This window comes from Candidatus Binataceae bacterium, from assembly GCA_035650475.1.
GTDB lineage: Bacteria > Desulfobacterota > Binatia > Binatales > Binataceae > JAKAVN01.
Genome location: DASRHP010000006.1, coordinates 225,916 through 456,481, shown reverse-complemented (window position 1 = coordinate 456,481; position 230,566 = coordinate 225,916). Strand labels below are relative to the sequence as shown.

Below are 230,566 nucleotides of genomic sequence, written 5' to 3'. Positions count from 1 at the left end.
GTGCGCACCTCGTCCCCGTCCAGCACCTCCACCCGGTAGCCCCGCCCCCGCAGCTCCTCCGCCGCCATCCCCGCCAACGTCGACTTCCCCGCTCCCGACAACCCCGTGAACCACAACGTGAATCCCTCGCTCATCGCCCGCCTTAGTGAATGACTATCGGTAGGGGGACCGACTTGCTCTTAGCCGAGCGCCTCGCCTGAGCGCTGTCCTGCGTCTGTGGCCTTGGCCACGTCGGCGAGCACCTTCGCCGGATCGCTCGACGCGGGGCCCTTCAAACGCGCATGCATCGGCGAAGCAGGATCCCGCTGCAGCTCCATCATCTTCAACGATACCTGGTAGTCGTAAAACATTTGAAGCACGCAATAACGAAATCCGACGCGGCCATCGAGGAAGCCCCGCTTCCAGAAATACGAATAGCCAAATCTCAGTAGAGGACGGCCGATCGCATAGCGGTAGGCGAGGCGTTTGAGCCAACGCCTTCGCTCAGGCGCTGTGCCCAGTGGGCGTGCCGAAAGCATGCCGTCGGCAGATCGCCCGCTCCGTTCACGAAGGCCCTCGAAGGCTTCCATCGTGGAGTAAATGTTGTGGCGATCGAAATACCGTTCGAGTCCTTTGCGATCGTCATGAATAAGATAGTGTTTCAGGCGGGCGAGCGGGGGCTCGACCATCAGGTGCTCGTGCACCGCGCGCTCCTCGAACCGTCCGCGGTTGCGCCTGAACAGCAGCAGCCGCCAGTCGGGATGCCAGGCGCCATGGTAAAGCGGCTCGCCCATGAAGTGGTTAATCATGGCAATATAGTAGCCGTTGCAGGGCGCGCGCGTTGCGCTGAGCAGGGAGCGTATTTCTTCCCGCAACTCGACGCTGACGCGCTCGTCGGCGTCCAGAAAAAGCACCCACTCGGTACTGATAGGAAGATTGTCCAGCGCCCAATTCTTTTGAGCCGCGTGAGTCTCGAAGGGATGCTGGACGAATCCTGCACCTGATTCCAGCGCAATCTCGCGTGTGCGATCGGTGCTGATGGAATCGACTACCCACACGGCCTGCGCCCAGTCGGCCACCGAGTCGAGCGCCGCGCGCAGATTTCGCTCCTCGTTATACGTGAGAACGAGCACCGTGAGTGGAAGCTTGGGCGGCGCTACAACATGGTTTTCTCGACTCATCAGGAACGCCGTGTGCGCAGGCGGATTCAAAAGACGTCGCCGGTCATCGTGATTGCCCGGATGCGACCCGGTCCGCGCAATAGCGATGGGTCAAATCCGCCGCGGAGACGGGCGCCGTCGAAGGGGAGCGGTTTACGGCCGGGCGGCGATATGCGCGGCGCGCCACTTGGTCGAGCGTCTCGAGGGTTAGCATCGCGTCTTCCCGGCCGACCGGCACTCGCCCCTCGCCGCGCAGCGCGCTCAAAAAGGCGGCGAACAGCCGCGCATGCGGGATCGCCCGGCGCGCAATGCCCCAGCCGAGCTTTTCACGTGCCGTATGGGCTGCAAACTGGGCAAGCCGTCTCGCCTCGCCCACGCAGCGATGGAGCGGCGAGTCACGGCCCGGCAAGCTACGCAAGCCGTCGGGAAAGAACTGCAGGGCCAGGGCCCCGTTCTCCCCGAAAATTTCCAGATCGGTGCTGCGGCACTTGGCGTCGACCATCAGTTCAAACTGGCCGCGCGCGCCATTTTGATGCACCGTCGTGAAGACGACATAGCGCAGACCCATGCTGTCCTCGTCAGCGTCCACTGTCCGAATTTCCGCAAGCGGCCCCAAAAACAGCAAGGCGAGGTCGACAAAGTGATAGCCGATTTCGAACAGGAGCGCCCGATGGCCGCGCTCGTCGCGCATCCAGCGCGCCGGCTCGTCGAACAGCGAACCGCTGCGAAAACGGACCGTGACCAAATCAATATCGCCCAGCAGGCCGGCGCGATGGAACAAGCGGGCTTTGAGGGAATTGCTTTTGAAACGGTAGTTGTGAATCGGGCAGAGCGTGACGCCATGGGCGGCGGCCAGATCGAACAGGCGGTGCGCCGAAGGCGCGTCCAGAGTCAACGGCTTTTCGCATAACACGCTCAGGCCTTCAGCCAAAAGCCGCTCGGCCGCCCGCGCGTGCTGATCACCGGGCGTGCCCAGCACGACGAAGTCCAGCTCCTCTTTTCGCTCCAGAACTTCCTCAAGCTCGCTCACGCCCAGCGCCCGCGGGTAGCAGCGCAGCACGCCGTCGCGCGCAGCGGGCGAGGGATCGCAAGCGAGCGCGAGCTGCGCCTGCGGCAGCGTGGACCAGGCGGGAAGATGGAGCTCGCGGGCCACCCGTCCGCATCCAATCATGGCGAAGCGCATCGAGCGGGCGCCGGCCGTCATGTCGCGCTTGCGGCCATCAGACGCAGGCCGCGCTCCAGACCTATCTCGGGGCGCACCCCAAGCTCGGCAGCGAGGCGGGCGCCGCTGTAACGCACGCGGCTGAGGGCGCGGCGCAGGGTCTCGCGCCGCCGCGGATCGCGCCCCAGAGGCCGCTCGAGCAACCGATCGGAAAGCGCGAGCAGCAAGATCATGCTGCGCGCCGGCAAACGGAGCAGCGGCGGATGGCGACCGTAAACCCGGCGATACGCGTTGAAATAATCGTTCTGGGTCGGCATCTCCGGAGCCACCAGATTGTAGGTCCGGCCCGCCGCGCGGCCGTCGTTCATGATCGCGATCATCATGCGCGCCGCGTCCCGCACGTGGATCAGCGGCAGCGGCTTGTCTCCGCGCCCGAGCACCAACCATACCCTGGAGGTGACGCTCAACGCGGTGCCGGGCAGCGGGTTTTTCATCCCTGGGCCGTAGATCAGTCCGGGGCGCACGATCGTAAGCACAATCCTGGGATCGCTCAGATAGCCCTGCGCGATCAGGTCGGCCTCGGTCTTGGCACGTGCGTAAGACCCCCGCGCCGCAGGGTCATCGATCGGAAAGTCCTCGTCGATGAGCGCGCCGTCGGTCATCGCGCTTCCGGCGTACACGCTGAGCGAACTGACGAACAGCGCCCGGCCGCCGCGCGCGGCAAGTATTTCGAGCAGCCTGCGCGAGCCCTCCACCGTCACCCGCCGGTAATAGTCCCAATCGCCGGCGGTGGCGGCGGCCAAATGATAGACGCCGGCCACCCCGTCCAGCGCCGATTCCAGCACGCCCGCGTCGCCGATATCTCCGCGCACTAGCTCGATGGCCGACTGATAGCGCCAGCGGTTGACGCAGCGGCGCCCCAGGACCCGTACGCGAGCCCCGCGGCGGACCAACTCCTCGACCAGATGGCGGCCGACAAAGCCCGTCCCCCCAGTGACAAGCATCGTGCCGGAGCGGCTCACCCGATTTCTGACGCGCTTCGCGTCTGGTTTGAAAATCGCGGGTGACGAATACTATTCCGCCCGCTGAACAAGAACGAACGTGCTACGCTCGTCGGGGGCCGCGCTCCACAGATTGTCACCCGTAAGCCGCAGCAGCATCGTCGAAAACGCGCGATACGCCTGGCCGACGCCGGGTCTGACATACAGACTTCGCCGACGCCAGCCGCAGGCGTCGAGCAGGCGATGGAGCGCCAGCAGTGCGGCGTAACCGAGAAAGTGAACGGTGCTCAGGCGCGGATGCCGTTCCAGATCCTGCGCGAGGCGGAGACCCGCGCGCTTCAGCTTACGGTCCAGGCCGCTTCGCGTATATGAGCGCAAGTGGCCGATAATCGCGCGATACTCGGGATAATAGGCGCCGCCGGCAACGTCGAGAACCATCCAGCCGCCCGGCGCGAGTATCCGGCGCATCTCGGCCAGCGCGCCGTCGTCGTCTGCCACGTATTCCAGCACGCCGAGGCAGAAAACGAGCTGCGCCACGCCGGAGGCCAACGGAATCGCCGTCGCCGAGCCGCGCACCAGTTCCACTCCTTGCCCGGTCACGCACCGCGCTAAACGAAGGTCGTTTCCCGCATACCCGATCCCGACCCGACGGTAACTTTCGGGGAGCGCTCCGAGCAGGTCGCCCACGCCGCAGCCGACGTCAACGACGCGCGCGCCTGCGGCAACGGTGCGCGCCGCGATCGCGCGCGCCGCCTGCGCGCGCAGCATGACGCGGAAGTCGTATTTTGCCCAATCAACATGACGTTCGCCGTGATAGCTTTCGAAGAACTGATCCGCCCCACCGCGATACTTCGGCCGCCCGAGCCGCGACAGACGCAGACTCAGCCGGTAAATCAGATCCCACAGCCGCGGTTGCGGCAGACATGCGCCTTCATCGACCGGATGACGCACTTCCGGCCGCGAGGCCGCTCTTTCACCGCGCGCGGAGGGTCGAAGACCCCAAGGCCCGGCCCCGGCTTCGGACCACATCGTGCGGAGCAAACGCATCTGTCAGCTCAGTCGGCGCGTCGCAATTCCGGGAGCGGCTGCTTGCCCGCCAGTGCGCGTTGACGGGCATCTGGCCGCAGGTCGTTCCAGGAAATCATCTCATGGCCCGCTGCGGCGATGCGCGCGCTGAAACGCGCCGCCATCCCGGCTTCCTGATGCCGCCAGGCTTCTTCCCGGCCGGGATGAACCCCGACCTCGAGGCTGCCGTCGGCACCGTGCATGCGCTGGAGCAGCCGGTCGGCCCAACTCACGCCCGCTGCGCCTGCGGTCGGCATGAAAAAGCGATCGGTTGTCACAAAATGCGTTCGAATATCGGCCGCCAATCTTCGTCCCAGCCAAAAAGTCGCACTGCTCAGCGGACGGGCGAGGTAGACGTTCTGCGCGTTTCGAACACGCCCGATGCCGAACTCGGGCAGCACGGCGCGCAACACGTCGCGGAACGCGGCCAGCTTGTGGGTGTGGCCATGCGAATCGACATGGGAGACCGCAACGCCGGCCTCGATCACCGAGCCGATTTGCGCGCGCATCTCTGTGGCTATCTCCTCCGGCGACAACAGCCCCAGCAGTGCCCGCAGGCGAGTTTGCCTGGTCGAATAAAAGCGACCATCCGCCCTAATCAAGGTCGGCAGCCGACCCGGATCCATCAGGGGCCGCTCCAAATCGTCGGTAATGAAGGTCAGATGGACGCCGAAGCTCCACGCGGGATTCCGCCGGGCAAACTCCAACGCACTTCTCGTCGCCGGCATCCGCGGCATGATGGTGGCGCTGGAGAGCACGCCACGCTCGAACAACTCGATTGTCGCGCGCACGCTCTCGTCCGAGTATCCGAAATCGTCGGCGTTGATGATCACGCGCATCGCTGGCCGCGCAACGGCGGTGCGTCTGGTCCCGACCCGGGCGTGTCGAAACCGCGCAAAAGCGGGCAGGCTTCGTTACAGGCTCAGCCCTCGTCCGCCGTCGGCCGCCGCGCCGCCACGAGCCTTCAAAATGTCGCGGTATAGCTCGATCATCCTCTCTCCGGCGGCGCGCCAGCTGAAGACTTCGCGCGCAAGCCGCCGGCCGGCCCTGCCCATATCCTGGCGGGGTGTGGCGTGCTCAAGCAGCTCAAGCAACGCACGTTCGAGCTCGGCCCGATCGCAATTGATCACGATACCGGCCCTTGCGCGGGCGATTTCCCGCCAGATGTTCACTCGATTCGAAATAACGACCGGCAGGCCGTTTGCCATGGCTTCGACCACGGCGATGCCGAAGTTTTCCGAGTACGAGGGCAGGACGAATAGGTCGCTCGCCGCGAACGCAGCCGTTTTCTCTCGCCCGAGCAGCATTCCACCGAAGGTGGTGCAGCCAAGCGCGCCCTCTTCTCTGAGCCATTTTCGCACCTGCCGACCGTATCCTTCGTCATCGGGCCCGGCGATGAACAGATGCACGTCGTCGCGCCGGCGGCGGATTGTCCCGAATGCGCGGGCCAGAATGTCGAGGCCTTTCTTGAACGTCACCCTTCCGAGAAACAGGATGACTCGTTTGCCGCGCGTTTCGGGCCATCGCGAGTAAAACTCCTTGCCGGCCTCTTCGCGGTCGACCTTCTCGATGGTTACGCCGAGCGGCACGACCGCCCCGTTCAAGTTGAACCCCGTGGTCTTCGCTAACTCCAGCTCGTCCTCAGCGGTGAAATGCACCGCGGCGGCTTGCTCCAGATAACGGCGGTCGAAAACGGATTCGTACAGTCGTTTTCTGAGTGCGTGGCGCCGGAATATGAACGGATCCAGCGTGCCATGCGGCAGCATTATGTACGGAACGCCGTGCGCCTGAGAGTAGTGCGCTGCGGCGACCGTGCTGAAACGATAAAGCGAGTGAATATGAACGAGATGGTATGCGGGAATGTCTCTTCTCAAGGCGGCGGCCAGCGGCAAGGACACGGCATAGTTGCTGTGGGGAAATACGGGAAAGTAGGTGATTTCCGTGCCCGACTGATCGGGCACCGGCCGGAAAAGCGGCACATTCAGGCTGCCGGAGCCGTCGAAGTTGGTGGTGTAGATGGCTACCCGCTCGCCACGCCTGGCCAGTTCGCGGCACATCTCCAAGGCCACCTTTGAAGGCCCTCCATACCGTGGCGCCAGTGCCGGGATAACGTGGAGAATCCGCATCTCAGAGCGCAAGCGGCGCCGACACGGAGGGCGGCCGCGATCCGGAGCGTTTTTTCAACTCGAACTCTGCGTGGTTCCAGGTCGAACCCTGCGCGGCCGGGCTGCGGCGCACGCGCGCCGGCGCGTGACTACAAACCCAGAGCAGTACGGAGGCCTTGCACGTCTTCCTCGAAGCTCCAGCGGCCGATGATTTCCAGGCTGCGCTGTCCCATCGCAGCGCATCGATGGGGGTCGGCAAGCGCCTCCTCAAGCCTGCGCGTGAGGTCCGCGCGGTCGCCGGCCTTGAAGATGAAGCCGTTGACGCCGTCATGCACCAGGTCCGGCGCGCACCCCACCCGGTCGCTGGCGACGATCGCCTTGCCCGCATTCATCGCCTCGTTGACGACCAGGCCCCACGGCTCCACGAGCGAGGGCACCACACACACATCGCTAAGCTCGTAGAGGGCCGGCATCTCGGTCTGGTTCTTGAAGCCGAGGAACCTGATCGTATCCAGACCCCTGGCAGACGCCCGTTGCTCCAGGGCGCGGCGCAACTCGCCGTCGCCCACGTAAAGGAGATACGGGCGCCGTCCCGCGGGGCAGCTGGAGGCCAACCGAGCGTAGGCATCCAATAGGTCGCCCGGAGCCTTGCGCGCGGTCATCTTACCCGCATAGAGGATCACGGGCCGGCGGGGTTCAAGGTCGAGCGCAGCGCGGAGCGCGGCGCGCGCGGAGGCGGATTCGGCCGCGCGCGCGTGAAAAAAAGCATTGTCGACCGCGTAGGGCATCATGGAGATGCGTCGGTCGGGGATGCCGCTCTGCTGATAGTAGCGGCCATTGAGCGTTCCGATCGCCAGAAAGCCATCCGCAACTCTCTTGAGCCACGCAAATAGCAACTTTTTGAGCTTGCGCTTCGGCGCACCGCGCAGGCTGCTGATCGCGGTCGCCTCGTCCCGTACCAGCACCTTTATCCCGCGCCGCTTCGCCGCCGCCATGGCCGCCCAATGCTGCCAGCGCATGTAGCCGTGGACCCAGAGCGCATCGAATCGTCCGGCCTCGAGCCTGGCCGCAAGTCCATAGTTTATCGGCCGCCAGAACGAAGGATTATTCTTTGATCCGAGCGCCGGGAGGAACTCGTATTCGTAGCCGCTGAGCAGCGGCACGTCCCAGCGAATCGCGCGCGAAAACCCGCGATCTACAAACTCGCGCAGCGAGACATCGCTTGCGAAGAAGACCTTGAGCCGGATGTCCGGCTCGGCGGCGATTCGTCGCAGCAGCGGCGCCTGGTACTGGATCGGATGGGTTACCAGGTAGGCCAGTCGAACGCCGCTCTTCATCAAAGGCCCACGGAGCCGGTGCGGCGAGTCGACTCCGGCTCCGCCAGGGACTCGTCGAGCGCCGCACGTGCCGCGAAATAGACTTCATCGACGGTAATCGAAGTAATGCATTTCTTCTGGAATTTCGCGCATCGTTCCAGAGCGCATCCTTCGCACGGCACACGATGATAGACGACCCGATGATGGTCGCCGTAAGGAGACCACAAGCGAAGCGGCAGGCGCGCGCTGAACACCGCCACGCACGAAGTTCCCATCGCAGCCGCCAGATGCATCGGTCCGCAGTCGTGCCCGACAAAGAGCCGCGCCCTTGCCAGCAGCGCAGCCGTTTCGCGAGGCGTCGCCGCGCCGCACAGATTGATGGTCGGTCCGCGCCAGCGGGCCGCAGCCATGTCGCTTACCGACGCCTCCCGCGCCGCCCCGACCAGCACCAAGCCGAGCTCGGGCCGGTCTTCGCCCAGACGCGCCAGCAGAGCCTGCCAGTTCCCGACGCCCCAGTCCTTGACTTCAATCCTGGCGCCAACGCTGCAGGCGATATATTGCTTGCTGCCGGGCCATCCGCGCACCAAAGTCGCCGCGCGTGCCTGCTCCTCGGCACTCAAGCGCAAATCCCAGCTGGCCCGTTCCGCCAGGCGAGCGTCGCCCAGCTCTCTCACGCATCGCGCAAGCCGCTCCGTCTCGCATTCGTAACTTTGGCTGGCTGCGTCGTAGTGGTAGCGCTGGAGCTCGCGTCGCCATGGGGGCGGTATTATCTGCCCGACTCCGCTTGCGCGGAAAAACGCAACGTCCCGCATCAGGGCTCGGAGGCCCCTAGGTTCGGCCAAAAAAATCAGAAGCTCGGGGCGTAGCGACCGAATCCGGCGCGACAGCGCAGCGAGCGCTCTCAGCCCGCGCAAACCTCGTGGATACTCGATGAAACCGTGGACCAGCCCCGAACCGCCCAGCACGTCAGCCGCCGAGGGCGTGGTGGGACCGACGGATCTGTTGCTCAATAGCCAACGCTCGGCGTCGGGAAAACGCCGCGCGATCAGATGAAAGCAGGGCAACGCGACCACGGTGTCGCCCAGGCTGCCTAACCGGTAGATCAGAATCCGTCTTGCGGCCATGCCGCCACGCAAACGCAGCCCTACACCGCTTGCGACCGACCGCGCTTATCCGCCAGCGGCCGCCGCCGCACGATCCGTCACGAGCTTGCCGTTGATCGGCCTAAGCGCCCGCCAGAGAACGGCCAATCCGTAGCAGCCCAGCATCAAAATCGCCCACCGCATCAGCCCGATTACACCCGCGTAGCTGGTCTCGATCCGCAGAACTGAATCCAGCGTCAGCCCCGCCATGATCACGTAGAGCCCCCGGTACCCCTTCAGCAGATTCAGCATCGCGGCGCCGACGGCGAACGCACCGGCCATCAACAGCGCGAAGATCGCCACCGCCAAATAACCGAAATCAATCAGCGTTACTCCCAGGAGATTGGTATTATAGTCCGAGGTGTAATTCGAGTTATACCCATACAATTCGTCAAACTCCAAATCGGGGTTTACATACTGCTTCGTGGGCCACATAAATAGTGGAATGTGATTCTCGATTTCGTGCGCCAGCAGCAGGCCTTCCTGAGGTCCCTGGCGCTCAATCGCCCGCAGCACGATATAGTCGTAATCCCAGTCCGCCCCGCGTGCGGCAACGTTTCTGACGGTCGTTTGCCAATCGCCGGCCGCCGCAGCGAGCCGTTTGTCGCTCTTGTCGATGCCCAACCTGAGCGCGATGGGGTCGAACCAGTACTCGCGATAGGTTTGATAAATATTGCTCGCGACGAACATCATCCCCAGTACCACCATCCACCGGACCGCGGCCCGGAGCGCAAAAGGATTGCTCCGGCGGGCGAGGGACCATAGCACCAGTCCCAGCAATAGCACTTCGAACTCGACCGTCCGTCCCCAGGTCGCAGCCAGGAACAGCATCGCGACCGACACCATCAGGGCTACGCATCTTTCCGTTCCACGACCAATCAGAGATTTTGTCCACGCCGCCACAAAAAGCCCCTGGATCAACCCGCTGTACTCAATCTGTTTGGCGCTGGTGAACAGGTACGGCAGGCCTCCGGGGACGAGTCTCACGTCGGAATCGGACAGCACCCCATAGCGGCGGATGCCGTACAACGTAAGCAGGCCCATCAGCCCGGCAACCGCGACCAACGACCATACGGAAGTCTCCGCGGCGAGGCCGGCAATTCGGTTGAGTCGAAGCGCCCCCTTCAACCGCTCCGGCAACCGCGACATCAACAACCTGACTCCGACAAGACTTGTCGCGAGCAAAATGTACACGGTGACGACAGTGCGCGGCTCGTAGCCGCCAAGATCCGCCAGCGACGCCTCAACCAGGGCGACGCCGCCGTAAAATACCCCCACCATCAGGATGTACAGATCGGCCAGGTCGAAGCGGGCCGCCTGCCACCGCCGATGGCAGACGGCTCCCGTTACGCCCAGCCACAGCAGGGAGAGCAATATGACTACCGCGTTGGTCGTCATGGATAGCCGGTCCGCTCGCGAGCGCCAATTGCAATTTGGCGGTTCATCGCTTCCGCCGCTCTCGGTTGAACCGACTTTTCTTTCCGCGAAAGGCCTTTCGCCGCGGCGAGGATCGCCGCCAGCCGGTCGCCGTAGGTGTGCCCCCCGGTGGTCACGCGCAGATATTGCGCTTGCGCGATTTCGGCTCGCTCGCGCTCGTGAGCCAGGTAGTAGCGGACCTTCGCCGCGAACTCCTGGGGCGAGGAGAAGTACGCGCCTTCGTGCTCGTCCTGGAACAGCGCCAGATGTTCATCGGCGCGCTCGGCCAGCATGAAGCAGCCGCAGGCCGGAAGCTCGAAGCTGCGCATCGAGTGCGTGTCGCGGTTGGCGTGCCGCACCAGGTTGACGGCGATCCTGGCGCCTGCCAACGCCAATCGAAAATCGCGCCCCAGCGCGAAACCTCGCCAATAGCGGCGCAATCGAAGGCTGCGGTTCCACTGACCTCCGTAAAGCGCAAGCTTCAGACTCGGGATTTGCTTGAGGAGGTGCCTGAAGAAGACAATCCGCTCGCGATCATACGAACCGATGAAGACCACGTCGGAATCGAAGCGCCGGCGCTCTTCGGCGCTCGCGGGCGGCTCGGGAAAATGCACCGACGGCTGGTAGCCAAACGGGAGATACATGACGTTGGAGCATCCGGCTCTGACGACGTCCTTCATGATCGCCCACTTGGTGCATACGTAAAGGTCGTAAAGCGGGATCGTCTCGATCTGGCCCGGCGGGCTGACTCTGGAATTGAAGGGGTCGTCGGTCGCGTAATTGATCAGGGCTGCGCCGGTGGCGGCTTTGACCCGAGCCAGAGTCGCGCGAGTCAGAAAGGCCCCCTTGCAAATCAGGATCAGGTCGGGGCGAAACGCGACCGCCTGCGTAAGAAAGCGGCGATTGATTGCCGCGCAATCGACTGGAGGGCGGCGCGCGATGCGCCGCGCGATGCGTTGCAGCAGACGGCTCCCGCCCTTATCGAACGGAGCTTCATCGCAGAACTCGTAGCTGAACTCGCCGGCGTCTTTTTGCGCCAGTTGTGCAGCCGCTTCCACGAAGAACGGACTGGTGGGGCGGTAGGCGCTCGTGTCAGACAACAGCAGACGCACCGCTACTTTTCTCTTTCCGCCGCGGGCGCCGTTTGCGCCTTCGTTCGCTTCGGCCGGCGCCGGCCTCCCACCCGATAGGGAACTGGATTTTGCCTGCTCGCGCGCCGCAAACCGATGAACGCGGGCCGCCTCACTGGGCGGCGTCGCTTTCGGCCGGCGCATTGGCAGGCGCCCATGAGGGGCCGACGGCCTTTTCAAGCAGCATCAGATGCTGGCGGCCCACGTCGTCATCGATCCGGGCCAGCTCGCGTATTGGCACAAGCCGAACGCGATCGAAACCGCCATCGCGCGCCATGCGCTCAGCCTCGGCGGGGGCGAGCCGAACCTGCCTGAGCCTGAGCCATTTCTCCCAGCCCCGAAGCTCGCGCCTGTCGCCTTCTCCCGGACCGAGCACGAGATGGCACAATGTCTGGCCGCCCGGCCGCAGGACTCGGTAAAACTCCCGAAAGAAATCGGCGGCGATCCGCGTCTCGAGGTGCTGAATCACTGCGAACGAATAGATCAGGTCGATGCTTGAAGTCCCGATGAAGCGGAGGTCGGAGCGGTGGTTGATGGAATAGGTAATGTTCGAGGCCGGATTGAGCAGCGCGGCGCATGCGATCACCCCGCGAGACACGTCGACAGCGATCACTTCGGAGACGTCGGCGCTGACCGCCTTGGCCAGATAGCCCGGGCCGCATCCGAAGTCCAGCACGCGCATCGACGGCGCCACCCGCGGCCTGATCAGGGCTTCGTGAATCGCCCGCCGAGTAGCGGCATTGCGCGCGAACTCACGCTCCAACGCCCCGAGCTTCAGCACCGCGCCGAACGGCCGGTCCGAGAAATGGGGGCTAAGCGCGAGCAGCCTCAAAGCCAACGCTCTTCGCTTGCGCCTTGGCGCGGCGGCGAGCGCCCATTCCACGAAGCGCCGGTTCAGGAACTCCTGTTCGCGCGAAAGCAGCGCCAACAGGAGCTTGCCTGCCAGCACACGCGGCATTCCGATCGCGACCGTCACGTTTTGTGCCAGCTTGGGGGCGCTTGCTTTCTGCGCGGTGCCTCGCGCTCCGCCCCGGGCGGCGAGGCTCCCCGTCTATCTTTGCTCGACCCGCCCCCGGGAGCGCCGGCTCCGGCGCCAAGCCAATACGACAGGTCGCGCCCGGCAAGCCGGGATACAAGGGCGACGTCGGCGGCGAAGAACTCCGCCAGTTCGGCCCTGAAAGTGGGAGACAGCGGCAGGCGGGGCGTGGCAAGCGCCGCTTCGACTTTCGACAGAGCGCCGAATCCGCGCTCCACGCCGAGTGCCCGCTTGAGCCCCTGCGAACCACGCCTGGCGAGCAGGAGCAAGCGCTGCAGGCGGACCGAGCGCGGATATATCCCTTCGTTGACGATGGGAAAGTGCTCGCGGCCGTCAGAGGGGAGACCCAGAAAGCGAAGCGTATCCTCGTATATGTCTGCCGGCGCGGCGGCGAAGTCCTCGAATAGCACCAGCCGAAGATGCTCGGCGGGCACCTGTTCGTACCAGCGCTGAAGCTGGGCGCCCACCCGACACAACTCGCCGTACTGCAGAAAGGAGGGCGTCGGACAGTTGTGAGGCACCGCCCGCCCGGCCTTCCGTTCGACCTGCAGTCTCCACGCCTGCTCGAAGGTCGGGGCGGGTTCGAACGCGCGCCGGCGGTTCCACACGTACCAGGAGTACGCCATCTCGAGCGGGTTGCGGACGATGGCGATGAAACGAGCACCCGGCTGCAAGCGAAAAATCCGGCCGGCGGCGACCGTCGAGTTCATGTAGGTCACCGACTTTTCGCCGAGCGCCAGATGCTGCGGTCGCGCGGCCGCGAAAAAGCCGTAATATTCCGCTTCGCTCGCCCGGTCGCGCGGCTCCAGCTCGACGTCGGGGCAGAAGAAGTTGGGCTCGGTCGGATAGAATAAAATCGCCGGATGCTCCGCGAGGTACTGCGCCAGCGCCGTGGTGCCGCACCGGCGCGCGCCGATAATGAAGAAGTTGGGCAGCGCATTCATCTGACCGTCACTCGGCCTTTCCCGCGTCGTCAGTTTTTCCTTGCAGTGCCGCGCGGTAACTCGATATCGCGCGCTCGCCGAAATCGTCCCAACCATTGATCGATTCGATACGGCGTTTCGCCGCACGCGCCATCTCGTCACGCAGATCGGGATCGCGATAGAGACGAAGGACTCGGTCGCGAATCGCCTGGGGGTCGCGAATCGCAACGATGAAGCCTTCGACGCCGTCGGTAATAAGATCCTCGGCCCCGGTGTTCGTCGTAGCTACAATCGGCAGCCCGCACGCCATGGCCTGAGGCTGCACCATGGCCAGCCCTTCTTCGATCGAGGCGATCACGAAGACCGAGCACTGACTGTAGTAGCGGAAAAGCTGCCCGTTCGAGATTACACCAAGATAGCGAAAGCGCCCTTCATATCTGGCAAGCAAGCGTTTCGTTTCCGGCATGCGCGGGCCAATCAACCAGATCTCGAACCTGGGCAGTGAAAGCGGCGCCAATGCCTCCAGCAAGTAAGGGATCCCTTTGCGAATGCTGAGGGCTCCCACGTACACGACGCGGAATACGTCGTCTTGTCTGGGCACCGGATGAAACCGGTTCAGATCGGCGCCGAACGGATTAAGACGCAGCTTGGATTCCGGCACGCCCTGCGCCACAAAGGTTCGGTAGGCAAAGCTGCTGGGCACGAAGATCAGGTCGCAGTTCGCATACTCCCAAAGCTCGCGCTCCACTCCGCGCCGCGAGAATCCGCGAAAGGGCATGCCCTGAAGCTCGTATTCGTGGCCGACGATGCTCTCCTGATAAAGGATATGAGACGAGCCGCGATCGCACACGGTCAGGGCGCCATACCGATTCTTCGCCGCCTGATGACTCTGCACCGCATAAGACGATAGCGAATGGAACACCTCGCACGGCTCGATTCGCCGCGCCATCCAGTGATCGAAGCTGGTGATCGCGTGATAGTTGAGGACGGGTGAGCGGCTGAGCGCATCCACGGCCATCATCGGAGTCAGCAGCCACGGAAAGGTGCTCACTTTCGACCGCGGCAGACGATCGACCTTCCATCGCGGGTAGGCGGTGTACATCCGCCGCAAGCGGCCCCGGCGTTGTAGTTGCCGCGCCAGCTCAAAGGTATGAAACCGTCCGAAGCTGCCGATGCAGACCTGCAAAGCTTCCGACAGGCGTCCTTCTCTGTCTTGCCGCAGGCTTGCCGGCGGCAGACACGAGCCTGCAGCGCTCTCAAGACCTCGAGGGGCGCGTTTGCTCGAAGGGCGTCAGCTACCCCGCCGCGGCAAATTAGCCAGGGCGCACCTGGGCACTTTCGCGCCACCAGCGGATGGCCTCTGCGAGGCCTTCCGCGCGCGACCATTTGGGCCTCCAACCGACCTCGTCGCAAAGGCGGCGGACGTCGGCCACCAGCAGCGGCGGTTCCTCGGGACCGCAAGAGAGCGCGCCGAATTCGATGCGATCGACCAGGTCGAGCTGACGGCCGATCATGCGAATTAGACCACGAACCGAGACCGGCTGGCCGGAAGCGACGTTGATCGGCCCCTTAACGTCGCTGTCGAACAACACGGCAAAGGCCTCAGCCGCGTCCTGAACGGCGAGGTAGTCGCGCACCTGCAAACCGCTGGTGCAGCGCGCGCGCCCGCCCGCCAGTAGCTCGCGGATGACCGACGCCACCAGGCGCTCGGGCGCCTCGCAGGGCCCATAGAGATGGAAAATGCGCCCCCACGCCCAGCTCAGCGCCGCCGCCTCGGCGAGTGCCTCGACCGCTTCGCGCAAACGGTTCTTGCACACGCCGTAAAGCGTGGCAGGCCTGAGCGCGGTTATCCCTTCGGAGAGAAAGCCGCAGCGCCAATCGTACTCTGCGCAGGTTCCCGCGACGACCAGCCGCCGGCCGCCGCAGCGCGCAAACTCCTCGACCAGCGCGATACTTGCCCGCAGCCATCGCAGATTCTCCACAGAGGTCCGATACTCAGCCGGCGTGGTCTCCCACGCGAAGTGAATAAGCCCCTCGGGTCGCACCTGCGCCATCAACTGCGCAAGCTGCTCGGCGTCGAGCAGGTCGCAGGCGTGCCAGTGCGCATCCGACGCGGCGATCGGGGCGCCGCGGCGAGAAACCGCATGGACCTCGAAGCCGCGGCGGATCAAACGCGGCACGCAATGGCGTCCGATGAATCCGCCGGCGCCCGTGACCAGGACCCGCTTCATTCCGCGAAGTCCGGGTAGCTGCGGTCGCGCTCGGACATCAGCGCGGGCGGGAAGGGCCATCTGACGTGAAAGGCGGGGTCGTTCCAGCGCACGCCGCGCGTGCACTCGGGATGGTAAGATTCGGAGATTTCGTAGAACACTTCGCAGTCGTCGGCCAACGTGAGGAAGCCGTGCGCAATGCCCTCGGGGATGTAGATCAGCCGGTGGTTTTGCGCGCTGAGCTCGGTCGCCGCCCATCGCCGATAACTCGGCGAGTGCGGCCGCAGATCGATAATCACGTCAAAGATCGCCCCGCGCGTGCATCGCACGAGCTTGCATTCAGCATGCGGCGGCGCCTGGTAGTGAAGCCCGCGCAGGGTGCCGCGCTTGGGATTGAAGGAGACGCTCGATTGCGACACCTGCGGATTCAGACCCCGCTGTGCGAATTCGCGCCGGCAGAACGTGCGCGCGAAAAAACCCCGTTCGTCGTCGAGCCGTTCGGGGGCGACCACGAATGCTCCGGCCACGGCCGTCTCCTTGAATTCCATCTCCCAACTGATTCCTCCTGCGCCAGACTCAATAGGTCAGAATCGTCGGCTCGGGAACAGGCGAAATAAACCTTCCGCCGGCCGCCAGATAATTAACCTGCTGACGGATTATTTCATCAGCGATATTCCAGGGAAGGATCAGCGCGTAGTCGGGCTTTCGCGCGAGCAATTCTTGCGGTGGCAGAATCGGCAGATGTGAACCGGGAAGAAGCATCCCCTGCTTATGCGGACTGCGATCGACCGTGAACTCCAGCAAGTCGCGCCCGATGCCGCAGTAGTTCAGCAAGGTATTACCCTTGGCCGGGGCGCCGTAGGCCGCGATGCGCTTGCCGGCCCGGCTGATGGCGCGAAGCGTCGAGAGCAGTTGCTCTTTGAGGACGAGAACCCGTTGGCCAAATGACGCGTAATGCGCAAAGCGCGTCAGACCGCTCTCCTGTTCCTGATTCAACATCCGCTCGACGCGTCCTTCAACAGGGCGGACCCCGGGATGCTGCAGGAAAACGCGCAGCGAGCCGCCATGGACCGGCTGACGGACGACGTCGAACAGCTCGAGCTCGGCGCGCCGCGCGAGATTTTCGATTGCACTCAGCGAATAGTAGAAAACATGCTCGTGATAGATGGTGTCGAATTCGGTCTTGTCCAGCAGTTCGCGCAGATAGGGAAATTCGAACGCTGCGACACCATCGCGTTCCAGGCATGCCCCCACCGCGCCCAGGAAATCGTTGATCCGGGGAACGTGAGCGAGAACGTTGTTGCCGATCATCAAATCGGCCCTGCCCTGCTTCAAGACAATCTCCGCCGCAGTGTCCGAGTTGAAAAACCTGCAAAGCGTGGGCAATCCTTTGCGATTCGCGGCGGCTGCGATATTAGCGGCAGGATCAACCCCCAAAACCTCGATACCGCGTCGCTTGAAATACTGCAGCAGGTAGCCGTCATTGCTGCCGATTTCGAGCACGCGGCTCGTCGGCCCCAGGTTGAAGCGTTCGATGTGGGATTCGGCCATCTTTCGCGCATGCGCGAGGAAGCTGTCCGAATAGGAAGAAAAGTAGGCATAGTCGGAGAACATCTTTTCCGGCGCAACGGTCTCCGACAACTGGACCAGATGGCATCGTCCGCAGTAAGCCACCGCCAGAGGGAACCTTTCCTCGCGCTCCGAATCCGCCTCGGAATGCAGGTAGGCATTTGCCAAAGGCATTCGTCCCAAATCGAGAAAGATTTCGGGCGACGCAACTCCGCAGCCCAGGCACTTGCGGTCGGATGGCTCCGGCATGACCTCGACTAGCTCGCGCGGCGGCGGCCGCGACGGTGGTCAGCGTAAACGCGGTCGGAGTATGCGGCGGCGGGCGCGCCTTCACGCCAGCGCAAGGCCGAATCGAGCCGGTCCGCGTCGATCAACCGTTTCAGCTGCGCCAGGCGCGTGAATCGCCAGCCCTGAAAGGCCGACTCGGTCATCCCATTGCGCCGGCAGTGCGCGATGATCTCCTGGGCCCCATGGTGCGCCGTCCATCGCGGCCGGTAGGCGGGCAGCTCGCGACCGATGCGGGTGAAATCAACCCGGTAGTTGCGCGGGTCGCGACCGGCCGTGCCGGCGTATTCAACCCTGCATCCTGGGAGCAGCGCGCGGACGATCTCGGCCAGGTCGCGAATCCGGTAGTTTTCGCTGTCGCGTCCAACATTGAAGGCCCGGTTGTGCACCGCCGCCGCCGGCGCCTCCAGGGCGGCGGCGAACGCGCAACAGATATCCTCGACGTGCACCACTGGGCGCCACGGCGTGCCGTCGCTCATGATGCGGATCGCGCCGGTCGTGTAGCCCCAGCAGCAAAGGTTGTTCAGGACGAGATCCGCGCGCAGCCGCGGCGAGAAGCCGTAGGCGGTGGCGTTGCGCAAGTAGATCGGTGAGAAACCGTCCCCCGCCAGCTTGTCCAGCGCCTCCTCGGTGCGCACCTTGGACTCGGCGTAGGCGGTCAAGGGCTTGAGCGGCGCGGTCTCGGTCAGGGTTTCGTCCCCTGCGGCTCCGTATATGCTGCACGACGAAGAGAACAGAAAGCGCTTTACCCCGGCGTCCTTGGCGAGCCGGGCCAGCCGCACCGAGGCCAGATAGTTGATCTCCAGAGTGAGCTCACGATTGAGCTCGCCCAAGGGGTCATTGCTCAGCGCAGCGAGATGCACAACCGCGTCAAAGCCGGCCAGCGTACTTTCGTCGAGATCGCGAATATCCCGGCGCAGCGCGGGGAGCTGGCAATGGCCGTCGCCGAATTCGCAGCCCTCGAAGTATCCGGTGTCGCAGCCGGTTACGCTGTGTCCCGCAGCCATCAACACGCGAACCATGACCGAGCCGATATAGCCGGCGTGGCCGGTGACCAGAACCTTCCACGGCGCCTTCGAGCCGGTCACTACCATCGCCTCCACGGCGCTTTTCCGTTCGCCCACAGCTCTTCGAGCTGCTGCTTTTCGCGGTAGGTGTCCATGCATTGCCAGAAACCGGTGTGCTGATAGACCGCGAGTTCCCCCTGTTCGGCCAGCCGCGACAGCAGACCGGCCTCGAGCGTGTCGCCGTCGCCGCGGATAAAATCGAGGACGGCCGGTTCGAACACAAAGAAGCCGCCGTTGATCCAACCCTGATTGACCTGCGGCTTTTCCCGGAAAAGGGTGACCCGCCCGTTGTCGATCGCGAGTTCGCCGTAGCGCGACGAGGGGCGCACCGCCGTGACCGTTGCCAGTTTGCCTTCGCGCCGATGAAATCTCACCAGCGCATCGAGGTCCACGTCGGCGACGCCGTCGCCATATGTGGCCATGAAGGCCGACCCGCCGACGTACCCGGCAACTCGCCGGAGGCGTCCGCCGGTCATCGTCTTGTCGCCGGTTTCGGCCATGGTCACCCGCCAGCCGTCTTCGTCGTGCCTGCCATGGTATTCAACGCGCCCGCAGCCGAGGGTCACTGTGACGTCGCAATGCCGGCTCTCGTAATTGAGGAAGTAATCGCGAATCACGTCCCCTTTGTAACCCAGGCACACCACGAAATCGGTGCACCCGTAAAGGGCGTAGATCTTCATGATGTGCCACAGGATTGGCCGGCCCCCAATCTGCACCATCGGTTTCGGCCGATATTCAGTCTCCTCGCGAAGCCGGGTCCCCATGCCTCCCGCAAGTATCACGACCTTCATGGTTGTGGGTCAGATGCGATTAAGGTCGGCGCTCGATTTTGACTATGCGGCGATTAAGCGCGGCGCGAACGCAACTCCATCGGCCCTGCTGGGCCGGATCGTTCGCCGCGCGCGATCGGGGACTGCTATTCGTTTTTCGTCAACGGCAGCCAGAGGCCTGGACTGTACCAAGAGGGAAGCGGCGCGGTTGCCATGCATATCCGGCTCAGAGAACGCAGCGGCGGATCGGGCGAATCGCGGCAGAGCGACAGCCCCTCCCGCACCTCGCGCCATTTCCGCCGCTTTACCAGCTCGCCGATCCGGCGTATCCATTTCCTGCGGAATTTTCCCGGCAGCCTCCGCGCATGCTCATCCACTTCGTCCGGCATCAGATGCCGATACCGGTCTAGCGCGCGCCGATACGTCCCGAGGGCCCAGAATAGCTGCTGCCAGGGATAGCCAATGTATGGTCGCTCCTCCCCGTCCGACGCCAGCGTGATGAGCGGTTCAGGAACGTAAGCCACATCTCTGCCGCAGGCGAGCGTGAGCCAGAGATCGACATCGCTCGCGATGCCGAATTGCGCATCGAAAGGACCGGCCGCCTCGAACTCTTCCCGCCGCAACATCACCGTGCCCCACACGCACGAGCTGAAGGTCGAAAAATAGTAGCGGGCAATCGCCGCCCCCGGCAGGGCTCGCCCGGCGGTGGCGCGATAAAGGCGATGTTTGCCGGAAGGAAGCAGGCTTTCGTAGTCGTTGAAGACAAACGGGGCTTCAGGATTCGCGTCGAGAGCACTCTTCCATTGCGCAATCAGATCCGGACGGTAGATGTCGTCGTCATGCAGGATCGCGATGTAGGAGCCTTTTGCCTCGGCGATCGCCGCGTTAATATTTCCCGGCATCCCCAAATTGCGCGAATTCCGCCGATATCGCAGCCGCCGGTCGCGAGCCGCGCAGGCCGCGACCACTTCGGGGGTCCGATCGCCGGAGCAGTTATCGCTCACGATCAGCTCGAAGTCAGCGAAGCTCTGCTCGCGCAAGCCCGCAAGGATGCGGCCCAGCGAGTCGGCCCGATTGTAGGTGGTCAGGCAGATGCTGACTTGCGGCGTCACGGCTCGGCCCGGGTTCCCTGATAGAGGGGGCGATGCAGCCACTGGCCAAGGACGCCAAGCATCTGCTTGCCGGCCGCTTCCAGCTCCCGCACGCGAGGCACGGTGAGTGCGGCAACCGAGACGCCGGTTATGCGCCGGGCGCCGAAGAGAAGCACTGCCCCGACCGCCGCGTATCCGAGCAGCGAGGCCAGCGCCGCGCCCATAATCCCAAAGGGGACCAGCATCGTCTTCAACCCCACTACGGTGACGACGAGACCCGCCAGCTCCGCGTACAAGGGGACGGACGGCGCGCCGAAGCCGCGTAAACCCTCGGCCAACACCGCGTTGGAGCCCAGGACCGTCGCGGCTGGCACCAGAACCAGCGCGGCGAGGATCGAGCCGGAATAGCGGGGGCCAAACAGCAGCGGCACCGCGAACGGCGTGGCGATTGCGATCGCAAGGCAGACCGGCAGCGCCACCACGACGGCCATCCGGCTGCGGATTGCCAGACGCCGAGCGGCCTCTTGCTGACCGGAAGCTGCCGCGACTGACGGCATCGCCACCGCACCGATCGCGTTGAGGAGAGGTCTGGCGGCGTCGCTCCACGCAACCGCCACTGCGTAGAGGCCGAGATCGAGCGGCGGGAGCAGCGAAGCCATCAGCATCTGGTCCAGGCGCATGTTGAGCAAATTGGGCACGCTGGTCATCACGCAAGGAAGGCCGTAGCCGAGCATCGCGGAAAATTTCTGCGGATCGGGAGTGAACGGTCCCGGAATCCGTCGGGTCACCAGCGCACCGAATGGCACTATGAGCAGGGCGAGACCAACCAGATTGGCGGCGGCCACAAACGTGGGCGTTGCACGCGAGAATCCCCAGGCCGCTATCAACACTGCCAGCCACATCGCAGCCGGCATCAGGCGCATCAGGTTCCACCGCGCGAAGTCTCCCATCCCGCGCAGCGGATGCAGCATCATTCCGACCAATGCGAAGACGGGTATCAGCAGCAGGTACCATCGTCCCGCCCGAACGATCGCGGGAGCCTGGGCGTGCAGCAACAGCGGCATCATGATGTAGGCCGCCACCAGGAAGGGGACCGAGGACAGCAGCGCGATGACGATGGCCGAGCCGAGATAACGGCCAGCCTGCGCGGGCGAGCGCGCGCAGTAATAGACCACGGCTTCGGGCATCCCCAGCATCGCCAAGCCTCCGAGAAAGGAGGGCCAGATCTGGATTGCCGCAAGCTCGCCGCGGCCGTCGGGTCCCAGCAGGCGCGCGGCCAGGATCCCGCTGATCGCGCCGAGCGCGGCCAGAGCCAGATTCGCCGCTGCCGTGAGTGTGGCGTTGGCCGCGAACGCGCTTGTGCCGTGCAGGTCGCGCCACAATGCGCGCACGTCCATGGGCTTAGGGAGGCCGGCGAGCGCGCGCGCATCGCCGACCGCATCCAAAAGTTTCCCGGGTCCGCGCGGCCGAGATTTCGATGCCTCCAGAAACACCCGGCTCCTTGCGAAACCTAAGCGCTAGAACGGTTCCCACTGAGTCCCGTGCCGCGCGGAAACCAGTTCGACCACCGGCGTAGCTGTCCTTTCGACCACCGCCACGAAGGGATAAAGATGCACCGACGCGACGGCAGACTGCAGAGCCGTGGTCCGGCAGAGCACGCTTCTTTCGTTGTCGTCCGGGTTCTGCGTCATCCCCGCCTCCGCATTCAAGGCCTGCGCGAACCCCTGCACGTACATCGCAAAGCCGTTGCAAATGCCGTGGATGTCCTCGACGAGGTAGATCCCTCCCGAACGCAGGAACGGCAGCAGCTCTTCGAACGCAACTATCTGCTCTTGCGGCGCGTGACCGCCATCGTCTATCACGACGTCGAGCGCCGGAGTTGCCCGTTTGAATTGCTTCCAAAAATCGCGATCGGCCTGGTCCCCGATGGAAATTCTGACTGACTCGCTCTCGAACCGTTTGCACGCGGGCTGAATGTCGACGCCGTAAACGTGCGCGCGCGGACCGAAGTAGTCTCGCCACATTTCCAGGCTGCCGCCGGCGTACACGCCGATTTCCAGCACGTGAACTTCGCGCCCGCGCAAACGGCCAAAGTGACGTTGGTATATGTCGAAATAGTGACGCCATTTTGTGATCCCGCGTCCTTCCCTGCGGCCGTCGAAGAAGGTCTGAAGCGGATTGGGTGGATCCGCGGGCATCCAGGCCCGGTCGTTCCGCCATTGCGCCACTGCGCGCACAGCGGACAATCCCTTCCACAAAAAGCGGCTCCGGAGGAGAAATCGCAGCGCCAGGTAGTCGTCCCGCGTCGGCGGCCGTTGAAGCACGGCTCCGACCCCTCGATGGATCAACCGGCGCGCGCGCACGTGGATCGGGATTGGGGTCCGAAGATTCTGCCCGGCTCCGCACATGAAGCGCGACATCATTCGACAATCAGAGCCTTCTACCGGCGGGCCCGCGGCAACGCCCGAAGCTCGATGCGCCTTAGCCGGAGCATCTAGCCGGCAGGAGCCGGCCGGCCCGGCGACGGATCCCCTTTGCGTACTTAGTCACCCTTAGCCAGGCGGCGCCCGCCGGCCCCAGGCCGAGCAGCGCGCGGTTGACGAACAGCACGTCCGTGTTGTCGAGCGAGAAGCGGATGACCTCGAAGCCGAGCGAACCCAACCGCGCCGTTACGCCGCGCACCCGCTCGTCGAGCTCGGGCCATATGAAATCGTGAAACTCGACGGTGAACTGTCCTACGCGCCGCAACACGTCCGCCGCCGCCTGCTCGAACATCGCCAGCTCGGCGCCTTCGATGTCCACCTTCACCAGGTCGATCGAGGCGCGCTCGGCCAGGCCTGCACGCGACAGAAACTGCTCAAAACCGACGACCTCCACCGCCACCTCGTCGCCGAGCTGAAAGCCGTTGCTCAACAGCGTGGGGCATCTACCCGGCGCGCGATGGAGCAGCGCCGTGTCGCCGCATCCGCCGAGAGCACACGGAATCACTTTCAGCTCGGAGCGTTGAGACAGCGTGCGATACAGGTCCGGATCGGGCTCGGCGCCGTAGACCGGGCAGGCGAAGCGTTCGGCGATCCAGCTGGCGAAACCGCCGGTGTTCATTCCCAGGTCGATCACCACCGAACCCGGAGCGAGCGCGTCCGCGATGAAGGTGTGTTCGCAGCACCGTTCCACCCGCCGCCAGCTCATCCGGCCGCCGTCCTTTGCCGCGCCCCACACATCGCGCTCTCTCGGCGATCGAAGTCGAAAGGACCCTGCCAGCTTCACGGGCTAGACTGCGGCGCGCGACTGAGTCGGTATCGCGCCGGTCGTGGAACGCGCGTTACGCACCTGTTCTTCGATCCATCGGTAGGTGCGCTCGAGCCCCTCTTCGAGGCTTATCTGCGGCTCCCAGCCGAGTACCGCGCGCAGGCGGGTATTGTCGGAGTTGCGTCCGCGCACGCCCTGCGGGCCGGCGACGTGGCGCTTGGTGATTGAGATACCGGCGATTGCCGCGACCATATCGGCGAGCTCGTCGATGGTGACCCTGCGATCCTGTCCGAGGTTGAGGGGCTCGCGGTACTCCGACCGCATCAGCCTCGCGATGCCCTCGACGCAGTCGTCGATGTAGCAGAACGAGCGGGTCTGGTGGCCGTCGCCCCAGATCTCAACCTCGTGATCGCCGACGAGCTTGGCGATCGCAATCTTGCGGCAGATCGCCGCCGGGGCCTTCTCGCGCCCGCCCTTCCACGTGCCGAGCGGCCCGAAGATGTTGTGAAAGCGCACGATGCGGGTTTCCAGGCCGTAGTCCTCGCGATAGTGGATACAGAGCCGCTCGGTCACCAGCTTCTCCCATCCGTAGGCGTCCTGGGGCTGCGCCGGGTAGGCGTCCTCCTCGCGCAGCGGCGCAACGTCGGCGGTGCTCTGGCGGTATTCGGGATAGACGCAGGCGGACGAACAGTAGAGATAGCGCCGCACGCCGTTTTGGCGCGCCGCCTCCAAGGTGTGGATATTGATCAGCGCATTATCGCGCAGGATTTGCGCGTGGTGCGAGCTGATGAAGCCCATGCCGCCCATGTCCGCCGCGAGCGCGTACACCTCCTCCACGTCGCGGGTGGCCCGCCGGCTGTTTTCGAAACGCCGCAGGTCGGCCACGATGAACTCGTCGGCCCGGCTCGGCTCGTACTGCGGATACTTGATATCCACCCCGCGCACCCAGCAGCCCGCCGCCTTGAGACGGCTTACCAGGTGATGGCCGATGAATCCCCCGGCGCCGGTGACCACGACCCGCCTCATGTACCGCTCCTTTCAGTCGATTCCATCTCGACCGCGGGAAATCCGGCGGCCGCGGCGGCGCCCAGCACGCCGGCGATCCTGCCCGCAGTGGCCCGCAAAACTCGCTCGCGGCCCCAGTGCTCCAAGGCGTAGGCGCGTCCCGCGCGGCCCATCCGCGCCGCCGCTGCCGGATCCGCGCGCAGCCGGGCGACCGCGCCGGCCAGCGCCCGGGGATCCTCGGGCGCAACCACGATCCCCGCCTGCGATCGCTCCACAACGCGCGCCACCTCGCTCCCCGTGCCGACCGACGCGATCACCGCCCGCGCCGCCGCAAGCAGCGTGATCACCTTGGACGGGAAGACGACGTCGGCCACCGTCCTCTGCTGCGTGACCAGGCAGACGTCGGATTTCGCCAGCAGCTCGTGGAAACGGCCGTGCGGCTGGAGCGGCATCAGATGCACGTTCACGAGGCCCATCTCGCGCGCCTTGGCCTGCAGGGACGGCCGCTCGGCTCCGTCGCCGACTAGCAGATAGACAATCCCGGGATCGTCGCGCGTCAGTTGTGCGGCCCGCAGCACGACCTCGAGTCCCTGCTTGACGCCCATGTTGCCGAAGTGCGCAACCGTGAAGCGTCGGCGCGCCGCGCTGACCCCTGCGCTGTCGCGAGGTGCAATCGAGAACAGCCGCGGGTCGGCCCAGTCGGAGAGCAGCGCGACCTTCTCCGCCGCCACGCCCTTGGCGACGATTCGCCGGCGCATCGCTTCGGTCAGCGTCGAAACCATGGCCGCGCTGCGATAGGCCGCCGCTTCCAGCCGATAGAGCGCGCGCACCAGGCGCCCCTGCGCGAGCATCCCAAGGTCGAGCGCCGCGTCGGGCTGCAAGTCGGCGACGTGAAATACGTAGGGCACGCGCCAGAATCGGCCGAGCGCGATCGCGCTCAGGGCAAGGCCGAGCGGCGGCGAGGTCACGAACAGCAGGTCGGGCCGCGCGCATCCGAGCGCGCGCACCAGGGATGAGCAGACGAAGGAGCCTTCGTGCAGGATGCGCCGCAGCGGGCCGAGCCGGCGCGGGACGTAGGCCCACGAGCGTAGGACCGTAACTCCGTTGCGTCGCTCTGAAGAGAAGGGGCGACGGCGATATCCTTCGGGCACCCGCCATCGCGGGTAGTACGGAGGCCCCACGCAGGCGATTACTTCGTGGCCGCGGGCGGCCAGATACTCGCATCTGCCGGTCGCAAATGGCGCGATTCCGGTTTCGTCCGGCCAATAGTTGATCCCGAGATACAGAATCCGCATGTGAAGGACGCGGCTTCGACCGACGTCTCAGCCGGCGCGGCGCAAGGAACGCAGGCGAGCGCCGGAAGGAGTGCGCGACTCTGCTCAGTCGAATACTATCCGCGCGTGATCCTCGGACGGACCGTCGGCAACCGCTTCTGTGCGCGAATAGTAAGAGTAATGATGGTAGCCGTTGTATGAGTAGTAACTCGCGTGATAAAGGCCGACCTGGTTAAGGACCACGCCCAGGATGCGGGCTCCCGCGTCGCCCACCCGCAGGCAGGCCCGCTTGACCAGCTGGCGCGAGGTTGTGCGTCCCGCGATCACGATCACGCCGTCGACGTGGCGTGACAGCACCACCGAATCGCTCACCGGCATCACCGGGGCCGAATCGATTATGACGTGGTCGTAGCGCGCGCCGAGCTCGCGCAGCACCTCGCCCATCCGGGCCGAGCCCAGTAGCTCGGGCGGGTCGGGCGGGACCGCGCCGGCGCCGATGAAGAAAAGGTTGGTGACGGCGGTGCGGTTGATGACCTCGTCCACCGCGGTCTGGCCGGTGAGCACCTCGGCAAGCCCCAGCTCGCTGGCGCATCGCAGAAGCTCATGGCAGCGCGCCTTGCGCAGATCGGCATCGAGCAACAGCACCCGGCGTCCCTTGTGCGCGAACGTGATCGCGGTGTTGACCGCGGTGATCGACTTGCCCTCGCCCGCCACCGCGCTGGTGATGAGCACGGTCTTGGGCGGCTCGCCCGCACGCGAGAGCAGAATCTGGCTGCGGACGGTGCGGTAGGCCTCGCGCGCCGTCGCCAGCGCCCAGCGCCCGTGTTTCGCCGCCCGTCCGGCCTTCTCCGGCGGCTCGTCCGCCGTCCGCCGAGCGAGCAGCTCGGGCGCGTCGCGCGCGAGCGTCTCGAGTTCCCGTTTGCGCTCGCCGCGATAACTGCCGTTTTGCAGACGGCTCATGTCCGGCACCAAGGCCAGCATCGGCAAGCGCAGGTGGCGCTCGACGTCCTCGGCGGTTCTGAAGGTGTCGTCGAGGTATTCGATTAGGAAAGCGACGCCGATCGCGCCGGTCAGTCCGAGCATCGCGGCGAGCATCAGCGCGAGGCCCTTGCGCGGGCTCGACGGCGCGGCCGGCACGACCGCGTTGTCGACCACCGAGACGTTAGTCGCGCGCACCTCGGCCGCCACGCCCATCTCTTTCATCCGCTTGAGCACGCTCTCGTAGAGCTGGCGGTTGGTATCGACGTCGCGCGCAAGGATCGCGTCCTTGAGCGAGGCGTCGTTGAGCGCCAGCGCGCGCGCCTTCTCCTGCGCCACCTCGCGCTGCAGCTCGTTCTCCCGTGCCACCGCGGCCTGGTAGCGCAGCCTGACGCTCCGGACGATCTCGCCCACCGTCTCGTCAAGGCGCGCGCGCGTGCCGTCGAGCTTCGCCTTGAGCGCAACCAGCGGCCCGTATTCAAGCGTATAGCGGCTCGCCATGCTCGCGTACTGGGCCTCCAGCGTCGCCAGCTGCGGCTTGAGCGCCTGCACCATCGGGCTGCTCACCACCCCGGGCAGCGCGTAGTAGTCGCCCTTGCTGATGAGGTCGGCCTGCGATTCGAGCGCTATCCTTTTGGTCTCCGCCGCGGTCAGCGCGTTGTTGAGGTCCTCCAGCCGCTTGAGCAGGATCTCGTTCTTGCCCTCGGTACTGAACTCGACGATCCCCTTGTCGTGCCGGTAGCTGTTGAGCGCGGCCTCGGACTTTTCCACCCGGTCGCGGAGCTCGACCAGCTTGCGCTCGAGAAACTGCTGGGCGGCCTGGCTCGCGCGCGCCCGCAGTTCCATCCCCTGGTTGACGTAGGCCCGGGCGTGGGCGTTAGCGACCGTCGCCGAAACCCGCGGATCGGGCGTGCTGAACGAGATCTTCACCAGGCGGGTGCCGAATTCGGGTCGAATACTCAAATCTCCCAGATAGGTCCTCACCAGCGCCGCGCCGACCCCGTCGATCTCGGGGGGGTCGACGCGGCGCGCTGCACCGGCGCTGCCCGAAAGCCCGTTCACCCACGCCTTGAGGCCCGACCAGTAATTCGCGATCAGGCCCCTTGGCCGGTTGGAATCATTGAAGACGGGGCTGCGTTGCAAGCCGAGGCTCTTGATGACTTGGGCGGCGAGGCTTTCGCTTTGCAGCAACGAGTACTGGGTCTTGTAGTAATCGTGCTCGGCGCTGTTTGAGGACTCGACCATTAGCTGCTTCATGTCGAGGACCTGCGGCGGCTGCGGCTCGATCAGAATCACCGCCGATGCGGTGTAGATCGGGGTCGCGACAAACACAGCCACACCGACCACCGTCACCACGCCCAGCGCGATGGTGGCGATGAGCGCGAGATGGCGGCGGACCACGCGCCAGTACTCGCGCAGATCGGGCTGCTCGTCGCCGGCACCCGCGAGCGCGCCGCGACCGGGGCCCGCGGGATGCTCGTGCAGCCGCTCGATAAAATACGGAGAGAGTTCCGACAACCTGCTTCCTCCGCCAAGCGCCAGCGCGCCTCTCATGGCACCGGCAGATACATCCCGGTGCCGAACTTGGTGAAGATCTCGTACATCGCGTACGGAACCGCGCCGGCCAGCGTGCGATCCACCATCACCACGTCGCCCGACTGCACCGGCGCGTCGGCCTGCTCGCCCGACTGAACGTCGGTGATGCTGAAGGGGATGCTCAGCCGCTGGCCGTCGGGCGCCGTGCGCAGGATCTCGCCGCGGGTACTGAACAGGGCGCCCCCCGCGGCCGAGACCGCGCTCAGCGCCGTCATCCCGGGCGTGATCCGGTAGGCGCCGGGGTTCTGGACCCATCCACCGACGGTGACTTCGCCGGCCGCCGGAATGATCAGCACGTCGCCCGGCCGTGCCGGCATGCTTAAGTACTGCTGCATCCCGGCGCGGGCCATGTTGATCGTGACCGGACGCAGCTTGGCGACGGCCGCGCCGAGCAGGCTTGCCGCCGCGTCGTGTGAGCCGCGCGGCGAAGCAGCGTCCGCGGGCGCGACCGCTCCGACCCTGCCGTCCGCGCCGCCGGCGCGGCGTCGCTGCTCCGCTGGCGGACCACCGTGCGTTTCGGCGTCGTCAGCGGAACCGGGCGAGCCGGAATCCGCCGTTGGCGCCTCGCCGTCCGACACCCGCGCCGCATCGACCAGGCTCGCCCGTTGGAGGGCTTTGCCGGCGGTGTCCGCGGGCACAAAGACTATCTTGGCTGCCGCCTCGGTGGTCATCCCGCCGGCGCGGTCGATCATGTCCATCAGCGTGTCGGCCCCACTGGTCAGCGTGTAGAGACCGGGCTGCTTGACCGCACCGACCACTGCGACCTCGCGGCTGCCGTAATGCTTGACGAAGAGCGAGACCGGCGGGTCGTACATGTACCTGCCGAGCCGCTGGCGCAGGGCCTCGGTCAGCGCCCCCTCGTCCATTCCTTTGACCGACATCGCCCCCGCCAGCGGCAACTGGATCGTGTCCTGCGGCGAGACTCGGACTTCGCGATGCTGGAGCTGCTCGAGCGGGACCGAGATTTCCAGAACGTCGCCCGGCCCTAGGGTGAAATCACTGCCGAATTTGTCGTGTGTGCGCCGCTGCCACAGCTCCTCCAGCCGCCGCCTATCGCTCCTCGCCGGCGCGCCGGAAACCGGCGCGGACAGTTCGGCCGCGCTCGCCGCTCGTGCCTGCGCCGGCGCGTATCCGCTCTGATTGGCGGCGCATCCAAGCACGCACGCGCAGGCTGCGCCCGCGACCGACAAAATTGCCGATCGTCTCACCGCGGTCAGAAAACTAATCATTGGAAACCCGCGCCTTTTATAGAACGAACAGGCTACCGCCGATCTCATCCCGTGCGGGCGAGTTGTGGAGGAAACCCCAAATCATGTGGCCAGCCGCGCAACCGATGCTGGCCAACGCGCTCATGTCGCGTCTGACCACCTTCGGGTGACGCGAAAATCATAGTCGTGGGCGACGGTATCGCGCCCTAATTAGCTACTTGAGAAACCCGATTTCCAACTCAGCGCAACGGCGCGCCGGCGGCAGATGACTCAATCGTCAGTCGCTGACCGGCCCCCGCTGCAGGCCGATTGTTGCTCCTCAAGGGTAGCGTGTCTCTGCAACATCTGATCCACGAAGTAAATCGAACTCCACACTCGATCAAGAAAAATATTTTGCTCTGATAACGTATTTCCGATGGATTTTGTTTTGTGGACGTTATGGATGTTATGACCGCCGGTCCTCGCTAGTGATTGCCCGCGTCTGTAATGTTCTGCAGACGGGAAATCACACCCCGAGATCCCGCGCGCGGCGGTCGACGCACACGCCACGCCTGCGGCCTGGCACGTTCATGTTCAACGCCGCGCCAAAAAATTGACGCCGGAGCGCCCGGCCAACGAATTCAGCTCATGTCAAAAAAACGTCGGCGCAGCCGGAAGTCCGGCGCCGCCGGCGCGGTTCAGACGGGATGGCGATTTAGTTGGTGGACGCACCTGGACTCGAACCAGGGACCTCTTGCATGTGAGGCAAGCGCTCTAACCGGGCTGAGCTATGCGTCCACCGGGAAGTCGAATTATCGCGCCGGTTACGGCCTGCCGCAAGAGCATCGCCGCCGCTAGGGCGAGCGGCGGACCCGCGCCCCATCAGCGCCCTCTGGGCATCCGCAGCACACGCTCGGCAATGATGTTGCGCTGGATCTCGGAGGTCCCCGCCTCGATGGTGTTGGCGCGCGCGCGCAGGAAATGATGCTGCCAGCGGCCCGACTGCAGCGCGTACGGCGAGCCCTTGACGAGCTGGCTTGCCGGCCCCTCGAGCGCCATCGCGAATTCCGTCATCCGCTGGTTCAGCTCCGACCAGCTCAGCTTGGAGATCGAGCCCTCGGGGCCCGGGTCGCCGCCCTTGAGAATCTTCGAGAACACCCGGTACGAGGTGTACTTCATCATCTCGAGCTCGACGTAGAACTGGGCGAGCTGCTGGCGCACCAGCGGATCGCCGGTCACGGGCGCGCCGTTGCGTATGGTCTGATGGGCCAGCTCGGCGATTTCGTCGAAAACGATGCGGAAGCGGGCTGCGAGCGCGAACGCCGCGGTGCCGCGTTCGTTGGTCAGCGTGGTCATCGCCACCCGCCATCCCTCGTTGAGGCCGCCGAGCAGATTGGCCCGCGGCACCCGCACGTCCTCGAAGAAGACCTCGTTGAACTCGGACTCGCCGGTGATCTGACGCAGCGGCTTGACGGTCACGCCGGGCGAGTGCATGTCGACCAGCAAATAGCTCAGCCCGCGGTGCTTGGGCGCCTGCGGGTCAGTGCGCACCAGGAGCATGCACCAGTCGGCGATATGCGCGAGCGAGGTCCATACCTTCTGGCCGTTGACGACGAACTCGTCGCCGCGCAGTTCGGCGCGCGTGCGCAGGGAGGCTACGTCAGAGCCGGCGTTGGGCTCGGAGAAGCCCTGGCACCAGACTTCCTCGCAGGTCAGTATTTTGCGCAAAAAGCGCTGCTTCTGCTCCTCGGTGCCGTGGGTGATGATGGTCGGGCCGGCCATCGAGAGCCCCAGCGCGTTGAGCGGGCCGGGCGCGCGATGACGCGCCATCTCCTCGTTGAAGATCGCCATCTCGGTGCGGCTGGCGCCCTGGCCGCCGTACTCCTTCGGCCACGACATCCCAAGCAGGCCGTTGAGGTACAGCCGGCGCTGCCAGTCGCGCAGGAATTCGACCTGGCTCATCCCCTCGGGCAGCTTCTGTTCGGCGGTGCCCCAGTTGGGCGGAAGGTTATCGCGCAGAAAACTCCGCACGCGCTGGCGAAAGCGCTCTTCCTCAGGGCTGAACGCCAGGTCCATCGATCGTTTCCCCGCCTAAGTTCGCCTACTACTTTATCGCGTCGATGAGTCGGATAAGCTCGGCGCGGCCCCATTCGACCTCGTGGCGATGCCGGTTGGCCATCGCCGCAAGCGCCTCACGCACCGGGCCGCTCTCCGGCGCGAGCGCGAGCGTCTCCTCGATCTTGCGCGCGACCCATTCTTGGCCGCGCATCAGCAGGTTGAGCCGCTCGCGCAGCGAGCCGAGCGCCGCCACCTTGGCGACGAAGGGCCCGACGGCGGCCGACGGCGTGCCGCCCTCCTGGCGAATCAGCCGCTCCAGCGTCGCCGCGTTGCGCAGCTCCTGCTCGCGCGCGTCGAGCAGCAGCGTGCGCAGCTCTTCCTGCTCGACTTCGCCGGCCAGCCGCGCCAGCACGGCGACGCCGGCGCGCTCCGATTCGAGCAGCAGATTGAGCATCCGTTCGAGCGCTGCCTCCACGCTGCGAATGTAGTATGCGCATCGAAACCGAGGCAACGCCGCCCGGCGGGTGTAAGCGCAGCCGATTCTGTAGGATTTCGCGCTACGGAGCGGCAGCGGCGAGACGGTCGCCGAGCAGCTCGGCCAGCCGCTCGGCCGGCGCGCGCTTGAGATCCGAAATGGCGAAGCCGGCGGCGGCTGGATGGCCGCCGCCGCCGAAGCCGCGCGCGAGCGCCGAAAGGTCAATCTCGCAGTCGGCGCTGCGGCGCAGGCTGACGCCTTGGCTGCGCAGATCGAAGAGCGCAATCACCGCGCGGCTTTGGCCCTCGTAGAGCGCCGCGGCAACCTCGCTGCTGTAGCCGAAGCAGCAGGCGCATCGCACGGTGATCCCGTTGCGGAGCCGCCGATCGACGATGGTCGCTCGCGCCAGCTCCAGCGAGCGCGCCATAGCCTGGCGCCCGGCCTCGAGCGCCGTGCGCAGCTTGCGCGTGAGCCGGGGCTCGCGCAGGCGGACAATCTCGCGGTACGACTCGGGGCCGCCCAGCGTCTGCACGGCGAGCGCCCAGTTCTCGGATTCGGGGATGCGATGGAGCCAGCGGTCGTGGTCGTCGGCGATCGCGGCGAAGGGCGCAAACCCCTCGAAAGAGCGCGCGCGGGCGGCCGGCAGCGAGGCCATCCGCCGGCGCAGGTAGTTAAAGGTCAGCCGCGCGGCCGAGTATTGCTCGGAGAGCACCCGCCCGGCAAAAGGGACCTTGAACTCGGGGGCGTCGGCACGGCTGACGGCGGTGCGATGGTGGTCGATCCAGTAGATGCGCGCGCCCTTTTGCGCCAGCTCAGTCAGATGCTCGCCGGTCGTCGGTTCGTTCCACGAAAGATCGGTGATCCAGATCTCGTCCTCCTCGCCGCCGGCTCGGAGTTCGAGTTCCTGGAGCACGCGGTCGGCGTCGTTATTGGCTACCAGCCGGACCGCCACGCGCTGGCCTTCGTAAAAGCGCGCGACCGCGGCGGCAGCGACCACGCCGTCGAGGCATGACGGCCCGTGGCTGATGATCTGGATGACGCGCCGGACGATTGCCTTGCTCATCGCGCCCGCAATCGTATGGTATCACGGCAGGCCGCGCGAGCATGCGGGCGCCGCGGGCTCGGCGGGGGGGAATGAAGCGCCGCCGCGGCCGTGCTAGATTTTCAATGACGCTTGTGATCACTGAACCCGGCCAGCCCTACCCAGCGGCGCCCGTCCAGCCGCGTATCTTGGAGCGCCCCGAGCATCCGGTCTCCCGCCGCGACATCGACCCCCGCGTGCTCAAGGTGCTCTACCGCCTGATCAAGGCGGGGCACACCGCCTACCTGGTGGGCGGCGGGGTGCGCGATCTGATGCTGGAGCGCAAGCCCAAGGACTTCGACGTGGCCACCTCGGCGCATCCGCACGAGGTGCGCGAGCTGTTCCGCAACTCGCGCCTTATTGGGCGGCGCTTTCGCCTGGTCCACGTCTTCTTCGGCCCCCACAACATCGAGGTCGCCACCTTCCGCCGCCGCGCCGAGGATGTCGCCGAGTCCGACGAGCCGCTGATCCGGCACGACAACACCTTCGGCACCGCGGAAGAGGACGCCTTTCGCCGCGACTTCACGGTCAACGCGCTGTTCTACGACCCGCAGAGCTTCCGCGTGATCGATTACGTCGGCGGGGTCGCCGACCTCGAGGCCCGATTGATCCGCACGATCGGAGATCCCGAGCTGCGGATGCGCGAGGACCCGGTGCGGATGCTGCGCGCGGTGCGCTTCGCCGCCAAGCTCGGCTTCGAGATCGAACCCGCGACCCGTGCCGCCATCGAGCGCCATCGCGCCGATCTGCTCAAGGCCTCGGTGCCGCGGCTGGTCGAGGAGATTTATCGCGCCTTCGGCATCGCGGCCGCGGCCCGCGCCCTCGAGCTGATGTGCGAGCTGGGGCTGCTCGAAATTCTGCTGCCACCGCTGGCGGCCTTTCTGCGCGCCGGCGCGACGCCGCCGTCCGGCAGCGCGACCGCGCGAAACCTGGCCGCGATGGGCCGGCGGATAAGCGCCGGCGCCGAACCAACCCACGCGCTCGTGCTGGCCTGCCTGTTTGCGGATTTGTACCTGGGCGCGATGCCGGGCGGCCAGCGGCCCGACCTTGTCAGCGAACTCAGGCTGCGTGGCTTCCCTCGTGCGGACGCCGAGCGGATGCGGCTCGTCCTTGAAGCGCTACCCCATCTGATGGCTCCCGGTAGGCGCACGCGGCGGCTGCTCCAACGTCCCTACTTCGCCGAGGCGCGTTGGGTGTATGAAATCGTCGCCCCGACCTACGGTGTCGACCCCGCAACGCTCGCGGATTTCCTCCGCGCGCCCGACGCCTTTCTCGCCGAGCGCGGCGGCGAGCCGCGCCGCGGCGAGGCGCACCGCGAGCCGGGCGCCGGCGAGCCGAGACGTCGCCGGCGCGGACGACGCGGCCGTCGCGGTGGCCGCGGGCGTCACCGGCGGCACCCTCGCGCCGCGGCGGCGCAGGCCGCGCGACAGGCCACCGAGGACGACGCCGCCCAAGGCGGTCATGCGCACGGCGGAACCGCTCGAACTCATCACGGCGACCGGCACGGCCCCGGCGGATACGGTGACACCGACACAACCGCCGGCGTGGACGAATCCCTCGGCCGCCCTGGCGAGACCGACAACTGATCCGAGCAGCCGGGGCTCTGGCGAATTGGCGGCCGCAATACGCCTATAAGGGCGGCCGTCCCGACCGGCGCCGCTTGTTCGGATCACCCGCTTTCGATTAGGTTTAATTGCCCCGGGACGCCCGCGAATCGCCGCGGCGGGCCGGAGATGGCAGCGAGCGCAGATTCCATTTCAAGAGGTCGGTTGTGGCGTCCAACGGCTTACGCACAGACAAAATCTGGATCGACGGCGCGATGGTCCCCTACGACGAGGCCAACGTGCACGTCCTCAGCCACAGCCTCCATTACGGCCTCGCCGTCTTCGAGGGGATGCGCTGCTACAAGTCCGACAACGGCCGCTCGGCGATCTTCCGCGCCCGCGAGCATATCCGCCGCCTGTTCGATTCCGCTCATATCGTCGAGATGCAGATCCCGTTCAGCCACGAGGAGATCGTCAAGGCCTGCTGCGACGTCGTGCGGGTCAATCGGCTGGAGGAATGCTACCTGCGCCCGCTCGCATTTTACGGCGAGGGCGAGATGGGCCTTGCCGCGCGCGGCAACAAGGTGCGGGTGGCGATTGCCGGCTGGCCGTGGGGCGCCTATCTGGGCGAGGAGGGCGCCAAGCGCGGAGTACGGCTTAAGACCTCCTCCTTCGTGCGCTTCCATCACAACTCCCTGATGCCGCACGCCAAGGCCTCGGGCCACTACGCCAATTCGATCCTCGCCGGCTACGAGGCGCGCCGCAACGGCTACGACGAGGCGCTGCTGCTCGATGTCAACGGCTACGTCGCCGAAGGCAGCGGCGAGAACTTTTTCGTCGTGCGCGACGGGGTGGTCCGCACGCCGCCGCTGATGTCGATTCTGCCGGGGATCACGCGCGACGCCGTGATGAAAATCCTGCGTGACATGGGAATCACTGTGCTCGAACAGCCCTTCCCGCGCGATGCCGTCTATATCGCCGACGAGGCGTTCATGACCGGCACCGCGGCCGAGGTCACCCCGGTGCGCGAGCTCGACGACCGCGTGATCGGCTCCGGTACGCCCGGGCCGATAACCCTCAAGGTGCAGGAAATCTTCCGCGCCGCCTTGCACGGCCGCGACGCGCGCTATCGCGACTGGCTGCACTACGTCTAACGGACGGACGGGCGCACGCGCTGCGAGCGGGCGGACCAGTCCCGAGTAGAGGTGCCGGGCGGGTGACGCCACGGGGGCGGCGCTGATGCGGCTGGTGATAATCGCGATGGTCCTTGCGCTCGGCGGGCTGGGCGCGATCGCGTTACGCCCGCGCGTCGCGCGCGCCGCGATGCTGCCGGTGGGGGCGCCCGCACCCGCCTTCCAGAGCCAGGTCATAAGCGGCGACCAGGCCGCACCGGTCAGCCTCGGCGATTTTCGCGGCCGCAAGCTGATTCTGTACTTCTATCCCAAGGATGACACGCCCGGCTGCACCCGGGAGGCGTGTGCATTCCGCGACGGCTACGCGCGCTTTCAGGCGGCGGGAATCTCGGTCCTCGGATGCAGCACCGACAGCGCCGAGTCGCACAAGGCGTTCATCCGCAAATACGGACTGCCCTTTCCGCTGCTGCTCGATCCGGATCACAAAATCGCCCGCGCCTACGGCGCCGACAACGGCATCCCGATTCTCGGGCTCGATCGCCGCGTGACCTACGTCATCGGCGAGGACGGGCGCATCCTGAAGGTGTATGCCGCCGTCGATCCGGCGGTGCATGCCCGGCAGATTCTCCACGACCTCGGCGCCGACCATCCACCGACGCCGACACCCGCGGCGCCCGTGCCCTCGCCGACCGCGGCGGCACCGGCGGCGCGCACAGGCGCGCATCCAAACGCCCGCGCCCGGGTACCGGAAGAAGGGCCCGAAGAAGAAGAGGAGCAGGGCGGGGAAAGCGGGATGGAAGTGCGACCGGAACCGGGCGCGAGCGAACCCGGAAAGGGCGGAAAGGGGGGCGAAGGAGAGTGGGAACGGGAACAACGGCCGCAGCGGCCCGGCCGCCGGGACATCGAATGACCAACCATGCGGGAGCGGAGGCGGCCCGCAGCGCGCCGCGTATCGCAGCGCGGCTCGCACTGGCGGTGTTGATGCCGCTTATGTTTTGGGCGTGCGCCACCCAGCCCAAGCCACCGCCCGAACCGCCGGACATCCCGATGGCGGCGTACACGACGTTCGAGCTGCCGCCGGTCGTCAACGACAGCGGCAATCCAGCCGGTGCCGAGGCGGCGCTGGTTATCGGCCAGGGAATCGCCGCCGAGCTTAAGAGCCGCGGCTACAATATCGTCGCCAGCGCGCCGGCGGAGGCCCAGCCGCTGCTGATAAAGTGCGCGCTCAAGGTTTACCAGCCCGACGCGTCCTCGGGCGGCCGCGGCGCGACCCAGATCACACTCAACGTCAGCTTCACCGACATGAAGAACGGCCACCCGCGCGGCAGCTTCGACGACGCGCAGAACGTCGAGGGCGGCGGCATCGAGACCGATCGCGAAATCCTGCTCGGCTTCGCCCGCGGCGCCGCCATTCAGATCGACGCCCGGGTCAAGCAGGCGCCGCCGCCGCCACCGCCGGTGCCGCCGCCGACGTAGCCGAGACTCGCCGACAGCATCATCGCCGCCGCGGCAACGCACGCACCGTCGCGCTGTGCGTCCGCCATAATGCGCAGCGACGCCAGATGCGCTTCGACCGTCTGCGCCGGGTCGGCGCGGGCACATCCGAGGCCGTCCGGATCGAATAGCGCGTCGATGAGCGGATTGGGGTCGTAGTTCGACTCGGCGAGCGCCTCGCGCACTGCGCACCGCCAGAACTCGCGCGGCTCGACCTTCTCGAAATCGACCAGCTCATCGACCCGGCGGCCAAGGTCGGCGGCCAGCGCATGGTAGCGCGCGCCGGCGTCGAGGTAGGGCGCAACTTCCTGCTCGGCGAGAAACTCCGCTGTCGTGCCGGCCTCGCCATAGACGCCGCGCGAGCCCGCCGCCGGTTCGAGTCGCACGAAGTGCTCGGCCAGCCCGCTGCCGTCGCGCAAGGGCTTGCGCTCCAAGCCCAGAGGATAGAGACGACAGGCGAGCGGGCGTCCGCGATGGACCGTGCAGCGTGCACCTTCGAGCGCCGAGCAGCCTCCGCCCGGAGCGAAGCGCAGCAGCGAGCCGCGCCGCGCGGTGTAGCGCGCCCGCGCCTGAGCGGTCGTAATTCCGGCAGCGCGCGCGAGCCGAATAAGGTCGTAGGGAGCGAGCGTGATGACCTTGTCGCGGCAGCACAGGCCGCATCGGTTGCAGGCGTAGGAAAAGGCGCTCGCCGCATTCATGCCTGTGGTAGACGCCTGCACAAAAACCACGCCTGGCTGCTGGCAAAACCACCGGGAAACCCCAGCGGCGAGAACATCGTCCGCTGCACCGCGAGCGTCTGGCGAATCCGCCGCCGCATCGCGCGCCAGTTGAAACCCTTGTGCCCGTGGAATCCTCCGCCCGCAGACAGGTAAACGGGCCGCTCGATCGCGGTCGTCTCGCGCGCGGTCAGCATCCGCCACAGCTCGCCCACGCTGTAGCGCTCGTTCAGTTTGTAATCATAGATCCGCAGGCCCGCGATCTTGCGAATGATCTGCTTGGCGATCAGCGACGGGCCGATCTCGATCGGCACGCTGATAACAACCAGGCCCGAGGGCGACACCAGCCGCGCCAGCTCGGCCAGCACCGCGTCCACCACGCCGCCAACGCAATGCTCAAGCACCTCCATGCAGGTGACGACATCGTAGGCGCCCGCATGCTCGACCGGGGCCAGCTCGGCGGTAAGCACGAAGCGCAGTCCGGTTGCGGCGTAGCGCTTGCGGCAGTCCGCGAGCTCGTTTGCGTCGGTTCCGGTACCGACGGCGTCGGGAAACAGGTCGCGCACCGCGGACAGGAAAGCTCCATCACCGCATCCATAGTCGAGCAGGCGGCGGCCCGCGTACGGGGCGACGAGCCGGCGCGCGAGCGCAAAACGCGCGCGATGGCTCCAGGAGAGCAGCGGAATCCTGGAGGCGAGCTGCTTGGTCTCATAGTGGCCCGCCTGTTGTGATTGCTCGACCATGATCGGCTTGCATAGCAGGATACCGCACGGGAAAAGGATCGCACATGCGGATCGCGATGGAATTCGAGCTCCCGGCCCGGATCCGCAAGAAGGGCAAGTGGTTTATCTCGATGTTCATTCGCAGGGCCGTACGCGCGGCGAGGCCCAGCGCAACCTCGCCGACGTGCTCGAAGTGCTGCGCGAGTCGCGCTCCGTACCGGCCGCGGAGGCTCGTGCGCTCGAAACTGTCATCGCCAAAGGCGACATCGAGTTGACGGGGCCGCTGCCGTTCATGCTCGCATCGACGCCGGCGCCAGCCGGCGCGGTCATCAGTGCGGCTTGAGAAAAAACGAACTCCGCACGCGCCAGATCAGGGGACCGAGGCTGTTGGACCCGCACGCGGCGCAGCTTCGCCCGAGTCGCCCCTACCGTCGGGGCGGCGGGTCGGCTAGCATCCCGTACGATCGTCATCGACGCCGACAGGGAGCATCCGAGCACGATGGATTTCACCTACACGCCCGAGCAGGAAGCCTACCGGATGGAGGTCCGGCGATGGCTGGAGGCCAATCAACCACCGCCGCTGAGCGCAGAGGAAAAGGAACGCGCCGACGAGGACTTCCTGTGGGAGCGCCTCCGGGCCTGGCACCGAAAGCTCTACGACGGCGGCTGGGCAGGATTGACCTGGCCCAAAGAGTACGGCGGGCGTGCGGCAACTTTCGTCGAGCAGGTCATCTTCCAGCAGGAGCTCGCGCGGCTCAACCTGCCGATGGGATGCAACGTGCTCGGCGTAATCATGACCGGGCCGGCTCTGATGCAATGGGGCACCGAGGCGCAGAAACAGCGCTACCTCCAGAAGATCCTCAGCGCCGAGGAAATCTGGTGCGAGGGGATGTCGGAACCGTCCGCCGGCTCCGACCTCGCCGCGCTCCAGACTCGCGCCACCCTCGACGGCGATTACTTCATCGTCAACGGCCAGAAGGTGTGGACGACGATCGCCCATCGCTCGCACTTCTGCCAGCTCTTCGTGCGCACCGACCCCGAGGTGCCCAAGCACAAGGGATTGAGCTGTTTGCTGGTGGATATGAAATCGCCCGGAGTCAACGTGCGCCCGCTCAAACAGATCTCCGGCGACTCCGAGTTCAACGAAATCTTCTTCGAGGACGTGCGGGTACCCAAGGAGAACCTGCTCGGCCCGCTCAACCAAGGATGGCAAGTGCTGGTCTCCACCCTGATGCACGAGCGCTTCGGGATCAGCGAGACGCTCGGCGGCAGCGAGCAGACGCTCGCGCAGCTGGTCGAGATCGCGCGCGGAGCGCTGATCGACGGGCGGCCAGCGGCCGAGGATGACGAGATCCGCCAGGCCCTCGCGCAGTTCGCGATCGAGGTTGCAGCCAAGAAATACAACGGCCTGCGCGCGCTGACTCGCCGGCTCAAGGGCCAGCTGCCGGGGCCCGAGAGCTCGATTGGCAAGCTGGTCTCGACCGAGCTCAATCAGCGCATGATCAAGTTTTCGGCGCGGCTGCTTGGGGGATTCGCGATGCTCGAGCGGCGCTCGCCGTTCGCGCCCGAGGGCGACTGGCTGCGGCGCATCCTGTACAGCGAGAGCATGACGATCGCGGGCGGGACCTCGGCGGTGCAGAAGAACATGATTGGCGAGCGCATTCTGCAACTGCCCAAAGGCTGAGTGCGGACCGGCGCATCCCTCTCGGCGTGCGCTGCGGCGTCCGCGCATCTCGCTGCCGCACTGTGCGTCTTGTCCCAAGCACGCCGTTCTGTCACAAAGTTTGCCCAACAGCCGTCCCCGAATCTGCCGCATTTGCCCAAATCGCAGGCACAGGGGATGCCGCGCCGCGCCCGGCCCGCACGCTTTTTTTGCGCGCCGACAAGACATCTGGGAGTAGGAGGAATTCGCGATGCCGCGCACGAGGCAGATTGCTTGTCTGGCAGGAGCCGCATCAACAGCCCTGCTGCTCGCCGTCCCCGCCCACGCTGCGGAGGCGCCGGCGATCAACACCGGCGACACCGCCTGGGTGCTGACCTCGGCGGCCCTGGTGCTGTTGATGACCGCGCCGGGGCTGGCGCTGTTCTACGGCGGGATGGTGCGGCGCAAGAACGTGCTCGCGGTCCTGATGCAAAGCTTCATCCTGGCGGCGCTGGTTTCGGTCCAATGGGTGCTTTTCGGCTACAGTCTGGCGTTTTCGCCCGGCAGCGCGCTGATTGGCAGCCTGCACTGGATCGGACTGCGCGCGGTGAGCGCCAGCCAGCCTTATCCCGACTACGCGGCCACCATCCCGCATCAGGCCTACATGGTCTTTCAATGCATGTTCGCGGTGATCACGCCGGCGCTGATCACCGGCGCCTTCGCCGAACGCATCTCCTTCAAGGGCTTTCTGGTCTTCAGCCTGCTCTGGATGACGCTAATCTACGACCCGCTGGCGCATTGGGTATGGGGCGTGGATGGATGGCTGCACAAGCTGGGCGCACTGGACTTTGCCGGCGGCACCGTCGTACATATCTCCTCGGGCACCTCGGCGCTGGCCGCGGTGCTGGTGATCGGAAGGCGGCGCGGCTATCTGCGCGAGCCGATGCCGCCGCATAACCTGACCTTGACCCTGACCGGCGCCGGACTGCTGTGGGTCGGATGGTTCGGCTTCAACGCCGGCAGCGCGGTCGCCGCCAACGGCCTCGCGGTGTCGGCCTTCATCGCGACGCATCTGGGCGCCGCCGCCGCAGCGCTCGGATGGGTAGTGGCAGAGTGGCTCATCGTCGGCAAGCCGACGACGCTCGGCGTGGCGAGCGGCGTGGTCGCCGGGCTGGTCGCGATCACCCCGGCGTCGGGTTACGTCGGTCCGATGTCGTCGATCATCATCGGCGCCGTGGCCGGCGTGGTCTGCTACCTTGCGGTGCGGATGAAGCCGCGGTTGGGTTACGACGACGCGCTGGACGTGGTCGGCGTGCACGGCGTCGGCGGCACCTGGGGTGCGCTCGCGACCGGGCTGTTCGCCAGCAGCGCGGTCAATTCGGCGGGCGCCAACGGCCTGTTCTTCGGCAACCCGGGTCAGTTGCTGGTGCAGTTGGTAGCGGTCGCCGCCAGCATCTCGTTCGCTTTCGTCGGCAGCCTGATCCTGCTCAAGCTAACCGAAGCGCTGGTCGGACTGCGGGTGAGCGACGAGGCCGAAGTGATGGGGCTCGACCTCAGCGAGCACGACGAAAGCGCCTACGACCTCGGCGCGTAGGCGGCGCGTAGATTCCGGGCCGATCGCGGCGGCTGCGCGCGGGCTGTGCCAACAGCGTCGCGCGTGCCGCGGCGGCGTGAAGCTGCGGCGTCTGCCCCTCAGCGCTGCATCGCCTGGAACAGCAGCGGCGCCGCCTCGGACATGATCTCGCCGACGATCTCGGAAAGCGGCTTGGTCGGGATCGCCAGCTTCTCGGCCAGCGAGCGCATGATGCGCAGGTAGTGCTGCTTGGTCTCGGCGCTGATGGCGCCGAGCCGCTCGCCTTCCATCACCTCGATGAAGCGGCGGTGAACCTCGTAAATCTCGCGGTCAATCGGAGCGGATAATGTCGCGGGCGGTTGCGATTTGCTGCCCTTGCTCGCCATCGTTGGATGCACCCTCAAAAGACCGGGCGCGTCGCGCGCACCCCTTGAACAGACCTATATAGCGCCGCCGCGGCCCGCCAGCTACCGGCGCCTCAGAACAGATAGCGGCGGGTGTTGATGCTGATCAGCACCCCCATCGCGGCCATCATCGCGATCAGCGACGAGCCGCCGTAACTGACCATCGGCAACGGGATACCCACCACCGGCAGCATTCCGCTCGCCATCCCGATATTGATCACGACCTGCCAAAAAACGACCGCCGTCAGGCCAACCGCCAGCAGCACGCCGAAGCGGTCGCGCGCGTGGCGCGCGATCCACAGCCCGCGCGCAACCACCCCCGCATATAACGCCATCAGCAGGATCGAACCCGCAAAGCCGAACTCCTCTGCGAAGACGGCAAAGATGAAGTCGGTGGTCTGCTCGGGCAGGAAATTCAGCCGCGCCTGGGTGCCCTTGAGGAAGCCCTTACCCCACGCGCCCCCGGCGCCGATCGCGATTTCGGACTGGATTATGTGATAGCCGGCACCCAGCGGATCCGATTGCGGGTTGAGGAAGCTCACCAGGCGCTGCTTCTGGTAGGGCTTGAGGAAATGCCATCCGGCGGGCGCCGCCAGCGCCGCCGCCAGCATCGCCGCAATCAGCACCCGCCCGTTGAGTCCGCCAACGAAGATCAGCGTCCCGCTGGCCAGCACCAGGATGATCGCGGTGCCGAGGTCGGGCTGCTTGAGCACCAGCGCGGTGGGCACACCGAGCAGAAGCGCCGGGATAATCATCTGGCGGAAGCTGAAGCCACCGCGCGGCGGCTCCTCGCGCAGATAGCGCACGATCACCAGTACCAGCGCGAGCTTGGCCAGCTCCGAGGGTTCGAGCTTGAAGAAGCCCAGGTTGAGCCAGCGCCGCGAGCCGCCGCTCGCGTGCCCCGCCGCCATCACCGCGCCCAGCAGCACGATCGTTCCCGCATAAAGCGGGTAGGCGTAGGTAGCGAGCGCGCGGTAGTCGAAGACCGCCGCCGCCGTCATCAGCGCCGTCCCTACCCCGATCCAGATGAGCTGGCGCACCACCAGCGGGTCCAGCCCGTGTTGGCGCGGCGCGCCCCAGGTCGCGCTCAGCACGCTAAGCAGGCCGAGCGCGGCCAGCCCGAGCGCCATCGTAAACAGGGTCCAGTCGAAGTGATAGACCAGCCGCCGATCCAACGCCATTGCGAATGATCCTACCGCGCCGCGATCGAACCCGGGGGCGGCCCCTGCGGAGCCGGCGGTGCGGCCGGCGCCGGCGCCGCCGGACGGCCGCCGCCGGGCGGATAGAGCTGGAAGAACTTCTGGAGCACGTCGTGCACGACCGGAGCCGCCGAGCTGCCGCCATGGCCGCCATGCTCGATCACGCAGGCGATCGCGATCTGCGGATGGTTGGCGGGCGCGTAGGCGATGAACCATGCGTGGTCGCGATACTTGAGCGGCTGCTTGTCCTCGGGAATGCGGGCGTTGCCCGCCTCCTTGACCACCTGCGCGGTGCCGGTCTTGCCGCAGACTTCGATGCCGTCGAGGTGGGCGGCGTGGCCGGTGCCGCCGGGGCCGTTGACCACGTCGCACATCGCGTCGCGCACTATGTCGAGCACCTCGGGATCGATCGCCAGGCGTCGTGCGACCACCGGCGCAAAGCGTTTGACCGCCGAACCGTCAAGCGCCTCGATCTCCTTGACGTACTGCGGTTTGTAGCGCACGCCGCCGTTGGCGATCTCGGCCGCCAGCATCGCCATCTGCAACGGCGTCACCGCGACGTAGCCCTGCCCGATCGCAACCGACAGCGTCTCCGCCGGGTACCATCGCTGATGGAACCGCTGCTCCTTCCACAGCGAGGAGGGGATGATGCCGGCGCGCTCATGGTCGAGGTCGATCCCGGTCTTTTCACCCAGCCCGAGCGCATGCGCCCACCGGGCGAGGCGGTCGATGCCGAGGCGGATGCCGACCTGGTAGAAGAACACGTCGCACGAGGCGACGATCGCGCGATGGACCGAAAGCGTGCCGTGGCCCTGCTTGCGCCAGCAATGGTACTCGCGGTTGCCGTACCATAGCCCGCCCGGACAGTAGTAGGTGGTCTCCGGCGTCAGCGTGTGCTCTTCCATCGCCGCGATCGCATCGACCAGCTTGAAGGTCGAGCCCGGGGGATAGATGCCCTGGATCGCGCGGTTCTCCAGCGGATGGTTGGCGTCGGTGGTCAGCGCGCGCCACTGCACCGGCGTTATCCCGTTGGAGAAGACGTTGGGGTCGAAGCTCGGATGCGAAACCATCGCGATGACGTAGCCGGTATTGGGGTCGACCGCGACCAGCGCGCCCGACTGGCCGCCCATCGCCTTCTCGGCCGCCTCCTGCACGTCGAGATCGATGCTGAGTACGACGCTGTCGCCGGGCGTTTCCGGAATCTCGCGCAGCAGCCGCAGGCGGCGGCCGACCGAATCGACCTCGATCTCCTGTCCGCCCGCCTGGCCGCGCAGCCTGCCCTCGAAGACCCGTTCGAGGCCGAACTTGCCGATTTCGTCCCCCATCCGATAGTTCGGCATATGATTGAGGTCGCTCAGCGTGACCTCGCCCACGTAGCCCAGCATATGGGCCGCGACCGAGCCGTAGATATAATGGCGCTGCGGCAGGACTTCGAGGCTGACGCCCGGCAGCTGGAGCTGATGGGTTTCGAGCGCGACGACCTGGCGCCAATCAAGATGCTCTTCGACCGTGACCGGATCGAAGGGCGGACGCCCGTCGTCCTCGGCCTCGCTGAGTTTTTCCGCGACATTGTCCTGGCCGAGGTAATTCTCCAGCCGCGCGACGGTCTGCTTGACGTCGCGTACGTCCTCGGGAACCATCACCGCCTCGAACGACGGCCGCGTGTCAACCAGTGGGCGGTGGCGGGTGTCGAAGACCAAACCGCGCAGCGCGGGCAAGCGGTGGATGCGGATTCGGTTGCGGTCGGCGAGCTGGACGTATTCCTTGTGGCGGATGATTTGCAGGTAGTACAGCCGTACTGTCATCACCGCCAGCACCGCCGCCACCACCACCGAGAGCGCGGCCAGCCGCGGCTCTAAACGGGGAACCGCGCGCTGCGCCTTGCTGCGGTAGTAGTGCCAGCGCGCCACGCTTACATCCCTCGTGCGGCGTAGCCGCGCGCGCGCCGCCGGGGCTGGCTGAGCCCGATCGCCACGCGTAGCCGCGCGATCAAGGCAAAAACGGGTGGCGCCACAAGCGCGGTCAGCGCCGCCTGGAGCAGCGCCCCGGGCAGCAGCATCCCAAGCTGGGCCGGCGCCCGAAACTGACTATCGATCAGATAGCCGCCCAGGTTCTGAACCAGCACCGCGAGGAAGACCAGCACCGCGCCGGCCCGCGCTCCGACGGCTGTCGTATGCGCGCCCACCTCGTAGGCCATCAGGAAGACAAAGGTTACCACAAAGGTGTTGACTCCGAGCTGGGCGCCCGAAAACGCGTCCATCGCATAGCCCATCGCGAACGCCATCACCAGCGCAAGCGCCCGGCGATGGCGCAGGCCGAGGTCCACGGCGAGGATCAGCACGAAGTCGGGGACCAGCGCACTCAGCGGCAGCCAGCGCGCGGCGGTGGTTTGAAGCGCCAAGGCAACGAAGGTCAGAGCGGCGAACAGCGCGACCAAGCGCACGAACCTCTCAACCCCTGGGCATCACCGGCGGCGGTTCGGGAATCCGCTGGGTCACCACCAGCACCTGCTCGAGGTTGTGAAAATCGGCCGCCGGCGCGACCTCGACGGTCAGGAACAAGCCCGGCCCTTCGCGTCGCACCGCGGTAACCTCGCCGACCAGCAGCCCGCGGGGAAAGATCCCGTCCAGGCCCGACGTGACAATTGTATCCCCAGCTTTAACATCCTCCGAGCGGTCGACGTACTTCATCACCAGCCCGTCCTCGACCACGCCGGCGATGATGCCGCGCACGCGGCTGCGCTGATCGAAGGCGTCGAGCGCCGAGTTATGGTCGTCTATCAGCAGCACGCGCGAGGAGCTCGGCCCGACCGCGATGATCTTGCCGACCACGCCTGCGGTCGACAGCACCGCCATCCCGGGAGAGAAGCCCTGGTCCGCGCCGCCTTCGAGCACCAGGCTGCGCGCCAGACCCGAGGCGTCAGCGCCGATCACGTTGGCCGCCGCCGCCTTGAGCGCGAGCGCCTGCTTGAGTTCGAGCAGGTCGCTGAGGTGGCGGTTTTCGGCCTCCAGCTCGGCCAGCCGCGCCTGCTGCGCCTGTTCGCGGGCGAGCGCGGCGCGCAACCGCAGGTTCTCTTGGCGTACGCCGACGAGGTCGAAGTAGTCATGGAAGATGCCGTCCGCGCCGCCGGCCATGCGCGAGATCGCCGTCTGCACCGGCGCCAGCGCTGCCATCACCAGCCCGCGCGGCCGGGCCGCGCGCTGGTCGGGACGCACTCCGCTCCACAGAAGGTGTATCGAGAGCAGCAGCAGGGCCGCGCCCAGCAGCGGAACGCGGTTGCGCCACAGGAAGTAGTTTTTCACCGCATTGCGCTTCGGCGATGCGTCAGGACGCCATCGTCCGCTCGCGTCAGTCCACCGTCACGTCGCGCAGCAGCGAGATTTCGTCGAGCGCCTTGCCCGCGCCCATGACGACCGCGGTCAGCGGGTCGTCGGCCAGCGTGACCGGCAACCCGGTTTCCTCGCGCAGCAGGACGTCGAGGTTGCGCAGCAGGGCGCCGCCGCCGGCCAGCACGATTCCCTTGTCCACGATGTCGGAGGCGAGCTCGGGCGGCGTGCGCTCGAGCGCGATGCGGACCGACTCGACCACCTGATGGACCGGCTCCATCAGCGCCTCGCGGATCTCCTCGTCGGTAATCTCGATGATCTTGGGCACACCCGCCACCAGGTCGCGCCCCTTGATCTCCATGGTCTGGATCTCGTTGCCCGGGTAGGCCGAGCCGATGGTGATCTTAATCAGCTCGGCGGTGCGCTCGCCGATGAGCAGGTTGTACTTGCGCTTGATGTGATGGATGATCGCCTCGTCCATCTTGTCGCCGGCCACCCGCACCGAGCGCGAGAACACCACGCCGGCGAGCGAGATCACCGCGACCTCGGTGGTGCCGCCACCGATATCGACGATCATGTTGCCGGAAGGCTCGGTGATCGGCAGCCCGGCGCCGATCGCCGCCGCCATCGGTTCTTCGATCAGATAGACTTCGTGGGCTCCGGCCGCCTCGGCCGACTCGCGCACCGCGCGCTTCTCGACCGCGGTAATGCCGAAGGGGACGCAAATCACGATGCGCGGGCGGGCGAGAAACTTGCGGTTGTGGGTCTTCTGGATGAAGTGGCGAAGCATGTTCTCGGTGATCTCGAAATCGGCGATCACGCCGTCCTTGAGCGGACGGATCGCGACGATCGAGCCCGGCGTGCGCCCCAGCATCTTCTTGGCCTCGGCGCCGATGGCGAGCACGCGGCGCGCGCCGCGGGAGTCCTTCTGCACCGCGACCACTGAAGGCTCGTTGCACACGATGCCTTCGCCCTTGACGTAGATGAGCGTGTTGGCCGTGCCGAGGTCGATGGCGAGATCGTTGGAGAACCAACCGAAGATTGAATTGAATACCACCGAATCGCCCCCCTGCCCGCCCGGTCCGTCTCCCCGCCTCCGGGCCTCCGCACCGCCCTCACGTCCGCCCTTGGGGCTCCGGGCTTCGCGCGGCAAAGATTGATTTTTGCGTGCCCGAAACCACCAAGAAAGTTAACAGACGCGCATCTGCTGAGGCAAGGCGCTGACCGAATTGCGCGGCAGAAAATAGCGAAATATGATTGGTGCGTAATGCTCGACCTGATGCGCAAGCACGCCTATTCGTGGACGATCCGCGCGATCGTGATTGCGCTCATCGCCGTTTTCGCGTTCTGGGGCGTCGGCACCGGCTTCTTCACCCGCATCAAGCCGGTGGCCACCGTGGATGGCCATCAGATCCTGTCCAAGGACGTTGAGCACGAGGCCGAGCAGATTCGCCGCCGTCTCCAGCAGGTCTACGGCGCCGAGGCGGCGCAAGTGCTGGCTCGCTTCAACGTCCGCCAGGAGGCTCTCGACCAGCTCATCGATCAGCAACTTGTGCTCGATGAAGCCCATCGTTTGGGGCTTAAGATCGGCGACGCTCAATTGGAGCAGGCGATCGCGTCGCAGGCCGCCTTCCAGGTCGGTGGCCGCTTCGACTTCCAGGCCTACCAGCAGGTGCTGCGCGCAAACGGCTTGCACCCGGCCGAATACGAAGCCGACACCCGCCTTCAGTTGCTCCAAGAGCTGATGCGGCGGATGGTCAGCCAGAGCGTCGAAATCAGCGACTCCGAGGCGCACCAGGAGTACGACCGGCTCAATCTCAAGCTGGCGCTGGCCTACGTCGAAATCCCTTACTCCGGCTTCGTTCCTTCGATGACGCCGACCCAGAAGCAGGTTGAGGACTACTACAACCAGCATCGCGAGCAGTTCCGCGAGCCCGAGCGGATTCAGTTCGACTTCATCCGCTACGATCCCGACCAGATGGGCGCCAAGTTCAACCCCTCGGACAAGGAAATTGAGGACTACTACAAGCGCTACCGGGATCAGAATTTCACCCATCCCGAACAGGTCCGCGCGCGCCATATCCTGATCGCCGTGCCCGCCAACGCCGCGCCCCAACAGAAGCAGGCCGCCAGAGCCAAGGCTGAGGACATCCTCAAGCAGCTCAAGGCGGGCGCCGATTTCGCCAAGCTTGCCCGACAATACTCGGACGATCCGGGCTCCAAAAACAACGGCGGCGAGCTCGGTTACTTCTCGCAGGGCGAGATGGTCAAGCCGTTCGCCGAGGCCGCCTTCAGACTGCGGCCGGGCGAGATGACCATTGCGGAGACCCAGTTCGGTTTCCACGTCATCGAGGTCGAAGACCACAAGCTCGCCCACGTTGACACGCTGGAGGAGGCGCGGCCGAAGATTATCGAGGGCCTGCGCCATCGCGAAGGCGCCGAGGCGGCCCATCAAGCCATCGACCAGGACCTCGCCGCCGCGCTGGACGGCAAGGGGATGGCTCAGCTGGCCGAGAAGCGCGGCCTCAACGTTATCCGCACGCCATATCTCGCCATCGACCAGCACACCCCGGAGATAGACGACCCGCGCGTGATGCAGGAGGCATTCAAGCTGAACCCCAACGACGTGCGCGTGATCAACGGCCGCAACGCGTCTTTCCTGGTCAAGCTCATCGCGCGTGCGCCTAGCTACATTCCCAAGCTCGCCGACGTCCAGAGCAAAGTGCGTGCGGCATTGGTGCGCGAGATGGCTGAGGCCAAAGCGCAGGAGCAGGCTGCAGCCTTCATCAAGCAGGTCAAAGCCCCTGCCGATTTCGACAAGGTCGCCGCCGAACTCAAATTGCAGGTCCGGACGACCGGTGATTTCTCGCGCGCCGAGGGCTCGATACCGACGATCGGCGCCTTTTCCGACGCGGTCGAGGCGGCCGCGCTCGAGCCGACGGTTCCCGGCCTGGTCGGACACCCGCTCGCGCTGGACGGCAACGCCTACGTCTTCGAGGTGCAGAAACGGGCTGAGCCCGACGACGCGCAATGGAAACAGGCAAAGGATTCGTTCATCGAACGGCTGCGCAAGGAGCGCCAGATGCGGGCGTGGGCCAGCTTCGTCCAGAACCTGCGTGCGCGCGCCCAGATCACGGTCCATCCGGACCTCATCGGCCAACCCACTGAATCCTCGATGTAAGCGGCGGCTCGCCCCGGCTTTCGCGCAGAACAAAATGAGTGAGAGGGTGCAAAGCCCGACGCAGTCAATGAGTAATTCGTCCGACGACGATCCTCACCCAACCCGCTCGACGGTCGATACCCGTGAGTTTTTCTTTCCCGGCGCGGGCGTGAGCGCCCTGCTCGTCCATGGGCTCAGCGGCACGCCTTACGAGATGCGCTTTTTGGGCGAACGGCTCGCTGCCGCCGGAGTGCGGGTGTGCGGCGTGCGGCTGGCCGGTCACGCGGCCGAGCCACAGGACCTCGGCGCGGCGACACACGCGCAATGGTACGAGAGCGTGGTCGAGGGCTTCGAGCGGCTGCGCCAGTTCGGCGATCCCAACGTCGTTATCGGACTCTCGATGGGCGGCGTGCTGGCGGCGCGCCTGGCGGCGGATCAGCGCGAAGCCGTGGCCGGGGTCGTGATGCTGTCGCCGGCCTTTTTCTTGCCGCTGTGGATACGAGCGGCGCTGCGCGCGGTGCGCGCGCTGGGTCCGTTCGCCAGCCGCATCTATCTGCGCTGCGCCGGCGCCGACATCCACGACGATGCCGCCCGCAGCGTGCATCCTTCGACGCCGCTGATGCCGCTGAGCGCGGTGTTCGAGTTGCTCGATCTCTCCGCCGGCGTGCGCGCGCGACTTGGCCGTGTGACGCAGCCGGCGCTGATCATCCATAGCCGTCAGGACCACGTCTGCCCGGCCGACAAAAACGTCGAATTCGTCCTCGCCCATTTGGGGAGCTTGCAGAAGCGCGCGATCTATCTCGACAAAAGCTTCCACGTGATCACGGTGGATAGCGAGAAGGAGCGCGTCGCCGCCGAGGTGGTCGAGTTCGCCGCCTCCTTTCGTCCGGGCGTCCAGCCCGCAAGCGCGCTCGGATAGGCCCCCATCCGTCCGGCGCGCCCGCCAAACGCGCTCCCGGCGCGCCCGCCTCCGACGTCGCTGGACGCCGCCGAGGTGGAGAAATCCCCCAAGGCAGCGGCTTGTTTGCCACACGCACTTAGGGTAAAGGTCGTCTGCCGCTGATTTTGGCTGTGGTTTCGTCGGCATAACTTAACCGTCTGCCTAGCAGTATCGACGCGATGGAGAGTGGAGAGGAACCGCGAAGGGAGGAGAGCTAATGAGAAGCAGGTTGGGGCATCTGACCGACTGTCTTGCGCTGGGGTTGATGATCTCCGCCGGAATGGCGTTGCTGCCGGGCACGGCGGCCGCCCAGCAGAGGCTGGGTTATCCGGCCGGCAGAGGCACCTACATGAGGGACTGCGCGGTTTGCCACGGCAAGGACGGCAAGGGCGACGGGCCGTACGCCACGATGCTGACCAAGAAGCCGGCGGATCTGACCGTGCTGTCCAAGAATAACAACGGCACGTTCCCCGCCCCGCGCATTGCCCGCATAATCGACGGTCGCGAGGAAGTTGCTGCACACGGCACCCGTGACATGCCCATCTGGGGCGAGCGCTTCGGTGAGGCGGCGCGCGCGGCAGGCAGCAACCCGGCGCCGACCATCGCGAGCCAGCGCATCCAATTGCTGCTCCAGTACCTGAATACGATTCAGGAAAAGTAGCTTCCACACCGCCTCGGACGGACCCGAAGCGGACGCTTCGTTCCGGCCGGACTGTCTCCGAAAGACTACAGGCGCGGGGCCCGCTCGGGCCCCGCGCCGTCGTTTTCAGCCCTCCGTGCCTGTGCCATCAGCCGGTGTCCGGTTGGCGGGGTTTTTGCTCTTTTAGGGCAAAGGCCGAAGCCTACCAACGATGGAGCCGGGGCGCGGCGCCCGCTTCGTCTTGATCACTCACACTGTTGTCAACCACGGCACGAACTACATTGCGGTGAATCCCCTGACGCTGCGCCTGGTGACCGCCGATCGCACACGGTACGACGTCGATCTGCCCGCAACTTACGCGCTCAGGATGGAGCGCATGATCGGAGCTTCGGGCGACGGCAGCGGTGGCGAGTTGGCCGGCGGCGGCTCCGGCACCTACGTCGTGGTCTTCCGCGTGCCCGACGATGTCGCGCGCGGAAAGCTCAGCGTCGTAATTCGCGGCCGCGCAAGCGTCGAAGTGGACTAGGATAGCGTGATCGCACTCGCCCTGGTCAGCCGACGGCGTTGTCGAGCCTGAAAGCGGGATCCCAGCCCAACTCGCGGCGCGCCTTGGCGATCGAAACCGCGCCGTCGTCGTCGGCGACGTTGTAGACCCCGGGCCCGCCGCGCTCGAGCGCGAGCACCGCCGCCCACGCCGCCGCATCGACGTGCACCCCGGGCCGCCGGGGCGGGGCGTCGAATCCGGTGCCCGGCCCGTAGAACATCCCGTAGCGCAGGACCAGGCCGCCGAGTCCCGGCGTCGCGGTGGTCAGCCGCTCAAGAGTGGTCACGCCCTCCATCGTCGCGTGCATCACGCCTTCGGCGCCCCGTAGGAGCGGGTGGCTCTCCGCATGCGGTTCGGGGCCCGGCGCATAGACGAACGCGATACTCTGCGCGACCATCCGGCGCACACCCGCCCGCAGCGCCGCCTCGACAAGGTTGCGCGTCCCCTCTATCCGCAGTCGCGCGTTGCGCATCAGCCCCTCAGCCATCAACTCAGCCTTAAGAGCAGCAGGCAGGTCGGTTAACTGATGGACGATGACGTCGGGCCGCGCCGCCGCTACCGCCGCGCAAAGTGCGTCGGCGTCATAGACATCGACGACCACCGGCTCGATCCCGGCGGCGCGCAGGCTTTGCGCCTTCGCTTGCGAGCGCGTTGTGCCGGCGACGTCGTGGCCTGCGCGCCGCAGCAGCGGCAGCATCCGGCGTCCCACCGCTCCCGTCGCTCCGGCCAGGAAAATCCGCATCGCAGCCACTCCGCCGCGCCTACGACGCCGGGTAGTGCTCTTCGAGCAGGTACTTCACGTCGGGCCGATGGAGCACCTCGATGAAGCAGATCTCGCTCGCCGCGTTGAGATCGACGATCAGAAAGCCTTCCATCGCGGGGAGCTCGACCGTGCTCGCCACCTTGACCTCGGCGGCGGTGGCGAAGCTGGCGCAGTTGTCGTCGCCGCAGTCGCAGATCGACTCGATGCGCAGCGTGCGGAGCTGCTCGCCGAGCGGTTCGGCGCCACGCTCGCGCAGCAGAAACGCGATCTCCTCGACCAGATCGGGCAGAACGTCGGTGAGCAAGGGTCCCGGGGGCATGCGCTCAAGCCTAGCCGCAAGCCGCCGTCGGATCAAAGTCGCACTTCGGCGCGATCGTTCAGGGCGCGGGCGGCTCGCCGAGGTCGCTGAGGTCGAAGGCGCAGTATGGGCACTCGGTCGAGAAGTGAAAGCCCAGCGGCAGGCCGCGATTGACGAAGAACGGATTGCCGCATTGCGGACAGGCCGCGCGCCACGCGCGATAGACCAGCCATCCCCCGAACCCCGCGATCGGCGCGAGCACGAAGTCGAAAGCGTCGGCGCCGCCGGCCCGGCCGGGATAGGTGATGAATTCGACGACCCACCAGAGCACGAACAGTGCGGCGACCGCGCCGAGGCCGATTCGTATCTGGCGTATCCGTTCCGGCGTTATCTGATGCCCTGGATCCGCCATGGCCGTCCCGCTCAGACCCCACGCGCCTGCGGGGGCCAGATGTGTTTGTGCATCTGGAGCTGCATCCGCACCGGCAGCCGGTCGGCCAGAATCCATCCGGCCAGCCGCGCCGGGTCGAGCCGTCCGAACACGCAGCCCATCAGCACTGCGTTGACGCGCGCCGCCAGCCGGTGTTCGCCAATAACGCCGCGCGCCCATTCGTAGTCGGCGCGGTCGGCGATTACGAACTTCACCTCGTCGCGCGGCGTCAGATACTCGAGGTTGCGCCAGAGGTTGCGCGCCGACTCGCCGCTACCCGGGCACTTGAGGTCCATCACCTTGACCACCCGCGGGTCAAGCCGGCTCACGTCGCTCGCGCCCGAGGTCTCGATCAGCACCGTGCGGCCGGAGGCGAGCAGGCGCGCGACGAGCGGATAGACGCCGGGCTGGAGCAGCGGCTCGCCGCCGGTGATCTCGACCAGCTCGCATCCGTACTCGAGCAGGCGCGCGGCGGCCTCCTCGACCGTCATCGTCCGCCCCTCGTAGAAGGCGTACTCGGTGTCGCACCAGACGCATCGCAGGTTGCATCCGGTCAGCCGCAGGAAAGCGCACGGGCGCCCGGCCCAGGTCGATTCGCCCTGGATGCTGAAGAAGATCTCGTTGACGCGCAGCCGTTCGCCCGCCATCTCAGGAGATCCGCCGGCGCGCCGCCGCGTGCGCCTCCTCGAGCACCGCGCGCAGCGCAACGTTGCTTTCGCGCGCGATCCGTTTGCAATCGTCGTACTCCGGCGCGACCGTGACCGTCTCGCCGCCGCGCGATAGCTTGGCCCGCACGCGACCCCATCGGGTGTCCACCTCGATGATCTCGCGCGCGAGCTTGAGCCGGGCCACCGGATGGTAGCGCAGGCCGATGGTGGAGGTTTCGACGAAGAGCACCGCGGCGATCCGCTCGCGCGCGGAGGGCTCCGCGAGCACCGCGACCGTGATCGCGGGGCGGCCCTTCTTCATGATCGTGGGCGTTAGCGTCACGTCGCGCGCCCCGGTCTCGAGCAGCCGCTCGACGACGTGATCGTATATCTGTGGATTGAGGTCGTCGATATTGGCCTGGATTTCGACGAGCTCGTCGGCCTCGTACTGCGGCTCGCGCTCGCCGAGCATCAAACGCAGCACATTGGGCCGGTCGGCGAAGTCTTTGGTTCCGGCGCCGTAGCCGACGCGCTCGACTCTAAGCCCCATCGCGGCTGGCGCCGGCCGCGCCAGCGCGCACACGATCGCGGCGCCGGTCGGCGTGACCATCTCGGCTTCGCCGTCGCCCATCCGCACCTCGAAACCGGCGAGCAGCTCGGCCGTCGCGGGCGCCGGCACCGGGATTACGCCGTGGCGCGAGCGCACGAAGCCGCGGCCCATCGGCAACCCGGAGACGAACGCCTCGCCGATCGCGAGCCGCTCGAAGCACCAGGCGGCGCCGACCACGTCGATGATCGCATCCACCGCGCCGACTTCGTGGAAGTGAACCTCGGCGGGGCTCGTGCGATGGACCTTGGCTTCGGCCTCGGCGAGTGCGGCGAAGATCTTAAGGGCGCGATCCTTGACGCTGCGCTCGAGCGTGGTCGCGCGTTCGACGATTTCGCGGATGTCGTCGAAATGGCGCTCGGGCTGGAGCGGCGCGGCCTCGACCTCGAACTTGAGCGCGGAGATTCCGCTCACGGTTTTGCGTCGCACTGCCACGCGCCAGCCCTCGAGCGGCAGCGCGCCGAGCGCGGCCCGCAATTCGCCGAAGTCGGCGCCGCTATCCAGCATCGCGCCGACGATCATGTCGCCGCTCAGCCCCGAGAATGCGTCGAAGTAAGCCGTCTTCACAGCGAGCCCTGTTTACATAGTAATAGGGCGGAACTACAATAACAGTCCTCTGCTGCGCGGTCCGCGTCCATGAGGCAAAGGGAGCTTAATTTTTTCCGCCGCCTGCTCGAGGACCGCAAGCGCGAGATTCTGGAGGAAGCCGAGCGAGCGCTTGGTGCGCTCAACACCAAGTCCGAGGAGGCCTGCGCCGACCCCACCGATCGCGCCTCGCTCGAATCCGACCGTGCCTTCCTGCTCAGGATGCGCGATCGCGAGCGCAAGCTGCTGAGCAAGATCGACGAAGCCTTCGCGCGCATCGAGGGCGGCAGCTACGGCCTGTGCGAGGAATGCGGGGATCAGATCGGAATCGAGCGGCTGCGGGCGCGTCCGGTGACCACGCTGTGCATCAGTTGCAAGTCGGCGCAGGAGGCGCGCGAGCGCCAAGGTTTCACCCGCTGATCGCCCGGACTTCCTTCCACAAGTCAGGCACGCGATGAAAGTCCGCAAAGCCGTGATCGTGGCGGCCGGGCTCGGCACGCGCATGCTGCCCGCCTCCAAGGTCATCCCCAAGGAGATCCTGCCGGTCGTCGATCGCCCGGCTATCCAGGTCGTGGTCGAGGAGGCAGTCGCTTCGGGCATCGAGGAGGTCGTCATCGTGGTCGCGCCCGGGCGCACGCTCGTGCTGGACCACTTCGAGCCCGCCGTCGAACTGGAGCGCCATCTTGAGGAGCGCGGCAAGTACGATCTGCTCGCGATGGTGCGGGCGACCAATCCGGCCGTGCGCATCACGCCCGCAACTCAGGAACGGCCGCTCGGCCTGGGCCATGCCGTGCTCCAGGCGCGCGCGGCGGTCGGCGACGAACCGTTCGCGGTGATCCTGCCCGACGATATCTTCGACGCCGACCCGCCCTGCCTGCGCCAGCTGATCGCGGTGGCCGAGGAACGCGACGCGCCGGTGGTCGCGCTGATGCGCGTAGCGCATGCCGACATCTCGAAGTACGGAATCGTCGAGGCGACCACCGCCGGCGAGCGGCTGTACCGACTGCATGGGATGGTGGAGAAGCCGGAACCGGCCAAGGCGCCGAGCAACTTCGCGATCATGGGCCGCTACGTGCTGACGCCCGAGGTTTTCGAGCTGCTCGCTGCGGGCAAGCCGGGCGCGGGCGGCGAGCTCCAACTCACCGACGCGCTGCGTGCGCTCAGCCAGCGGCGGGCGATGTACGGTTACGAGGTCATCGGCACGCGCTACGACCTCGGCGACCGCTTCGGCTTCCTCGCCGCGCAGGTGGGCTTCGGATTGAAACGGCCGGAGGTCGCTGATAGGTTGCGAGCCTATCTCCGAAGCGTGGTTTCGACCTAGAATTTCCGCTCGGGTGGGGCAGTAGCTCAGCTGGGAGAGCACCACGTTCGCAACGTGGGGGTCGAGGGTTCAAATCCCTTCTGCTCCACCATCCAGTCTCACGCTCCTCGGACATCGCAGAGAATTGCTCTAACGGCGCGCGTGCACGCGTGATTGCGCCGCCCCGGGCGCGCGGCCGCCGGCGGTATGCCTTGTCAGTGGTTGTGAAAGGTGCCACTCTCGGGGCCAAATTCCACAAGAGGGAACGAACCATGTCGCTTCCGCAGGACATCAGCCCGTGCAACAGCCAAATAATGGATTCGCTGACCCGGGCTTCGCAGATGGAATGGATTCCCATGCCCGACGACCCCGAGCGGGCGTTCATGAAGATCCTGTGGACCGGATCGGAGTCCGGCGCGTGGGCAGTCCTGCTGCGCTGGCTCAAGGGCTACACGGCGCCGGCGCACAAGCACCTCAGCGGCGCTCACACCTTCGTGCTGTCGGGCAAGCTCCAGGTGCGCACCGGAATCCTTCAGGCCGGGGATTACCTTTACGAGGCCAACGGCATGGTGCACGGGGCAACCACCGCGCTCGAAGACACCGAGTATCTGTTCATCTGCAACGGCCCGGTGTTGTTCTTCGACGAGAACAAGTTCACCTCGTATCTCGGCTGGGAAGAGCTTCGAAGAATTCAGGAAGCGATGCCGCGACGTTCGGCCGCCTGAATCTTCTGCTCAGCCGCAGCTGGCCGCTACCGTTTGTCTTCCGCGCGGGGCGCGCCTGCGTGATCCCCGGCGAGCCCGGCGGTCGCGAGCGCCTTGCGCTTCGCGCCGTTGAGGTCGTAGTGCCGGCGGGTGACGATGCGCTGCGCGTACAGCCCGCCGCCGGCCTGCACGTTGGTCACCTGGCGCCATCCGCCGAAAGCGTCAGCGGTCAAGTCGCGGATCGCGTGAAACAGGCGCAGGCGATACTCGCCGTCCACCCCCTTGCCGGTGCTCATGTACTTGCGCACCAGCGCACCGGTGGCCTCGTTTTCAAGGTCGCTTACCGCGGGCGCGGTGAGGACCGATCCGCCGGAAATGTCGTGCAGATGCCGCACCATCATGTTGTAGTTCGCGGCGGCGTGGTACTTGCCGGCGTTGGTGAACAACTCGTTGGGAAAAGCGGTCCCGTCCGCGCTCATCTCGCAATTGCCGAGCGCGGCCTCGAGCGTCGCGCGCACCAGCGTCGCATGGATGATCATCTCGGAGATTTTCTCGCGCACGTGAGAGACGGCGGCCAGGCCGTTTGCCTCCGCGATTAACTGCGCAAAGCCGACGAGTTGATCCGCCTGCTCGGCCATGTCGGAGAGGCCGCCCAGCCGCTCCCAGAGGCCGAGCGAGTGCGCGAACACCGCAGCGTGTTCGGTCTGCCCGTCAAGCATCACGCGCGCATTGGGCACGAAGACGTCGTCGAAGATTACAAAACCTTCCGGCATGTGCACGCGCGCGGAGAAGGGGAAGGTTCGTGCATCCTCGTGGCGCGGCGCGTAACTGGTGTTGACGATTTTAACCCCGGGCGCGTTGACCGGCACCATGCACGCGATGGCGTAGCTCTCTTCGCCCCTGTGCATCGCCTTGGTCGGAATCACCATCAACTCATGCGCGAGCGAGGCGCCCGTGATATGCAGCTTTGCGCCGCGAATAACGACGCCCTCCTCCGTGCGATCGACAACGTGCGTGTACGCGTCGGGGTCGTCCTGCTGCGCGGGCGGCAGACTGCGGTTGCCCTTCGCGTCGGTGATGCATTCGACAATCCGGATGTCGGCGAGCTGCGCCTTGTCCACGTAGTCGCGGATCCGCCGGGCGAACTCGGGCAGCGCCTCGCCGATGCGGGCGGCCGCGGTGGCCAGCGTCATCAGCGACTGGTAGGTGACCAGCGACAGGATATCGGCGCCGTGCTGCATCGGGATTCGCGCGCGCAACTCGTCAGCCGAGCGCGGCACCGACATCAACGGATTTCGCGCGTCCTTGCCCGGTTGATACCAGCGGTCGTAACCTCTGGCCACCTGCTCCACCGACTGGCCCAGAATCGGGTGTCCAACCAGGTCCTCGATGCGGCTTCCTTCGAAATATGTCGCTCGGCCGTCGTTGAGGCTCTTCTTGTACTGGTCTCCGGTAAGCACGACGCTCGGATCCTCCGTGGCCAAATTTGAATGCGTCCCTTGCCGCGCAACAGCAATCTAACCAGAACCAATTTCCGCGAACCGTTGCAAGGAGAACGCGCCGTCCGCGACCTGGTTCAAGCGCGCGCGGAGGGCCGTCGCAGGCGCGGCGAACGGCGGCCCTGAGGCGCACCGCGAAACGTGCTTGTCATTCGAGGGCGAATAATCGTACAACCCATCGCAGGATCGGAGCGACGAAGCGCGCACGAAACCCGCAAGGAGAATCGCCGATGAAGATTGGAGCCTCATTCTTCTGCCAGAACTATTTTCGAGCGCAGAAGCCGGACTGGCAGGTTTACCAGGACGACCTGACCCTGGCGGACATGGTCGAGCCGCTCGGTTTCGATTCGATCTGGGCCGTCGAGCATCACTTCTCGCCCTACACGATGATTCCCGACGTGCTGCAATTCCTGACCTACATGGCGGGGCGCACCAGGCGGGTCGGCCTGGGCTCGATGGTCGTGGTGCTGCCATGGCATGACCCGGTGCGAGTGGCCGAGCAGATTGCCATGCTCGACATCTACTGCGGCGATCGCGAACTGACACTGGGACTCGGGCGCGGCTCGGGCCGGATCGAGTACGAAGGCTTTCGCGTGCCGATGTCGGAGTCGCGGGAGCGCTTCGTCGAGGCGGCCGAAATCTTACGGCTGGCGCTGACTCAGGAGCGCTTCTCGTATAACGGAAAGTACAATCAAATTCCCGATATGAGTATCCGGCCGCAGCCGCGGCGCCATAATCTGACCGAGCGCTTTTACGGGGCGATTGTGTCGCCCGAGACCGGTGACATCATGGCGAAGCAGGGCATGGGCATGCTTGTGATCCCGCAAAAGGCATGGGCCGATCACAAGTCGGACTACGATCACTTCAAAGCATCATGCGCCAAGTTCGGCCATGCCCCGAAAAAGCCGATCGTCGTATGCTTCGTGTACTGCGCGGAGACCGAACGCGAAGCGGCGGCGGGCGCGGAAAGATACATGGGCAACTATGCCGACACCGCGATTCGGCACTACGAGTACGACGAACCCGAACATTTTCGAAATACCAAAGGTTACGAATACCACACGAAAATGGCCGAAGCGGGCCGAGACAGGCCTCAGGACTTCCGCAACCTGTTCACCAAGACCCAGGTATTCGGCACGCCCGAGCGATGCGCCGAGACGCTGCGCACGATCGCGGACACTATGGAGGCCGAAGAGTTCGTCGGCGTGTTCAAGTATTCCGACATGTCGCTCGATGTTGCGCAGCGCAATATGAAGTTGTTCGCGACCGAGGTCTTGCCGCATATCAAGAGCGGAACCTCGCCGTCGATCCAGAGCGCAGCGGCCGGCGGGCGCTAGCCTCTGCGACATGCGCAAGGAAGCCTGATGAGGCCGGCATCGCCCTGGCGCCTGGCGATGCCGGCCTTCGGCTCCGCGCTCATCCCCTGCCGTTTGCCGCGCATTTCCGCGGGCTGGCAAACAATCCGGTTATGCGGCTGAGTAAGCCCGGGCAACGTTGACAATCCGGATGGAGAGCTGACCCTTGTTCAAGCGCGTATTGATTGCCAATCGGGGTGAAATAGCAATCCGCGTCGCGCGCGCGGCGGCGGCGCTGGGCATGGAATCGGTCAGCGTATATGCACCGGCCGACGCGCTCTCGCTTCACACTCGTGTCACAACCGAGTCGCGTCCGCTCGGCTCGCGGACGCCGTCGAACGATCCGGTACGCGCCTATCTCGACGCCGAAGCTCTGATCGAAGCCGCCCAGGCGGCGCGCTGCGATTGCATACATCCCGGCTACGGCCTGCTGTCCGAAAACTCCGGTTTCGCCGAGCGATGCCTCCGGGAGGGCATCGCGTTCGTCGGCCCGCGACCCGAAACGCTGTCGCTGTTTGGCGATAAGATCAGGGCGCGCGAGCTGGCTCGCTCGCTAGGTGTTCCAATCGTTCCGGGTAGCCAGCGGGCGGCGACTAACGTCGAAGAGGCGATGGCGGTCGCCGAAGAGATCGGCTACCCGGTGATGCTCAAGGCGGCGGCGGGCGGCGGTGGCCGCGGCATCCGCACCGTCGGATGCGCGGAGGAGATGGCGGCGGCGTTCGCCCGCTGCCAGAGCGAGGCGCTGGCCGCGTTCGGCAACGGCTCGGTGTTTGTCGAAAAGCTCATCGCGCGCCCCCGCCACATCGAGGTCCAGATCCTCGCCGACGGACACGGCGATGTCGTGCACCTGTACGACCGCGACTGTTCGGTCCAGCTTCGGAACCAGAAGCTCGTCGAGATCGCGCCGGCGCCGGCGCTGGAGGCCGGATTGCGCGGGCGTGTGCTTGAAGACGCCGTCCGCCTCGCGCGCGCGGCTGGCTACGTAAACGCGGGCACGGTCGAGTTCCTGGTCAGTCCCGAGCGCGGCGAACATTTTTTCATCGAGAGCAATCCTCGAATCCAGGTCGAGCACACAGTCACCGAACAGGTGACGGGCATCGACCTCGTCGAGTCGCAGTTCCGGATCGCCGCGGGCGAGCCGCTCAAGAACCTGGGGATTCCTCATCAGGCCGCGATCGAAGCGCGTGGGTTTGCGGTGCAGGCGCGTATCGTGGCGAGCGGCAACGGCGTGCTGACCGCGTACAAGGAACCGGCGGGGCCCGGAGTGCGGGTCGATTCCTGCGGCTACCTGGGCTACGCGCCGCCGCCGCAATTCGATCCCATGTTCGCCAAGCTCATCTGCAAGTCAAACTCGACGCATTCGCTGTCGTCGGCGCTCGATCGCGCCCTGCGCGCGCTGGAGGAGTTCCACATCGCGGGCCTGCCCACTAATCTTCATCAGTTGCGCGCCGTCCTCGCCCATCCAGCGGTCCGCGCGGGCGATGCGCGTACCACTTTTTTTGCCGACCAATTCAGTCCCGGCACGACTGTCCGCGCGCACGGATCCTCAGGACCGCTGGCGCTGCTCGAACAGCAGGCGACACTGCTCGGCGGCGGCAAAGCCGCGCTCACCGTCTTCAGCGCGCAATCGGCGTCGGCGTCGCCCGGCCTCGCCGTACCCGCCGGCGAGACGGGGGTCGAAAGCCCCATGGCGGGCGCGATCATCGAACTGCCGGTATCAGCCGGAGCCATGGTCGAGGCCGACGCGACGCTGATGGTCATCAGCGCAATGAAGATGGAGACGGCGATCGTGGCGCCGTGCGCCGGCGTCGTGACCGAGATCCAACCGGCCGCGATTGGCGCCACGGTCACCGCCGGACAGATTATCGCCACAATCGCACCGGCCGCTGGCGACGCCAACGCAATCGTGCCACCGCGCGACGGTGACGAGGCGTGGGCGCCGATGCTTGCCGATGTGCGCGCCTTGCAGACGCTCGCCCATCGCCGCTTCGCGCCCGATTCCCAGGATCCCGGCGTCGTGCGACAACGCAGTCGCGGCAAGCTGACCTGCCGCGAACGGATCGACCTGCTGCTCGACCCCGGCAGCTTCCGCGAGATCGGCAGTATCGCGGGCTTCGCCGACTACGACCAGGACGGGCGGGTCGCCGGCTTCACGCCCGCCAACCATGTCGGCGGATGGGGCAAGGTCGAGGGCCGGACGGTCGTGGTCTGCGCCGACGATTTCACCTCGCGCGGCGGCCATGCCGACGGCGCGATCATGGGCAAGAGTGCCCATCTCGACCGGCTCTCGATCGACTTTCGATGCCCGTCGATCCGCCTGCTCGACGGCTCGTCAGGCGGCGGCAGCGTGGCCGCGATGGTGCCGCGGCAGCGGACGGCCGGCGAGAGCCAGGCACAGGAAAGTTTTGGCGCGATCGTGGCCGGTCGGCCGCGCGTCTCTGGCGGGGGCGGGTCGTTCCTGCCGGGCCATCTCGGAAGCACAATGTACGTGGCTCAGCTTAGCCAGGTGCCGGTAGTCAATGTACTGCTCGGTAGCGTAGTTGGTATTGGCGCCGCGAAGGCCGTGCTCGGCCATTTCTCGGTGATGGTGCGCGACATAGCTCAGTTGTTCGTGGCCGGACCGCCGGTCGTAAGACACGCGATGGGCTACGACATTACCAAGGAAGAGTTGGGCGGCTGGCATATCCACTGCCGCAACGGCTCCGTTGACAATCTCGCCGAGTCGGAAGAAGAGGCGGCGGCGATGGTCAAGCGGTTCCTCGCCTACCTCCCGTCCAGCGTATACGAAGCGCCGCCGGTTGTGGCGCCGGACCCCGGCGATCCCGCCGACCGCCGCGAGGAGGAGCTGCTCACCATCATCCCGCGCAAGCGCAGCGCGACTTTCGACATGCGCCGGGCGATCCGGCTGATGGCTGATCGCGGCTCGTTCTTCGAAATCGGCTCGCTATGGGGGACGGACCAGATCATCGGCTTCGTGCGCTTCAACGGTTATCCGATGGGCGTCATCGCCTCCGACTGCCGGCACGTCAATGGCGGCGCGCTCACCGCCGACGGCTGCGACAAGCTCAAGCGCCACGTTGACCTGTGCGATCTGTTTCACCTGCCGATCCTTAACCTGGTCGATAACCCGGGCTTCGCGGTCGGCCTCGAGCACGAGCTAGCCGGTACGATCCGCAAGGGCGGCGAGTGGATGATCGCCTTCGCGCAGGCCGCAGTACCGATCTTCACGGTAATCATGCGCCGCAGCTTTGGAGTAGCAGGTAACAACTACGCAACGCCGCGCGGCGGCGCCAGCGCGCGAGTGGTGTGGCCCGCCGCCGACGTCGGCGGCATCCCGCCCGAAGGCGGCATCGAGGCCGCCTACAAGCGCCAGCTAGCCGAGGCCGCCGACCCCGCAGCGCTAAGGGCCGAGATCAGCGCGCGTATCGAAAGCGCGCGCGGCCCGATCGGCCCGCTCAACCGGTTCGAGATGGAGGAGATGATCGACCCGCGCGACACCCGGCGTTGGATATGCGAATGGGTAGAGAATGCCTATCGTATCGTCTCGCAGCCGGGCTTCCTGGGACCGCGAGCAATACAATTCAGGCCGTAGCGATCCAGGAGTACAGGATTGTGGGATTCGGTAATCAGTCCTTGCTCGAAGCTTGAATCTCCGGGCGCAGGACTTTCTCGAGGAGCTTATGTCAAGGGCAAGGAACCCGCACTCATCGCCGCGGTTTTGATTGACGCGCAACCCCTGCGAAATTCGTAGGGCTTCAACATCGCAGGGCCGGCCGGCGAAGAGCCATCCCGGCGGCCCGTCCGACATGCCTCAGGCGAGCGGGGTGACGAGCGACCCGTCGGCCTTCCATTGCCCGGGGTCGTGGCCGAAGATGAGTCGGGCGCCCGCCCGCTCCATCTTGCGGTAGCGCTCGATCACCTCGCGCATCGCGTCGTAGCTGAAAGCGAACGGCGGCAACACCATCTCTTCGAGCACCTTGCGCATGTAGCAGGAGTCCGCCGTCAGCACACATTCGCCTGTGTCGGTGCGTACGCGCAGCGACTGATGGCCCGCGGTATGGCCGTAGGTGGGCAGACAAACCACGCTGCCGTCGCCAAAGAGGTCGTGCTCGCCGTCGATCAGCTTGAGTTGGTGGCCGAGATCGAAGTCCGCCCGATTGTATGCGTTGCGGCGAATCTGATCCGGATCCGCCGCGGCTTCCCACTCGCGTCGCTGAACCACCAGCTTTGCGTTGGGCACGTCGGCGTTGCCGCCGACATGATCGAAATGCAGGTGCGAATTGATCACAAAGTCGATGCGCGCAGGGTCGATGCCGCGCGCGCTGAGTTGTGCGGCGAGATCCTCGCCGGCCTGGAAGCGAACCGTAAAAACTTTGGCCAGCGAACCGAGGCGGCCGGAATCACGCTGGAGCTCGCGATGGAGTCCGGTGTCAAAGATCGCTTGCCCCTTGGGATGCTCGATCAGGAAGGACGGAATAGGGAGCTTGAAGCGCCCGGGTTCGTTGGCGAGGATGCTCGCGGCCGCAACCTCGAGCCATCCGCAAACCATCGGTTGTATTTTTACCGACATGATCCCTTTTTCCCTTCACCTCGACTGTTCAGATGGAACGGTGTGGCAGTGAATTGACCCGGGTTAACGCTGGCGCGCCGGGTCACGACAGGGCAGCCTCCGTCGCCGGGTCGCCGGCAATACGGCTGTGCCACATCACCCGAGGCTCGCTCATGTCCCACGGCGTGGCTCGGTGGAGCAGGCAGCGGTTGTCCCACACCACAGCATCTCCCGGCGACCAGTGGTGATAATAGACGCGCGGGGGACGGCAGGCGAAGTCTACCAGCTCCTGCAGGAACCGCTCAGATTCGGCCGGGTCCATATCCGGAATGTTGTGGGCGTGGCGGCCGATTGACAGCGATTTTCGGCCGGTCTCGGGATGGACCTTCACCAGGGGACGCAGCGGCACCGGCCCATCGTGGAACCCGTAGCCGTTGTATTCGCTCCCTTTCCTCGGCAAATGTCCGAGCTTGGCCTGGCTGTAGTAGAGCGAGTGATAGGCCGCGAGGTTTTCGACCTTCGTCCGGAGATCCTCGTCGAGAGCGTCGAAAGCCGCCCGCATATCGGCCCATCCGGTTGCTCCGCCGGAGGTTGGTACGACTTGGGCGGTAAAGACCGCACCCTTGGCCTGCACCGGCATGTACGTGCTGTCGCAATGCCAGCCCATGTTGCCCTTGAGCACCTTGAGGATGTCGTTGTCAGGGTCGGCGATTAGCGTCCCATCTTTTCTCACGTTGCTCAGCGCGGCCATCTCGAACTCGAGCGGGCCAAAACGTCTGGCGAAGGCGATCTGCTCATCGCGGCTGAGATGCTGGCCGGGAAAGATGAGGAGTGCGTACTCCAGCCAGGCGGCGTAAAGTTCATGCCAAGTCGCCTCGTCCAGCGCGGCGAGCTTGAGACCGGTCACCAGCGCGCCGAAGGTAGCGTCGAGAGGTCTGATTTCGAATCCGCGAGCCACCGGGAACCCTCCGCTGACTGCAAAACTCCAAGGCGCCCAAGGCGAACGCTATCGAACCGCCCGCCGGCGGGTCAAACCCTTGCCGTTTTCCGGACACCGGCGCAGCCGCCGCCAGAATCTCATAACAGCGACGTGTTCATCTCCCCAGCTTGCTTCCGCCGGTTAGCGTGGGACTACATTATAGCGGCGAAGGGCGGCAATGCTGCTTGACATCTGCGATTATCTGCCACGAGCGATCATCAAGATCATTGAGGCCGTCAAGGAGCCGGCCTGCGGCCGGGCAACGGAGACAGCGAGCGTGAAATACACACGCATATATGCGGACGCCAACGGCGAGTCGCATTTCGAGGACGTTGAGATCGAAACGAAAGCGGCGCCGCACAACACCGGCGTAATCTCGCAGATGTTCGCCGCCAGGGGCGTGATGTTCAGGCTATCGCCCGACTATTTCGTCGATTGGCATAACGCGCCGCGCCGACAGTTCGTCGTCAATGTCACGGGCAGCGTCGAGATCACTGTCAGTGACGGCGACAGACGCGTCTTCGGTCCGGGGACAATCCTGCTGGCCGAGGACCTCGCCGGCAAGGGCCACACCTCGCGCGGACTGGGCGGCGACGAGCGGATGTCGCTCTTCATCCCGCTCAAGGAATAAGCCCTCGATCCCGAAAGCGCGTCTCCGTACCCGCCGCAAAACTCCTCCAAGTGACGGGACCCCGCGGCTGTGCTATTGGGACCGACGGTGAAGGCCAAATCGGCCTGTCACAGAAGGGAGAGCCATCATGGCTGATCGGCTGAAGGGAAAAGTGGCGCTAATCACCGGGGGCGGCTCGGGTATCGGCCGCGCGACCGCGATGCTTTTCGCGCGCGAGGGGGCCAGGGTGGTTGTCGCCGACTACAACGTTGACGGCGGAGAGCGCACCGTGCGCACGATCAAAGAGGCCGGCGGCGAGGCGCTGTTCCACGCCGCCGACGTCTCGAATTCCAGGGACGCCGAAGCGCTCGTGGCCAGAACCATTGCCGCCTACGGCCGGCTCGACAGCGCATTCAACAACGCAGGCATCGAGGGCGAGTTCTCGCCGACTCCCGAATGCACGCTGGAGAACTGGCAGCGCGTGATCGGAATCAATTTGAGCGGCGTATTCTACTGCATGAAGTACGAGATTCCCGCGATGCTCACGGGCGGCGGCGGTACGATCGTCAACACCGCGTCGATCTGCGGCCTGGCTGGAATCGCGAACACCGCAGCCTACACCGCGGCCAAACACGGCGTCGTTGGCCTGACCAAGGCGGCGGCGCTGGAGTTCTCCAGCAAGGGTATCCGGATCAACGCCGTGTGCCCGGGATTCATCCGCACGCCGATGGTCGCGCGGGTGATGGACCGCGGCAGCTTCGACGAAAAGGCCGTCATCCAGACCCATCCGATCAACCGGCTCGGGCAGCCAGAAGAGATCGCGGAGTCTGTGCTGTGGCTGTCCTCGGACGCGTCGTCGTTCGTATGCGGCGTGTCGATGCCGGTGGACGGCGCCTACATGGCGCAGTAGCAAAGAGCAATTGGCGGGGCCACGCCCCCTGCGGAAACCGGCGCGACCGGCTAATTCCACAGCGCGCGCGAGGCGAGGCGCGCGCCCTCGGCCATCGCGCGCAGCTTCGCCCACGCGATCGCGGGCACCACGCGCGAGAACCCGGCAAAGGTCGCAAACCCGCAGTCGGTGCCCGCGATCACGTTCTCGCGCCCGACGATTCGCGTCAGGTTGCAGATGCGCATAGCGACGACCTCGGGATGTTCGATGAAGTTGGTAGTCGAATCGAGCACACCCGGGATCAGGATCTTGCCGGGGGGCAGCCTGGCGCTCTCGAAGACTTTGAACTCGTGTTCATGGCGCGGGTTGGCCGCCTCATAAGAAATCGCCATCGGACGCGCCTTGAGCACGATGTCGATGATCTCGGCGAGCGCGATGTCGCGATGGTGCGGACCCTCGTAGTTGCCCCAGCACAGATGGAGCCGGACGCGGTCAGGCGCAACGTCGCGCAGCGCGTGATTGAGTGCCTCGACGTGCAGCTCGGCCACCTTGCGAAATTCGGCGGTGCTCGCGTCCGCGAACTGGATATGGCGGCTCATCGCGAGATCGGGGCAATCGAGCTGGAGCAGGAATCCCGCACGATGGATCGCGTCGTACTCGCTCTTCATCGCGTCTGCGAGCGCGGCGATGTAGGCCTCGTGGGTCGGGTAATGATAGTTGCCGAGGAACTGCGCGATCACACCGGGCGAGGCAGCGCTGACAAACGCCTCCGCGACCTTTACCTCAGCAAGCGCCGCCCTCAGATTGTCGAGGTCGCGCTCCAGTTCGGCGCCGCCGCGGTAGGCGATCGGGCCATTGCACGACGGGCGCCTCATCGCGGGCATCTTGCGTCCCGCAAATGCGCGCTGGGTGAACTCGGGAAACTCCGCCATGTCGGCCGCGGTCAGCGAGGCGCGCTTGTGCTCCTCGTCGCCGAAGCCGCTCAGCCGGTCCTTGACGTATGTCGAATAGCCGATCTTTCCCATTTCGCCGTCGTTGACGACGTCGATGCCGGCCTCCGCCTGCCTGCGTACGACCTCTGCGACGGCGGAACGCACGCGCGTATCGAGCGCCGCGCGCGCGCGCAATTCGCCGGCCTCGCGGGCATAAAGCATATCGGTGAGATCGTCTGGGCGGGGCAGGCTGCCGGTATGGGTGGTCAGTATGCGGTCGGTGCTGCGCCTCATCGCGCTAGTCCAGCGGAAGCGGGCGGCCTTCGGCCGCGCGTTGCGAAATCTCGATCACGTTGCCGTCGGGGTCGCGCACGAAGCAGATGCGCGCAAGCGCGCCGAAGTTGATCGGCGCCATCGCCTGGCGCACGCCGGCCGCGACGAGTCGGCGATAGGCCGCGTTGCAGTCGAGGACCTGTACCGTGAAGTAGCGAATGCCCAGCGCCGCCATCCCGCTCACCACCTCGAGCGGCGTCTTCGCAGGGGTCGCTTCTGCGGCCGGGCGCGCCGCCGGATCGTGGGCGAAGCAAATCACCGTGTCGCCGAGCTTGACCCGCCCGGGCTCGAGCCGTGCACAATCCATCGCCCCGACGTAAAAGCGCTCGAAGGCCGATTCATCGGTGACGCCGAGCTCGATGGCGATCCCGCGTATGCCGTTGTGGCCGAGCGGGACGAGGGTAAGCGAATTGCCGTCGGGATCGCGCAGCGGCTGCGGCGCCGGGACCGTGGCGGCGGCGATGATGATACCGGCATAGCCACCGGGCGTGCGCGCAGGCAGAGGGTTGCGCGAATGGTTGAGTTTGATGACCGAGCCTGAGGCGAGGTAGCGATGCTGGCGCATCCCGCCGCCCAGCGGCAGCACTGTCTCGTACTGAAGCCCCAGGCGCTCGCCGTAAAATGCGCGCATCTCGTCGATGCGGTTGGTGAACAGGCCTACGTCCAGACGCGGCTTGGCCAGGTCCATAACGTGAGCATCTAGCAGATTTGACGACGCAGACCATAGCCGAGGCCGGGGCGACAATCGCCTGCGCGCGCAAGGCCTTCATTTTAAATTGCTTTTTAACTACGGCAGCAAAGGATCACTCCTGGCTGCCTCTCCGGCTCATCCCCGAAGCCCGCAGGCGCCCGCGGACGAGCGCACGCTCCTTGATGATCGCGAACAGCACCGGCACCAACACCATCACCGCGATCGTTGAAGTCACCATCCCGCCCACGATCGGCGCCGCGATCGGCTTCATCACATCCGATCCGATCCCGCTCTCCCACAGGATCGGCGCGAGACTGAGGATTACCACGGCTACCGTCATCAGCTTTGGACGCAGGCGATGCGCCGCGCCCTCGATTGTGGCGGCGACGATGTCTTCGTGCGCCAGTTGACCGCGCGCAAGGCGCAGGTCGAGCGCCTCGTCAAGGTAAATGATCATCACCACGCCGGTTTCGACGGCGATTCCGAACAATGCGATGTAGCCGACCGCGACCGCGACACTGAAGTTGAAGTCCATCGCATACTGGAGGACAAGCCCGCCGGTAAGTGCGTAGACGCAGGGCAGGATAAGCGCGAGCGTCTCGGGCACCGAGCCGAACAGCATGTAGAGGAGAACGAAGATTGCACTGAAGACCACCGGCAGGATCAGTTCGAGGCGCTCCCGCGCGCGCATCTGGAACGAATATTCGCCGGCCCAGCGCAGCGTATAGCCGGCCGGCAGTTTCAACCGGGCGTCGAGCGCGCGCTGCGCGCGCGCGACGTAGCCGCCGTAATCTGTGGTGTCGAGATCGAGATAAACGTAGCCGGTGAGCTCGCCGTCCTCGTCACGCACCATCGAGGGGCCTGACGCAAGCCGGATGCTTGCGACCTCGCCGAGCGGAATTTGCGCGCCGTCGGGCGTGGCGAGCAGCACCATCCGCAGCGCGTCGGGACTGCTGCGATAGTCGGCAAGATAGCGCACGCTTATCGGAAAGCGCTCGCGCCCGTTGACCGCAGTCGCGACCGGTTCGCCGCCGATCGCCGAGGCGATCGCCTGTTGCACGTCGGCGACGGTCAAACCGTAACGCGCGGCCGCGGCACGATTCACCTCGACGTCAAGATAGAAACCCTGCGCGACGCGTTCGGCGAATACGTCGCGCGTGCCCGCAACCGCACGCAGGATCTCCTCCAGCCGCGCTCCGACGCGCTGGATCCCGTCGAGCGACGGCCCCTGGATCTTCAACCCGACCGGCGTCTTGATGCCGGTTAATTCCATATCCAGCCGGTTCGCCACCGGCATCGTCCAGCTGTTCGACAAGCCGGGAAAGTTCAGCCGCGCGTCCATCTCCTGCACCAGCTGCGCATAAGTCATTCCACGCGGCCACGCGGCGCGCGGCTTGAGCATCACGGTGGTGTCGAACATGTCGAGCGGCGCATTGTCGGTTGCGCTGTCGGAGCGGCCGACCGTGCCGAACACGCTCTGGACCTCAGGAAACGAGCGCAGAATACGGTCCTGTTCCTGCATCAGGCTGATCGCCGACGTGAGCGAGATCCCCGGCAGCGCGGTCGGCATGTAAAGAACCGACCCTTCGAACAACGGCGGCATGAACTGGCTGCCGATCCGCAACGCCAGCGGGAGCACTGCCAGGAAGAGCAGCACATTGGCCGCGATGGTTATTGCGCGATGACGCAGACACCAGCGGATTACCGGCAGGTAGAGCGCGGTGAAAAGCCGCGCCGCCGGGTTTTCGGCCTCGCCGCGCAGTCGCCGCCCGCGCACCAGTATCAGCATCAGAATCGGCACCACGGTTATCGCGAGTAGCGAAGAGAAGGCCACGGCCAGCGTCTTGGTCCACGCCAGCGGGCGGAACAGGCGCCCCTCCTGCGCTTCGAGCAGGAAGACCGGCAGGAAGGAGACGACGATAATGAGCAACGAGTAGAAAATCGGGCGGCCGACCTGGCGCGCGGCGTCGAGCAGGATGCGCTGTCTGGCCGCCTCCGCGGGCGGTCCGCCGGCGGAGGCGGTGGCGGCGGCGACGTGACGATGGCCGTTCTCGACCATCACGATCGAGGCGTCAACCAGGACGCCAATCGCGAGCGCGAATCCGCCGAGCGACATGATATTGGAGCTCACACCGAGCAGACCCATCGGGATAAAGGTCGCGAGCAGCGCCAGCGGAATAGTCAGTATCGGAATCAAGGCCGAGCGGAAGTGGAACAGAAATACAATGATTACCAGACTGACTATCACTGCCTCTTCGATCAGGTCGCGCCGCAGCGTCGCAATCGAGTCCTCGATCAGGCCCGCGCGATCGTAACCTGCCACCACCTCGACTCCGGGTGGCAGACTCGGGGCGATTTCCTTGAGCCTGCGCTTGACGCCGTCGATCACGCGCAGAGCGTTCTGCCCCTGGCGCATCACGACGATGCCGCCGACCGTCTCGCCCTCGCCGTTCCATTCGGCGGCCCCTTCACGCAATGTGGGGCCGAAGCTGACCACCCCCAGGTCGCGCACCAGGACCGGCGTGCCGTCGCGGACGGCTACCGGAACCTGCTCGAGATCGGCGAGCGACTGTATGTAGCCGAGGCCGCGCACCAGGTAGTTCGCGCCGCTCATCTCGAGCACGCGGCCGCCAACCTCGCTGTTGCTCGCGCGGATCCGGTCGAGCACGGTTCCGAGCGGAATGTGCAGCGCGTAGAGCCGATGGGGGTCGAGCTTGACCTGGTACTCGCGCACGAAGCCGCCGATGGTGGCGACCTCAGCGACGCCCGGCACGGTCTCCAGCGCGTAGCGCAGCTTCCAGTCCTGGAGCGCGCGCAGGTCGGCCAGGCTGAGCTGATGGCTGCGGTCAACCAGAGCGTATTCGTAAACCCACCCCGCACCGGTCGCGTCGGGACCGATCTGCGGCGTGACGCCCGCCGGCAGCCGGCCAGCGAGCTGCTGAAGATATTCGAGCACGCGCGAGCGCGCCCAGTAGATATCGGTGCCGTCGTCGAAGATCACGTAAACGTACGAGTCGTTGGGCATCGACTGCGCACGCACCGCCTTGACCCGCGGCGCCGCCAGCATCGCGGTCACGATGGGATAGGTGACCTGATCCTCGATCACCCCAGGCGGCTGGCCCATCCACTGAGTGCGAATTATCACCTGGACGTCGGAGATGTCGGGCAACGCGTCGAGCGGGACGCGCCCGAGCGACCATCCGCCGGCGATAACCAGCGCCGCGACCGCGAGGAACACGAGAAAGCGGTTGTGCGCACACCAATCGATTGTCCTGTCGATCATCGGGGCCTCCGCTACGCGCCGCGCGGCCTATTGCATCGCCCCGGCGACTGCGATGTTGAGCTGGCGCTGCGCGATCGTCGCGCCACCCTTGCGCGCCACTATCGACACCTGCCACGAACCGCCGCTGGGAAGGGTAACGTGCGCGGTGTAAGTCCCCGGAGCGGCTTCCCGTGCCGTCGCGGTTTCGCGCATCGCCGCCATCCCCATAGAGGGCATCGCGGCCATCAAGAAGACCAGCGAAACCTCGGCGCCGTTGACAGCCCGCCCTTCGGCATCGCGCAGTGTGACGCGAATCTGGTTGTCGCCCTTGCGCGGCGGGCTGGGCTCGGTCGCAAGCTCGATTGACGCCGACGGCACCTCGGCAGCCTCGCCGACGCCGGGCGGCGGCGGCTCGAAAGTCCCGAGCGCAGCCTGGAGCTGGCTTTCCGAGTCGACGAGGAAATTGGCCGAGCTAACGATTCGCTGACCCGCACGCAGGCCGCGCTGCACGACGAAGCGGCCGTCGAGGTGCGGCCCCAGGCGGACCTCGACCGGCTGGAGATTGCCGCCGCCGCGGTCGACGAAGACGATGTCATGCATGCCGGTGCGCAGCACACCACTGTCGGGAATCACCAGTCCGCGCCCGAGCCGTGGCTCGATCGCCGCCCGCACGAACATCCCGGGCTTCAGCAGGCGCTGCGGATTGGGCAACACGCATCGCACCTTAACCGTGCGCGTCGCCTCGTCCATCGCGGGCCAGATGAAATCGACGCGGCCCGCAAACACCTCTCCGGGATAGCTGTCGATCCGCACCGATACCGGGTCGCCCGCCTTCACCTCCGCGATACGGTTCTGAAACAGCGCCGCGTAAACCCATACGTCGGTCAGCCCGGCGATCGTGTAAAGACGGGTTTCCGGCTGGACATACATGTTGGGCAGGGCGGCGCGCTCGACAACGTAGCCCGACATCGGGGCGTCGATCTCCACCTCCTGGCGGGCCGTGCCGGAGCGTTGGAGCCGCGCGACCTCGCGCGCCGGGACGCCGGCCTGCCGCAGCCGATCGAGCGCCGCGTCCGCAAGCGAAGCCGCTCCCGCGGCAACACCCTCCACGGGGCTCGAGCCGAGCCGCGTCGAAGCCCTGCGCGCGAGCAGATACTCGCGCTCGGTGCTCGCGATATCAGGACTGTAGATCGTAAAGAGCGGCTGGCCGCGCCTCACGTAGGCGTAGGTCTGGTCGGCAAACACGCGCCGGATCCATCCAGCGAACCGGGTCTGCACGTAGCCCTGAAGCCGCTCGTCGGGAACGATCGTGCCGGTCGTCTCGATACGATCGACCAGGGGCGCCTCGACCACGGTTGCCAGCCGCAACCCGATAAGCTGCCGGCGGCGCGCATCGATCTGAACCGGAGCGAGCGCGGGCGCGGCGGACGCCGCCGACGTGGCCGCCGGAGTTTGCGCGCCCGCATCCGGCGCCCCTACGAAACATGCAACCACGGCGGCAAGTGCCGACGCGGCGAGCGCAATGGCAACAAGCACCGGACGGGCTCGCTTGCGCCCGGCGCGCATCGGAATTCTGGAGACCGTCATTCTGGAGACCATCGCGATGGTGTTCATGGCGCGTCACCGATTATCTGGTGCAGCCGGGCCGCCGCGATTTCATGGTCGGCCAGCGTGCGCCAGTAGCTCTGGCGCGCGCTCAACAGATCGAGCGCCGCGCCCAGCAGGGTTTGAAAATCGACTCGGCCCGCGCGGTAGTCGCTGAGCGCCGCGGCTTCTGCCGTCTCGGCTTGGGGAATCAAACCCTCGCGGTAGATCGTCAGCATGCGCTCGGCCGTGCGCAGTGCGAGCAATTGCGCACGCGCCTGAGCCAAAGCCTCCAGCCGCGCTGCGCGCACTTCGGTGACCGCGGCCTCGTGTTCCGCGGCCGCCTGTTCGATCGCGGGCGTCTGCTTGCGCCAGAAGTAAAGCGGAACTTTGGCGCCGAATGTCAGCATGAAGTAGTCGCGGAACCCCGGGCCGGTCTTCTGGTACATGTAGCCGACGCGAAAGTCGGGCCAGTAGCCGCGATGGGCCAGCTCGAGCGCCGCGGCATCGCGCGCTTCCGTCGCCTGCGCCGCCTTGAGCTCCTCTGAGCCGCCTGCGGCCGCGGCGGCGATCGTCGGCGCGCTGGCCTTCATCGCGCTGGGAGTCACCTCGCCGATCTGGATGTCGCCAGAGTCGGGGTCGCGTCCAAGCAGCGCTTTAAGGGCAGCCTGTCCGGCGGCAATTTCCTCGCGCGCGGCGGCAATCTCCTTCAGGAGCTCGGTCGCCTGGAACTGCGCGCGATAGACGTCCTGCTGGCGGCCAATCCCGAGCCGATACTGGGCCTCAGCAATCTCGGCGATCCGGACGAGGTCGGCGTGGCTGGCCTCGAATACAGCGAGCGCTTTGGCCCCGTAGAAAAGATTGAAGTAGGTCTCACGCACTCGCTCGGCGACCTCGCGCTGGCGGGCGAGATACTGATGGTGAGCGGACTCGGCCTGGTGGCTTGCAGCGGCGGCAGCCAAGCGCAACTTGCCGGGGCCCGGGATTTCCTGCTCGGCGCCGACCCCCGTGTAGTAGAAGTCGCTGGTCTCGTAGCCCTCTGCCGGCTTGGGCCCGCCGACAGTGAATTCCTGAAGCGTCACCTCTGGATCGGGCAGCGTGGCAGCCTGCACCGGCATCTTGCTCGCCGCGCGCCATCGCGCGCGCGCGGCAACAACCAACGGGCTATCGGCCATCGCTTCGGCGACCAGCGCATCAAGCTGCGAATTGGCCGGCGGCGGCGAGAGCGTGGCATTGGTTGCCTGCGCGTTGTCCGGCGGGCCGGGCGCGACGCCAGGCGCGGCGCCCAGCCCGCCAGACAGACGTGGCGCGCGGTCCTCCGCGCCTAGAGGCGCGAACGACTGTGCGCTTGCCCGCCCGGCGCTTGCGGCGGGCGCTATCGCACCCGCCGCCTGCAGCGCGGGCGGCGGCGCCGCCGCCGTGCGCGCAGCTATCAGCGCAGCGGCCGCGGCAAGCGCGGCGACGCGCGGGGACAGCGCGCGTCGCCGGCGCGGACTTTCTCCGCGCGCATTGCTAATTCCCTCAGCAAATCCGTAAAGCGACCACATCTGATCACCTTGGCTCGCCATGCCGCCGGCCTCGAAGCGGCCGCGCGGCGCGTTTCAACGGAGGCGTGCACGCGCTTCATGCGGCGCGCGGCAACGCCCGGACATCTGTGCGCGCGAGGGCCACGGACATACCGGCCCACGCACTCGGCTGCCCACGTTCAGGTCAGTGATGCAGAACGATCAGATCTGGCGGGAACAGAGACGGTCGATCGCGACCGCAGGGTCGGAAGGTGGCGGCGCATGTACATGCGTTGCCGCCATCGATGCGACCGCCGGCAACGGCGCGGCAAACATCACGTCCGAGACGCTCAATACCGCCCAGCCGCACAAGGCCGAAGCGGCGAAGGCGCCATGGCTGGCCGGCGCGACTTCGGCGCTCGGCGCGCACGGCTGCGCCGAACACGACTGCGTCGGGCGCGGCCCATTGGGTGCGGGACACCGCGGCGTGCAGCATGCCATCGCATCGTTCGCGGCGAACGCCGCACCGACGGCCAGACATCCCACGCCTCCGGCGGCACCGGCAAGGATCAGTGCGAGCACAATGACAGCAAAGCGTCGCATCGAGCTGGGGCGGCAACCGCTCCCCTGCCTAAGGGTAGCGGCAGCGCGGCGGTCAGGCAATTCGGGCAGGCGCGGCACTTTCGCTTTATTCTGCCCTGCGCCTGGATTATGACTTGAAGCCGGGTCATCCGCGGAGGCGCCACCGCGCGCCACTCAAAATCCGCCCGTCGCGAGGAGCTAGATGGATTTCACGCTGTCGCCCAAGGTCGAGCAGTACCGCAAGCGCATCTCGGATTTCATGGATCAGTACGTCTATCCGATCGAGAAGCGCGTCGAAGAGGAAATGAACGTCCCCGGCAAGGAGCACACCGAGCCCGAGATTCTCAAGGAGGTGCGCAAGAAGGCCAAGGCCGAGGGGCTGTGGAACCTCTTCATGCCCGACGAGCACTACGGCAAGGGCCTGAAGGTTTCCGAATATGCGCCGCTGTCCGAGCTGATGGGCCGCAGCTTCATCGGTTCGCGCGCCTTCAACTGCATGGCGCCCGACACCGGCAACATGGAGATCCTCGCCGACTTCGGCACTCCCGAGCAGAAAAAGCGCTGGCTGGAGCCCTGTCTGGAGGGCACGATGCGCACCTGCTACTCGATGACCGAGCCTGAGACTGCGGGCTCCGACCCCACGCAGCTTGCGACCCGCGCGGTGCGCGAGGGCGACTACTATGTGATCAACGGCCACAAGTGGTTCACTTCCAACGCCATCGGTTCCGCGTTTGCGATCGCGATGGTGGTCACGGACCCCAAGACCGAACCCCATCGGCGCGCCAGCCAGATCATTGTGCCCACCGACACCCCGGGCTTTAACATCGTGCGCCCGGTGTCGGTGATGGGACACACCGGCGGCGGCGGCCATTGCGAGGTCATCTATAAGGACTGCCGCGTGCCAGTGACCAACCTGCTCGGCGAGGAGGGCGGCGGCTTCGCCATCGCCCAGGCCCGCCTGGGCCCTGGCCGCATCCATCACTGCATGCGCATGATCGGCGTCGCCGAGCGGGCGCTGGAGCTGATGTGCAAGCGGGCGGCGACGCGTTTCACCCATGGCAGCTTCCTCGCTGACAAAGCCAACGTTCAGCAATGGATCGCCGACTCGCGCATCGAGATCGACGCGACCCGGCTGATGGTGATGCACGCGGCGTGGAAGATCGACACGGTCGGCAAGCGCGAGGCGCGCCAGGAAATCGCTGAGATCAAGGTGATGGCGGCCAACATGGTGATGCGCGTGCTCGACCGCGCGATCCAGGTCCACGGCGCGATGGGCGTGAGCGACGACACTCCGATCGCGCGCTTCTGGCGCGATAACCGCGCGATGCGGATCGTGGACGGCCCCGACGAGGTCCATCGGATGCAGATCGCGCGGCGCGAGGTACGCCGCTGGAAGCAGTAGCGCGGCGCACCGGCTCACCCAGCGCCCGGGATTGGAAATATGGCTGAGCAAACCGCGCAACAGCCGGCGATCGACGATCTCGCTGCCGAGTACGGCGAGGTGCGCGAGGAAGAGCAGCTCGATTGGCCCCGGCTCCAAGCCTGTCTGCGCGAGCACGGCGTGCCCGGCGCCGAGAGCGCGATGGAGGTCAAGCAGTTCCGTGGCGGCAGCTCGAACCTGACCTACCTGCTGCGCTTCGCCGACGGCCATCAATGGGTCGTGCGGCGGCCGCCTTTCGGTCCGCTGCCGCCCTCGGCGCACGACATGGCGCGCGAGTACCGCGTGCTGTCGCGTCTGTGGGAGGCTTTCCCGGCGGCGCCACGCGCGATCGTGCTTATCGAGGACGCCTCCGTCATCGGCGCGCCGTTCTTCGTGATGGAGCGGCGCGAGGGCGTGGTGATCAAGAACCGCCAGCCGCTGCCGCCCGAGCTCGGCAACCAGCCCGAGACCTTCCGCCGCCTGTCCGAAAACTTCATCGACACGCTCGGCGACCTTCATTCGGTCGATTACCAGAAGGTGGGCCTCGGCGGCCTCGGCCGCCCCGAGGGCTTCTTCCAGCGCCAGATTACGGGATGGATGGGGCGGTGGGAGAAGGCGAAGACGCGCGAAGTGCCTCTGATGAACAAGCTGGGGGGCTGGTTCCTGCAGAACATGCCGCCAGCGCAGAAGCCGTCGCTCCTGCACAATGACTTTTTCCTGCATAACGTAATGTTTGCGGCGGGCGAATCAGGCCGCGTGGTGGGCGTGTTCGACTGGGAGATGTCCACCCTGGGCGACCCAATGATCGACCTCGGCACCGCGCTAGGCTACTGGCGCCAGCCCGACGACCCGCCCGAGCTGATCGCGCTCAGCCAGGGCCATCCGCACACCACAATGCCCGGCTTTCTCGGCCGCGACGAGCTGGTCGAGCGCTATGCGCGGCGCACCGGGCGCGACGTGACCTGGGCTGATTACTATCGCGCGTGGGCCAACTGGAAAACCGCCACCGTGGTCGAGCAGATCTATGTGCGCTACGTCCGCGGGCAAACCAGCGATCCACGCTTCGCCACGATGGGCGAGTACGCGCCGGTGCTGGCGGCGCAGGCGGCCCGGATCGTTGCCAAATTCGGCTTTAGGGAGTAAACGGCAAGGGGCGCGCAAAAGCCGCGCCCGCGAGCCCCGCCCATCTGTCGGCTCCGCCTGCGTGCGGGGTTGTTATTTGGGCCGGCCTTTGGGCTAGATTACGAATTCGAAAAGGCGGGCGGACGCCTGCCCGGCCGGGAGGTTTTGCACTCTTGCACGCGATCAACTACGAAGCTCCAACCACAGTTCAGGACGCGGTCAAACTGCTGGCCCAGCTCGGCGAGCGCGCGCGCCCGTTGTGCGGCGGCACCGACCTCATCATCCAGCTGCGCGCTGGCGTGCGCCGGCCAGAGTGCGTCGTCGACGTAAAGAATATCGCCGACCTGCGCCACATCAGCTTCGACCCCAAAAAGGGACTGCGCCTGGGCGCGGCGGTCCCCGCGATCGAGATTTACGAGAACGCCGAGATGCGTCAGCGCTATCCCGGGCTGACCGAGGCCGCCCACCTGATCGGGTCGCTCCAGATCCAGAGCCGCGCCTCGGTCGGCGGCAACTTGTGCAACGGCTCGCCCGCCGCCGACACCACGCCGGCGCTGATCGCACTTGGCGCGCGAGCGCGTATCGCCGGACCCAGGGGTGAGCGCGAGGTTAAGGTCGAAGATTTCTGCACCGCGCCCGGGCGCACCGTGCTCCAGCCGGGCGAGTTGCTGATCGAACTGCTGATCGATCCGCCCAAGCCGCACAGTTCTGACGCGTACCTGCGCTTCATCCCGCGCAACGAGATGGACATCGCGGTGGTCGGCGTGGGTTCGTGCGTGCAGCTCGACGGCGACAAGGTCGTCGCCGCCCGGATCGGGCTTGGCGCGGTGGCGCCGACGCCGCTGTTCGCCGCCAAGGCCTCCGAGTCGCTGGTGGGCAAGAAGCTCGACGACGCGGCGATCGAACGGGCGGCCAAGCTCGCCACCGAACAGAGTACGCCGATTGACGACATGCGCGGCACCGCCGAGTTCCGCCGTCATCTGGTCGGCGTGCTGACCCGCCGCACGCTGCTCAAGGCGGCGGAGCGGGCGCGCGCGGCGTAATCGGCAGCCGCGATCGGCAATGGGGACCGCCGCCGCCCACCCAACGGCGCAAGGGGAAGGACAAACCGCGACGCTGGCCGAATCCGCGATCGCAGAACAGAAGAATCAAAGATGGATCACAAGAAAGTAGTCGAAACCACGCTCAACGGTGAGCGAATCGAGTTCCTGTGCGAGCCGCGCCAGAGCCTGCTTGAAGTGCTGCGCGACGAGCTCGGGATGACCGGGAGCAAGGAAGGATGCCTGACCGGCGACTGCGGCGCTTGCACCGTGATCGTTGACGGGCGCGCCACCTGCTCGTGCCTGATGCTCGGGGTCGAAGCGCAGGGGCGCAAGCTCAATACGGTCGAGGGGCTGGCCAACGGCGTCCAGCTCCATCCGCTCCAGCAGAAGTTTCTCGAGGAGGCCAGCCTGCAATGCGGCATCTGCACGCCCGGGATGCTGATGTCGGCCAAGGCGCTGCTCGACCATAATCCCAACCCGACCGAGGCCGATGTGCGCTACGCGCTGGCCGGCAATCTCTGCCGCTGCACCGGGTACGACAAGATCGTGCGCGCGGTGCTTGACGCGGCCAAGGCGGCGCGCTGAGCCGCGGTTGTGAGCGGCGGGCGCTTCTGAAAGACTTCTTGGCAAAGGGAGAGTCGAACATGGCAGCGACCACAGAAGGAAGCCAGCAGTTCCGGGTTATCGGCACGCGGCCGATCCGGCATGACGGCGTGGAAAAAGTCACTGGGGCGGCCAAATACGGCGCGGATTACGCCTTCCCCGGCATGCTCTACGGCAAGGTTCTGCGCAGCCCCCATGCGCACGCCATCATCAAATCCATCAAGGTGGACAAGGCGCTGGCGCTGCCCGGAGTCAAGGCGGTGGTGACCTCGGCCGACCTGCCCGAGCTGCCTGACCGGATGGAGGCGGCGGGCGAGCTGCCGATCAATCTCCATCATCTGAGCTCCAACATCCTGGCTCGCGGCAAGGTCCTGTACGACGGCCACGCGGTTGCCGCCGTCGCCGCGACCAGCCCGCACATCGCCGAGGAGGCGCTGCGGCTTATTGAGGTCGATTATGAAGTCCTGCCGCCGGTGATGACGGTGGAGGACGCGATGAAGCCGGGCGCGACGATCCTGCTGCCCAGTCTGCGCAACAAGGAAGACGGGCCCGACAAGCAGACCAACGTCGCCGCCCATCTCCAGTTCAAGCGCGGCGACGTGGCCGAAGGCTTCAAGCAGGCCGACTACGTGATCGAGCGGACCTTCAAGACCGCGATGGTCCATCAGGGCTACATCGAGCCCCACAACGCGGTCGGCATCTACAACGCCGACGGCCATGCCACCATCTACTGCTCGACCCAGGGCAGCTTCGTCGTGCGCTCGCTGAGCGCGGCCGTGCTCGGGATGCCCGAGGGCAAGATCCGCGTGGTGCCGGCCGAGATCGGCGGCGGCTTCGGCGGCAAGACCACAATCTACCTCGAACCGCTCTCGGTGCTGCTCTCCAAAAAGACCGGCCATCCGGTCAAGATGACGATGAATCGCGCCGAGGTGCTGCGTGCGTCCGGCCCGACCTCCGGCGGCACCATCCGCTGCAAGATGGGCGCGACCAAGGACGGCAAGATCGTGGCCGCCGAGGTCTGGATGGCGTACGAGGCGGGGGCGTTTCCGGGTTCGCCGGTGCCGATGGGCGCGATGTGTATCGTGGCGCCATACAATATCCCCAACCTGATGATCGACGCTTACGACGTGGTCGTTAACCGGCCCAAGACCGCGGCCTATCGCGCGCCGGGCGCGACCAACGCGGCGTTCGCTTCGGAGACGATAATCGACGAGCTCGCGCAGAAGTGCGGCATCGACCCGTGCGACATACGGATCATGAATGGCGCCAAGGAAGGCACGCCGCAGACCGCGGGGCCTCCGTACAAGCGCATCGGATTTATCGAGACGGTCGAGGCGATCAAGAACAGCCCGCACTACAAGTCCAAGCTGGAGGGCAAAAACCGCGGTCGCGGCGTCGCCTCGGGCTTCTGGTTCAACGTCGGCTTCCAGTCCTCGGCGATGGTCAATATCCACACCGACGGCACCGCCAGCGTGGTCATCGGCTCGGTCGATATCGGCGGCACGCGCGCTTCGATGGCGATGATCGCAGCCGAGGTGCTCGGACTCGACGTCAACGACGTTCGCCCGCTGGTCACCGACACCGATTCGATCGGCCATACCGACGTAACCGGCGGCAGCCGCACCGCCTTCGCCACCGGTCTCGCGGTGTACGAAGCCGCCCAGGACGCCGTGCGCCAGCTCAAGGAGCGCGCGGCCAAGCTGTGGGAAAAGAAGCCCGAGGAGGTCGATTTCAATCTCGGCCGGCTGAGTGCGCGCGGCAACGGAGTGCCGCCGATGACGGTCAAGGAGATCGCGCCCCGGCTGGCCCGTACCGGCGGACCCATCACGGGCCGCGCCACGGTCAACGCGCGCAACGTCGGCCCCGCCTTCGCCACCACCTGCGTCGACGTCGAGGTCGACCCTGAGACCGGCAAAGTGCAGATCCTTCGCGCCACCATCGCCCAGGACGCCGGCAAGGCGATCCATCCGAGCTATGTCGAGGGCCAGATGCAGGGCGGCACCGTGCAGGGCCTCGGCTGGGCGCTCAACGAAGAATACTTCTACGACGATAAGGGCATCCTGCGTAACTCGGGCCTGCTCGACTACCGGATGCCGACCTGTCTCGATCTGCCGATCATCGAAACCTGCATCGTCGAGGTTCCCACTCCGGGTCATCCGATCGGGGTGCGCGGCGTAGGTGAGGTTTCGATCGTGCCGCCGCCGGCCGCAGTGGCCAACGCGATCGCGCGCGCGGTGGGGGTCAGGATGACCGAGCTGCCGATGTCGCCGGCGCGGGTGTGCAAGGCGATTATGAGCAAGGAAGGCGCGGCGCAGGCGGCAGCTGCCGCAGACTGAGGATTGTCAGGGACGGCCGGGCCCGCGCGGGCCCGGCCTTTGTTTTATGGCCACGGTGATTATTCCCGCGCTGCTGCGCAAGCTGACCAGCGGCCAGGAGCGTGTCACGGCGCAGGGCTCCAACGTCCGCCAGATCATCGACGACCTCGAACGCCAATTCCCCGGCATCAAGGCCCAGCTTGTCGAAGGAGGCGAGTTGAAAGCTTCGATCGCCGTGTGGGTGGACGGTGAGATGGGCTTGGGCGGTCTGCTCGACCGGGTGCGCGAGAACAGCGAGGTCTATTTCCTTCCGGCGATCGGCGGCGGCCGCTGTTGCTAGCCAGCGACTGCCTCTTCCGCTGCCATCTCCTGCCCACGGCAGGAGAGCCCCGCTATTCGTACGAAGCCACAGCTGGCTCGCGAATGGCATGCAGGCTCACCCCACAGCAGCTATCCGTGGCTCTACGTGAAGAGCATCGGCTGAAGTCCTGCGGACCGACTTTGGGCGGTCTTCCCCGCCCGTGACGGGGCGCGGCGGGGCATGCTAAGTTCCCGTGTGATCTCCGGCCCGATACGATCTGCGGCCCGAAGTGCGAGGTTCGATCATGGCAGGTTCCACGAACGGCTCTTCGCAACACTTCCGGGTGATCGGCACCCGTCCGATCCGGCACGACGGCGTCGAAAAGGTGACCGGCGCCGCCAAGTACGGCGCCGACTATTCGTTTCCCGGGATGCTATACGGCAAGGTCCTGCGCAGCCCTTACGCGCATGCGCGCATCAAAGCGATTCGCACCGAGAAGGCGCTCGCGATGCTCGGTGTGAAGGCGGTGCTTACTGGCGCCGACCTGCCTGATATCCCAGGCACCACCGCCCAGCTTGGCGAGCTCGTCGTCAACACGCATTACCTGTCGCTCAATGTGATGGCGCGCGGCAAAGTGATGTACGACGGCCATGCGGTCGCCGCCGTCGCCGCCACCAGCCCGCATGTCGCCGACGAGGCGCTCAGGCTTATCGAGGTCGATTACGAGCCGCTGGAGCCGGTGATGACAGCCGAGGCGGCGATGAAGCCGCAGGCGCCGGTTCTGCTGCCTGAGCTGCGCAGCAGGTTTATCGCCGGCCGCAGCGACCCGGGTCAGCCCGAAGGTCCCGACGCGCCCACCAACGTCGCCGCCCACATCCAGTTCAAGCGCGGCGACCTCGAGGCGGGCTTTGCCGGTGCCGACTATATCGTCGAGCGCGAATTCCGCACCTCAACCGTCCATCAGGGCTACATCGAGCCGCAGAACGCGCTGGCGATCTACAACTCCGACGGCCACATCACGATCTATTGCTCGACCCAGGGCACCTTCAACGTCCGCACGCTCACGGCCACGCTGCTCAAAATTTCCGAGGGCAGAATCCGCGTGGTGCCGGCCGAGATTGGCGGCGGCTTCGGCGGCAAGACCACGATCTATCTCGAACCGCTCGCGGTGCTGCTTTCGAAGAAAACCGGGCGGCCGGTAAAAATGACGATGAACCGGGCCGAGGTGATGCGCGCGACCGGGCCGACCTCGGGCACCTGGATAAAGGCGCGGATGGGCGCGACGCGCGACGGCAGGATCACCGCCGCTCAGTTCTGGATGGCCTACGAGGCGGGCGCTTTCCCTGGCTCGCCGTTCGCTCCCGGCGCGATGTGCTGCTCGGCCCCGTACAACATCCCCAACCTGCTCATCGACGCCTACGACGTGGTGGTCAACCGCCCTAAGGTCGCGGCCTATCGCGCTCCCGGTTCGCCCAGCTCCGCCTTCGCCTGCGAATCGTTGGTTGACGAGCTGGCGCTTAAGTGCGGAATCGATCCGATCGAGTTCCGCCTCCTCAACGCCTCGCACGAGGGCACGCCGCAACCCGCTGGCCCGCCCTTCAAGCGCATCGGCTTCGTCGAGACCTGCCAGGCGATCAAAAACAGTGAACACTACCGCTCGCGCCTGGAAGGCCCGAACCGCGGACGCGGCATCGCTGCCGGCTTCTGGTTTAACGGCGGCCTGCAATCCTCGGCCGCGGTCAATCTCCATACCGACGGCACGCTCAGCGTGGTCACCGGCTCGGTCGATATCGGCGGGACGCGCGCGGCGATGGCGATGGTTGCGGCGGAGGTGTTGGGCATGAGCGCCGAGGACGTGCGCCCGGTCGTCGCCGACACCGACTCGATCGGCCATACCGACGTGACCGGCGGCAGCCGAATCGCGCTCGCCACCGGGCTTGCGGTTTACGAGGCGGCGCAGGACGTCGTGCGTCAGCTCAAGGAGCGCGCGGCACGGTTGTGGGAGAAGAAGCCCGATGAAGTTGAGTTCAGCAACGGGCGGCTGAGCGCGCGCGGCACCGGCGTGCCCTCGCTGACGGTCAAGGAGATCGCGACGTGCCTGGCCCGCACTGGTGGCCCGATCGCTGGCCGCGCCACGGTCAACGCCGGCGCGGTGGGGGCGGTCGGCAATGCATTCGCCGTTACCTGCGTTGACGTTGAAGTCGACCCCGACACCGGCAAGGTGAAAATCCTGCGTTGCACCACCGCGCAGGATGCCGGCCGCGCGCTCCATCCGGCCTACGTCGAGGGCCAGATCCAAGGTGGCACCGCACAGGGCATCGGATGGGCACTGAACGAAGAATACTTTTACGACGGCAACGGAAACCTGCGTAACGCGGGCCTGCTGGACTACCGGATGCCAACGTGTCTGGACTTGCCGATGATCGACGCGATCATCGTCGAGGTGCCCAACCCGAACCATCCGCTGGGCGTGCGCGGCGTGGGTGAAGTGTCGATCGTGCCGCCGATGGCGGCGGTGGCAAATGCGATCGCCCGCGCGGTCGGCGTGCGGATGATGGAGCTGCCGATTTCACCGCCGCGCCTGCTCAAGGCGATCCTGGCGCACCGGCGGCCCGAGGAGGTGCAGTCGGCGGCGGCCAGCTGAAGTCGGGGCGCCGCGCGTCCCGAGTTGACGGATAGCACAGCTTTGAGGGATCTCCCGCCCGTCGGTCGGGCGGATACGTTGCCAGGACATGCGGCGGCGGCGAGCATAGAGCCCGCCGTCGAAGCTTTTACGCCCAATTTCATCATAGAAGCTATTGCAACTAGTCAAAGCAGGCGTACAATGAGGCCGCTGGCCGGGGTTTGCCCCCCCTTTTCCCGGTTGGCTGGAGGCCGGGCGGCGAAAGCCGTTCGGCCTCATATTTTTCGCAACGCTTGACTCGCTTATTGATCGAGGGGCGCGGCACACGAGACCGACCGGTTACAAACAAAGCGCCCTTGTCGGTCGGGACCTGCGCCGTATCGGCGACGCCACCTGCTATTCTGATCCGCGATGGATGTGACGCCGCAATTCGTCAGCGACGGCCTGCGCTGCGCGGGCTACGTGACCAACGAGCGCGTCGAAACCGCAGTGTTCCTCGCGCTCGCGCTGGAGAAGCCGCTGTTGATCGAGGGCCCGGCGGGCTCCGGCAAAACCGAGGTCGCCAAGGTGCTCGCCGAGATGCTGGGCACGGAGCTGATTCGGCTGCAATGCTACGAGGGCCTCGACGAAGCCCGCGCGCTGTACGAGTGGAACTACCAGAAGCAGCTCCTGCGCCTGCAAGCTGACGAGCACCAGGGCTTGCGATGGGAGGAGGTCTCCGAGCATCTGTTCTCGCGCGAGTACCTGCTCGAGCGCCCACTGCTGCGAGCGATCTCCTCGCCTCGCCGCGTCGTGTTGCTGATCGACGAGATCGACAAGGCCGACGAGGAGTTCGAAGCCTTCCTGCTCGAGCTGCTCTCAGATTTCCAGCTAAGCGTACCCGAGCTTGGAACCATCCGCGCCCACGAGCGTCCGGTGGTCGTGCTCACCTCCAACCGCGCGCGCGAGCTCTCGGAGGCATTACGGCGGCGCTGCCTTCATTTGTTCATCGACTTTCCCGGAATTGAACAGGAACGCCGCATAATCGAGCTTAAGGTCCCCGGGCTCGACGCCCATCTCGCCGCCGAAGCGGCGCGCTTCGTCAACGCGCTGCGCAAGCTCGGACTGAAGAAGCCGCCGTCGATTGCCGAGACCCTAGACTGGTCGCGCGCGCTGCTGCGCCTCGGCGTCACCGAACTCGACGCAGCCGCAATCCGCGGCGCGCTCGGCGTCCTGCTCAAACATGAGGACGACCGCGCCCGCGTCGAAGCAAAAGCGAGTGCGCTCGCGGCGCGTCCGCGCTGAGATCGGAACGCGGTTGAGCAACGCGGAGCCCTGATGACCCGTCTGAGCGACGAACTGCTGCGCCTCGTCAGCGAGCTGCGCGCGGCGGAAATTCCGGTCTCAGTGGCCGAGGCCCTTGATGCGATGCGCGCCGTTGCCGTGGCGGGCTTCGCCGAGCGCACGCGCCTGCGCGAGGCGCTGGCCGCCGCGCTGGTCAAGGACGAAGCGGATCGTGCGGCGTTCGACCAGGTCTTCGCACGATTCTTTGGCTCTGGCGCCAGGGCTGCCCGCTACGAGGGCCGCCCAGGGGGCCATCACCGGACCGCGGGCGCCGGCGGCGGACGCGGGGACGAAGGCGCTTTGGGTCGCGCGCGCGCCGAGCGCGCGCAACCCAAAGCGGCAAGCGGCGCGCCAGCGGGCGTGCCCGGTCCGCAGTCCGCGCGGTCGGCGCGGGCGCACGCGCCGACCGCCACCGAGACGCCATCGGCTGCGGCGGCGCGCGGCATACTCCGACCTGCCGCCGGCGAGGAGCAGCGTGCGGGGGCGGGTGGCGCTGTACAGGCCGCCACCCGCTCTCTCGGCGCGCAAGCCGAGTACGTTGATCCCGAGCAGTCTGGCCTTGACACGCGCCGTCAAGCTGCGCTGCGCAAGGCGCGCCGGACGCCCTTTGCTGCCTACACCGACCTTGAATATGAAGCGGCCCGCGAAGCGCTCGCGCCCCTGGCGCGCCGCCTGCGTGTCCGTTTTGGACGCCGGCTGCACGCCGCGCGCCGTGGGCGAATCGACTTTCGCCGCACCATCCGCGCGTCACTTCAGCGGGGCGGCGCCCTGGTCGATTTGCGGATGCGTGCGCGCCGGCCGCGCCACGTCGATCTTCTGATTCTCGCCGACGTCTCGGGTTCGGTGCGCTACTGCTCCAACCTGATGCTGGAACTGGTCGCCGGCGCGTGCCGGTCATTTCGTCGCGTGCGTAGTTTTGTCTTTATCGACCGCCTCGCCGAGGCTGAGTTCGCGGGCGGCCACGTGGCTACCGAGCCGCTTGACATGTATGCGCGTTCGGACTTCGGACGGGTGCTGGCCGAGGTATGGGAGCGACGTGCGGAGCTTATAGGCCGAGCCACCCTGGTCGTGATCCTAGGCGACGGACGCAACAACCGCCGGCCCTCGCGCGCCGACCTCCTGCGCGACCTACGCCGCCATTGCCGCGCCGTGATCTGGCTCAATCCCGAGCCGCGTCAGCGCTGGGGTACGGGCGACAGCGCGATTTTTCAGTATGCGCGCGAAGTCGACGGACTCTATGAGTGCGGCAACCTAAACGAGCTCGAAAGCGCGCTCGAGCGCTCGTTCGTCAGGGCGGCCTGAACGCCCGCAATTCCTTCCGGATTATTTTTTTAAACCGTCGAAAGGACGGTTTTTTTTGTGCAGCGTCGTTTGACTCTAACGGCGCCAAACGATAAAGATGCCGAGGGCTGGCTTTTAAATATCCTTTTATGCGTAATACATTCATATTATTGCTAATTATAGCTGCATTAGCCAGCCTGACCGGCCCTTGCGCGCCTCCCGCGCACGCTCAAACCGCGGCCGGCATACTGAGTGCGCTTAGCGGAGACGTCCATGTCGAGCGCACCGGCTCGACCTTGAGCGCGACCCAGGGGATGGGACTGAATGTCGGCGACCGCATCGTGACCGCCAGCAACGGCCGCGCCAGCGTGACCCTTATCGACAACAGCAAACTCGAGGTCGCCGAATCGACCACGCTGGTCATCGACCAGGAAATGGTCGCTCCGGGCACCCGCAACACCAAGCTGAGCCTGTTTTCGGGGCTGGTCCGGTCGTTTGTCTCGTACACGGCCGCTCCCACGCCCAATTTCGAGGTGCATACCCCCAACGCCGTCGCCTCAGCGCGCGGGACCCAATACGACACCGAGACCGACACCAGCGAGCGCAAGGAGTACAAGGATTGCCGCCGCTTTACCCAGGTTTCGGTGTATGAAGGCACGGTCGAGGTGGTGAATTCGACCAATCCGTCGGCGGGCTCGGTTCAGGTGCCGGCGGGCTACAAGACGCTGGTTCCCTGCGGCTACCCTCCCGAGCCGCCCAGCGAGCTTGCGGCGGCTGCGGCAGCGGCGTTCGGCGGACCCGGAACTGCCAGCCTGCTTCTAGGCGGCGCGTTCGTTGGCGCCGGCACGCTGGGCGGCCTCGCCGCAGGCGGCGCCTTCAGCAGCGGGGGACCCCGAAGCCCAGGCACCTCTGTTAGGTAGGCCGAAGCGCTCCTATCGTCTTTGCGTCGGCCCCGATGGTTGTTCGGCGCGCCGCGCGCTAAGCTCTGGGGCGTCGCGCGATGGCCACCAGGCAGACCGTCAACAGACGCCGCCGGCAGGCATGGGTCCCGCTGCTCATCGGGCTGGCCGTTCTGATCGCGTTTTTTCTCTTCAACGCCCACCATCCGGCGCTCTTCGAACTGGCCGAACTGAAAGCGGCCGACCTTAGAATGTATATGATCGAGCGCCCGCGCCCGACCGGTGCGGTCGTGATCGCCGCCATCGACGACAAGAGCATCGCCGACCTTGGCCACTGGCCATGGCCGCGCAGCATGGAGGCGCGGCTGAATCAGGCGCTGGCTGAGTACAAGGCCGCCGTTGTCGGCTACGACGTCCTGTTCAGCGAGCGCGACGAGGACGACGCACAGGCAGAGCGGATTTTGGCGCGCCTCAAGACGATGGGAGCCGCGCGTCGCGCCGTCGAGGAGACGCTTGGCGCGGGCAATGATGCGGCCTTCGCCGAAGCGATCCGGCATCAGGGAGCGACCTACATCGCCTACGCCTTCCAGAGTCACCAGGTAGACGACGGCTCCCCGCCGGCGCCGGTCACTACGGGTTACAAAACGGTCCCACTTGATCCGCCGCCGCTTGCCTACGGGCTGGTGCGCGAATTGCCCGGCGCCTCGCGGGCGCTGATGAGCGCGCATGCCTATTTGCCGCCAGTGCCTATTCTCAACCGCGCCGTGCGCGGGATAGGCTACGTCGATATCGGCGCGGATGCGGACGGTGTGATGCGCTCCGAGCTGACGGTCATCCGTTTCGGCAAGCGCTATTGCGTTCCGCTGTACCTGGCGCTGGTCGCGGCCTATCGCAACAACGCGCCGCTCAGTCTCGCGGTTGGGCCTGACGGTATCCAGCAGGTCGCGGTCGGCTCCGAGCGGATCCCGGTGGACGAGATCGGGGGAATGATTGTGGACTTCCGGGGGCCGCCGGGCACGTTTGCGACCTACTCGGTTTCCGACATTATCGCCCGCCGCGTGCCGCCGGCCGCGCTGGCCGGCAAGCTGGTGCTCGTGGGAATGACCGCGCATGCGCTGGGCGACCGCGTGGTCACACCGGTGGGTGCCGACTTCCCGGGGGTCGAGGTTCACGCCAACGCGATCGACAACGTATTGCGTGGCGATTTCGTCCAGCGCTCGCGCCTGACCGACGCCGCCGAGGAGGAGGTGGCGGCGGCGATCATGGTCCTCGCGATCAGTCTGACCGTGGCCTACCTCTCACCGCTGTCGTCGGCGGCAATCTGGCTGTGGGTGATGATCGGTTTCGTCGGCTACGCTCAGTACTGCCTGACTAGGGCGGGAATCTTGATCAACGTGGTGATGCCGCTGGCGGCCTCTTCGCTGACCTACGTTTTCCAGGCCACTTACCTATACATCACCGAAGGCAGGGCCAAGAAATACGTGCGCAACGCGCTCGAGCACTACCTCAATCCCGACGTGGTCGCCTCGGTGGTTGACGATCCCGCCGGCTTGCGGCTAGGCGGCGAGCGGCGCCACCTCGCCATCCTGTTCGCCGACATCGTCAACTTCACCGCGCGCGCCGAGCGCTACGAACCGGAGCGCCTGGTCGCCCTGCTTAACAGCTACATGACCGAGATGACGCGGATCATCTTCGAGTCGCAGGGTGTGGTCGACAAGCTGATGGGTGACGGGATTATGGCGTTCTGGGGCGCCCCCAAGGCCATCGCCAATCCGGCCCGCGCGGCGATCGACTGCGCGCTCAGCATGCTCGAAGGGCTGGCGCGCCTGCGCAGGACCGATGAGCGCTTCGCCGACGTCGATATCGGCATCGGAGTCGCCACCGGCGAGGCGATCGTGGGCAACCTCGGAAGCGAGCAGCGTTTTGACTACTCGGCAGTAGGCGACACGGTCAACCTCGCTGCGCGCCTTGAGGGTCTGACCCGCCACTTCGGGGTCCATTTGCTGGTCAACCGTCAGACTGTGCTCGAGGCCGACAGCAACTACTGCGGGCGCGAGGTCGGCCTGGTTAAGGTCAAGGGCAAGGAACAGCTCGTCCCGATCGTCGACGTTGCCGGGCGCGCCGGCAACGGAATCGACGCCTCTTTCTACCAGCGCTTCAACCAAGCGCTCGAACACGTGCGCAACGGCAACGCCTCGGCCGCAGTCGCCACCCTGCGCGCGCTCAACCGCGAGGCACCCGACGATGCGCTGGTAAACCTCTACCTGGAAAAGCTAGAGGAAGCGGTCGACGGCCAGCCGACCGAGATGGTTTTTGAGTTCGAAACCAAGTAGTGTCTGAGCACGTTTTGGGACGCTGAAGCTCTATCTTCCGGCTTGTTCTATCATATAATACGACATTCTATCAAAGTCAGGTAACATCATCTTAATCCGGCCGTACGACCGACTGGCCACGACGGTCAATTAGAGGCGCCAAAGCTTGGATTTATTCTTCATCCGAGCATTTTCAAACCAACGTTCGATTTTTGACCCGCAACTACTCGAAATACGGTCAATTTTCTTTACTTGAAGCCGGTTGAGGGCTAAAATATTGTATCGACGCGCATCGGTAAGCGGCATTCTCGCGGGCCCGCCACCGCGTTCGAGGCGGGTCAACGAGCGTAAGGATCGGCCGTTGCGGGCGCGTGAGGGCTCGCTCCCTTTTTATGGCGAACAAACCAGCGCAGGACAGCTATGGCGCCGCATCGATCCGCGTGCTCGAAGGACTCGAAGCGGTACGCAAGCGCCCCGGAATGTACATCGGCGACACCGGCGAGCGCGGACTCCATCATCTGGTCAACGAAATCGTCGACAACTCGGTGGACGAAGCGTTGGCCGGCTTCTGCACTGAGATCAACGTCGTCATTCTGAGCGACAACCAGATATCAGTCGAGGACAACGGCCGCGGCATCCCGGTCGATATGCATCCGACCGAAAAGCGCTCGGCGCTCGAAGTCGTGCACACTGTGCTGCACGCGGGCGGAAAGTTCGACCGCGGCGTGTACAAGGTTTCGGGCGGCCTGCACGGCGTCGGCGCTTCGGTGGTCAACGCGCTCAGTGAGGAGTTCGAGGTCGAAGTCCGCAAGAACGGCAAAATCTACTACCAGAGCTACGAGCGCGGCGTGCCGAAGGCCAAAGTCGAAGAGCGCGGCGCGACCAAACTGACCGGAACCAAGACCACTTTTTCGCCCGACCCTAAGATCTTTCCCGAGGTCAAATTCAAGTACGAGATCGTCGCGCGCTACCTGCGCGACATGGCCTACCTCAACGCCGGGCTCAAAATTCGCCTGCGCGACGAGCGCACCGGCAAGGCCGAGGAATTCCATTACGAGGGCGGGATCGCCGAGTTCGTCGAGTCGCTGACCGCCGGCAACGAAGCGCTCAACGACGTAGTCTTCTTCAAGGGCGTGCGCGAGGGCGTCGATATCGAGGTCGCGCTCCAATGGACCGACGCCTATCACGAAGTCATCTTCAGTTACGCCAATAACATCCACACCATCGAGGGCGGCACCCATCTCTCGGGACTCAAGTCTGCGCTCACCCGCACGATCAACTTCTACGCGCAGAAGAACAACCTGTTCAAAAACAAGGAGATGCGCCTGGAGGGCGACGATACCCGCGAGGGACTGGTCGCCGTGATCAGCGTCAAACTGCCCGAACCGCAGTTCGAGGGCCAGACCAAGACCAAGCTGGGCAACTCGGAGGTCGAGGGGCTGGTCGCCGCGCTGGTCAACGAGAAGCTTGGCGAGTATCTCGAAGAGAATCCTTCCGACGCACGCAAAGTCGTAAACCGCGCAATCGAGGCCGCTACCGCGCGCGAAGCCGCGCGCAAGGCCAAGGATCTCGTGCGGCGCAAGGGCGCGCTCGACTCGGGTTCGTTGCCGGGCAAGCTCGCCGACTGCCAGGAGCGCGACCCCGCGCGCAGCGAGCTGTTTATCGTCGAGGGCGACTCGGCCGGCGGCTCGGCCAAGCAGGGGCGTGACCGCCGCACCCAGGCGATCCTGCCGTTGCGCGGCAAGATCCTCAACGTCGAGCGCGCGCGCATCGACAAGATGCTCTCCTCGGCCGAGTTGCGCACGCTGATCACTGCGCTCGGGATGGGCGTGGCGGACGAGAAGGACGTCTCGAAGCTGCGCTATCACACGATCGTGATCATGACCGACGCCGACGTTGACGGCTCGCACATCCGCACCCTGCTGCTCACCCTCTTCTTCCGCCAGTTCCTGGAGATCATAGAGGGCGGCTACCTCTATATCGCGCAGCCGCCGCTGTTCCGCGCCAAAAAGGGCAAGCAGGAGCGCTATCTCAAGGACGAGGCCGCGCTCGAGGACTATCTGACCGACCTCGGCGCCGAGGCGCTCACGCTCCAGACCGGCAAGGGCAAGGAGGCGCGCGAGCTGCGCGGCGCGCCGCTCAAGACGCTGGTGCGCAAAGCGCTCGCGCGCGAGCGGATGTACGAAGGGCTCGCGCGCCGCTCCAAGGAGCGCGCGGTGGTCGAAGCGCTCGCGCGGCTTGCCGCCGACAAGCGCGCCGGCGACGACGTCTTCCGCGACCGTGATCAGCTCGACAAGCTCGCGCGGGCGATCGTCGCCGAGCTCAGGGCGCTAAACCTGATTCACCGCGTCGAGCCCGACCACGACGGCAACTTCAAGGCGATCCTGAGCCATGCAAAGAACGGCGCTACCGCGCCCACCGTGATCGACGTCGCGCTGATGCGCTCGGGCGAGCTGCGCGAGATTCGCCGCCTCAACGCCGATCTCGAAGCCACCCAGCCGCCTTACAAGCTCAGGAGCGGGGATGAGGAGCGCACGGTCGATTCGCTCAAGGCGGTGGCCGACGCGGTTCTCCAGGCGGGCCAGAAGGGGGTCGAAATCCAGCGCTACAAGGGGCTGGGTGAGATGAATCCGGAGCAGTTGTGGGAAACCACGATTAATCCGGAGACGCGCACGATGCTGCGTGTGCAGATCGGCTCGCAGGAAGAGGCCGAGGAGATGTTCCAGAAGCTGATGGGCGATCAGGTCGAGCCGCGCCGCCAGTTCATCGAGGAGAACGCGCTCAACGTCCGCAACCTCGACATTTGACCGCCAACTCTGTCTCCTCTCCCCGTCCAAGGGAAAATCTTGGATGGCGTGCGACCTGACCCCCAACCGCTCCCCCGCGAACGGGTCGGACGGTTAGGTCGTTCGCCTCAGTCTTGTAGGGAGCGAAATCCAAATAAGCTGAAATCGGAAAATAAAAGGCAATGGCAGGCACCCCAAACGGTCAGGAACCCCCTCGCAACGAACCGGCACGACTGAACATCGAAGATGACATGCGGCAGTCCTATCTGGACTACGCGATGTCGGTGAATATCGGGCGTGCGCTCCCCGACCTGCGAGACGGGCTCAAGCCGGTCCATCGCCGCATCCTCTACGCAATGTTCCGCGAGGGGCTGCTCAGCACGCGCCGCTACTCCAAGTGCGCCGGCGTCGTCGGCGAGGTGCTCAAGCGCTACCATCCGCACGGCGACATGGCGGTGTACGATGCGCTGGTGCGGATGGCGCAGCCCTTCAGCATGCGCTACCCGCTGATTGACGGCCAGGGCAACTTCGGCTCGATCGACGGCGACCCGCCCGCCGCCTATCGCTACACCGAGTGCCGGCTGACCCGGCTGGCCGAGCGGATGCTCGCCGACATCGACAAGGAAACGGTCGATTTCGTCGATAACTTCGACGGCTCGCAGCAGGAGCCAGAGGTCCTGCCCGCGCAGATTCCCAACCTGCTGATCAACGGCGCCGACGGGATCGCGGTTGGGATGGCGACCAATATTCCGCCGCACAACCTGACCGAGGTTTGCGCGGCGCTGCTCAAGCTGATCGAGAACCCTGCGATGACGCTCGAGCAGGTGCTCGACATCATCCCCGGCCCCGACTTTCCTACCGGCGGCCTGCTGCTCGGGCGCCAGGCGATCCGCCAGGCCTATCTCAGCGGTCGCGGCTCGCTGGTGATGCGCGCGCTGGCGGTGATCGAGACCGACAAGCGCACCGGGCGCGCCTCGATCATCGTGCGTGAGATTCCCTACCAGGTGAACAAGACCCGGCTCATCGAGCGCATTGCCGAGCTCGTCAACGACCGCCGCATCGACGGCGTAAGCGACCTGCGCGACGAGTCCGACCGCGACGGCATGCGCATCGTGATCGAGCTCAAGCGCGACGCCGAGCCCAGGATCGTGCTCAACCAGCTCTACAAGATGACCCAGATGCAGCAGAGCTACGGGCTCATCATGCTGGCGATCCACGAGGGGCGGCCCAAGGAGCTCAGCCTGCTCGAGATGCTGGGCGAGTTCCTCAACCATCGCCGCCACGTGCTCACCCGCCGCGCGCAATTCGATCTGCGCCAGGCCGAGGCGCGGCTGCACATTCTCGAAGGCCTGCTCATCGCCCTGCGCAACCTCGACGAGGTGATCAAGCTCATCCGCTCCTCCAAGGACGCCGAGACGGCGCGCACGGGGCTGATGACCCGCTTCGGGCTGACCCAGCTCCAGGCCCAGGCGATCCTCGACCTCACCCTGCGCCGGCTGACCTCGCTGGAGCGCGACAAGATCCAGGCCGAGCACAAGGAGGTCGAGGAGACCATCGCGCGCCTGCGCAAGTTGCTCAGCGACGAGCGCGAGATGAACAAGCTGATGGCTTCCGAGATCGAGGAGATCAAAAAGGAGTTCGGCGATGCGCGCCGCACCCAGATCGTGGAGGCCGAGGGCGACTTCTCGGTCGAGGACCTGATCGTCGACGAGGATGTGCTGGTCACCGTCACCCATGGCGGCTACATCAAGCGCACCCCGCTGTCGCTCTACCGCACCCAGCGACGCGGCGGACGCGGCAAGATCGGCGCGGCCACCGGCGAGGCCGACTTCGTCGAGCACCTGGTGCCAGTCGGCACCCACGACCGCCTGATGTTCTTCACCAGCGCGGGCAAGGTGTATGAACTCAAGGCCTACGAGGTGCCCGAGGGCGGACGCGCGGCCAAGGGACGCTCGATCGCCAATCTTCTGAGCCTCGCGGACAACGAGCGGCTCGAGGCCTTCATTCCGGTACCCAAGGACACCGAGGGCAAGTACCTGTTCTTCGCCACGCGGCGCGGGATGGTGAAAAAGACCGCGCTGTCCGAGTACGACAACGTGCGCTCGAGCGGGATCATCGCGATCAACCTCGAAAAGGGCGACGAGCTGGTCGGCGTGCGCATCACCGACGGCAACCAGCAGATCGTGCTCTCGACCCGCGAGGGCCAGGCGATCCGCTTCAAGGAGGACGAGGTGCGCGCGATGGGCCGCGCGACCTACGGCGTGGCCGGGATGGAGCTCGAGTCGTACAGCGTGCGCGAGGGCAAGAACGTCACCCTGGTCAACGACGAGGTCGTCTCGATCGCGACCGTGCGCGAAGACGAAACCCTGCTCACCGTCTCCGAACTGGGCTTCGGCAAACGCACCGCCGCCTCCGAGTACCGGCTCACCCATCGCGGCGGCAAGGGCGTGATCACGATGAACGTCACCGACAAGACCGGCAAGGTGGTAAGCGTGCGCCAGGTTGGCTCGGACGACCAGGTGGTACTGATCACCGACGGCGGCAAGGTGATCCGGCTCGACGTCGGCACCGTGCGGATCACCGGGCGCAACGCGCAGGGCGTGCGGCTGGTCAAGCTCGATGCTGGCGAGCGCGTGCGCGCGGTTGCCGGACTCGCCGAACGCGAAGAGGACGAAAGCAACGGCGCGACCTCAAACGGCGACGGCGAGGACGAGGCCTGAGGAATTCGCGGATCCAGATAGCCCGTGCGGCCTCCCGGCGCGGCTAGAGCGCCGGCGGCGGGAGCGGCACGCGGGCGCGTTCGTAGGCCGCACCGACCTGGAGCACAGTCAACTCGTCGAACGGTCGCCCGACGACCTGCATCGAGAGCGGCAGCCCGGCGCGCGAGAGCCCCGTCGGAATCGCGAGCGTGGGCTGGCCGGTGACGTTGAACGGCGCGGTGAAGCGCAGCACTGCGGACACGAGGTTCACCGTTCCTCCACCCGGCGTCGCCAGCACGCGTCCGAGGTTACTGACTAGCGGAGGCTCGATTCCTGCGGTCGGCGCGAGCAGCGCCGCCCGCCCTTCCATCGCTTCGAGCACGCGGGCGAGCAACCCCGCGCGCATCCGCTGCGCCCGGATATAACCGGTCGCCGGCATCACCCCCGCGGTCTCCATCGTGCGCCGCACGTCGGCGCCGTAGTCGTCCGCGCGCTCGGGGAACCATCGGCGATGGAAGTCGAACGCCTCGGGCGACATGATCGCGGTGGCAAGCGCGATCCCCGACTCGATCGCCGGAATCGAAACCTCCTCGAGCGCGGCGCCGAGTGATTCAAGCACCTTTAATGCGGCGCGGAACGAATCGAGCACCTCGTCCGATGTGCCGACGGTCAATTCCGTGATCACGCCCAGACGCATCCCGCGCACGCCCGCCTCAAGGCGGCTTGTGTAATCGGGCACCGGCTCGCGGCTGGAGGTCGCGTCGTTGGGGTCGTGGCCGGCGATCACGTTGAGCATCAGCGCGGCGTCGCGCACCGTGCGTGCGATCGGCCCGGCGTGGTCGAGCGTGTCGCTCAGCGGAATCACCCCGTAGCGGCTGACCCGGCCCCACGTCTGCTTGAGGCCGACGCATCCACAAAACGCCGCCGGAATCCGGATCGAGCCGCCGGTGTCGGTGCCGATCGTCGCCGCCGCGGTGCGTGCAACGATCGCCGTACCGCAGCCGCCGCTCGATCCGCCGGGGATATGGTCGAGGTTGTAGGGATTGCGCACCGCGCCGAAGTGCGGGTTGGTTGAGCTCGCGCCGTTGGCGAACTCGTGCATGTTGAGTTTGCCGAGCAGGACCGCGCCCGCGGCCGCAAGCCGCGCCCACACCGTCGAGTCGTACTCGGGAACAAAGTCGGCAAGAATCTTCGCGCCCGCGCTGGTGCGAATTCCGCGTGTGTAGCAGAGGTCCTTGAGCGCGACCGGCACGCCGTGAAACGGCCCGCGCCAGTTGCCCGCCGCAACCTCGGCCTCGGCGCGCGCGGCGTCGGCGCGGGCGCGCTCGGCGGTGACCGTGATGTAGGCGTTGACGCGCTTGTCGAGCAGCTCGATCCGGCCGAGATACGCCTCGGTCAGCTCGACCGGCGAGATCCGCCGGGCGCGGATCGCCTCGCCGAGCGCCGCAACGTCGAAACTCAGCAGCTCGTCGTGCGACATCGCTCAGCCGCGCTTGCGGATGCGTTCGGCCTCGGCCAGCAGGATCGGATAGCCGAAGGGCGGCTGCACGCCGGCGAGGTCGAGATTGCCGAGCCGCCGCGCGTTGGTCACCATCGCACCCGCCGCGTTGGCGACCGCGCCTGCGCTCTCGTCCGACATCTCGTAGCCGTACAGCTCCTTCGCCATCGCCTTGACCGTCTCGGGTGTCAGCCGTGCCATCGTCATTTCCTCCGTGTTACCCACTCAGAGTGTTGCCGTGAAGACTTTTAGCGCCTTGCGCACGGTGGTCAGGTAGTCGTCGCCGACCTGGTTGGGAACGATGATCGGCAGCTCGGCGCCCGCAGCGCGATACTCGGCGAGCCGCTCCACACATCGCGCGGGCGGCCCGATCAACGCGACCGTGTCGGCCATCTTGTCCGTCAGCGCCGCCGCCATCGCGGAGGCGTCGCGCCGCTTCGCCGCCTCCATCACGCGCGCCGCCTCGGCCGCGAAGCCGCTGCGCGCAAGCAGCCGGTTGTAGAACGGCAGCGAGGCGTAGAAGGAAAGCGCGCGGCGGGCCGCGTCGAGCGCGCGGACGCGATCGTCGTCGATAAACGCCGGCACGCCCATCGTAATCGCGACGTCGGACGGCTGGCGTCCGGCCGCACGCGCGGCGGCGTGCGCGACTGCGGCCGACGCGCGCATCCGCTCGGGCGAGGCCAGGTAGAGCATCAGGCCGTCGGCAATCTCGCCGCCCAGCCGCGCGGTCTCCAGCGCGAGCGCGGCAAAGTAGATCGGCACCGGCTTGGCCGGCTTGCGGTAGGCGCGGCCGAACGCGCCGACCGGCTCGCCGGCGAGCGCCTTGCGCAGAAACGCGGTGTAGGCGCGCAGCCGGTCGCGCGCGTTGCCCATCTGGATGCCCAGCGACTCCATCGCCGGGCGATGGCTGACGCCGAGGCCCAGGATGAAACGTCCACCGGACTCGGTCTGCACCATCTCACTCGCCGCCGCGCACAGCGCCGGCTCACGGAAGTAGATGTTGACGATCCAGGTGGCGATCGTGATCCGGCTGGTCGCGCGCGCGATCGCATAGCAGCACATCAGGCCGTCGTTGGCGGCTTCCGGGATAAAGACGCCGCTGAATCCGGTGTCCTCGGCTTCGCACGCGAGCCGGGTCAGGTCCGGATATGGGATTCCGGAGAAAGGGGCGAGCGAAATTCCGAGACTCTTTGCCATCGTGATCGCCTCCGCGCCGGCGTTGCCTTATCGCCTTACAGCTTGGGCGCCGCCAGCGGGCCGCGCGCGCGTTCGTACGCGTCGGCCACCTGCAATACCGTTACCTCGTCGAACGGCCTGCCGATTATCTGCATCGACAACGGCATCGCGTCGCGCGAAAGCCCGATGGGAATCGCGACCACCGGCTGGCCGGTGGCGTTGAACGGGCCGGTGAAGCGCACCATGTTGGAGATCACGTCGTACTGCGCGTCGTCGATCCGCGGTGCCGTGGCCGCAAGCGTCGGCGCGAGCAGCGCCGCCCGGCCCTCGAGCGCGCGCATCGTGTCGGCCAGCATCAGGTTGCGCTCGCGCTGGGCGCGGACGTAGTTGGCCGCCGTGATCGTCATCGAAATCTCGAGCAGCGAGCGCACATCGGCGCCGTAGTCGGCCGAGCGCTCGCGGATCCACTGCTCGTGGAACTCCAGCGCCTCGGCCATCAGCACCACCATCGTGACCATCGCGCCTTCGGCCAGCGCCGGCACCGAGACTTCCTCGACCGTCGCGCCGAGCTCCTCGAGCTGCCTTTGCGCCGCGCCGAACACGCGCGCGACGTCGTCGGAGAGACCGGAGTTGAGCTCGCGGATCACACCGACGCGCACCCCTTTAAGGTCACCGCCGAGGCGGCCGGTGTAGTCGGGCACCGGCTCGCAGCTCGAGGTCGCGTCGTTGGGATCGTGGCCGGCGATTACGTTGAGCATCAGCGCGGCGTCGCGCACGCTGCGCGTGATCGGCCCGGTATGGTCGAGCGTGTCGGCAAGCGGCATCACGCCCCAGCGGCTGACCCGGCCCCAGGTTTGTTTGAGCCCGACGCATCCGCAGCACGCCGCCGGGATCCGGATCGAGCCGCCAGTATCGGTGCCGATCGTTGCGGCGGCGGTGCGCGCGACGATCGCGGCGGCGGAACCGCCGCTCGATCCGCCCGGGATGTGGTCGAGATGGTAGGGGTTATGAACGGCGCCCCAGTGCGGATTGTTGGAGGTCGCGCCGTAGGCGAACTCGTGCAGGTTGAGCTTGCCGAGCAGCACCGCGCCGGCCTGCGCCAACCGCGACCATACCGTGCAGTCGTAGCCAGGCACGAAGTCGGCGAGGATCTTCGAGCCACCCGTGGTCAGAATGCTGCGGGTGTAGCAGAGGTCCTTGAGCCCGATCGGCACGCCGTGGAAGGGACCGCGCCAGCGCCCGGCCGCAATCTCCGCCTCGGCCTTGCGCGCCATCTCGCGCGCGGCGTCGGCCGTCACCGTGATGTAGGAAAGCACGCGCTCCTCGACCTCCTCGATCCGATCGAGGTAGGCCTGCGTCAGCTCGACCGGCGAAATCTCCTTGGCGCGCAGTTTCGGCGCCAGCGCGGCAACGTCGAATTCGAGCAGCTCCTTGTTGGCCATCGCGCACCTCGTGTGGACCGGGATCGCCACGCCGGGCGCGGGCGCAGCCGCATTGTACGGCCTCTCGGTCCGTCTCGGGGTACCCTAGCGCAATTGCCGCCCCGGGGGTGAGCGGCGCGCCGGGCCGCTATTTGACAATCCGGCGCCGGCGCAGGTCGGCGATGCGCTCGCGGTCGTAGCCGAGGTAGCGGGCGAGAATCTCGTCAGTATGCTCGCCGAGCAGCGGCGCGGCGCGCTCAACGCGGCCCGGCGTCGCCGAGAACTTCGCGAGCAGTCCGGTCTGTACGACCGCGCCCCACTGCGAGTGATGTAGCTCGGCGAGGAGATCGTTCGCGCGGACCTGCGGGTCGTCGAACAGATCGCCGTAGCGATGCACGCTGATTGCGGGGACGCCCGCTCTGCCCAACGCATCGAGCGCGGCGGCGCGCTCCATCCGCGCGAAGGCCTCGGCCAGCGCCGACGCGACCGTGCCGTCCTCAGGCTCTGCCGCCGCCGCGGCAAAGGAGGCGGCGGCGCTGATTCCGCATATCTGGCACAGCGCGTCCCAATGCGCCGGAGCCTTCGCGTCAACGAACAACCATCCATCGTCGCGGCACTGGTAGGCGCGGCAAAGCGCCGAGCGGCCACGCGATTCGGGGCGGCTGTTCTCGAGGTCGGGCCGGCCGTCATAAAAGATGAACTCGCCCGCCTGGAACGCCATCGACGATTGCAACAGCGAGGTCTCGCAGAACTGCCCGCGCCCGGTGCGCTCGCGCGCGCGCAGCGCCAGTACGCATCCGAACGCCGACAGCATCGCCGCGCCGTAGTCGCAGATCGCGCAGGTCAGGTAGAGCGGCGGATGGCCGTGTCCGCCCTCGGCCGCCATCACGCCCGAGCGCGCTTGCAACAGCGGATCGAAGCCGGGCTGGTTGTGCTCGGGGCCGTGGTTGCCGAAGCCGTTGACCGACATGAAGATGAGGCGCGGGTTGAGCGCGGCCAGCGCCTCGTAATCCATTCCGAATCGGCGCATCCGCCCCGGCCGCAGGTTTTCGACCACGATACCCGCACGGCGCACCAGGCCGTGCACGATCTCGCGCCCCTCCGCCGAGGCGAGGTCGAGCGCGAGTGCGCGCTTGCCCTGGTTCCATCCCAGGAAACCGAAGCCGAAGTGGCGAAACGCGTCGCCCTCGAGGCTTTCGATCTTGATAACCTCGGCGCCCATCTGGCTCAGAATCATCGGGCCGTAGGAACCCGCGATGTAGCTACAAAAGTCGAGCACCAGCACGCCGTCGAGCGGCCCCCGGGCGAACGAATGCGCGCCGGCCGCCCTGGCGGTTGCGCCAGCCAGCGATGACTGCCGTGCAGGCGTCGCAGCGAGCCATGCTTCGACGACCGGATCGTCGCGCAGCGCGGGGGCGGAGCCGGCGATCTCGCCGGGCGTGTCATTGAGCGTAACCGGAATGCCGATCTGAAAGGTTTTGCCAAGCGTCGGATCATCGATCTCGCGGCGCATCGCGAGCGCGCGCACCTGCGGGTCGCCGATAAACTCAGAGCGCATCAGCACGGGCGCGCACGGAATGTCGTTCTGGCGCAGGATGCGCAACCACTCCGCGCGCGGGCGCGTCGCGATATGCTTCTGGATCAGATCCTTGAGCGTCTGGCGATGGGGCGGCGCGACGCCCCACGGCGCCCCCTCAAAGCGCGGGTCGGCGACCATTTCAGGCCGATCGAGCGCGAGCGCAAGCTTGTTGAAGAAGGTCGCATTGCCGCACGCGATGAAGAGGTATTCGCCGTCAGCGGCTCGGAACAGCCGGTAGCAGGGGATTGGGCCCAGCGGATCGGCGGGCCCCTCGTGCATGCGGGTCATCTTCTCGTGGCGCATGACCCCGCCGGTCTGGAGCGACAACGCGCCCGCCAGCAGCGAAACCTCGACCAGCTGGCCCTGGCCGCCGCTTTCGCACGCGTGCAGCGCCGCGGCCGCCGCGGCAGCACCCAGCACACCCGCCGAGTAGCTGGCGGCGGGAAAATGCAGCGCGACCGGGTTTCCACTGGCCGCCCACTGGCTGCCGTAGACGCCGCCGAGCGCTGACACCAGCTCGTCGCCAGCGTCGAAGTCTGCAAGCGGACCACGGCTGCCAAGCGGCGGCAGGTGCAGCACCACCAGTCGGGGATTAATTCGGCAAAGCGCCGCGTAATCGAGCCCACGCGCGCGAACTCGCGCCAGCGGATCTCCAAGCACCGCAATGTCCGCCCATCGCAGCAGCCGCTCGACGCGCGCACGCCCCTGAGACGAGTCGAGATCGAGAAACAACGCCCGTTTGCTGCGATTAAGCACGTGGAAATGCGGCGTGCCGCGGCACGGCGCGCCGCCGGGCGGCTCGACGCGCAGCGCACGCGCTCCCTGTTCGGCCAGCAACATCGCGGCGTACGCGGCGCCGAGGTTGGAGCTGAATTCAACCAGGTTGATGCCGTCGAGCGCCTTACTCATCGCGGATCGCTTCCTCGAACTTTGGGCCGCAATGTGCGGCGCGGCGCCTATCGGTCGGGCCGTGAATTGAAATTCTCACGAGCGAGCGCCGGCGTGCAAGTGCACGGGCGAGACGTGCGACACGCGGATTTAAGAGTGACCGTCCGGTGGAGATTGGTCGATTTTCCTCGATTGAGGAATTCAATCGCGCATAATTCTGATGTAACCGGCGCGTAACGCGCGCGCTTCAAATCCATCCGGCGCACGCTGTACTCCCTATGCGGGCTGCTGTTCGTGCGCCCATAAACGAGGAAGGCAATGAGACAAACACTACTGTCTGTGGGGATGGCGGTCGGCTTGACCCTGCTCGGGTGCACACCCGCACGCAGTCAGCTGCTGATCAACGGCGCGGGTTCGACCTTCGGCTACCCGATCTACTCCAAGTGGTTCGATGCCTACACCAAGGTCGACCCCTCCGTCCGTTTCAACTACCAGTCGATCGGTTCGGGCGGCGGAATTAATATGCTGCTCAACCGCACCGTCGACATCGGGGCGAGTGATGCGCCGCTGACCGCGGAACAGATCAAGCGCGCACCCGCGCCGGTGCTCCACTTCCCGACCGTCCTCGGCGCGGTGTCGATTGCGTATAACTTACCCGGGTTGAAGGGCACGCTGCGGCTTACTGGCCCGGTCATCGCCGACATCTATCTGGGAAAGATTACCCAGTGGAGCGACCCGGCGGTTGCTCAACTCAATCCGGGCATGACGCTGCCCGCCAAGCCAATAACGGTCGTGCACCGGTCCGACGGCAGTGGCGATACCTACATCTTCGCTGACTATTTGAGCAAGATTAGCCCAGAGTGGGCGAGCAAGGTCGGCACCTCAACCGCGCTCAAGTGGCCGACCGGGCTCGGCGGCAAGGGCAACGAGGGGGTCACCGCGCTGGTCACACAGACGCCATATTCGATTGGCTACGTAACGCTGATCTACGCGCTTCAAATCCATCAGCCGGTGGCTGAGGTCCAAAATCGCGACGGCGTCTGGATAATGCCGAGTCTCAAGAGCGTCACCGCCGCGGCGGCGGGTGCGGCATCCAACATGCCGTCGGACTTCCGGGTATCAATCGTCAATGCGCCAGGCCACGACGCATACCCGATTTCCTCATTTACCTGGATGATCGTTTACGCTCGTCAGGAGGATGCGAAGAAAGGCGCGGCGATAAAGAAGTTCCTGAGCTGGATGCTTGAACAGGGGCAGCGTTACGCCTCCGCGATGAACTATGCGCCGCTCCCCCCTGAAGTAGTCACACTCGAGCAGGCGCAACTCGAGAAACTCGAGGTCGCGTCCAAATAGGCGGCGCGGCCCAATACACAGTCTCGACAGGAGTCGAACTATGAGGACAAAGACGCTTTATCAGATCGGATTGGGATTGTTGGTCGGAGCGGTTGCCGGCCTCTGCGTCGGCGGATGCTCGACCGCGGGATGGGGTCCGCCGCCGGTCGTGGCGTCCGCCAAACCTTCCGCGCAGGAGGGGGCGCCGCCATTTGTGCATACCACCGGGATGCGGCTGACGAAGAAAGAGGAAGGCGTGAAGGTGCCGCCGAGCATCCGGGTGCAGGACTGCGGGATCGTCGCGATCTCGTCGCCGGCGCGTTTCGTCTGTTCCGACGGCAAGGTTTACACCAGCTTTGAACTCGCCCGCGCACGCGAGGAGCGCGCCCAGGCGCCGACCGCGAACACGACGCGTTGAGAATGTCGCCAAAGAGGGGGGCCGCCACGCTCGATGGCGGCGGAAGATCCCGGCGCAGCCAGCACGCTGTGTATCCGGGGAGTTGCCCGGCCGGCTCAGGCGGCCAATTCAGGAGAGGAGCAATGACACGTAAGTGGCTAATTAGTATTGTTTCAATAGCGATCGCGGCGCTTGTCGTCGCAGCGATCCCAGCGCGCCACGCGGCAGCCGAGGACGCCGCCACCGCGTGGTCGGCTACGGTAAAGCTATGGGTCGATCAACGCACCGGCCAAGTCTTCGTTCGCCCGGGCAAGGGGCGTACGCCGCTTGTGTTGAGCACGACCGACGCCAGCGCGATCGCGCAGCAGGTCGAACAGAAGGTCGAGGCCAAGACCCGCGAGCAGATCCAGACGCAGGTCCAACAGACCTCAGCGCAGCTAGCCGAGCAGAACGCCGCGCTTGCGCAGCAGGTCAACAAGATGGAACCGGCGTGGAAAAGTTATCTGGACAACTTTCAAGACAAGTTCCGGGTCGGCGCACTGGTGTACGGCGATTACCGCTTCTACAACAACACTGGATTTCAGCCGCAGGAGATGACCCAGCTGACCAATCCCGGACCGGGTAACAACAACTACAATTCGTTCGACCTCACGCGCACCTATCTCAACTTCTTCTTCTTCCCGACCAAGGACTGGACGCTGCGTCTGACACCCAACATGTACAAGACCATCGGCTCGGCCAACGACAAGATCGGCCAGGTCACCGGGTTCGGCAGCAACCTGGACGGCAACCTCGGCGTGCGCATGAAGTACGCGAGCCTCACCTACAACGGGCTGTGGAACGATGTGCCGGCGCTCAAAGGCGGCACGGTTTCGATCGGCGAGATAGCTAACCCACTGGTTGCCTGGGAGGAGGACCTCTACGGCTTCCGCTACGTCAACCTGACGCCGTGGAACTACCTCAGCCTGTCTTCGACCCAGGTCGGCGTCTCGATGCAGGGGCCGGTCAAGCCGTTCGGCGACGAACGGATGTACCTCGACTATGATATCGGCGCATACACCAACGCCAGCTTTCACGCCTTCGAGCAGACCGATACCAAACAGTTCATGGCGCGGCTGTCTGCCTATCCATTCGGCGCGCTATGGCGCTTCGACGGGCTCGGCATCACCGGCTTCTTCAATTACGGCTATGGCAACACCGCTCCGGACACGGTCGATTTGCCGGCCGCGCTCAAGGGCGGCAACGCGCATATCGAGCGCGTGGCGGCGCTGCTGCACTACTACACCGATCAGTGGGGCATAGCCGGAGAGTTCGACTACGGTTACAACGCCTTTGGAGCGTCCAATCTATGGTCGGGCAGCGGGCCGGCCGACGCCTTCGGCTTCCCCACCGGCAAAGCGATCACCTCGGGAACGTTCGCCGGTAACACCTGTAGCACAGCCACACCGTGCTACCCGTTGGTTAATACGTTCGGACCGCAGACAGCGGCGTGGCAGGCGATCCTGAACAACGGGCAGGCGACGTCGCGCGGCTTCGATGCCTTCGGTCATTACCACATTCCGTACACTCCGCTGACGTTGTTTGGGATGTTCCAGTGGTTCATGCCCAACCAGAAGTTCGCCAGCGACCCGCTGGACTTCCAGCGCTGGATATTCGGCGTGAGCTACCAGTACAACGAGTATCTGCGTTTCGCGCTCGATACACAGAACTTCTCCTACTATCACGGCCAGCAGTCGGTGCCGGTCGCGGAGCTGGCCAAGTTCGGCTATGCGCCGGGCGGCAAATTCAACGGTCAACTGCTCCCCAAGACCGGCAGCATCCCGAACCTGGTCACTCGGGATACGCACTCGATCTTCGCCAACCTGGAGTTCAGTTACTAGTTACTTAGCGGCAGCCCCGCACCGCGAAGGCGGCGGCGCGCGGCGGGCTCTCCCCGGCCCGTCGCGCCCGCCGCAAGGGGCGATGCGCCTTCCGGTCCGCCACTCTCACGTCACACTCGGTTTGTCGTTTATTGGATTGGCGCTGCGTACGCAGCAGCCGCGGGCGGCGCCGGCTCAGCGGCCTTCGAGCGACTCGCCCGTGGCTCGCTGCAGCCCTGCCTTGGCGACCGCGAAGGTGTAGAGCGCATCGACGTAGGCCGCCTTGTCCTGGATGAAGAAGCGCTCGGCGTCGGTGAGCTCGATGATGTTTCCAAGCCCGGCAGTGTAACGCTTCTGGGCAAGCTCTAACTCGACCCGCGCGGCGTTCAGCGTGACTTCGGCCTGATGAATCCGCTGGAGCGCGGTCTGCCAGTCGAGGAAGGCGGTCTTGACTTCGAGCAGGATGTGCTGGCGGAGGTCGGTAATCGAGTGCTCGATCGCTTCGCGACGCAGGCGCGCCTCCTCGACCTGATGCGTGGTCAGCATCCCGTTGAAGATCGGCCAGGTGATGGTGACACCGACATCGTAATTGTTGATCGCCGGCAGGCCGCTGCCGATCGCGCTGTAGCCAGCGATTGCGCTGACTGTGGGCAGAAAGTCGCTGCGGTACTCGGTGATGCGCGCACCGGCCGCGCGCGCCTCGTCCTCCAGCGCGCGCAGATCCGGCCGCAGGCGCAGCGCGGTAGTGAAGTAATCTTTGATTGATCCGCTGACGTCGCTGTAGTTGAGATTTGAGGCGAGCCGGTAATCCGGAGCCGCGATACCGAGGCCCATCGCGTTGTCCAGCGCGGCCTTTGCCTTGGCCACGTTGTTGCGCGCGTCGAGCAACTGCACGCGGGCGCGCGCGAGCTCGGCCTGCGCGGTATAGACGTCAATCTGCGAGGTCAGGCCAGCCTGCGCCTTGACCTGCGATTCATGAAGTTGCTCCTTGCGTTCGGTGATCGCCTCCCCGTAAACCTTTACCAGTTCCGTCGCGGCCAGCATCGCGAAGTAGCGCTGCGAGGTCTCGAAGACCAGGTCGAGATCGGTGAGCTTGAGCTGCGCTTGGGCGGCGTCGGCATTGTCTGTCTGCTCGGCGATCTGCCCGCGCACGCGACCGAAATCGAGCAGATACTGCGAAACCGCAACGCCGCCGAGATAATTGTTTTTCAGCGACCACGCCTGCGGCTCGCCGCCGGCGCCGCTGTGGCGGGGAATGAAGCCCGGGTTGAGGTAGTTCGTACCGTCGATGCCATTCTGAGTCGCGCCAAGGTACTGGGCGATGCCGTAAACCTGCGGCAGCATCGCCGCCTGCGCCTCGGCCACCCGCTGTTCTTCCGCGCCGGCCTCGGACCGCGCAGCCATCCGCCGCGGATGATTCTCCAGGCTGAGCTGAATCGCGTCGCCCAGCGCCAATCGCTGGCCGGGCGTGGGCATCGAAATCGCCCACAGCGCGCGCGCGGGTACGAGCAACAGACCCAACAGCGCGACGCCGAGCGCACGCTCAAGCTTGAGCACCATGATTTTGTCTCCGCTCAATTGGAATTGGGCTTTGCGAGCGCGGCCTGCCAGCTCAGGCGGTAGCCGTTGTCGAGCACCGCTTGCACTCGCTCGCCCGCGCTGAAAGCCGGCGACACCGTTTGCACAACCTCCTCGTCACCCGTAAGCCCCTTCGTAATCTCGACATCGATGCCGGTGTCGATGCCGACGGTGACCGGCACGCGGACCAGACGCCCGTGGCGGGCCACCAGCACGAAGTGCGCGCCGTCGGATGAATTGCCAACCGCGCTATCGGGCAGCTTGATCGCATTGGGATGGCGTTCGAGGTCGAGCACCACGTTGGCGTACATCCCGGGGTAGATCTCGCGCCTAGGATTGTCGAGGTCGATCTCGGTCAGCATCGTGCGTGTGGCGAGATCGAGCGAATGGGCGAAGCGGGTGACGCTGGCGTGGTACACGCGACCGGGCAATTCACGGAAGGTGACCGTGACCGGCAGGCCGCGGCGAATGTAGTTCACGGTGTCCTGCGGCACATAGACGTAGATGCGCAGCTTTTCGATATCGGCCACGCTCACCACCGGCGCCGCCACTCCGCCCGCCCGCGCCGTCCCCTCCATCGGCGCGCTCACCCCGCCCTGGCCGCCGGCCTTGATCAGCGCGCCCGGGTCGACGAAGCGCTCGGTCACGATGCCGTCGAACGGCGCGATGATCCGGGTGTAACTCACCATCGCCGCCAGCTCGTCGGCCTGCGCCTTGGCCTGCTGGAACTTGCTGTAGGCGATATCAACGTCCTCGCGGGCGACCAGCCGCGGGTCGCTCTTCCATACCCGGTCGAGCCGGTTATAGGTGAGCTGCTGGATCTCGAGGTTGGAGCGCGCGCGGTCAAGGCGCTCACGCAGCTCGGGCACTTCGATCTCGGCCAGCACCTGGCCCTTTTTCACGCGGTCGCCTTTGTCCACGAAGATCTGCTTGAGGTAGCCGGTGACCTTGGCGTAGAGCGCCGACTGGAAATAGCCGACGACGTCGCCGGGCAACGTCAGCGAGCGCACCGCTTCGCCGCGCTGCGGCCGGATGACCACCACTCGCGGGAGCTGCTGTACGGGCGGGGTGTCGGACTCGGCCCGATCGCATCCGCCGACCAGTGCGGCAACCGCCGCCATCAGAAGCGCCGCCAGCGCGAGTGCAATGCCCCCCGAGCGCTTCATCGCGTCACCTCGCGCCGCGCGTAAAACGCCTCGTACACTGCAGGCACCAGCAACAGAGTGAGCACGGTCGAAACCGCGAGCCCACCTACCGCCGCGCGCGCCAGCGGCGCCGAAGCCTCGGAGCCGGCGCCCACCTCCAGCGCCAGCGGCAGCAGGCCGACCACGGTGGCCAGCGCGGTCATCAGGATCGGACGCATCCGGATGCGCGAGGCCTCGACTACGGCCCGGCGCAGCGGCTGGCCCTCGTTTCGGCGCTGGTTGGCGAAGTCCACCAGCAGAATCGAGTTGGAAACCACAATCCCAACCATCGCAATAATCCCCATGAACGATTCAATATTGAGCGTGGTGCCGGTCAGATACAGCGTCCACATGACGCCGATCAGTCCCATCGGCACGGCAAACATGATGATCAGCGGGTCGAGGAAGGAGCGGAACTGCGCCACCATCACAAGGTAAAGGAGCACCACCGCCATCCCCAAACCGAAGCCGAAGCTGGAGAACGACTTCTCCATCGCCGCCACCGAGCCGCGCAGCGCAACCTGCACGTCGGAGGGCATCCGCAGTTTGCCGAGCGCCGCCAGCACCGCCTTCTGCGCGCCGCCGACGTCGTCGGTGCGTGGCGCGACCAGCACGTCAACCACGCGCTGGATGTCGTAGTGGTCGGCCTCGGCCGGATGGCGCTCGGGCACGATGGTCGCGACGTCGCGCAGCGTCAGGGCGTCGCTTCGCGCATGGCGTTCGGCCGCCGTGGCGACCGGAATGTTCTCCAGGGTGGAGAGCGATTTGATCTCGGGCTCGTAGTATTGAGCGGTGAGGAAATAGTCGTTGCCCGTTTTGGGATCGATCCAGATCGAGGGCGCGATCATCTCGTTGGAGGTAAGCGCCGTGATCACGTTGGTTACCACGTCGCGCTGGTCGAGTCCCAGCCGCGCGGCCTTGACCCGGTCAACCTTGATCCGCAGCGTCGGATAGCCCGATTCCTGCGGGATGAAGGCACTGGCGACCTCGGGCACCGCGCGCAACGCCTCCCCGACGTCGCGCGCCAGCGCGAAGAGCTCCTTGTAGGTCTGGCCGCTGAGCTGGACGTCGACCGGCGCCGCCAGCCCATAGTTGAGCACCGAATCGATGATGCTGCCGGAGGTGAAGAAGGTGCTCGCCTCGGGCACCGCCTGCGGCAGCAGCTTCTTGAGCCGCTCGATGTAAATGAAGGTCGAAACTTTGTGGGTCGGCTTCAGGGCGACCATCATGAAACCCGAATCAGCGGCCGCGTTGGGCGAGTATATCGACGAGAAGCCCGGCGCCAGCCCGATGTTCGAGACGATCGTCGAAAGCTCGGCGGGTGGAATCAACCGGCGCACCGCCGCCTCCATCCGCTCGGTCAGCGACTCGGTGAGCTCGATGCGGCTGCCGACCGGCGCGCGGTAGTCGATGATGAACTGGCCGGCGTCGGTGCGCGGAAACAGCTCGGTGCCGATCCACGGATAGATCGCCATGCTGGCGACGAACAGCAGCGTGATCGCGCCGATCACCCGCGCTTTGTGGTCGAGCGCGGCCTCCAACCAATGCTCGTAGCGGCGAGCGAAGCCCCCGTAGGCGCGCATGAACGGGGCAAACGGGCCGGCGCCGGCGCCCGCGTCGGCCGCGCGCGCGGACTCGGTGGTCAAAAACCGCGCGCAGTAGATCGGGATCACCGTCACCGCGACCACGTACGAGGCGAGCATCGAGAGCACCACCGCCAGCGCCAGCGCACCGAACAGGTACTTGGCCACGCCGAAGAGAAACATCACCGGGAAGAACACGATGATCGTGGTCAGGGTCGAGGCGAGCACCGGCAGATCGACCTCGTCGGTGCCGCGCAGCGCCGCCTCGGCCGGCGGCGCGCCTTCGGCCAGATGGCGATTGACGTTTTCCAGCACCACCACCGAGTTATCGACCAGGCGCCCGATGGCGAGGGCGAAGCCACCCAGGGTCATAATGTTGATGGTCGCGCCGGACATCATCAGGCCGAACGCACCGGCCAGAATCGACAACGGGATCGACAGGAAGATCGCAAACGTCGAGCTGAAACTGCCGAGGAAGATCAGAATCATCAGTGAGGCGAGCGCCGCGCCGGAGACCGCCTCGTGCTCGAGCGCCGTGACCGCCGCGCGCACGTAGGTCGCCTGGCTGAAGATCGCGCGCAACCCCATCCCGGCCGGCATCCCGGTGACGTGCCCGAGGACGCGCTCGATGCCATCGACCACGTTGAGCGTGTTGGCGCCGCCCTGCTTGAGCACCGGGATATAGACCGAGCGCTGGCCGTTGATGCGCACGATGTTCTGCTGGATCTGGGCCGCGTCCTCGGCATGACCAACGTCGCGCACGTACACCGGCGCCTGTCCCAGGCCAACCTTGATCGGCACGTCATTTATGTTCGCCGGGTTGTCGATCATCGAGTTGGTGTAGACGAAGTAATCCAGCGCGCCTATCTTGGCGTCGCCCGCCGGGATGATCAGGTTGGCGCGGTTGAGCGCATGCACCACGTCCATCGGCGTCAGCCCGCGCGCCTGCAAGGCGTCGCGGTCCAGGTAAACCATGATCTGGCGGTACTTGCCGCCGAATGGCGGCGGCACCGACGCGCCCTCGATGGTGGCCAGCCAGTTGCGCACGTTGTACTGGGCCTGGTCGCGCAGCTCGGACTGCGTGAAACCTGTGCCTGAGACCGTCACCAGCACCACCGGCAGCGACGAGGCACCGGACTTCAGCACCAGCGGCGGGAGCGTGCCAGGCGGTAGGTGACGCAGGTCCGCCATCGCAAGGTCGCCCAGCGATGCAGCGGCCGCGCCGAGGTTAACCCCGGGATGGAAGAACACCTTGATGATGCTGACGCCGGGCAGCGAGCGCGACTCGATATGCTCGATGTCACTGCCCAGGGTGAAGAAGCGCTCGAAACGGGTGGTGATGTCGCGCTCGATGTCGAGCGGCGGCATCCCCGGGTAGAAGGTCGCAACCACGACCGCCGGGATGTTGAGCCGGGGAAAGACGTCAACCGGCATCCGCGCGAACGCGGTCAGGCCGAGGATCGATATGATCAGCGCCCCCACGATCACCGTGTGGGGATTGCGCAGCGAGAAGCCTGCCATCTGTGTGACCTCGCGGGGCAGGGCCGATTCAAGAAGACTCGCTTCGTCCCGCGGACCACGCGAAAACCGGCGCGGCGGGGCGCGCCGCCGCCGACCCATGCGGCGAGCCAGGAAGGGAACGGTCCGGCGAGATCAATCCATGTGTCTGCGGCCCCCCAACCGGCTCGAAGTCTACTCAGCACCCAGCGGCCCAGCAACCGGCAAGTTTTAGTTCGAAAAGCAAGCTGTGACTGCATCCCTGCTTCTCCCTGCAACGGGGGCATCAAGCTCCTCCGCATCTGTGCGTGCTAGCCGTGACTCTCGCGCCGCGCGTAGAACGCCTCGTACACCGCCGGTACCAGCAACAAGGTCAGCACGGTCGAAACCGCCAGCCCGCCCACCGCCGCGCGCGCCAGCGGCGCCGAAGCCTCGGAGCCGGCGCCCAACTCCAGCGCCAGCGGCATCAGCCCAACCACCGTGGCCAGCGCTGTCATCAGGATCGGGCGCATCCGGATGCGCGCCGATTCCACAACCGCCTGGCGCAGCGGCTGGCCTTCACGCCGGCGCTGGTTGGCAAAGTCCACCAGCAAAATCGAGTTGGAAACCACAATGCCGACCATCACGATGATTCCCATGAAAGATTCGATGTTGAGCGTGGTGCCGGTCAGATACAGCGTCCACATTACGCCGATCAGCCCCATCGGCACCGCGAACATGATGATGAAAGGGTCGAGGAAGGAACGAAACTGCGCCACCATCACCAGGTACAACAGCACCACCGCCATCCCGAGGCCGAAGCCGAAGCTGGAAAACGACTTCTCCATCGAGGCGACCGAGCCGCGCAGATCGACGCCGACATCCTTGGGCAGATGGAGGCTGGCGAGCGCGGCCAGCACCGCTTTCTGAGTACCACCAAGGTCCTGCGTGCGCGGCGCCACCAGCACGTCAACCACGCGCTGGATGTCGTAGTGGTCGGCCTCGGCCGGATGGCGCTCGGGCACGATGGTCGCGACGTCGCGCAGCATCAGCGACTGGCGGCGCGATTCAACGCCGGGAGCCACCGCGACCGGGATGTTCTCCAAGGTGGCGAGCGATTTGATCTCGGGCTCGTAATACTGGGCCGTAAGGAAATAGTCGTTGCCCGACTTGGGGTCGATCCAGATCGACGGCGCGATCATCTCGTTGGAAGTGAGCGCCGTGATCACGTTGGTTACAACTGCCCGCTGGTCGAGACCCAGGCGCGCCGCTTTGACTCGATCGACCTTGATGCGCAGCGTGGGATAATCGGACTCCTGCGGGATGAAAGTGTTGGCGACCTCGGGCACCGAACGCAGCGTCTTCTGCACCTCGCGCGCCAGCGGAAACAGCTCCCGGTAGGTCTGGCCGCTGAGCTGGACGTCGATCGGAGCGGCCAGGCCGAAGTTGAGCACTGAATCGATAATGCTGCCGGAGGTGAAGAACGTGCGCACCTCGGGAACCGCCTGCGGCAGCAGCTTCTTGAGCCGCTCGATGTAAACGAAGGTCGAAACCTTGTGGGTCGGCTTCAGGGCGACCATCATGAAGCCCGAGTCGGAAGCCGCGTTGGACGAATAGATCGAGGAAAACCCTGGCGCCAGCCCGATGTTCGAGACGATCGTTGAAAGCTCGGCGGGTGGAATCACCCGTCGTACCGCCGCCTCCATCTTCGCGGTCAGCGCCTCGGTCAGTTCGATCCGGGTCCCCACCGGCGCGTGGTAGTCGATGATGAACTGGCCGGCATCGGTGCGCGGAAACAGCTCGGTGCCGATGCGCGGATAGAGCGCGATGCTGGCCACGAACAGCGCGGCGACCGCTCCGATCACAGCGCTCTTGTGATCGAGCGCGCGGCGCAGCCAGCCCTCGTAGCTTACGGCCAGCCGCTCGTAGGCGCGCATGAACCATCCCAACGGCCCATGCGCCGCGCCTTCCTCGCCCTCGCGCGCCGACTCAATGGTCAGAAAGCGCGCGCAGTAGATCGGGATCACGCTCATCGCGACCACGTATGAAGCCAGCATCGACAGCACCACCGCCAGCGCCAGCGCGCTGAACAGGTACTTCGCCACTCCGAAAAGGAACATCACCGGGAAAAACACGATGATGGTGGTGATAGTGGAGGCGAGGACGGGCAGCGCAACTTCCTCGGCTCCTTCGCGGGCGGCGCGCCTGGGTTCCTTGCCCTCTGCCAGGTGGCGGTTGATGTTTTCGAGCACCACGGTGGAATCGTCCACCAGCCGCCCGATGGCGAGGGCGAAGCCGCCGAGGGTCATGATGTTGACCGTCGCGCCGGACATCAGCAGGCCGAACGCGCCCGCCAGGATCGACAGCGGAATCGAGAGAAAAATCGCAAACGTCGAGCGGAAGCTGCCTAGGAAGATCAGGATCATCAGCGAGGCGAGCACCGCTCCGGAGACCGCCTCGTGCTCGAGCGCCTCGATCGCGTTCATGATGTAGGTCGCCTGACTGAAGATCGCGCGCAGCTTCATCCCCGCCGGCATCCCGGTGATCTTCGGCAGCACCGCGCTGGTGCCGTTGACGATCGAGATGGTGTTGGCGCCGGACTGCTTGAGCACCGGAATATAGACCGAGCGCTGGCCGTTGATGCGCACGATGTTCTGTTGGATCTGCGCCGCGTCCTCGGCGTGGCCAACGTCGCGCACGTATACTGGAGCGCCGTCCTTGCCGACCTTGACCGGCACGTCATTGATGTTGGCCGGGTTGGCAATCATCGAGTTCGTGTATACGAAGTAGTCGAGCGTGCTTATCTTGGCATCGCCCGCCGGGATAATCAGATTGGTCCGGTTGAGCGCGTGCACCACCTCCATCGGCGTCAGCCCGTGCGCTTGCAGAGCGTCGCGGTCCAGATAAACCATGATCTGGCGGTATTTGCCGCCGAACGGTGGCGGCACCGACGCGCCGGGCACTGTAGCGAGCCAGTTGCGGATGTTGTACTGCGCCTGGTCGTGCAGCTCGGTCTGGTTGAAGCCCTTGCCCGAGACCGTCACCAGCACCACCGGCAGCGACGAGGCGCCCGACTTCAGCACCAGCGGCGGCAGCGTGCCGGGCGGAAGATGGCGCAAATCCGCCATCGCAAGGTCGCCCAGCGATGCCGCTGCGGCGCCAAGATCAACCCCGGGATGGAAGAAGACCTTAATGATGCTCACACCGGGGAGCGAGCGCGACTCGATATGCTCGATGTCACTGCCCAGGGTGAAGAAGCGCTCGAAGCGCGTCGTGATGTCGCGCTCGATGTCGAGCGGCGGCATCCCCGGATAGAAGGTCGCCACCACCACCGCCGGAATGTGCAGCGGCGGGAAGACGTCCACCGGCATCCGCGCGAACGCGGTCAGGCCGAGGATCGATATGATCAACGCCCCCACGATCACCGTGTGGGGATTGCGCAAGGAAAACGAAGGCATACCACAACCTCACGGAGTTACGGCGTCGGCCGTGTGCAGACGCCACCGCACACACCCGCGTCGGTGGCCGGTCCGGTCACACCGCGCGCGCAGCGTGCACTCATGTGGAAGTTGGCTAGCTCAGAGGATCGGCGCCGCCGCCGGGCTCTGCCGGCGCCATTCGCAACCGTCGCAACAGCCGCGGCCGTGCCGGTTCGCGCGACAGCCGCGCCGCCGGTACCGAGAACTGCGCGGCCGAGGAAATCTCAAGCGTATTGCCGGGAGGTATGGCGCGCCGCGCGCTATCGATTGACGCGTCGAGCCGGCTGTCGCCCTGGTCGACGAGCGTGCGATGCGTCACAAGGTGATGCGCGCGGGCAGCCCTGAGCGAAAAGGAAAGATGGTGCATGCGAGTGCGCGGCGCCACCACGGTCAGGCTGAGCGCCACCAGCGCACCGAGCAGCCAGGGAAACCTCGCACCGCGGACGTTCGACATCAATCTTTCACTCTATCCCCGCGCGCCGCACCTTCGCAATCACCGCGGCTTGCCGCCGCTGCGAATCGTGAGCACCGGACAGGATGCCTCGCGCACGACGCGTTCGGCCACGCTGCCGAGCACCAGATGGCTTAGGCCTTTGCGCCCATGCGTCGCCATCACGATCAGGTCGGCATCCAGCTCTTTGGCCATCCGCAGCACGTCGACGTCCGGAGTGCCGCTCACCACGTGGATCTGATAGGCGACCATGCCTTGGAGCCGCTCGGCGGCCATCCGCTCGAGCTTGCGCCGCGCCGCCCGCTCCCATCTGGGGTCCGCGCCAAAGGGCAGCGGCACGTCCATATCCCGCGACGGGACGCGCGCCACATGGAGCAGATGCAGCGTGGCGCCGTTGTCCTGCGCGAGGTCGCGCGCGACGGCCAGCGCGCCCAGCGCATGTTGCGTGAAGTCGATGGGGCACAGAATCTTCCGGAATTTGCCGAACTCTGGCACAACGGCGGCCAATCCTTTCCCCCACCGCTGAACCCGCGGCGGATCAAGCCTGCGGTGCCATAGACGACGCGCGGCTACACTATATTCAGCGCGAGAGGGTAAAGTTGCGAATTGATGAATTTCTGTCGAATTCGAGACTGCCGGACGCTGGCGCGAGCGCACCATGGCCATTGAAGCGCAAGTGTCAGCGGCCGGCGCTGCGCCCCGCGGCCTGAGTACCGAAGAGGCCCGCCGGCGTCTGGCGAAGTATGGACCCAACGCCGTCGCCGAGGAGAAGCCCCACCTCCTGTTGGAAATCCTCGCCAAGTTTTGGGCGCCGGTGCCGTGGATGCTTGAGGCAACGACCGTCTTCGAACTGATCCTAGGCAAGGGTCTCGAGGCGCTGATCATCGGCGGCCTGCTCCTGTTCAATGCCGCGCTCAGCTTTTTCCAGGAGAAGCGCGCGCACGACGCGCTTGCGCTCCTGCGCAAACGCCTCGTGGTCGAGGCGCGCGTGCTCCGCGACGGCGCGTGGCGGATGGTACCGGCCGAGGAGCTGGTTCCTGGCGACTTCGTCCATTTGCGGATGGGCGATCTCGTGCCGGCCGACGTCCGCCTCGCCGACGGCGCAATCCAGCTCGATCAGTCGGCACTGACCGGCGAATCAGTGCCGGTGGACGCTGGTCCGGGCGCGGCTGCCCGGGCCGGCGCCCTGGTCAAGCGCGGCGAGGCGGGCGGCGAAGTCACCGCAACCGGCGCGCGCACGTATTTCGGGCGAACCGCTGAACTCGTGCGCGAGGCGAAAACGGCGAGCCACCTCCAAAGCGTGATCTTCACCATCGTCAGGTACATGGTGGTGATGGACGGCGCGCTGGTGGCGGCGCTGCTGCTGTATGCCTGCATCGCCGGACTGCCGTTCGCAGACGTATTGCCGTTCGCGCTGATCCTGCTCGTCGCCGCGGTGCCGGTCGCGCTACCGGCCACCTTTACCCTTGCCACCGCGCTCGGCTCGCTCGAACTTGCCGCGCGCGGAGTGCTCGTGACACGGCTGGGAGCGATCGAAGAAGCGGCGGCGATGGATGTGCTGTGCAGCGACAAAACCGGCACGATCACCCAAAACCACCTGACCCTCGCCGCGTTGCATTTGTATGCGCCATTTTCCGAAGACGAGCTGCTGCGCTTTGCCGCGGCCGCGAGCGATGATGCCACTCAGGATCCGATCGACATCGCGATTCTCTCTTTCGCTGCTCGTCGTGGCTTCGCTGCTCCGCCGCGTCTGCGCTTTGTCCCCTTCGATCCGGCGACCAAGCTGGCCGAGGCGATCGTCCGCCATGACGGCCAGGAGTGGCGCGCGCTCAAGGGTGCGCCGAGCGCCGTGGTGGCGCGTGCGGTCGCGCCGCCCGCCTCGCTCGAGACCGACCTCGCGCGCCTGGCCGCGGGCGGCTATCGCGTGCTGGCGGTGGCCGCCGGAGCCGAGGACGCGTTGCGTATCGTTGGCCTAATCGCGCTGGAAGATCCACCGCGCCCTGACTCGGCCGGCGTCATCCGCCGGCTGCGCGAGCTCGGTGTGCGCGTCCTGATGATCACCGGCGATACGCCGGCAACCGCGCGCGCCGTGGCCAAAGCGGTCGCCATCGAGGGCGAGATCTGCTCCGCCGACGCGCTGCGCCGCGGCGGCGCACGAGCGCTCAAATCGGCGATCTTTGCCGGCGTCTTTCCCGAAGACAAGTTCCGCCTGGTGCGCGCGTTGCAGGAGACCGGCCATGTGGTCGGGATGACTGGCGACGGCGTCAACGATGCGCCCGCGCTCAAGCAGGCCGAGGTCGGAATCGCGGTCGCCTCGGCCACCGACGTCGCCAAGGCGGCGGCTAGTCTGGTGCTCACTAATCCCGGACTGGGCGACATCGCCGCCGCGGTCGAGACCAGCCGGCGCATCTATCAGCGGATGCTGACCTACACGCTGAACAAGATCATCAAGACGGTCGAGATCGCGCTGTTCCTAAGCCTCGGCGTGATGCTGACCCGGACGTTCATCATCACGCCCTTGCTCATCGTGCTGCTACTGTTCACCAACGACTTCGTCACGATGTCGATCGCAACCGACCGCGTGGGTTTCTCGACCGCTCCCGATCGCTGGCATATCGCACGCCTGATGCGCGCCGGGTTCGTGCTCGGCAGCTTCATCCTCGTCCTGTCCTTTGGAGTGTTCCTGTTCGCGCGCGAGGCGCTCGGCTTGCCGCTGGCGCAGCTTCAGACCCTGGTCTTCCTCACCCTGGTCTTCACCGGGCAAGGCACCGTGTATCTCGTGCGCGAGCGGCGCCATTTCTGGAGCTCGATGCCCAGCCGATGGCTGCTGATAGCCTCGGTCGCCGACATTATCGTGGTCAGCGCCGCGGCTGTGCGCGGAGTCCTGATGGCGGCCGTGCCGGCGGCGCTGGTCGGCGCGCTGCTGCTCGCGTGCTTGCTCTATTTGGCGGGGCTTGATTTTCTGAAGGTCGCGCTTCTGCGGCGGCTGCGCAATGCGCTATGAAATTTGTCGGCGCGGCGCAAGGTTCGCCCCCGTGCGCGTCGGGTGAGACGGATGATTAAATTCCGTAGGATTTTGTGTCCGGTGGATTTTGGCGCGAACTCCGTGACGGCGCTGAAGATCGCCGCCGAGCTCGCCCGCGAACGCGGCGCCGCGCTGTACGTGCTGCACGTCGTTGCGATCCCGTCCGGCCCCGAGGTCTCGCTCGACTTCTCCAAGCTGGAGGGCGCCGCGCGCACCCGACTCGAGCGGCTCGTGCGCGAGAAAGTCGGCGCCGGTGCCAACTGGGAGGCCCACGTGCGCAGCGGCGCGCCCGCGTTTGAGGTCCTGCGCGCGGCCGAGCGCTGGGGCGCCGACCTGATTGTGATGGCAACCCACGGGCGCAAGGGGCTGAAGCATCTGGTGCTTGGCAGCGTGGCAGAGAGCGTGGTCCGCGAGGCGCCCTGCCCAGTGCTCACAATACGCCCGGGCGCGGCGCCGCCCGCGCCGCGGCGCGCTGCGGCGACGCGCAGAGCAAGATCGGAGGCCTGATGGACAGAAGGGAAGTCGCGGTATTCGGCGGCGGATGCTTCTGGTGCACGGAAGCCGTGTTCGAGCGGCTGAGGGGCGTGCTGTCTGTGATGCCCGGCTATGCCGGCGGCACGACCGCCAACCCGACCTACGCGCAGGTATGCAGCGAAACCACCGGGCACGCGGAGGTCGTGCGCGTCGAGTTCGACCCCGCGCAGATTTCCTACCGCGATCTGCTCACGGTCTTTTTCGCTACCCACGACCCGACCTCACTCAACCGCCAGGGCGCCGACGTCGGAACCCAGTACCGCTCGTCGATTATGTATGCGACCGAAGATCAGAGACGGCAGGCCGAAGCGTTCATCGGGGAGCTGAACCAGGTGCTCGGGTCCGGGCATCCGATCGTTACCGAGGTCGTTCCGCTCGCGACCTTCTATCCCGCCGAGGGCTACCACCGCGAGTATTATCGCAACAACCGATGGGCGCCGTACTGCCAGGTTGTGATCGATCCGAAACTGGCCAAGCTGCACAAGAGCTTTCAGCAGTTGCTGAAGTCGAAAACGGTGGAATCGGATTGAGGCGGAATCTAGTTGCGCTCGACTGGATAGTCCATCTTATTCCAGTTCTCCATCCCGCCACGCAGCACCGATACTTCCTTAAAGCCCGCCTGCGAGAGCAGCGTCGCAGCGCTCGCCGAGCGCCGCGCGGTTCGTCAGACGGTTATCACGGTCTTGCGCTGGTATCCGCTCAGCTCGCGGATTCTTCCGGATAGCTCGGCGATGGGAATGTTGAGCGAGCCCGCGATGTGGCCGAGCGGCCCGCGGAACTCTTCCGCGGTGCGCACGTCTATAAGCAAAGTCTTGTCGCCATCGGCCAGGCGACGCTTCAGTTCGGCAGCCTCGATGAAGCGCTGTGCCTTAAGCCGGCGAACCAGCCGCGGCAGGAAGGCGATGGCCGCTAGCAGAGCCAGCGCGATGAGCCCATTGCGGATCGCATCCGCGCTTTCGGCGGCAATTTCGCGGCCGGCGTAGCCAAGATAGGTATAGGCGATCGCGCCCGGAGCCATGCACACGAACGAGGTAAGTATGTATTCTCCCAGGCGGATTCGCGTTAATCCGAATGCGTAATTCACAAGGTTGAACGGAAACAGCGGGACGAGTCTGACAAACGCCACGAAGCGCCATCCTTCCTCCTCTACCCCGCGTATCAGCCGAGCCAATCCTTCGCCGGCGCGCGCCGAGGCCCAGTCCGCCGCGACATAGCGGGCGATCACGAAGGCCAGCGTCGCGCCCAGGGTGGCGCCAATCAGGTTCCACAGCGCGCCCCATGCCGGACCGAACAAGGCGCCGCCGGCGATGGTGAGCACCGATCCCGGAACGAAAAGAACCGTTGAGAGGGCATAAATGGCAATGAACAGGAGCGGCGCCGATCGCCCAAACCGCTGCAGTTCGCGCGCCAACGTGGCGCTTTCGAGAAACTGGCGATGGAACGCGAGCCAGCCGATCGCCCCGCCCAACAGGACGAGCAAAGAGATTCGAACGATGAAATTGCCTCCTCGTTTCATGCCGCGTTCCTCGTGCTAATCGCGTAGGCCCCGGCGCGGCCGCGAAACGGCTGGAGCAGCATGCGGTCGAGCCATAATTCCCGCGCGTCGCGGAACTGCTCGATGCCGATAGTCATTCCCAGATGGCCGCCTGCGGGCTGGTCGCGATAAGTGCCCAGCAATCGATCCCACCACGGCAGATTGAAGCCGAAGTTGCTGTTGGTCTCCCTGAGCATGGTCGAATGGTGAACGCGGTGCATGTCGGGCGTGACGACGAACCATCGCAGATAACGATCAACCTGGATTGGGACGCCAACGTTCCCGTGATTGAACATCGACGTCGCGTTGAGCAGAACTTCGAAGACGAGCACGCCCGAGGCGGGAGTCCCCAGTGCGGCGACCGCGCCCAATTTGATCAGCATCGAGAGAACAATCTCGATCGGATGAAAGCGCGCGCCGGTGGTCACGTCGAAGTCGAGGTCCGCATGATGCATCCGATGCACGCGCCAAAGCGCCGGCACCGCATGAAACATCACATGCTGGAGGTAGATGACCGCATCGAGCAGCACTACCGCCCCGACGATCCTGGCCCAGGAAGAAATGGGCAGATTGTTCAGCAGGCCCCAGCCGTGGCTTTCGCCGGCCAGCGCCAGGCCCACCGCGCTGACCGGGAGGAGAATTCTGAGAAGCGCCGTATTCAACGCCACGATCGCCAGGTTGCTCGGCCAGCGGCGAAACCTCGCGTACGATCTTGCGCGGCGCGGCGCTGCGGCCTCCCATAACGCGATCGCGGCGAGAACGGCTATAAACGCGCCAAGCCGGATGAGCGGCTCATCAGGCATCGTGGTTGACCTGAATCAAAGATTCAATTAATGTCTTGAATAAGCTTATGGGGTGACCAACGCAGTGTCAAGCGAGAATCCCAAACGCGAGATTTTCGAGCACTTGGCCGCAGTCGCCCGCAGCCTCGGCTCGGCCCATCGCCTGGAACTGCTCGAGTTGCTCGCGCAAACCGAGCGCAGCGTCGAGGACTTGGCCGCGATGGGCGGGCTCAGCGTCGCCAACGCCTCGCAGCATCTCCAGCAGTTGCGCCGCGCCGGGCTGGTCGAGGCGCGCCGCGACGGCAAGCGCGTGCTCTACAGGCTCGCCGACGCGGAGACCGTGGTATTGCTGGGCGCGCTGCGCCGGATTACCGAGCGCAACGTGGGCGCGGTCGAAAAGGTGCTCAACAGCTATTTTCGCGAGCGCGACAGCCTCGAACCGGTCTCGCGCAGGGAGCTCCTGCGGCGCATGCGCGACGGACTGGTTACCGTGATCGATACGCGTCCGGCCGAGGAATACGCGGCCGGCCATCTGCCCGGCGCGCTCAACCTGCCGCTGCGCGAGCTCAAGCGCCGGATGCGCGAACTGCCCCGCGAGCACGAGATCGTCGCCTACTGCCGCGGCCCCTATTGCGTATTGTCCTACGAGGCGGTCGCTGAACTGCGCCGGCGCGGCTTTGATGCTTTCCGGTTGGAAGATGGATACCCAGAGTGGAAAGCTGCGGGCTTGCCAGTGGAGTCTGTGGCGAACACCGGAGCGGTTTCGCAGCGGGACGGGCACGGGTACGAAGGCTCATGAGCGGAAAACACGAACCCGATGACCGCTGCGGCGGCCACCATCACGGCCACGGACGCCACGGCGCCAGGCAGCCCGAGGCATTCGATCCGGCGCGCGCGGCGCTGCTCGACGAGCCCGAGCGCTTCGAGTATTTGCCGCCAGCGCGGCTGATCGCGATGCTCGACGCGCCGCCCGGCGGCGTAGTGGTCGATTTCGGCGCCGGCACCGGCGCCTACGCGCTGCCGCTCGCCGAGCAGCGCCCGGACCTGACCGTAATCGCCCTTGACGAGCAGCCGAGGATGCTTGAACTGCTGCGCGCCAAGCCGGCCGCCGGCCGACTCAGGAATCTAAAGCCGCTGCATACGGATGCAATCGATACGATAAAGGGCGCCGCCGACCGGATCCTGGTCGTCAACGTCCTGCACGAGCTTAGCGACGAGGCGACGCGCCAGATGATAGGCCTGCTCAAGCCGGGCGGCGCGATCTTGATCGCCGATTGGGAGGCCAGCGTCGAGCGCCCGGTCGGCCCGCCGCGCGAGCACACCTACACCGTCGTTGAGGCGGCAAAGCGTCTGGAGCGCTTCGGCCTCAAGGCCGAACGGCTCAAGCCGCTGCGTTACCACTTCGTGATTCGCGCACGCCCGGAGTGACCCGAACAGCCGCTTGGGCCTCCGTCCCCGGCTGATGCCGCGCTACGGCTGCGGCTTGCCGCCCTCGACCGGGCCGCCCGCCGCCTTCCATGCGCGAAAGCCGCCGCCCAGATGGCAGACCGGCTCCAGCCCCATCCGCTGCAGAGTCTGCGCTGCCAGCGCAGAGCGTCCTCCGCCCGCTCAGAAAAAGAGGAACTTCTTGCCCGAGCCGAAGATCTCCTTGTAGTAGGGGCTCTCGGGATCGACCCAGAACTCCAGCATCCCGCGCGGCGCGTGGAAGGCGCCCGGGATACGTCCGTCGCGGTCGAGCTCGCGGACGTCGCGGATATCGACAAAGACCACGTTGGGATCGTCCTTGAGTTTGAGCGCATCCTCAGCGTTGACGGTTTCGACTTCGGCGTTGGCCTCCGCGAGCATCTGCTTGACCGTCTTCTTCAGCTTGAGGGCCATAGCCTCACCTCTTGGCCGGATCTTGCTCCGGCGCCGCCCGAGAGGATCGCGCGGCGGCTAAAATCGACACCCCGCCATGATAAGATCGTCGCGCCGTGGCCGACAAGGTTATCCTTTTGCGCAGCGCGCGCGCCGAGCCTGACGAGCGCGCCTTCAGGATCAAGTACGCCGAGCTGCTCAACCCGGCGCAGCTCGCCGCGGTCACCCACCGCGACGGTCCGCTGCTGGTGGTCGCCGGTGCCGGCTCGGGTAAGACGCGCACGCTGATCTACCGCGTCGCGCGGCTTATTGAGGGCGGCGTGCCGCCGGGGGCGATCCTGCTGCTGACGTTTACCCGTCGCGCGGCGCAGGAGATGCTGCGCCGGGTCGAGCAGCTGGTCGGCGAGCGCTCGCGCGCGGTCGCCGGCGGCACCTTCCATTCATTTGCCAACCTCACGCTGCGTCACTACGGCGGCGCGCTCGGGCTGCGCCCCAACTTCACCATCCTCGACCGCTCCGACATGGAGGACGTGGTCAACCTGCTCCGCATGCGGATGGGCCTGGGCTCGCGCGAGCGGCGCTTCCCGAAAAAGGGCACCTTGGTCGAGGCGATCAGCATGGCGCGCAACAAGCGGCGCGAGCTGGGTGACGAGATCGAGTACGACTTTCCCCATCTAGCCGAGCATCGCGAGGAAATCCTGCGCCTGGCCGCCGCCTACGACGTCTACAAGCGCGAGCGCGCCCTGCTCGACTACGACGACCTGCTCTACCGGCTGGCCGAGTTGCTCCAGCAGCACGAGCACATCCGCCGCCGGCTGAGCGACACCTACCGCTACATCATGATCGATGAATACCAGGACACCAACCTGATCCAGGCCGAGCTGGTGCGCCTGCTCGCCGCGACCCATCACAACGTGATGGCGGTGGGCGACGACGCGCAATCGATCTACTCCTTCCGCGGCGCCAACTTCCGCAACATCATGGACTTCCCCGCGCTGTTCCCCGGCGCGCGCGTCGTCAAGCTCGAACAGAACTACCGCTCGCTCCAGGGCATCCTCGACGTCGCCAACGAAGTGATCGCGCGCGCAGCCGAGAAATACACCAAGGTGCTCGCCGCCGAACGCCGCGGCGACGGGCTGCGCCCGCTGCTCGTGCGCGCGCAGGACGAGCACATGCAGTCGCGCTTCGTCGCCCAGCGCATCCTCGAGCTGCGCGAGCAGGGCGTCGGGCTGGGCGAGATTGCGGTGCTCTTCCGCTCCAGCTTCCATTCCTTCGATCTCGAACTCGAGCTCCAGCGCCGCGACATCCCGTTCATCAAGCGCGGCGGCTTCAAGTTCATCGAAACCGCCCACATCAAGGATGTCCTTGCCCATCTGCGTGTCCTCGCCAATCCTTCCGACGCCGTGTCATGGCTGCGCGTGCTGATGCTGGTGCCAGGGATCGGCCATCGCCGCGCCGAGCGGCTGATCGACGAGATCGTCGCCGCGCCTGATCCCGGCGAGGCGCTGAAGAAGGCTGCGCAAGCCGTCGCCCGCGGAGCGGGCGTCCGCCAGATGCGCGGCGGCGCGGCGGACGCCGCGGTCGGCGCGGCGCGACTCGCCGAGCTGCTCGCCGCGATGCGCGCGGAGCCCGAGGCGCGTCCGGCCGGCCAGGTCGCGCGCACGCTGGAGTACTACCTGCCGCTGATGCGCGAGAACTACCCTGACGATTACCCAAAGCGCGAGCGCGACCTCGAGCACTTCCATACCATCACGCAACGCTATCGCAGCCTCGAATCGATGCTCGCCGACATGGCGCTCGAGCCACCGAGCGACTCGCTCGGCGACGTGCTCGCGGTCGAGCCCGACGAGGGCTACGTCACGCTCAGCACGATCCATTCGGCCAAGGGACTGGAGTGGCGGGTGGTGTTTCTGATCTGGGCTGCCGACGGCCGCTTCCCCGGCCCGCAGAGCGTCGGCCCCGAGGAGCTCGAGGAGGAGCGCCGGCTGATGTACGTGGCGAGCACGCGAGCGCGCGACGAACTTTACATCTCGTATCCGATCTATATGTTCGACCGCGCGATGGGGCACACGGTCGGCCGCGTATCGCGCTTTCTGGAAGATGTCCCGGCTGAGGTGCTGCCGACCGCCGCGCTTCAGGAGGCCGACGAAGGCGAACCGCCCGCGTAGGACCCGCGCCGCGCGGCGTTGCAGGAGAGCGCGAGCTGCGCGCTTGCCTACGCCGCGGCCTGGGCCAGGCGCGTATAGTGGGTCGCGATCTCGCGCCCGATGAGTTCGACCTGGCCGGCCCAGGCCTGCGGCTCCGCCACCGGCCATAGCACGAACTTGTCGAGACCAACCGCGATGTATTCGGCGAGCCGCTCGATGATGTCGTCGGGCGAGCCGCAGAGCGTGCGCGTCAGGAACTGCTCGCCGCCGCGCCCGAGTGTCCGCACCACCGGTTCCAGCTCCTGGCGCGCGCGCTCGCGCGAGGCGCCCAGCCGGCAGAGCAGGATCAGGCCCGACTCGATGCGGGCGTTGGCGCGGCCACACTCGGCGGCGTAGCGGCGCACCGTCGCCATATTACGCGCGAACTCCTCGGGCGCCTGGAATGAGGCGAAATAGCCGTCGGCAAGCCGCGCGGTCCGCCGCAGCGCCGCGTCCGACTTGCCGCCGACCCAGATGTCGATGGTGCCGGAGTCGTTGTTGGTGCGACGCGCCGGACGCGGCTCCAAGGTCACGTCGTCGAAGTTGTAATAGCGGCCGTGGTAGCTGGCCCTGGGCTCGGTCCATACCTTGCGCAGGACCTCGATCCCCTCGTCGAGCCGCCGCCCACGCCCCTCGGCCGGGATGCCGGTCACGGCGTAGTCGGTCAGGTTCGCGCCCGTCCCCACCGCCATCACCATCCGCCCCCGCGAGTAGTAGTCGAGCGTCGCGAACGCCTTCGCCGCGAGCAGCGGATGGCGCAGGTTGAGCAGCAGCACGCTGGGGCCGAGTTTGATCCGGGTCGTGCGTGAGGCCAGGACGGCCAAGGTCGCGACCACGTCGAGCTCGGGCGAGGGCGAGAGCAGATGGTCGGAGAGCCAGAAGGAGTCGAGGCCCCATTCTTCGGCTTTCTCGGCGACGTGCGCGATGGTCTCGGCGGTGGGCATCCCCAGCCGCCATAACCCGAAACCGACCCCGATCTTGACGTGTTTCACGTGAAACTCCCCTTGGCCATAGCGCAACTATGGCGCCGCCGGTTTGGCTGGATAGTACCATAGCGGACCACCGGGCGGATCGGCTAATGTTGGGGCCGGTGGGCGTGTTGGACGTCACAGTCCTTGGTGCGGGGGATGCATTTGCGAGCCGCGGCCGCTTCCAGTCCGGCTATGTGATCGAGGGCGGCGGCGCGGTCGTCCTGTTGGAGGCCGGGCCCAGTGTGCTCACCGCGCTCAAACGCTCGGCGATTGCGCCCGCCGATATCGACTACGTCCTGATCAGCCATCTCCACGGCGACCACTTCGCGGGCCTGCCGTTCCTGATGCTCGAGTACCTGTACGAGAGTCCACGCCGGCGGATGTTGACGATCGCGGGGCCGCGCAAGCTCGAACAGCGCACCCGAGTGATGTTCAAGAGCATGTACCCGCGGATGGACACCAGCCCGCTTGCGCGCAAGCTGCGCTACGTCGTGCTCGAGCCCGGGCGCGAGGCGCGGCTGGGCCCGATGCGCGTCACCAGCGTGCGTACGCCGCATACGAAGCCCGACGTCTCGCTCGCGCTGCGCGTGACGCTGGCCGGCAAGTCGGTGGCGTTCTCGGGCGACACCGGCTGGACCGACGAGCTGATCACGCTCAGCGCCGGCGCCGACCTCTTCCTGTGCGAGTGCACCTACTACAAAAGCGAACACCTCGATTTCCATCTCAACTACCCGCACCTCGTCAAAAACCGCAGCCGCTTCAGCGCCAAGCGGGTGGTGCTCACCCATCTCGGCCGCGAAGTGCTCGATCACGCGCCCGAGATCGAGATGGAAATGGCGACCGATTTGATGAAGATCTCGCTCTGACGGGCTTTGAGCCACGCCCGCGGGCTGGCTATGCTCGTCGCAGCGGGACCCGCGCACGCCGGAGGGGGCGCGGCGGGGCGTTACCGCGAGCATCGCACAACCGAACGAACAAGGAGCCCGCCGGATGGGAATAGCGGACGGCAAGCGCGCGCTGGTGGTCGGCGTCGCCAACGATAAGAGTCTCGCTTGGGCGATCGCCCAGGAGCTGCGGGCGCAGGGCGCCGAGGTCGCGCTGACCTACCAGGGCGAGGTCTTGGAGAAGCGCGTGCGCCCGTTGGCCGACTCAATCGGCGCAACGGTGGTCGGCGAGCTCGACGTAACCGACGACGCCCAGGTCGCAGCGGTCTTCGCGGCGCTCAGGGAACGCTGGGGCGGGCTCGACATGCTGGTCCACGCGATAGCGTTCGCCGAGCGCGAGGACTTGCGCGACCGCTTCCTCAACGTCAGCCGCGCCAACTTCGCCAAGGCGCTCGACATCAGCGCCTACTCGCTGGTCTCTCTGGCGCGCGCGGCCGAGCCGCTGATGGAGGCGCGCGGCGGCGGCGCGATCGTCACCCTGAGCTACCTCGGCGCGGTGCGCGCGGTGCCCAATTACAACGTGATGGGCGTGGCCAAGGCGGCGCTGGAGGCCTGCGTGCGCTATCTCGCGATCGACCTCGGGCCGAAAAATATCCGGATCAACGCGCTCAGCGCGGCGCCCGCGCGCACGCTCTCGTCCTCGGCGATCCGCGACTACTTCGCGATGGCGCACGAGGTCGAGCAGCGCTCGCCGATGCGCCGCGCGATGAGGACCGAGGAGGTCGGCAAGATGGCCGCCGCGCTGCTGAGCGATCTCGCCAGCGGCGTCACCGGCCAGACCGTATACGTCGACGTGGGCTACAGTATCGTCGGGCTCTGACGCGCGCCACGGCGCGGGCGGACTCCGCGCGGGCGCGCGCGATGCGCATCTTCATTAAGTAAGGAGCAGGTCGATGGCGATCGTTGCAGTGCCCCAACTCTCCGACAATTACGCCTACCTGGTGATCGACGACGCGAGCAAGCTGTGCGGCGTGGTCGATTGCGCGGAAGCCGACAAGGTGCTCGCCGAGGTCCGCCGCCGCGGGCTCAAGCTGGTGGCCGTGCTGCCCACCCATTGGCATCCCGACCACGTCGGTGGCAACGAGGACCTCGTGCGCGCCATCCCCGGGCTCCGGGTGTACGGCGCGCGTGCCGAGGGCGGGCGGATTCCCGCGCTCACCGACGGCGTGGACGACGGCGACGAGGTCGCGGTCGGCCCGATTCGCGGCCGCGTCATCGGCATCCCCGCGCACACCAGCGGCCATATCGCCTACTACTTCCCGGAGCTCAAGGCCGTGTTCACGGGCGACACGATGTTCATCGCGGGATGCGGCCGGGTGTTCGAGGGCAAGGCCGACACGATGGTGGCCTCGCTGAAGAAGCTCGCCGCGCTGCCCGACGATACCCAGGTCTATTGCGGCCACGAGTACACCGAGAAGAACCTGCAGTTCGCGCTCACGCTGGAGCCCAACAATCCGGCGCTCAAGGCCAAGTACGAATGGGCGAAGAAGATGCGCGCCGAGGGCAAGTTCACGATCCCTTCGACGATCGGCGACGAGAAGCTCTTCAATCCCTTCCTGCGCACCGATAGCGCCGAGCTGCGCGCGAGCCTGAAAAAGATCGATCCCGGGTTGCCCGACGACCCGGTCGCAATCTTCGCCAAGGCCCGCGAGCTGAAGGACCGCTTCTAGCGCGCGGCGAGGCGTGGCCGTCGCGATTTGCGGCCGCGCTCGAAGTGGCGCCCGCGGCGTTCGCGTGATGTCGCGCGGAAGGGAAACCGGCGGAATCGCGCGCGGCGGGCACGCTATGGAGGGTGACGACATGATGACGGGAATCCTCTCCGGTCTGCGCATTGTCGAGGGCTCGGCCTTCGTCGCCGCGCCGCTCGGCGGGATGACGCTGGCCCAGCTCGGCGCCGACGTTATCCGCTTCGACCAGATTGGCGGCGGCCTCGACTATCAGCGCTGGCCGCTCGCCAACGATGGGCAGAGCCTGTTCTGGGCCGGGATGAACAAGAACAAGCGCTCGATCCAAATCGATCTCGGCTCGCCCAAGGGGCGCGAACTCGCAACCGCGCTCATCACCGCGCCGGGCGAAAACGCGGGGTTGTTCCTGACCAACTTCCCTGCGCGCGGATGGCTCTCCTACGAGGCACTGGCGAAGCATCGCCACGATCTCGTGATGGCAGCGTTGACCGGAAATCCCGACGGCACCAGCGAAGTCGACTACACCGTCAATCCGGCGACCGGCTTTCCCTGGGCGACCGGGCCGCGCAACCTCGCCGAGCCGCTCAACAGCGTGCTCCCCGCATGGGATATCGCGCTCGGCACACTGGCCGCGGTCGGCTTGCTCGCCGCCGAGCGCCACCGTCGGATGAGCGGGCAAGGCCAGCTCATCAATCTATCGCTATCCGACGTAGCGTTCGCCGCGGTCGGCAACCTGGGGAGAATCGCCGAGGCGCAGCTCGGCGGCCGCGATCAGCCCAAGGACGGCAACTACCTCTACGGCGCCTTCGGCCACGACTTCGAGACCCGCGACGGGCGGCGCGTGATGGTGGTTGCGCTGACCGCGCGCCAATGGAACGCGCTGGTCGAAGCGACCGGCATCGAGAAGGTCTGCCGTGACATCGAGCACGCCACCGGCCACGATCTGAGCACGCAAAGCGGACGCTTCCAGGCGCGCGACCTGATCGCGGCGATGCTGCGGCCCTGGTTCGCCTCGCGCGACCTCGCCGCAATCCGCGAGATCTTTGCCGGCACCAACGTGTCGTGGGGCCCGTATCAGACGTTCCGCCAACTGGTCACCGAGGACCCGCGATGCTCGACGGCCAACCCGATCTTCGTCGAGCTGGAGCATCCCGGGGTGGGCAAGTACCTTATGCCGGGCTCGCCGCTTTACTTCTCGGCGGTGCCGCGGGTGCCGGTGCGACGCGCGCCGCTGCTCGGCGAGCATACCGACGAGGTGCTGGCCGAGGTTCTGGGGATGAGCGCGAGCCAGATCGCGCGGCTGCACGACGAGCGCGTGGTCGCCGGTCCGCGCCCCGCCGGCCGCTGAACCCGCGCGCATCGAACGGGTTCGGAGAACGAAGCGATGAACTACGAACAGATTCTCTACGAAGTCGACGGTCCGATCCTGACCGTGACGCTCAACCGCCCGGACAAGCTCAACGCATACACGGCGACGATGGGCGCCGAACTCGCCGACGCCTTTCGCCGCGCCGACGAGGACGACGCGGTCCGCGCCGTAATCGTAACCGGCGCGGGGCGCGGCTTCTGCGCCGGCGCCGACCTCTCGGGCGGCGCGAACACCTTCGACACCTCGGCGGGGAGCAGCGCGGCGCTCGGCGGCGAGCGCGGCGATCGCCGCCAGAGCTTCATCATGCGCATCTTCAACTGCCGCAAGCCTTCGATCGCCGCAATCAACGGCGCCGCGGTCGGCGTCGGCATCACCCTCGCGCTGCCGATGGACATCCGGATTGCGTCGAGCAACGCGCGCTTCGGTTTCGTCTTCTCGCGGCGCGGACTGGTGCCCGAGGCGGGCAGCGCGTGGTTCCTGCCGCGGATCGTGGGAATCAGCCAGGCCCTGCGATGGTGCTACTCGGGGCGCATCTTCGATGCCGACGAGGCGCTCAAGGGCGGCCTCGTGAGCGAGCTCGCGGCGCCCGAGGCGCTGATGGGGGCCGCGCGCTCGCTCGCCGAGGAGATCGCCGCCGAGACCGCGCCGGTATCGATCGCGCTGACGCGCCAGATGCTGTGGCGTCTCTCCGCGGCGCCTCATCCGATGGCGGCGCTGGACGTTGACTATCCGCTGACGCGCGAGCTCGGCGCCGGCGCCGACGTCAAGGAGGGCGTACGCGCGTTTATGGAAAAGCGGCGCCCCGAATTCCCCGGCCGCCCGTCCAAGGACATGCCGAAGAGCTATCCGTGGTGGCGCGAGTGAAGATCTGCTCCGCCCGATTGGGTGCTCACTAGCGCTGCGTCGGCCGCCGCCTTCGTAACAACCGTCGTTAGGCGTGGGCGGACCGGGAAACCCGCCCCACTGCCGGAATCCGGGATTTCTGGCGCGCGTCGGACCCGAGCACGAGCATGACAAAGCAAAGCGTTCACCCGTTCACCAGCCGCCATTGGACCAGCGTAGCGCCGGGGCGATCCTCGAAGACCGCCTCGACCTCGGCGTCGAACGGCGCGTCCTGCATCGGGTCGCCGAGCAGATTGCCGACCATCCGCACGCCGCCCGCCTCCGCAAGCTCGACCACCGCGATGATGTACGGCCCGGCCTCCTTGAGCGCCGGATGCACCGGGTTCCACGAGCGCACCCACGAGTAGAGCCGGCCGCGCCCGGAGACGCGATGCCATTCCAGCTCGCCGCCGTGGCAGTTGTGGCAGATCCATTCCGGGCCGTGCTGAAACGTACGGCAAGCCTTGCAGCGCTGGACCACCAGTTCATGGCGGCGCAGCGCCTCCCAGAATCCCTTGTCCATCCCGTCGCGTTGCGGTTTGGGCGCGGGCAATCCGGCCGGCAGGTAGAACGGCGATTTCTCAACCATCGGTGCGTTCCTCAAACCTCTGGCAAATCACGCGCCTCCGAAGACGCCGCGCGAGATCCTTCGACTGCGCTCGCGGACCCGCTCCGCTCAGGATGACGACCTTCGTTGCACACGCAGGTACCACGCTAGCCGTGCACGATGAGGTCGCTGACCGGCGAGACCATCGGACCCGACGCCACCAGCGCGATCTTCGCGTCGGGCACCTGCGAGGTCGAAGTCCCGCGGCACTGGCGCACCGCCTCGTTGACCAGCTCGAGCCCGTGCATGTAGCACTCGGCGATATTGCCGCCGCTGGTGTTGAGCGGGAGCTTGCCGGTGGGCGCGGTCAGGTTCTCGAAGGTGCACAGCTCCATCACGCCGTCGGGCTCGCAGAAGCCGTGCTCGACCAGGCTTATCGGCACCGCGCCGCTGAAGTGCTCGTACATCTGCACGACGTCAACGTCCTTGGGTCCGATCCCCGCCATCTCGTATAGCCGCGGCGCGAGCGTCTTGAAGTGCGAGGAGGCGTAGTCGGTGGAGTTTTCGGCCGCGGCGGCCGCGCGCTGGGGCGCGCCCTGCGCAGCCGCCATCACGTACACTGGCTTCTGTTTGAGATCGCGCGCGCGCTCGGCGGTGGTCAGGATGAGCGCGGCGGCACCGTCGTTCTCCATGCAGCAGTCGTAGAGATGAAACGGTTCGACGATCCATCGTGACTTGTCGTACTGCTCGCGAGTGAGCGGCCGGCCGTACATCACGGCGCGCGGATTGCGCTGCGCGTGGTGGTAATCCGCGAGCACCACCGCAGCAAGCGCGTCCTGGGTCATGCGATGCTCGTGCATGAAGCGGCGCACGCGCAGCGCCACCCATTGCGCGGGCACGAACAGCCCGTAGGGCCAGGCGTAGGCGGCGGGGCCGGAGATCGAGTTGACCGGCGCCGCCTGGCCGAAGCGGCCGAACTGCCCCTGCGCGAGCGCGCGGAAAACCACCACGTACTTCGCATAGCCCGCCGCCACCGCGGCCGCCGCGTGCGCCACCGCACCCGAGCCACCGCCGCCCCCGCCGCCCCATACCATGCTCGCCCACGCGTAGTGCGGGAGCCCCAGCGCGGTCGCCAGGCGCGCCGCATCGTTGCGATCGTTGCTGTAGGAGGCGAAGCCGTCGAGGTCGGTGACCTTGAGCCCGGCGTCGGCGACCGCCTTGAGGATCGCCTCGCAGGCGAGCTGGAATTCGCTGACCGGCGCCTGGCCGCGCTTGTAGTATGTGGTTTCGCCAAGGCCGACGATCGCGACCTTGTCCCTGATGCTGTACTCGGCCATCAGACGGTCCTTCGCTGCCCCTCCGCGCGCGCGGTCTGATTGCTGTCGGGGTCCAGTTCGCGAAAGTGCGGCAGAACCTCCTCGGCCAGCAGACGCATCGAGTTGAACCATGGCTCGGGGTTGTCGGCATAGTCGAAGGTGAACAGCAGCAGGGTGCCGAAGCCGCCGAGGTCCTTGTACATCCGCGCGAGCTTGTCGCGCACCGTGCGCGGCGATCCGACCAGCCATCCGTGATCGACCAGGTACTCGGGCGTGACCGCGTCGTCTGGCACCGAGGGATCGTCCTTGAGAAACTTCGTGAACTGGAAATCCGCCATCAGCGGCAGCAGATACTCGCGCATCATCCGGCCCATCATGCTCTTGACGCAGTGACGATGGGCTTCGGCGTCGGTCTCGGCGACGAAGATCTCGCGCACGATGCGCCAGTCGCGCCGGCGCGGCCGCCGCCCCGTGCGCCGCGCGCCCTCGACCACCGCCTCCCAGTGGGTGGCGACGTAGCCCGGACTCATGTTGAGGCTGAGCGGGATGAAGCCGTGCTCGCCGGCGAGCTTGAGCGTCTCGGAACCGGGGCTGAGCCCGGCGATGCCGATCGGCGGATGCGGCTTCTGGAAGGGTTTGAGATGGTGGCGCAGCGTGCGCAGCATCGGGCCCGGCACGTTGACGCTCCAGTACTTGCCCTTATATTCCAGCCCGCCGTCGCTCTCCCAGACCTTGAGCATGATGGCGAGCGACTCGCGCGTCATCTCCCGTGTCTGCATCCCGAAGCCGTCAACGGAAAAGAGCTGCCAGTCGCTCGGCAGGCCGCTCGCGCCGATGCCGAGCATGTAGCGGCCCTGCGCCAGATGGTCCATGAAGGCAACCCGGCAGGCGAGCTCGGCCGGGTGATGGAAGGGCAGCAGATGGGCACCTGGGGCGAGCTTGATCCGGCTGGTCTCCTTTAGCGCCTGCGCGATCAGCAGGTCGGGCGCGGGATTAGGTTCCCATGGCGAGGTGAAGTGTTCGCCGATCCACGCCTCGCTGTAGCCCAGGCGGTCGGCCGCGCGGAGCACGGCGAGGTCCCATTGTTGCCCGGCCATCAAATCGCGTTCGGGCGGATGCGACGGCATCAGGAAGAGTCCCAGTTCCATAGTTGCTCCTGTCAAAGCGGCACGGTCGATTCGATCTAAACCCCGCGAGCGGGTCGGCCGCGCGCCCGGCGTTATTGTAGCGGCGAGAACTCCGCCGGCGACATGATCTTGTTGCTCTGGCTTACGACCAGCGCGCGCAGCCGCGGCACGATCGCCGCGCGGCGCGGGTCGCGCCCCCACGCCGCCCATTTCTGCTGGCGCTCGTTGAGGTCGTTGAAAGCCCACAGATGGACCAGTTCGTTGAGCGGCCCGATCTCGGTGTGCCAGTAGCCAACCGGCTTGAGCCCGTACTCGGCGAGGATCGGCAGCAGCTCGTTCTTCGTGATCTCCTCGTACTCGCGGGTGCCGCCGAGCACGAGGGTGTAGGTCCGCAGTTCGTAGATCATCGCGTCTCCCCCGAAATTGAATACGTCGCAGAATTCCCGCGCCGCCGCTTAGGGCGGCGACTGCGCGCCGCCTGCGCCTCAGCCTTTCGCGCCCGGCCATGCCGCGGCTGCGCCCAGCCCTTCGAGCGCCAGCCCGTAGCCGAGATTGTCGAGCATCAGGCGCTTGAGCTGCTGGGTGATTGCGACGCGCGCATAACGCACGGTGAGCTTGGGCTTGGCGACGATCAGCTCCGCCAGTTCCCATGCGCGCGGGAGCAGGCGCTCGCGCGGCATCACCTCGCTCACCACGCCCAGCTCCAGTGCTTCGCGCGCGGAGAGCTTCTGTCCGGTGAGCAGGAAGTAGCGTCCGCGATTGGGTCCCAGCACCAGCGGCCAAACGACGTGGACGCCGTCGCCGGGGACGATGCCGTTGGGAAAGTGCGGCGCGTCCTGGAAGGCCGCCTCCTCGGCGGCGATAACGACGTCGCACAGCACGGCGAGCTCGGCGTGGATCAGCGCCGGACCGTTGACCGCGGCGATCATCGGCACCTCGATCGCGAGATGATTCATCAAAAGGTACTTGGCGTCATTATAGATGTGATCCCAAGTGGTCGAGCGCACGCCTGCCGTCGGGGGCGGCGCGGGCTCGCCGCTGGCGGTCTTGCCGACCGGCGCGCCGCGCCCGCCGCCAAGGTCGATCTCGGCGCAGAACGCCTCGCCGGTGCCGGTGATGATCACGCAGCGGTTTTCGTAGTCGCGGGCGACGTCGTAAAAGGCGTAGGAGAGCTCCTCGTGCGGCGGGCCGCCCCAGCGCAGCGGGCCGCCGCCGCTGTGCAGCGTCATCTGGAGGATGCCGTCGCGCCGCTCCATCCGAACGTGCCGGTACTTGTTCTGATACTCCTCGAATTTGCTCATCGCCCTCTCTCTCCTGCGTTCAGGATGCGATCGCCGGTCCGCATCCTACTAAAGTGCGGGCGCCGACTGTTAGCTGCGCGGGCCTTGCCGCGCGCCCGCCGATCGGATCACAGTAGGACCGCCGGAGCGCCGGCGGGAGGGGCCGCGCGATGAATACCAGACGCACCGAGCGCATCCTCGACGAGCATCAGGCCGCATCCTGGGTCGAAGACGGAATGACGGTCGCGATCGGCGACCCGCCGCCGATGGGGCTGGTGCGCCAGATAATCCGCCGCCGTGTGCGCGGGTTGACGGTGGTCGCCAGCGGCTTTGCGCTCGACATGCTGATCGCCGCCGGATGCGTGCGCAAGACGGTCAGCTATTACGCCGGCGGGGGACCGGGTGTGCCGGTGATGCCGTCGTTCCGGCGCGCGGCCGAGCGCGGCGAAATCGAGGTCTGGGAGTGCGAGGAGGGAATCGTATGCGCGGCGCTCCAGGCGGCGGCGCAGAATCTCCCCTTCCTGCCGTGGCGCGCCGGCGTCGGCACTTCGTTGCCCGAGGTCAATCCCGACCTCAAGCTCTTCCGCGATCCGATCGGCGGCGAGGAACTGATCGCGGTGCCGCCGATCAAGCCCGACGTAACACTGCTGCACGCGGCGGCCGCCGACGCTTACGGTAACGTACGCCATCTGGGCGGCCCTGGATGGCTCGACCTTTTCCAGTACCGCGCCGCGGACCGCACGGTCGTCCAAGTCGAGCAGATTATCAGCAACGAGGAAATTCGTTCCGACCCGTGGGCGACGACGATCGCGGCAGCCGCCGCGATCGTGCGCGCGCCTTTCGGCGCCCATCCGTTTTACAGCCGCGGCTTTTACGTCACCGACGGCCCCCATCTGCGCGGCTATCTCGAAGCCGCCGACGCCGCCGCTCATGGCGAACGCGCGGCGCTCGACGCCTACTTAGAGCGCTATTGTTGCCGTCCGGCGGGCCTCGTCCAGTACCTGGAAACCATCGGGCTGAAACGTTTGCTGGAACTCCACGAATACTGAGGAGGTCGCGCGTGGCGGAAGCGCAAAAATCGACGAACGGATGGCTCCTGTTCGCGCTCGCGCTGGCGCCGTGGGTGCTCTACGGCGTGGCGGCGGGCGGCAACCACTGGGCGGCGGCGACGATCGGCGGCGCGTTTCTGTGCCTGATCTATCTGGCGACGCTGGCCCGTCGCACGACGGTCAAGCTGATGGACTGGACGACACTCGCCTACTTCGTGGCGGCGGCGATCGTGAAGGTTGGGCTGCGCTCGGCGGCGTTTTCGATCTACCACGTCGTCGTGATCTGGTCGTTCTTCGCGCTTGCCGCGTGGGGCTCGATCGCACTCGGCAGGCCGTTCACACTGGCCTACGCGCGCGAGCAGTCGCCGCCTGAGTTCTGGGACAATCCACTGTTCCATCGGATCAACTGGATCCTGGCCTTCTTCTGGGCCGGCCTGTTCACCGTCAACGTCGGCTTCGCCGCGATCGGCGCGGCGCTCGGCGGCAATTTCGGCAAACTGGTGCCGGGCTTTCTGATCCCGACGGCGCTGCTGATCTTCGGCTTCGCGTTCAGCAAGCGCTTTCCCGAGCGCTACATGGCGCGGGTGCAGATTGCGCCCGACGGAACGATATCGCGCGTGCGTACGGCGTGAGGGTGTTATGGCGAACGAATACGGCGTGCAGGAACTGATGGCGATCTTCCTGGCGCGCGACCTGCGCGACGGCGAGGTGCTGCGCGTGGGCGTCGCGATGCCGGTGGCGGAGGCGGCGGTGCGCCTGGCGCATCTCACTCATGGCCCCAACATGGAACTCGTCTTCCTCGGCGCGCGGATGAACGTCGCCCATCTGGAGACGATCCCGATGCCGGCCTTCGGATGGGACCGGCGGGTGGTGCGATGGGCCGAATCGTACAGCGACACTGGCCACCGCTTCGACCGCGTCAAGGACTGGAGCAATCACGTCTTCTTCATCGGCGGCATTCAGGTTGACCGCTTCGGCAATACCAACCTGATCGGTATCGGGCCGGACCACCTCCGGCTCAAGTTCCGCGGGCCGGGCTCGGTCGGCACGCCCTCGCTCAGCACCCACGTCGGCCGCTACTACATCGTGCTCAACAACCACAGCCCGCGCGTGCTGGTCGAGCGATGCGACTATGTAAGCGCCTTCGGATGGGGCAACGGCGGGGCCGACGCTCGGCGCAAGCGCGGGCTTCCGGGCGGCGGGCCCAAATACGTCGTCACGCCGCTGTGCGTGATGGACTTCGAGGAAGAAACCAAACGGATGCGCCTGCGCTCGGTGCATCCAGGCGTCAGCGTCGATGCGGTGCGCGCGAACACCGGCTTCGAACTGGTAATCCCACCCTCGCTGCCGGAGACCGAACCGCCTACCGCCGAGGAGCTGCATGCGTTGCGTACGCGGGTGGATCTCGCCGGCCGTCTGCGCCGCTGATCGCCCTACTCGGGCAGGCTTTCGACCCGTTCAAAGACCGCGTGCCAGGTTGCGCGGAACCAGGGCGCCCCGTCGCGCCGGCCGAACACCGCCCCGCGCACCATCATCGCGCCACCGCTCCGGATCGTGCAGTCGAGAATCGTCTCTTCATCGACCGCGAAGGTGTGACCGCGAAAACGCCGGCCCACGTAGTATTCGTCGAAATGCAGATTGGCCTTCATCCGCGCCGCGCCGCGCCCGTCGGTCGAGATCAGCACCATATTGCCGGTGGGGTTGACGATCTTGCTGTTGGGCACGACGCCCACTTGGCTGAAGGTCAACTCGAACGGCCCACTGCCAACGCGCTTGTAACAGATGCGGTACGTTTTCGGCGTCCACGGACCGGTCTTCGGCGCACCGTACTCGCGCGCGATCGAGTCGAGATAGTTCACCTGCCCCTCCCAGCACCCGCGGAACTCTGCCGGCAGCACCGGCTGCGCCTGGAGCATCGAGGACGGCGCAGCAGGAGGGGGAAGCGGAGCCGGCGGTGGCGAGGGCGTGGGCAGGGGAGTCGCGGCCTGGGGGATTTCCTGGAGCTGGCGCGAGGGCGGCGGCGCGGGGGTCGGGCGAATCCGGATGTTGGGTTGGGTCTGGGCCGCGGGCGGCGAGACCTCCAGCGTCTGCTGGGCACGCGCTGCGCGCGGCACACACGGCAAAAACGCAAGAACGAGCGCGGCGGCCGCCTGGCGCATCCGTCCGCCCCCTCGCGCATTCAGTTTTGCCACCGCCGCCAAGACTTTCCCAATCTCGATCATCAATGGTAGAGGCTTGCAGAGATCAGATCGAGCAACACTCGGACCGTGTTTTAATACCGGCCGCGATTGCGAGGAGGAACCACACGATGAAACTCGAGGGCAAGGTGGCGCTCATAACCGGGGCGGCGTCGGGAATGGGCAAGGCGACCGCGCTGCTGTTCGCGAGCGAAGGGGCCAAAGTCGCCGCCGCCGACATCAGCGAGGCCGCGGTCGAGGCGACCGCGCGCGAGATCCGCGAGCGCGGCGGCGAGGCGACCGCAATCGGCGCCGACGTCGCGAAGTCTGAGGACGTGCAGCGGATGGTGGCGGCGACGGTCGAGCGCCTCGGCCCGCCCAACGTGCTCTACAACAACGCCGGCATCGAGGGTGAGTCGGATTTCATGGCGCAAATGAGCGAGGGCGCCTTCGACAAGGTGATCGCGATCAACCTGCGCGGCGTCTTCCTCGGGATGAAGTACGTGCTGCCGCACATGGTCAAGCTCGGCGGGGGGTCGATTATCAACCAGGCGTCGATCGCCGGAATGGTCGCGATTCGCGGCGGCGCGGCGTACTGCGCGGCCAAGGCGGGAGTGATCGCACTGACTCGGGTGGCGGCGTTCGAGTACGGCCGCTACAACATCCGGGTCAATTGCATCTGCCCGGGTGCGATCGAAACCCCGATGGCGCAGCGCATCCGCCATGGCGAGGAGCCCAAACCAGGCGCGCTCAAGCGGGTGTCGGTGTTCGGACGGATGGGCCAGGCGGAAGAGATCGCCAAAGTCGCGCTGTTCCTGGCCAGCGACGACGCGTCGTTCGCCACCGGCGCACCGTTCGTGATCGATGCCGGCTGGACCGTGAGCTGAAGGCGGCTTTCAGTCTCGCCGGCGCACGCCGGGTGAATGTGCAACTGAGTAGAGCTTCGGCGGAAGCGAGTGCGTACAAGGACGGCGATTCTCGCGGACACTGAGCACCGCCGAAGGTCCCTCATCCAGGCCCTCCCCCAGAACTGGGGGAGGGTTCAGGCAAATCGTTCAGGCTGCGCTCAGCACTGGCCCGAGCGCAGGACCCGCCCCGGCATCGCGCCGGATGGCCTGCCGTGCTCGTAGAGCACCTCGCCGTTAACGATGGTGTACTCGATCCCCTCGGCCGGCATCACCAGCCGCCGCCCGCCGCCCGGCAAGTCGTGCTGCATCCGCGCCCGCTTGGCGGAGCCGACCGTGCTGTAGTCGAAGATCGCGAAATCGGCGGCCAGTCCGGCCTTCAGTCGCCCGCGTCCGCGAATGCCGAAGAAGTCGGCGGGCTCGGACGTGATCCGCTTGACCGCGTGCTCCAGCGTCAGCGCGTGGCGCTCGCGCACCCATTTGCCCAGCAGATAGGTGCAGTAGCCGGCGTCGCACAACATATCGACGTGGGCGCCGCCGTCAGACAACCCGATCATCGTGCGCGGATCGCCGATCAGGCGGCCGATTCCCTCTTCATGATACTGCGCCATTGTGTACTGGATATTGAGGTCGTCCTCGATCGCAAGGTCAAGGAAAGTATCCAGCGGATCGGCGCGGCGTATCTCGGCGATTTCGCCGACCGTCTTGCGTTCGAACGGCTTGAGCGCCGGATTGGCGACCTCGAGAACTTCGACCCGATGCCACTTGCCGGTGAACAGATGCGGCCGCTTGAGCTCGTCGCGGAACGCCTCGCGGAAGGCCGGGTCGGCGTAGATCCGTTTCTGCTCGTCAGGCGGCTGGTTGAAGACGTGGTTCCACGCCTCCATGTCGGCGAAGCTGAATGGGTTGCGCAGGTCCATCTGGACCACGAACGGCTTGCACAGGACCTGCGGCACGCCGCCGCGCCGGATGAGCGGCGCAAGCCGCTCCAGCGTCTCGGCCGCACGCTCGGGCTTGTCCGGCCGGCTCGCCATCGCAAGCCACGTCACCGGTCGCGCGCTCTCGTCGAGCAGGAACTCGAGCATTTCGTACTCGTCGTCGAGCACCTGACCGGCGCGCCGCGTGAGCGCGATTTCGATCGCGCCCTTGCCGAGCTCCTTAAGCACGTTGGCGTAGGCCTTAAGCTCGTCGCGGTCGGCGAGGCGGCAGGCCAGCGGCTGGCCACGAAAGCCAATATGCTGGGCGAGCCGCGTAGTTGAAAAGCCCATCGCGCCCGCCGTCATCGCCTCGTGCAGGAGCGCCGCAATACGCTGGATCTCGTTGGGTGCCGCCGCGCGCTCCATCGATTCCGTCCCCATCACGAAATGCCGAAACGGGGTCAGGGGGGCGAGAAAGCCGACGTTGATTCCCACCCCACGCCGTTCAGCCGCGTCCATGAATTCCGGAAAGCTGATCCAGTCCCAGGTGATGCCCTTGCTGAGCGCGTCGAACGGGATCGCCTCGACGTTGACCAGATCCCATGCCGCGACCTCGTGGACTTCCGGCTTGCACGGCGCGATTCCCACCCCGCAGTTGCCCATCACGACCGAGGTCACACCGTGCCACGAGGTGCAGGTGAGAAGGGGGTCCCAGCAGATCTGCGCGTCGTAATGGGTGTGCGGATCGACGAAGCCGGGCGCGACGATCAGGTCGCTGGCGTCGATGGTGCGCCCGCCGCCGCTGAGCTTGCCGATTTCAGCGATTTTGCCGTCCTTGACCGCAACGTCGGCGCGAAAGCGCGGCGCGCCAGTGCCGTCAACCACGGTGCCGTTCTTGATTACGAGATCGTACGTCATGGGGGTGTCCCTCCCTCGGGCGAAGTAAGGGCGTCAGCTTTCTTCTATCCGGGTCGCGCCGTGCCCGGCAAGCGCCGCATTCCCGCTGATTCGGAGACGCCTCAAACGTGACGGCGCAGGAAAGCGAACATCCGCTCCAGCGCGGCGCCCGCCGCCGACAGCATCCAGACCTGGACGAAGCCGTGCGGCATGTCGTCTACCACCGCGAGTTCGTGCGGCGTGCCTGCACGCTTGAGCGCTTCGGCCATCGCGCACGATTCCGGCAGCAGCGGATCGTCGGCGCCGCAAAGGACGAAGCTCGGCGGCATCAGGCCCGGCCGGATCGCGCCCAGCGGGCTCACCCGCTGCGCGCGAAGTCCGGCGGGAAAGTCGTTGGGCACGTATGCGCGTGCCATCAGCTCGAGCCCCATCACGCGCTTGTCGCGCTCGCGCTCGAGCACCGCCGGCACATCGTAAAGCCCGTAGATCAGCGCCGCCGCGCGCATCTTAAGCGGGCTGCGCTCTTCGTCGAGCGCGACGACCGTCGCCGCTGCGAGGTTGCCGCCCGCCGAATCGCCGCCGATCGCCATCCGCGACGGATCGCCGCCGAAGCGGCGCGCGTTTTCCGCCGCCCATCCGCACGCGAACAGGCAATCGTCCAAGCCCGCGGGAAACGGATGTTCGGGGGCGAGTCGATAGTTGAGGTTGACCGTGAGGAACCCCGCCTCCGCGAACTGCATCCCGAGCTTGCGGTGGCTCTTGCTCGAACCGCCGACCCATCCGCCGCCGTGAAGGTAGATCATGATCGGGAAGGGGCCGTCGCCCTTGGGCACCGCGATGTCCGCGGTGAGTCCCGCGCGCAGAGCGAGGTCGTCATGCATCGCGCCGATCTCGGGCGGCGCCGCGTTGATCGCGCGCGAGTTTTTTTCGATCCAGGAGCGCAGCTCCTCGATACTGCGGGCGGGCTGCGACGCGCCGGTTTTGACGCGGGCGAGGATTTCAGCTTCGGTTGCCATCGTCTTCTCCTCGGTCAGGGGTTGAAGCGATTGTCGCGCTTTACCGCGACGCCTTGCCCTTTATCGCACCGCCCGCCGCCGCGCCGCAATCGATTGGCGCGCCGCTTAGGCCGGCGCCGGGGCCTGAGCCGGCTGCCCGCCGGGCGTGAACTGGAGACTAACCGGCGTGTCGAGCTCGAAGGGGCTGAAGAGCTCCAAGCGCTTGCCGATCTCGCGCAGGCGCGGCAGCACCTCGGCGCCCATCAGGCGGATGCAGCTTTTCGAATCCTCGTGGCTGACCCGGCCGTCGTTGCCCCACAGCGCGAGGATCGACGGGCGCGTCTCCTCCAGAATGACACGCAGCTTCGACACCACCTGCGCGGGCGTACCCGCGATGATGAGCATCATTTCAAGCTGCTTTTCGAACGACGGTCCGCCGCCCCCCGGCTTGCGCCTGAGTCCCGCGCGCGACTCGGCGAGCCCCTTGCGCGCCCACGGCCCGAGGTAGCCCGAGGGCGCCGACCAGATCGGATCGAGCAGGCCGGTGAACTCGCCCTGCATCCACATGAACTCGCGCGCGTTGCGCAGCGCCTTCTCCTCGGTCTCGGCGACATGGCATCGGATAAGATAACCGCGGTTTTCCGGCCCCGGCTCGTAGCCCGCGCGCAGCGCGGTCTCGTCGTACAGCGCCCAGATCTTCTTGCTGTCCTCGATCGAGGTGTTGAGCGCGAGATAGGGGTAACGATGCTCGGCCGCCCACACGATCGTTTCGCGACTGGAGACACCCGGGATCCAAACGCGCGGATGAGGCTTCTGAAGCGGCAGCGCCCACGGATTGACCACCCGGAACTGATAGTGGTTGCCCTCCCATCGAAACGGCCCGGGCACGGTCCAGGTTTTGATGATGAGGTCGTGGGCCTCCTCGAAGCGCTCGCGATTGTAGGCCGGGTTGGTATTGGTCGCGAGCGACTCGACGCCTCCGCCGCGCACGAAGCCCGAGACCAGCCGACCGCGCGAGATCATGTCGATCATCGCGAGCTCCTCGGCCAGGCGCACCGGGTTGTCGGCGATCGGCAGCGGGTTGCCGAGCAGCACCAGCTTCACGCGCCGGGTCAGCGCGGCGAGGATCGAAGCCATGATGTTGCACTTGGCCTGCATGCAGAACGGCGCGTTGTGATGCTCGTTGAGCATGATGCCGTCGAATCCGGACTCCTCGGCGAGCTGGTACTCGACGATGCGCTCGTTGTAGAGCCTGCTGCCTGTTTCGGGATCGAAGAACTTGTTGGGAAAGATGAGCGCGGTGTAGCCGAACTTCTCGCCCTCCTCCTGCGGGTAGGCCGACATCGGCTGCTCCGTAAAATACATCAGATGCATCGTCGTTGCCCTCCCCTGCGGCTGCCAACGGGCATCGCGCTATCCGGCCGCGCCCAGGTCACTGCCGCTAGCCGCTTACAAAGTCGTATATGAGGTTGGCCAGTTCCTCGGGCTTTTCCAGCTCTGCGAAGTGGCCGCAGCCTTCGAGCATCCGCAGCCGCGCGCCCGCGATCGCGGCGGCGTAGCGCTCGGCGCAGTTGGCCGGCACGATACGGTTGTGCCGGCTGTGCAGGATCAGCGTGGGCGTCGCGATCGCTCGCGCCAGATGCGGCATCGCCTGCTCGAACATATACGGCTTCCACGCGATGCGCGTGGTCATTTCGCGGTTGATCTCCCACGCTTCGAGCTGCTCGATTCCCGGCCGCTCGGTAAACACCATCAGGTATTTGGCCTGGTCGGCGAAGCCCGCGCGAATATAGTCGATGGTGTTGATGACGAACTGATCGAGGATTTCGCCGCGCTCGGGCTGGATGCCCATCGGATTGACCAGCACCATCCGGGTGAACTGCCGCTGGCTCATCATCGCCATGTCGGCCGCGACCCATCCGCCGAAACCGAGCCCCACGACCGCCACGCGCTCAAGTCCGATCTCGCGCAGCAGCCACAGATAGACGATCGCCATCTCGCGCACCGTGCGCATCCACGCCGGCCGCTCGGAACGTCCGAAGCCCGGATGCTCGGGGACGTAGACCGTGAAATGGCGCGCCAGCTCCTCGTAGAACGCGACCCATCCGGACGTCCCGATCTCGTGATGGAGCACGAGCAGGGGAGCGCCGGCGCCGCCCTTGTACAGATGGACCCTGAGGTCGGCCAGCTCGACGAAGCTTTCGCTGTGCGATGATCCCGGCGCCACCACGGCGCTTTCCCGTTTGCGGGCGCGCGGATCGCGGGCGGCGTGCTTGCCGCCGGGCGTCCAGCTTTCCCCCGATCAAACTGCCCCAGCGCGCATCAAGTTGCAAAGCCTTCCAAATGCGCGAGTCTAAGCCGGCACACTCACGCAGTTTGGGCGGACGGGCGCGCTCGTGATATGCGGAAGTACCGCCGCGATGCGCCACGCGCATCAGCGACCGGAGGCGACGACGATGGCGACAACGTTTGGCGTGATGATGTTCCCGACCGACTATGCGATCCAGCCGATCGAGCTGGCGCGCGCAGTCGAAGAGCGCGGACTCGACTCGCTCTATTTCCCCGAACATACCCATATCCCGACGAGCCGGCGCAGCCCATGGCCGGGCGGCGGCGATCTACCGACCGAATATTGGCACACCCACGATCCATTCGTTGCGCTGGGCGCTGCCGCTGCGGTGACCAAGCGCATCCAGCTCGGTACTGGGATTTGCCTGGTCGTCGAGCGCGACCCGATTGTGCTCGCCAAGGAGTGCGCCTCGCTCGATACGATTTCGGGCGGGCGGCTCGTGCTCGGGATCGGCGGCGGATGGAACGCCGAGGAGATGGCGGATCACGGTACCGACTTCCGCAAGCGTTGGAGTGTCCTGCGCGAGCGGGTGCTCGCGATGCGCGCGATTTGGACCACGGACCCGGCCGAGTTTCATGGCGAGCACGTCAACTTTCCGCCGATGTGGGCGTTTCCCAAGCCCGTGCAGCAGGGCGGCCCTCCGGTGCTGCTCGGCTCCGAGGCCAAGCGCTGCTTCGAGCGGGTGGTCGATTACTGCGACGGCTGGATGCCGATCTACCGACGCGACCATACGCTGGCCGAAGGCGTCGGTCAGTTGCGCGAGGTGGCAAACCGCGCAGGGCGGCGCTTCGAGTCGCTGAGGTTGTCGGTTTTTGCCGTGCCCGGGCGTGAAGACGAGGCCAAGAAGCTGATGGAGATCGGCTTCCACGACCTGATTTTCGGATTGCCGCCAGCGCCCGCTGATAAGGTGCTGCCGCTGCTCGACACCTACGCGGCGCTCAAGCGCAAGATGGTCGGCTGAGGTTATCTGCTTCTGTGCAGCATACCGAATGGCGCGGCGGCACGCCGCTCGGGAGCCGTTTGAGGCTGCAGAGCGCAGTGATTCGGCATGGCACAATTCGGCAAGGGCGCCGCTGGCAAAGAGGCGTCCGAGCGTCGCGATTGGAAACTTGACCTTCGTTTAGGCGCTGATTAGCTTGAAAGCTCCCCAACCGCATTCCGGTCACACGGAGATGTCTTGCTGCGCAAATATCTTCTTCCGGCTGAATTTTGCTTCCTCATCTTCGGAACTTATGCATGCGGCAGCGATCATTCGTCGACTCCGCCGCCCGCTCCGACGCCGTCCGTAGTAAGCTTCGCCTCCGGCGGCAATTACCCGGAAGGCATCGGGATCGATAAATCCGACAACGTCTGGATCGCCAATCGATACAGCAACAGGGTTGCCGAGCTCAGCAGCGCGGGGGTTGTTCTGGCCACATTTCCGGTTGGCAAGCGACCGCACGGACTGAAAATCGACCGCTCGGGGACAGGCAACATCTGGATCCAGAACACTGCGGGCGGCGGCCCGGGCGCTCCCACCTCGTGTCCCGGCGCCACCAGCGGGACGGTGACGGCGCTCAACAGCCACGGCGCATTGATCGGGACCTTCTGTACCGGCGGCGACGGGCCCCAGCACGCGCAATTCGACGCCTCGGGAAACATCTGGGTTACCAACCAGGGGAGCAACACGATTGCCGAGTTAGATGGTGGCACCGGCGCTCTCATCAACACCTTTCCGACCGGCGAGGCGCCACATGCAGTTGCCAGAGACAAGACCGGCAATTTCTGGATCGGCAACTACTACAGCGGCACCGTAAGCGTGCTCAATTCGGCGGGCGCGCCGCTCGCTACCATTCCGCAAGGTTCGGTTGGCCTCCAGCCGACCGGAAATGACATCGATCTGTCCGGAAATTTGTGGCAGTCCGTGCAAAGCATCGATCACGTGTCAGTTTTCGCCGCTGCGCCGTCGTTCGCGCCAATCCGACGTCAGGCCGTGGGAATGGGCCCGCGAGGCGTCACCATTGACGCAGCGGGCAATGTATTCGTGGCCAATCAGGAGTCTAACAACGTGCTTGAGTTCAACTCCTCGGGCGCGCTCATTGCGGAGTTCAAGGTCGGCGCCTGTCCCGAAAATATGGCGATTGACTCAAGCGGAAGCGTGTGGGTCACCAACGCATGCAGCAGCACGGTCAGTGTGCTCAAGGGCGTGGCGACACCTTCTGCGGCCGCAGATAACGATTCCAACGGGTGAATCCGCGAGCGTTACCGTGATCAGCAAGCCCGACCTGTTTTGCAACAGGCTCGCAGGACCCGAACGTTCTCTCGTCGCTGATGACCTCCTAGACGACGCGGCTGCGAATCAGCCTGGCTCCCTGCGCGGCGCCCCGTGCATCCAAAGCCGATCTGCGCTATGACTCGCGCATCGCCGCACGCACGGGAGGACGTTCGCGATGGGCCGCCTCGACGGAAAAGTCGCTCTCATCGTCGGCGGAGGCGCCGACGGCCCACCCAATAAGGGCGAGACGCTTTCGATCGGCAACGGCCGCGCCACCGCGATCCTATGCGCTCGCGAAGGCGCGTCGGTGATGGTCGCCGACCGTTCGATCGAGCTCGCCGGCGAGACAGCGGCGGCGATCCGCGCCGACGGCGGACAGGCCGAGGCCATCGCGGCGGACGTCACCCGCGAAGACGACTGCCGGCGCGCCTGCGAGGCGGCCGTGCGCGTCTTCGGCAAGCTCAACCTGCTGGTCAACAACGTGGGGATCGCGATCGGCGGCCGCCTGCTCGACACCACCAGCGAGCAGTTCGACACCATGGTCGAGGTCAACATGCGCGGCCATTTCCTGACGATGAAATACGCGGTGCCCGAGATCGCCAAAGCCGGCGGCGGCGCGATTGTCAACGTCTCCTCGCTGGCCGCGCTGCGCACCGGCTCGGGGCTGCCCTACGAAACGACCAAGGCCGCGCTGCTGGCGATGACGCGCTCGGTCGCGGTCAGCCACGCCCGCCACAATATCCGCGTCAACACCGTCCTGCCCGGACTCATCAATTCTTCGATGGTGCGCCGGCTGATCGGCGACCGCGAGGAGGCGGTCGCGCCGCGCATCCCGATGCGCCGCCAGGGTACGCCGTGGGAGGTCGCCAAGGCGATCGTCTTTCTGCTCTCCGACGACGCCTCGTACATCACCGGCACCGAGCTCATCGTCGACGGCGGCCTCAGCGCGCGATAGATTTTTTTTGGAGCCCGCCGCCCAGCGGAGGAACCAATTCATGAAACTGTTCACCTATGCGACCAGCCCGTACGCGCGCAAAGTCAGGATGGTGCTCGAATACAAGGGGCTTGCGTGTGAGACGGCCGAGCGCTGCTACTCGCTCGACCGCAAGGAGGACCTGCGTCGGGCGAGCGAGCGCGCCGAAGTTCCCGTGCTGGTGCTCGACGATGGCAGGGTCATCGCCGACTCGACGATTATCTGCGAGTACCTCGAAGACGCCTACCCGAAGCCGCCTGTGTTCCCCGCCGACGCGTACGAACGCGCGCGGATGCGCGCGCTCGAGGACTTGTGCGACCGCAGCTTCGACGCCACCGCCTTCGGCTACTTCCTCGGCCTGGTGCGCTCCTCCCAGCCCGAGGCGGCGGCGATGAAGGAGGCCGGGCGCAGGGAATTCCATGCACTGCTCGCGCACCTGGAGCGCGAACTGGGCGGGCGCGAGTACTTCTGCGGCGCGGCGCCGACGGTCGCCGACTTCGCCGCGATCTGCCACGTGCCGATGGCGCGCGCGATGCGCATCGCGATGGACGAGTTCCCCGCGCTCGCGGCGTGGGAGAAGCGGATGCGCGCGATCCCGCTGGTCGCCGCCGACATCGAACGCGCGCGCAAGGCGATGGCCTCAAGCGACCTGCTGGCCGAGTTCGAGGGGCCCGACGGCCGCGTCCATTGGCGCGACAGTCGGCTGGAATGGCCGGTGCGCCACGGCTTCATCGACTTCATTGCGCGCGAATTCCATGCAGGTAAGATGATGTTTCCGCCCGAGGCGTCGTGACCCGCCGCGTCGGGGACGGAACTTACAAGGAGGCCGCCGATGCCGATCGCCTACATCCCGCGCACACGCGAGCTGTACAAGGCCTACGCGCCCTACAGATGGGTGGTGAACGAGGAGCCGCCGCCATGGACGCCGCTCAAAAAGCCGCTCGCTCAGTGCAGGGTCGCCCTGATGAGCTCCGGCGGTGTCCTCTACCGCGACCAGCCGCGCTTCCATCGCGAGGACGCTAGCTACCGGTTGATCCCCAAAGACGCGACGCGCGCCGACCTTGGCGTATGGCACTTCGGCTATCCGACCAAAGACGCCGAGCGCGACCCCAACTGCGTCTTCCCGCTCGAACGCCTGCGCGAGTTCGAGGCCGAGGGCGTGATCGGCGAGCTGTGCGACCCAGCTTTCACTTTCATGGGAGGGATCTACTCCGCGCGCAAGGTGCGCGAGGAGCTGGCGCCGAAGATCGTCGAGGAGCTGCGCAGCCGGCGGGTCGAGGCCTTTTATCTGGTGCCTGCCTGACCCGTGTGCCATCAGTCCGTTGGACTGATCGCCCGCGTAGTCGAAGCCGCCGGAATCCCGACGCTCTGCATGACCTCGGCCTACGACATCACCCAGGCCGTCAATCCGCCGCGCGCGGTTTTCCTCAACTACCCGCTCGGCCATCAGACCGGCAAGCCGGACGACCGCGAGGGCCAGCGCGCGATCATCCGCGACGCACTGCGTGCCTTCGAGACGATCACGCGTCCGGGCACGATCGTCGAGCTGCCGTACGTATGGGATCCGAGCGACCGCCGATGGGAACAGACCGATTACACGCCCGGGTTTCTGCCGCCGCGTCCCAAAAAAGAGGACGCCGACGCTGTCGAGCAGGAGCGCCGGCGCCGTTACGCAGCTGCCGACCCGGGCTAGCACGCCGGTTCGCGCGCGAGGCCTCGCCGCGGCCGGCACTGGAAGGGAGAACTGACGATGGCTGAAGAACGCAAGGGCGCGGTCACGATGCGCGGCAATCCGCTGACGCTGGTTGGTCCGGAGCTGAAGGTCGGGCAGAAGGCGCCCAGCTTCACCGCCGTGGGCAAGGGGATGGCGCCGGTGACGCTCGATCAGTTCAAGGGCAAGGTCAAAATCATCGCCGCGATCCCGTCGATCGATACCCCCGTATGCGATGCCGAGACGCGCCGCTTCAACGAGGAAGCCGCCAGGCTGCCGGGCGACGTGGCGGTGCTGACGATCTCGATGGACCTGCCGTTTGCGCAGGCGCGATGGTGCGGCGCGGCGGGAGTGGACAAGGTCACGATGGCCAGCGACTGGCGCGCAGCCGAATTCGGCCAGAAATACGGCGACCTGATAAAGGAGCTGCACCTGCTTGGGCGCGCGGTCTTCGTGCTCGACAAAAACGACACCGTCGTCCACGCGGAATACGTCAAGGAAGTCGCCAACCAGCCGAATTTCGACGCCGCGCTGGACGCAGCGCGCAAGGCGGCCGCCGCCTAGACACGTCGAGCAGCGTGCGGGCGCGCGCCGCTTCCGCGCACGCCCGCATGCCAACAAGCCGGAACCAAGCCCGCTCCAGCGTACTGAGGGGCAGGGTCGCCGGTAGGTGGGCTCGTGCGGTTCGGCGACTTCGGCGCGGGCGGCCGCTGTAACTTGAAGGCAATGGGATTGCTGGAGCAGACGATTGGCGCGATCGCGCCGCCCGACGCGGCCGCGGCCGCCCAGGCCGCACATCGTCTCGATTCGCTTACCAAACCGCGCGGCAGCCTCGGCGATCTCGAGGCGATCGCGCGCCGCTACGCCGCCGTGCGCGGCGACCCGACGGCGGCCTTCGGCGGCGGCGCGCTCACCGTCTTCGTCGCCGACCACGGCGTCGCCGAGGAGGGGGTCAGCGCCTATCCGCAGGCGGTGACGGGCGAGATGCTGCGCAATATCGCGCGCGGCGGCGCCGCGATAAGCGTGCTCGCCCGCCGCTTGGGCTACCACCTGTGGATCGTCGACGTCGGCGTCGCGATCGATACGACGGCCGAGGCGCTGCCGGGCGTACTTTACCGGCGAATCGCCGCGGGAACGCGCAACGTCGCGCGTGAGCCCGCGATGTCGCCCGAGCAGGCGCGCGCCGCGCTGGAGGCCGGGATTGAAACCGCCCACGCGGCAGCCGCCGCCGGTGCGACGCTCATCGGAATCGGCGAGATGGGAATCGCGAACAGCACCGCGGCGGCCGCGCTGCTCGCGGCCGCGACCGGTCTTGCACCCGCGCATCTCGCCGGCCGCGGCACGGGGCTCGACAACCCCGGGATGCGCCGCAAGCTCGAAGTGATAGCGCGCGCGCTCGAACTCCATCGCACCGCGCTTGCCGATCCGCTCGCGACGCTCGCCACCCTCGGCGGCTTTGAGATCGCGGCGATGGCCGGCGTATGCCTGGGCGGCGCGGCGCGGCGCGTGCCGGTCGTGGTTGACGGCTTTATCGCCACCGCCGCCGCGGCTGCGGCCGAACGCCTGCGTCCCGGCCTGCTCGCGCATCTCTTTTTCGGTCACCGCTCGGCCGAGGGCGGCCATGCGCTGGCGCTCGAGCGGCTGGGCGTGCGGCCGATCCTCGATCTCGGGATGCGCCTGGGTGAGGGCACCGGTGCCGCGCTGGCGATGAGCGTTATAGAGTCAGCGCTTGCGCTCTACCGCGAGATGGCGACGTTCGAGAGCGCGGGAGTTTCCGAAAAGATCGGATGAGGCTGCGCGGCGAGAGGGGCGCCGGATGGCTTGCCGAGCTGCGGCTCGCCGCGGGCTTCCTGACTATCCTGCCGGTGCTCGCGGGCTTTCCGGCCGAGCCTGAAGCGGTTGCCGGTTCGCTCGGATGGTTCCCGCTGGTGGGTTTCGTCATCGGGGGCGTGCTGCTCGTCGAAGATTTTGTCTTGCTTCCGCTGTTTGGCGACATGCTCTCCGCAGCGCTCGTGGTGCTCTCGCTGACCGTGCTCACTGGCGCGGTCCATCTCGACGCGCTCGCCGACGCCGCCGACGCACTGGGCGCGCGTGCGGATCGCCGTCGCGCGCTCGCGGTCATGCGCGACAGCCGGATCGGCAGCTTCGGCGCGGTCGCGATCGTTCTCCTCCTCGCGCTCGAAATCGTGGCACTGGCGACGATTTGCAAGGCCGGCGCGGCGCGCCGCGCGGCCGCACTGTGGATCGCGCCCGGGCTTGGGCGATGGGCGATGGCGGCGGTGAGCTGGCGAATCGAATACCTGCGCGCGGAGGGCGCGGGCACCGCCATCCTGCGCGACGGCGGTGATCGCAATCTGGCGCTCGCCAGCGCCACGGTCGCGCTCGCCGCACTGCCGATACTTTCGTGGCGGGTGGTGGCGGCGTGCGCGGCCGCGCTTACGCTGGCCGCGACGCTGCGCGCGGCGTACCGGCGATGGCTCGGCGGAGTGACGGGCGATCTGATCGGGGCGGCGGGCGAGCTGGTCGAACTCGCCGCGCTGCTCGCGATGGCGGCGCGCTGATGCAAGGGAACGCGCCGCTCGATTCGGAGCGCAGCGTTCCTCTGTCTGTGGCGCAGGCTGAAGCCTGCGCGCGATCTGTGTGTCCTCCCCAGAAGAAGGGAGGCCCGAATTCTGGTTTGGTTATTTCACGCGCAGCGGGCAACCCGCGACCATCAGCACGACCCGCTGCGCCACCTGCGCCACCGCCTGATTCGCCCATCCGAGCAGGTCGCGAAAGCGGCGCGCCGTCGCGTTCTCCGGGACGATCCCGGCGCCGACCTCGCCGCTCACCACGAGGCTCTCGAACCCGGCGGCGGCCAGCACGTCGGCCAATGCGCGCGCTTCGGCCGCTATCGCATCGTCGCTGCGCCCGGCGAGCATCAGGTTGGAAATCCAGAGCGTCACACAATCGATGATCACCAGGTCGGCGCGCCCCTCCAGCGCGACTAGCGCCGCGGCGATCGCGATCGGCTCTTCGACGGTAGCGAACGCGGTCGGACGGTGCGCGCGATGATGCGCGATGCGCTCGCGCATCTCGTCGTCAAGCGGCTCGGCAGTCGCTACGAAGAAGCGGCGCGCCGCGCCCGATGCCTCGGCGAGCGCCAGCGCGTGCGCGCTCTTGCCGCTGCGCGCCCCACCCGTGATCAGTGTGACCGCTCCCATCCGCTCCTCTCGTGCGCCGTTCAATCTACCAACGTCTTTGCTCGACCTTCGCAGCCGGACCGGCTGCTCATTGACTGTCCGCGCGCAAAAGCATATCAGTCTTGCACGCCCGGTGTCCGGGAAGCCGGTTAGAGTCCGGCGCTGCCCCGCAACTGTACGGGGGGACAACGGCCCATCCAAGCCACCGCTTGAGCGGGAAGGCGGGTCCGCGGACGATCCCCAAGCCAGGAGACCGGCCGGGCGAATACACGCCGTCTGCTTTCCGCGGGGAAAGCGGCTCGGGACGCCTCGTCACTCCCGCTTAGGGAGCCAGCCGTAGCTCTTGAGCCTCGTCGCCGCGCGCAGGCAGGCGGGCGCATAGCTCGAGGGAGGCTATGAGACGAGCGCTCGTTGCCGGATCGGTCCTGACACTTTTCCTTCTTGCGACGCTAGCGAAAGCGCGCCGCGCGCGCGCCGAAGCCGCGGCGACGCCGGCGGCTTCGACGCAATCGGCGCAGCGCACCAGGCAAGCTGCGCCGGCGTCACCTGCAAACCAGTCCTCGCAGCCCACGTCGTCGTCGCCGACCGCGCCGGCGGCACATGGCGCGCAGGCGAAATCCAAGCCGCAGCGCAAGAAGCTGCCCCGGATGGTCTTCATCGTGACCGCGACCCGGATGGAGCAGCCGCTGGAAGACATCGGCACTACCGCCAGCGTCGTCGGCGCGCAGCAGATCCAGCAGCAGCACATCAACTCCGCGGGCGACGCGCTGCGTCAGGTGCCCGGGGTGCAGGTGATCCAGAGCGGCTCGCCGGGCAGCCAGACCGACATCACAATCCGCGGCTCGACCGCCGCGCAGACGCTTATCCTGATCGACGGTGTAGCGGTCAACAGCGGCGCCACCGGCGGCTTCGACGTTTCCGACCTTACCAACGACGGCCTCGACCGGATCGAGGTGGTGCGCGGCGCGGGCGGCGCGCTCTACGGCTCCTCAGCGATCGGCGGCGTGGTCAATTTCATCACGCGCGAGGGCAGCGGGCCGCTTAAGCTGACCTACGACGGCGAGGGCGGCAATCGCGCGACCCAGCGCCAGGCGCTGAGCGTGGACGGGGCCGAGGGGCGGCTCGCCTATGCGGGTTCGCTTTCGTACTTTTCGACCTCCGGCTTCCGCCCGCGCAACGACAGCTTTGATAACCTCGCCGGGGTTGCGCGTCTGGATTACCATCTCGACGAAGACACCACGCTGACCGGCTTTGCGCGCTACATGCGCGCCAACATCAGCCTGGTGGATTTCTCCAACTTTCTCACCCCGGTCGATCCCAACGCGCACGAGCGCAACGAGTTCATGCTCTACAATGGCGTGATCACGCACAGGTTCAGCGACCGGATCGACGGGCGCATGAACGTCTTCTTCGTGCGCAACGATCAGCGCATCAACGACACCCCCTACCCCGCCAATCCGAACTTCGAGCGCGACCGTATCCCGGACGAAACCCGCGGCACCAACATGGAGCTGCATTACCGATGGGGCGAGGGCTTTCGCTCGCTCGCCGGCTTCGACTTTAAGGACCGCTGGGTGCGCTCGGCTCATCTCTTCGACACCACCGAGCCGCCGATGCAGTTCTTCACCGCCTTTCACGCTCGTCGCCAGGAGTACGCAGGGTATTTGGAACAGGAAGGGCGGCTGTTCGACGGTTGGCTGCTGATGACCGGCGGGCTGCGGGTGGACGGCAACAGCCAGTTCGGCGAAGAGATGAGCCCGGCGTGGACCGTCGCGATCCCGCTCGACCGTTGGGGGCTGACCCTGCGCGGCAGCTACAGCGAGGGCTTCCGCGCGCCCGCCTTCAACGAGCTGTACTTCCCCGATTTTGGCAACCCCGACCTGCGGCCGGAGATCTCCAGCGAGTACGACGGTGGGATCACCAAACGCTTCGGCGAGACCGCGAGCCTCACCGCTACCTACTTCTCGCGCCGCGTGCACGGGCTGATCGTGGCCGCGCCGTGCACGACGTTTCCCGGGTGCGTGGAGGCGGAAAACGCGGGCCGCGTCGATACGCAGGGAGTGGAGTTCGTGCCCGCGCTCCAACTTGCGCGCGGGCTCAAGTTCAGCGGCAACCTGACGTTCCTCGACCAGACCCACGTCGCGCCGGCGCCTAACATCCGGCCGATCCGGGTGCCCAAGTACTCGGCCTTCGCGCTGCTCGCATACGCGCGCAAGGCGCTATGGCGCCCCGACGACGCGGTCACCGCCAATCTCGCCTACTACTTCGTTGGCGATCGCGACGACATCAACCCGACGACCTCGGCGATTCAGAACCACGCCGCCTACAACCGCTTCGATCTGACGGTCAGCTACGATCCGGGACTGCGCTGGGGAGGTCTGCGCGACGAGCAGGTGTACGCGCGGGTGATGAACCTGCTCGACCGCCACTACGCCGAGGTGATGGGCTTCCCGTCGCCGCCGGTCAACTTCGTCGCCGGCGTGAAGCTGAGTTTCTGATTCGGTCTGGAACACGAGGCCGGAGGGCGCCGCGCGGCGAGCTCACCCTTCGCGTGATTGCTCGATGCGGAAGCATTCGTCGAAGATCGCGCGGATGCGCGTGCGGCAGAACTCGACCTCAGCGAGCAGGCGCGCCGCCCCGCCCTCGCCTTCGTAGCCCATCCGATGCGCCAGATGGCGCAGGCTCTCGGTGTCAATCGCGAACGCCCAGGCGGGCTGGTCGGTCTCGATCCGCAGCCGGTTCTCCAAAAGCGAGAGGAAGCGGTAATCCGTTTCGAGCTGCGCCGCCGCCGCACGATCGAGCAGCCCGCACGCGCCGATCCCGCGGATCAGCTCGACCGTCGCGCGCGAGGCCAGCTCGGGATAGCGATGCCCGTAGCGCAGCGCCATCATCTGGGTCAGAAACTCGACGTCGACCAGCCCGCCGCGGCCCTGCTTGATGTTGATGCGGTCGCGGCCGTCGGCGCCGAGCTCGCGCTCGATCCGCGCGCGCATCGTGGCGATTTCGCCCACCTCGGCGGCGTTCAGCCCGCGGCCGAAGACGAACTCGCGGCGCGCCGCCTCGACCTCGGCGGCGAGCTCGGGCTCGCCCGCGATCACCCGCGCGCGCACCAGCGCCTGGCGCTCCCATACGGCGGAGCTAGTGCGATGGTACTCGCGGAAGCCGTCGAGCGAGGCGACCAGCGGGCCAGCATTGCCCGATGGGCGCAGCCGCAAATCGATCTTGTAAGCGTAGCCCTCGCGCGTGCGCGCTTCGAGCACCGCGATCATGCGCTGCACGATCTTCGACGCCGCGACCCGGCTGCCCTCGGCGACCTCGCCGCGGTCGTGATAGACGAAAATCAGATCGAGGTCGGAGTTGTAGGACATCTCGCCCGCCCCCAGCCGGCCCATCGCGACCGCCACCAACTCCAGCGTGGACGGGATCGCGACGTGCGCGCCGACTTCCGCGCGCGCCAGCGCGAGCGCGCGCCGCGCCACGACTTCGGCCAGCACGCCCAGCTCCGCCTGCACGGCGTCGGCGTCGAGGTCGCCCGCGAGGTCGGCGATCGCGATGCGCAGAAACTCCTGATGGCGAAAGGCGCGGATTGCGTCGAGCCGGCTTTCGAGATCCGGGCTCGCCACCACCAGCCCGCGCAGCTCCTCCTCGAGCTCCTCGCGGGCGCGGCGCGGGCGTGCGAGGTCGGAGCGCACCAGGGTGTCGAGCATGTCGGGATGGCGGATGAAGACGGTCGAGAGGTATGCGCTGGAAGCGAACAGGCTCAGCACCACGCGGCGGGTCGCGGGATGCTGTTCGAGCAGATCCAAAAAGGAAGTGCGCGCGCCGATCGCCGCGATGAACGCGGCAAGGTTCATCAGCGCAAGGTCGGGATCGGCAAGTCCGCGGATCTCGTCGAGCAGCAACGGCCCGAGCCGTTCAAGTAGCTCACGCCGGCGCGGCGAGGCGATCGCGAGCGCATGCTCGGGGCCGCGCGCGAGCAGCATCAGATGGCCCGCGCTTTCCTCGGGCCGCGCAAACCCCATCGCGGCCAGCGCCGGCGCCGCCGCGCGCGGATCAAGCGCCGCACGCCATGCGCGCTCGGCCTCTTCCGAGGCGGCGTGCCCCGCGCGATCTTCGGCCCCGCCGAGCATCTCGCGGAACTGCGCCGCGACCAGCTCGCGATGGCGCGCAAGCTCGGCCTCCAGACGCGCGAGCGCGCCCGCGTCCTTACCGAAGCCCATCCGCGCCGCCAAAGCGCGCCGCGCGGCCTCGTCCACGGGCAGGACATGGGTCTGGCGCTCCGCCACGACCTGGAGCTTGTGCTCGACGTCGCGCAGAAACAGGTAGGCGGCCGCCAGCTCGCGCGCGCGGGCGGCATCGAGATAGCCCAGCGCACCCAGGCGCTCGAGCGCGTCGAGCGTGCGCACGGTACGCAGGCGCGGGTCGCGGCCGCCCCATACCAAGATCAGCGCCTGGACGACGAACTCGAGCTCGCGGATCCCGCCGTAGCCGAGCTTGATGTTGCGCGAGACGAGGTCGGGCGCGCGCAGCTCGCGCTCGATCTGATACTTCATCGCGCGCAACTGGCGCAACGTGTCGAAGTCAAGGAAGCGACGATACACGCAATGGCCGAGCTCGCCGAGCAGCCGCTCGCCCACCTCCAGCGCGCCGGCCAACGGACGCGCGCGCAACAGCGCCGCGCGCTCCCAGGTCTGGCCGAAGTTCTGATAGAAGCCGAGCGCGCCCAGAAAGGATGTGACCAGCGGCGAGTTGCGCCCGCCCGGACGCAGCCGCAGGTCGACGCGAAAGCATTCGCCCGACAGCAGCTCGGTCAGCACCTCGCCCAGCCGCGTGGCCGCCTCGGTCTCCCCCTCGGGGCCATCGAAGACGTAGATGAGGTCGATGTCAGAGCTGAGGTTAAGCTCGCGCGCTCCCAGCTTGCCCATCGCGAGCACGCAAAACCGGCCCGCCAACGGCGCCCGCTTTCCGAGGATCAAGCGGGCGCATTCGAGCGCAGCACCGGCGCATTCGGCGGCCAGCCGCGACATCGCCTCCATCGTGGCGGCAACGTCGAGCCGGCGCGTCAGATCGGCGATCGCGATTTGCAGGAAGAGCCGGCGCTTGAATTCGCCGAGCCGGCGCGCCGCCTCGCGCCGATCGGCGCTTGGGCTGGCGCTGAAGTGCGTCGCGGCGGCGAGCGAGTGCGCCGAGGCGGCACGCGCGGCGCGAAAGAACTCCAGCCATCCGGGACCCATCGTGCCCAACCCCTGCGCCACTACCTCCGAACCACCGACGCATCGCGCCAAATCGGCGGCGAGCGCGGAATCGGCGAGCGCCTCGCGCAAGGCGGCGGGCGACTCCTCGCCCAGCTTGAGCATCGCGGCCAGCGCAAGCCGCTCGTCGGGCGCGTGCGCGGCCACCGCGGCGCCGGCGGCTGCGGCCAGCCCCGCCTCGCCGAGGAGGCGCGCCAGTTGCGCGGCGAGTCCGCCGAGTTCGGGCGGCAGCGATACTTGCTCGGACATCGCAAATCACAATAGCAGAGCGGCGCCTATCGCCGCGCCGCCGCGATGGCGCCTGCGACGAGCGCGATGCTAGGCTCGGGACGACCCATCGCGGAGGCTGGTCCGATGATCGTTCTGTACACGACCGAGCGCGACTATCCGTGGGGCACGCTGCGCTCGACCCACGCGAGCAAAACCAAGATCGTGCTGGAAGAGAAGCGCCTTGCGTACCGCATCGAGAATTTGCGGCCGGGCGACCTGTGGAAGAAGCCGCCGGAGATGCTCGCGCACCATCCGCTCGGCAAGGTGCCATATATCGACGACGACGGCCTGGTGCTTTACGACTCGACAGTGATCAACGAGTACCTCGACGACCGCTACGGACCGCCACGCCTGCTGCCCGACGATCCGGTCGCGCGGGCGCTGGTGCGCGAGCTCGAGCAGTTCGCTGACGAGGCGCTGCTGGGCGGCAATCTGCCGCTGATCTGGATGGCGTACTGGAGCGAACCAGACAAGCGCGATACCGTGCGGACGGAGCAGGGCCGCGAGGGGCTGCGCAAGCGCGACCTGCCGTACCTCGAGCGCATGCTCGCCGAAGCCCCCGCCGGCGGCTTTCTTCGCGGCGGCTTTTCGATGGCGGATGTGCCGATGATGGTGCTGGCGATGGTGCTCGAAGTTGATCGCCTGCCGCTTGCGGAGTTTCCGCGCGTCCAGCGCTACCTGGACGAGCTGCGCCGCCGGCCGAGCTATCGCGCGGTCAGTCCGCGCACCAAGGTCGCCGAGGCAAGCGAATTGCGCTGAGCGCGCCGATGCGTGGCGCTCCGCGCGGCCTAGGTCCGGTTCTGCTTTTGGCGGCGTGCCCGGTGATGATAGGTGACGCGGTGCAGGTGAGCGCCGTGATGCCGTCGCACGTGGTGGACTACGCGGCGCAGGATCGGCGATGAGGGCCGCGGCGGTGGCGCCTCCTCGTGCTGGATCCCTGGAAAGTACTTGTCCTGGTATTTGTTAACCTGCAAGGCGGCAAGGAATTCGGCGTAGTAATTCTTGACCGCGAAGCCGAAGTGAGGCGCGTCGTACTTCTCGATGATGCGCACGAAGTTGCTGCCGTACGCGGCCGCCGCTCGCGACATCCCGGCCGTGCCGTAATCGTACGCAGTGATCGCCAGCGGCCAGCTGCCGAGCGCTTCGTAGTTGGCCTGCAACAGGCGCGCCGCCGCCTCGGTCGAGCGCACCGGATCGAGCCGGTCGTCGCGGTAGCGCGTGATCCGCATGAATTCGCGGCCCGTCGCGCGGGTGAATTGCCATATTCCGACCGCGCCAGCGCTCGAGCGCGCGCGCGAGGAGAATCCCGACTCAACCGCCGCCAGCGTTACCAACTCGGGCGGCAGGCCCATCGCCTCGAATACGCGTTCCATCCGCGGGCGGTAGTATCGCGAGCGCAGCAGCGCGTCGTGGAACGGCTCGCGCAAGCCCTGCTGCACGCGCAGGTTCTGCGCGGCCGCGGCGTAGGTCGACGGCGGTTGGCCCTTGAACATCGCCGCTACGCGCTCCTCCTCGTAGCCCACCGCCGGACGCCCGCTGGCAAGACGGTTCAGGATGTCGGTGTACTTGGCCTTAAGGTAGGCGTTGGCCCACTCGACCTCCTCGCGGTCGGGCACGCCTTGGCCGGGCATGTGGAAGACCTGGTAGACACGCCAGAGCTGGTCGCGGTCGTGGATGACGAAGTCGCGCTGACCCCAGTAGGTAAAGGTGTTGACCCAGAAGTTGATGTTGGGTTCGAGCTCGGCGGGGCGCGGAAAGGGATTGTGCTCGAGCTGATTGGCGGCGCGGACGGGCGCGCCAAATGCGAGCAGCGCCGCCACGACGGCTGCCGAGGTCAGGGCGGTGCGCAAGCTATGCTGGCGAGTCTCTCCCCTGCTTCCCCTCGGCATCCTGCTTCCTCCCGCACTCAGCCTCCGCCACAGCGTCAGGCGAATCGCCGCAACAGGGCGACGCGCGCCGAAGCGATAAATATCGCATAATCCCGCGCGCTTTGGTAGTCAACACAATGTTTTGACATTATGGCCGAAAAGCCTGCCGTATGGCTTCGGTTGCGTATAAATGGCGAACCCTTGAAATGTCAAAAGCTTATCCGCTGCCCGGCGCTTGATCGTCGGGTCGTTGTCCTGGCCGTGGCGTCCCTCGTCCTGGTCGCGTGCAACCGCTCCGGCCCGTCGAAAAAGACCGGTTCCGGCGCATCCGCCGCCTTTCGCGTCGCCCTGCTGACGCCCGGGCCCGTCAGCGACGCCGGATGGAATGCGTCGGCGTTCGCTGGCCTCCGGCTGATCAGGGGGAAGCTCGGCGCTCAGACCGCCTTGGTGCAAACGACCTCGCCCGCCGATTTCGAGGACGCCTTTCGCGACTTCGCTGGCCGCGGCTTCAACCTGATTTTCGCGCACGGTTTCGAGTACACTGACACTGCGCTGAAGGTCGCGCGCTCATTTCCGCATACGATTTTCGTCATCACCTCGGGCGCCGGCTCGTCCGCCAACGTCGCCTCGCTGACCTTCAAAATCGAAGAAGCGGCCTATGTCGAGGGCGTGCTTGCGGCGGGTGTGTCAAAGACCGGCGTGGCAGGCGCGATCGGGGGAATTGAACTGCCCGCGATCCGGATGACCTTTGACGGCTTCCGGCGCGGCTTTCTTTCGCTCCGTCCCTCCGGACGGGTGCTGACTAGCTATGTCGGCAGCTTCAACGACGTCGGCGCGGCCAAGGAGGCGGCCCTCGCGCAGATAAGCCGCGGCGCCGACGTGCTTTTCCACGACGCCGACGAGGCCGGCTTGGGCGTCTTCGCCGCCGCCGAGAGCCGACATGTCTACGCCTTCGGCGCCAATGGCGATCAGAACGCGGTCGCGCCGACGGTCGTGCTGGCAAGTGCGGTTACCGCCATCCCGCAAGCCTTCCTTCGTGTTGCGACCGAGGTCAAGGACGGCACTTTCAAGCCCGGGATGCTGGAATTCGGAATGCGCGAGGGGATGGTCAGGGTCGTGTACAATCCGCGCCTGCTGCCGAAGATCCCTCCGGCGGCGCTCGCGCAGGCGAAACGCGCCGAGCAGGAAATCATCGCGGGTACGGTCAAGCTCGCCTCGCGATGAGCGCCTTGCGCCGGCCCCTGCTTGAGTCGGCTCCACGCCGGCAGCTAAGCTCCCGCGCAGCGTGGACGAAATCGAAATAACCTCGCTGCACCGCCCGATCTCCGCCTCGATCCGAGTCCCCGGTTCCAAAAGCATCACCAACCGCGCGCTCATCCTGGCCGCGATGGCGTCCGGGCGCTCGACGCTCCGCGCCGCCGGGCTCAACGACGACACGCGGCGGATGGCCGCGGCGCTGCGCACGCTCGGCTTTGAAGTCGCGATTGACGAGGCGGCCTCGCGAATCGTGGTCGAGGGGCGTGGCGGTGCGATTCCGGCTGCCGGGGCCGAGCTCGACGTGGGCGGCGCGGGCACCGCGATGCGCTTTCTGCTCGGCTTCCTGACCCTGGGGCGCGGGCGCTTCAGGGTGGACGGCAATGCGCGGATGCGCGAGCGCCCGGTCGGCCCGCTGCTCGACGCGTTGAACACGCTCGGCGTTGAGGCGCGCGCGGAGCGGAACAACGGATCTCCGCCGGTGGTGATCGAAGTGGCGGCCGGCGGCGTGCGCGGGGGCGCGGCGCGCGTCGACGCCTCGGTCTCCTCGCAATTCGTCTCGGCGCTCCTGATGCCGGCGCCGCTGTGGCCCGACGGCCTGCGGCTCGAGGTTGCCGGCGAGGCGGCGCGGCCATTCATCACGATGACGCTCAGGCTGATGGAGCGATGGGGCGCGCGCAGCGCGATCGAGGGCGGCACGATAATCGTGCCCGGTCGGCAGCGCTATGCCGCACAGGATTTCGAAATTGAGCCCGACGCCTCGGGCGCCAGCTACTTTGCGGCGGCGGCGGCGCTCGTCGGCGGCACGGTCATGCTCGAAGGGCTGCGCGCCGACTCGGTCCAGGGCGATATCGAATTTGTGCGTCTGCTCCAACGGATGGGCGCGCGGGTGCGATGGAGCACCGAGGGCGTCGAGGTAAGCGGCACCGGCAAGCTCGACGGGGTTGACGTCGCGATGAACGCGATGCCCGACGTGGTGCCGACCCTCGCCGCGATAGCGCCCTTCTGCTCCTCGCCAACGCGCATCCGCGCCGTCGCTTTCATCCGCCATCACGAGAGCGACCGTATCCGCACGCTCGCCACCGAGCTCGCGCGCCTCGGCGCAAACGTCCACGAATGCGAGGACGGGATGCTGATCGAGCCGTCGCGGCTTAAGCCCGCGGTGGTCGAGACTTACGACGACCATCGGATCGCGATGGCGTTCGCGGTGGCGGGGCTCAGGGTCGAAGGCGTCCGGATCAGGAATCCCGCGTGCGTATCCAAGACCTACCCGGATTTCTTCCGCGATCTTGCCGCGCTCTGACCAACACTTAAGCCCGGCAAATCGCGCGGCATCAAAGTGCCGTGCGCGATTCCCCGCTCCGCAGAGGTCACTGGGAAGGATAACGCGGGCAGGAGCCCGTTCTAGAGGAACGGAGCAGGAGCAGCGGTCGGCTAGTGCGAGGCGCCGGTGCGTGACTCGCTGACCACGCGGCGCGCGCGCAGCATCGCCACCGCCTGCTGCGCCTCATCATAGGCGGGATCGTACGCGCTCATTGCGGCGAGTCGTTCTTCGGCCGCCTGCAACTCGGCGGGATCGGCGGGCGCCGCCTTTTCCGGCGGCTCGGCGCTCGAAGCGAGCGCCGTCATCGCGCCGTCCTTGATCTCGACCAGCCCGCCCATCACGAGGTACGCCAGCGATTGGCCGTCGCCCGTGCGAATCGTCATCAGGCCCGGCGCCAGCGAGGTAATGAAGTTGGTATGATCGGCGAGCACGCCGAACTCGCCCAGCGGGCCGACCGCGTTGACCTGCTCCACCGGACCGTCAAACACCACGCCGGTCGGCGTGACCAGCTTGAAGGAGAACGTCGCCATCCGGGACCGCCCTGCTCCGCGCGGCGCGCTCAGCGCGCCTCGCCGCGCGCCAGCCGTTCGGCCTTGGCGCGGGCGTCATCGATGGTGCCGACGAGGTAGAAGGCCTGCTCGGGCAGGTCGTCGCACTTGCCGTCGAGAATTTCGGCAAATCCGCGCACGGTTTCCTGGCGCGGGACGTAGGTGCCCGGAATGCTGGTAAACGGCTCCGCCACGTGCATCGCCTGCGACAGGAAACGCTCGACGCGGCGCGCGCGCGCGACCGTCAGCTTGTCCTCGGCGGAGAGCTCGTCCATCCCGAGGATCGCAATGATGTCCTGGAGATCCTTGTAGCGCTGGAGGATCGCCTGCACCCGGCGGGCGACGTCGTAGTGCTCCTGGCCGACGACCTGGGGGTCAAGGATGCGCGAGGTCGAGGCCAGCGGATCCACCGCCGGAAAGATGCCCTTCTCGAAGATCTTGCGGTCAAGCGCGGTGGTCGCGTCGAGATGGGAGAAGGTCGTCGCCGGCGCCGGGTCGGTGTAGTCGTCGGCAGGGACGAAGATCGCCTGGACCGAAGTGATCGCGCCCTTCTTGGTGGTGGTGATGCGCTCTTCGAGCTCGCCGAGGTCGGTGCCCAGGGTGGGCTGGTAACCGACCGCGCTCGGCATCCGACCGAGCAGCGCCGAAACCTCGGAGTTGGCCTGCACGAAGCGGAAGATGTTGTCCACGAAGAAGAGCACGTCGCGCCCCTCCTCGTCGCGGAAGTACTCGGCGACGGTGACGCCGGTGAGCGCAACGCGGGCGCGCGCGCCGGGCGGCTCGTTCATCTGTCCGTACACCAGCGCGGTCTTCGAGAGTACGCCCGATTCCTTGAGCTCGCGGTAGAGGTCGTTGCCCTCGCGCGAGCGCTCGCCGACGCCGGCGAACACCGATACGCCGCCGTGCTGCTTGGCGACGTTGTTGATGAGTTCCATGATGGTGACGGTCTTGCCCACGCCGGCGCCGCCGAACAGTCCGATCTTGCCGCCGCGCGCGTAGGGGCAGATGAGGTCAACGACCTTGATTCCGGTCTCGAGGATCTCGACCTCGATGCCCTGCTCGGCGAAGGCCGGCGGCTCGCGATGGATCGGCATCTGCTGCCGGCCCTTGACCGGGGCGCCCTCGTCAACCGGCTCGCCGATCACGTTGATCAGCCGGCCGAGCGTTTCGGGGCCCACCGGCACCGTGATTGGAGCGCCGGTGTCGCGCACTTGCATCCCGCGCACCAGCCCCTCGGTCGCATCCATCGCGATACATCGCACGGTGTTCTCGCCGAGGTGCTGGGCGACCTCGAGGACGAGGTTTTCCGCGCGCTCGCCAAGCGCGGGGTTGGTCACGCGCAGGGCGTTGAGGATGGCGGGCAGCGCGCCGTTGCTGAACTCGACGTCGACCACGTTGCCCAGAACCTGGCTAATCCGGCCTGTTGCTTTGTCACTCATAGATCGCGATTTTCCCGACGAATAGCCCTTGCAAGCGGCGCGCGGCTAGCCTCTGAGCGCCTCGGCGCCGCCGACGATATCCATCAGCTCCTTGGTGATCGAGGCCTGGCGCGCGCGGTTCATCTCCAGCGTCAGCCGCTCGATCATGTCGGCGGCGTTGTTGGTCGCGCTGTCCATCGCGGTCATCCGCGCGCCCTGCTCGCTGGCCTCGGCCTCGAGCAAAGCGTGGAAGATCGAATCTTCCAGGTAGCTGCGCAGTACCGCCGGCACCAGTTCGGCGCGGCTGGGCTCGACCAGATAGTCAGCCGGCGCGGCGATCGCGCCCGTGGCCTCCTCGCTCTTGCGCTCGGCGATCGGCAGCAGGCGTTCGAAGGTCGGGCGCTGCGAGAGCGCGGAGTGGAAGCGGCTGTAGATGATCCCGGCCTCGACGATCGCGCCGCCGCGGAAGGCGCCGAGCGTGCGCGCGGCGAGCTCCTGGGCGAGCGCGAAATTCGCCAGGCGCGCATTGTTGATGCTCTGGTGCGCGATCGCATGTCCGGCGCGGCGCAGATGATCGAGCGGCTTGCGCCCGACCACGTTGAACTTGACTGTCATCCCCTGGCCGCGCGCGCGCGCCGCCTCTTCCTCGGCCTTGCGCACCAGGTTTGCGTTGTAGCCGCCGCACAGCCCGCGGTCCGATCCGATCACGGTGATCAGCGCCTCGCGCTGCGCGTCTTCGGCCGGCGCCAGCGCGGCGCGTTCACTGGCGAAAAGGTTGTCCGCGATTCGCACCAGCGTCTCATGGTAGGGGCGCGCGCTGAGCAGCGCGTCCTGCGCGCGGCGCAGGCGCGCGGCGGCGACAAACTTCATTGCGCGCGTGATCTGCTGGGTCGATCGGACCGACGCGATCCGCCGGCGGATTGCCTTCAGCGACGCCATCGTTTGCTACTCGCCAACCGTGCGCTTCGCCGGCTCAGGCGCTGACCTTGCCGTCGCCCTCGGCCGAGCCGAAGGCCTGCTGGTACTGGTCAAGCGCGGCGCGCAGCCGGCCGCGCAGGTCGTCCGAGAGCTCGCGCTTGGTCGCGATCTCGTCGAGGATCTCCTTGTGGCGCGCTTCGAAGAACGCGTAGAGCCCGTGCTCAAAGGCCTTGATCTGAGCGACCGCGAGCTTGTCGAAGTAACCCTCGTTGGCAGCGAAGATAATCAGTACTTCCTTTTCGGTCGAGAGCGGCTCGTACTGGTTCTGCTTGAGCATCTCGGTCAGCCGCTCGCCGCGATGGAGCAGGCGCTGGCTGGCCTGGTCGAGGTCGGAGCCGAACTGCGCGAAGGCGGCCATCTCGCGGTACTGCGCAAGGTCGAGCTTGAGCGTGCCGCCGACCTGCTTCATCGCGCGCACCGCGGCCGAGAAACCGACGCGCGAGACCGAGAGGCCCACGTTCACGGCGGGCCGGATGCCCGAGTAGAAGAGGTCGGCGTCGAGTACGATCTGGCCGTCGGTGATCGAAATCACGTTGGTCGGGACGTAGGCCGAGACGTCGCCGGCCTGGGTCTCGATGATAGGCAGCGCGGTCAGCGACCCGCCGCCCTCGGCGTCGCTCATCTTGGCCGCGCGCTCGAGCAATCGCGAATGCAGGTAGAAGACGTCGCCCGGGTAGGCCTCGCGCCCCGGCGGACGGCGCAGCAGCAGTGAGAGCTGGCGATAGGCTTGTGCGTGCTTGGTTAGATCGTCGTACACCAGCAGGGCGTGGCGCCCGCTGTCGCGGAAGTACTCGCCCATCGTGCAACCGCTGTAGGGCGCGATGAACTGGAGCGGGGCCGATTCCGAGGCGGTCGCCGCGATGACGGTCGTGTACTCCATCGCGCCGTGGCGATTGAGTTTCTCGACCACCTGGGCCACGGTCGAGCGCTTCTGCCCGATCGCGACGTAGAAGCACTGCACGTTCTGGCCGCGCTGGTTGATGATCGCGTCGAGCGCGATCGCGGTCTTGCCGGTCTGGCGGTCGCCGATGATAAGCTCGCGCTGGCCGCGCCCGATCTGAAGCATCGAGTCGATGGCCTTGATTCCGGTCTGGAGCGGCTCCTTGACCGGCTGGCGGCGAATGATGCCGGGAGCCTTGATCTCGATGCGCCGGGTGGCGCTGGCTTTGATCGGTCCCTTACCGTCGATCGGCTGGCCCAGCGCGTTGACCACCCGCCCGAGCATCGCCTCACCTACCGGGACCTCAGCGATGCGGCCGGTGCGTTTGACCTCGTCGCCCTCGCGGATCGCGTTGGGCTCGCCGAACAGCGCCGCGCCGACGTTGTCCTCCTCGAGATTCAACACCATCCCGTAGATCCCGTGGGGGAACTCGAGCAGCTCGCCGGCGGCCGCGTTTTGCAGGCCGTAGATGCGGGCGATGCCGTCGCCGCAGGAGAGCACGCGGCCGGTCTCGCGCACCGCGACCGTGGCTTCGAAGCCTTTGATCTCAGTCCGTAGAATGTCGCTGATTTCGGATGGTCTGATTTCCGCCATGACAGTTTGATGTGGGCCGGCTCAGCCGACGAGCCGGCGCTGCGCCTCGTCCAGCCGAGCGGCGAGGCTGCCGTCGTAAATTCTGCCCTCCAGCTCGGCCACCACGCCGCCGAGCAGGGATTCGTCAACCTTCACCGTGGGGATGATCTTCTTGCGCGCGAGCGCTTCCAGTCCGTTCACCGCCGCCGCGACGTCGTGGTCGGCGGGCGGGCGGGCGAAGGTGAGCGTGGCGCGCGCACGTCCCATCAGCTCGTCGAGCTGGGCCTGGTAGGAGTCGGAAATCGCGCGCAGCTCGGCGATGCGTCCGTGGCGCGCCACCACCACCGCAAGCGACTGCAACGGATAGCTCAGCTCGAGCCGCTCGGCGATCTTCTTCATCGCCTCGATCCGCACCTGGTGCGTTATATCCGGCGCGGCGAGCAACCCCGCAATTTCGGGAGCGGCGGCGGCGCGCGCCAGCCGTTCGAGCTCGGCGCCCCATGCTTCGAGCTGGCCGCGATCTTCGGACAGTCCAAGCAACGCGCGGGCGTAGCGTTTGGCGACCTTCGACCCTCTCACCGTCGAGCCTCCTCGCTCAGGCGGGCCTGGAAGCTCTGGAGCAGCCGCCTTTGATCGTCAGGCGTGAAGTTGCGCGCGAGCATCTCGCGCGCAACACGTCCGGTCGCCTCCGCCAGCGTCTCGCGCAAGCGGCGGCGCGCTGCGTCTATCGCGGCCTCCGCAGTGAGCCGCGAGTCGCGCACGGTGCGCTCGGCGGTCTCGCGCGCCATTTGCCGGATGCGATCGACCACATAGGAGGTCTCGCCGTCGAGGTCGGCGCGGAGCTGGGCCATGTCAGCTTCCAGCCGCGCCATCCGCTCGCGCGCGCGACTGGCCAGCGCCTCGGCGTCCTTGAGCGCTGCCTCGGCGCGCGCGAAGGTCTCCTTGATCGCGCGCGCGCGGCCAACGAAAAAGCCGCGGGTCGCGCCGCCGAAGCGGCGGTCTACCCATCGGATGAGCAGGATGAAAAGGACGAAGTTGACGACGTAAAGGCCGAGCGCCCCCCACGAGCCGCCCACTGCCTCGGCGCCGCCCTCGGCGCACCATGCCGCCGCCGGCAGCATTACGGCGGCGCCGGCCAACGCGATCGCAGATCCTTTCATGGCCTAGTTGTGGGGAGTCCCCTGCGCGGAGCCGTCAATCGGACGGCCGAGTACGCGTGAGGCGAGTTCGACGGCAAGGGCGCGGCTGAATTGCTCGATCTCGCGTTCGCCCGCCCGCAGTTCGCTCTCGATCCCGGCTCTGACGCGCTCCAGCGCGCTATGGGCTTCCGCCTTGGCCTCCTCGATCAAACGTGCGGCTTCCGCTTCGGCCCGTCGCCGCTCGGCGTCGCGCGCGGCCAGCGCCTCGCGCCTTACGACCGCCAGTTGGCGCTCGCGCTCCTCACCGGCGGCTTTCTCCTCTTTAAGCAGTTGTTCGGCACGCGCGCCGAGATCCTTGAGCTTGCGCTCGCGCTCGCCGAGCAACCTGAGGAAAGGGCCGAAAAAAAGCCGATCGAATATAAACCAGAAAACCAGGAAGGACACAATCAGGGCGAAGAAGGTTCCCCAGTCGGGCGGAATGTGCATATTACGGCGTCTCCCGTAAGGGATGGTTCATAGTGCTGTTCCGGCGGGCAAGAGTGGCGGAGGCGAGTTTGTCGAAACCGGATCGGGCGCTCAGGCCTGCTTCTGACCTCCGGCCTGAGCCACCATGCGCTCCTCCTTGGGAAACACGGTGATCTTACGATCTTCGCGCGCGCCCTCGGGCTGCATCGCGCAATGGCCCTCAAACACCGCGCCCTCGTGCACTACCAGCACCGGCGAGGTTAGATTGCCCAGGACCTTGGCCGAAGGGCGGATCTCGATGCGCTGGCTGGCGGTGATGTCACCGCTGACTTTGCCCGCCACCACCACCGAGGCCGCCTTGATCTGCGCCGTCACCACGGCACTCTCGCCGATGATGACGCTGTCCTTAGCGCTGATCTCGCCGTCGATCTGGCCGTCGATGCGCGCCGGTCCCTCGAAGGTGAGCTTGCCGCTGACCTTGGAGCCCTGGTCGAGATAGGCGCGCGCCTCGAGCGCCGGCGGGGTCGCGTGACGAGGCGCGACAACCCTGCCCTCAGGCGGAACGGGAGGCGGCACCGGCACCGCCTGCGCGGGCACCTGCGGCTTGACCGACGGCTCGGGCTTGAAGGTCTTCTCCGGCTCTTTCGTGAAAAGCGCCATTTCCACCCCTCCACTAGGGCGCGATCTGGCCCGCGTACGGACCGCTCGTGCTCAAGTTTAGGCTTCGCTAATAGCCAATACAATTGACAGAGTCAATTTGCGTACGGATGCTTCCTTCAGTCACGCTCAAAGTTGCTGAAATAGGCGAAAGCTCGCAGCGCACCCTACCCCGCGCACCGGCCGCCCTCACCGATTTTCCTTACGCGCGACAGCGATGGTATGCTGAAGCCTGTCGTACAAGATTCAACTGTCACGCGATTAGCAGAGGAACGCCATGGCAGCAATCCCCCAGCAATATCTCGACCTTCTGACCGGCAAGAAGGCCTTCGCCCATCTTGCGACCGTGATGCGCGACGGCTCGCCGCAGGTGACGCCCGTGTGGTTCGACTACGCCGACGGCCTGATTCGAGTCAACACCGCGCGCGGGCGGGCCAAGGATCGCAACATGAAGATCGGCGCGCGCGTGGCGCTCTCAATCCAAGACCCCGACAATCCGTACCGCTACGTGCAGATCCGCGGCAAGGTCGTGCGCGACGCCGAGCACGGCGCCGACGCCCATATCGACGCACTCGCCCATAAGTATCTGGGCGTTGACAAGTATCCCTACCGCACCGCGAGCGAGAAGCGCGTGATTTACTTCATCGAGCCCGTTTCCGCGCAGGGGATGGGCTAGCCGCGACGGACGCCGCCGTCGCGCCCATCAGCACGCCTCAGGTCCGCGGCGCCTCGCGCTGGATGGTGCTGCCGCAGGTCGATCCGCAGTGCGGGCAGACATACTCGTACTTGTCGCCCTCGGGCAGGATGAGCAGCAGCCGCTTGCGAACCTCGACCGCGCGCCGGCACTTGGGGCAGGCGAGCAGCGACGCCTCCATCCGCTCGAACGCGGGACGGCCTTGGCCTCTGGTCATCGCCATCGCCGCATAGGATAGCGAGCGTCGGCGCGCGCCGGCAACCGGCTCGCCCTTGCGCAGAACCTGACAATGGCGGGTCGGTTATCGTCGAAAATTGCCGTATCGATGAGCTCGAATTGGGAATCGTTGCGGTTGCGGCGACGATTCTGCTCAAACAGCCGCGCGGCCTGCGGATAGCACAGCGCGCTTTGCGTTCGAGCGCCCGCGCGGCGCGGCCGCTACTTCGCGTCGTGGAAGATGACGCCGAGCGTAAGGCGGCGGCCGCGCCGGATCCGGCTCACCCCGTGGCGCATCGTGACCCGGTAATAGCCGCGGCTGCCGGCGACCGGGCGCTCGCTGGTCGCGAACAGGATCGCGTCGCCCTGCTCCAGCGCGATTGCCTCGCCCCGGCTCTGCGCGCGCGGACGATTCTCCAGCAGCAGAAACTCGCCGCCGTCGAAATCCGCGCCGCGCCGGCTGAGCAGGCAGGTGAGCTGAATCGGAAAGGCGACTTCTCCGTAGAGGTCCTGATGCATGCAGTTGTAGCCACCCGCCTCATAGCGCAGCAGGAGCGGGGTCGGCCTGGTCTGCCCGGCGGCGCGGCAGATCTCGAGGAACTCCGACAGCTTCGGCGGATACGGCTCGCCGCGGCCCATCGCGCTCGCCCATCGGTTGGCAATCGGCGCAAGCCGCGCATAGAGCGCGGCGCGCAGGGCCGCGACGATGGGCGGCAGCGGACGAGCGAAATACTTGTACTCGCCCACGCCGAAGCGCAGCCGTTCCATCACGACCCGCGAGCGAAAGCGCTCGCGTTGCTCGTACATCCCCGCCAGCCCGGCGCACTCCGCCGGAGCAAGCAGCGCGGGAATCGTCGCGCAGCCGTGCTCGTTGAGAGAGCGCGCGGCGTGCGCCCAGTCGGCCGCCGCCAGTCGGCGCGCGAACTCGGCAACCAGCGCCCGCAATGAGGCGTCGGCGGACCGTGCCGATATCTGCGGGGAGGTTGCCGTCATCGAGGATCGTCCAGTGGGCCGAATCCCGGATCACTGTAACACAGCTAGAACCCCGACCCGGCGCGCGGGTGAAATCGCGCCCGGCGGGGGACGAATCGGGCGCGGCGTGGTTGGCGTTGTGCGGGCTTTGGCCGATAACCTAAGATCGTTGCCGCTGCGATGGGCACCCGTGTGGATCACGAGACGTCGGCGCCGCGCGTCTTTATCGAGACCTACGGCTGCCAGATGAATATCGCCGACTCCGAGCTGGTAAACGGCGTGCTGCGCCGCGCCGGCTACGCGCCGGCCGCGCGCCCCGAGGAGGCCGACGTTATCCTGCTCAATACCTGCGCGATCCGCGAGCACGCCGAGGAACGCGTGCTCGGCCGGCTGAGCGACCTTGCCCGGCTCAAGCATACGCGGCCCGAGCTGCGGCTCGGCCTGCTCGGATGCATGGCGCAACACAACCGCGCGGCGCTGGTTGAGAAGGCGCCGTGGCTCGACCTGGTCGCCGGCCCCGACAGCTACCGCCGTTTGCCCGAGCTGCTGGGGCGGGCGCGCTTCGATCCCGCCATCGACGTGCGACTCGACCGCGCCGAGACCTACGCCGACCTCGCGCCCGAGCACGAGGGCGGCGTGCGCGCGTACGTCACCGCGATGCGCGGATGCGATCGGTTCTGCGCGTTCTGCGTAGTGCCCTACGTGCGCGGACGCGAGCGCAGCGTGCCGCCGCAAGCAGTCCTCGCCGACGTGCGGGCGCTCGCCGCGCGCGGCACGCGCGAAGTCGTGCTGCTAGGGCAGACCGTCAACGCATACCGCTTCGGCGAAGTCGATTTCGCCCGGCTGCTCAGGATGGTTGCCCGAGTGGACGGCATCGAACGCATCCGCTTCACCTCGCCGCATCCCGCCGACATGAGCGGCGCGGTGATCGAAGCGATGGCCACCGAGCCCAAGGTCCAGCCGTGGCTCCATCTGCCGGTGCAGTCGGGTTCGGACCGGATTCTGGCCGCGATGGAACGCGGCTACACGGTGGCGGAATATCTGGCGATAGTCGAGCGGCTGCGCGCGGCGATCCCAGACCTTGCGCTCTCGACCGATATCATCGTCGGCTTCAATGGCGAGCAAGAGGCGGACTTCCGGGCGACGCTCGACCTGATGCGCGCGGTCGGGTATGACTCGGCCTTCACCTTCAAGTACTCGCTGCGCGAACATACGCGGGCCTTTCGGCTGGGCGATACGGTCAGCGAGGAGGAGAAGGGGCGGCGGCTGGCCGAGACGATCGCGCTCCAGGAGCGGATTTCGCTCCAACGCAACCGCGCACTGGTCGGCGAGCGCGTCGCCGTGCTGGTCGAGGGGCCGGCGCGCCGCGGCGGCGGTATGCTCGCCGGCAAGACGCCGCAGTTCAAGACCGCGGTCTTCGCGCCGGCCGCGGCAACCGCACCGGGCGATATCGTCAGCGTGCGCGTTGAATCCGCCACCGCCCACACGCTCCATTGCACACTGATCGGCTAGCGCCAGCGGCCCGCCCGGCGATCAAATCAGCGATCGGCCTTGGGCGCCGTCCACCGGCAGGCAAGCGCCGGTGATCCAGCTCGCCCGCGGCGAGACAAGAAAGGCCACCGCATAGGCGACTTCCTCGGGACGGCCGAGCCGGCCGGCGGGAAATTCGTGCGCGATGAAGTCCTTCTCGAAAGCCGGGTTGGCCTTGAACACGCGCTCCCAGGTGCCGCCTGGGTAAAGGATCGAGCCGGGTGCGACCGTGTTGACGCGGATTCCCTTGGGCGCCAGCTCACGCGCCAGCATCTTGGTGAACGAGATCATCGCCGCCTTGGACGCATTGTAGGTCAGCGGACCGCCCGCCTCGCGCCCATAGATCGAGCTGATATTGACGATCGCACCGCCGCCCCGGGCCTCCATCCGCGGCGCGCACAGGCGCGACAGTCGCACCGCCGAGAAGAAGTTCAACTCGAAGGCCGCCTGCCACGCCGCGTCGTCGAGTTCGCCGAGCGCGCCCGGGCGCGCGCCGCCGGCGTTGTTGACCAGCATGTCAACCCCTCCCATTCGGGCCACGGTGCCCTCGACCCATCGCGCCGCCGCCGCCGCGTCGACCACGTCGACGGCCTCGGCGAGGACCTCGTAGCCGCGCCCGCGCAAGTCGGCTGCCGTCTTCTCCAACGCCTCCGCGCCGCGCGCGCAGATGCTCAGCCGCGCCCCCTCGGCGCCCAGCGTTTCGGCCATCGCACGCCCCAACCCCCGGCTGCCGCCGGTTATCATCACGACTTTGCCACGAAGACCCAAATCCATCGCCTGCTGCTCCTTATCCTCGGTGCCACCCGTTCGGCGCTGCCGCAGGCAAAGCTTGCCCTAATCAATCCGCGGTTGACAGACCCGAGGGGCGGTCTTAAGCTCCAAGGTCTGATTCGAAGGACAGACGGAGGTCTATGGAAATCAGGGTCGAAGGCTCCCTCGACCAGGCGATGCGGGTGCTCAAGCGCAAGCTCGCCAAGGAGGGGGTATTCAAGGAGATGAAGAAGCGGGCTTTCTACGAGAAGCCCAGTGTCCGCCGCAAGCGCAAACGCTCCGAAGCCCAACGCCGGCGCCGCAAAGAGCAACGCCGCCGCCGCGCCGCCGCACTCTAAGCGCTCAGTTGACGAACATTATCGTGCCGCGCGCCACCGCGCGCGTACGGCGCAGCGCGCCCGCGTCGCCGCGCGGGTGAGGCATCCGTGCGCCTCGGAGCATCCCGACGCGCGGCGGGCGGCGCCGTAAACTACGAGGGCAGTGGCCGCCAGGTGAAAATCACCTGCCCGCGGGCGACGTAACAGTCGAGGTCGTAGTGCGGCAGGCCCAGCGCCGCCCGTCCCAGGCGAAAGGCCTCGATCACGTGCAGAAGCCGCTCGGGCACGGTGTGCGGAGCGTCGTGGTCGAACCGATAGCAGGCGGTCTGCGCACCCAGTTCGAGCGCGACACATCCGTCGCCGCGATGGCGTCCGGCGGCCTCGGCGCCCGCCTCGAGGGCGGCGCACTTCAGGCATAACACCAGCGGCGCGCCGGACTCGGCCGCCCAGTCGAGGTCGTCGGCCAGCGCGGCAAGGTCAGCCGCGCATTCGGCCCACTGCTCGTGTGCGCGCGCCGTGGAGTAACGGCGAATCGCTCGCGCGACGCGGCTGAGCGCTGCCTCTCCTGCCTCCGCATCCAGCACGAACGCCCCGTCGTCATCCATCCGCAGCGAGGATCCGAACTGGGTGGCGAGAAACTCACGCAGGTTTATCGGCAGGGAACATTTCAAAGGAAGCGGGGGGGAGGGAGAGAGCGAGCGCGAAAAAACCGGGAAGGCACGACCGGGAAGAAGGGAGTGTGCTTCGCGCCCGGCTGCGGGTGGCGCCGCAGGACGCGAAGCGCAACTGCCAAAATCTTCCACCTGGCGTGAAGTGTGTGCTTCTCTACGACCCAAAGGTCCGGTCCGCAAGGTACCAACCTCCTTCGGCAGAGACGCCGGGCCGCGGGCCCGCAGGCGCGCAATAGCGGCGCGCCGGCGGGTCCAGGTCCCGCTCCGGCCGTGTTTCAAACCCAAGGAATGTTGCTGCCGAAAACGCGGCGCGGTGGTCGGACGGGCCGTGGGCGAATTCACGGCTCCCCGCCGGCGGCGCGCTACAACCTGAATCAGACCCTGCGTAACCCGCGGGGATCGACAGTGGAAAAGCGCCGTAACCGTCTCGCGTCATGCGACGAGGCCCTTTTCGTCATCACCATCAGCCCGCTCAACTCCCCCCCACCGCCTCCGCCCGGCCGCTTCCCATCTTCACGCAAGCGGCGGCTGGATGGTATCCGTTCGCGGCCTGGACCTTCCGGCGCCGTGCGCGCGTCGCTGGGCCGGGCCGTGCGTTTGCTACAGGCTGTACGGCGACGGATAGTCCGCCGGACAGAAAATTGTTTAGCGCGCGCGAGCGTGGTGGGCAACGCGGCCTCGCAAAATCCTTTTCGTTCGCCAACTTGACATTGGACAATACGCGTGGTCTCCTGCGCTGCGTCGCGCCGCGGGCCAGGTCGCGCAGTATGAGGTGAACTAATGGATATCAATCCCGCCTTCATCACTCCGCTCTCGCAGCGCCTCAACATCAGGTATCCCGTCCTGCAAGCTGGGATGGGGTTTGTCGCGCATGCGGAGCTCGCCGCCGCGGTCTCCAACGCGGGCGGCCTGGGATGTATCGGGTCGGGCACGATGGCCGCGCGAGAATTAAAGGAGCAAATCCGTCGCTGCCGCGCGCTAACCGATCGCCCCTTCGCGGTCGATATTCTTTTTGCCGAGGTCAAGGCCGACAAGGGCTCCTCCGACGTCGTCCGCTACACCTCCAACGTCGAGCGTCTCATCGAGGTGACCTTCGAAGAGAAGGTCCCGGTGATCGTCTCCGGCCTCGGCAACCCGGCCGGCATCGTCGAGCGCGCCCATCGCGACGACGTGACGGTGATGTCGCTGTGCGGCAACGTCAAGCAGGCGCGCCGGCTGGAGGCCTCGGGCGTCGATGTGATCATCGCCCAGGGCTACGACGCCGGCGGCCATACCGGGCGCGTCGGCACGATGTCGCTGGTGCCGGCGATCGTGGACGCGGTGCGGGTGCCGGTGCTGGCCGCCGGCGGAATCGCCGACGGGCGCGGGCTGGTGGCGGCGCTGGCGCTGGGCGCCCAAGGGATCTGGATGGGCAGCCGGTTCGTCGCCTCGGTCGAAGCCTTCGCGCACATCAACTACAAGAACAAGATCGTCGAGATCGACGAAGAAGGCACCACGATCACCCGCTGCCAGTCCGGCAAGCCCTGCCGGCTTATCCGCAACAAGTTCACCGAGTCGTGGGTCGGGCGCGAAAGCGAGATCCTGCCGTTCCCGTTGCAGGCGATGCGCGTAGGTTTTCCGGCGGCCGAAAAGGCGCGCTACGAGGGCAAGGTCGAGGAAGGCGGAATGGCGTGCGGGCAGGGCGCCGCCCTTATCCGTTCGGTCAAGCCGGCGGGACAGATCGTGCGCGATGTGATGGCCGAGGCGGAGGCGGCGCTGCGCGAGCGCTTCCTCGCGCCCGCATGGCCGGCGCTTCCCGCCAGGACCCGCTCAGCCGCGGCGTAGCGCCGGATGCCGGAGAGCGGGGCCGAAGCATGGCGTTTCTGGTCGACGTCATCGAGGTGCGGTTCAAGATTCCGGCGAACGCCGCCGTCATTGAATAGATCGCCCGCGAGAATCCGTTCACGCATCCCGACGTCGGAAGGAAAATCATCAACCTGGGCAAATGGCTGCCAGTGCACATCACTACTGCCCCAACTTGGCGGCGGCCACCTACGTAGTACTGCACTCCGAACAGAATTTGATATTCACAACCGGGCTCGAGATGAAGCAGATCGCCTTGCGCCTGCCGGGCCCGGCGCCGAGGGCTCAACCGTCGCGGTGCGCCATCAGCGATGGGGCCGAGGCCGCCTGCCGCCGCACGCAGGAGCTCGCCGGCGCCTGATTCGCCGCCGAAGCCGTAAGTCGGACCGCGCCTACGGTTCGATCCGCTCCATCATGCGCGGGAACGGGATCGTCTCGCGGATATGATGGAGGCCGCAAACCCAAGCCACCATCCGCTCGATTCCCATTCCGAAGCCCGCGTGCGGCACGGAGCCGTAGCGGCGCAGGTCGAGATACCATCCGAACGGTTCGAGCGGCAGCCCGTTCTCCACGATCCGCCCGCGCAGCGTTTCGTAGTCGTCCTCGCGCTGGCCGCCGCCGATAATCTCGCCGTAGCCCTCGGGCGCGAGCATATCGACGCACAGCGCAAGCTCGGGACGCGCAGGATCGCGCTTCATGTAGAACGCCTTGCAGGCGGCGGGGTAGCGATGGACCATCACCGGGCGGTCGAACTCGGACGATAGCGCGGTCTCCTCGTCGCCGCCGAAATCGTCGCCCCACTTGATCGCGACTCCTTTGGCCCGCAGGCGCTCGATCGCCTCGTCGTACGTGATTCGCGGATATGGCGTTTCGGCCGCGCGCCGCAGCGGCTCGATGTCGCGCTCGAGCGTGGCCAGTTCGCCGGCGCGCCGCTCGAGCACGCGGCGCAGGATATAGCTGACGAAGTCCTCGGCGAGCTGCATGTCCTCGGCCAGCGTGTAGAAGGCGACCTCCGGCTCGACCATCCAGAACTCGGTCAGATGGCGCCGGGTCTTGGACTTCTCGGCGCGGAACGTCGGGCCGAAGCAGTACACCTTGCCGAAGGCGAGCGCGCCAGCCTCGGCGTAGAGCTGGCCGCTCTGGGTGAGATAGGCCTTGCGCTCACCGAAGTAGTCGATCTCGAAAAGGTTGGTGGTGCCTTCGCACGAGGTCGGAGTCAGGATGGGGGCGTCGAACAGCACGAAGCCGCGCTGGTGGAAGAAGTCGTGCGCGGCACTCGTCACCTCGTCGCGCACGCGCAGGATCGCGTGCTGGCGCAGGGAGCGGACCCACAGATGGCGCAGGTCGAGCAGGAAGGCGACGCCGTGCTCCTTGGGCGTGATTGGATAATCGGCGGCGGGCGCGTACACCGTGTAGCGCTTGACCGTCAGCTCGTAGCCCCCGGGCGCGCGCCGATCCTGGCGCACCACGCCGGTGACCTCGAGCGAGGTCTCCTGGCCCAGATGGTCGGCGGCGGCGAAGGCCTCGGCGCCGAGGTCGGCGAGCGAGGCGACGCACTGGCAGAAGCCGGTGCCGTCGCGCACCATCAGGAAGTGAATCTTGCCGCTGGAGCGGCGGTTGTACAGCCAGCCCTTGAGCGTGACCTCCTCGCCCACATGCCGGCCGAGCGCCTCGATATAGACCCATGCCATGGGGCTATTTAAGCAGATCGTCGCGCGCAGGCGAGCGCGCCCGCGGCGGCCGGTCGCTCGTTTGCGCCGCGCGCATGCGCTAGCCTCTTGTGAGCGCGGGAGGATGAACGGACTCGACTACCTGATCCTGGCCCTGATTGCGCTGGGCGCACTTCACGGCACCGCGCGCGGAATCCTGCGCATCGCTTCGTCGCTGGTTGCGCTGGTGGCGGCGGTTTACTTCGCCGGGGTTTATCACGCGCGCCTCGCCGAGTACTTCACGCGCGCGTTCTCGGCACGCCCCGAGGTGGGCGCGGCGATGGGCTACGTCGTAATCGTGCTGGTGGTGCTGGTCGCGGTCGGGTGGGGCGGCGCACGGCTGGCCGATCTGATCCGCGCGGTTCATCTAAGCTGGCTCGACCGGCTGGCCGGCGGCGTGGTCGGCGCGGCTGTGGGCGCCCTGCTGGCCGGGTTCGCCCTGGTGATCCTGACCGCGACGCTGCCCTTCGACGCTCCGCTGCTGCGGCAATCGCGGCTTGCGCCGCACGTTATCGAATACTACCACACGCTGGTGGCGTTCGTCCCCGACGAAGTGCGCAGCGCCTACCTCGCGCGCGAGGCCGAACTGCGCGCCTACTGGAAGCAACACCGCGCGGGTTTGCCGCAAATCCCGCCGTCGCCCGCCACGACGCCGTAGCGTCACGCCCTCGGAGCACTACTCGACACGGGCAATACAAGACACGAAGGCCCCGCTCGGGGAGAGCGAGGCCTTCACTGACAACCGCAAGAGAGACTGGGGTCAGGCGAGCGCACTGTCAACTGCGCGCACCAGGTGGCTCTTGGGCACCGCGCCGACGATCTGCTCCTTGACCTGTCCGCCCTTGATGATCAGCAGATTGGGGATGCCGCGGACGCCGTAACGTGCCGGCGTTTCGGGATTGTCGTCCACGTTGATTTTGACGACCTTGAGCCGGCCGGCGTATTCGCCCGCCAACTCGTCGATCAATGGCGCGATCGCCCGGCAGGGGCCACACCACGGGGCCCAGAAGTCGATAAGCACGGGCTTGGTCGACTTCAGCACCTCCTGCTCGAAAGTGGAATCGGTGACATGGCTGACCAGTTCGCTCGCCATCGGAACTTTGCTCCTTGCCGTCGCGTTACGTTTTAAAGCTAAGGACGCCGGGACGGACAGTCAAGGCGCGATCCACGGCGCCCGACGAGCGTCATCATGTCGCGTGGCGGAAATTTTCAGATTCGCAGCGGCGCCCGGTTGACAGCGCACGAGCGCGAGGCTTTGAATCGACGCGTGCCCAGCAGGTCGTTATGGGGCGCGCGGCTGCGCCTGGCGGCAGTGACGATGCTCGCCGCCGTGGTGCTCGGCGCAGGCGGCGCGGCCGCAGTGCGCGCGGCGATCGAGCGCGTTGACGCGCCGGCGCCCGATTTCAACTGCGCGGTGTGCCTCAACCACAAGCCCTTCAGGCTGAGCGACCTGCGCGGCAAGGTCGTACTGGTCGACTTCTGGGAATACACCTGTATCAACTGCATCCGCACCTTCCCCTATCTCCGGCGCTGGGACAGGCTGTACCGCCCGCTGGGGCTGGTAATCGTCGGCGTGCACACGCCGGAGTTCGAGTTCGCCAAGGACCCCGCGCTGGTGGCTGACGCGGCGCGTCGTTTTCGCTTCGATTTTCCGATCGCGGTCGATAGCGACTACAAGATCTGGTACGCGTTTCACAATGAAGCATGGCCGGCCGACTATTTGATCGACAAGAACGGTAACGTCGCCTACATGCACATCGGCGAAGGCGAGTACGGCGACTTCGAACGCAAGATCCAGCAGCTCCTGAGCGCGGCGAATCCGCAGCTCGACTTCAACCAGCCGAAATACCGAATTCCCGAGAGTGAAAACGTCGAGCTGTTCGGCGGCGTATGCATGCGCGCGACGCCCGAGACCTACCTGGGCTTCGCCCGCGGACGCAATATCGCCAACCCCGGCGGCGAGGATCGCACCCGGCAGACGCGGTACGAGGCGCCCGCGGAAATTCCGCTCGACGAGTTCGCGCTGGAGGGCCGATGGGTCGCGGGGCCGGAGTACGTGCGTCACGCGATTGAGGCCAAGGCCCCCGGCGATTCGGTCCAGCTTCACTACCGCGCCAAATCGGTGTATCTGGTCGCGGGTTCCGACGACTCCGCGCCCAAACGGCTGTACATTACGCAGGACGGCAAGCCGCTGCCGCGCGACAGCCGGGGGGTGGACGTGCGCGCCGCAGCCGACGGGCGCACCTACATCGAGCTCGCCGGCAAGCGCATGTACTACGTGGTCAGCAACCCCGAATTCGCCGGCCATCAGCTCGGCCTTTACGCGCTCGAGCCGGGGCTGTCGCTCTACTCGTTTACCTTCGGCAACAACTGCGAGAACAAGTTCGCCCACCGCTGAGCCTCGTCCCGCAAAGCCGGGTAAACAGGGCCGCGCGCCGCTGACGCCCAGGGTGGCGCCCGATGTCAGCTCACTGGCGAAGCCGGGTCAGTCGCGCGCTCGTGCCAGCAGACTACAGATCTCCAGAGAGCAGCCTGTGACACCTTGTGCCGGTGAATTATGGTCAATAATAGCCCCTAGGCTAAAATCACCCGTCTAGATGCCCATAGACACTAGTTGGCATTTGATTCACTATAGGCGCGGAAAGCCCATGACGACGGAAAATAACGTCGGCACCGAGCTCGCCTACCCCTCGATGCCGGCCGGGCTGCTGGCCGCCGTGCTGGTAACCCTGCTCGGCATCACCATCGGTCAGCTCCTGATCGACGGCGACGTTATCGAGGTCTCGCTGCGTGACTGGCTGCCGTTCCTGCTGCCGTTCTTTTACCTGCTGCCGGATTGGGCGCGCGAGGCACCGTGGGTGCTCGCCGCACTCGGCGCGATTGCGGTGCTCACGGTGCGCCTGCTGGCCGGTTCGCTGCCGCGCGCGGCGCTCTACATCCTGATCGTCGGAGTCTTCTGCGCGGCCTTGCTGCTCGGACTGCCGATACACGTTCCGACCAGCCCCGACGAATGGGCCTTCGCCGGCTACGTCATCCTGATCGCCTTCCTCGGCGGCGCGCCGCGCTCCTACCACGTCGCTGGATGAGCAGCGGGACGGCGCCCGCGCCGCCGCCGTTTCCCGCAATTCCAGAGTTAACACTCGCGGCTTGACATCGTCGCTCCTCGCGTGTTCTACCAGCGGCATCAAAGCGTCCGCCGCGAGCCGGGCGGGCGCGGTCGCACGGATTCCCGGCCCGCGAGCCGATTTCACGGACGGATATCGCAAACAGGAGCGTCAGCGATGAAAGCCGCCGTCTTTCATGGTCCCAAGCAGCCATTGAGGATCGAGGAGGTCGAGGTCGATCAGCCGCAGGAGCACGAGGTGCTGGTGCGCACCGTGGCGAGCGGCGTCTGCCACAGCGACCTGCACTTCGTCGAAGGTCTCTACCCACTGCCCGCACCGGCCGTGCTCGGCCACGAGGCGGCCGGCGTCGTCGAGCGTGTCGGCTCGGCGGTCACTTACCTCAAACCGGGCGACCATGTGATCGCCTGCCTGTCAGTCTTCTGCGGCTTCTGCGAGCAGTGCATGTCGGGCCATCCCAACCGCTGCTCGAATCGCGCCGCCACCCAACGCCCCAAGGGCGGCAAGCAGCGTCTCAGCCTCAAGGGCGCACCGCTGCGCCAGTTCGCCGACCTCTCCGCCTACGCTGAGCAGATGCTGGTGCATGAGAACGCGCTGGTGAAGGTTCGCGACGATATGCCGCTGGACCGCGCCGCGCTTATCGGATGCGGCGTCACCACCGGTGTCGGCGCCGCGCTTAACACGGCGAAGGTCGAACCGGGCTCGACGGTGGCCGTCTTCGGCGCGGGCGGGGTCGGCCTGGCGGCGGTACAGGGCGCGCGGATCGCGGGGGCGCGCCTGATCATCGCGGTCGATATGTTCGAACACAAGCTCGCCAGCGCCAAGCGCCTCGGCGCAACGCATACTGTGGACGCCTCGTCCAGCGACCCGATCGAGGAAATCCGCAAGCTCACCGGCGCCGGCGTCGATTACGCATTCGAAGCGATCGGGCTCAAGAAGGTCGCCGAGCAGTGCTTCGAGTGCCTCGCCCCGGGCGGCACCGCGACAATCATCGGGATGATCCCGGTGGGCCAGAAGGTCGAGATCGACGGTCCCAAGTTGCTCACCGAACGCAAGCTCCAGGGCACCAACATGGGCTCGAACCGCTTTCGCATCGACATGCCCCGCTACGTCGATTTCTACCTCCAGGGCCGGCTTAACCTCGACGACATGATTACCCGCCGCGGCAAGCTCGAGGACGTCAACGAGGCCTTCCGCGCGATGAAGGCGGGCGAGGTCGCGCGCACGGTCCTGATGTTCGAGTAGGACGCGCAACTGTCGGCCAAAGGCGTGCACGACCCGGGCGATTAGCCTTTTCGGAGATCTCGCAATGAAAGCCGCTGTCTTCCATGGACCCCATCAGCCGCTCACCATCGAGCAGATCGACGTCGACGATCCGCGCGAGCACGAGGTGCTCGTGCGCACGGTCGCAACCGGCGTCTGCCACAGCGACCTGCACTTCGTCGAAGGCCTGTACCCGCATCCGGCGCCCGCAGTGCTCGGCCACGAGGCGGCCGGAATCGTCGAGCGCGTCGGTTCGGCAGTTACCTACCTCAGACCCGGCGACCATGTCATCTCGTGCCCGTCGGTCTTCTGCGGCTTCTGCGAGCAGTGCATGTCGGGCCATCCCAACCGTTGCTCCAACCGCCGCGCCACCCAGCGCCCCAAGGGCGACAAGCCGCGCCTGTCGAAGGGCGGCGAGCCGGTGCGCCAGTTCAGCGATCTTTCGACGTACGCCGAGAAGATGCTGGTGCACGAGAACGCACTGGTGAAGATTCGCGACGACATGCCGCTGGATCGCGCCGCGCTTATCGGATGCGGCGTCACCACCGGTGTCGGCGCCGCGCTCAACACGGCCAAGGTCGAGCCCGGTTCGACAGTGGCGGTCTTCGGCGCCGGCGGAATCGGAATCTCGGCGATCCAGGGCGCGCGGATCGCGGGCGCGCGGATGATAATCGCGGTCGATATGTTCGAGCACAAGCTGGCGACCGCCAAACGGATGGGCGCAACGCATACGGTGGACGCCTCGGCGAGTGACGCGGTCGAGGAGGTCCGCAAGCTCACCGGCGGCGGCGTCGATTACTCATTCGAGGCGATCGGGCTCAAAAAGGTCGCCGAGCAGTGCTTCGACGTGCTCGCGCCCGGCGGCACCGCAACCGTCATCGGGATGATCCCGGTGGGGCAAAAGGTCGAGATCGACGGTCCCAAGCTGCTCACCGAGCGCAAGATCCAGGGCTCGATGATGGGTTCGAACCGCTTCCGCATCGACATGCCCCGTTACATCGATTTCTATCTCCAGGGTCGGCTCAATCTCGACGACATGATCTCGCGCCGCGGCAGGCTGGAGGACGTCAACGAAGCTTTCCGCGTGATGAAGGCCGGCGAGGTCACCCGCACGGTCCTGATGTTCGAGTAAGGCACGAGCGTAGCCCGGATGATCCCGACCCCGAATCTCACCTTCGGCAGTTGGGACTCCGCCTTCGCCAGCGACAGCGTTCGATTAGTCGGCCCGCTTAGCCGGCTTCAACGGGGACAGCACCAGACCATAGCGGGCCATTATCTCGACGATCCTGGCCGGGTCGGATCCGCCAGCTGCGTTGACGACCTGCGCGATGTCGCGGAAATATTGGGCTCCGATGTCGGGGGTAAGGATGACGAGCGCCCGCGCCACCTGATCGTGGGGGTTACTGAACCCGTGCGTTACGCCGCGAGGAGTATGGCCCCAATCGCCCGGTTTTAGATCGCGCACCTCGTCGCCCACCGCGCAGCGCAGCACGCCTTCCAGACAGTAGATGCTCTCCTCGTTGTTGCTGTGGCTGTGCGGCGGGGGGACGTGCGCCCCGGGCGGCACAGTAAGCTCGAACATTCCTGATGCTGCGCCATCGATGAGGTAGCGAATCTTGAGCTGCCCGATGGTTATGCATTCGCCATTAGTCGGTTCCAATTCCATTGCTTTTCCTTTCGTCGCCTGTCATGCGACCCGGCTTGAGGCGACTCCAACCGATTGCGGTACGCCCGCCTCGCGTCGTAAACTGGCTTTACCGTAGCGAGTGTAAAGCGGCTTTACTCAGGTGTCAAGCGCCCGACTCAAGAACATTCCCGGCATCGCCGAGGCACCGTACATCGGCGCTCTCCTGCGTTTAGCTCATCAGGTCGCGCGCTCCCGCCTGCTTCAGGCCTTGGCCGACCGCGGACTCGCAGACATTAATGAGGCGTATTCCAGCCTGTTCCAGTATCCGCCGATAGACGGGATGCGGCCGTCGGCGCTCGCGAAGCGACTCGGCATCTCGAAACAGGCGCTGAACCATCTGCTCGGTCAACTCGAAAAGCTGGGTTATCTGAAACGCCGCCGCGAAGACGAGGCTGGGCACGTCGTCGTCCGCTTCACGGAACGCGGATGGCGGGTTATCGAAACCAACGTCGCCGCGATGCGCCAACTCGAAGCCGACTGGCAACGCCAGCTTGGCAAGCAGCGGTTCACCACTCTCAAGGAGGCGCTGAGAGAATTGACGGGCTTCGGCTGATTGGCTCCAGGCTTACGAGCGGCTGGACGAAGTGGCGAAGGGAAAGGCTCCCCTCGCGCTTTCCTAGAAAAGTCGCGACAGTGGGTTAATAGGAAAGGGCCGTCAGATCGCCGGCTTCTCAGGCCCGCAGGCTGAAGAGTGTGAGGTGATCAATCGTACGACGACCTCTTCCAGATCCCGCGCGCGAGCATCAGGGCGATCTGCTTCTCGATCACCTCCTTGCGGTATTCCTGATGCTTCATCGGTTCGCGCCTAAGGTACAGGTTCTTCGGATAGATCGGCTCCTTGTACAGGAGCTGGTAAAGCTCGGTGCGCAGGTCCTTCAGCCAGTTGTCCCATTGCGCATTGGCGCGATGGTGGCGCAGGGCCTCGATATCAATCACCCCCGCGACGTAGGTGGAAACGCCGCCGTACTCCTGTTTGCCGACGATCCGTCCGCGATAGTCGATCACGAACGAGCGGCCGCCGAAGGTGTCGATCGCCTCGTCGCTGTCGGGAAATAGGTAGTAGGCGCCGAGATTCGGCGCCACGATATACATATTGTTGTCGAGCGCGCGCGCCCGGCTCTGGATCTCGAACAGCTCGTTGCCGGTCGCCGGATGGGGGTACGAGCCGCGATAAACGACCTCGGCACCGTTGAGCGCGAGCGCCCGCGCGTTCTCCGGATAAGAGCCCTCGTTCGCCATCATGATCCCCAACCGCCCAATCTCGGTGTCCACCACCGGCCAGAAGGCGTCGAGCGTCAACCCGTACTTCTCGACCCACCAGTCGAAGACGTCGTGCGGACAGACCGAATGCTCGACCGGGAACAGCGGCGAGACCTTGTAGTGGCGCAGAATCACTTCGCCCTTGGGGTCGAGGATGAAGCCGACGTTGAAGAAGCGGTCCTTCCAGTCGGGATGGCGCGCCTTGGCCTGGGCCATGATGTAGACGTTGTACTGGCGCGCGATCGCGCCGAGCGCGTCGGTCTCCCTGCCCGGAATATCGATCGCGCATTCGCGCGCGTACTGCACGTGGTCGAGGTCGAGCACCTCGTCGTTGAAGGCCTGGAGCGCACCCTCGGGCAGCGCGATGAGCCGCACCGGCAGGTCGAGGCTTGAGAGCCACGCGGCCGCCTTGACCATGTGAGTGAGGTGCTCGAGGTTAATCGCGATGTCGTCGCGGGTGCGAATTCCGCGGACCGTCGGGATCAGTCCAACCGCGGTGTAGGGTTTGATCATCGCGTTTGCCGGCCCCTCAGCGCGCAGCCTGGGCGACCTTGGGCAGGCTGGCCAGCGCCGCCTTTATCGCCTCGTCGGGAAGCGGAGAATCCTCAAGCCCGCCGCTTAGGTAACGATCGTAGGCCGCCATGTCGAAATGGCCGTGGCCGGAGAGGGTTAAGAAGATCGTCTTGCGCTCGCCACTCTGCCTGCAGCGAAGCGCCTCGTCAATCGCCGCCCGGATCGCATGGTTGGTCTCGGGCGCCGGGATGATCCCCTCCGTGCGGGCGAAGGTGAGCCCGGCCTCGAAGGTCGCGCGCTGCGGCACTGCCAGAGCGTCCACCAGGCCCTCGTGATGGAGCTGCGAGACCAGAGGCGAGTCGCCGTGGTAGCGCAGGCCGCCGGCGTGAATCGCGGGGGGGATGAAGCTGCGCCCCAGCGTGTACATCAGCATCAGCGGGGTGAGCCCGGCCTCGTCGCCCGAGTCGTAGGCGTAATGGCCGCGAGTCAGCGTCGGGCAGGACTCGGGCTCGACCGCGACCAGGCGCACCGTGCGTCCGCTCGCCTTATCGGCGAAGAAGGGAAAGGCGGTACCGCCGAAATTGGATCCGCCTCCGCAACAGGCGAAGATCACGTCGGGATAGTCGCCCGCTTTCTCGAACTGCTTCCTGGCTTCCAGCCCGATCACGCTCTGATGGAGCAGGACGTGGTTGAGCACCGAGCCCAGTGCGTAGTTGGTGTCGTTGCGCGAGGCTGCCTCTTCGACCGCCTCGGAAATCGCGATGCCGAGTGAGCCCGGCGAGTTGGGCTGGCGCGCGAGCACTTTGCGTCCCGAGTTGGTCTGCGTCGACGGGCTCGCGAGCACCTCCGCCCCCCATGCCTCCATCATCGATCGTCGGAAGGGCTTCTGCTCGTAGCTTATTCGCACCATGTAAACGCGGACGTCGATCCCAAACATCCGCCCCGCCATCGCGAGCGCTGAGCCCCACTGGCCGGCGCCGGTTTCCGTCGCGAGCCGGCGGATCCCGGCTTGGCGGTTGAAGTAGGCCTGCGCAACCGAGGTGTTGGGCTTGTGCGAGCCGGCCGGGCTGACGCCCTCGTACTTGTAATAGATGCGGGCCGGCGTCCCCAGCGCCTGCTCCAGGCGCAGTGCGCGGTAAAGCGGCGTCGGACGCCACAGGCGGTATATCTCGCGCACCGGTTCCGGAATCGGGATCCAGCGCTCGCGTGAGACCTCCTGTTCGATCAGCGCGGGTGGAAAAATCGCTGCCAGCGCGTCCGGGCCGATCGGCGTGCCGTCGGGGCCAAGCGGCGGCGCCGGCGGGTTGGGCATGTCGGCCACCACGTTGTACCAGTGCGTCGGAATCTCGGACTCGTCGAGCAGGAATTTGACCTGTGACATCTGGGTCCCCATTCAGAAGTTCCGGGGCGCACGGCCTGCGTCCGGAGCGTGGTGAAGTATGCCCCGACAGGGCAGTTTGTTCCAGCGGGGTTTTTAATCCTTGACGCGTTGCGCCGCGCCGGCCCGGATAGGCAAAGACTGCAACAACCCGCTGCAATCGTGCAACGTGAAGGACGATCTTAGGATGTTTGTGGCCCAAAAAGCGCCTTAAATAGGCTGATTCATAGCAATTACGCTTTTTGGCACGCTAGCTGCTCCTGAACTCGACGATGGCCCAGATGTTCAGTGCTGCCCCCCAGCTTTCCGCAGTCGCGGCGGCGCCGGTTAGGCTTTTCCGCGCCCTCCTCAAATGCCGCGCCTGCGGCCATCCCTCCGACCTGCATGTCGGCTTTGCCGACCCGGAGCTCGCCCGCCAGCTCAGCCGCATTCATGGCGGCTGCCTTGACTGCGAAATCTGCGCCGACGAGTGAGCCGTCGCACTGGCGCGTACGGATCATCTGTTGAGGGGCATCTGATCGTCGATCCACTGCTCGGCGTCGGCTTCGCGCGCGAAATCACCGTTCTGCTTGCGACTCTCCCAGAAGATCTCCCATCTCCCGGTATCAGGGTTCTGTTTGATCACGTAGCCCTGGTACTCGGCCATCGCTGAACACCCCGCCGCTTCAGACTACCGCCTTCGCTGAGCGTGAGAAACTCCGGTGAGTAGTCCGGCCAGGAGTCTGCCCACCGCTATCCCGCACCAGACAAGGCCCAGAAAGAATCCCGCCTCGAACGCCCGGTCGGTCAGCAATCGAGTTCCACCGCTGCGCAGAGCGCCAACTTCCATGAGTACGAAACTCACGACCGCGAGCGCGGGCCGAAATGCTTCCGCGGCAGGAAATCTTGTATCCGAGAGGCCGGGCCCAGTTTCTTCGTCAGCTATCATCGCCTTGCCCGGACGGCAGACCAGGGGCTTTACGAGCCCCGTTGCGCCAGCCGCATCAATACTCCGCTGGCAATTGATCCTGCCAGAACCATCACGCTGAACGTCACCGCCAGAGGAAAGCGCGCGTCGGCGTCAAGCGGAATGATTCGAAGGAGGACGATTATTGTGCCGAGTCCACTGGTCAGCACGACGACCAGGACGGTCAGAAGCCCGATCCGCCACATAGTTGGACCTCGCTTCGGACACGGACAGAGATCCTTATCTTCGCGGCTGTAACCGCGCCCCGGCTCGCATGGCTGTCAGATGGACCCCTCCGCGAGCCGCCCTCAGCTCAGGTTTCCGATCTAAGCTGAGCAAGCGTCGCGCCATCGGCTTTTTCAAGCTTTCCCTTTCGAAGACAGACGCTAAGAGGCACGACGCTCTCAGGCGTGGCGGTAGCGCAACAAAGGCCGCCTGCTCTCAACGCAGGAGCGTGGCGAGCATGAGACCTCTTCGAAGCGCGTTGCTAGCCGTCTCGTTCATCGCGGCAGGTCGATTGGCGGAGGGGGGAAGGAGTCGAACCTTCCGGCGAGCGCAATGCCCGCCAAGCCGGTTTTGAAGACCGGTGGGGCCACCGGGCCCCTTCCTCCTCCGCACAGAGGAAAGTCCTCGAAATTCGGGCCTTCCTCATAGCACAGGCCGCTGATCTGCCCAAGCTCGGCACAGACGGCGGTACCGCCGCGCTTGGGCAAGGGAAGCTTCATCGCAGTTATTGCATCCAAAACGACAGAAGGATAGTTCTTCGACGACGTAAGCTAAAATTTCATTTCCCCGGGGGGCAACGTGTTCCAAAACCGCCGAATTACAAAAAACCTGACCAATACTATTGCCATTCTGCTTGCAGGCGCGTTCTGGATTGCCAACGCGGGCGCGGAAACCGTGCGTGACGCCAGCCATCTGGTTCCCACCGGCAAGGGCTGGGGGCAGCAGCGAGCCAACGCGCCCAAGACGACCCTCAAGGGCAACGGCATCAACTACCACGGCGGCCCGGTGATGGTCGGCACGCCCAAAGTCTATTTCATCTGGTACGGGAACTGGGGGACTAACACTACGATCGGAGCTTTGCCCTCGGACAGCCAAACTACCGTCGCCCTGCTCGAAACGCTTTTCGGGAACAACGGAATCGGCGGGTCGGGCTACGAGTTGATTGACAGCACGTATTACGAGGTCGTCAGCGGCGCCAAAACCAGCGTCTCCGGCGACCTCGCGTTGGCGAGCTCGATCACTGATAGCTACTCGCAGGGGAAGAGGCTAAGCGACTCTCAGGTACAGGCGGTGGTTGCAACAGCGCTCAAGAATGGCGCTTTGCCCAGCGACCCCAACGGAATCTACTTTGTTCTTACTTCTTCTGACGTTACCGAGACTTCCGGTTTCTGTACCCAGTATTGTGGCTGGCACACGCGCGCCAACATCGGGGGAAACGACATCAAGTACTCGTTCGTCGGCAATCCGGACCGATGCCCGTCGGCGTGCGAATGGCAAACGAGCGCGAGCCCGAACAATGATACCGGCGCCGACGGCATGGCGTCAGTGATGGCGCATGAGTCGGAGGAAATGATCAGCGACCCCGATCTCAACGCATGGTACGACACGCGCGGCTACGAGAACGCCGACAAGTGCGCATGGAAGTTCGGGCCAACCACGACTGAAAGCAACGGTTCGGTGTACAATCAGACGATTGCGGGGTTGCATTGGCTGATCCAGATGAACTGGGAAAACGCAGGCGGCGGCGGCTGCGAGCAGCTGTTGGGCGGCCCCTTCTACACCAGGTAGCGTGTTCCGTTCAGCAAAGCGTATCGTCTCCCCGTGAGGCGATGCATCAAGCGGGTTATGCCGCGCTCCTGCGAGCGCTCTCGGTGCGGAGCGCCGCGATCTCCCTCGCGCTGCTTGCGCCTTGCCTGCTTCGGTCGCCCGTCCTTGCGCAGGCGGCCCCGGCCGGGCGCATTGTTACCACCACGCGGCTCGTCGCCGAATTCTCCGATCTGGAATCGCGACTCAACCTCGCGATTCAGCGCAAGGACAAGGCCGCGCTCAACAAGCTCCTGTCGCCGGACTTCGAGGAGTGGACGCCCGCGCCGCCGGGCGCTCCGATTCCGCTCGAGCGGTGGATGGACAAGGTGCTGAGCGGCAACGTGCGGTCATTCGAGATTCGCCAGATGGCGGTCGAAACGATAGGTGAGGCCGCCGTCGTTAGCTTCGTGGAAGCCCGGCGCGCGCTCTGCGACGGGCGCGAGTGCGCCTCGACTTCGTTCGTGGTCGACCTATGGCAGCGCGAGGGCGGAACCCGGCGCTTGCGCGCGCGTTACGCGAGCGAAAGCTCGCCGCCGTCATCCGTCACGCCGGCTACTCCGAGCGGCAGAGAGTGAACCCGCGCATGAACGCCGGCTACCGGGAGGGCTCCACTACGGCGCCGGCGGCTTCGGCAGGTTCAGGAACATCACCCGATATCCGAGCATATTGTCGGCGCCTTTGCCGCGGCATTGAAACGTACTGGTCGGGTCGTCATACGGATAGCTATAGGCGGTCGGACATGCCCGCTTGAGGTTGACCAGCCACGGCTGGATCTCCGCATCCCAAACCACGTCGTTTGCCCTGATGTTGCCGACCGCCGCGCACTTGCTGGTGCCGTTCTTGGGCCAAAATCTGCTGAATCCGTCGGGATCGTCCTGATCGTAGGTGGCGCATCCGCAGCAGGTGGCAGGATAAGTCTGCGCGGTGCCCTGGTTGTAGCAGGAAGTGGCGTTGCCGGCGCTGTTGCCGTTCTTGGCAGCGCATGTAAACAGCGAAGCGAGCGTGGTCTGATGCGCGCCGTCGCCGTCAGTTATCAGATCGCCACAGTGGAGCGGACCGATATCGGCGTTGGGGTAAGCGCCGCAAAAGTCGTCAGCGCTCCACCAGCCGTCGAAGCTTCCGCACTGCTGCAGATAGATACCCAGCCCCGGAATGAACTGAGTACCGCAGTAACCCTTACCCGAGCATGCGGCTTCCGCGTTGCATTGACAGTAGTCGTTACCGTCCTGCGCCGGAAGGCACTTGAGGCTGCCTGGGCAGGTCGTAACCCCCGGAGTGCACCGGAGGTAACATCCGCCGGGCGCGCCGCTGCAGGTGTAGTCAGCCGGGCACCCGTTTGGCGTGTTCGCGGTGGAGCAACGTTGTGAGGTGCCCATCAGAAAAGAAGTATAGTTGTGCACCTCGCCGGCAGGATAATGCACCTTGCGCGTGTACTCCGCAAACTTCCAGTTACACTTGCCACCCTGAAAGATCTTCAGCCCCGGGGTTTTGCACCAGTAAGCCGCGGAGACCGAGCCGGGCGCGGCGGTCGGCGCGGGAATCGGCTGCATCTGTTCGGCGACGTTCGCGCCGTTGATCACGCTGATGTCGTAAAAGTCATTCGCTTTGGTCTGCAAGGTAAACTCGGCGATCGTTGCAGGGTTACTCCCGCCCACGCCGGCACTGCAATTCGAGTTGGGCGACGCGCCGCAGTCGCCCGTGGCGCAGTTGGTCCCGTCGGGGTCGCAACCGGTGCGGGCAAAGATTCCGCCGCTCCACCATACCTCGGACGGAATCGTGGTGCCGTTCCAGCTCACCGACGCCCGGTCGAGGCAAAATGCGGCCCATCCGCCCACCCGCGGTGGACTCGTGGACTTCTTGAGCTCCCAGGTGAACGGATTCGACCCGCCCGAGTGCGCCACCGGGTTGCTGGGGAGCAGGAAGTAGCACAGGTTGGTGTTCGGGTTGCAGCCCGCGCCGGTACCGCATTCCACATCCGAGGTGCAGGCGCAGTTCAGGCCCCCGTTGGTTCCCGGGCCCGTGCTTTGCGCGGTTCCCGGGCATGCGAGCGTTCCCTGCTGTGTCCCGCAGCTGCACGCTCCGGTCGTAGCGTTAATCGTGTCCGCGGCTGCGAGACAACTCGTGTTGGCGTCCACGACGCAGACGGAGCGAAGCGCGCCGCCGCCGCCGCCGAGCCAGAGATTGCGCGAGCTGTGGTTGCTGATTACGAGCTTGCGCTGGTTCGATGCGCATCCCGCGGCCGCCGCCGTCCCACTCAATATCGCTGCAGGCAGCAAAGCCGTCAGAGAAAGCAACGGCAGAAAACGCACCATCCTCCGCATCCCGCCACCTCCGCCCGCTTCCGGTGCAGGCCTTTGTTGATTATGCGTTTCGCGGATTGTCGTCAACGAGCATTAGTTTCGTCGCGGTTCAACATCGGGCCCTCCAGCGCCTCGCAACGCTCCGGTCCGCGCGCGTTGCGGACGGTCGTGGGTGGAGGCGCGATGGCGCGCCGGACCGTGCGCCATCGTCAGGTTGCAGGCGCTGTTGATGAGGGCGATGTGCGAAAAGGCTTGCGGGAAGTTGCCGAGCTGGCGGCGGAGCTGCGGGTCGTACTCTTCGGCAAGCAGGCCCACGTCGTTGCGCAGCTCCAGCAGCCGGGTGAACATGCGATGGGCCTCCTCGTGCCGGCCCATCGCTTCCAGGCAATCGACCAGCCAGAACGTGCACGGCAAAAACGCGCCCTCGCCCGGCGGCAGGCCGTCAACATTCTGCGCCTCGGAATAGCGGCGCACCATCCCGTCGGCCATCAGCTCGCGCTGGATCGCCTCGACCGTGCCGACCACGCGCGGGTCGGTCGCGGGCAGGAAGCCGACCAGCGGAATCATGAGCAACGCGGCGTCGAGCGCCTGCGCGCCGTAGTACTGAACGAAAGCGCGGCGCGTCGGGTTGTAGCCGTGGCGGCAGACGTCGTCGTGGATGCGGTCGCGCAGCGCGCGCCAGCGCTCGAGCGGCCCTTCGACCCCCATCCGCTCGACCTCCTTGACCGCGCGATCGACCGCCACCCACGCCATCACGCGCGAATGGACGAATGGGCGGCGCGGGCCGCGCACCTCCCAGATGCCTTCGTCGGGCTGTTCCCAGGCCGATTCGAGAAAGTCGAGCAGCACGCGCTGCATCTGCCAGGCGTCGTTATCGCAGCGCATCCCGTAGCGCCGCGCGACGTGGAGCGCGTCGATCAGCTCGCCGTAAACGTCGAGCTGGAATTGTTCGTGTGCCGCATTGCCGATCCGCACCGGGCGGCTGCCCTCGTAGCCCCCGAGCCACGGGACCTCGAACTCGGTGATCCGACGCTCGCCGGCGAGGCCGTAGAGGATTTGCAGCTCCTGCGGATGGCCGGCGGCGGCGCGCAGCAGCCACTGGCGCCAGGCACGCGCCTCCTCAGTGTAGCCTGCGCTCAACAGCGCATAGAGCGTGAAAGTGGCGTCGCGCACCCAGCAGTAGCGGTAGTCCCAGTTGCGCACGCCGCCGATCTTCTCGGGCAGCGAGGTCGTGGGCGCGGCGACGATCGCGCCGGTGGGGCGGTAGGTCAGCGCCTTGAGCGTGATGAGCGAGCGGATGACGGCCTCGCGCCATGGTCCGCCGAGCGTGCAGCGCGCCGACCATTGCTGCCACCACTCCTCGGTCTCGCGCAGCATCGCGACCGGATCGCGCCCGTGCGGCTCGCCCAGATGCGAGGCGTAGCGCGTCATCACGAAGGCGACGCGCTCGCCGGCGGCGACCTCGAACTCGCCGACGGTTCTGAAGTCCTCGCCGCGCAGCGCGATCGGCGAGCGCAGCTGGATTGCGTCGGGGCCGGCGATCGCGCGCAGGCCATAGGGCCGGCGCGTCACCCAGGGGATCACGCGGCCGTAATCGAAGCGCAACACCAGCTCGGTGCGCATCGCGACTCGCCCCTGGCGCCCCTCCAGCATGCGCACGACGTCCACCTTGCCAGTGCGTTCGGCCACCGGCATGAAGTCGATCACCGCGACGGCGCCACCCGCACATCGGAACTCCGTTTCGAGCACCAGCGTATGGCCGCGGTAGCGCCGGCGCACACTGTGCGGCTGGTCGCGCGGCGCGATCAGCCAGCGTCCGTTGTGCGGTTCGCCCAACAGCGCGGCGAAGCATGCGGGCGAATCGAAGCGCGGCACGCACAGCCAGTCGAGCGAACCGTCGATGCCGACCAGCGCGGCCGTATGCATATTGCCGATTAGCGCGTAGTCCTCGATCCGAAGCGCCATGCGCAGAGCCGCCTTTCGTATCAATGCAGCTTACACGGGAGCGCGGTCACTTTGCAGGCGCGGGCGCTTGCCAGCGCCGCGCTCGCCGCGCTATGGACTCGATGGCTCCCGTTGCCGGGGAGGGACCCCGCACACGCGCACGGGTGCGGGTGCGGCGCGGGGGCCAAAGCGGAGGGCGCGCGATGGCGCTCGCGGAAATCAACGGCATCGAGCTCTACTACGAAGTACACGGCGAGGGGCCGGCGCTGGTGTTCGCCCACGGCGCGGGCGGCAGCCACCTGAGCTGGTGGCAGCAGATCCCCGTGCTCGCGCACTCCTATCGATGCGTTACGTTCGACCATCGCGGCTTCGGCCTTTCACGCGAGCGGCCCGGCGGCCCGGGCGCGCAGGCCTTCGTTGACGACCTGCGCGCCCTGCTCGACCATCTCGGCATCGAGCGCGCGGCGCTGGCGGGACAGTCGATGGGCGGGTGGACCGTGCTCGGCTTCGCCGCGGCCTATCCGGAGCGTACGCGCGCGCTGGTGCTGTGCGACACCGCCGCGGGAATGGACGATCCGGCCGTGATCGCGGAATTTCGCCGGCTGCGCGAGAGCGCGCCGGGCGGACTCGGCGATGTCCTGACGCGCGCGATCGGCGCCGATCTCGAGCGGCGCGACCCCGCACGCGCGTTTCTCTACCGCGAGATCTCGGCGCTCAACCTAGAGGTACCATCCGATCTGATGGGCAAGCTCTTCGAAATGCGCCACAATCCCGACGTGCTCGTCGAGCGGCGGATTCCGACGATGCTTGTCGTGGGCGAGGAAGACGTGCTGACGCCGCCCGCGTTGATGGAGCTGATGCGCCGCCGCCTGCCCCACGCGCGCTTCATCCGGATTCCCGGCGCCGGGCACTCGGTGTACTTCGAGCGGCCCGAAGAGTTCAACCAAACGCTCGAGAACTTCCTGCGCGAAGCGCTCGGCCGCGCTTAGCCCCGGCGGCAACCTCGCGGTACAGCTCGAGCGTGCGGCACGCCATCACCTCGGCGCTGAACTCCTCGCGCACGCGCCGGCGCGCTGCCTCGCCCATAGCTGCCCGCCGCGCGGGATCGCCGAGCAGCGTGCGCAGCGCCGCTGCCAGTGCGCCTGTATCGGCCGGAGGTACGGTCAGTCCAGTGAGGCCGTCGAGTGAGACGTGGGGCACGGCCGAATCCAGCAGCGTGTTGACCACCGGACGTCCGCAAGCCATCGCCTCAAGCTGCACGATCCCGAAAGCCTCGCTGCGCGCGACCGAAGGCAGCGCGAACACGTCGCAGGCGTGATAACAGGCGCATAGGTCGGCGTCGCTGACCGCGCCCATCAGCACGACTCGCTCGCCGATCCCTAGCCGGCGCGCCTGAGCCTGAAGCGCCGCGCGCAGCGGACCGTCGCCCGCCAGCAGCAGCGTCCCGGGCACCTCGGCCATCGCGCGCACCAGGTACTCGAAGCCCTTGTAGTAGATGAGGCGGCCGACCCCGAGTACGACGCGCTCGCCGAAGCGCCGGCGCAACTCGCCGACGCGCGCGCGATCGGGATGCGCGAAGGCGTCGGCGCGGATGCCGTAGGGAATCGCCCGGCAAAGCTCGCGACGGGCGCTAAGCAGGGCTGAACCGTCGATATATGCTGGGGAGCTCACCACGATCGCGGCGCATCTGCGCAGCAGCAGCGCAAGCAGTGGAGCAAATGCCGCCGCGGCGCGGCGCTGGCGCACCACGTCGCTGTGCCAGCTCACCACCAGCGGCGCCTCAGGCCGACTCAGCAGGGCGGCAAGCGCCGCCATCGGGTTGGGAAAATGCAGGTGGACGATGTCGGGCCGCGCCCGGCGTATCGCGCGCACCATCCCGGGCACGATCGGGGTGCCGTGCAGGGTCAGCGGCGTCGCCAGCCGGGTGACTGGCACACCGTCGGGCGCCGACCAATCCGAGCGCCATCGCGGGCCCGCCACCAGGACTTCGACGTCGATCGTCTTGCACAGCTCCTCGCACAGGATCCGCAGGTGGGACTCGATGCCGCCCGGATGGGGCGGGTAGTACTTGCCGACGTGCAGGACCTTGAGCCGCGAACCCATCACGCTCGCGGCGCCTCACGGCCGACAAGCTCGCTGTATAGCGCGGCGCATCGATCGGCGTACTCGGCCCATGAAAAGCACGCCGCCCGGCGGATCCCGGCTTCGCGCCGCTCGGCCCATCGCGCGGGCTGCTCGACGCGCTCGCGCAGCTTCGCGAGCAGTGCGGCGGTCCACGCCGCGACGTCACCCACCGGACAATAGTCGACGACATCGCCTCCGACCTCGCGCAGCGGCGCGATATCGCTCGCCAGCACCGGCGTCCCGCAGGCGAGCGCCTCGGCCAACGGCAAGCCGAACCCCTCGGCCTCCGAGGGCAGCATCACCAGCGCGACGCGCCGGTAGAGCGCGGCGAGCTCCGCGGGCGCGAGAAACGGCATCGTCACGATCGCGTCGGTGACGCCGAGCTCGCGCGCCAGTCGCCGCTGATCCACGGTCAGCGCGCCACCCGCTTTTATCAGCCGCAACGCCGGATACTCGCGCCGCGCCGCGGCAAAGGCGCGTAACAGGAGATCGATTCGCTTGCGCGAGATCGTGCTGCCGACGTGGAGGAGCTCGGGGCCTTCGGCGCGCCCAAGCATACGTGCGAGCGCGGCATCGGCCGCTTCGTCGGGAACAGGGGAACAGGCGGGATGGACGCCGTTGGGGATGACGACCAGCCGCTCGCGCGAGACCAACGCGTTGGCGGCGAGCGCATCGCGGGTAGCGACGCTGTCACAGCTGACGCAGGCCGCCCGGCGCATCCCGCCCAGGATCCGGCGCGCCATCGCACGCAATGGGAACGTACGGCGTTCCCCATCGGCGAGCAGGCAGCGGAACGCGTCGAGGTCATGGCAAGTGACGACCGTGCGGGCAGCCGCAAGTTCATGCACGAGATGGGCGTAGCTGTGGTCGACGACGTGAAAAACGTCGTAGCACTCGCGCACACGGCGCAGCAGGCGCGGATAGTCGAAAAAGCGATTGAGCGCGCGGTCGACGTTGAAGCGCGCGCGGGGGGCAGGTGCGCCGTTGGCGCGGCGGCTCAAGCGGCGGATAAACTCCGGCCGAACACGGGTGACGGCGAGGGCGCCCGCGTGGCGCCGCTCGAGCTCGGCGCACAGCATCTCGCCAACGAGGTCCATGCTGGGCCATCCCTCTTCGGCGAAATCGCAAATCACGGCGACGCGCAGGCGTTCCAAGGCTCTACGCAGCGAGGAGCTCGGCGAAGAACTCGAGATGGCGGCTGGCGATGATCGGCCACGCGTATACTGCATGCGCGCGCTCGCGGCCGCGCGCGCCAAGCTCGGCGCGCCGCGCCGGGCTCTGGAGCAGCTCTTCCAGCGCCCGCCGCCATCCGGCCTCGTCGCGCTCGCCCACGACCAGGCCGGCGTCGGCGACGACGTAGGGAATCTCACCGCTGTCGCTGCCGATTACCGGCACGCCGCAGGCGAAGGCCTCGATCAGCATGCGTCCGAACTGTTCGCGCCAGGTCGGTGTGGTCCGGCTGGGAGCGCAAAGCAGCTCCATGGCATTAAGATATGCCGGCACCGCGTCGTGTGCGACACCGCCCACGACGCGTACGCGATCGCCGTGGCGTTGGGCCCAGGCGCGCAGCGCCGGTTCCATCGGCCCGCCGCCGACGAACAGTGCGCGCCACGGCGTGCCCAAGTCCTCCAGCGTGCGCATCAGCAGATCGACCCCCTTGGCTTCAACGAAGCGGCCGAGAAAGCCCACCACCGGCGGACCTTCGCCGCCCCACCCCAGCCGCTCGCGCGTGGCGCGGCCGGCGGCGGGGTCGGGGCGAAACAATTCGACATCCACCCCGAGTGGCATCACGCGATAGGGCTTGCGGTTCCAGCCGCGCCCCGACTGCGCCTGCGCGACCGCCTCGCCGCTCGCGATCCAACCTATGCAGCGTTCGATGCACATCCGTTCGATCGCCGAAAACGGGAACGGATAGCGCTTGGCAATATTCTGAAAGGTGTAAAAGACGAGCGGTGTGGCCGGCGTGCACGACCAGGCGACTTGGCCGCCCCCGATGGCGAACGGCTCCTCCCAACAATGTACGAAGTCCCAGCGCTCGCGCAGAAGCGCGCGCAATCCGCGCCCGTAAAAGAAGAGCTGCGGCAGGCGGCTCAGGTGGGCAGGCACCGCGACGAGCCGGCAAAGCTCCCCGGACTGCGGCTCGACCCGTATCGGACGCAGGTCGCCATGAAAAAAGCGCGGCGCCAGGGCAGTGACCTCCCATCGATCGCCGCCCGCGCGCGCCATCTCATGCGCGAGGCGGCGGTTGAGCGCGACGCAGTAGGAGTGCGCGATAGTGAGCAGGCGCCGCCGGCGGGGGGTCATCGGGCCAGGTTCGATGCGGAACGGATGGGGTTGTCAACTGCCGCGGCGTCGACGCGAGGTCTTCGCGTTCCACGATGCGCGAGAAATTCCTCGTACAGATCCAGATTGAGCCGCGCGACCGCCTCCCAGCCGAAGCGCTGCGCTTTGGCCTGGGCGTGCCGGCGCAGCGCGTCGAGCAGCGCGCGGTCTTCGATCAGGCGCGCCACCGCATCGGCCGCCGCACGCGCGTCGCGCGGCGCAACCAGCAGCCCGTCCCTTCCATCGGCGACAACTTCCAATGGGCCCCCGATTGCGGGCGCAACAGGCGCCAGCCCACAGGCCATCGCCTCGACCTGCGCGACGCCGAAGGCTTCGATGACCGAAGTCATCAGCTCGATCTGATGGCCGGCGAGCAGCGCGGGCAAATCCCGGTTCTCGTAACGCGGGACGACCTTCAGGCGCGACCTCAGCGCGGCGGGAAATTCGCCGAGCACGGCTTCCGCATCGCAGCCGGTGCCCAAAAGCGTCGCCTCCAGAGAGGCGAATCGCGCCATCAGCTTGCTCAGCGCCAGCACCGCATAGCGCGGCCCCTTGCGCGGCTGCCACGCGCCAATCCAGGCAATGCGCAGCGTCTCCTGCGGCCCCATCGGAGTGGGCGCAAAAGGCAAGCCCAACATCGCGGCGTCGATCCCATTGGGGACCAGGCACATCCGCTCACGCGCGACTCCCAGCCGGCGTGCGGCAAATTCCATCTCTTCGCGGTTGAGCAGCAAGGCCAGTCCCGCGCGGCGCATCGCCAACGCCGTCATCGGCAGGATTGCCGCGCGCATGAAGGCGCGGTATTTCCAGCCCAGGGGCCGGCCTGCCGCGCGCGCCTCCTCGCGGTGGGCGCGGTAATAGCAGTGCTCGAGGCCATGGCTGCGCATCACCAGCAGCGCTCGCCCATCAGCGGGCCAGTGTACTCCGAGCGCACAGCCCGCGAAGCCGGCCGTGTCCACTACGTCGTACTCGCCACGCGCGATCTTCGCGCGATATCGGCGCGACAGACGCAGCGGAAACGCCAGCGTCGCCCACGTGTTGCTGCGACCGATCGCGAAGTCGTTGAGAACGCTGACTTCGGCCTGGTGACCGAGCCGGCGGTAAGCTTCGGCTAGCCGCAGGGTAACACCTGCCGCCCCTTCGTCTGGGTTCGGATAATGAGGGAGCGCGAGCAGGATTCTCAAGCCTGGTTCACCTCGGCGAGCGCGGCGAGCGTATGCGCAAGGTCGAAGCGCTCCGCGTAGAGCGCGCCCGCCGCCTCGCCGAGCCGTTCGCGCTCGCCCGCATCATCCAACAGACGAAGGACCGTCGACTTGAGCGCTGCAGCGTCGATCGAGGCCAGCGCGACCGCGCGACTTTGTGCCCACAGTGGCTCGGTCAACACCCCGTCAGTGGTAACCACTGCGCGCCGATGGGCGAGAGCAGCCATGATGCTACCCCGTCGCGTGCTCACGCCCTCGCCGTAGGGCTGGAGCATCAGGTCGCAGGCGCTGAGATGGAGCGACAGGGCGTCCGGCGCAAGCGGACCCGTGGCATGCACGCGCGCGCCCAGATCGGGCGCGCGCACCAGCAGGCGCTTGCGCAGCTCGCGGCTGTCACGACCCATCAGCAGCAGGCTCGCAGCCGGGCGCTCGCGCAGCAGCGTCGCGGCGACGGCTGCCAGGGTGTCGGCGATCCAGGCCTCGCGCCCGGTGCCGAAGTGGCCGAGCACCAGCCCGCCCTCGACCGCCAGCAAGCGGCGCACGGCGCGCACGCCTTCGGGATTTTCGGCGACCGGGATGTTGCTCGGCACCGGCAGCCATGAAATCGCGCATCCGGCCGGCGCAAGCGGGCGCAGCAACCGCTCCCATCCGGCGCCGGCGACGAAGCAGCGGCGCGCGGCGCGGGTGAGGGCCGCAGCCATCGCGCGATTCGTGAGCGCGATCACGCTGTGGCGCAGCGGCTGGTTGCGATTCAGCGGATAGGCGACTTCGTGGAACATCACGCTGATATCGGCCGCGCGCCGGCGCCGGTACAGCCACAGGCAAAACGGCAGATTCATCGCCCGCATGCCGAACCCGTGCGGCACATACTGGACCAGTATACGGGGTGCAGCGGCGGCGTTAAGTCCGCCCCCCATCGCGGCGAGTGCGCGCCGGCCGAAGCGGCCGGGCAGGCGATGGACTTCGACACCGGGCTCAGGCGCATCGGCGGCAGGCAGCGCGGGCGCCCATACGTGGACGCGCGTCCCGCGCGCGGCAAGTCCGAGAGCGACCAGCCGGGTGTAGTCGGCGACGCCGCCGCGCGCCGGCGGATATTCGGGCGCGATGATGTGCCAGTCAGCCGACACGGCTAGGCTCCGGACGCGACCACGCATGCAAAACTCATCGGCGGCCGCTAACTTATTTGGCCGTCGATTGCGACTCGGGTCGCCGCTCCCATACGGTCCACGTGCCGCCGCGCTGGAGCGCGAACCAGCGGCCGGTCGCTTCGGGTGGCGGCAGCTCGCCATTGCGCAGCGCAACATAGCGCACGAGGAACCGGTTTAGCGCTGCTGCCGGGGCCTCACTGACTTGCGTATAGGCGGTCATGAGCTGCGAAAGCAGCGCGCGACGACCGCCGTTTTCACCGTAGGACCAGGGGCCCCACTGATATTCGGCCGCCAACCGTGTGGCTCTTGCGCGGAACCTGTGCGCATCGTACCCCATCAAGTACGCATTGAGCGCAAGTCTGAGTTGCCACTCGCGATCGGTCGTAGACGGACTCACCAGCACAGCATAATTGTACAGGGGAAAGACGTTCATCGTAATCGCAGCGAAATCCACGTAGCCCTCATCGCCTGCGAGGACGGTGCGGGGCATCAGCTTGATATCCGCAGGCTGTGCCTGGCTCGAATACATCCGATAGGTCGTCAACATGGTGCGGCAGGCGTCTGTCCGCAGCACGTCAAATCCCTCAAGAAACAGACCGCTCATCGCGTATAACCCCAGTGCCACAAGCATTATTCGCACGGCTGCCATCGGCGGCACCCGGGGCCGTTCGCGCACCCAGGTCACCAGGAAAATCAACAACAAGACTTCTGCCGCAGGTCCCCAAACGTATTGCCAATGTCCTTGCTGCAAATCGACGCCGACGATTGCACCTAGGTTATTCAGCACCAGCCCGACCAGCGCGAGCGCCCACAGATAAGCAAGTTCGAGTCGGCGCGATTTCCACAGCCAGACGAGCAACAACGGCAGCAGCACGAGCATGCTCTTGGGTAACATCAGCCCTGCGAGCCGCGGCATCGGAACGAAAAACCCGAAACGCTGCATGGCCTCCTTGGGCAAAACGGCTTTGAACCAGTAATCCTGCACGAGTTCGGGTGCACCGATGGCAAGGCCGATACAAGCTGCGCGTGCGTAAAGAGCGCGCCCGTCGCGGTCCAAAGCGAAGGCAACCGCAAGCGCCGCCGCCGCCGCCGTCCAATAGTAGAAGTAAACGTAAAACAAGACGCCGAAGCTCAGGCCTGCACCGACAAGCCATCCCCGTGTCGGTCGTTCACGCGCAGCTAAAACAGCGATGATGTGCACGAGGACGATAGGCAACCCGACCGCCGGATCGACGACTCGCCACTGCCTCAGGATAGGGGGCCAGTCGTGAATGATCGCGCCTGCGTGTCCCGAAATTATCCGGGCCAGCAGGGACAACTGGTGCACCATCGGATGAGCGGTAATCAGGCCCGAATCTGCAAGCACGAACACGGTACAAGCGGCGGCCGCCAGGCGGGATCTCAAGGAGCGCCAGAACATCCCATAAAATCCAAATGCTACACCGACCGCCGCCCACAGGCGCCATAGAAGGTTCACGCCGAACGGCCCCAGTCTCAACAGTCGCGCACACAGAACGAACGGAACAAATTGCGACCACGGGTAGTGGGTTGGAACCCCGGCCCGCGACGGATCGCTGATATACCAAGGATGGTTGAAGTATGCGTGCGAGGCGATCTGCAAATACAGTCGATTGTCAGGATCCGCAGTATAGGCGAGTGTCCAATGGCCCAGCGCAAGCGACCATAGGGGGTACGGCAAAGCCGCAATCGCGAGCGCAACCGCAAAGCAACATAGTACTGGCCCTGTGTGTCTGGCGTACGTTGTTCCGAGCCGGATCAGACTCATTACACGATCATCGACAGTACGTACGTTGGTAGCACCCATCCGGCAACGGATGCTTGATGGTGACGATACGCCGAATGGTCATGCCGCTGCCCGAGGCCAGTCCGTTGCATCAACACCAAGATCCCAGTCATAAGCCGGAACATTCTTTCGCATAAATGGCCAGACAGCGTTCCACGACCGCCGGCCACGTGAAATGCTCGAGCACGCGGCGGCGTCCGGCGGCGCCCATCGCGGCAGCTTCAAGGCGATGGTCGCGCAGCCAGCACAGCCGCTCGCCGAGCGCGCCCGGGTCGTTGGGCGACACGATGAACCCGTTCACGCCGTCCTTGACCACTTCGGGCAAACTGGCGACCGCGGTGCATAGCGCAGGCGCTCCGCACGCCATCCCTTCGAGCAGAGTCTGTCCGAGCAACTCGGGCACGGAGCTCTCGTCGCCGTAAAGCGTGCGATAGACGCTCGGCAGCACAACACACATCGCGCGGCGGTAGCGCTCGACCAGCCCCGCATCGTCGCAATCAGTAATGAACCTCACGCACCTGCCGGCGGCGAGCCTGCGCAGGTCTTCGAGGTATCTGGCATCGGGAGTGGGGCCGACGATTTCCAGCCGCAGCCCACGCGGCAAGGCCTCGATTAGATAGTTGATTCCCTTGTGCGGCAGGACGCGGCCGACGAAGAGCACGGTCTTGTCGCGCCGGACTTCGGGCGCGGGCGAGAACTTGGCGGTGTCGACGCCGCCATAAATGACTTGGGCCCACGGCGCATCGCGATGGCCGGCGATCGTGCGGCTGTATTCGCTGAGATGCAAGTGGCCATTGTACCAGCGGTCGGTGGAAAGCCAGGCCGAGATATCCCATCCACCGCCGCCGAGGTCGCTGACGAAGACGCGCCGGCCGCTCAAGCGGGCAAAGGCTGCGGCGACGCTGCTGGCCAGGATGTGCTGCTGATGGCAGTGGATCACATCGGCGCTGCGCAGCTCGCGCAGCATCGCCCAGGCGAGCGGATTAAAACGCTGGCTGCGGACGTACCAGGGATCGCCGAGCGCGCGGATCCTGAGCGCGCCGGCGCGCTCGTCAATATCGCGTTCGCCAAATGAAAGCAGCGTGGTCGGGACCACCTCGGCCATGTGCCGCGCCAGTTCGAAGGCGTAGCGCTCGCCGCCGCCATAGGCACCATCGCGCCCGAACAATGTGGGCACCAGATGGATGACGCGCGGTTGGATCGCACTCCGCTTGGGCCGATGAGTCAACATCGAATCAACTTTGATCGGCGGAGGTCACCGCGGTTTCACGAGGCTTACTTCACCACCTCAAGTTCGAAACTGAGAAACTAGGCTGGAAACAGCCATGCCCAACGCCGCTCGTAAGCCGCGGGATAGCGGTTCGCCAGGCGCCAAACCAGCTTGTTCGCGAGGGTAGGAAGAAAGACTATTTGAGCGCGGTGCCGCCGAAACCGCTTTTTACTGTAAAAGCCAAACTCGTGATTATCAGTGAAATAGTCGAAACTAAAATAGCTGAAGTGCTGCAGATGCGTGGGATCGACGAATGAGTTTGCGGACGAAAAGTGAGGCGTGGTGATTCGCACGATCGCATGATCCTGACAAACTCTATGAATCTCCTCCATAGTAGCGATCACGTCAGTGCAATGCGCCAAAACGTCTTCGGCGTAGACTTCGCCAAACTGGTTGTCCGCCAAGGGCCAGGGAATTTTGTCAAGGTCATGAGTGACATCCGGGTTGAGTTCCGGCACCCGGTCTAAATTGAGCGCGCCCTCGCGACGCTTGCGACCGCAGCCTAGATTGAGCGCTGTCCCGGGCTCGGGCCGCCGGTTGGCGACCTCTTCACTCTGGGTAGAAGTTCCCATAGCTCCGCCAACGCCAACAGGGTGAATTAGTGGCGGGGATGTGCACCCTAGCTTCCGGTGACGGTCCATCTCGCGGTCCAGAAGATCGGCCCGTCCACGGCGTGCGGCAAATGCCCGGTGCCCAGCAGGTCGGCGGGAACCACCTCGAACGAAATCGCTTCGCGGATGACGTCGAGATCGCGCGAGGGGTCGCCGAAGTCACCGAAGAACAAGTCCAAGAGGTACGTTCCCGGCATCAGCGGCAGGCGCTCGAGGGTGCACGTGATGGCGCCCGAGCGTTGCGGCATGCTGTTTGCGCCCTCATAAGTGATCCGGCTGTTGACGCCGAAGAGTGGAAATCCTTCGGCTGTTCGCGCAACAAGGCGCAGCGTGGGTCTGATCGGGCGCGGCGCGGCGAACTCGACCCGCACGGCGAGCGTCGAACCCATCCGCAAAATGCCGGTGGATACACCGTCGCCGGCATCGAGGCTCACCGAGCGCATCAACCGCTCCGAGCCGGGGCGGCGGCCGGGATGCTCGGCCAGCGAGCGGACGCCGCCATGTCCGCGCAGCTCGGAGGCCATGTAGCGCATCACGATCTGCGCCGGCTCGCCGCGCGCCTCGAGCCCTCCGTGGTTGATCAGCAGGCACGAGTTGCACAGCGCCTCGATCGACGCCATGTTGTGGCTGACGAAGATGACCGTGCGCCCGGCGCGCGCCACCTCGCCCATCTTGCCCAGGCACTTTTTCTGAAAAGCGGCGTCGCCCACCGCCAGCACTTCATCAACCAGAAGAATCTCCGGTTCGAGATGGGCGGCGACGGCGAAGCCGAGCCGCACGTGCATCCCGCTGGAGTAATGCTTGACCGGGGTATCGATGAATTTTTCGACCTCGGCGAAGGCCACGATCTCGTCGAACTTGCGCTGGATCTCCGCCCGCCGCATCCCCAGGATCGCGCCGCTCAAGTAGATGTTCTCGCGCCCGGTGAGCTCGGCATGGAAGCCGGTGCCGACTTCGAGCAGGCTGCCGACCCGGCCGTAGATCTCGGCGCGGCCGGCGGTCGGTGCGGTGATCCGCGAGAGCACCCTGAGCAGGGTCGATTTGCCCGCGCCATTGCGGCCGATAAGGCCCAACACCTCGCCCGGCATCACCTCGAAGCTCACGTCGCGCAGCGCCCAGATGTGGCCCTCGGTGTCTGGGGACGCCGTGCCATTGTGCGACGGCTTGAGCCGCGCGCGCGCCAGCCGCGCGGGCGCCGCGGCCGCGCGCATGATGCTTTCGCGCAGGGTGTGGTAAGGCTGCCCGCCACCGAGGCGGTAGCGCTTGGAGAGTTTCTCGACCCGGATTATCGGTTGCATCGTGCGGGCCACCAAATCCCTAACGAGGGCGTGCCTCAATAATCCCGACCGCCGGCCGCAGCACCGCGGTCATCGAGCAGCAGAGTCTTTCCCTAAACGCCGACGGCAGCTGCTGACACAATTTCTCGAGCGAGTACCATAGGCGCGCCGCCGCCCGACCGCTCAATCTAGACATCCCGCAATGTCCGGTGATAAATGGCGTCGCGTACAGCTCGACTTCTTCGACGCGCAGGTCAGCCTGTGCCGCAATATCGCTCAGTTCGTTGACCGTTAGCAGAAACAGATGCCCGTCCGCGTCAGGCTGGAACTGCCGCATTTCGAGGCTGCCCGGATTTTCTATCGCGGCGTAGGTTGGCAGTGCATTGCGGAAATACAAGCCGTTCGGAGTGCTGAGCAAAATTCTCCCTTCCGGATTAAGAAACCGCCTGAGATGACGCAGCAGATCGACCGGATAGGCAACGTGCTCGATGATTTCGCACGCGATGACAAGCTCGAAGCGGCCCGTCTGCGCCGGGTCGAGGTCGAAGCAGTTGCCGGGTAACGCCGTGATCTCCCCGCCGTTTTCGAAGGTCTGTAACGCCTCCGTCAGCCCCTCGCCGCGCAGGTCGTTGGCGACCACGACCGCGCCGTTCGTCGCAAGGCACGCACTCAGCGAGCCATCACCCGCAGCAACTTCGAGCACGCTCCGCGGGCGAAGCGCGCGCGCCTTCTGTAGCGTGGCCAGCGCCCGCATCCGCCCGAAGGCCTCGTACGACGGGGGCCAGGCGCTACCGAAGTTCCATCCGTGCTCGTCGCGCTGTTGGGCTGCGGGGGTAAGCGAGCGCACCACGCAAAGGCCCGACTCACAAGCGGCTCGGAACAACTGATACCGGGGGATATGCGCTGTGGTCAAAGGCGCCATGCTAGATAACGTCGGCGAAGCTCCGCTCCATGCGCCGGAACACCCACGCCGCAAGCGCCAGCGCGGCAAGGGTAAGCGCCGCCCCCACGCCGAGCGCGACCCAGTCAAGCGGCCTGCCCAGCAACGCCGAGCGGAAGCCGCCTATTATCCCGGTCAACGGATTGAGCATCAGCAGCCACCGCCAATTTGCCGGCACGAAGGTGACCGGATAGATGACCGGCGTAAGAAACATCCCGAGCTGGAGCGTGAAGGGCAGCACGTACTTGACGTCGCGGTAGCGAACGTTGAGCGCCGCCATCCACATCCCGGCCGCGCTCGCCACCGCCGCCAGCAGCGCGATCAGGAGCGGATAGAGCGCCACCCCCGCGCCGGGTGCGATTCCGTAAAAGGCCATCATCGCGAACAGGATCAGCGAGGCGACCGCGAAATCGACCAGCGCGGCGAGCACTGCGGCTCCCGGAATCACCATCCGCGGAAAATACACCTTGGTGATCAACTGGGCGTTGCCGACCAGGCTGTTGCCGCCCTGGTTGACCGCATTCTGAAAAAACTGCCACGGGACCAATCCCGCATAGGCGAAAATCGGGTAGGGCAAGCCGTCGGAGGGCACCTTGGCCAGGCGGCCGAACAGCACCGTGAACACCACCATCGTCAGGAACGGCTGCAGGATCGCCCACAGCGCGCCGAGCACGGTCTGCTTGTAGCGCAGCTTGACGTCGCGCAGGGTCAGAAAGTAGAGCAGATCGCGATGCGCCCACAGCTCGCGCAGGTCGGAGAGCAGCGAGGCGCGCCCGGCCTCGATTACATGGACCGGCGCGGCCGCGGACGCGACAATCGGCGCAACAGGGGGAAGCTCGGAGTGCGGCTGTGGTTTCAGGACAGGCGCTGCCATAGGGTGCGGTTTATGCGCGCTGCTCGTGCCACCGGTCATGCGGCGACTTCCCGCCGCGCGGCGCTCAGCGAGTGACGCGCTACGCCGCCGCGTTCGATTATCGCGACCATCTGTTCAGCCATCCGGCGCCAGGTGTGCGCGCGCAGCGTGGCGCCGAAGGGCCGGACGCGCTCGCGCCAGCCGTCGATCGCCGACCGCCAGCGGCGCAGCCGCGCAGCCAGGTCGTCGGCATCCTCAGGATCCGCGATCAGCAGGTCGACAAGTTCAGGCGGGTACTGCTCGGCGATGCCGGCCGCGGTGCTGACGAGCGCGGGCACGCCGCAGCACAGCGCCTCCTGCACCGGGCGGCCGTAGCCCTCGTAGCGCGAGGGCAGCACCAGCGCGTCGCATCCCCACAGCAGGCGCGCGATGAAAGCTTCGGAGCGATCGAAGTCGAGAAAGCGTATGCGGTCGGCAACCCCTGCCGCGACGGTGCGCGCCCGCCATAGGGCCAGTTCGCTGCCCGCCCCGACCACGATGAGATCGGCGTCCCAATCGGTGTGAGCGCAGAGCGCAAGCCAAGCGCGGAAGAGGGAGTCAAAGCCCTTGCGGCTGTCACCCAACGCGCCCACGAAGGCGACCTGCGGACGCTCGGGCGTAGCGACGAGTCTTGCGCGGGCTGCCACACGTTCCTCGGCGCTCGGCGGACGAAACACCAGCGGGTCGATGCCCAGATAGACCGTGTGGATCCGATCGGCCGGCAACCCCAGCCGTTTGACAATCTCGCGACCGGTAAGGTCGGAGTTGGTGATCGCCACCGTGGCGCGCGGCAACACGCGCCGCTCGGCGGCCAGGTCGAGACGGTGCTGGAGGCGGCCCTTCAGCCGGCGCAACACGCTGCCCACGGCCTGTGGCGCGAAGACCGCCTGCACGTGATGGACCCAATTGACATCGTTCCAGTCGCAGACCGCGCCGTTAACGATCACGCGCCCGCCGCGCGCGGCGATCACGCGCGCCCAGCGCCGCCCCACCGCGGCGATCAGGGGCTGCGAAAGAAAATACGAACCGCCCGGCTTGGGCACGCGATGGAAGACGATTCGTGGATGGGCCGCTAGCTCATCGGCGACGCGATAAGCGACGAGATGGGTCTCGATGCCCTCGTCGGCAAGATAGCGGGCGAACTCGTAGTTGGGCTGGTTCATCCCGCCGGCCTTGACGAAATCGCCGCTGACGATCAGCCACGGCGGCTTCATCGGCGCGCCTCGGCCACCGCACCCGGCGAAGTGCGGAACGTGTGATACGCCGCATTGAACAGCATCGCGTTCAGCAGCCAAAAATCCAGCCCGGCGCCGCCGATGAAGTAATTGCCGTCAAAGGTCGCCGCCAAAGCGGAGAGATCGTAGGCGAAAACCAGAGCGCCCAACGCTCCAAGTTCGGCGAAGCGCTGGTTGAGCGCAATTTTGTACGCAACCCGCATCGCCAGCGCGAGCGCGAGCGCGTAGAGGAAGACCAATGGGATGCCGCCGTCGTAAATCCATCCCGTCCACTGGATCTCCGAATACAGGAACGGATTGCGGTTATTGTCGGGGTTGCCGAAGTAATAGGCCATCATCCCCCAGCGCCCGGGGCCCGCGCCCAGTGGATATTGCGGCAGCACATTCTCGAACGTGTCGAACAGGAACTGGCCGCGGTTCTGCTGGTATACTTCGCCCGGGTTCGAGGCGGTCAACGAGTTGATCCGTTCCGAGACCGCGGTGCCGCCGACTGCTACCGCCCAGGTAAAGCCGAGCACCACCACCAGACTCATCAGCCCGGTCAGCGCCATCAGACGGCGGCCGTTCAGCATCCGGCCGGGACGTCGCAGCCCGCCGCGACCGATGCGCAAAGTCAACAGCCCCACCATCGCGGCCATACAAATCAGTTCCATCAACAGCATCACCCGCACCTGCGAGAGATAGATGGCCGCCATCCCGATCAGCATCGTCGCCGCATACAGGGCTTGCATCCAACGCCGACGCTCGTGCAGCAAGAAAGCGGTAGCGAACAGGACCGCTATAAAGCCGGCGCCCGCCGCTGCCCCCGGGGTGTCGGTCAGGCCCATCGGGCGATAAACCATTTCGCCAAAGGCGTTGTTGAAGCGCAGCATCGACATGTAGCCGGCGCCGTTGCCCTCAACGACTTGGGAGATGTGAAATTGGAAACGCCCGGGGAAATAGACCTGGAGCACGCCGACCGTCGCGCTGAGCGCCTGGAACCCCCACTGCAGAGATAGCACACGGCGCATCTCAGGCAGGTCGATTCTGACCCGCGACACCCAGAACAGCGGCGCCAGAATGGCCAGATAGATTGCGAACTGCGCGGCGGCCGAAAGCGCGCTGTTGACCCCGGGATTGACCATCCCGAGGACCAGTAAGACAAGGACGAAGACCGCCACCTTGGCGGCAGGATGAAGCCTGCCGCGCCCCGGCAGCAAAAGCAGCAGACCGATGCTGAGCGCGAAGACACCGGTGCGGAAGAAAATGCGGAACTGTGCGAGAGCCCCCGAGAGCAGCGCCAATTGGCATACGATCTCGAAGATAACGAAGCGCTCCAGCAGCCGGCCCGGCTTGGGCGCACGTTCCGTGACCGTGGCCGCGCGGCTTGGGTGCAGTGAGATTGCCTTGGCGATCGCCATAAATCAGTCAGCGGAAGCTCCCGAGGCTAAATGCCCCAAGGATTGCGCCTTCTCCACAACAAACGATGAGCCAACGGCGGAACCTCTTCCGGGCTCGCCCAGCCGTCGAAGTGGCCAGGATTACGCTGCAGGTGAGCGTTCATTGTCTGCCCATTACACGAAGCTCGGCTGCCGGCCCCTCGCCGCCCGCTTTTTGCGAGGACCGCGCGCGGCTTTGCGCGCACCGTTCAAAGATAGATTGGGGTAAGGGGCGCGCGAAGGCCCGATACGGACCGCGAACCGCCGCCCAGCGCTGTGCGGCGATGAACAGCGCTTCGCGCAGACCGTCCGTGCGCACCAGCGCAACGATCGGCGCCGCTGCAAGCGCGCCCGCAAGGTGCAGCGCCCCCCGCAGCCGTCGCGCTAAAGTGTATGGACGGAGCCGATGTCGGCAATCCAGTGTGAAATTGGTTCTCACATGCCCCACGATCAGCCGGGAAAAGTACCGAGCGGCTACCCGCTCCTTCGAGATCAGGTGGGTGATCCTCAGCTCCGGTCTGAACAGCCGCCGGTAACCCGCGGCGCCGATCAGCATCCCGACCTCGATATCTTCTCCCGCACACATCGAGCTCGGCGTCCTTCCGGGCAATAGATGGTCGATCTGGTCGAGCGACACAGCATCGAGGAACGCTTGGCGCCGCATCCACAAGCCGGCGCCAGCGGTCGGCGCGATTAGCGAATCGGCGCCAAGATCGCTGGGCGCGTCGCCAAAAAAATCATTGATCGCGAGAAGGCCTCTTCGACGCGCTATACTCGGGGGAGGCTCGGCCTCCCATTGGGCAGTCAGCTTTGAGGTCAATATTCCGACGCTCGGATCGCTCAGCGCGGCCATACCACGTCGCAAATAATCGGGCGCCGGAATGTTGTCGTCGTCGAGAAAGCAAACAAGCGCGGCGCGCGCAACAAGTGCACCGGCAATACGGGCGAAACCCGGGCCTTGGCGCTGCTCGCCGATGCATCGCACCTCGACGCCGCGCGTACGCAACGCGGCGACCGCCGGCTCTTCGACCACCACCCGGCAAGTGTCATCCGTTGAGTTGTTATCGACGACGATAACCTCGAACGACCCGTCGCGCACATCCTGGGCCGCCAGCGCGCGCAGCACCAAGGGCAGGCGGCGCGCGCCGTTGTACGACGGAATGACCACTGAAACGGCAGGACTCACGCCTTCGCCCTCTGTGCGGACGTGCCATTAGTTGCGCGCAAACCAGCCTTCAGCAACACCGCCTCGAGTTTCGCCATTTGCGTCGCCGGGTCGCACAGTTGACGTGCGCGCGTAGGGCCGTTGATCCCCAGGCGGACGCGCAGCTCGCGGTTCCCGATAAGCTTGGCGAGCGTCCCTGCCAGCGCCTCGAGGTCGCCCGGCGGCACCAGAATGCCGCATGATTCGTCGATGATCTCAAGCGCACCGCCCATCGCAGTGGTTACTACCGGCAGTCCTGCGTACAGCGCTTCCACAAAGGCGATGCCGAACGGCTCGGGCTCGAGGTTGGGCTGGCAATGGATGTCAGCCGCGGCAAGGAGCCCTTCAAGATCGTTGCGGTAACCGAGAAAGCGCACCCGATCGGCGATCCCGAGCTCGCTTGCCGCTCGCTTGACGCCTTCGTAATAGTTCGTCTGGACCGGGAGGACCGGGCGGCCAACCTGCAGGCAAATCCAGTTTGGCAGATGACGCAGTTTCGCCAGCGCCTGGACCAACTGAAGGTTGCCCTTGTGCGCCGAAGGCCTGCATACCTGCAGGATGATGACCATATTCTCAGCGATACCGAGTTCGGCGCGGGTCGCGGCGCGGAGCGCGCGCGACGCATTTTTGTCAGCCAGCACGGGCTCGACTGGGCAGTGGACGGTTTCTACCGGCACCCCGGAAAACATCGCGGGCGCACGGCGGGCGGTGTAGTGGCTGTGGCATAGCACCTGGTCCGGCACCGTGAGACGCGCCCATCGCGCTGCCCAGTGAGTCGCTCGGTCCGGAGGGTCGTGTAGCCACAACACTGCGGGTCGGCCGGCCGAGCGCACCGCAGAGCCGAAGATCGTCCACAGCCACAGATTGTGCACCGCTACCAGGTCGGTTCGCTCCGCCACGATGATCTCATGCAGCCTGCGCCGCGCCCGCCAGAGGCTAAGCGGGTTGCGGAGCCGGACCCGACCTGCGCCCAAGTCCTGAGCGGCCGCCCCGGCGATTTCCAACTCCACACGGAAATCGCCTGGCGGATACAGGACGAAAGAAGTTTCGATCGTGGGCCACAGGTGACGCAGGCGTAGCGTCGTGAGGAGCAAGCGTTCGATTCCGCCGTAGGAATGGCCCAGATACACGTGCATCAGGCGCATGGTGATTGGTCCCTGCGACTACTCACCTGCTTCCCCTGTACAGTCCCGGCGGCGCCAGCACCTGGCGTTACGGACGGCGTCCTAGCCGAATCAAGCACGCTTGCGAGTTGCGCGAGCTGGCGCGCCGGTTCGCATAGTACCGCTGCGCGGGCGGGGCCGGCGGCGCCCAGGCGGGCGCGCAGGCCGCGGTCTGCGATCAACCGGCCAAGGGCCGCGGCCAGCGCCGCTGGATCGTCGGGCGCGGCCAGCGTGCCACACGACTCGTCGACGACCTCGAGCGCGCCGCCCATCGCGGTCGTCACAATCGGCAACCCGGCGTAAAGCGCTTCGACGAAGGCGATGCCGAAGGGCTCAGCGCCCAGGTTAGGTTGGCAATAGATGTCGGCCGCGGCGAGCAGGCGTGAGACGTCGGCGCGCTGGCCAACGAAGTTGACCCGCGCCGCGATCCCCAGGGCCGCGGCCTCCGCCCGCAGCTCATCAAGATAGCGTGCTTCGTGCGGCCGTTGCGCACCGCCCACCATCCAGCACGTCCATTGCGGCACCTCGGCGAGCCGCGCCAATGCCCTGAGAAGAAGTCGATGGCCCTTCCACGCCTCCATCCGGCTGGCCTGCATTACGACCACCGCATCGGGTGCGGCATCGAGCTCGCCGCGCACGGCGTCGCGCTCGGCTCGAAGGTCGCCGTGCGGAGCGGCAACGGGATAGTACACGACCTCGACGGGTACGCTCGGGTAGATGTGGCCGAGCGAGGCCGCGGTAAAGCGGCTGTTGCATATCGCGAGGTCGGGCGGCGCCAGTGCGGCCCATCGCTCGACCCAATGCCGTCCGGCGGCAGCGTCGTGTAACCAGAAGACTTGTGAGGCGCCGGCGGCGCGCGCGGGCGGGCCGAAAATCGCCTGCACCCACGCGCCATGACAGATCACCGCGTCGAAGCGGCGCTGTACGATAAGCTCCCGAAGCGCGCGCCGCGCGCGCAGCACGCTGAGCGGATTGCGCGCGCGCACCGCGCCCAGCACATGCAGTTGGACGTCGGCGGCCGCCAGCTCGTCGGCCACGTGTCCGGCGAAGCACAACGCGAATTCCGGCTGCACCTCCGGGCATAGGGCGCGCGAACGCGCCAGCGTGAGCAAGACGGTCTCGACCCCGCCGTAGAGATTGCCCGCGCTGACGTGAAGTACGCGCATCATGCCGCCTTGGCCGTCAGCATCTGATAGACCGGCAGCAGCTCGGCGCCCAGGCGCGCGCTGGCGAAGCGCCGGCGCGCGGAAAGCGCCGCGTTCTGCCCGAGGAATGCGCGCAGCCCGGGGTTGCGCACCAGTTCGCGCAGATGCGCGACCAGCGAATCCGTAGCCCCCGGTTCGTGGACGAGCGCGTCCTCGCCGGGACTGACGATCTCGGCGGCGCCGCCGGCACGACTTACCACCACCGCACGCCCACACGCCATCGCCTCCGCGATCACCAGCCCGAAGGGCTCGGGCTGGACGCTCGCGTGCACCACCACGTCGAGCGCGCGCATCGCCGCCGCAGCGTCCCTGACGAAGCCGGTGAACCCGACGCGGCCCTCGAGCCCGAGGCGGCGGGCGAGCCGGCGCAGTTCGTCGATCTGATACTGGCTACCGTTGGTCTGATAGAGCGCGCCGCCGATCACGTAGCCGCGCACGGTGGGCCGCCCGCCCAGGCGGGCGAGCGCGCGCAGGAAAACCTCGTGTCCCTTCCACCGCGCCATCGTCGCGACCAGCCCGACCCTGACAACGGCTTCGTCCGGCGGCGGGAGTCCGGCCAGATGGTCGAGGTCGAGCACTGGACCGGCGGGCGCGAAGCGGGTGAGGTCAACTGCGTTGTAGATCGGGAAGACCTTGAGCCGGGGGCCGCATGCGGCGCGAACGTCGGCGGCAACGCTGAGCGAATTGGCGATCGCGGCGGCACAACGGTCGGCATGCGCCCGCATCAACCGGGCCATCACCGGCCGCGCGCTGACGTAGTCGTGGACGTGCCATAGCACCGGCACTCCGCGCGGCGCCGCCCACGCACCCAGCACGTGCATCTTGAAGCCGTTGGTATGGACGACGTCGGGTGCAGCAGCGCGCAGGGCCCGGCGCAGGCGCGCCGTGTACAGCGCCGCCGACGGCGTGCCGAGCGACATCCGCCCGAGCATGCTCAGCACGCGCGGGGCGCCGCGGCCCGCCGGGCCGCCCGCGCCGGCGTCGCCCAGGCGGGCGAGCGTAGGCGGCAGCGGCAAAACGCAGGTCTCCGCGCCGAGCGCGCGCGCCTCCTCGACCATCGCGCCGTCGGCGGCGGCGATAAGCCTGAACGAACAGCGCGGGTCGGCGGCGCGCAGGCTGGTCATGAAGTCGAGCAGGCTGCGTTCGGCACCACCGAGTTCTCCGGTCGGATTGAGGTAGACGATCTTCACGCGGGAGCGCTCAGTCCTCGGCAGCCGGCGTCGGCTGGGCGGCCGGAGGCCGCGCAACCGCCTTTTTCAGCTCGGCCGCCCCTTTAGTCATCCGCTGCTTGAAGTCTGCGTAATAGCTGGCGAATTCGCGATTGCGCGGCTCCAGTTCGATCGCGCGCGCGTAGGCTTTCTCGGCCGCATAGTAGTGATAGGACGCTTCCTGAGCGCGGCCGAGGTCGAAGTTGAGCCGCGCCGAGTCGGGCTGCGCCTCGACGGCCTCCTGCAGGACGAGCAGCGCATCGTCGGGGCGGTCAAGGTTGATGTAAAACTCACCTAGCCTGGTAAGCGTGTTGAGATCCTCCGGGATCACCGCGAGCGCGTCCTTCAGCGCTTTCTCCTCGGTCGCCGTATCCTGGGCCTGCCCCGCGGCATTTGCCAGCTCGGAATTCAGCACGTATGGATCGCCGCCCGCTTCGATCGCGTTCTCGACCAGCGCCTTGGCCGAGCGCATGTCGCGGTCAGGACCATACACGGTCTGGAGCAGGGCGACGTAGGGTGCGAGATCGCCCGGCGCCTCTTCCATCGCGATCCGGAACAGAGCCTCGGCACTGGTCATATAACCCGCGGCAGCGTAGGCGCTGCCCGCACCGAGCAGCAGGTGCAGCCGGTCCGCCGGATTGGTGGCATGGCCAGCGGCCTCGCTTTCCAGTCGCGCTTGTTTGAGCGGACGATTGTTCAGGGCATAGAAGTTGCCGAGGCCGCTGAGCGCGCCCGGCATCCGCGCCGCGATCGCCTCCCGGAAGCCGCGCTCGACCGCCTCGCGCGTGCGCGGCGCGAGCCAATGCACCAGCTCGGGACTGAGATAGAAGTGGGTATCGGTCGAGGGCGAGTTGAAAACCGAGCGGGTAACCTCGGACTCGGCGAGAGTAAGCCGGCCGCGTTGGGCGAGCAGACTCGCGTAGGCATCGCGCTTGTATGGATTGGTGGGATCAAGCCACACGGCGCTGCGCAGTTCGCGCAGCCGGTCCTCGGGATTCATGATCCCCCGGCCAAACCGTGCCGCGAGAAAATGGCTCTCGGAATCCGCGGGATGGGCGCGCACGCGCGCAACCGCCGCGCGGAGATTTTTGACCTGCGCGAGGAAGTCGGGATAGTAAACGTCGCGCTGGCCGGTCGCCGCGAAAATCATCGCCAGCGCGAGGCCGGCCGCCAGAGCCGCAATCGGGCGCGCCGTCCTACCGCGCCGCATCTCGTGGCCGACCAGGGGCGGTGTGGCCGCTCGCAAGCCGAGCCCCAACAGCACCGCCAGCAGCATCGCGTTGGCCGGAATCTGAAGGCTGAAATCGACCGTCTCGTGCAGCGCCACCGCGCCGGCAGCGGCCACGACCGCGGCCAGCAGGGGCCACTTGCGCGGATCGCCTGCGCGCAGCGTGGCCGCAAGGCGCCGCAGGATGCGCCAAGCGAGCCAGATCAGCAGCAGCATCGCGAGCAGGCCGGCCTCGGCGAGAAACTGGAGGTAGTCGTTATGCGCCTCGCGGAAGAAGAGGTACTGCGACCACGGGGGTAGCGCGTAGCGCGTGAACATCTCTCCCCACACGCCCAGTCCGACGCCGAACAGCGGGAAATCGCGGCTCATGGCAAGCGATGCGCGCCACAGCGACGTCCGCTCGGCCAGTGTCACGACGTCGGAAGCGGTTTGGCTAATGCGCTCCGCGGTGAGGCTGCGTCCTTGCCCGCCGACAAAGATCAGCGCGAGCAGCAGCGCCCCCAGCGCCGCCACTCCCGCCCATCGCAGCGTGCGCGCGTTGATATGCCGCGCAAAGACCGCGCGCCGCTCCGCCGGTTGGAGGAAGTACAGCGCGACCAGCAACATCGCGCCGAAAGCCGCCGCCGCCCATCCGCCGCGCGACAGGCTAAGCAACAGCGCGCAGACGATGACGAAGGCGATAAGAAGGGAAAGCAGGCGCTGGACGGTTCGCCATTCGCGCGGCACAAGGTCAGTGCTGAACAGCGCGCCGGCCAGTGCGAAGGGAAAGATCATCGCCAAATAGTCGGCGAAATCGTCCGGGTTGACGAACGGCCCGCTGGCGCGCAGCAGCACCGTTCTGGGCGCGCCCCAGTCAGTCGGCACGAAAAACCACAGGATCTTGCCGTTCCACGAGGCCCAGTTGGCGAGCCCGATGAAGGCGACCGCCAGGCCCGTGGCGAGCACCATTGCGATCACCGCGCGGCTGAAGCGCAGATCGCTACGCGGCTCGCCCGGAGCGCCGAACGGGTAGAGCGCGACCAACAGAAACATCGCGGCGTACGCGAATGACTTAAGCAGGCTGGCGCGCGTCACGGCGGGCTCGAAGCTGAGCGCGCGCCATCCGCCGGTGTGGAGCGAGCGCAACGGTTTCAGCGCGGCTCGCAGAAGCTCCCCAAGCTGCGCGCCGTCGCCGGAGCTTTGGGCGGCCGCCTGCCGAACCTTCGGCGCCGCGACGGCCGAGGCGCCGGCGGGCGTCGCGCTGCCGGGGCTGTTATCCGTTCGCACGCTCGCTTCGCCCGCAACTGCTTCGCTGCGCGCGGACCCGTCCTGATTGGAAAGCGCGCGGCCGAGGGAGCGAGCCTTTGCGGGCGCGAAGGGAACCGAGGCGCCAGCGCTGACCTGCTGCGCGGTAGGCAGAATTACGGGGCTGGCGGGAGGACGCGGCGCCGCGTTGAAGTCAATGTCGCGATAAGAGTCGCGCGCCGGCCAGCCGGGTAGCACCTGCGCGTAGAGATGGTAGGCGGCGGGCGAGAGGCTGGCGAGCAGGTCCGGCGGCAGCGGCAGCGTTTCCACCGCAAGCAACCCGAGCAGTAGGGCCATCGGCGCAGCCACCGCAGCCAGCGCTGCGCGTCCGCCGACGCGCAGGAGCGTCCCGCCGCCGATCCATGCCTTGACCATCCACAGCGCGACCAGCGCGAAGCTGAGCTGCTCCATCAGCGCGTAGGCCCACGGATGAACCGCGCCGAAGCAGAGCGGGGTCAGCACGACCAGAAGGCCGATTCCCGCAAGCACTATGTGGTCGATGCGGCGCAAGCTTGCCGTGTACCTGCAGCCTGGGCGCTCAGGCGCCCCGCACGGGCGGGGCGGCTCGATGCGGTGGGGCGTCCGACGCCCACCCTGTATCAGTTAGCCTCGTGGCCCTCCTACAGGGCGTTCTCATCTTCGGGGGTGTAATAGCCCTGATGGTAGTAGTGGTAGTCGGAATGGTGCATTTTGATGCGGTTTAGCACCGTACCGAAAATCTTGGCACGCGCGTACTCCAGGCGCGCGCGCGCCGCCCGCACCTGATACTTCGGGGTGCGCGAGGCATTGGTCACCAGCAGCACGCCGTCGGCGATGGTCGAAAGCAATAGAGCGTCGCTGACCGGGATCACAGGCGGCGAGTCGATCACGATGTAGTCGTAGATCTGCTGGAGCTCGGTCAGCACCTGGTGCATCTTCGAGGAGCCCAGCAGCTCGGTCGCATTGGGTGGAACCGAACCGGAACTGAGCAGGAAGAGGCTTTCGATCCCGCTGGGGCGGATCAGATCGTGCAGGTCGCGCACGCCGGTCAGCACCTCGGTCAGCCCGAGATGGTTCTCCACGCCGAGCACGCGATGGCATCGCGGACGGCGCAGGTCGGCGTCGATCAGCAGCACGCGGGCATTGAGCTGTGCGAGCATCGCGGCAGTGTTTACCGCGGTCACCGTCTTGCCTTCACCGGCGAGCGCGCTGGTCACCAGCGTGACCTTGGGCGGCGCGCCGGCGCGCGACAGCAGCAGCGCAGTGCGCAGATTGCGGTAGGCTTCGCCCATTGCCGAGTAGGCGCCGTGGTCGGTAACGAGCTCGCGCACGGGAGCGGCGCGGCGCCCGTTGCCATTGCCGTTGCCGTTGACCAAGGCCTTGGCGGCGCGGCCGCCGTCGAGCGCGGCGCTTAACGCGCTGGCCAGCGGCGCGTAACCCTTGGGCCCGTATGTCGACGAATTCAGCCGGCTGAACTCGGGAATAATCCCGATATTGGGCAGGCGCAGGTAGCGTTCGGCCTCCTCGGGATCCTTCAGCGTGTTATCGAGGTAGTCGAGCAGGAAGGCAAGGCCGAGCGCGCCGCACAGGCCGAGCAGCGACGCGACCATCAGGTCGCGCAGCTTCTTGGGTGAGGTCGGAATCCGCGGCGCGGTCGCTTTGTCCACGATCGACACGTTGGAGGTCTGCGCCTCGGCCTCGACCCCCACGTCCTTCAGCCGCTTGAGGACCGCGTTGTAAAGCTGGCGATTGGTGTCGACGTCGCGCTGGAGGATCGCGTATTGGACCGCGGCGTCGTTGAGGCGCAGCGTGTTCTCGCGCTCGTCCTGGATCTCGGCCTTGAGCTCGCGCTCCTTTTCCACCGCCTGGTTGTAGCCGGCCTGGATCTGGTCGACCGCGGCCTGGACCTGCTGGTTGATGTGGGCCTTGAGCGCGGCTTCCTGGGCGCGCAGCTGCGCCAGCGGCGGATAGGCGGCGGTGAACTGGTTGGCGAGGCTGGCGTCTTGGGCGTAGAGCTTGTTGAGCTGGGTCTCCATCTCCTGCACCAGCTTGTCGTCCATCACCTGGGGCAACGAGCTGTACTGGTGCTTGCGGATCATCTCGACCTGCGACTCCAGGCCGATACGTTCGACCTCGGCCTTGGTCAGGTCCTTGCTCAAGTCAGCCAGCCGATTGACGACCACCGCGTCCTTGCCGTCGAGCGAGGTCAGGCCGGGAATAATGTTCTTCTTGCGCCGGTAGTCGTTGAGCGCGATCTCGGAACGCTCGAGCTGCTCTTTGATCTCGATCAGCTTCTGGTTGAGGAACTTCTCGGCCGAGTGGCTGGCCTGGCTGTGCAGCTCGATACCGCGCGCGATATAGGCCTCGGCGTGCGCGTTGGCGACGCGCGCGGCCAGCACCGGGTCGGTCGAGCTGTAACGAATGTCGACCATGCTGGTGCTCTTGACCGGCAGGATACTGAGACCGCCGAGGTAGGCGTCGATCAGTTCAGGCGCGACCCCGAGCAGGCCGACGCGCGACCCATGCGGGTTGGGCGTCGCGGGCGACGTCAAGTTGTGCGCCCACAGGCGCAAGTTGTTGAACAGGCCTGCGAGGCTGAGCGACCCCGACTTGCCGCCGGCGAAGGCCGGGTTGCGGTCGAGCCCCAGGTTGCGCACAACCTGGGCGGCGAGCGTCCGGCTCTGGAGAATCTCGGTCTGGGTCTTGATGTAGTCGGAGCCGTCGTAGGCGGCCTCGATCTCGATCAGTGCCTCGGCCGGATCGATCCCGGTAGGCGCCTTGGGCAGAATCATCACCGTGGTCTGGGCGGTGTAGATCGGCGTGGTCATCACCAGATGCAGCAGAGTGACCAGCACCACGCCGCCAGCCACCGCGCAGATCAGGCGCAGGTGCTTGCGCACGATGCGCCAGTAGGTCCACACGTCGATCTTGGCGACTTCGTCGTCGAAGAAGGCGGGCGAGAATTCGGGCTCAAGCGCGGGTTCGGGCACCGCGCCGCGGCGGATGAAGTAGGGCGAGGGTTCTCTCACGGTGTTTCTTTGCCTACGGCGCCGGCATTACGGGCCCGCCGACCGCCATCTTGGTCAGAACCTGGTAGAAAACATAGGGCCCGATCTTGAGATCCGAGTAGGGCACGTCAATCACGTCGTTGCCGCGTACCGGAAGGTCCGGCTCAGAGCCGTCCTTGATCTTGCTGAGGTCGATCTTGAGCACCAGCTTCGAACCGTCACGCCGGGTGCGGATGAGGTGGACTTCCGAGGTGTTGGCGGCGTACATCGGGCCGCCCGCGGCGCCGATCGCGCCGAGCACTGTCAGCCCCGAGCCAACCTGGAAATGACCGGGATTCTGCACCCAGCCCACCACCATCACCTCACCGCCGCCCGGCACCACGATCACATCGCCCGGGCGCACCGGCATGTTCAGGTAGCCACCCGAACCGGTCAGCGCCGTGTTCTTGAGCGCGATGACCAGCGGATGGCTGTTCTGATGGAGCAGCGCACTGACTTCACGCTGCTGAAAGCCGTCGCGCGCGCGCGCCGCGTCAGACGCCTCGCGGCGCAAGCCGTCAGTCGGCGCCGCTTCCCCGGTCGAGACCCGCGCGATCCGTCCGCCGGCAGACTGCGTACTGTATTCCGCGGGCAGCAGGATCACCTCGTCAGCCGCCTTGGCGCTGAGCCCGCCCGCACGCGTCAGCATGTCGAGCACGGTTTCGTTGGGACCGCTAAGCGTCACCAGTCCCGGCGCGTTTACCGCTCCGATAACCGCCACTTCGCGGCTGTGGTACTCCTTGACGAAGACCTCGACCTCGGGGTTGTACATGTAGGTCTTCAGCTTTTCCTGCAGCGCCGCATGCAGTTGGCCTTCGGTCAGCCCGCCGGCTTTGATCGCGCCCAGCATCGGCAGCGAGATCGTGCCATCGGCTTCGACTCGCACGGTGCGCTGCTTCAGCTCGTCGATCGGTGGAACCGAGATCACCAGCACGTCGCCCGGACCGATCGGGTAGTCGGTCACAACCTCGCCCTGGGTGCGCTGGCGATAAAGCGATTCGAGGCGGGCCGCGTCGCGCACATCGTTGGCAGAGCGCCCCTCGGCGTCGCTGTACGCAGGGGCGGTCTGCGCCAACGTCTTGTCCGCACCCGGCAGGGCCGTGTCGCCGGCGGCAACCGCCTGACTTATCGGCACGGCTGCCGGATCGTTAGGGCCGACGAGGCTCTCAGAGGCGTACTGCGTGCCGCACGCGCCGAGAACACACATCCCGACCACGACCAGCAGGTACTTGGCGAAGTTCACGCCTCTTGAACCGCTCCGATTAAGTTCCCGCTTCAGTTCCCGTGCACCGGCTAGCGCGATGGCGTCGCCACATGATGGTTATCGGAACCGGAGAGCGCCGCCGCCGCACCGATCGCGCCACCGCCAAGCAGCGCGGCACCGGCCGCAGTCATTTCGGCAGTTCCGAATCCGCCGGCAGCAGCGAGCTGGCACGTTGCGCCGGGCTGCGCAGTAGCGACTGCGGGAGCCGAGGTCGAAACGCCCCAATTGAGGCACAGGCCATCGGGGCCGACATACGAGGCAACGGTCTGTCCCTGAAATCCGCTCGGCCCCGGCTCCAAGGTGAAATTGTAGTTGCCCGACTGCAGACCGGTGATAAGGTAGCCGCCGTCGGATCCCGTCGTGGCCTGGCCGGCCACCGCTCCGTTGGCTCCCTTGGCGATCACTTGGACGCCCGCCACCGATTGGCCCTGGGCACTGGAGACCATGCCCCGGATGTCGGCAGCAAAGGCCGAAGTACCGACACCGATAATTAACGCGACCAGAACCGAGCAACTTTTCTTCATAGCCTTCCTCCGAGCTGCACGACCTGTTTCAGAATATATACCGGGTCTACAGGAGTCAACACTAGCTTTGTCAACTCAAAACATGACTGATTGTCCCCGATCCTAAGGCTCGCCAACGATAGAGCGACCCCCCTGGCAGGCTGATCAAATCGCTCTCGGTTATATGAAACCCGCAAGTCTTGGTCAAGTCAGCTAATTACAACTCATCATTGCCGCATTTAAGCGGGAATCGGAACGGATTTCGGCCGCGTCCGGTGCTACATCAGACGCGCGGGTCCACAACCCCTGTTACGTCCGACCGAATCAAAGGGAGCAGGAAGACGCGATGTCCGATTAGGGCAAAACAAAGCGTCGGTGACCGGCGCCGCACGTCAAGTCGCTAGGGCCCTTTAAAAGGTGGGAGCGGGCACGCGTTGCTCCCGGCCACCGAATCAACTTATGCTGACGAATCTTCTGCTGGACGCTCAACTCGCGAGCGCGGCCTGCAAAGCGTCGGAAACTGCGGGAAGCACCGCCGACCAATCAGCTGTCAGGCCCAGCGTAGCACGCTCGAAGATCGGCGCCTCAGGGTCGTTGTTAATCGCGACGACCACGCCCGCGCGTTTGATTCCCACCGTATGGTTGGGCGCGCCGCGCACGCCGATCGCGAAATAGAGCTGCGGATCGATTGCCTTTCCAGTCAAGCCGACCTGCAATTGCCGCGGCATCCATCCCTGGTCCGTCACGCGCCGCGTCGCGCACATACCGGCACCGATCACGCGAGCGAACTCGCTGACCGCGGCTACGCCCTTCGGACCGCCGACACCCATCCCTACGCCTACCACGACCTCGGCGCCCTCAAGCGGCGCTATCGAGGTGTCGAGCAGCGCATGCGCCGCGACCAGCCGGCTGAGCGCCGGGCGCAGCGTCGGCCGCACGGTTTCCACCGAGGAGGCCGCGCGCGCGTGGTTCGCCTCAGCCAGCTCGAGGACGCCGGTCCGCACGGTCGCCATCTGGGGAAACGTCTTCGAAAGGATAGGCGCGACGATATTGCCGCCAAAGGCCGGCTTGAGCGCAACCATTCGACCTTCGCTGTCGAGCTCGATCCCAATCGCGTCGCCGGTCAAGCCCAGGTTCAGGCGCGCCGCCAGCCGCGGCGCCCAGTCGCGTCCGCGTTCGCTGGCGTTGAGCAACAGACCCCAGGGAGTGCGTTCTCGCACCAGGTGCGCGACGGCCTCGGCGGCCGCCTCCGGGGTGTAGGCTTCGAGCGCGGGATGGTCGAGCACAACGACCTGGTCGGCGCCGTAGCTCGCGAGCAGGCCGGCGTGGCGGGCGAGTGCCGCGGGGAATCCGACCGCGACGAGTGCACCGCCGAGATGCGCAGCGAGCTCGTCGCCGCGCGAGAGCAGTTCGAGGCTACCTCGGGTAATTTCGCCGGCGAGGTTGGTTTCGCACACCACCCATAGATCGCGCCCGCGCGCCGGTTTGCGCAGGGCGGCGCCGACCGGGCGGCGCGCGCGCCGCCTACGCCTGAGCGCACCCATCGCGTCGAGCGCCGCAACCACCTCGCGCGCCGCACGCGCCGGGTCAGCGGCGTCGATCATGCGGCACTTCGGATAGCTGCTCGGGGTCGCGCGCACTTCCTGGACCGAGGTCGGCGAGCCGGCGAAGCCGAACTGCGAGGCGTCGGCGGCGAGGGCGGCCGCGCGCACGGATTCGATTTGCCGCGCCTTGGCCTGCTCGACCGCTTCCGGCTTGACCCGGATCGGCTGCGCCACGCGCTCGGCGCAGGTCAGCAGCGCGGGCATCGCGCACTCGACGTCGTCGTAGCCCTCGTCGCTCTCGCGCTCGGCGATAACCCTGCGGTCTTCGATCCGCAGCTTACGTACGCCTGTGATTTGTGCGATCCCGAGCAGCTCGGCGATCTCCGGGCCGACCTGGCCGGTTTCGGCGTCGAGCGAGTACTTGCCGAGCAGGATCAGATCGAAGCCCTCGCCTCCCAGCCACTTGGCCAACGCGCGGGCGGTCGCCAGCGTGTCCGAGCCGGCGAAGGCGCGGTCCTCAAGATGTACCGCGCGATCCATCCCCATCGCGAGTGCGTCAATCAGCGCCGCGCGAGCCTGCGGCGGCCCCATCGTGACCACCGTCGTATGTGCGCCGAGGCTCTGCTTGAATTCGGCCGCAAGCGAGATCGCCCGCAGGTCGAAGGCGCTGATCACGTTGACCCCGTCACGCCGAATCGTTTTGGTGACCGGGTCGAAGTTGGCGTCCTCGACCAGGGGAATCTGCTTGATGCAAACGGCTATCTTGAGCACTGCGCTGTCCACTCCTTGGAGGCCGAATCGGAGCGAGCCTGAGGTCGCGCGTTCGAGGCTAACCGAGCGGCGCAAGCCGATGCAAGGAAGCGCGCGCGCCGCTTAAGCAGTTGCGCGCGATCCGATAGCTTCGCCCGTATGAGCGCCCGCCGATCCATCCGCCGCGCCGCGCGCAGCTCCGCGCTGCTTGCCGCCGCGGCGCTCATCGCCGCCGCCGCGAATGCAGCGGCAACGGCGACCGTCGGTGACGCCGCCGCCGCGGGCGCCGGCCCGCCCGCGCGTATCGTGTCGCTGGCGCCGGCAGTAACCGAGACGCTCTTTGCGCTGGGCGAGGGCGCCGCGGTGGTCGGCGTCTCAACCTATTGCGACTACCCGCCCGCCGCCACCCATCTGCCCCGCGTCGGCACGTTCCTTACGCCCAACGTCGAGGCGATTGCGGCGCTGCGCCCGACGCTGGTCATCGGTCCCGGGCTGTCGTCGAACCGCCGCCAAGTGCGCGCGCTCGAGGCGATGGGCTACCCGACGCTGACGATGAACGACGACTCGCTCGAAGACATCGAGCGCGGTATCGCGATGGTCGGCGAACGCACCGGGCATGGCGCGCAGGCGCGCCGGCTGCTCGCGTCGATCGACGCCCAGATCGCCGCCGTGCGCGCGCGACTTGAAGGCACAAGGCCGCGCAGCGTGGTGATGCTGGTCGGCCATCAGCCGACCGTCGCGGTCGGCCATGGCAGCTACCTCGACGACCTGCTGCGGCTGGCTGGCGGCGACAATATCGCGGACGTGGTGCCTCAGGGCTGGCCCCATCTGAGCCTGGAGTACATTATCGCGATGCGCCCGCAGGTTATCCTCGACGGCCAGATGGGCAGCGACGCGAGCAGTCCCGCCGGCTTCTGGTCCCGCTATCCGGAGATCCCGGCGGTGCGCAACCGTCGCGTCTTCGGCTATCCTCAGGACCCGGTGTTGCACCCTGGGCCGCGCGTGGGCCAGACGCTGGAAATTCTCGCCCGGCTTATTCATCCTGAACGCTTCGCCGCGCCGGGCGACACCCCAGCGCAACCCGTTTCGAAGGATGAGCGATGAGTGAGCCGTCGAGGAAGCCGAGGCCCGGCACCCCCGGCACGTCTGAGGCTTCGAGCGGCGCGCCTGCGCCCTCTGGCGCGCCCGGCGTCGGCAAACCCGGCGATCTCGAGGCGCTCGCCGCGGCCCATCTGACGCGCGCGCGGATGACGCTTGTGATGGGCGCGCTCGCGATCGCGCTGGTGATGGTTTCGATCGCGGCCACCGCCTTTGGCAGCGTGCATGTCAGCCTGATCCGCGCGGTCGGCGAGCCGCACAGTCCCGACCATGCGATCTTCTTTGCCGCGCGCCTGCCGCGGGTGCTGATGGGCGCGGCGGTCGGCGCGGCGCTGGCGGCGGTCGGCGCCGCGCTCCAGGCGCTGGTGCGCAACCCGCTCGCCGAGGGCGGAATCCTCGGGATCTCTGGCGGCGGCGCCTTCGGCGCGATCGTCGCGATGATCTGGCTGTCGGCGGACACGCTCGGCGTGGTGCCGTTGTGCGCGTTCGTCGCCGCGTTGCTTTCGACCGTGATGGTTTACCGGCTGGCGGTGGTGGACGGCCGGATGGAACCGTTCACGCTGCTGCTGGTCGGCGTGATCTTCAACTCGATCTGGGGCGCGGCGATCATGCTGGTCAACAGCGTCGCCAACTTCTACTACGTCCACGACATCGTGTTCTGGCTGATGGGCAGCTTGGAAGCGCCGACCTGGGCCGAGGTCGCACTGGTCGCGCTGACGAGCACGGCCGGGCTGGCCGCGCTGACCGCACGGGCGCGCGATCTCAACCTGCTCAGCCTGGGCGACGAAGCGGCTGCCGAGCTGGGCGTCGACGTCGACCCCCTACGCCGGCGCATTTTTGTCGTGACTTCGGTAATGATCGGGGCGGCGGTTGCGGTGAGCGGAATCATCTCCTTCGTCGGGCTGATCGTGCCGCACGTGTTGCGGCTCGCCTTCGGCGCCGACCATCGCCTTCTCCTGCCAGCATCGTTCCTCGGCGGCGCCGCCTTCCTGGTCCTCGCCGACCTGGTCGCGCGGGTGGCGATCGCGCCGAGCGAGCTTCCGGTGGGCGCGATCACTGCGCTGTGCGGCGGCCCGTTCTTCGTCTATATGCTGCGCCGCGAGGGGCGCGGCCCGCTCGCGTTCTAGGACCTGTCGTGCCTGCAGAGTCGGACCTTCCGCAAGCGCATTTCGCCGGGCAGCCCGCGCCCCGGACGCCGGCACTGCGTGCGAGCGGCCTAATCGGCGGCTACGACGGGCGGGCGGTGCTGCATGGTGTCTCGTTGGAAGTCGCGGCGGGCGAGATGCTGGCGATCGTCGGGCCCAACGGCGCCGGCAAATCGACCTTGCTGCGGATGCTCGGCGGGCTGCTCGAGCCATGGCAGGGCGCGATCGAGATGCTCGGGGCCCCGCTCAAGTCGTGGGAGGGACGCGCGAAGGCGCGTCGGCTGGCCTTCGTCGGCCAAGACAGCGCGGTGGCTTTTTCGTTCACGGTGCTCGAGGTGGTCCTGATGGGCCGCGCGCCGCATCTGGGCGTGATGCACTTCGAGAGCCGGCGCGACCTTGCGATCGCGCGTGACGCGCTGGCCCGTTTCGGCGTGCTTGAGCTGGCCGCGCGCTCGATCCAGGAGCTTTCAGGCGGTGAGCGGCGGCGCGTCCTGCTCGCCCGCGCGCTTGCCCAGGAACCGCAGATCGCCTTGCTCGACGAGCCCACGGCCCATCTTGATCTGCGCCATGTCGCGGAAACTTTCGAGCGGCTGGGCGAGTTGCGAGCGACGCGCGGGCTGGCCGTGATCGCCACGCTGCACGACCTCAACGCCGCTGCGTGTTACGCCGACCGCGTGCTGCTGCTCAAGGACGGAACGGCAGTCGGCCTAGGCACGCCGCAGGAGGTGCTGACCGAGGAGAAGCTGCGCGCAGTGTACGAGACCGAGGTCTATGTCGGCCGCAATCCCGCCACCGGCGCGCTGGCGGTGCTGGCCGGCGGGCCGCGCCGGTGAACGGCGCCGCGCGCAGACTGGCCAACAGGACCGCCGAAGCGGGTTGAGACTCGGCCGCGGCGGGTAGTACGCGAATGATAAGTTTCGGTTTTTGGCGTCACAAACCCGGCATCAGCGCCAAGAAGCTGTCTCGCGCCGGATAATTTTCACACTGCCCCTCAACGGGGCGACCTAAAAATAACCACCGACGGCGCGGCGCGCCGTCAGTGGCGATCAGCAGATGTGCAGGCAAGATAGGCGCGAGTTCCCAACCAAGAGCGCGCCTGGGAACCCAAACGATCAGGACGGAGGCGGACAGCTTTTCAGGTTGCTCGCATTACAGAAAGTATACGAAAAGGGACCGCCCACCTGGGCGCTCACATTGTTCGTGAGGTCAGCAACTGAGACATCGCCATACTCGACCTGGTAAATGACCAGCGACCCGCCCGCGTTCTGGCAGGCGCTAGCACAATCGTCAGCGGGTGGCGGCTCGTCCAGCGTCGTGGTCTGACGCGTGGTTTGCTTGTCCGTCACGATCCAAATTATTCGCCTGGTGGCGCCCGTAACTTCTGAACACAGCGCCTGCGAATTCTTGGCCAGGCATCCGTAAGTCGCGGACGCATCGCCGCTGAGATAGTAATTTACCGCGCCGCCCGGCAGCCCCGTCTCGGCCCATCGGACCAGCAGTTCCCCCGGGGTGGGGCCCTT

At 66.5% G+C, this 230,566-nt stretch carries 201 protein-coding genes, 3 tRNA genes and 1 riboswitch (1 of these 205 cut by a window edge); of the genes, 80 read left to right on the top strand and 124 right to left on the bottom strand.

Translation table 11 applies throughout. The annotated features are described in order from the left end of the window. Positions 1 to 179: 179 nt before the first annotated feature. From VFB33_04690 to VFB33_04545, 30 genes are all read right to left on the bottom strand, one after another. The gene (locus VFB33_04690) at positions 180 to 1,160 is read right to left on the bottom strand and encodes a glycosyltransferase family 2 protein (protein HZO80971.1); all 981 of its coding nucleotides are present in this window, start codon (positions 1,158 to 1,160) and stop codon (positions 180 to 182) included. A 43-nt stretch (positions 1,161 to 1,203) separates the two neighbouring features. Then, positions 1,204 to 2,343 (bottom strand): Gfo/Idh/MocA family oxidoreductase, encoded by a 1,140-nt coding sequence (locus VFB33_04685; protein HZO80970.1) that lies wholly within the window; start codon positions 2,341 to 2,343, stop codon positions 1,204 to 1,206. Continuing rightward, complete coding sequence (locus tag VFB33_04680; protein ID HZO80969.1) at positions 2,340 to 3,305, bottom strand: NAD-dependent epimerase/dehydratase family protein; 966 nt, start codon at positions 3,303 to 3,305, stop codon at positions 2,340 to 2,342. Before VFB33_04680 ends, VFB33_04685 begins: the two co-directional genes overlap by 4 nt. Before the next feature lie 69 nt (positions 3,306 to 3,374). Continuing rightward, a complete protein-coding gene (locus VFB33_04675; GenBank protein HZO80968.1) occupies positions 3,375 to 4,253 on the bottom strand; it encodes a class I SAM-dependent methyltransferase in 879 nt (292 codons plus the stop codon). A gap of 104 nt (positions 4,254 to 4,357) precedes the next feature. After that, positions 4,358 to 5,206: a ChbG/HpnK family deacetylase gene (locus tag VFB33_04670; protein HZO80967.1), complete on the bottom strand. Its 849-nt coding sequence runs from the start codon at positions 5,204 to 5,206 to the stop codon at positions 4,358 to 4,360. 75 nt (positions 5,207 to 5,281) lie between these two features. Beyond that, positions 5,282 to 6,493 (bottom strand): glycosyltransferase, encoded by a 1,212-nt coding sequence (locus VFB33_04665; GenBank protein HZO80966.1) that lies wholly within the window; start codon positions 6,491 to 6,493, stop codon positions 5,282 to 5,284. Between the two features lie 128 nt (positions 6,494 to 6,621). Continuing rightward, the gene (locus VFB33_04660; protein HZO80965.1) at positions 6,622 to 7,809 is read right to left on the bottom strand and encodes a glycosyltransferase family 4 protein; all 1,188 of its coding nucleotides are present in this window, start codon (positions 7,807 to 7,809) and stop codon (positions 6,622 to 6,624) included. Beyond that, on the bottom strand, positions 7,809 to 8,912 hold the full coding sequence (locus VFB33_04655; protein HZO80964.1) for a glycosyltransferase family 9 protein: 1,104 nt from the start codon (positions 8,910 to 8,912) through the stop codon (positions 7,809 to 7,811). The genes VFB33_04660 and VFB33_04655 overlap by 1 nt, the downstream gene beginning before the upstream one ends. Positions 8,913 to 8,957: 45 nt before the next feature. Beyond that, positions 8,958 to 10,328, bottom strand: coding sequence for a hypothetical protein (locus VFB33_04650; GenBank protein ID HZO80963.1), 1,371 nt, complete (start codon positions 10,326 to 10,328; stop codon positions 8,958 to 8,960). After that, entirely contained in the window at positions 10,325 to 11,446 is a 1,122-nt protein-coding gene (locus VFB33_04645; GenBank protein ID HZO80962.1) for a glycosyltransferase, read from the bottom strand. Before VFB33_04645 ends, VFB33_04650 begins: the two co-directional genes overlap by 4 nt. A gap of 142 nt (positions 11,447 to 11,588) precedes the next feature. Then, complete coding sequence (locus tag VFB33_04640; GenBank protein HZO80961.1) at positions 11,589 to 12,452, bottom strand: class I SAM-dependent methyltransferase; 864 nt, start codon at positions 12,450 to 12,452, stop codon at positions 11,589 to 11,591. Then, positions 12,449 to 13,456, bottom strand: a complete 1,008-nt coding sequence (locus VFB33_04635; GenBank protein HZO80960.1) for a sulfotransferase — start codon at positions 13,454 to 13,456, stop codon at positions 12,449 to 12,451. Before VFB33_04635 ends, VFB33_04640 begins: the two co-directional genes overlap by 4 nt. Before the next feature lie 7 nt (positions 13,457 to 13,463). Further along, on the bottom strand, positions 13,464 to 14,537 hold the full coding sequence (locus VFB33_04630) for a glycosyltransferase family 4 protein (GenBank protein HZO80959.1): 1,074 nt from the start codon (positions 14,535 to 14,537) through the stop codon (positions 13,464 to 13,466). Between the two features lie 211 nt (positions 14,538 to 14,748). After that, on the bottom strand, positions 14,749 to 15,666 hold the full coding sequence (locus tag VFB33_04625) for an NAD(P)-dependent oxidoreductase (protein HZO80958.1): 918 nt from the start codon (positions 15,664 to 15,666) through the stop codon (positions 14,749 to 14,751). After that, positions 15,663 to 16,193: a dTDP-4-dehydrorhamnose 3,5-epimerase gene (gene rfbC, locus VFB33_04620; GenBank protein HZO80957.1), complete on the bottom strand. Its 531-nt coding sequence runs from the start codon at positions 16,191 to 16,193 to the stop codon at positions 15,663 to 15,665. Before rfbC ends, VFB33_04625 begins: the two co-directional genes overlap by 4 nt. 28 nt (positions 16,194 to 16,221) lie before the next feature. Beyond that, positions 16,222 to 17,463, bottom strand: a complete 1,242-nt coding sequence (locus VFB33_04615) for a class I SAM-dependent methyltransferase (GenBank protein HZO80956.1) — start codon at positions 17,461 to 17,463, stop codon at positions 16,222 to 16,224. Positions 17,464 to 17,471: 8 nt separating this feature from the next. Next, positions 17,472 to 18,593 (bottom strand): SDR family oxidoreductase, encoded by a 1,122-nt coding sequence (locus VFB33_04610; protein ID HZO80955.1) that lies wholly within the window; start codon positions 18,591 to 18,593, stop codon positions 17,472 to 17,474. Further along, positions 18,587 to 19,357 carry a glucose-1-phosphate cytidylyltransferase gene (gene rfbF, locus VFB33_04605; GenBank protein HZO80954.1) on the bottom strand — a complete coding sequence of 257 codons (771 nt, stop codon included), beginning with the start codon at positions 19,355 to 19,357 and terminating at the stop codon, positions 18,587 to 18,589. The genes VFB33_04610 and rfbF overlap by 7 nt, the downstream gene beginning before the upstream one ends. Before the next feature lie 125 nt (positions 19,358 to 19,482). After that, positions 19,483 to 20,448 (bottom strand): glycosyltransferase family A protein, encoded by a 966-nt coding sequence (locus tag VFB33_04600; protein ID HZO80953.1) that lies wholly within the window; start codon positions 20,446 to 20,448, stop codon positions 19,483 to 19,485. Further along, complete coding sequence (locus VFB33_04595) at positions 20,445 to 21,824, bottom strand: oligosaccharide flippase family protein (protein ID HZO80952.1); 1,380 nt, start codon at positions 21,822 to 21,824, stop codon at positions 20,445 to 20,447. The genes VFB33_04600 and VFB33_04595 overlap by 4 nt, the downstream gene beginning before the upstream one ends. Before the next feature lie 120 nt (positions 21,825 to 21,944). Beyond that, on the bottom strand, positions 21,945 to 22,850 hold the full coding sequence (locus tag VFB33_04590) for a class I SAM-dependent methyltransferase (protein ID HZO80951.1): 906 nt from the start codon (positions 22,848 to 22,850) through the stop codon (positions 21,945 to 21,947). A 58-nt stretch (positions 22,851 to 22,908) separates the two neighbouring features. Next, positions 22,909 to 23,616 carry an FkbM family methyltransferase gene (locus VFB33_04585; GenBank protein HZO80950.1) on the bottom strand — a complete coding sequence of 236 codons (708 nt, stop codon included), beginning with the start codon at positions 23,614 to 23,616 and terminating at the stop codon, positions 22,909 to 22,911. A gap of 81 nt (positions 23,617 to 23,697) precedes the next feature. Then, positions 23,698 to 24,702, bottom strand: coding sequence for an NAD-dependent epimerase/dehydratase family protein (locus VFB33_04580; GenBank protein ID HZO80949.1), 1,005 nt, complete (start codon positions 24,700 to 24,702; stop codon positions 23,698 to 23,700). Further along, the gene (locus VFB33_04575) at positions 24,699 to 25,976 is read right to left on the bottom strand and encodes a WcaI family glycosyltransferase (GenBank protein ID HZO80948.1); all 1,278 of its coding nucleotides are present in this window, start codon (positions 25,974 to 25,976) and stop codon (positions 24,699 to 24,701) included. Before VFB33_04575 ends, VFB33_04580 begins: the two co-directional genes overlap by 4 nt. Before the next feature lie 84 nt (positions 25,977 to 26,060). Next, complete coding sequence (locus VFB33_04570; protein HZO80947.1) at positions 26,061 to 28,451, bottom strand: polysaccharide biosynthesis tyrosine autokinase; 2,391 nt, start codon at positions 28,449 to 28,451, stop codon at positions 26,061 to 26,063. A 32-nt stretch (positions 28,452 to 28,483) separates the two neighbouring features. Next, positions 28,484 to 29,719: a polysaccharide biosynthesis/export family protein gene (locus VFB33_04565; protein HZO80946.1), complete on the bottom strand. Its 1,236-nt coding sequence runs from the start codon at positions 29,717 to 29,719 to the stop codon at positions 28,484 to 28,486. 717 nt (positions 29,720 to 30,436) lie between these two features. Then, positions 30,437 to 30,514 (bottom strand) — tRNA-Val (locus tag VFB33_04560). Positions 30,515 to 30,598: 84 nt separating this feature from the next. Next, positions 30,599 to 31,792 (bottom strand): acyl-CoA dehydrogenase, encoded by a 1,194-nt coding sequence (locus VFB33_04555; GenBank protein ID HZO80945.1) that lies wholly within the window; start codon positions 31,790 to 31,792, stop codon positions 30,599 to 30,601. A 28-nt stretch (positions 31,793 to 31,820) separates the two neighbouring features. Further along, positions 31,821 to 32,228 carry a DUF6306 domain-containing protein gene (locus VFB33_04550; protein ID HZO80944.1) on the bottom strand — a complete coding sequence of 136 codons (408 nt, stop codon included), beginning with the start codon at positions 32,226 to 32,228 and terminating at the stop codon, positions 31,821 to 31,823. Positions 32,229 to 32,331: 103 nt separating this feature from the next. After that, a complete protein-coding gene (locus VFB33_04545) occupies positions 32,332 to 33,312 on the bottom strand; it encodes a hypothetical protein (protein ID HZO80943.1) in 981 nt (326 codons plus the stop codon). A 104-nt stretch (positions 33,313 to 33,416) separates the two neighbouring features. Here VFB33_04545 and pcnB point away from each other — a divergent pair, with 104 nt between their 5' ends. The 4 genes from pcnB to VFB33_04525 all read left to right on the top strand — a co-directional run bounded on the left by pcnB (position 33,417) and on the right by VFB33_04525 (position 37,483). Beyond that, positions 33,417 to 34,916, top strand: a complete 1,500-nt coding sequence (gene pcnB, locus VFB33_04540) for a polynucleotide adenylyltransferase PcnB (protein ID HZO80942.1) — start codon at positions 33,417 to 33,419, stop codon at positions 34,914 to 34,916. 185 nt (positions 34,917 to 35,101) lie between these two features. Further along, a complete protein-coding gene (locus VFB33_04535) occupies positions 35,102 to 36,028 on the top strand; it encodes a branched-chain amino acid transaminase (GenBank protein HZO80941.1) in 927 nt (308 codons plus the stop codon). Between the two features lie 85 nt (positions 36,029 to 36,113). Next, on the top strand, positions 36,114 to 36,917 hold the full coding sequence (locus VFB33_04530) for a peroxiredoxin (GenBank protein HZO80940.1): 804 nt from the start codon (positions 36,114 to 36,116) through the stop codon (positions 36,915 to 36,917). Continuing rightward, positions 36,914 to 37,483: a hypothetical protein gene (locus tag VFB33_04525; protein ID HZO80939.1), complete on the top strand. Its 570-nt coding sequence runs from the start codon at positions 36,914 to 36,916 to the stop codon at positions 37,481 to 37,483. The genes VFB33_04530 and VFB33_04525 overlap by 4 nt, the downstream gene beginning before the upstream one ends. On the opposite strand, the gene VFB33_04520 is transcribed toward VFB33_04525, so the two are convergent. After that, entirely contained in the window at positions 37,420 to 38,199 is a 780-nt protein-coding gene (locus tag VFB33_04520; GenBank protein HZO80938.1) for a YkgJ family cysteine cluster protein, read from the bottom strand. The genes VFB33_04525 and VFB33_04520 overlap by 64 nt on opposite strands. Next, positions 38,196 to 38,960, bottom strand: a complete 765-nt coding sequence (locus tag VFB33_04515; GenBank protein HZO80937.1) for a class I SAM-dependent methyltransferase — start codon at positions 38,958 to 38,960, stop codon at positions 38,196 to 38,198. The genes VFB33_04520 and VFB33_04515 overlap by 4 nt, the downstream gene beginning before the upstream one ends. Here VFB33_04515 and VFB33_04510 point away from each other — a divergent pair. From VFB33_04510 to VFB33_04500, 3 genes are all read left to right on the top strand, one after another. Then, positions 38,959 to 39,282: a hypothetical protein gene (locus VFB33_04510; GenBank protein HZO80936.1), complete on the top strand. Its 324-nt coding sequence runs from the start codon at positions 38,959 to 38,961 to the stop codon at positions 39,280 to 39,282. The two genes, VFB33_04515 and VFB33_04510, sit on opposite strands and share 2 nt — an antisense overlap. Positions 39,283 to 39,438: 156 nt before the next feature. Further along, entirely contained in the window at positions 39,439 to 40,623 is a 1,185-nt protein-coding gene (locus VFB33_04505) for an acyl-CoA dehydrogenase family protein (protein ID HZO80935.1), read from the top strand. A 229-nt stretch (positions 40,624 to 40,852) separates the two neighbouring features. Beyond that, the gene (locus VFB33_04500; protein HZO80934.1) at positions 40,853 to 42,175 is read left to right on the top strand and encodes an ammonium transporter; all 1,323 of its coding nucleotides are present in this window, start codon (positions 40,853 to 40,855) and stop codon (positions 42,173 to 42,175) included. 98 nt (positions 42,176 to 42,273) lie between these two features. Here the strand turns inward: VFB33_04500 and VFB33_04495 are convergent, their stop codons facing one another. From VFB33_04495 to VFB33_04470, 6 genes are all read right to left on the bottom strand, one after another. Then, positions 42,274 to 42,540, bottom strand: a complete 267-nt coding sequence (locus tag VFB33_04495) for a hypothetical protein (protein HZO80933.1) — start codon at positions 42,538 to 42,540, stop codon at positions 42,274 to 42,276. A gap of 92 nt (positions 42,541 to 42,632) precedes the next feature. Beyond that, complete coding sequence (gene rodA / locus VFB33_04490; GenBank protein ID HZO80932.1) at positions 42,633 to 43,739, bottom strand: rod shape-determining protein RodA; 1,107 nt, start codon at positions 43,737 to 43,739, stop codon at positions 42,633 to 42,635. 11 nt (positions 43,740 to 43,750) lie between these two features. After that, complete coding sequence (gene mrdA, locus VFB33_04485) at positions 43,751 to 45,667, bottom strand: penicillin-binding protein 2 (GenBank protein ID HZO80931.1); 1,917 nt, start codon at positions 45,665 to 45,667, stop codon at positions 43,751 to 43,753. 2 nt (positions 45,668 to 45,669) lie between these two features. Next, positions 45,670 to 46,194 carry a rod shape-determining protein MreD gene (mreD, locus tag VFB33_04480; protein HZO80930.1) on the bottom strand — a complete coding sequence of 175 codons (525 nt, stop codon included), beginning with the start codon at positions 46,192 to 46,194 and terminating at the stop codon, positions 45,670 to 45,672. Positions 46,195 to 46,207: 13 nt separating this feature from the next. Beyond that, a complete protein-coding gene (gene mreC, locus VFB33_04475; protein ID HZO80929.1) occupies positions 46,208 to 47,059 on the bottom strand; it encodes a rod shape-determining protein MreC in 852 nt (283 codons plus the stop codon). Between the two features lie 46 nt (positions 47,060 to 47,105). Continuing rightward, positions 47,106 to 48,140, bottom strand: a complete 1,035-nt coding sequence (locus tag VFB33_04470; protein ID HZO80928.1) for a rod shape-determining protein — start codon at positions 48,138 to 48,140, stop codon at positions 47,106 to 47,108. A gap of 210 nt (positions 48,141 to 48,350) precedes the next feature. Here VFB33_04470 and VFB33_04465 point away from each other — a divergent pair, with 210 nt between their 5' ends. The 4 genes from VFB33_04465 (at position 48,351) to VFB33_04450 (ending at position 52,349) form a co-directional block, all read left to right on the top strand. Beyond that, a complete protein-coding gene (locus VFB33_04465; GenBank protein ID HZO80927.1) occupies positions 48,351 to 50,264 on the top strand; it encodes a SurA N-terminal domain-containing protein in 1,914 nt (637 codons plus the stop codon). A 67-nt stretch (positions 50,265 to 50,331) separates the two neighbouring features. Beyond that, positions 50,332 to 51,162 (top strand): alpha/beta fold hydrolase, encoded by an 831-nt coding sequence (locus VFB33_04460; GenBank protein HZO80926.1) that lies wholly within the window; start codon positions 50,332 to 50,334, stop codon positions 51,160 to 51,162. A 250-nt stretch (positions 51,163 to 51,412) separates the two neighbouring features. Then, complete coding sequence (locus tag VFB33_04455; protein HZO80925.1) at positions 51,413 to 51,844, top strand: c-type cytochrome; 432 nt, start codon at positions 51,413 to 51,415, stop codon at positions 51,842 to 51,844. Positions 51,845 to 52,034: 190 nt separating this feature from the next. Further along, positions 52,035 to 52,349, top strand: a complete 315-nt coding sequence (locus VFB33_04450; protein ID HZO80924.1) for a DUF4352 domain-containing protein — start codon at positions 52,035 to 52,037, stop codon at positions 52,347 to 52,349. A 25-nt stretch (positions 52,350 to 52,374) separates the two neighbouring features. On the opposite strand, the gene VFB33_04445 is transcribed toward VFB33_04450, so the two are convergent. From VFB33_04445 to larC, 5 genes are read right to left on the bottom strand one after another with little or no spacing between them, the layout of a single operon-like run. Next, a complete protein-coding gene (locus tag VFB33_04445) occupies positions 52,375 to 53,109 on the bottom strand; it encodes an NAD(P)-dependent oxidoreductase (GenBank protein ID HZO80923.1) in 735 nt (244 codons plus the stop codon). Positions 53,110 to 53,128: 19 nt separating this feature from the next. Further along, entirely contained in the window at positions 53,129 to 53,449 is a 321-nt protein-coding gene (locus VFB33_04440) for a hypothetical protein (protein HZO80922.1), read from the bottom strand. Positions 53,450 to 53,507: 58 nt separating this feature from the next. Then, positions 53,508 to 53,840, bottom strand: a complete 333-nt coding sequence (locus VFB33_04435; GenBank protein ID HZO80921.1) for a hypothetical protein — start codon at positions 53,838 to 53,840, stop codon at positions 53,508 to 53,510. 11 nt (positions 53,841 to 53,851) lie between these two features. Then, positions 53,852 to 54,505 carry a radical SAM protein gene (locus tag VFB33_04430; protein ID HZO80920.1) on the bottom strand — a complete coding sequence of 218 codons (654 nt, stop codon included), beginning with the start codon at positions 54,503 to 54,505 and terminating at the stop codon, positions 53,852 to 53,854. 1 nt (position 54,506) lies between these two features. Further along, positions 54,507 to 55,679 (bottom strand): nickel pincer cofactor biosynthesis protein LarC, encoded by a 1,173-nt coding sequence (gene larC, locus VFB33_04425; protein ID HZO80919.1) that lies wholly within the window; start codon positions 55,677 to 55,679, stop codon positions 54,507 to 54,509. 69 nt (positions 55,680 to 55,748) lie between these two features. On the opposite strand from larC, the gene dksA reads away from it, so the two are divergent. From dksA to VFB33_04405, 4 genes are all read left to right on the top strand, one after another. Further along, entirely contained in the window at positions 55,749 to 56,117 is a 369-nt protein-coding gene (gene dksA / locus VFB33_04420; GenBank protein HZO80918.1) for an RNA polymerase-binding protein DksA, read from the top strand. Between the two features lie 34 nt (positions 56,118 to 56,151). Beyond that, entirely contained in the window at positions 56,152 to 57,018 is an 867-nt protein-coding gene (locus VFB33_04415; protein HZO80917.1) for a UTP--glucose-1-phosphate uridylyltransferase, read from the top strand. Between the two features lie 15 nt (positions 57,019 to 57,033). Next, positions 57,034 to 57,109, top strand: a tRNA-Ala gene (locus VFB33_04410). A 160-nt stretch (positions 57,110 to 57,269) separates the two neighbouring features. After that, complete coding sequence (locus VFB33_04405; GenBank protein HZO80916.1) at positions 57,270 to 57,722, top strand: cupin domain-containing protein; 453 nt, start codon at positions 57,270 to 57,272, stop codon at positions 57,720 to 57,722. A 26-nt stretch (positions 57,723 to 57,748) separates the two neighbouring features. On the opposite strand, the gene VFB33_04400 is transcribed toward VFB33_04405, so the two are convergent. Further along, a complete protein-coding gene (locus VFB33_04400) occupies positions 57,749 to 59,161 on the bottom strand; it encodes a 4-hydroxyphenylacetate 3-hydroxylase N-terminal domain-containing protein (GenBank protein ID HZO80915.1) in 1,413 nt (470 codons plus the stop codon). Positions 59,162 to 59,430: 269 nt separating this feature from the next. On the opposite strand from VFB33_04400, the gene VFB33_04395 reads away from it, so the two are divergent. Together VFB33_04395 and VFB33_04390 are read left to right on the top strand one after the other, a co-directional pair. After that, a complete protein-coding gene (locus VFB33_04395) occupies positions 59,431 to 60,537 on the top strand; it encodes an LLM class flavin-dependent oxidoreductase (protein HZO80914.1) in 1,107 nt (368 codons plus the stop codon). Positions 60,538 to 60,721: 184 nt separating this feature from the next. Beyond that, positions 60,722 to 64,147 (top strand): carboxyl transferase domain-containing protein, encoded by a 3,426-nt coding sequence (locus VFB33_04390; GenBank protein HZO80913.1) that lies wholly within the window; start codon positions 60,722 to 60,724, stop codon positions 64,145 to 64,147. 219 nt (positions 64,148 to 64,366) lie between these two features. Here VFB33_04390 and VFB33_04385 read toward each other — a convergent pair whose 3' ends face one another. Both VFB33_04385 and VFB33_04380 read right to left on the bottom strand, forming a co-directional pair. Continuing rightward, positions 64,367 to 65,125: an N-acyl homoserine lactonase family protein gene (locus tag VFB33_04385; protein HZO80912.1), complete on the bottom strand. Its 759-nt coding sequence runs from the start codon at positions 65,123 to 65,125 to the stop codon at positions 64,367 to 64,369. 82 nt (positions 65,126 to 65,207) lie between these two features. Then, complete coding sequence (locus VFB33_04380) at positions 65,208 to 66,062, bottom strand: TauD/TfdA family dioxygenase (GenBank protein HZO80911.1); 855 nt, start codon at positions 66,060 to 66,062, stop codon at positions 65,208 to 65,210. A gap of 298 nt (positions 66,063 to 66,360) precedes the next feature. Here VFB33_04380 and VFB33_04375 point away from each other — a divergent pair, with 298 nt between their 5' ends. Together VFB33_04375 and VFB33_04370 are read left to right on the top strand one after the other, a co-directional pair. Then, the gene (locus tag VFB33_04375; GenBank protein ID HZO80910.1) at positions 66,361 to 66,714 is read left to right on the top strand and encodes a hypothetical protein; all 354 of its coding nucleotides are present in this window, start codon (positions 66,361 to 66,363) and stop codon (positions 66,712 to 66,714) included. Between the two features lie 127 nt (positions 66,715 to 66,841). Continuing rightward, entirely contained in the window at positions 66,842 to 67,603 is a 762-nt protein-coding gene (locus VFB33_04370) for an SDR family oxidoreductase (GenBank protein HZO80909.1), read from the top strand. A 50-nt stretch (positions 67,604 to 67,653) separates the two neighbouring features. Here the strand turns inward: VFB33_04370 and VFB33_04365 are convergent, their stop codons facing one another. The 5 genes from VFB33_04365 to VFB33_04345 form a co-directional block, all read right to left on the bottom strand. Then, on the bottom strand, positions 67,654 to 68,808 hold the full coding sequence (locus VFB33_04365) for a cobalamin-independent methionine synthase II family protein (GenBank protein HZO80908.1): 1,155 nt from the start codon (positions 68,806 to 68,808) through the stop codon (positions 67,654 to 67,656). A 4-nt stretch (positions 68,809 to 68,812) separates the two neighbouring features. Continuing rightward, positions 68,813 to 69,535 (bottom strand): VOC family protein, encoded by a 723-nt coding sequence (locus tag VFB33_04360; GenBank protein ID HZO80907.1) that lies wholly within the window; start codon positions 69,533 to 69,535, stop codon positions 68,813 to 68,815. Between the two features lie 115 nt (positions 69,536 to 69,650). Then, positions 69,651 to 72,821 carry a CusA/CzcA family heavy metal efflux RND transporter gene (locus VFB33_04355; protein HZO80906.1) on the bottom strand — a complete coding sequence of 1,057 codons (3,171 nt, stop codon included), beginning with the start codon at positions 72,819 to 72,821 and terminating at the stop codon, positions 69,651 to 69,653. A gap of 27 nt (positions 72,822 to 72,848) precedes the next feature. Beyond that, entirely contained in the window at positions 72,849 to 74,414 is a 1,566-nt protein-coding gene (locus VFB33_04350; GenBank protein ID HZO80905.1) for an efflux RND transporter periplasmic adaptor subunit, read from the bottom strand. Then, entirely contained in the window at positions 74,411 to 75,952 is a 1,542-nt protein-coding gene (locus VFB33_04345; GenBank protein HZO80904.1) for a TolC family protein, read from the bottom strand. Before VFB33_04345 ends, VFB33_04350 begins: the two co-directional genes overlap by 4 nt. A gap of 721 nt (positions 75,953 to 76,673) precedes the next feature. Here VFB33_04345 and VFB33_04340 point away from each other — a divergent pair. The 13 genes from VFB33_04340 to gyrA all read left to right on the top strand — a co-directional run bounded on the left by VFB33_04340 (position 76,674) and on the right by gyrA (position 97,219). After that, entirely contained in the window at positions 76,674 to 77,873 is a 1,200-nt protein-coding gene (locus tag VFB33_04340) for an acyl-CoA dehydrogenase family protein (GenBank protein HZO80903.1), read from the top strand. Between the two features lie 39 nt (positions 77,874 to 77,912). After that, positions 77,913 to 79,034, top strand: coding sequence for a phosphotransferase family protein (locus VFB33_04335; protein ID HZO80902.1), 1,122 nt, complete (start codon positions 77,913 to 77,915; stop codon positions 79,032 to 79,034). 152 nt (positions 79,035 to 79,186) lie between these two features. Next, positions 79,187 to 80,056: a xanthine dehydrogenase family protein subunit M gene (locus tag VFB33_04330; protein ID HZO80901.1), complete on the top strand. Its 870-nt coding sequence runs from the start codon at positions 79,187 to 79,189 to the stop codon at positions 80,054 to 80,056. A gap of 111 nt (positions 80,057 to 80,167) precedes the next feature. After that, complete coding sequence (locus VFB33_04325) at positions 80,168 to 80,641, top strand: (2Fe-2S)-binding protein (protein ID HZO80900.1); 474 nt, start codon at positions 80,168 to 80,170, stop codon at positions 80,639 to 80,641. A 59-nt stretch (positions 80,642 to 80,700) separates the two neighbouring features. After that, entirely contained in the window at positions 80,701 to 82,995 is a 2,295-nt protein-coding gene (locus VFB33_04320) for a xanthine dehydrogenase family protein molybdopterin-binding subunit (protein ID HZO80899.1), read from the top strand. Positions 82,996 to 83,041: 46 nt separating this feature from the next. Further along, complete coding sequence (locus VFB33_04315; GenBank protein ID HZO80898.1) at positions 83,042 to 83,314, top strand: MoaD/ThiS family protein; 273 nt, start codon at positions 83,042 to 83,044, stop codon at positions 83,312 to 83,314. Between the two features lie 265 nt (positions 83,315 to 83,579). Then, positions 83,580 to 85,919: a xanthine dehydrogenase family protein molybdopterin-binding subunit gene (locus tag VFB33_04310; GenBank protein HZO80897.1), complete on the top strand. Its 2,340-nt coding sequence runs from the start codon at positions 83,580 to 83,582 to the stop codon at positions 85,917 to 85,919. Positions 85,920 to 86,309: 390 nt separating this feature from the next. After that, positions 86,310 to 87,182, top strand: coding sequence for a MoxR family ATPase (locus VFB33_04305; GenBank protein ID HZO80896.1), 873 nt, complete (start codon positions 86,310 to 86,312; stop codon positions 87,180 to 87,182). Between the two features lie 33 nt (positions 87,183 to 87,215). Next, the gene (locus VFB33_04300; protein HZO80895.1) at positions 87,216 to 88,523 is read left to right on the top strand and encodes a VWA domain-containing protein; all 1,308 of its coding nucleotides are present in this window, start codon (positions 87,216 to 87,218) and stop codon (positions 88,521 to 88,523) included. Between the two features lie 275 nt (positions 88,524 to 88,798). Then, positions 88,799 to 89,422: a FecR family protein gene (locus tag VFB33_04295; GenBank protein HZO80894.1), complete on the top strand. Its 624-nt coding sequence runs from the start codon at positions 88,799 to 88,801 to the stop codon at positions 89,420 to 89,422. 80 nt (positions 89,423 to 89,502) lie between these two features. After that, entirely contained in the window at positions 89,503 to 91,734 is a 2,232-nt protein-coding gene (locus VFB33_04290) for an adenylate/guanylate cyclase domain-containing protein (GenBank protein HZO80893.1), read from the top strand. 371 nt (positions 91,735 to 92,105) lie between these two features. After that, positions 92,106 to 94,520: a DNA topoisomerase (ATP-hydrolyzing) subunit B gene (gene gyrB, locus VFB33_04285; protein ID HZO80892.1), complete on the top strand. Its 2,415-nt coding sequence runs from the start codon at positions 92,106 to 92,108 to the stop codon at positions 94,518 to 94,520. Between the two features lie 161 nt (positions 94,521 to 94,681). Next, positions 94,682 to 97,219, top strand: coding sequence for a DNA gyrase subunit A (gene gyrA, locus VFB33_04280; protein ID HZO80891.1), 2,538 nt, complete (start codon positions 94,682 to 94,684; stop codon positions 97,217 to 97,219). Between the two features lie 43 nt (positions 97,220 to 97,262). On the opposite strand, the gene VFB33_04275 is transcribed toward gyrA, so the two are convergent. The 5 genes from VFB33_04275 to VFB33_04255 form a co-directional block, all read right to left on the bottom strand. Beyond that, positions 97,263 to 98,678: an amidase gene (locus VFB33_04275; protein HZO80890.1), complete on the bottom strand. Its 1,416-nt coding sequence runs from the start codon at positions 98,676 to 98,678 to the stop codon at positions 97,263 to 97,265. Positions 98,679 to 98,681: 3 nt separating this feature from the next. Next, positions 98,682 to 98,897, bottom strand: a complete 216-nt coding sequence (locus VFB33_04270) for a hypothetical protein (protein ID HZO80889.1) — start codon at positions 98,895 to 98,897, stop codon at positions 98,682 to 98,684. 24 nt (positions 98,898 to 98,921) lie between these two features. Next, positions 98,922 to 99,893: an LLM class flavin-dependent oxidoreductase gene (locus VFB33_04265; GenBank protein HZO80888.1), complete on the bottom strand. Its 972-nt coding sequence runs from the start codon at positions 99,891 to 99,893 to the stop codon at positions 98,922 to 98,924. Between the two features lie 35 nt (positions 99,894 to 99,928). Then, positions 99,929 to 101,314 (bottom strand): amidase, encoded by a 1,386-nt coding sequence (locus tag VFB33_04260; GenBank protein ID HZO80887.1) that lies wholly within the window; start codon positions 101,312 to 101,314, stop codon positions 99,929 to 99,931. A gap of 127 nt (positions 101,315 to 101,441) precedes the next feature. Continuing rightward, complete coding sequence (locus tag VFB33_04255) at positions 101,442 to 103,781, bottom strand: CoA transferase (protein HZO80886.1); 2,340 nt, start codon at positions 103,779 to 103,781, stop codon at positions 101,442 to 101,444. Positions 103,782 to 104,078: 297 nt separating this feature from the next. On the opposite strand from VFB33_04255, the gene pstS reads away from it, so the two are divergent. The 3 genes from pstS to VFB33_04240 all read left to right on the top strand — a co-directional run bounded on the left by pstS (position 104,079) and on the right by VFB33_04240 (position 107,369). Beyond that, positions 104,079 to 105,113 carry a phosphate ABC transporter substrate-binding protein PstS gene (gene pstS / locus VFB33_04250; protein HZO80885.1) on the top strand — a complete coding sequence of 345 codons (1,035 nt, stop codon included), beginning with the start codon at positions 104,079 to 104,081 and terminating at the stop codon, positions 105,111 to 105,113. 40 nt (positions 105,114 to 105,153) lie between these two features. Further along, the gene (locus tag VFB33_04245; GenBank protein ID HZO80884.1) at positions 105,154 to 105,510 is read left to right on the top strand and encodes a hypothetical protein; all 357 of its coding nucleotides are present in this window, start codon (positions 105,154 to 105,156) and stop codon (positions 105,508 to 105,510) included. Between the two features lie 122 nt (positions 105,511 to 105,632). After that, the gene (locus VFB33_04240; protein HZO80883.1) at positions 105,633 to 107,369 is read left to right on the top strand and encodes a hypothetical protein; all 1,737 of its coding nucleotides are present in this window, start codon (positions 105,633 to 105,635) and stop codon (positions 107,367 to 107,369) included. A gap of 174 nt (positions 107,370 to 107,543) precedes the next feature. Here VFB33_04240 and VFB33_04235 read toward each other — a convergent pair whose 3' ends face one another. The 6 genes from VFB33_04235 to VFB33_04210 form a co-directional block, all read right to left on the bottom strand. Continuing rightward, complete coding sequence (locus VFB33_04235) at positions 107,544 to 108,908, bottom strand: TolC family protein (GenBank protein ID HZO80882.1); 1,365 nt, start codon at positions 108,906 to 108,908, stop codon at positions 107,544 to 107,546. 14 nt (positions 108,909 to 108,922) lie between these two features. After that, positions 108,923 to 110,092, bottom strand: a complete 1,170-nt coding sequence (locus VFB33_04230; GenBank protein HZO80881.1) for an efflux RND transporter periplasmic adaptor subunit — start codon at positions 110,090 to 110,092, stop codon at positions 108,923 to 108,925. Beyond that, complete coding sequence (locus tag VFB33_04225) at positions 110,089 to 113,214, bottom strand: efflux RND transporter permease subunit (GenBank protein ID HZO80880.1); 3,126 nt, start codon at positions 113,212 to 113,214, stop codon at positions 110,089 to 110,091. The genes VFB33_04230 and VFB33_04225 overlap by 4 nt, the downstream gene beginning before the upstream one ends. Positions 113,215 to 113,501: 287 nt before the next feature. Continuing rightward, positions 113,502 to 116,627 carry an efflux RND transporter permease subunit gene (locus tag VFB33_04220; protein HZO80879.1) on the bottom strand — a complete coding sequence of 1,042 codons (3,126 nt, stop codon included), beginning with the start codon at positions 116,625 to 116,627 and terminating at the stop codon, positions 113,502 to 113,504. A gap of 115 nt (positions 116,628 to 116,742) precedes the next feature. Further along, positions 116,743 to 117,054 carry a hypothetical protein gene (locus tag VFB33_04215; protein HZO80878.1) on the bottom strand — a complete coding sequence of 104 codons (312 nt, stop codon included), beginning with the start codon at positions 117,052 to 117,054 and terminating at the stop codon, positions 116,743 to 116,745. A gap of 87 nt (positions 117,055 to 117,141) precedes the next feature. Then, positions 117,142 to 117,594 (bottom strand): universal stress protein, encoded by a 453-nt coding sequence (locus tag VFB33_04210; protein ID HZO80877.1) that lies wholly within the window; start codon positions 117,592 to 117,594, stop codon positions 117,142 to 117,144. Positions 117,595 to 117,757: 163 nt separating this feature from the next. Here VFB33_04210 and VFB33_04205 point away from each other — a divergent pair, with 163 nt between their 5' ends. The 3 genes from VFB33_04205 to msrA are packed head-to-tail and all read left to right on the top strand — an operon-like array spanning position 117,758 to position 121,188. Then, complete coding sequence (locus VFB33_04205) at positions 117,758 to 120,103, top strand: plasma-membrane proton-efflux P-type ATPase (GenBank protein ID HZO80876.1); 2,346 nt, start codon at positions 117,758 to 117,760, stop codon at positions 120,101 to 120,103. Between the two features lie 51 nt (positions 120,104 to 120,154). Continuing rightward, on the top strand, positions 120,155 to 120,631 hold the full coding sequence (locus tag VFB33_04200) for a universal stress protein (GenBank protein HZO80875.1): 477 nt from the start codon (positions 120,155 to 120,157) through the stop codon (positions 120,629 to 120,631). Next, complete coding sequence (gene msrA / locus VFB33_04195) at positions 120,631 to 121,188, top strand: peptide-methionine (S)-S-oxide reductase MsrA (GenBank protein ID HZO80874.1); 558 nt, start codon at positions 120,631 to 120,633, stop codon at positions 121,186 to 121,188. The genes VFB33_04200 and msrA overlap by 1 nt, the downstream gene beginning before the upstream one ends. Positions 121,189 to 121,196: 8 nt before the next feature. On the opposite strand, the gene VFB33_04190 is transcribed toward msrA, so the two are convergent. Further along, positions 121,197 to 122,174, bottom strand: coding sequence for a VTT domain-containing protein (locus VFB33_04190; GenBank protein ID HZO80873.1), 978 nt, complete (start codon positions 122,172 to 122,174; stop codon positions 121,197 to 121,199). After that, positions 122,171 to 122,995, bottom strand: a complete 825-nt coding sequence (locus VFB33_04185; protein ID HZO80872.1) for a sterol desaturase family protein — start codon at positions 122,993 to 122,995, stop codon at positions 122,171 to 122,173. The genes VFB33_04190 and VFB33_04185 overlap by 4 nt, the downstream gene beginning before the upstream one ends. Positions 122,996 to 123,047: 52 nt before the next feature. Here VFB33_04185 and VFB33_04180 point away from each other — a divergent pair, with 52 nt between their 5' ends. After that, complete coding sequence (locus VFB33_04180) at positions 123,048 to 123,773, top strand: metalloregulator ArsR/SmtB family transcription factor (protein ID HZO80871.1); 726 nt, start codon at positions 123,048 to 123,050, stop codon at positions 123,771 to 123,773. Then, positions 123,770 to 124,402: a class I SAM-dependent methyltransferase gene (locus tag VFB33_04175; GenBank protein ID HZO80870.1), complete on the top strand. Its 633-nt coding sequence runs from the start codon at positions 123,770 to 123,772 to the stop codon at positions 124,400 to 124,402. The genes VFB33_04180 and VFB33_04175 overlap by 4 nt, the downstream gene beginning before the upstream one ends. Positions 124,403 to 124,444: 42 nt before the next feature. On the opposite strand, the gene VFB33_04170 is transcribed toward VFB33_04175, so the two are convergent. Next, the gene (locus VFB33_04170; protein ID HZO80869.1) at positions 124,445 to 124,819 is read right to left on the bottom strand and encodes a rhodanese-like domain-containing protein; all 375 of its coding nucleotides are present in this window, start codon (positions 124,817 to 124,819) and stop codon (positions 124,445 to 124,447) included. 128 nt (positions 124,820 to 124,947) lie between these two features. Between VFB33_04170 and VFB33_04165 the strand changes: the two genes are divergently transcribed. Next, positions 124,948 to 126,999 carry an ATP-dependent helicase gene (locus tag VFB33_04165; protein ID HZO80868.1) on the top strand — a complete coding sequence of 684 codons (2,052 nt, stop codon included), beginning with the start codon at positions 124,948 to 124,950 and terminating at the stop codon, positions 126,997 to 126,999. Positions 127,000 to 127,046: 47 nt separating this feature from the next. Here the strand turns inward: VFB33_04165 and VFB33_04160 are convergent, their stop codons facing one another. Beyond that, positions 127,047 to 128,009 carry an LLM class flavin-dependent oxidoreductase gene (locus tag VFB33_04160; protein ID HZO80867.1) on the bottom strand — a complete coding sequence of 321 codons (963 nt, stop codon included), beginning with the start codon at positions 128,007 to 128,009 and terminating at the stop codon, positions 127,047 to 127,049. 86 nt (positions 128,010 to 128,095) lie between these two features. On the opposite strand from VFB33_04160, the gene VFB33_04155 reads away from it, so the two are divergent. From VFB33_04155 to VFB33_04135, 5 genes are all read left to right on the top strand, one after another. Beyond that, positions 128,096 to 128,854: an MBL fold metallo-hydrolase gene (locus VFB33_04155; protein ID HZO80866.1), complete on the top strand. Its 759-nt coding sequence runs from the start codon at positions 128,096 to 128,098 to the stop codon at positions 128,852 to 128,854. Between the two features lie 124 nt (positions 128,855 to 128,978). After that, entirely contained in the window at positions 128,979 to 129,752 is a 774-nt protein-coding gene (locus tag VFB33_04150; protein ID HZO80865.1) for an enoyl-ACP reductase, read from the top strand. A gap of 73 nt (positions 129,753 to 129,825) precedes the next feature. After that, positions 129,826 to 130,602: a hydroxyacylglutathione hydrolase gene (gloB, locus tag VFB33_04145; GenBank protein ID HZO80864.1), complete on the top strand. Its 777-nt coding sequence runs from the start codon at positions 129,826 to 129,828 to the stop codon at positions 130,600 to 130,602. Between the two features lie 67 nt (positions 130,603 to 130,669). Continuing rightward, entirely contained in the window at positions 130,670 to 131,965 is a 1,296-nt protein-coding gene (locus VFB33_04140) for a CoA transferase (GenBank protein ID HZO80863.1), read from the top strand. Positions 131,966 to 132,001: 36 nt separating this feature from the next. Further along, positions 132,002 to 132,850, top strand: coding sequence for a crotonase/enoyl-CoA hydratase family protein (locus tag VFB33_04135; protein HZO80862.1), 849 nt, complete (start codon positions 132,002 to 132,004; stop codon positions 132,848 to 132,850). Positions 132,851 to 133,013: 163 nt separating this feature from the next. Here the strand turns inward: VFB33_04135 and VFB33_04130 are convergent, their stop codons facing one another. The 5 genes from VFB33_04130 to VFB33_04110 all read right to left on the bottom strand — a co-directional run bounded on the left by VFB33_04130 (position 133,014) and on the right by VFB33_04110 (position 137,159). Next, a complete protein-coding gene (locus VFB33_04130) occupies positions 133,014 to 133,457 on the bottom strand; it encodes an OB-fold domain-containing protein (protein HZO80861.1) in 444 nt (147 codons plus the stop codon). A gap of 125 nt (positions 133,458 to 133,582) precedes the next feature. Next, a complete protein-coding gene (locus VFB33_04125) occupies positions 133,583 to 134,752 on the bottom strand; it encodes a hypothetical protein (protein ID HZO80860.1) in 1,170 nt (389 codons plus the stop codon). Beyond that, positions 134,752 to 135,879 carry an LLM class flavin-dependent oxidoreductase gene (locus tag VFB33_04120; GenBank protein HZO80859.1) on the bottom strand — a complete coding sequence of 376 codons (1,128 nt, stop codon included), beginning with the start codon at positions 135,877 to 135,879 and terminating at the stop codon, positions 134,752 to 134,754. Before VFB33_04120 ends, VFB33_04125 begins: the two co-directional genes overlap by 1 nt. A gap of 71 nt (positions 135,880 to 135,950) precedes the next feature. Continuing rightward, the gene (locus VFB33_04115; protein ID HZO80858.1) at positions 135,951 to 136,265 is read right to left on the bottom strand and encodes an NIPSNAP family protein; all 315 of its coding nucleotides are present in this window, start codon (positions 136,263 to 136,265) and stop codon (positions 135,951 to 135,953) included. 78 nt (positions 136,266 to 136,343) lie between these two features. After that, entirely contained in the window at positions 136,344 to 137,159 is an 816-nt protein-coding gene (locus VFB33_04110) for an enoyl-CoA hydratase/isomerase family protein (protein ID HZO80857.1), read from the bottom strand. A gap of 149 nt (positions 137,160 to 137,308) precedes the next feature. On the opposite strand from VFB33_04110, the gene VFB33_04105 reads away from it, so the two are divergent. The 3 genes from VFB33_04105 to VFB33_04095 are packed head-to-tail and all read left to right on the top strand — an operon-like array spanning position 137,309 to position 139,615. Beyond that, positions 137,309 to 138,187 carry a CoA-transferase gene (locus VFB33_04105; protein HZO80856.1) on the top strand — a complete coding sequence of 293 codons (879 nt, stop codon included), beginning with the start codon at positions 137,309 to 137,311 and terminating at the stop codon, positions 138,185 to 138,187. Between the two features lie 11 nt (positions 138,188 to 138,198). Next, on the top strand, positions 138,199 to 138,819 hold the full coding sequence (locus VFB33_04100) for a hypothetical protein (GenBank protein HZO80855.1): 621 nt from the start codon (positions 138,199 to 138,201) through the stop codon (positions 138,817 to 138,819). A 7-nt stretch (positions 138,820 to 138,826) separates the two neighbouring features. Then, complete coding sequence (locus VFB33_04095; protein ID HZO80854.1) at positions 138,827 to 139,615, top strand: CoA-transferase; 789 nt, start codon at positions 138,827 to 138,829, stop codon at positions 139,613 to 139,615. 5 nt (positions 139,616 to 139,620) lie between these two features. On the opposite strand, the gene VFB33_04090 is transcribed toward VFB33_04095, so the two are convergent. Further along, a complete protein-coding gene (locus VFB33_04090; GenBank protein ID HZO80853.1) occupies positions 139,621 to 140,346 on the bottom strand; it encodes a hypothetical protein in 726 nt (241 codons plus the stop codon). A 149-nt stretch (positions 140,347 to 140,495) separates the two neighbouring features. Here VFB33_04090 and VFB33_04085 point away from each other — a divergent pair, with 149 nt between their 5' ends. Beyond that, positions 140,496 to 141,251 carry an SDR family NAD(P)-dependent oxidoreductase gene (locus VFB33_04085; GenBank protein HZO80852.1) on the top strand — a complete coding sequence of 252 codons (756 nt, stop codon included), beginning with the start codon at positions 140,496 to 140,498 and terminating at the stop codon, positions 141,249 to 141,251. Positions 141,252 to 141,430: 179 nt separating this feature from the next. Here the strand turns inward: VFB33_04085 and VFB33_04080 are convergent, their stop codons facing one another. The 4 genes from VFB33_04080 to VFB33_04065 form a co-directional block, all read right to left on the bottom strand. Continuing rightward, a complete protein-coding gene (locus VFB33_04080) occupies positions 141,431 to 143,104 on the bottom strand; it encodes an amidohydrolase family protein (protein HZO80851.1) in 1,674 nt (557 codons plus the stop codon). A gap of 101 nt (positions 143,105 to 143,205) precedes the next feature. Continuing rightward, entirely contained in the window at positions 143,206 to 144,099 is an 894-nt protein-coding gene (locus VFB33_04075) for an alpha/beta hydrolase (protein ID HZO80850.1), read from the bottom strand. Between the two features lie 105 nt (positions 144,100 to 144,204). Continuing rightward, a complete protein-coding gene (locus tag VFB33_04070) occupies positions 144,205 to 145,452 on the bottom strand; it encodes an LLM class flavin-dependent oxidoreductase (GenBank protein HZO80849.1) in 1,248 nt (415 codons plus the stop codon). A 67-nt stretch (positions 145,453 to 145,519) separates the two neighbouring features. Further along, on the bottom strand, positions 145,520 to 146,305 hold the full coding sequence (locus VFB33_04065; GenBank protein HZO80848.1) for an alpha/beta hydrolase: 786 nt from the start codon (positions 146,303 to 146,305) through the stop codon (positions 145,520 to 145,522). A 229-nt stretch (positions 146,306 to 146,534) separates the two neighbouring features. Between VFB33_04065 and VFB33_04060 the strand changes: the two genes are divergently transcribed. From VFB33_04060 to cobS, 9 genes are all read left to right on the top strand, one after another. Continuing rightward, the gene (locus VFB33_04060) at positions 146,535 to 147,389 is read left to right on the top strand and encodes an LLM class F420-dependent oxidoreductase (GenBank protein HZO80847.1); all 855 of its coding nucleotides are present in this window, start codon (positions 146,535 to 146,537) and stop codon (positions 147,387 to 147,389) included. Between the two features lie 216 nt (positions 147,390 to 147,605). Then, positions 147,606 to 148,658 (top strand): hypothetical protein, encoded by a 1,053-nt coding sequence (locus tag VFB33_04055; protein ID HZO80846.1) that lies wholly within the window; start codon positions 147,606 to 147,608, stop codon positions 148,656 to 148,658. Positions 148,659 to 148,857: 199 nt separating this feature from the next. Then, positions 148,858 to 149,637 carry an SDR family NAD(P)-dependent oxidoreductase gene (locus VFB33_04050; GenBank protein HZO80845.1) on the top strand — a complete coding sequence of 260 codons (780 nt, stop codon included), beginning with the start codon at positions 148,858 to 148,860 and terminating at the stop codon, positions 149,635 to 149,637. Positions 149,638 to 149,677: 40 nt separating this feature from the next. Then, the gene (locus VFB33_04045; GenBank protein ID HZO80844.1) at positions 149,678 to 150,448 is read left to right on the top strand and encodes a glutathione S-transferase family protein; all 771 of its coding nucleotides are present in this window, start codon (positions 149,678 to 149,680) and stop codon (positions 150,446 to 150,448) included. A 39-nt stretch (positions 150,449 to 150,487) separates the two neighbouring features. Further along, complete coding sequence (locus tag VFB33_04040; GenBank protein HZO80843.1) at positions 150,488 to 150,958, top strand: glycine/sarcosine/betaine reductase selenoprotein B family protein; 471 nt, start codon at positions 150,488 to 150,490, stop codon at positions 150,956 to 150,958. Between the two features lie 3 nt (positions 150,959 to 150,961). Further along, positions 150,962 to 151,348, top strand: a complete 387-nt coding sequence (locus tag VFB33_04035) for a hypothetical protein (protein HZO80842.1) — start codon at positions 150,962 to 150,964, stop codon at positions 151,346 to 151,348. Between the two features lie 57 nt (positions 151,349 to 151,405). Continuing rightward, positions 151,406 to 151,930 (top strand): thiol peroxidase, encoded by a 525-nt coding sequence (gene tpx, locus VFB33_04030; protein HZO80841.1) that lies wholly within the window; start codon positions 151,406 to 151,408, stop codon positions 151,928 to 151,930. 114 nt (positions 151,931 to 152,044) lie between these two features. After that, on the top strand, positions 152,045 to 153,157 hold the full coding sequence (gene cobT / locus VFB33_04025; GenBank protein ID HZO80840.1) for a nicotinate-nucleotide--dimethylbenzimidazole phosphoribosyltransferase: 1,113 nt from the start codon (positions 152,045 to 152,047) through the stop codon (positions 153,155 to 153,157). Next, positions 153,154 to 153,927, top strand: coding sequence for an adenosylcobinamide-GDP ribazoletransferase (gene cobS, locus VFB33_04020; protein ID HZO80839.1), 774 nt, complete (start codon positions 153,154 to 153,156; stop codon positions 153,925 to 153,927). The genes cobT and cobS overlap by 4 nt, the downstream gene beginning before the upstream one ends. A 120-nt stretch (positions 153,928 to 154,047) precedes the next feature. Here the strand turns inward: cobS and cobU are convergent, their stop codons facing one another. Further along, the gene (gene cobU / locus VFB33_04015) at positions 154,048 to 154,569 is read right to left on the bottom strand and encodes a bifunctional adenosylcobinamide kinase/adenosylcobinamide-phosphate guanylyltransferase (protein ID HZO80838.1); all 522 of its coding nucleotides are present in this window, start codon (positions 154,567 to 154,569) and stop codon (positions 154,048 to 154,050) included. A 93-nt stretch (positions 154,570 to 154,662) separates the two neighbouring features. Next, positions 154,663 to 154,825, top strand: a riboswitch (cobalamin riboswitch). Positions 154,826 to 155,195: 370 nt separating this feature from the next. On the opposite strand from cobU, the gene VFB33_04010 reads away from it, so the two are divergent. Continuing rightward, the gene (locus VFB33_04010; GenBank protein ID HZO80837.1) at positions 155,196 to 157,046 is read left to right on the top strand and encodes a TonB-dependent receptor; all 1,851 of its coding nucleotides are present in this window, start codon (positions 155,196 to 155,198) and stop codon (positions 157,044 to 157,046) included. 42 nt (positions 157,047 to 157,088) lie between these two features. Here VFB33_04010 and glnE read toward each other — a convergent pair whose 3' ends face one another. Beyond that, positions 157,089 to 160,049, bottom strand: a complete 2,961-nt coding sequence (gene glnE / locus VFB33_04005; GenBank protein ID HZO80836.1) for a bifunctional [glutamate--ammonia ligase]-adenylyl-L-tyrosine phosphorylase/[glutamate--ammonia-ligase] adenylyltransferase — start codon at positions 160,047 to 160,049, stop codon at positions 157,089 to 157,091. Between the two features lie 105 nt (positions 160,050 to 160,154). Between glnE and VFB33_04000 the strand changes: the two genes are divergently transcribed. Continuing rightward, a complete protein-coding gene (locus VFB33_04000) occupies positions 160,155 to 160,829 on the top strand; it encodes a glutathione S-transferase family protein (protein ID HZO80835.1) in 675 nt (224 codons plus the stop codon). Between the two features lie 29 nt (positions 160,830 to 160,858). On the opposite strand, the gene VFB33_03995 is transcribed toward VFB33_04000, so the two are convergent. Then, positions 160,859 to 161,959, bottom strand: a complete 1,101-nt coding sequence (locus VFB33_03995; protein HZO80834.1) for a lytic transglycosylase domain-containing protein — start codon at positions 161,957 to 161,959, stop codon at positions 160,859 to 160,861. A 240-nt stretch (positions 161,960 to 162,199) separates the two neighbouring features. Between VFB33_03995 and VFB33_03990 the strand changes: the two genes are divergently transcribed. Both VFB33_03990 and aroA read left to right on the top strand, forming a co-directional pair. Further along, on the top strand, positions 162,200 to 163,162 hold the full coding sequence (locus tag VFB33_03990) for a BMP family protein (GenBank protein HZO80833.1): 963 nt from the start codon (positions 162,200 to 162,202) through the stop codon (positions 163,160 to 163,162). 61 nt (positions 163,163 to 163,223) lie between these two features. After that, positions 163,224 to 164,495, top strand: coding sequence for a 3-phosphoshikimate 1-carboxyvinyltransferase (gene aroA / locus VFB33_03985; GenBank protein ID HZO80832.1), 1,272 nt, complete (start codon positions 163,224 to 163,226; stop codon positions 164,493 to 164,495). A gap of 131 nt (positions 164,496 to 164,626) precedes the next feature. Here aroA and atpC read toward each other — a convergent pair whose 3' ends face one another. From atpC to VFB33_03945, 8 genes are all read right to left on the bottom strand, one after another. Continuing rightward, positions 164,627 to 165,046: an ATP synthase F1 subunit epsilon gene (gene atpC / locus VFB33_03980; GenBank protein HZO80831.1), complete on the bottom strand. Its 420-nt coding sequence runs from the start codon at positions 165,044 to 165,046 to the stop codon at positions 164,627 to 164,629. 29 nt (positions 165,047 to 165,075) lie between these two features. Continuing rightward, positions 165,076 to 166,503 (bottom strand): F0F1 ATP synthase subunit beta, encoded by a 1,428-nt coding sequence (gene atpD, locus VFB33_03975; protein HZO80830.1) that lies wholly within the window; start codon positions 166,501 to 166,503, stop codon positions 165,076 to 165,078. Between the two features lie 45 nt (positions 166,504 to 166,548). Further along, complete coding sequence (gene atpG / locus VFB33_03970) at positions 166,549 to 167,421, bottom strand: ATP synthase F1 subunit gamma (GenBank protein ID HZO80829.1); 873 nt, start codon at positions 167,419 to 167,421, stop codon at positions 166,549 to 166,551. A 34-nt stretch (positions 167,422 to 167,455) separates the two neighbouring features. Continuing rightward, positions 167,456 to 168,994 carry a F0F1 ATP synthase subunit alpha gene (gene atpA / locus VFB33_03965; protein ID HZO80828.1) on the bottom strand — a complete coding sequence of 513 codons (1,539 nt, stop codon included), beginning with the start codon at positions 168,992 to 168,994 and terminating at the stop codon, positions 167,456 to 167,458. A 21-nt stretch (positions 168,995 to 169,015) separates the two neighbouring features. Continuing rightward, entirely contained in the window at positions 169,016 to 169,552 is a 537-nt protein-coding gene (atpH, locus tag VFB33_03960; GenBank protein ID HZO80827.1) for an ATP synthase F1 subunit delta, read from the bottom strand. Further along, the gene (locus VFB33_03955; GenBank protein HZO80826.1) at positions 169,549 to 170,133 is read right to left on the bottom strand and encodes a hypothetical protein; all 585 of its coding nucleotides are present in this window, start codon (positions 170,131 to 170,133) and stop codon (positions 169,549 to 169,551) included. The genes atpH and VFB33_03955 overlap by 4 nt, the downstream gene beginning before the upstream one ends. A gap of 3 nt (positions 170,134 to 170,136) precedes the next feature. After that, on the bottom strand, positions 170,137 to 170,598 hold the full coding sequence (locus VFB33_03950) for an ATP synthase F0 subunit B (GenBank protein HZO80825.1): 462 nt from the start codon (positions 170,596 to 170,598) through the stop codon (positions 170,137 to 170,139). A gap of 90 nt (positions 170,599 to 170,688) precedes the next feature. Further along, entirely contained in the window at positions 170,689 to 171,237 is a 549-nt protein-coding gene (locus tag VFB33_03945) for a polymer-forming cytoskeletal protein (GenBank protein HZO80824.1), read from the bottom strand. 274 nt (positions 171,238 to 171,511) lie between these two features. Between VFB33_03945 and VFB33_03940 the strand changes: the two genes are divergently transcribed. After that, the gene (locus VFB33_03940; protein ID HZO80823.1) at positions 171,512 to 171,910 is read left to right on the top strand and encodes a PPOX class F420-dependent oxidoreductase; all 399 of its coding nucleotides are present in this window, start codon (positions 171,512 to 171,514) and stop codon (positions 171,908 to 171,910) included. Between the two features lie 37 nt (positions 171,911 to 171,947). On the opposite strand, the gene VFB33_03935 is transcribed toward VFB33_03940, so the two are convergent. After that, positions 171,948 to 172,145 (bottom strand): hypothetical protein, encoded by a 198-nt coding sequence (locus VFB33_03935; GenBank protein ID HZO80822.1) that lies wholly within the window; start codon positions 172,143 to 172,145, stop codon positions 171,948 to 171,950. Positions 172,146 to 172,366: 221 nt separating this feature from the next. Continuing rightward, a complete protein-coding gene (locus VFB33_03930) occupies positions 172,367 to 173,137 on the bottom strand; it encodes a 2OG-Fe(II) oxygenase (GenBank protein HZO80821.1) in 771 nt (256 codons plus the stop codon). 159 nt (positions 173,138 to 173,296) lie between these two features. On the opposite strand from VFB33_03930, the gene miaB reads away from it, so the two are divergent. Next, entirely contained in the window at positions 173,297 to 174,628 is a 1,332-nt protein-coding gene (gene miaB, locus VFB33_03925; GenBank protein HZO80820.1) for a tRNA (N6-isopentenyl adenosine(37)-C2)-methylthiotransferase MiaB, read from the top strand. 21 nt (positions 174,629 to 174,649) lie between these two features. Here miaB and VFB33_03920 read toward each other — a convergent pair whose 3' ends face one another. Then, positions 174,650 to 175,420, bottom strand: a complete 771-nt coding sequence (locus tag VFB33_03920; GenBank protein HZO80819.1) for an SDR family NAD(P)-dependent oxidoreductase — start codon at positions 175,418 to 175,420, stop codon at positions 174,650 to 174,652. A gap of 137 nt (positions 175,421 to 175,557) precedes the next feature. On the opposite strand from VFB33_03920, the gene rpsU reads away from it, so the two are divergent. Then, positions 175,558 to 175,755 carry a 30S ribosomal protein S21 gene (gene rpsU / locus VFB33_03915; GenBank protein HZO80818.1) on the top strand — a complete coding sequence of 66 codons (198 nt, stop codon included), beginning with the start codon at positions 175,558 to 175,560 and terminating at the stop codon, positions 175,753 to 175,755. 131 nt (positions 175,756 to 175,886) lie between these two features. Here rpsU and VFB33_03910 read toward each other — a convergent pair whose 3' ends face one another. Further along, a complete protein-coding gene (locus VFB33_03910) occupies positions 175,887 to 176,339 on the bottom strand; it encodes a hypothetical protein (GenBank protein ID HZO80817.1) in 453 nt (150 codons plus the stop codon). A gap of 846 nt (positions 176,340 to 177,185) precedes the next feature. Here VFB33_03910 and VFB33_03905 point away from each other — a divergent pair. Continuing rightward, positions 177,186 to 178,229, top strand: a complete 1,044-nt coding sequence (locus VFB33_03905; GenBank protein HZO80816.1) for a nitronate monooxygenase family protein — start codon at positions 177,186 to 177,188, stop codon at positions 178,227 to 178,229. Between the two features lie 410 nt (positions 178,230 to 178,639). On the opposite strand, the gene asnS is transcribed toward VFB33_03905, so the two are convergent. Beyond that, entirely contained in the window at positions 178,640 to 179,938 is a 1,299-nt protein-coding gene (gene asnS, locus VFB33_03900) for an asparagine--tRNA ligase (GenBank protein ID HZO80815.1), read from the bottom strand. 103 nt (positions 179,939 to 180,041) lie between these two features. On the opposite strand from asnS, the gene VFB33_03895 reads away from it, so the two are divergent. Next, positions 180,042 to 180,614, top strand: a complete 573-nt coding sequence (locus VFB33_03895; protein ID HZO80814.1) for a CvpA family protein — start codon at positions 180,042 to 180,044, stop codon at positions 180,612 to 180,614. 102 nt (positions 180,615 to 180,716) lie between these two features. On the opposite strand, the gene trxA is transcribed toward VFB33_03895, so the two are convergent. Next, a complete protein-coding gene (trxA, locus tag VFB33_03890; GenBank protein ID HZO80813.1) occupies positions 180,717 to 181,049 on the bottom strand; it encodes a thioredoxin in 333 nt (110 codons plus the stop codon). A gap of 174 nt (positions 181,050 to 181,223) precedes the next feature. On the opposite strand from trxA, the gene VFB33_03885 reads away from it, so the two are divergent. From VFB33_03885 to VFB33_03870, 4 genes are all read left to right on the top strand, one after another. Beyond that, positions 181,224 to 182,354 carry a redoxin family protein gene (locus VFB33_03885; protein ID HZO80812.1) on the top strand — a complete coding sequence of 377 codons (1,131 nt, stop codon included), beginning with the start codon at positions 181,224 to 181,226 and terminating at the stop codon, positions 182,352 to 182,354. 250 nt (positions 182,355 to 182,604) lie between these two features. Further along, on the top strand, positions 182,605 to 183,042 hold the full coding sequence (locus tag VFB33_03880; protein HZO80811.1) for a hypothetical protein: 438 nt from the start codon (positions 182,605 to 182,607) through the stop codon (positions 183,040 to 183,042). A 195-nt stretch (positions 183,043 to 183,237) separates the two neighbouring features. Further along, on the top strand, positions 183,238 to 184,323 hold the full coding sequence (locus tag VFB33_03875) for a Zn-dependent alcohol dehydrogenase (protein ID HZO80810.1): 1,086 nt from the start codon (positions 183,238 to 183,240) through the stop codon (positions 184,321 to 184,323). 64 nt (positions 184,324 to 184,387) lie between these two features. Further along, positions 184,388 to 185,473, top strand: a complete 1,086-nt coding sequence (locus tag VFB33_03870) for a Zn-dependent alcohol dehydrogenase (GenBank protein HZO80809.1) — start codon at positions 184,388 to 184,390, stop codon at positions 185,471 to 185,473. Between the two features lie 84 nt (positions 185,474 to 185,557). Here VFB33_03870 and VFB33_03865 read toward each other — a convergent pair whose 3' ends face one another. Next, a complete protein-coding gene (locus tag VFB33_03865; protein ID HZO80808.1) occupies positions 185,558 to 186,007 on the bottom strand; it encodes a cupin domain-containing protein in 450 nt (149 codons plus the stop codon). Positions 186,008 to 186,128: 121 nt separating this feature from the next. Between VFB33_03865 and VFB33_03860 the strand changes: the two genes are divergently transcribed. Beyond that, complete coding sequence (locus VFB33_03860) at positions 186,129 to 186,581, top strand: MarR family transcriptional regulator (protein ID HZO80807.1); 453 nt, start codon at positions 186,129 to 186,131, stop codon at positions 186,579 to 186,581. 149 nt (positions 186,582 to 186,730) lie between these two features. Here the strand turns inward: VFB33_03860 and VFB33_03855 are convergent, their stop codons facing one another. Both VFB33_03855 and VFB33_03850 read right to left on the bottom strand, forming a co-directional pair. After that, positions 186,731 to 187,801 (bottom strand): nitrilase-related carbon-nitrogen hydrolase, encoded by a 1,071-nt coding sequence (locus tag VFB33_03855; protein HZO80806.1) that lies wholly within the window; start codon positions 187,799 to 187,801, stop codon positions 186,731 to 186,733. 16 nt (positions 187,802 to 187,817) lie between these two features. Next, positions 187,818 to 189,194: a TrpB-like pyridoxal phosphate-dependent enzyme gene (locus tag VFB33_03850; protein HZO80805.1), complete on the bottom strand. Its 1,377-nt coding sequence runs from the start codon at positions 189,192 to 189,194 to the stop codon at positions 187,818 to 187,820. A gap of 257 nt (positions 189,195 to 189,451) precedes the next feature. Between VFB33_03850 and VFB33_03845 the strand changes: the two genes are divergently transcribed. Then, positions 189,452 to 189,652 carry a hypothetical protein gene (locus VFB33_03845; protein HZO80804.1) on the top strand — a complete coding sequence of 67 codons (201 nt, stop codon included), beginning with the start codon at positions 189,452 to 189,454 and terminating at the stop codon, positions 189,650 to 189,652. 23 nt (positions 189,653 to 189,675) lie between these two features. Here VFB33_03845 and VFB33_03840 read toward each other — a convergent pair whose 3' ends face one another. The 3 genes from VFB33_03840 to VFB33_03830 all read right to left on the bottom strand — a co-directional run bounded on the left by VFB33_03840 (position 189,676) and on the right by VFB33_03830 (position 190,739). Continuing rightward, on the bottom strand, positions 189,676 to 189,825 hold the full coding sequence (locus tag VFB33_03840) for a hypothetical protein (GenBank protein ID HZO80803.1): 150 nt from the start codon (positions 189,823 to 189,825) through the stop codon (positions 189,676 to 189,678). A 311-nt stretch (positions 189,826 to 190,136) separates the two neighbouring features. Next, positions 190,137 to 190,331, bottom strand: coding sequence for a hypothetical protein (locus tag VFB33_03835; protein HZO80802.1), 195 nt, complete (start codon positions 190,329 to 190,331; stop codon positions 190,137 to 190,139). Positions 190,332 to 190,643: 312 nt separating this feature from the next. Further along, positions 190,644 to 190,739 (bottom strand) — tRNA-Sec (locus tag VFB33_03830). Between the two features lie 190 nt (positions 190,740 to 190,929). On the opposite strand from VFB33_03830, the gene VFB33_03825 reads away from it, so the two are divergent. Together VFB33_03825 and VFB33_03820 are read left to right on the top strand one after the other, a co-directional pair. Next, positions 190,930 to 191,919 carry a hypothetical protein gene (locus VFB33_03825; protein HZO80801.1) on the top strand — a complete coding sequence of 330 codons (990 nt, stop codon included), beginning with the start codon at positions 190,930 to 190,932 and terminating at the stop codon, positions 191,917 to 191,919. Positions 191,920 to 191,960: 41 nt separating this feature from the next. Then, entirely contained in the window at positions 191,961 to 192,512 is a 552-nt protein-coding gene (locus tag VFB33_03820; protein ID HZO80800.1) for a nuclear transport factor 2 family protein, read from the top strand. A 36-nt stretch (positions 192,513 to 192,548) separates the two neighbouring features. Here the strand turns inward: VFB33_03820 and VFB33_03815 are convergent, their stop codons facing one another. Together VFB33_03815 and VFB33_03810 are read right to left on the bottom strand one after the other, a co-directional pair. Next, on the bottom strand, positions 192,549 to 194,249 hold the full coding sequence (locus tag VFB33_03815) for a thaumatin family protein (GenBank protein HZO80799.1): 1,701 nt from the start codon (positions 194,247 to 194,249) through the stop codon (positions 192,549 to 192,551). 81 nt (positions 194,250 to 194,330) lie between these two features. Continuing rightward, positions 194,331 to 196,202, bottom strand: a complete 1,872-nt coding sequence (locus VFB33_03810; protein ID HZO80798.1) for a glycoside hydrolase family 15 protein — start codon at positions 196,200 to 196,202, stop codon at positions 194,331 to 194,333. Positions 196,203 to 196,384: 182 nt separating this feature from the next. Here VFB33_03810 and VFB33_03805 point away from each other — a divergent pair, with 182 nt between their 5' ends. Beyond that, complete coding sequence (locus tag VFB33_03805) at positions 196,385 to 197,170, top strand: alpha/beta fold hydrolase (protein HZO80797.1); 786 nt, start codon at positions 196,385 to 196,387, stop codon at positions 197,168 to 197,170. Here VFB33_03805 and VFB33_03800 read toward each other — a convergent pair. The 22 genes from VFB33_03800 to VFB33_03695 form a co-directional block, all read right to left on the bottom strand. Beyond that, positions 197,121 to 198,284 (bottom strand): glycosyltransferase, encoded by a 1,164-nt coding sequence (locus VFB33_03800; GenBank protein HZO80796.1) that lies wholly within the window; start codon positions 198,282 to 198,284, stop codon positions 197,121 to 197,123. The two genes, VFB33_03805 and VFB33_03800, sit on opposite strands and share 50 nt — an antisense overlap. Then, on the bottom strand, positions 198,284 to 199,459 hold the full coding sequence (locus VFB33_03795; protein HZO80795.1) for a glycosyltransferase family 1 protein: 1,176 nt from the start codon (positions 199,457 to 199,459) through the stop codon (positions 198,284 to 198,286). The genes VFB33_03800 and VFB33_03795 overlap by 1 nt, the downstream gene beginning before the upstream one ends. A gap of 4 nt (positions 199,460 to 199,463) precedes the next feature. Then, a complete protein-coding gene (locus VFB33_03790) occupies positions 199,464 to 200,609 on the bottom strand; it encodes a glycosyltransferase family 4 protein (GenBank protein ID HZO80794.1) in 1,146 nt (381 codons plus the stop codon). Beyond that, the gene (locus tag VFB33_03785; GenBank protein HZO80793.1) at positions 200,606 to 201,811 is read right to left on the bottom strand and encodes a glycosyltransferase family 4 protein; all 1,206 of its coding nucleotides are present in this window, start codon (positions 201,809 to 201,811) and stop codon (positions 200,606 to 200,608) included. The genes VFB33_03790 and VFB33_03785 overlap by 4 nt, the downstream gene beginning before the upstream one ends. Further along, entirely contained in the window at positions 201,808 to 202,956 is a 1,149-nt protein-coding gene (locus tag VFB33_03780; GenBank protein ID HZO80792.1) for a glycosyltransferase family 4 protein, read from the bottom strand. The genes VFB33_03785 and VFB33_03780 overlap by 4 nt, the downstream gene beginning before the upstream one ends. A 52-nt stretch (positions 202,957 to 203,008) precedes the next feature. Next, entirely contained in the window at positions 203,009 to 204,763 is a 1,755-nt protein-coding gene (locus VFB33_03775; GenBank protein ID HZO80791.1) for a hypothetical protein, read from the bottom strand. Between the two features lie 127 nt (positions 204,764 to 204,890). Then, positions 204,891 to 206,012 carry a glycosyltransferase family 4 protein gene (locus VFB33_03770; protein HZO80790.1) on the bottom strand — a complete coding sequence of 374 codons (1,122 nt, stop codon included), beginning with the start codon at positions 206,010 to 206,012 and terminating at the stop codon, positions 204,891 to 204,893. A gap of 77 nt (positions 206,013 to 206,089) precedes the next feature. Continuing rightward, positions 206,090 to 206,623: a methyltransferase domain-containing protein gene (locus tag VFB33_03765; GenBank protein ID HZO80789.1), complete on the bottom strand. Its 534-nt coding sequence runs from the start codon at positions 206,621 to 206,623 to the stop codon at positions 206,090 to 206,092. A gap of 47 nt (positions 206,624 to 206,670) precedes the next feature. Then, positions 206,671 to 207,960 (bottom strand): ABC transporter ATP-binding protein, encoded by a 1,290-nt coding sequence (locus tag VFB33_03760; GenBank protein ID HZO80788.1) that lies wholly within the window; start codon positions 207,958 to 207,960, stop codon positions 206,671 to 206,673. 19 nt (positions 207,961 to 207,979) lie between these two features. Beyond that, positions 207,980 to 208,693, bottom strand: coding sequence for a methyltransferase domain-containing protein (locus tag VFB33_03755; GenBank protein ID HZO80787.1), 714 nt, complete (start codon positions 208,691 to 208,693; stop codon positions 207,980 to 207,982). A 169-nt stretch (positions 208,694 to 208,862) separates the two neighbouring features. Beyond that, the gene (locus VFB33_03750) at positions 208,863 to 209,753 is read right to left on the bottom strand and encodes an ABC transporter permease (protein ID HZO80786.1); all 891 of its coding nucleotides are present in this window, start codon (positions 209,751 to 209,753) and stop codon (positions 208,863 to 208,865) included. A 35-nt stretch (positions 209,754 to 209,788) separates the two neighbouring features. Further along, the gene (locus VFB33_03745; GenBank protein HZO80785.1) at positions 209,789 to 210,985 is read right to left on the bottom strand and encodes a glycosyltransferase family 4 protein; all 1,197 of its coding nucleotides are present in this window, start codon (positions 210,983 to 210,985) and stop codon (positions 209,789 to 209,791) included. Beyond that, a complete protein-coding gene (locus VFB33_03740) occupies positions 210,982 to 212,406 on the bottom strand; it encodes a hypothetical protein (protein ID HZO80784.1) in 1,425 nt (474 codons plus the stop codon). The genes VFB33_03745 and VFB33_03740 overlap by 4 nt, the downstream gene beginning before the upstream one ends. Before the next feature lie 139 nt (positions 212,407 to 212,545). Continuing rightward, positions 212,546 to 213,592 (bottom strand): glycosyltransferase, encoded by a 1,047-nt coding sequence (locus VFB33_03735; protein HZO80783.1) that lies wholly within the window; start codon positions 213,590 to 213,592, stop codon positions 212,546 to 212,548. 14 nt (positions 213,593 to 213,606) lie between these two features. Continuing rightward, positions 213,607 to 214,773 (bottom strand): glycosyltransferase family 4 protein, encoded by a 1,167-nt coding sequence (locus VFB33_03730; protein HZO80782.1) that lies wholly within the window; start codon positions 214,771 to 214,773, stop codon positions 213,607 to 213,609. Further along, positions 214,764 to 215,957, bottom strand: a complete 1,194-nt coding sequence (locus VFB33_03725) for a glycosyltransferase (GenBank protein HZO80781.1) — start codon at positions 215,955 to 215,957, stop codon at positions 214,764 to 214,766. The genes VFB33_03730 and VFB33_03725 overlap by 10 nt, the downstream gene beginning before the upstream one ends. After that, positions 215,957 to 217,186: a glycosyltransferase gene (locus VFB33_03720; protein HZO80780.1), complete on the bottom strand. Its 1,230-nt coding sequence runs from the start codon at positions 217,184 to 217,186 to the stop codon at positions 215,957 to 215,959. The genes VFB33_03725 and VFB33_03720 overlap by 1 nt, the downstream gene beginning before the upstream one ends. A gap of 10 nt (positions 217,187 to 217,196) precedes the next feature. Beyond that, entirely contained in the window at positions 217,197 to 220,226 is a 3,030-nt protein-coding gene (locus VFB33_03715) for an O-antigen ligase family protein (protein ID HZO80779.1), read from the bottom strand. A gap of 110 nt (positions 220,227 to 220,336) precedes the next feature. Then, entirely contained in the window at positions 220,337 to 222,724 is a 2,388-nt protein-coding gene (locus VFB33_03710) for a polysaccharide biosynthesis tyrosine autokinase (protein ID HZO80778.1), read from the bottom strand. Between the two features lie 13 nt (positions 222,725 to 222,737). After that, positions 222,738 to 223,985 carry a polysaccharide biosynthesis/export family protein gene (locus tag VFB33_03705; protein ID HZO80777.1) on the bottom strand — a complete coding sequence of 416 codons (1,248 nt, stop codon included), beginning with the start codon at positions 223,983 to 223,985 and terminating at the stop codon, positions 222,738 to 222,740. Between the two features lie 50 nt (positions 223,986 to 224,035). Continuing rightward, entirely contained in the window at positions 224,036 to 224,530 is a 495-nt protein-coding gene (locus VFB33_03700; GenBank protein HZO80776.1) for a carboxypeptidase-like regulatory domain-containing protein, read from the bottom strand. Positions 224,531 to 224,994: 464 nt separating this feature from the next. Continuing rightward, a complete protein-coding gene (locus tag VFB33_03695) occupies positions 224,995 to 226,824 on the bottom strand; it encodes an FAD-binding protein (GenBank protein HZO80775.1) in 1,830 nt (609 codons plus the stop codon). 138 nt (positions 226,825 to 226,962) lie between these two features. On the opposite strand from VFB33_03695, the gene VFB33_03690 reads away from it, so the two are divergent. Genes VFB33_03690 through VFB33_03680 form a run of 3 tightly spaced genes read left to right on the top strand, consistent with a single transcriptional unit; the run spans position 226,963 to position 229,879 of the window. Then, entirely contained in the window at positions 226,963 to 227,907 is a 945-nt protein-coding gene (locus tag VFB33_03690) for a cobalamin-binding protein (protein ID HZO80774.1), read from the top strand. Beyond that, positions 227,904 to 229,028 (top strand): iron ABC transporter permease, encoded by a 1,125-nt coding sequence (locus VFB33_03685; protein HZO80773.1) that lies wholly within the window; start codon positions 227,904 to 227,906, stop codon positions 229,026 to 229,028. Before VFB33_03690 ends, VFB33_03685 begins: the two co-directional genes overlap by 4 nt. 8 nt (positions 229,029 to 229,036) lie before the next feature. Further along, positions 229,037 to 229,879, top strand: a complete 843-nt coding sequence (locus tag VFB33_03680) for an ABC transporter ATP-binding protein (GenBank protein ID HZO80772.1) — start codon at positions 229,037 to 229,039, stop codon at positions 229,877 to 229,879. A 279-nt stretch (positions 229,880 to 230,158) separates the two neighbouring features. On the opposite strand, the gene VFB33_03675 is transcribed toward VFB33_03680, so the two are convergent. Continuing rightward, positions 230,159 to 230,566: the 3' portion of a hypothetical protein gene (locus VFB33_03675; GenBank protein HZO80771.1), read on the bottom strand. Its footprint extends 102 nt past the window's final position; the window shows 408 of its 510 coding nt (coding positions 103–510); its start codon lies beyond the right edge, outside the window; the stop codon is at positions 230,159 to 230,161.

Excerpts from the sequence above, each read along its gene's own strand:
- VFB33_04690 (HZO80971.1), bottom strand. The coding sequence starts at position 1,160 with ATGAGTCGAGAAAACCATGTTGTAGCGCCGCCCAAGCTTCCACTCACG.
- VFB33_04685 (HZO80970.1), bottom strand. The coding sequence starts at position 2,343 with ATGACGGCCGGCGCCCGCTCGATGCGCTTCGCCATGATTGGATGCGGA.
- VFB33_04680 (HZO80969.1), bottom strand. The coding sequence starts at position 3,305 with ATGCTTGTCACTGGGGGGACGGGCTTTGTCGGCCGCCATCTGGTCGAG.
- VFB33_04670 (HZO80967.1), bottom strand. The coding sequence starts at position 5,206 with ATGCGCGTGATCATCAACGCCGACGATTTCGGATACTCGGACGAGAGC.
- VFB33_04665 (HZO80966.1), bottom strand. The coding sequence starts at position 6,493 with ATGCGGATTCTCCACGTTATCCCGGCACTGGCGCCACGGTATGGAGGG.
- VFB33_04660 (HZO80965.1), bottom strand. The coding sequence starts at position 7,809 with ATGAAGAGCGGCGTTCGACTGGCCTACCTGGTAACCCATCCGATCCAG.
- VFB33_04655 (HZO80964.1), bottom strand. The coding sequence starts at position 8,912 with ATGGCCGCAAGACGGATTCTGATCTACCGGTTAGGCAGCCTGGGCGAC.
- VFB33_04650 (HZO80963.1), bottom strand. The coding sequence starts at position 10,328 with ATGACGACCAACGCGGTAGTCATATTGCTCTCCCTGCTGTGGCTGGGC.
- VFB33_04635 (HZO80960.1), bottom strand. The coding sequence starts at position 13,456 with ATGAATGCGCTGCCCAACTTCTTCATTATCGGCGCGCGCCGGTGCGGC.
- VFB33_04630 (HZO80959.1), bottom strand. The coding sequence starts at position 14,537 with ATGTACACCGCCTACCCGCGATGGAAGGTCGATCGTCTGCCGCGGTCG.
- VFB33_04625 (HZO80958.1), bottom strand. The coding sequence starts at position 15,666 with ATGAAGCGGGTCCTGGTCACGGGCGCCGGCGGATTCATCGGACGCCAT.
- rfbC (HZO80957.1), bottom strand. The coding sequence starts at position 16,193 with ATGGAATTCAAGGAGACGGCCGTGGCCGGAGCATTCGTGGTCGCCCCC.
- VFB33_04615 (HZO80956.1), bottom strand. The coding sequence starts at position 17,463 with ATGCCGGAGCCATCCGACCGCAAGTGCCTGGGCTGCGGAGTTGCGTCG.
- VFB33_04610 (HZO80955.1), bottom strand. The coding sequence starts at position 18,593 with ATGGTAGTGACCGGCTCGAAGGCGCCGTGGAAGGTTCTGGTCACCGGC.
- rfbF (HZO80954.1), bottom strand. The coding sequence starts at position 19,357 with ATGAAGGTCGTGATACTTGCGGGAGGCATGGGGACCCGGCTTCGCGAG.
- VFB33_04595 (HZO80952.1), bottom strand. The coding sequence starts at position 21,824 with ATGGACGTGCGCGCATTGTGGCGCGACCTGCACGGCACAAGCGCGTTC.
- VFB33_04590 (HZO80951.1), bottom strand. The coding sequence starts at position 22,850 with ATGATGTCGCGCTTCATGTGCGGAGCCGGGCAGAATCTTCGGACCCCA.
- VFB33_04585 (HZO80950.1), bottom strand. The coding sequence starts at position 23,616 with ATGAGCTGGCGGCGGGTGGAACGGTGCTGCGAACACACCTTCATCGCG.
- VFB33_04580 (HZO80949.1), bottom strand. The coding sequence starts at position 24,702 with ATGAGGCGGGTCGTGGTCACCGGCGCCGGGGGATTCATCGGCCATCAC.
- VFB33_04575 (HZO80948.1), bottom strand. The coding sequence starts at position 25,976 with ATGCGGATTCTGTATCTCGGGATCAACTATTGGCCGGACGAAACCGGA.
- VFB33_04555 (HZO80945.1), bottom strand. The coding sequence starts at position 31,792 with ATGGACCTGGCGTTCAGCCCTGAGGAAGAGCGCTTTCGCCAGCGCGTG.
- VFB33_04550 (HZO80944.1), bottom strand. The coding sequence starts at position 32,228 with ATGCTCAATCTGCTGCTCGAATCGGAGCGCGCCGGCGTCGCCGTGCTG.
- VFB33_04545 (HZO80943.1), bottom strand. The coding sequence starts at position 33,312 with ATGAGCAAGGCAATCGTCCGGCGCGTCATCCAGATCATCAGCCACGGG.
- pcnB (HZO80942.1), top strand. The coding sequence starts at position 33,417 with ATGACGCTTGTGATCACTGAACCCGGCCAGCCCTACCCAGCGGCGCCC.
- VFB33_04530 (HZO80940.1), top strand. The coding sequence starts at position 36,114 with ATGCGGCTGGTGATAATCGCGATGGTCCTTGCGCTCGGCGGGCTGGGC.
- VFB33_04525 (HZO80939.1), top strand. The coding sequence starts at position 36,914 with ATGACCAACCATGCGGGAGCGGAGGCGGCCCGCAGCGCGCCGCGTATC.
- VFB33_04520 (HZO80938.1), bottom strand. The coding sequence starts at position 38,199 with ATGAATGCGGCGAGCGCCTTTTCCTACGCCTGCAACCGATGCGGCCTG.
- VFB33_04510 (HZO80936.1), top strand. The coding sequence starts at position 38,959 with ATGATCGGCTTGCATAGCAGGATACCGCACGGGAAAAGGATCGCACAT.
- VFB33_04515 (HZO80937.1), bottom strand. The coding sequence starts at position 38,960 with ATGGTCGAGCAATCACAACAGGCGGGCCACTATGAGACCAAGCAGCTC.
- VFB33_04505 (HZO80935.1), top strand. The coding sequence starts at position 39,439 with ATGGATTTCACCTACACGCCCGAGCAGGAAGCCTACCGGATGGAGGTC.
- VFB33_04500 (HZO80934.1), top strand. The coding sequence starts at position 40,853 with ATGCCGCGCACGAGGCAGATTGCTTGTCTGGCAGGAGCCGCATCAACA.
- VFB33_04495 (HZO80933.1), bottom strand. The coding sequence starts at position 42,540 with ATGGCGAGCAAGGGCAGCAAATCGCAACCGCCCGCGACATTATCCGCT.
- rodA (HZO80932.1), bottom strand. The coding sequence starts at position 43,739 with ATGGCGTTGGATCGGCGGCTGGTCTATCACTTCGACTGGACCCTGTTT.
- VFB33_04465 (HZO80927.1), top strand. The coding sequence starts at position 48,351 with ATGCTCGACCTGATGCGCAAGCACGCCTATTCGTGGACGATCCGCGCG.
- VFB33_04460 (HZO80926.1), top strand. The coding sequence starts at position 50,332 with ATGAGTAATTCGTCCGACGACGATCCTCACCCAACCCGCTCGACGGTC.
- VFB33_04450 (HZO80924.1), top strand. The coding sequence starts at position 52,035 with ATGGAGCCGGGGCGCGGCGCCCGCTTCGTCTTGATCACTCACACTGTT.
- VFB33_04445 (HZO80923.1), bottom strand. The coding sequence starts at position 53,109 with ATGCGGATTTTCCTGGCCGGAGCGACGGGAGCGGTGGGACGCCGGATG.
- VFB33_04440 (HZO80922.1), bottom strand. The coding sequence starts at position 53,449 with ATGCCCCCGGGACCCTTGCTCACCGACGTTCTGCCCGATCTGGTCGAG.
- VFB33_04435 (HZO80921.1), bottom strand. The coding sequence starts at position 53,840 with ATGGCGGATCCAGGGCATCAGATAACGCCGGAACGGATACGCCAGATA.
- VFB33_04430 (HZO80920.1), bottom strand. The coding sequence starts at position 54,505 with ATGGCGGGCGAACGGCTGCGCGTCAACGAGATCTTCTTCAGCATCCAG.
- dksA (HZO80918.1), top strand. The coding sequence starts at position 55,749 with ATGAGGCAAAGGGAGCTTAATTTTTTCCGCCGCCTGCTCGAGGACCGC.
- VFB33_04415 (HZO80917.1), top strand. The coding sequence starts at position 56,152 with ATGAAAGTCCGCAAAGCCGTGATCGTGGCGGCCGGGCTCGGCACGCGC.
- VFB33_04405 (HZO80916.1), top strand. The coding sequence starts at position 57,270 with ATGTCGCTTCCGCAGGACATCAGCCCGTGCAACAGCCAAATAATGGAT.
- VFB33_04395 (HZO80914.1), top strand. The coding sequence starts at position 59,431 with ATGAAGATTGGAGCCTCATTCTTCTGCCAGAACTATTTTCGAGCGCAG.
- VFB33_04385 (HZO80912.1), bottom strand. The coding sequence starts at position 65,125 with ATGTCGGTAAAAATACAACCGATGGTTTGCGGATGGCTCGAGGTTGCG.
- VFB33_04370 (HZO80909.1), top strand. The coding sequence starts at position 66,842 with ATGGCTGATCGGCTGAAGGGAAAAGTGGCGCTAATCACCGGGGGCGGC.
- VFB33_04365 (HZO80908.1), bottom strand. The coding sequence starts at position 68,808 with ATGAGGCGCAGCACCGACCGCATACTGACCACCCATACCGGCAGCCTG.
- VFB33_04360 (HZO80907.1), bottom strand. The coding sequence starts at position 69,535 with ATGGACCTGGCCAAGCCGCGTCTGGACGTAGGCCTGTTCACCAACCGC.
- VFB33_04355 (HZO80906.1), bottom strand. The coding sequence starts at position 72,821 with ATGATCGACAGGACAATCGATTGGTGTGCGCACAACCGCTTTCTCGTG.
- VFB33_04350 (HZO80905.1), bottom strand. The coding sequence starts at position 74,414 with ATGAACACCATCGCGATGGTCTCCAGAATGACGGTCTCCAGAATTCCG.
- VFB33_04345 (HZO80904.1), bottom strand. The coding sequence starts at position 75,952 with ATGGCGAGCCAAGGTGATCAGATGTGGTCGCTTTACGGATTTGCTGAG.
- VFB33_04340 (HZO80903.1), top strand. The coding sequence starts at position 76,674 with ATGGATTTCACGCTGTCGCCCAAGGTCGAGCAGTACCGCAAGCGCATC.
- VFB33_04335 (HZO80902.1), top strand. The coding sequence starts at position 77,913 with ATGGCTGAGCAAACCGCGCAACAGCCGGCGATCGACGATCTCGCTGCC.
- VFB33_04325 (HZO80900.1), top strand. The coding sequence starts at position 80,168 with ATGGATCACAAGAAAGTAGTCGAAACCACGCTCAACGGTGAGCGAATC.
- VFB33_04320 (HZO80899.1), top strand. The coding sequence starts at position 80,701 with ATGGCAGCGACCACAGAAGGAAGCCAGCAGTTCCGGGTTATCGGCACG.
- VFB33_04315 (HZO80898.1), top strand. The coding sequence starts at position 83,042 with ATGGCCACGGTGATTATTCCCGCGCTGCTGCGCAAGCTGACCAGCGGC.
- VFB33_04310 (HZO80897.1), top strand. The coding sequence starts at position 83,580 with ATGGCAGGTTCCACGAACGGCTCTTCGCAACACTTCCGGGTGATCGGC.
- VFB33_04305 (HZO80896.1), top strand. The coding sequence starts at position 86,310 with ATGGATGTGACGCCGCAATTCGTCAGCGACGGCCTGCGCTGCGCGGGC.
- VFB33_04300 (HZO80895.1), top strand. The coding sequence starts at position 87,216 with ATGACCCGTCTGAGCGACGAACTGCTGCGCCTCGTCAGCGAGCTGCGC.
- VFB33_04290 (HZO80893.1), top strand. The coding sequence starts at position 89,503 with ATGGCCACCAGGCAGACCGTCAACAGACGCCGCCGGCAGGCATGGGTC.
- gyrB (HZO80892.1), top strand. The coding sequence starts at position 92,106 with ATGGCGAACAAACCAGCGCAGGACAGCTATGGCGCCGCATCGATCCGC.
- gyrA (HZO80891.1), top strand. The coding sequence starts at position 94,682 with ATGGCAGGCACCCCAAACGGTCAGGAACCCCCTCGCAACGAACCGGCA.
- VFB33_04275 (HZO80890.1), bottom strand. The coding sequence starts at position 98,678 with ATGTCGCACGACGAGCTGCTGAGTTTCGACGTTGCGGCGCTCGGCGAG.
- VFB33_04270 (HZO80889.1), bottom strand. The coding sequence starts at position 98,897 with ATGGCACGGCTGACACCCGAGACGGTCAAGGCGATGGCGAAGGAGCTG.
- VFB33_04265 (HZO80888.1), bottom strand. The coding sequence starts at position 99,893 with ATGGCAAAGAGTCTCGGAATTTCGCTCGCCCCTTTCTCCGGAATCCCA.
- VFB33_04260 (HZO80887.1), bottom strand. The coding sequence starts at position 101,314 with ATGGCCAACAAGGAGCTGCTCGAATTCGACGTTGCCGCGCTGGCGCCG.
- VFB33_04255 (HZO80886.1), bottom strand. The coding sequence starts at position 103,781 with ATGAGTAAGGCGCTCGACGGCATCAACCTGGTTGAATTCAGCTCCAAC.
- pstS (HZO80885.1), top strand. The coding sequence starts at position 104,079 with ATGAGACAAACACTACTGTCTGTGGGGATGGCGGTCGGCTTGACCCTG.
- VFB33_04245 (HZO80884.1), top strand. The coding sequence starts at position 105,154 with ATGAGGACAAAGACGCTTTATCAGATCGGATTGGGATTGTTGGTCGGA.
- VFB33_04240 (HZO80883.1), top strand. The coding sequence starts at position 105,633 with ATGACACGTAAGTGGCTAATTAGTATTGTTTCAATAGCGATCGCGGCG.
- VFB33_04235 (HZO80882.1), bottom strand. The coding sequence starts at position 108,908 with ATGGTGCTCAAGCTTGAGCGTGCGCTCGGCGTCGCGCTGTTGGGTCTG.
- VFB33_04230 (HZO80881.1), bottom strand. The coding sequence starts at position 110,092 with ATGAAGCGCTCGGGGGGCATTGCACTCGCGCTGGCGGCGCTTCTGATG.
- VFB33_04225 (HZO80880.1), bottom strand. The coding sequence starts at position 113,214 with ATGGCAGGCTTCTCGCTGCGCAATCCCCACACGGTGATCGTGGGGGCG.
- VFB33_04220 (HZO80879.1), bottom strand. The coding sequence starts at position 116,627 with ATGCCTTCGTTTTCCTTGCGCAATCCCCACACGGTGATCGTGGGGGCG.
- VFB33_04205 (HZO80876.1), top strand. The coding sequence starts at position 117,758 with ATGGCCATTGAAGCGCAAGTGTCAGCGGCCGGCGCTGCGCCCCGCGGC.
- VFB33_04200 (HZO80875.1), top strand. The coding sequence starts at position 120,155 with ATGATTAAATTCCGTAGGATTTTGTGTCCGGTGGATTTTGGCGCGAAC.
- msrA (HZO80874.1), top strand. The coding sequence starts at position 120,631 with ATGGACAGAAGGGAAGTCGCGGTATTCGGCGGCGGATGCTTCTGGTGC.
- VFB33_04185 (HZO80872.1), bottom strand. The coding sequence starts at position 122,995 with ATGCCTGATGAGCCGCTCATCCGGCTTGGCGCGTTTATAGCCGTTCTC.
- VFB33_04175 (HZO80870.1), top strand. The coding sequence starts at position 123,770 with ATGAGCGGAAAACACGAACCCGATGACCGCTGCGGCGGCCACCATCAC.
- VFB33_04155 (HZO80866.1), top strand. The coding sequence starts at position 128,096 with ATGTTGGGGCCGGTGGGCGTGTTGGACGTCACAGTCCTTGGTGCGGGG.
- VFB33_04150 (HZO80865.1), top strand. The coding sequence starts at position 128,979 with ATGGGAATAGCGGACGGCAAGCGCGCGCTGGTGGTCGGCGTCGCCAAC.
- gloB (HZO80864.1), top strand. The coding sequence starts at position 129,826 with ATGGCGATCGTTGCAGTGCCCCAACTCTCCGACAATTACGCCTACCTG.
- VFB33_04140 (HZO80863.1), top strand. The coding sequence starts at position 130,670 with ATGTCGCGCGGAAGGGAAACCGGCGGAATCGCGCGCGGCGGGCACGCT.
- VFB33_04135 (HZO80862.1), top strand. The coding sequence starts at position 132,002 with ATGAACTACGAACAGATTCTCTACGAAGTCGACGGTCCGATCCTGACC.
- VFB33_04130 (HZO80861.1), bottom strand. The coding sequence starts at position 133,457 with ATGGTTGAGAAATCGCCGTTCTACCTGCCGGCCGGATTGCCCGCGCCC.
- VFB33_04125 (HZO80860.1), bottom strand. The coding sequence starts at position 134,752 with ATGGCCGAGTACAGCATCAGGGACAAGGTCGCGATCGTCGGCCTTGGC.
- VFB33_04120 (HZO80859.1), bottom strand. The coding sequence starts at position 135,879 with ATGGAACTGGGACTCTTCCTGATGCCGTCGCATCCGCCCGAACGCGAT.
- VFB33_04115 (HZO80858.1), bottom strand. The coding sequence starts at position 136,265 with ATGATCTACGAACTGCGGACCTACACCCTCGTGCTCGGCGGCACCCGC.
- VFB33_04110 (HZO80857.1), bottom strand. The coding sequence starts at position 137,159 with ATGAGCAAATTCGAGGAGTATCAGAACAAGTACCGGCACGTTCGGATG.
- VFB33_04105 (HZO80856.1), top strand. The coding sequence starts at position 137,309 with ATGAATACCAGACGCACCGAGCGCATCCTCGACGAGCATCAGGCCGCA.
- VFB33_04095 (HZO80854.1), top strand. The coding sequence starts at position 138,827 with ATGGCGAACGAATACGGCGTGCAGGAACTGATGGCGATCTTCCTGGCG.
- VFB33_04090 (HZO80853.1), bottom strand. The coding sequence starts at position 140,346 with ATGCGCCAGGCGGCCGCCGCGCTCGTTCTTGCGTTTTTGCCGTGTGTG.
- VFB33_04085 (HZO80852.1), top strand. The coding sequence starts at position 140,496 with ATGAAACTCGAGGGCAAGGTGGCGCTCATAACCGGGGCGGCGTCGGGA.
- VFB33_04080 (HZO80851.1), bottom strand. The coding sequence starts at position 143,104 with ATGACGTACGATCTCGTAATCAAGAACGGCACCGTGGTTGACGGCACT.
- VFB33_04075 (HZO80850.1), bottom strand. The coding sequence starts at position 144,099 with ATGGCAACCGAAGCTGAAATCCTCGCCCGCGTCAAAACCGGCGCGTCG.
- VFB33_04070 (HZO80849.1), bottom strand. The coding sequence starts at position 145,452 with ATGCATCTGATGTATTTTACGGAGCAGCCGATGTCGGCCTACCCGCAG.
- VFB33_04060 (HZO80847.1), top strand. The coding sequence starts at position 146,535 with ATGGCGACAACGTTTGGCGTGATGATGTTCCCGACCGACTATGCGATC.
- VFB33_04050 (HZO80845.1), top strand. The coding sequence starts at position 148,858 with ATGGGCCGCCTCGACGGAAAAGTCGCTCTCATCGTCGGCGGAGGCGCC.
- VFB33_04045 (HZO80844.1), top strand. The coding sequence starts at position 149,678 with ATGAAACTGTTCACCTATGCGACCAGCCCGTACGCGCGCAAAGTCAGG.
- VFB33_04040 (HZO80843.1), top strand. The coding sequence starts at position 150,488 with ATGCCGATCGCCTACATCCCGCGCACACGCGAGCTGTACAAGGCCTAC.
- tpx (HZO80841.1), top strand. The coding sequence starts at position 151,406 with ATGGCTGAAGAACGCAAGGGCGCGGTCACGATGCGCGGCAATCCGCTG.
- cobS (HZO80839.1), top strand. The coding sequence starts at position 153,154 with ATGAGGCTGCGCGGCGAGAGGGGCGCCGGATGGCTTGCCGAGCTGCGG.
- cobU (HZO80838.1), bottom strand. The coding sequence starts at position 154,569 with ATGGGAGCGGTCACACTGATCACGGGTGGGGCGCGCAGCGGCAAGAGC.
- VFB33_04010 (HZO80837.1), top strand. The coding sequence starts at position 155,196 with ATGGTCTTCATCGTGACCGCGACCCGGATGGAGCAGCCGCTGGAAGAC.
- glnE (HZO80836.1), bottom strand. The coding sequence starts at position 160,049 with ATGTCCGAGCAAGTATCGCTGCCGCCCGAACTCGGCGGACTCGCCGCG.
- VFB33_04000 (HZO80835.1), top strand. The coding sequence starts at position 160,155 with ATGATCGTTCTGTACACGACCGAGCGCGACTATCCGTGGGGCACGCTG.
- VFB33_03995 (HZO80834.1), bottom strand. The coding sequence starts at position 161,959 with ATGCCGAGGGGAAGCAGGGGAGAGACTCGCCAGCATAGCTTGCGCACC.
- atpC (HZO80831.1), bottom strand. The coding sequence starts at position 165,046 with ATGGCGACGTTCTCCTTCAAGCTGGTCACGCCGACCGGCGTGGTGTTT.
- atpD (HZO80830.1), bottom strand. The coding sequence starts at position 166,503 with ATGAGTGACAAAGCAACAGGCCGGATTAGCCAGGTTCTGGGCAACGTG.
- atpG (HZO80829.1), bottom strand. The coding sequence starts at position 167,421 with ATGGCGTCGCTGAAGGCAATCCGCCGGCGGATCGCGTCGGTCCGATCG.
- atpA (HZO80828.1), bottom strand. The coding sequence starts at position 168,994 with ATGGCGGAAATCAGACCATCCGAAATCAGCGACATTCTACGGACTGAG.
- VFB33_03955 (HZO80826.1), bottom strand. The coding sequence starts at position 170,133 with ATGAAAGGATCTGCGATCGCGTTGGCCGGCGCCGCCGTAATGCTGCCG.
- VFB33_03950 (HZO80825.1), bottom strand. The coding sequence starts at position 170,598 with ATGCACATTCCGCCCGACTGGGGAACCTTCTTCGCCCTGATTGTGTCC.
- VFB33_03945 (HZO80824.1), bottom strand. The coding sequence starts at position 171,237 with ATGGCGCTTTTCACGAAAGAGCCGGAGAAGACCTTCAAGCCCGAGCCG.
- VFB33_03940 (HZO80823.1), top strand. The coding sequence starts at position 171,512 with ATGGCAGCAATCCCCCAGCAATATCTCGACCTTCTGACCGGCAAGAAG.
- VFB33_03935 (HZO80822.1), bottom strand. The coding sequence starts at position 172,145 with ATGACCAGAGGCCAAGGCCGTCCCGCGTTCGAGCGGATGGAGGCGTCG.
- VFB33_03930 (HZO80821.1), bottom strand. The coding sequence starts at position 173,137 with ATGACGGCAACCTCCCCGCAGATATCGGCACGGTCCGCCGACGCCTCA.
- miaB (HZO80820.1), top strand. The coding sequence starts at position 173,297 with ATGGGCACCCGTGTGGATCACGAGACGTCGGCGCCGCGCGTCTTTATC.
- VFB33_03920 (HZO80819.1), bottom strand. The coding sequence starts at position 175,420 with ATGGATTTGGGTCTTCGTGGCAAAGTCGTGATGATAACCGGCGGCAGC.
- rpsU (HZO80818.1), top strand. The coding sequence starts at position 175,558 with ATGGAAATCAGGGTCGAAGGCTCCCTCGACCAGGCGATGCGGGTGCTC.
- VFB33_03910 (HZO80817.1), bottom strand. The coding sequence starts at position 176,339 with ATGGATGACGACGGGGCGTTCGTGCTGGATGCGGAGGCAGGAGAGGCA.
- VFB33_03905 (HZO80816.1), top strand. The coding sequence starts at position 177,186 with ATGGATATCAATCCCGCCTTCATCACTCCGCTCTCGCAGCGCCTCAAC.
- asnS (HZO80815.1), bottom strand. The coding sequence starts at position 179,938 with ATGGCATGGGTCTATATCGAGGCGCTCGGCCGGCATGTGGGCGAGGAG.
- VFB33_03895 (HZO80814.1), top strand. The coding sequence starts at position 180,042 with ATGAACGGACTCGACTACCTGATCCTGGCCCTGATTGCGCTGGGCGCA.
- trxA (HZO80813.1), bottom strand. The coding sequence starts at position 181,049 with ATGGCGAGCGAACTGGTCAGCCATGTCACCGATTCCACTTTCGAGCAG.
- VFB33_03880 (HZO80811.1), top strand. The coding sequence starts at position 182,605 with ATGACGACGGAAAATAACGTCGGCACCGAGCTCGCCTACCCCTCGATG.
- VFB33_03875 (HZO80810.1), top strand. The coding sequence starts at position 183,238 with ATGAAAGCCGCCGTCTTTCATGGTCCCAAGCAGCCATTGAGGATCGAG.
- VFB33_03870 (HZO80809.1), top strand. The coding sequence starts at position 184,388 with ATGAAAGCCGCTGTCTTCCATGGACCCCATCAGCCGCTCACCATCGAG.
- VFB33_03865 (HZO80808.1), bottom strand. The coding sequence starts at position 186,007 with ATGGAATTGGAACCGACTAATGGCGAATGCATAACCATCGGGCAGCTC.
- VFB33_03855 (HZO80806.1), bottom strand. The coding sequence starts at position 187,801 with ATGATCAAACCCTACACCGCGGTTGGACTGATCCCGACGGTCCGCGGA.
- VFB33_03850 (HZO80805.1), bottom strand. The coding sequence starts at position 189,194 with ATGGGGACCCAGATGTCACAGGTCAAATTCCTGCTCGACGAGTCCGAG.
- VFB33_03845 (HZO80804.1), top strand. The coding sequence starts at position 189,452 with ATGGCCCAGATGTTCAGTGCTGCCCCCCAGCTTTCCGCAGTCGCGGCG.
- VFB33_03840 (HZO80803.1), bottom strand. The coding sequence starts at position 189,825 with ATGGCCGAGTACCAGGGCTACGTGATCAAACAGAACCCTGATACCGGG.
- VFB33_03835 (HZO80802.1), bottom strand. The coding sequence starts at position 190,331 with ATGTGGCGGATCGGGCTTCTGACCGTCCTGGTCGTCGTGCTGACCAGT.
- VFB33_03820 (HZO80800.1), top strand. The coding sequence starts at position 191,961 with ATGCATCAAGCGGGTTATGCCGCGCTCCTGCGAGCGCTCTCGGTGCGG.
- VFB33_03815 (HZO80799.1), bottom strand. The coding sequence starts at position 194,249 with ATGGTGCGTTTTCTGCCGTTGCTTTCTCTGACGGCTTTGCTGCCTGCA.
- VFB33_03810 (HZO80798.1), bottom strand. The coding sequence starts at position 196,202 with ATGGCGCTTCGGATCGAGGACTACGCGCTAATCGGCAATATGCATACG.
- VFB33_03805 (HZO80797.1), top strand. The coding sequence starts at position 196,385 with ATGGCGCTCGCGGAAATCAACGGCATCGAGCTCTACTACGAAGTACAC.
- VFB33_03800 (HZO80796.1), bottom strand. The coding sequence starts at position 198,284 with ATGGGTTCGCGGCTCAAGGTCCTGCACGTCGGCAAGTACTACCCGCCC.
- VFB33_03790 (HZO80794.1), bottom strand. The coding sequence starts at position 200,609 with ATGACCCCCCGCCGGCGGCGCCTGCTCACTATCGCGCACTCCTACTGC.
- VFB33_03775 (HZO80791.1), bottom strand. The coding sequence starts at position 204,763 with ATGAGTCTGATCCGGCTCGGAACAACGTACGCCAGACACACAGGGCCA.
- VFB33_03770 (HZO80790.1), bottom strand. The coding sequence starts at position 206,012 with ATGTTGACTCATCGGCCCAAGCGGAGTGCGATCCAACCGCGCGTCATC.
- VFB33_03765 (HZO80789.1), bottom strand. The coding sequence starts at position 206,623 with ATGGGAACTTCTACCCAGAGTGAAGAGGTCGCCAACCGGCGGCCCGAG.
- VFB33_03760 (HZO80788.1), bottom strand. The coding sequence starts at position 207,960 with ATGCAACCGATAATCCGGGTCGAGAAACTCTCCAAGCGCTACCGCCTC.
- VFB33_03755 (HZO80787.1), bottom strand. The coding sequence starts at position 208,693 with ATGCGGGCGCTGGCCACGCTACAGAAGGCGCGCGCGCTTCGCCCGCGG.
- VFB33_03750 (HZO80786.1), bottom strand. The coding sequence starts at position 209,753 with ATGGCAGCGCCTGTCCTGAAACCACAGCCGCACTCCGAGCTTCCCCCT.
- VFB33_03745 (HZO80785.1), bottom strand. The coding sequence starts at position 210,985 with ATGAAGCCGCCGTGGCTGATCGTCAGCGGCGATTTCGTCAAGGCCGGC.
- VFB33_03740 (HZO80784.1), bottom strand. The coding sequence starts at position 212,406 with ATGGCGATCGCCAAGGCAATCTCACTGCACCCAAGCCGCGCGGCCACG.
- VFB33_03730 (HZO80782.1), bottom strand. The coding sequence starts at position 214,773 with ATGCGCCTGATGCACGTGTATCTGGGCCATTCCTACGGCGGAATCGAA.
- VFB33_03725 (HZO80781.1), bottom strand. The coding sequence starts at position 215,957 with ATGCGCGTACTTCACGTCAGCGCGGGCAATCTCTACGGCGGGGTCGAG.
- VFB33_03700 (HZO80776.1), bottom strand. The coding sequence starts at position 224,530 with ATGAAGAAAAGTTGCTCGGTTCTGGTCGCGTTAATTATCGGTGTCGGT.
- VFB33_03690 (HZO80774.1), top strand. The coding sequence starts at position 226,963 with ATGAGCGCCCGCCGATCCATCCGCCGCGCCGCGCGCAGCTCCGCGCTG.
- VFB33_03685 (HZO80773.1), top strand. The coding sequence starts at position 227,904 with ATGAGTGAGCCGTCGAGGAAGCCGAGGCCCGGCACCCCCGGCACGTCT.